The organism is Mixta calida, assembly GCF_002953215.1.
GTDB lineage: Bacteria > Pseudomonadota > Gammaproteobacteria > Enterobacterales > Enterobacteriaceae > Mixta > Mixta calida.
Window position 1 is genome coordinate 856,436 of the sequence record NZ_CP026378.1, and the last position, 230,686, is coordinate 1,087,121.

A 230,686-nucleotide genomic window follows, 5' to 3' on the forward strand; every position below is an offset into this window, starting at 1 on the left:
GTCACGCTATAACCGCCGCATCACCGCCAATACGCCGATGCAGTTTTCCGGCCCGGCGGCAGGCAACGCGGCGCTGCAAACCACCGCCGATCCCGAAGGCAAAACGGTGCTGGGCACCTTCGGCAACTGCGCCAACGGTAAAACCCCGTGGGGCACCTATCTCACCTGCGAAGAGAACTTCGACACCTATTTCGGCACCAAAGCAGCCGATTTCAGCCCCAGCGCCCAGCAGAAACGCTATACGCTGAAAGCGAACGAGCCAGAGCGCAACTGGTCCGATTTTGACGAGCGTTTCGATGTGGCGAAAAACCCTAATGAATTCAACCGTCACGGCTGGATAGTGGAGATCGATCCGCTCGATCCTGCTTCGGTGCCGATCAAGCGCACCGCGCTGGGCCGCTTTAAGCATGAGAATGCCGCGGTCACGGTGGCGAAAAGCGGCGAGCTGGTGGTCTATATGGGCGACGACGAGCGCGGCGAATATATCTATAAATATGTGTCACGCGGTAAAGTCGACCACGCTAACCCGACGGCGAATCGCGCCCTGTTGGATGAGGGCACGCTCTATGTGGCGGTATTTGAAGGAGACAAAAACGGCACGCCGCTGAAAGGCACGGGTCGCTGGCTGGCGCTGACGCATGGACAGAATGGCCTGACGGCGGAGAACGGCTTTCAGGATCAGGCGGCCATTCTGATTAACGCTCGCGCAGCGGCGGAGGTGGTAAAGGCCACGCGGATGGATCGTCCGGAGTGGATCGCCGTTAACCCGCATGACGGCCGCGCCTATTGCACGCTGACCAATAACAACAAGCGTGGCAATGAAAAGATGCCGGTAGATGCGGCCAATCCGCGCCCTGACAATATATATGGTCAGATTATCCGTTGGGATGAGGGAGGCGACGCCACGGCGCAGCAGTTCAACTGGGATATCTTCGTGCTGTGCGGCAACCCGATCGCTCATCCGCAGGGCGTACAGCGCGGCACGCCCAATATCACCGCTGAAAACACCTTCAACAGCCCTGACGGTTTAGGCTTCGACGGCGCCGGGCGGCTATGGATTCTCACCGACGGCAAATACAGCAATGAAGGCGACTATCAGGGGCAGGGCAATAATCAGATGCTGGTGGGTGACCCGGAGAGCGGTGAAATTCGTCGTTTTATGGTGGGGCCGAAATCATGCGAGCTGACCGGCATTACGTTCACGCCGGACTATAAAACGATGTTCGTTAACGTACAGCATCCGGGAGAAGAAGGGGATTCGCACTTCCCGAACAACAGCCCGCGGCCACGTTCCTCGGTGATCATGATCACCCGCGAAGATGGCGGCGTGCTGGGCGCCTGACGAAGGCAGCGCCGGGCCGTCTGACGGCCCGGCCGTACTTATTCAGCGCGCAGCGCAGCGGGCGCTACATCGTCGCCTTCGGCGCTTTGCTGGCGGTTGGACGGCTGAATAAACAGCTGGCGATCTTCCCAGCGCAGCATCGTTAGCGTTCCGCCCCAACAGCAACCGGTATCAAGGCCGATAATCCCTTCCGGGGTGCCTTTGCCTTCCAGCGAGGCCCAGTGGCCGAAAATAATGGTGTAGTCGCGTGCCACCGGGCTTTCAATGGCGAACCAGGGCTTCAACGGCGGCGGCGCCGAGCCGGGCGCGTCTTTGCAGATCATATCCAACTGCCCGTTAGGGAAACAGTAACGCATGCGCGTCAGTGCATTAGTGCTGAAGCGCAGGCGCGCCAGGCCGGTTAGCTCCGGCGTCCAGTTGTTCGGCATATCGCCGTACATCGCGTTCAGGAACAGCGGGTAGCTGTCGCTGGAAAGCACCGCTTCGACTTCCCGCGCGCACATTTGTGCGGTTTCAATATCCCACTGCGGCGTAATGCCCGCGTGCGCCATCACCAGCTTCTTCTCTTCATCCACCTGCAGCAAAGGCTGACGGCGCAGCCAGTTGATCAGCTCGTCGGCGTCGGGCGCCTCCAGCAGCGGCGTAATGCGATCTTTCGGCTTGTTGCGGCTAATGCCGGCATAGACCGCCAGCAGATGCAGATCGTGATTGCCCAGTACCATGCGCACCGCGCTGCCCAGCGAGCGCACAAAGCGCAGCACCTCCAGCGAGCCGGGCCGCGCGCGACCAGATCGCCTGTCAGCCAAAGGGTGTCTTTTTCAGCGTCAAAGGCGACCTGCTGCAACAGAGACTGCAGTTCATCGTAGCAGCCATGAATGTCGCCAATCAGATATGTACTCATGAAATAGTTACCTGGATAAGAAACGGCAAACCCGGCCGTAGCCGGGTTTCTCATCAGTGAATGCGCGAAGGGACGGCAAGACGGAACACGGGAATATCGACATGAAACTGTTCGCCTCGATCGTCGATCATCACGTAATGCCCCTGCATGGTGCCCATCGGGGTTTCCAGCACCGCGCCGCTGGTGTACTGATATTCATCGCCGGGCGCAATGTGCGGCTGTTCGCCAATCACGCCGTCGCCCTGAACTTCGGTTTCGCGTCCGTTACCGTTGGTAATCAACCAGTAGCGGCTAAGCAGCTGCACGTTGTCACGCCCCAGGTTGCGGATGGTAATGGTATAGGCGAACACGTAGCGCTCCTCATCCGGGGCTGATTGTGATTCGACATAAAAACTCTGTACCTGAACACACACTCGGGGCGATTCATTCATGCCTTAACTCTCCTGCGACTCAGGGTGCGCAGTTAACCAGTTCGCTAACTGACAATATTGGGCGACGGTGATGTTTTCCGCACGCAGGCTGCCGTCGATGCCCAGACTGTCCATCACCTCGGCGCTAAACAGATGGCCCAGGCTGTTGCGCAGCGTTTTGCGGCGCTTGCCGAAGGCTTCGGTGGTGATACGGCTCAGCGCGCGAATATCCGTAACCGGATGCGGGCGCGCTTTATGCGGCACCAGACGCACCACGGCGGAATCGACTTTCGGCGCTGGCGTAAAGGATTCCGGCGGCACTTCCAGCACCGGGATCACCTGACAATAGTACTGTGCCATCACGCTTAAGCGGCCGTAGGCTTTGCTGTCGGGGCCGGCCACCAGACGGTTGACCACCTCTTTCTGCAGCATAAAGTGCATATCTTTGATCGCATCAGTATAGCTGAAAAGGTGGAACATCAACGGTGTAGAGATGTTGTAGGGCAGGTTGCCGAAGACGCGCAGCGGCTGGCCTTTCTCCGCCGCCAGGCTGGCGAAATCGAAGGTCATGGCGTCCTGCTGGTAAATCGTCAGCTTCGGGCCGAGGAACGGATGCGTTTGCAGGCGCGCGGCCAGATCGCGATCCAGTTCGATTACGGTCAGCGCGTCAAGGCGTTCGCCAACCGGCTCGGTCAGGGCGCCGAGGCCGGGACCGATTTCCACCATCGCCTCGCCGGGCTGAGGATGGATAGCCGAAACGATGCTTTCGATAATATAGGTGTCGTTAAGGAAGTTCTGCCCAAAACGTTTGCGGGCGAAATGACCCTGGTGGACGCGATTATTCATTGACTTCTTTGATCATAGTGATGGCGAGATTAAGCGCCGTAATAAAGCTTCCCGCATCGGCGTTGCCCTGGCCGGCCAGTTCAAGCGCGGTGCCGTGGTCAACGGAGGTACGGATAAAAGGCAGGCCAAGGGTGATATTCACCGCGCGGCCGAAGCCCTGGTATTTTAACACCGGCAGGCCCTGATCGTGATACATCGCCAGAACGGCGTCAGCATGCTGCAGGTATTTCGGCTGGAACAGCGTATCCGCCGGCAGCGGTCCGGTCAGATTCATGCCCTGCTGACGCAGCTTCTCCAGCGCCGGAATGATGGTGTCGATCTCTTCGCGGCCCATATGACCACCTTCGCCCGCATGCGGGTTCAGACCGCAGACCAGAATATGCGGCTGGGCGATGCCGAATTTGCGCTGTAAATCCTGATACAGAATGCCAATCACTTCATGCAGGCTGGCTTCGGTGATGGCGTCCGAGACCGCTTTCAGCGGCAGATGCGTAGTGGCTAACGCCACGCGCAGCGTCTCCGTCGCCAGCATCATGACGACGCGATCGCAAGCGGCGCGCTCGGCGAAAAATTCCGTATGGCCGCTGAAGGCGATGCCGGCGTCGTTAATCACGCCTTTATGCACCGGACCGGTGATCAGCGCGGCGAATTCGCCGCTCAGACAGCCGTCGCAGGCGCGGGCGAGCGTTTCCAGCACGTAACGGCTGTTGGCGACCTCCAGCTTTCCGGCAGTGACCGGCGCGGCCAGCGCGATCGGCAGCACGGTCAGCGTGCCGGCGCGCTGCGGCTGCGCTGGCGCGTCGGGCTGATAGTCACGCAGGGAGAGGGGCAGGCCCAACTGCTGCGCCCGCTCGGCGAGCAGCTGCGGCGACGCGCAGACCACCAGTTCAACCGGCCAGTCGCGCTGCGCCAGTTGAAGGGCGACGTCGGGACCAATCCCGGCGGGTTCGCCGGGAGTGATGACAACACGAGCGTTACTGCGCATTGGCGTCCAGAATTTTAACGTAGGCGCTGGCGCGCTGTTCCTGCATCCAGGTTTGCGCTTCTTCCGCAAACTTACGGTTGAACAGCAGACGATAGGCGCGCTCTTTCTGCGCCGCATCGGTTTTATCAACCTTGCGCGTATCCAGCAGCTGAATCAGATGCCAGCCGAAAGAGGAGTGCACCGGCTGGCTGGTTTCGCCTTTGCTCAGGCGCAGCAGCGCATCGCGGAAGGCGGGATCGTAAATTTCTGGAGAGTTCCAGCCCAGATCGCCGCCCTGGTTGGCGGAACCCGGATCGTCGGAGAACTGTTTCGCTGCTGCGGCGAAGCTGGTTTTGCCGCTTTTGATGTCATCGGCAATCTGTTGCAGCTTCTGGCGCGCCTGCGCGTCGGTCAGAATCGGCGACGGCTTCAGCAGAATATGGCGCGCATGCACTTCCGTTACGGAGATATTCTGGCTCTCACCGCGCAGGTCGTTGACTTTCAGGATATGGAAGCCGACGCCGGAGCGGATCGGACCGACGATATCGCCTTTTTTGGCCGTGCTAAGCGCCTGAGCGAACAGTGTCGGCAGCTCTTCAATTTTGCCCCAGCCCATGTTGCCGCCCTGCAGCGCCTGGGAATCGGCGGAGTAGGTGACCGCCAGCTTACCGAAATCGGCGCCGCTGTTTAGTTCGCCCATCAGCTGTTTCGCCAGTTTCTCCTGGTCGTCAACCTGCTGTTGCGTCGGGTTTTCCGGCAGCGGCAGCAGGATATGGCTAATGTTCAGCTCGGTGCCCTGGCTGTTCTGCGCAGCGACCTGTTTCGCCAGCGTGTCCACTTCCTGCGGCAGGATGGTGACGCGACGACGCACTTCATTGTTGCGCACTTCGGCAATCTGCATCTCTTTGCGGATCTGCTCACGATAGGCGTTATAGTTGACGCCATCGTAGGCCAGACGGCTGCGCATTTGATCCAGCGACATGCGGTTCTGCGCGGCGATATTGGCAATCGCCTGATCCAGCTGCTGATCGCTAATCTGCACGCCCATCTGTTTGCCCATCTGCAGGATGATGTTATCCATCACCAGGCGTTCGACAATCTGGTGGCGCAGCGTGCGGTCGTCCGGCAGTTGCTGTCCAGCCTGCTGCGCCTGCGCTTTTACCGATTGCATCATGCCGTCAACGTCACTTTCCAGAACGACGCCGTTATTGACCACGGCGGCGACTTTATCAACTACCTGCGGGGCTGCGATCGCGGTGTTAGCGGCCAGCGCAACACCCAGTATCAGCATTCTCCAGTTCTTCATACGTTTTCCATTTTTCTTTCCGCACTGCGGGTTTGCCTGTCAAACATTACAACATCAGAAAGCGCGCTGGTAAGGCAGAATGCCCTGACGTAGCATTTGGTTGCTGCCCAGCCCATAGTTCGGACTCAGGCCACGCAACTCAATGTTGAATGAGATTTGGTTTTCATACTTGCTGTTGTCGTTTTCCCAGCCGTTGATTTTGCGCTCATAACCCACGCGGATAGCGTAGCAGCAGGAGCTGTACTGCAATCCGACCAGCTGATCGGCAGGCTGTTTTTCCTTGGTGTCGTAGTAGTAAGCGCCTACGATCGCCCAGGAATCAGCGATGGGCCAGCTGGCTGTCATGCCGACCTGCGAGATGCCATTCTCGTAAATCGTTCTGTTGCTGGCTGAAATTCTGTTGCTCAAGGCGCTGGCCACATATTCCGGACTGCTGTAACGGTAGTTCAGCTGCACCATGCGGTCGGCGTCGCGGCGATATTCCAGCACCGCGTTGCCCTGCGCAACATTATCCAGACGCGTATCATACTGAACGCCGCCGCGGACGCCCCAGCGATCGCTGACGCGCCACCAGGTGTCACCGGCCCAAATCAGGCTGCCGGTGTCATCTTCATCGCTGGTGGTGTTCAGCCCGGTGCGCGACGGGGTAAACGAGTAGATTTGACCTACGGACAGATTAAAACGTTCAACCAGATCGTTATCATAAATACGCGTCGTCAGACCGCTGGCCACCTGGTTAGCGGAGGCGATGCGATCCAGGCCGCTGTAGGTGCGGTCGCGGAACAGACCGGTGTAGTCGGTTTGCAGCAGCGTGGAGTCATACGCCTGGATATGGCTCTGATCGCGGTAGGGAATGTAAAGATACTGAACGCGCGGCTCCAGCGTCTGGGTATAGCCTTCCGCCCAGTTCATCGAGCGATCGAACACCATACGGCCATCGACTTTAAACTGCGGCATCACGCGGTTCACATCTTCTTTTAACTGGTTATTTGGATTTCTGGAGTTGTAATAGTCGACGTCGCTCTGTTGGTAGTGAGTCGCCAGCAGTTTCGCTTCGGTGTTCAGGCTGCCCCAGTCGTTAGCCAGCGGCAGGTTGATCGTCGGTTCCAGATGCAGGCGCACCGCATCCGGCAAATCTTTGTTCACGTTAGTGAACTGCACCGCCTGTGCGTAGAGATGGGTATCGAACGGCCCAACGTCATTTTTGTAGTAGTTAAAGTCAAACTGCGGCTGTGCGCGGTAAACGTTTCGCGAGCGGTTGGTGTCGAATACCTGGAAGTCTTTGCTGGAGAGCGTGGCGTCCCAGTTGGTATCCGCATAGCCGACGCTGAATTTCTGCGTGGCGTAGCCGTCGGTAGTGGAGTAGTACTTCGAGTCGAGATCCTGGAAGTAGTAAGGATCGCTGACTTTGGTGTAGTCGGCGTTAAAACGCCAGTGCTGCTGATAAACGCCGGAGTGACGCCAGAAAAAGAGCCAGCGGTTGGCGTCGCCGCCGTTGGAGTTACGCGCCGCTTCGTCACGTTTGTATTCGTCGTCGCTCGGCAGATAGTCGAACTCTACCAGACCGGTGCCAGCCTGCGTCAGATAACGGAACTCATTCTGCCATTGCAGGCCGCGCCTGCTCAGATAGTTCGGCGTAATGGTGGCGTCCATCTGCGGCGCGATGTTCCAGTAATAGGGCAGCGCGAACTGGAAGCCGTCATTATTGCTGTATTTCGCGTTCGGGATCAGGAAGCCAGAGCGGCGGCGATCGCCGATCGGTAGCTGCAGATAAGGACTGTAGAAGACCGGTACCGGGCCAAGTTTAAAGCGCGCGTTCCAGATCTCCGCTACCTGTTCCTCACGATCCTGAATCACCTGCGAGCCGACCACGCTCCAGCTGTTGCTGCCGGGCAGGCATGACGTAAAGGTGCCGTTTTCCAGAATGGTGTAGCGGTTGTTGCCGCGCAGCTTCATCTGATCGGCGGTGCCGCGGCCCTGACGTCCTACCATCTGGTAGTCACCGTTCCAGACGTTGGTGTCTTTCGTGTTCAGGTTTGACCAGGCTTTCGGGCCTTTCAGGATGACCTGGTTGTCGTCATAGTGCACATTACCCAGCGCATCGACGGTACGGACCGGCGCGGTCTGGCCCGGCTGCTGGCGTTGATGCAGCTGCACTTCGTCAGAACGTAGACGGCTGTTGCCCTGCTGAATGTCGACTTTGCCGGTAAATACCGCGTCGTCAGGGTAGTTACCCCTGGCGTTATCAGAATGTATCGTTACCGGCAGTTGATTCGCGTCGCCCTGCACCAGGGGACGGTTATAACTTGGTACGCCCAGCATACACTGCGACATCAGATCGTCGGCGAGGGAGTGCTGACTGTAAAGCGCTGCGCCAATCATCGTGGCCAGCAGTGTGGGTATACGTTTTTTCATACGCGGTATCGAGAATTCCGTAATTACTGGCATCATGCCGACAAAACGGTCAGAGACTAACGTACTGAACTGCGTTGCGCCAGTGTTAATCCTTGCCTGTCCGCGTTGCCGTTAGGCAGTGAGATAAATGACAGGTATGATAATGCAATTTTTATTCTTCGGCATGGCGAATTGAGGAGTATATGCGCTATTGGGGAAAAGTAATTGGTCTGGTGCTGGGATTGCTTTCCGGCGCAGGCTTTTGGGGACTGGTGATTGGTCTGCTGCTCGGCCATCTGGTCGATAAAATTCGCGAAACGCAGAGCAGGGCATATTTTTCCAATAATCAGACCCGACAGACAATTTTTTTCCGCACCACTTTTCAGGTGATGGGACATTTAAGCAAGGCAAAAGGGCGCGTCACCGAAGCGGATATTCAGATCGCCTCGTTGCAGATGGATCGCATGCAGCTGCACGGCGCGGCGCGTACGCAGGCGCAGCAGGCGTTTCGTGAAGGCAAGCAGAGCGATTATCCGTTGCGTAACAAACTACGCGAGCTGCGCAGCGCCTGTTTTGGCCGTTTCGATTTGATTCGGATGTTTCTGGAAATCCAGATTCAGGCGGCGTTTGCCGACGGTTTGCTGCATCCCAATGAGCGTCAGGTGTTGTATGTGATCGCGGAAGAATTAGGGATTTCACGCGTGCAGTTCGAACAGTTCTTGCGGATGATGGAAGGCGGACAGCAGTTTGGCGGCGATCGCGCCTGGAGCGGCGCGTCGCAGGGCGGCCCGCGTTACGGCGCGCAGCAGGGGCCGACGCTGGAGGCTGCCTACAAGGTTCTGGGCGTGAAGCCAACCGATGACTATATGACGATTAAGCGCGCCTGGCGCAAGCTGATGGCGGAGCACCATCCCGATAAGCTGGTGGCGAAAGGTTTGCCGCCAGAGATGATGGAAATGGCGAAGCAGAAGGCGCAGGAGATTCAGGCGGCCTGGGATCTGATCCGCAAAGAGCGAAAATTTAAGTAGTTTTGGTGCCGGTTTGCTGGGGCTTTGGTGCCGGTTTGCTGGGGCTTTGGTGCCGGTTTGCTGAAGGCCTCCGTGCCGGTCAGAAGAGAGGCTGGCCGTTCGGCGGGACGGCATGCACCCATCCCTGGGGCCTCCGCCCGCGCCTTCCCTGGCGCGGGAGGCCCGCCTCTTCGGCCAGCCCCTCTTCTTCCCCTGATAGTGTGCTTTAAATTCCAACAACCGGGAAAATGCTGAATCGCTCCCGTTTCAGAACGTTATCTATACGCTTTCAGTCACTGAGGTGCAGGATAAAGTGATAAGCAAGCGATACGGCATTTTCAAAAGGAAAATCGGCATCGCTAAAGTTGAAGAGCGGCAAGCAGATTGGCACAAAACGAAAGGAAGTAACAGGCAGGCCGTGCAGTAAAGCCTTCGCGTCAGGGATGACGCGGCGGAGTCTCCAGGGATGGATTGACGACGTCTTTACGGAGCGGCCTGCCTGTTGCTGACGGCGCAGGACGGGCGTCAACCTCGCGACCGCCGCGTCATCACCCACGTTAACGCCCACTCAGCCCGCCGCGACACCGTCTACGTTAAAGCCCACTCAGCCTGCCACGACATCATCTACGTTGAAAGCCCGCAGTCCGCTGCAATATCGCCACCCCAGCGTCAACGCGCTCGCCGCAGGCCGTTAAAAATCGGCGGGCTGGCGGAACGTCATGCGGTTGCCGAAGGCAGGATGGGTAATCGTCAGCGACTCGGCGTGAAGTTGCAGACGCGGCGCTAACGCCTGCGCCGTCTCATGCGCATAAAAGCGGTCGCCCAGAATCGGATGGCCCAGCGCCTGCATATGCACGCGCAGCTGATGCGAACGGCCGGTAATCGGCTTCAGCTGCACGCGAGCAGAGTTATCCGCTGCCCGCTCCAGTACCTGATACTCCGTTTGCGCCGACTTTCCGGTCTCAAAGCAGACCTTCTGCTTCGGGCGATTCGGCCAGTCGCAAATCAGCGGCAAATCCACCAGTCCCTCATCCTTATCGGGATGGCCCCAGATACGCGCCACATAGCTTTTTTCCGGCTCGCGTTCGCGGAACTGGCGCTTCAGCTCGCGTTCGGCCGCCTTCGTCAAGGCCACCACCAGCACGCCACTGGTGGCCATATCAAGGCGGTGCACCGATTCAGCCTGTGGAAAGTCACGCTGAACGCGCGTCATCACGCTGTCTTTATGCTCCTCAAGACGGCCCGGCACGGACAATAACCCGCTCGGCTTATTGACCACCATGATGTGATCGTCCTGATACAAAATATGCAGCCAGGGCTCCAGCGGCGGGTTATAGGGTTCCATCGTCTGCGTCTCCGGTTCGCTTACTGATGAGAGACGACGATCAGGCGCAGCGCGTCCAGACGCCAGCCGGCATCATTCAGGCTGGCCAGTACCTCGCTGCGGTTGCTCTCCAGCGCGGCGATCTCATCTTCACGGATATTTGGGTTCACCGCCTTCAGCGCTTCCAGACGCTCTAGCTCAGCGCTCAGCTTTTCATCCGCCTCGGCGCGCGCCGCGTCGATCAGCTTACGCGCCGCTTCCGCCGCCTGCGGCTCCGCCAGCTGCAAAATCGCATGCACATCCTGTTGCACCGCGTTCACCAGCTTGCTGCCGTTATGGCGGTTCACCGCGTTCAGCTGACGGTTAAAGCTCTCAAATTCCACCTTGTCGGCCAGATTGACGCCTTTGCGATCCACCAGCAGACGCACCGGCGTTGGCGGCAGAAAGCGGGTCAATTGCAGATGTTTCGGCGCCTGCGCCTCCACCACGTAAATCAGCTCGATCAGCAGCGTGCCGACCGGCAGCGCCTTGTTTTTTAACAGTGAAAGGGCACAGCTGCCGGTATCGCCTGACAGGATCAGATCGAGACCGTTGCGAATGATCGGGTGTTCCCAGGTCACATACTGCGCATCTTCACGCGCCAGCGCCTGATCGCGATCGAAGGTGATGGTGCAGCCTTCTTCCGGCAGGCCGGGGAAATCGGGCACCAGCATATGATCGGACGGCGTCAGCACAATCAGGTTATCGCTGCGATCTTCCTGGTTGATGCCGATAATATCGAACAGGTTAAGGGCGAAGTTGACCAGCTCGATATTGTTATCCTGACGGCTAATCTCTTCCGCCAGCGCCTGGGCTTTCTCGCCGCCGTTGGAATGCAGCTCCAGCAGACGGTCGCGGCCCTGCTCCAGCTGCGCGCGCAGCGCATCGTGCTGCTGACGGCATTCAGCGATAAACGCGTCCAGCCCTTCGCTGTTTTCCGGCGCGGCCAGATAGCCGATCAATTGATCGTGCACCCGATCGTAAACCGTGCGTCCTGTCGGGCAGGTATGCTCGAACGCATCCAGCCCTTCGTGATACCAGCGCACCAGCACCGACTGCGCTGTTTTCTCCAGATAAGGCACCATGATCTGAATATCGCGCGTCTGACCGATACGGTCGAGGCGGCCGATACGCTGCTCCAGCAGATCGGGGTTGAACGGCAGATCGAACATTACCAGCCGGTTGGCGAACTGGAAGTTGCGTCCTTCGGAACCGATTTCTGAACAGAGCAGCACCTGCGCGCCATCCTCTTCCGAAGCGAACCAGGCGGCGGCGCGGTCGCGATCGATAATCGACAGCCCTTCATGGAATACCGCGGCGCGAATGCCTTCACGCTCGCGCAGCACCTGCTCCAGCTGTAGCGCGGTCGCCGCTTTGGCGCAGATCACCAGCACTTTTTCTTTGCGGTTGCTGGTCAGATAGCCCATCAGCCATTCAACGCGCGGATCGAAGTTCCACCAGGTGCCGCTGTCGCCCTCAAACTCCTGATAAATCTGCTCCGGGTAGAGCATATCGTGCGCGCGCTCCTCGGCGGATTTACGTGCCGCCATGATGCCGGAAACCTTGATCGCGGTCTGATACTGCGTCGGCAGCGGCAGACGGATCTGATGCAGTTCGCGATGCGGGAAGCCCTTCACGCCGTTACGGGTGTTGCGGAACAGCACGCGGCTGGTGCCGTGACGATCCATCAGCATGCGAATCAACTCTTCGCGCGCCGCCTGCCTGCCGTCGCTCTTGCCGTTGGCGGTTTGCAGCAGCGGTTCGATATCCTGCTCGCCGATAAGATCGCTCAGCAGATTCATCTCGGCGCTGGTGATGCTTTTGTCTTCCAGCAGCATGGCGACCGCATCGGCGACCGGGCGATAATTCTCCTGCTCGGCGACGAACTGCTCAAAATCGTGGAACCGATCCGGATCGAGCAGGCGCAGGCGCGCGAAGTGGCTCTCCATGCCGAGCTGCTCCGGCGTCGCCGTCAACAGCAGCACGCCGGGGATCTGCTCCGCCAACTGTTCGATAACCTGATATTCGCGGCTCGGCTCGCCTTCGCTCCAGGCGAGATGATGCGCTTCGTCTACGACCAGCAGATCCCACTCCGCGTCCGCCAGCTGCTGTAAACGCTGTTTGTTGCGACGCACGAAATCGAGCGAGCAAATCACCAGTTGCTCGGTATCGAACGGATTGTCGCTGTCGTGCTGCGCTTCGGCGTAGCGCGCGTCGTCAAACAGCGAGAAACGCAGGTTAAAGCGACGCAGCATTTCCACCAGCCACTGATGCTGCAGAGTTTCCGGCACAACGATCAGCACGCGATCGGCGCGGCCGGCCAGCAGCTGCTGATGAATAATCATCCCGGCTTCGATAGTTTTGCCGAGGCCCACCTCATCCGCCAGCAGCACGCGCGGCGCGTGACGGCGGCCCACATCGTGGGCGATATGCAGCTGGTGCGGGATCAGGTTGGTGCGCATGCCGCGCAGACCGCTGACAGAGAGACGATACTGCTCGCTCTGGTAACGGCGCGCGCGAAAGCGCAGGGCGAAGCGATCCATGCGGTCAAGCTGACCGGCGAACAGACGGTCCTGTGGCTTGCTGAACACCAGTTTGCTGTCGAGCAGCACTTCGCGCATTTCCATCGGCTCCTGAGTATCCAGACGGGTGCCGATATAGGTTACCAGGCCATTATCATTGCGTACTTCAGCGACTTCCAGCTGCCAGCCTTCATGGCTGGTGACGGTATCGCCGGGATTGAAGATCACACGGGTAATGGGAGAATCATTTCGGGCATAGAGACGGTTTTCACCGGTAGCAGGAAAAAGCAGAGTAACCATACGGGCATCCAGGGCAACCACAGTTCCCAGTCCCAGTTCGCTTTCCGTGTCGCTGATCCAGCGTTGACCAAGTGTAAAAGGCATAGATGTTTAGCTCGCGATTCTCGTAATAACAGGTGTCATGCTCCCGCCCGGACAATAGCGTTGCGGCCAGGCAATAAACATGTCTGGCTAAGGCCCAGGAGCGGTGAATTCAGGAAGGGCGCTATGGTACTGGAAGGTAACGCGTTCGTCACCTGTCAAAAAAGGCCCAGCTGCCCGGTAATCAGTGTAGCAAAGTCATCCTGTACGAAAGGCAATATCCCGTCGGCGACCGGCTGCAGCTGTTTTGTCAGGTAGTGATCGTAATCCAGCGGCGCGGTGCGCGCTTCCAGCGGCTCCGGCCCGGAGGTGGTCATGACATAGCGAATGGCGCCCCCTTTTTGATACTGTAACGGGCGGCCCAGTTTTTTATTCTGTTCATCGGCCAGGCGCGCGGCGCGCACGTGCGGCGGCACGTTGCGTTCATATTCGTGCAGCGGGCGGCGCAGGCGCTTTTTGTACACCAGCTGCGCGTCCAGTTCGCCGTCCAGCAGCTGGCGTACCGTTTCACGGATATATTCCTGCCAGGGCTGGCCGCGGAAAATACGACCGTAGAGCGCCTGCTGAAATTCCTGCGCCAGCGGCGTCCAGTCGGTGCGCACCGTCTCCAGCCCTTTAAATATCATGCGTTCCTGGCCCGCCAGCTGGATCAGCCCGGCGTAACGCTTTTTACTGCCCTGTTCCGCGCCGCGAATGGTAGGCATCAGAAAGCGCACGAAATGCGTTTCATATTCCAGCTCCAGCGCGCTTTCCAGCTGATATTCCGCCTGCAAATGGTCGCGCCACCACTGATTGACCAGGCTGACCAGCCGCTGACCGATAGCGTCGGCGCTGGCAGTATCGTGCGGCGCCTTCAACCAGACGAAGGTGGAGTCGGTGTCGCCATAGATGACTTCGTAACCCTGCGCCTCTATCAGCTGGCGCGTCTGTTGCATAATCTCGTGGCCGCGCAGCGTGATAGAAGAGGCGAGACGCGGATCGAAAAAGCGGCAGGCGCGAGTGCCCAGCACGCCGTACAGGGCGTTCATAATAATTTTTAGCGCCTGCGACAGCGGCTGGTTGCCCTGACGCTTCGCCGCTTCGCGTCCCTGCCAGATCTGATTGACGATGGCGGGCAGACAGTGGTTGTGACGCGAAAAGCGCGCCTGGCGGAAGCCGGGCACCGAATCTTTATCGTCAGGATGAGCCAGTCCCTCCACCAGCCCGACCGGATCGATTAAGAAGGTGCGGATTATCGACGGGTAAAGGCTTTTATAATCCAGCACCAATACCGAGTCATACAGGCCAGGGCGTGAATCCATCACGTAGCCGCCGGGGCTGGCGTCCGGCGCCACCTCGCCGAAATTGGGCGCGACGAAACCGGCGCGATGCATGCGTGGAAAATAGAGATGGCTGAAAGAAGCCACCGAGCCCCCATGGCGATCCGCCGCCAGCCCGTTGACGCTGGCGCGTTCCAGCAAGAACGGCATCAGCTCGGTTTTCTGGAAGATGCGCGTCACCAGCTCGCAGTCTTTCAGGTTGTAGCGCGCCAGCGCCGGCTTATCGTTGGCGAAGCGCTGGTTAATTTCTTCCATGCGCTGCCAGGGATTATCAATCGCCTTGCCTTCGCCCAGCAGCTGGCGCGACACCGACTCCAGGCTGAATGAGTCGAAATTCCAGAAAGCGGATTTCAGCGCTTCGATGCCGTCGATAATCAGCCGTCCCTCCGCCTGCGCGAAAAATACGCCGGGTTTGAAGCCATGCTCGCGCCACTCCAGCGGCGTCTGGTTGCGTCCCAGACGCAGCGGAATCCCGTAGCGATCGGCGTGCTTTTGCAGCACGCGCAGGTCAAACTGCACCACGTTCCAGCCAATCAGCACGTCGGGATCCTGTGCGGCGAACCAGGCGTTGAGTTTTTCCAACAGCTGCGGACGGCTGCTGACGTAATGCAGTTCAAAGTCGAGCTGGCTGGCGTCGCCGTTTTCCGGCCCCAGCATCCACACGATGCGCTGACCACAGCCTTCGACGCCGATGCAGTAGAGTTCGCCATGCTGGGTGGTTTCGATATCGAGCGACGCCCAGCGAAGCTGCGGGCGATAATCGGGGTGCGGCTTAAGGCGAGCGTTGATCAGACTCTCTCCGGCCGGTTCGCCGCTGAACCAGACCGGCGCGGTGATAAAGCGCTCCATCAGGAAACGATCCGGCGGGCGCACGTCCGCCTCATAGAGCGGAATAGCCTGTTCGCGCAGCCGCTTTTCCAGCCGCTGCAACTGGCGATACTGCGAGCAATAAAGGCCCAGCACCGGGCGATGGCGAAAGTCTTTCAGGGCGAGCGGCAACAGTCGCCAGTCGCGCTCATCGGCCAGCAACTGCCTCGCCTGCTGCTGATATTCTGCGGGTAAAAAGGCGACAGATTCTTGCGGCGGCAGCACCAGACGCTGCGGTCCGTTATCGGTCGCCAGCCATAGAACGATCTCGGTGCCGTTTGGCGTATCGCGCCAGTGGCGCGTCAGCAGAAAACCTGCGCGTGCGTTGTTCACCCGATGCCTCTGAAAAGCGGAAAATCGCGCCAATGATAGCATGTTTATTTATACAGTTCTTAATCTCCTGCCAACCTGAAAAGATTTAAATTCGGGACATGTCTTGAATCGGCATGCGCTTTTCACCGGTATTAATAAGCGCTTAACGATAACGCACGGGACGCGGCTACATCAAAACCGCATCGGCAGGAAGCGCGATAAATGACAGCTTTAACCTTTCCTTGTACTGTTTTTACTACCCAGAGAAAAATGAACGACAGAGCGGCGGCGGATATGCGATATGGCGACTTGGTGATGCTGCCAACTTACTGATTTAGTGTATGATGGTGTTTTTGAGGTGCTCCAGTGGCTTCTGTTTCTATCACCTGTCCCTCCTGTTCAGCTACTGACGGGGTGGTGCGTAACGGCAAAAGCACTGCCGGACATCAGCGCTATCTCTGCTCTCACTGCCGTAAAACATGGCAACTGCAGTTCACTTACACCGCTTCTCAACCCGGTACGCACCAGAAAATCATTGATATGGCCATGAATGGCGTTGGATGCCGGGCAACCGCCCGCATTATGGGCGTTGGCCTCAACACGATTTTACGTCACTTAAAAAACTCAGGCCGCAGTCGGTAACCTCGCGCATACAGCCGGGCAGTGACGTCATCGTCTGCGCGGAAATGGACGAACAGTGGGGCTATGTCGGGGCTAAATCGCGCCAGCGCTGGCTGTTTTACGCGTATGACAGGCTCCGGAAGACGGTTGTTGCGCACGTATTCGGTGAACGCACTATGGCGACGCTGGGTCGTCTTATGAGCCTGCTGTCACCCTTTGACGTGGTGATATGGATGACGGATGGCTGGCCGCTGTATGAATCCCGCCTGAAGGGAAAGCTGCACGTAATCAGCAAGCGATATACGCAGCGAATTGAGCGGCATAACCTGAATCTGAGGCAGCACCTGGCACGGCTGGGACGGAAGTCGCTGTCGTTCTCAAAATCGGTGGAGCTGCATGACAAAGTCATCGGGCATTATCTGAACATAAAACACTATCAATAAGTTGGAGTCATTACCTGGCGACTTAACGGCTTCCCAGCTGCGAAAGCGCTACTCTCTTACGGATGTATCAGAAACGGTGGACCCTTACAGCGGCGTACGGCTTACGCCGTTCAATTTACCGCAGTCGCGTTTTTTCCGTTCCCATGCTGTCAAAAACGCGGGAACCTGTTCGTATCAGGTCTGCGCGCAGCTGCTGTTTGATGAAATGCGCAGCCTGAGCTGGCCTTTCTCCATTTATAGTCCCTATCGCCAACTGATTAATAAAATGATTGACCATATGCAGTACGCTGATGGCACGCCTTTTAGCGATGCGGCGCTGGATATGGCGTTAAGAAATCAGTTACTGGAGGATAATTCGGATGACAGCTCGCTAAAAGCGATAAGGGAGACGATTAACAGGTATGTTGATTATGCAAAAGGCATCTATCCTAAAAAGCACCTTCCTCACTTTAATAATAATATTCAAGATATGATATTACCTAAGTTTGTACGTAAAGAGGATAACTTTAATGGTTTGGGTATTACCATTCATGATATCTATGCTGTTCAGATAAATATACTATCATTAGAGGTTAAAAATGACAGGTGGGTGGCCAGAGTACAATATCTGGCCCAGGATCACTTTGGGCTGGATGATAATGATATTATGAAAAATAAATTCCGTCAGTTTAGGTTTTTCAGAATCTGGTTTGTTTTACAAAGGTATGAAAAATATGGATTTAAGCCTTTTTTTAATAACCTAAGTGCAACGGTAAGCCTCAGCGGCGGCATTAAATGAAATTGATAATTAATAAATATTTTATTTTGTTTTTAAGTATTGTTATTGCAGGATTGCTGTATGGTGGGTATGTCATCTTTCAGCCAGTGAAAATCATTGCTTCACATAAAAATGCATATACATGGCATATACTGGTCGATAAATTCCCATTGACTTCTAAAGCTCGTATTTATTGGTGGTTGGAAAATAAAGAAATACTTTTTAAAAGTTACGGTGTTCCTGAAAATTGGCTCACTGAAAATAATATTGCCGTCTGGCGCTTCGGCGACGGCTATAAAGCGCTGGAAAAATACGATCGCCTCTGCTTTGACGATATGCCGCCGCCAAAAAACTGTATCGAAAAGGACCGGTTAATGTATATCACCCTGACGCGTAATGGCGAGGTTAGCTACTGGCTCAATAATACCCGCTATATTCAAAAAGCGAATGGCGAGCTGGTTGAGGTTGGATTTAACTAAATCAGAAGGGAGAGCTGTCAGCCTGTAATCATTCCGACCGGCGCGCTTTATCTGCGGCAGGTCATAGCGCTGCGCCTCCCCGGCAGCGGTAAAGCCGGTGTCAATTCATGTCAATATCCCCATACAAATCATCGCTTGACGCTGTGACTTCCGCTCAGGACAATCCCGGCGACAATAGATTCTGAGGATGCTTATGGAAGCCTGGCTGGAACACCTGATTACCCAATCGCTTGAGTGGGCGCTGTTTGCCGTGGCGCTGGTGACGTTTCTTGAGTCGCTGGCGCTGGTGGGGCTGCTGCTGCCGGGCACGGTGATGATGGCCAGCCTCGGCGCGCTGGTGGGCAGCGGCCAGCTGGGGCTCTATCCCGCCTGGGGCGCGGGCATTGTCGGCTGTCTGCTGGGCGACTGGATCTCCTATGGTATCGGCTGGAAGTTTCAGGGGCCGCTGCACCGCTGGCAATATCTGAAAAAGCATCAAAAGATGCTGGACAGAACCGAGCACGCGCTGCATCAGCACAGCATGTTCACTATTCTGGTCGGCCGCTTCGTCGGTCCGACGCGGCCGCTGATTCCACTGGCGGCGGGCATGCTGGAGCTGCCGGTGCGCAAGTTCCTGCCGCCGAATATTATCGGCTGTCTGCTTTGGCCGCCGCTTTATCTGCTGCCGGGCATTCTCGCCGGCGTGGCGATCGACGTGCCGAAAGATGCGCAGAGCGGTAATTTTATCTGGCTGCTGCTGGCGGTGGCGCTGCTGGCGTGGATAGGCGCATGGCTCTGCTGGCGCTGGTGGCGCGCCGGAAAACAGCAGGACTGGGCGACGCCTTACCTGACGACGCAGCGCCTGCGCTGGCTGGCGCCGCTGGGATTTATTCTCGGTGCGGGCAGCCTGATCGCGATTCAATTTCACCCGATGATGCCGATTTTCCGTCAGCTGTTGGTGAAAGTCTTTATCGGTTAACTTCTTGCGCCTCCGGCTGGTTCATCCGCTGGCCGGTGGCGAATCCCCAGAACTTCCGCCGCCTCCGTTTCGCCGCGCAGCAGCGCTGAGGTGGCGCCGTCCCAATAAATACGTCCATCCACCACCAGCACGCTGCGCGCAGCGATCTGCTGCGCATCCTCCAGGCTGTGCGACACCATCAGCAGCGTCAGCTGACGTTCGCGGCAGACCTCATCCACCAGCGCCAGCATCTCCTTACGCAGCGCCGGATCGAGCGCAGAGAAAGGCTCGTCCAGCAGCAGGATCGGCCTGGCGCGCACCAGACAGCGCGCCAATGCCGCCCGCTGGCGTTGGCCGCCGGAGAGCTCGCCCGGCAGGCGCGTCAGCGCGGATTCCAGCCCCACGCGGCGGGCGATCTCCGCCACCTGCTGATGCTGCGCGGCGTTCAGCTTCAGCCCTGGATGCAGGCCCAGGCCGATATTTTGCGCTACCGTCAGGTGCGCAAACAGGTTGTTTTCCTGAAACAGCATCGAGACCGGGCGCTGGGCGGGCGGCGTGTGGGTATGATCCGCTCCGTTTAGCGTTATCTGCCCGCTGTGTGCATCAAGAAAGCCCGCCACCAGGCTAAGCAGGGTGCTCTTTCCGGCGCCGCTCGGCCCCAGCACCGCAACGCGCTCGCCCGGGCGCAGCGACAGCGAAAAGCGCATCGGCAAATGGTGGTAGATCCAGGTCAGATTAGTCAGGGTTAGCATGGCGTCCCGGTAGTTTTTCAATCAGGGTGAACAGAAGAAAGCAGAGCAGCAGCAGCAGCAGAGCGGTGACCGCGCCGTCGGCGCTGCGATAGGCGCCAATCTGCTGATAAAGGTAGTAGGGCAGGGTGCGGAAATCAGCGCTGCCGAACAGCGCCACCACGCCGAAATCGCCAACGGACAGCACGCAGGCGAACGCCAGCGCCTGCGCCAGCGGACGCTGCAATGCCTTCAGCTCAATCAGGCGCACGCGCCGCCAGCCGCGAATATCGAGCGACAGGCAGAGACGCTGGTAGCGTTCGGCGATATCGCGCATCGGATTTTCCAGCACCTTCATCGCGTAGGGGATCGCCATCAGCGCATTGGTGAAAATGACGATGCCGTCCGCCTGCTGCGGCAGCCCCAGCGTGCTGTTAAACAGCAGAAAGAAGCCGGTCGCCAGCACGATGCCCGGCATGGCGAGAATCAGCATGCCGCTCATCTCCAGCGCCTGGCCCGCCAGCAGGCGCTGACGCAGGCGCAGTTCACGGCTGCTCCAGAGCAGCAGCATTGTCAGCAGTACCGACAGCAGACCGGCGGCCAGCGCGATGCGCAGCGAGGTTCCGGCGGCCTGCCACAGCGCGGGCTGATCCCGCAGGCTGCCAGCGCCCTGGCGCACGCCATCGACGATAACCGCCAGCAGCGGCGGCAGCAGCAACAGCAGGGCAAGGGCGATAATCAGCGTATCGCGGGCCAGCGTGCCGAATCCACGACCGGGGGCGCGCCAGCCGTTCAGCGAGACGCCGCCGGTCGGCAGCGCTTTGCTCAGGCGCTGGCTCAGCATCACCAGGCCAAGACAGCAGCCCATTTGCAGCAGCGCCAGCAAAGCGGCGCGACCGGGATCGTAGTCGTAACTGAGCGCCTGGAAAATCGCCAGTTCGATGGTCGTCGCCTGTGGACCGCCGCCCAGCGACAGCACGGTGGCGAAGCTGGCGAAGCAGAGCATAAAGATCAGCGCCGCCGCAGGCAGGATCTGACGACGCAGCCAGGGCCATTCCACCAGACGGAAAAAGTGCCAGCCCTCAATGCCGAGCTGCGCGGAGAGCTGGCGCTGTTCGCCGGGAATATTCTCCAGCGCCTGCAACAGCAGACGCGTCGCCAGCGGCAGGTTAAAGAAGACGTGCGCCAGCAAAATACCCTGCAGGCCATAGGGCGAAAAGCGGTATTCGACGCCAAGCAGCGCGCAGAGCTGGGCCAGCCAGCCCTCGCGTCCGTAGACGCTCAGCAGGCCGAATACCGCCACCAGCACCGGCAACACCAGCGTCATTGCACACAGCCGGAGCAGCAGCTGACGGCCAGGGAAGCGTCGTCGCCACAGGGCGCGCGCCAGCGGGATCGCAGGCAAAACCGACAGCAGCGCCGACAGCAGCGCCTGCCAGAACGAAAAGGCGACCACATGATGCAGATAGCTGTCCTGCAGCAGGCCGCGCCAGTCGTTATCGGGCGCGTTGAACCACAGCGCGCCGAAGGCCAGCAGCGCCACGCCGACCAGCAACGCGGCGGTCAGCAGGCCAGGCCATAGCCAGCCTGCAATTAGCGGCTGACGGCGCGTTGCCATGCGCTAATCCATGCGGCGCGCTGCTGCGCGACCTGCTCCGGGGTGAATTCTAAGGCGGTTTTCGGCACCGGCAGGCTGTTAAAGCCGGTCGGCAGCGCAGTATTGATCACCGGATACATCCAGTTGCCTGTCGGGATAGTCTGCTGGAACGGTTCGCTGACCATGAACTGCATAAACTGCCGCGCCAGCTTTGGCTGGGCGCTGTTTTTCAACTGCGCCGCCACTTCAACCTGCAGATAGTGACCTTCGGCGAAACTGGCCGCCGCGTAATGATCTTTCTTCTCGGCAATCAGATGATAAGCGGGGGAGGTGGTATAGCTCAGCACCAGGTCGCCTTCGCCTTTCAGGAACAGGCCGTAAGCTTCGCTCCAGCCTTTGGTGACGGTGACCGTTTTTTGCGCCAGCTTCTGCCATGCCTGCGGCGCATCCGCGCCATAGACCTTCTGCATCCAGAGCAACAGGCCGAGGCCTGGGGTGCTGGTGCGCGGGTCCTCGTAAATTACCCGCCACTTCTGGTCGCTTTCCACCAGTTCCCGCAGACTTTTCGGTGGATTCTTCAGCTTGTTTTTGTCATAAACAAAGGCGAAGTAGCCGTAGTCGTAGGGGATAAAGGTGCTGTTTTGCCAGCCGACCGGCAGCGTCAGTTTGGTGGTGTCGACGTCAGAGGGGGTAAACAAGCCGGTCTGTTCCGCCGCCTGTACCAAATTGTTATCCAGCCCCAGCACTATGTCGGCCTTGCTGTTTTTGCCTTCCATACGCAGGCGGTTCAGCAGAGAGACGCCATCTTCCAGCGCGACGAATTTCAGTTCGCAGCCGCACTGCGCCTCGAACGCCTTTTTAACCGCCGGGCCAGGGCCCCATTCGGCGGCGAAAGAGTCGTAGGTGTAGACGGTGAGCGTCGGCCTGGCGGCAAAAGCTGGGGCGGACAATAACAGCAGAACGGGCAAAACTTTTTTCAACACGTTGCGCTCCTTGAGGAGAAGGAATAACAGGGCGCGTGATCTGAGGATGGACGGCATCTCAAATCCCTACGCCGGTATTAACCGGATCAGGTTCGACGGGTCTCTCTCAGTGGAAAAGCGCGCTGTTTTCGGCTGCGCGTCTCCACACCCCGTTGAGAACGACTTAGTGTAGTGTTTTCGTAAAGTTAACGAAAGCGTCAGGATTCAGGCGGCGCGAACCAGGCGGATTTGAAATCAAACCAGCCCAGGGTATTCATGCGCACGCCGCGCATGCTGCGCTGGCCTTCCAGCAGCAGCCAGTGATGAAACAGCGGATGCAGATAGTGGTCTTCTACCAGCTTTTTACACCAGTCCGCCAGCGTCAGCTGCTGTTGACGCCAGCGCGCGGCGTCGCCCTGCCAGTCAATATCGATGCAGTGTTGCAGCAACGGCAGCTCATACAGCAGGGCAAAGACGGAAAAGCCCAGCGGCAGCGTAAAGTTGGCGCTGCCCAGCCAGATATCGCTTTCCGCCTCGCCGTGATGCCAGCTGGCGTAGTCGATCTCCTGCACGATCAGCCGCACGCCGTGCGCCGCCAGCAACGGCGTCAGCAGCCCGGCGATCGCCTGATGTTCGCTGTGATGGCGATAGCTGGTCAGCGTCAGCTCGGTGAGGCCGGCCGGTTTCGCGTCGGCGTGCATTTCACGCCGATGGTGCCAGCGCGGCAGCAGCCCCCAGGCGGGAAACCAGTAGCGCTGATAGCCGGGGCTGGCGTTGTTCAGCAACGAGATGGGATTTAGCAGGGTGCTGACCCAGCGACGCACCTGCTCGTCGCCGCCTTTCGCCGAACGTCGATCGAACAGCAGAAAGTAGCAGCCCTCTTCCAGCCGGCTTTCCAGCGCGGTTTCATCCTCCTGGCTGCCCTGAACTTTCACGCCGGCGTAAACCAGCTCCTCGCTAATCTCCGGCAGCACCCAGATATTGACCTCATCAATCAACGCCCGGTAGCCAAAGTAGTCGTCGAAGGCCTGAATTTTCAGCTGCGACTGCTGATTACGCACCACCGAATAGGGGCCGGTGCCGACCGGCTGGCGGCTGTAATCCGGCAGCGTCGGCCACTCCTGCGGCAGGATCATGGCGCTGACGCTGCCCAGCAGCCACGGCAGCCAGTCGTCAGGCTGGCTCAGGTAGATGTCCAGCGTCCAGGGCGTCGGCGAGTCGATACGCGTCAGGTGGGAGAAGAGTGGCTGGCGCGTCAGACGTTCCAGACTTGCGATCACATCCGCCATATCCAGTTCGCGGCCATGATGAAACTGGATCGCGGGACGCAGATAAAAGCGCCAGTGCTGCGGCGACAGCTGCTGCCAGTGATGAGCGATATCAGGTTCCAGTTCCCCATTTTCCTCATTTATGCGCGTCAGGCTGCTGAAAATTTGGCGCGCCAGATGGGTTTCCGAGCGACGCAGCGGCGAACCAGGCAACAGATTCAACAGTGGGCGGTAGTAGAGAATGCGCAGGATATGTTTGCCCTGGCGGAAACTGCGGCCCAGCCGCGACGCGATCATCTGCCGTGCCTGGCTTTTGTCGCCCACCAGCTGCACCAGCTGCTCGATGCCATCCTGCTCCAGCAATTCCTCGGCCCGCTGCTGTTGCAGCGCCAGTCCGGTGGCATAAAAGCGCAGCTGCGAGCGCTTGCCGCGTCCCGCCTCTGCCTGCCAGCTGAGCCATCCCTGCGCCTGCATGGCGTTCAGCAGGTTGCGCATATGCCGGCGCGAACAATGCATCTGCTGTGCCAGTCGCTCCAGCGTGGTTTCCTGCGGCTGGCCGCTACAGCTCTGCCACAGGCGAATAAAATGTTGTTGCAGGCGCGAGGAGGGCATAAAAGGGGAACTCCGTATAAGAATTCGTCAGTGTTTAGGTCCCCTTATTATGCGCATAATGACAGCAGATAAAAGTGCGGGAGGCAGCCTGACCGGCTGGCGCATTTTTATCCGAACGGGACGCGCCGCCGACAGGGCGTCGTCGCTCCGCTCTTTATTCTGAGTAGGGTGCAATTACACCGCCAGCAGCCATTGAGGCCGCTGGCTTTTTTCTTTTTCCTGTGCTTTCTTCTACAACGATCGTTATCGCCATGCGCGGCCGATATCTGCCTGCGGCGTCTCTTTTGTGGCTGCTTGCCGTTTTCTTCTTCCAGGTACAGGAACCGTTATGAAATTTTTGCTGACGCGCCGCCGCCGTCTCAATCCGGTTTATCTCGCTTTTATGGCTGTCTCTTTTATGGTCGGCATTGCCGGCGCGCTGCAGGCGCCGACGTTGAGCCTGTTTTTATCGCGTGAGGTGGGCGTTACGCCGTTCTGGGTCGGGCTGTTTTATACCGTGAACGCAGTCGCCGGGATCACGGTCAGCCTGCTGCTGGCGAAGCGTTCTGATAACCGCGGCGACCGTCGCAGGCTGATTCTGTTTTGCTGCGCGATGGCATTGATGAACGCGCTGCTGTTCGCTTTTAATCGTCATTATCTGACCCTGATTACGCTGGGTGTGCTGCTCTCGGCGCTGGCCAGCGTGTCGATGCCGCAAATATTCGCCCTGGCGCGCGAATATGCCGACCGCTCGGCGCGTGAGGTGGTGATGTTCAGCTCGGTGATGCGCGCCCAACTCTCGCTGGCGTGGGTTATCGGACCGCCGCTCTCTTTCGCGCTGGCGCTGAACTACGGCTTTACGGTGATGTTTATCGTGGCGGCAGGGCTGTTCCTCGTCTGCCTGGCGCTGGTCGCCTTTGCGCTGCCGTCGGTTCCGCGCGTGGAGCAGTCACCGGAAGTGCTGCTGACGCAGATCAGCGCCTGGCGCGATAAAGATGTGCGCCTGCTGTTTGTCGCCTCGATGATGATGTGGACCTGCAACACCATGTATATCATCGATATGCCGCTCTACATCAGCAGCGTGCTGGGTCTGCCGGAACGCCTGGCGGGCCTGCTGATGGGGACTGCCGCTGGACTGGAGATTCCGATCATGCTGCTGGCGGGGCATTTTGTGAAGCGCACCGGCAAGCGGCGCATCATGCTGCTGGCCATCGCCTCCGGCGTGCTGTTTTATCTGGGGCTGGTGCTGTTCCAGTCGCGCACCGTGCTGATGCTGATTCAAATCTTCAACGCGATATTTATCGGTATTATCGCCGGGATCGGCATGCTCTGGTTTCAGGATCTGATGCCGGGACGGCCCGGCGCGGCGACGACGCTGTTTACCAACAGCATTTCAACCGGCACGATTCTGGCGGGTCTGTTACAGGGCACATTGGCGGAATCGTTCGGCCACTATGCCGTTTACTGGCTGGCGCTGGGGATAGCGACGCTGGCGTTCGCGCTCTCTACGCGAGTGCGCAACGTTTAGCGCGGCAGGCATCGTAGGGGAGAATCAAAGCGGCGACAATGCAGATAAAAGGGAAAAACTTTCTCGCCCCTCAGGGGCGAGAAAGTGAAAGACATCAACGCAGGAAGGCAGGCTGTTTCTGTTCGTATTCAGCAATCGACGCCTCGTGCTGCAACGTCAGGCCGATGCTGTCGAGCCCGTTAATCATGCAGTGACGGCGGAAGCTGTCAATTTCAAAGGCGTAGGTTTTATCGCCAGCCATCACCTGCTGCGTGGTTAAGTCCACGGTAAACTGTATGCCGGGCTGCGCCGCGACCAGACGGAACAGCGCATCCACATCCTCTTCGCTCAACCGTACCGGCAGCAGCTGGTTATTGAAGCTGTTGCCGTAAAAGATATCGGCGAAGCTGGGCGCAATTACCACCTGAAAGCCGAAGTCGGTCAACGCCCAGGGCGCATGTTCGCGTGAGGAGCCGCAGCCAAAATTTTCACGCGCCAGCAGGATGCTGGCACCCTGGAACTGCGGCTGGTTCAGCACGAAGTTCGGGTTGGGCTGAGTGCCGGCGTCATCGTTAAAGCGCCAGTCGTGAAACAGATGCTGGCCAAAACCGGTGCGGGTGACCTTTTGCAGGAACTGTTTTGGGATAATGGCATCGGTATCGACGTTGGCCGCGTCCAGCGGCGCCACAATGCCGGTATGTTGAGTAAATTTCTTCGCCATGATCGTTTCCTTAGTTCAGTTCGCGGATGTCGGCAAAACGGCCTGCGATAGCGGCAGCGGCGGCCATCGCCGGGCTGACCAGATGCGTGCGGCCGCCGCGGCCCTGGCGTCCTTCGAAGTTGCGGTTGCTGGTGGAGGCGCAGCGTTCGCCGGGGTTGAGACGATCGTTGTTCATCGCCAGGCACATGGAGCAGCCCGGCAGACGCCATTCGAAGCCCGCGTCGAGGAAAATTTTATCCAGACCTTCCGCTTCCGCCTGCGCTTTTACCGGGCCGGAGCCAGGCACCACCATCGCCACCACGCCCGGCGCGACTTTGCGCCCTTTGGCGATAGCGGCGGCGGCGCGTAAATCTTCAATACGCGAGTTGGTGCAGGAGCCGATAAAGACTTTATCGATATTGACCTCGGTCAGCTTAACGCCCGGCTGTAAATTCATATACGCCAGCGCCTTTTCCGCCGAGGCGCGCTCCACCGGATCCTGGAAAGAGGCGGGATCGGGGATCTGTTGGTTAACGGCGATCACCTGGCCGGGGTTGGTGCCCCATGTCACCTGCGGCGCGATCTCCGCCGCGTCCAGCGTCACAACCGCGTCGAAATGCGCGTCGCTGTCGGATTTCAGGGTGCGCCAGTAGTCGACCGCCTGCTGCCACTGTTCGCCCTGCGGCGCGAACTGGCGGCCTTTCAGGTAGTTGAAGGTGACGTCGTCCGGCGCGACCAGGCCCGCTTTGGCGCCCATTTCAATCGCCATATTGCACAGCGTCATGCGGCCTTCCATGCTCAACGCTTCAACCGCCGGACCGCAGAATTCCACGACGTAGCCGGTGCCGCCGGCGCTGCCGGTTTTGCCGATGATCGCCAGCACGATATCTTTCGCCGTAATGCCCGGCGCTGCCGTGCCGGTGACTTCAATCTTCATGGTTTTGGCGCGGCCCTGCTTCAGGGTCTGCGTGGCCAGTACATGCTCCACTTCCGAGGTGCCGATGCCGAAGGCCAGCGAACCGAAAGCGCCATGGGTCGCGGTGTGCGAGTCGCCGCATACGATAGTCATGCCCGGCAGCGTCATGCCCTGTTCCGGCCCGATAACATGCACGATGCCCTGGTAGGGGTGGTTCAGGTCATACAGCTGAACGCCGAATTCTTCGCAGTTCTTGATCAGCTCCTGCATCTGAATGCGCGCCATCTCGCCGGAAGCGTTGATGTCTTTGGTCTGGGTGGAAACGTTATGATCCATCGTCGCGAAGGTTTTCGACGGCTGACGCACCTTGCGGCCGTGGGCACGCAGGCCGTCAAACGCCTGCGGCGAGGTGACCTCATGCACCAGGTGGCGATCGATGTAGAGCAGCGGCGTCTCGTTGGGCGCTTCATACACGACATGGGCGTCAAACAGCTTCTGGTATAATGTTTTGCTCATTTTTATGCTTCCTCAGCGATAAAGTGGGCGATAATCGATCCCATTTCATCGGTGCTTACAGATGGGCCGTCGCCAGCCAAATCACGGGTACGGTAACCTTCTTCCAGCGCGCGGTTGATGGCGCTTTCAATGGCGTTAGCCGCCTCATCGGCATCCAGGCTGTAGCGCAGCAGCAGCGCCAGCGACAGGATTTGCGCGATGGGGTTGGCGATATTTTTACCGGCAATATCCGGCGCCGAGCCGCCCGCCGGTTCGTACAGGCCGAAGCCCTGCTCATTCAGGCTGGCGGAGGGCAACATGCCCATCGAGCCGGTGATCATCGCGCACTCGTCAGAAAGAATGTCGCCGAAGAGGTTGGAGCAGAGCAGCACGTCGAACTGCGACGGATCTTTAATCAGCTGCATGGTGGCGTTATCGATATACATATGGCTTAACTGCACGTCGGGATAATCTTTCGCCACTTCGTTTACAATCTCGCGCCACATGACCGAGGTCTGCAACACGTTCGCCTTATCGATAGAGGTGACTTTGCTACGGCGTTTGCGCGCGGATTCAAAGGCGATACGCGCGATGCGCTCGATTTCAAAGCGGTGATACACTTCGGTGTCGAACGCCTTTTCATACATGCCGCTGCCTTCGCGGCCCTTCGGCTGGCCGAAATAGATGCCGCCGGTCAGCTCGCGCACGCATAAGATATCGAAGCCGCGGGCGGCGATATCGCTGCGCAGCGGGCAAAACGCTTCCAGACCTTTGTATAAGCTGGCGGGACGCAGATTGCTGAACAGTTTGAAGTGTTTACGCAACGGCAGCAGGGCGCCGCGCTCCGGCTGCTGCGTCGGCGGCAGATGTTCCCATTTCGGGCCGCCGACGGAGCCGAACAGGATCGCGTCCGCCTGCTCACAACCCGCGACGGTGGCCGCCGGCAGTGGCTCGCCGTGACGATCGATGGCGATGCCGCCTACGTCATATTCGCTGGTCGTAATGCGTATAGCGAAACGCTGACGGATAGCGTCCATTACTTTCATCGCCTGCGCCATCACTTCAGGGCCGATGCCGTCGCCCGCTAAGACGGCGATATGATGAGTCTGCGTCATGTTCACACCATTTCCTTCTGTTCTTTTGAGAATTTACGCTGCAGTTCCTGCTCAACCTGTTTGGCGCGCCAGATATTGTTCAGCGCGTTAACCATCGCTTCGGCGGACGATTCGACGATATCGGTCGCCAGGCCAATGCCATGGAATTTACGATCGTTATAATTGACGACGATATCTACCTGGCCCAGCGCATTTTTGCCGTGGCCTTTGGCGGTGAGCTGGTATTTCACCAGTTCGATATTGAAATCGGTGATGCGGTTAATCGCCTGATATACCGCGTCAACCGGGCCGTTGCCGGTGGCCGCTTCCGACTGCACCGTTTCACCGCAGGTCAGATGTACGGAGGCGGTGGCGGTGATCGAGGAGCCCAGCTGCACGTTGAAATCTTTCAGCTGGAAATATTCCGCCTCTTCGTTTTGCTTATTGATGAAGGCCAGCGCTTCCAGATCGTAATCAAATACCTGGCCTTTCTTATCCGCCAGCTTCAGGAAAGCGTCATACAGCGTATCCAGGTTATAGTCGCTTTCCTGATAGCCCATCTCTTCCATGCGGTGTTTTACCGCCGCGCGGCCGGAGCGTGAGGTCAGGTTCAACTGCACCTGATTCAGGCCGATCGATTCCGGGGTCATGATTTCGTAGTTTTCTCGGTTTTTCAGCACGCCGTCCTGGTGGATGCCGGAGGAGTGCGCGAAGGCGTTAGAGCCGACCACCGCTTTATTCGCCGGAATCGGCATATTGCAGATCTGGCTGACGGTCTGGCTGGTGCGCCAGATCTCGTGGTGGTTAATATTAGTGTGGACATTCATCATCGCGGCGCGGGTTTTGATGGTCATAATGACCTCTTCCAGCGCGCAGTTGCCGGCGCGTTCGCCCAGCCCGTTCAGCGTGCCTTCAACCTGACGCGCGCCCGCCATCACCGCTGCGATGGAGTTGCCGACCGCCATGCCTAAGTCGTCATGGGTATGCACTGACAAAATCGCCTTGTCGATATTCGGCACGCGTTCGCGCAGGGAGGCGATGATATGGGCATATTCGTGCGGCAGGGTATAGCCTACGGTGTCAGGAATATTGATGGTGGTGGCACCGGCGTTAATCGCCGCTTCCACGACGCGGCACAGGTCGTCAATCGGCGTGCGGCCGCCGTCTTCACAGGAGAATTCGACGTCGCTGGTGTAGTTGCGCGCGCGCTTCACCATATAGACTGCGCGTTCGATAACCTCCGGCAGGGTGCTGCGCAGCTTGGTGGCGATATGCATCGGCGAAGTGGCGATAAAGGTGTGGATGCGGAAAGCCTCGGCGACGCGCAGCGCTTCATAAGCGGCGTCGATATCTTTCTCAACGCAGCGCGCCAGGGCGCACACGCGGCTGTTTTTAATGGTGCGCGCAATAGTTTGCACCGATTCGAAATCGCCCGGCGACGAAACCGGAAAGCCCACTTCCATGACGTCAACGCCCATGCGCTCCAGCGCCAGCGCAATTTGCAGCTTTTCTTTAACACTCAGACTGGCCTGTAACGCCTGCTCGCCATCGCGCAAAGTGGTATCGAAAATAATGACTTCTTGGCTCATCGTCTTTTTCCTTTCAGTTTGGCTTTTACCGGTTCGCCTGTGTCACGAGCATAAAAAAACCCGCGCCTTGGCGCGGGTTTTTTAAGTTTTGCAAGCCTGAATCAGTGATTGATCCCGCCCACACGACTACCGCGCAAGTGATATGCGTTTAGTAGTAGACCGAGTAGGCGGAAGGAACGAATCATGTAATCAGGCTCCATAAATGTTTGTGCTGTTTTTATTGGTACTTGATTGCGCGCGGGATGTCAACCTGCTTTGGACGCGATAACGGATTAAAAAAGTTTAATGAAAAAGCGATAAATGCCGACAGGCGGCTGCCAGGCAGAATATATGGGCATAGCGTAAGTGATTTTTAATAAAGTATTTTATAATCAATATATTAGTGTTTATTTTGTTTGTCAGAGCAAGGCGTGATAAGGCTGCGTTAACGCCAGGGGCGGGTGTTTTTTTATCGAATCACCCGCATTAAGGCGGGATAAAATAGTAAACCGGTTCCCTGTGGCAGCATATTTTACCTTAATGCTTCTTCGTCTTTCTTTATCATCGCCGCGCGCGAGAAAAAAAAGCGCCAATGATAAGTTTTTGCTATGAATGTTTAGCTATGCAGAATAATCGGCTGTTGATTGCGCCTGGTCTCAGCTTTTTTTCTGTTATTTCTTTCGCTTATTAGCGTAAGAAAAGAAAGCGGCGAAAACGCAGCGGTAAGTTTGGGGTTTACCCAACAAGATTTCTGCGGTTATGGTAATTGCCAAAGCCAGCGTAAATAAATCTGCAAGGGCTTCATTCCCCCTGTACCTTGACTCTGAAAGCGCCTTTCAGGGTTTGAGCATTAACACTGTGTTTATCTCTGCGTAGATCCCTTTAGCCTTGCCCATTGCGCGGCGATAGCGGGTAAGCGCCAGAACAGAGAGCGAACTGAAAGCCGGGAGGCAAAAATGGAGATGTTGTCAGGAGCTGAAATGGTGGTCCGATCGTTAATCGATCAGGGCGTAAAGCATGTTTTTGGTTATCCGGGCGGTGCGGTGCTGGATATTTATGATGCCCTGCAAACCGTTGGCGGCGTTGATCATGTGCTGGTGCGTCATGAGCAGGGGGCGGTGCATATGGCCGATGGCTATGCGCGCGCCACCGGCGAGGTCGGCGTGGTGCTGGTCACTTCCGGGCCGGGCGCCACTAACGCCATTACCGGTATCGCCACCGCCTATATGGATTCGGTGCCGATGGTGGTGCTGTCTGGTCAGGTGCCGTCTTCGCTTATCGGCTACGATGCGTTTCAGGAGTGCGATATGGTCGGCATTTCGCGCCCGGTGGTCAAACACAGCTTCCTGGTAAAACATACGGAAGAGATCCCGACCATCCTGAAAAAAGCGTTTTGGCTGGCCGCCAGCGGCCGTCCCGGCCCGGTGGTGATCGATCTGCCGAAAGATATCCTCAACCCGGCGAATAAGCTGCCTTACGTCTGGCCGGAGAGCGTCAGCATGCGCTCCTATAACCCGACGACGCAGGGCCATAAAGGACAGGTAAAGCGCGCCGTTCAGGCGCTGCTGGCGGCGAAAAAGCCGGTTATGTATGTTGGCGGCGGCGCAATTATCTCCGAATGCGACGGCGAGCTGCTTACCCTGGCGGAAAAATTACATCTGCCGGTCACCAACTCGCTGATGGGGCTGGGCGCGTTTCCCGGCACGCATCGACAGAATCTCGGCATGCTTGGCATGCATGGCACTTACGAAGCAAACATGACTATGCATAACGCCGACGTCATCTTCGCCGTCGGCGTGCGTTTCGACGACCGTACCACCAATAATCTGGCGAAATATTGTCCGAACGCCACCGTACTGCATATTGATGTCGATCCCGCATCGATTTCAAAAACCGTGGCGGCAGATATTCCGGTGGTGGGCGATGCGCGCCAGGTGTTGCAGCAGATGCTGGAGTTACTGCCGGAAGGCGATACGCAGCAGGATTTCGACAGCCTGCGCGACTGGTGGCAGAGCATCGAGGGCTGGCGCGCGCGCAAATGCCTGGAATTCGACCGCAGCAGCGAAAAAATTAAGCCGCAGGCGGCGATTGAAACGCTGTGGCGCCTGACGAAAGGGAACGCCTACGTCACCTCGGACGTCGGACAGCATCAGATGTTCGCGGCGCTCTACTATCCATTCGATAAGCCGCGCCGCTGGATTAACTCCGGCGGGCTCGGCACCATGGGCTTTGGCCTGCCGGCGGCCATCGGCGTGAAGCTGGCGCTGCCGCAGGAAACCGTGGTATGCGTTACCGGCGACGGCAGTATTCAGATGAATATTCAGGAGCTCTCCACCGCGCTGCAATACAATCTGCCGATTCTGGTGCTTAACCTGAACAACCGCTATCTGGGCATGGTGAAGCAGTGGCAGGACATGATCTATTCAGGCCGCCATTCGCACTCCTATATGGAGTCGCTGCCTGATTTTGTTCGCCTGGCGGAGGCTTACGGTCACGTCGGCATTTCAATTTCCCATCCGGCGGAGCTGGAGGAGAAGCTGGCGCTGGCGCTGGAAACGGTAGCGAACGATCGGCTGGTGTTCGTTGATGTTAACGTGGACGGCAGCGAACACGTTTACCCGATGCAGATCCGCGGGGGCAGTATGGATGAAATGTGGTTAAGCAAAACGGAGAGGACATAATTATGCGTCGTATTTTATCGGTTCTGCTGGAGAATGAATCCGGCGCATTATCCCGCGTGGTCGGCCTGTTTTCCCAGCGCGGCTATAACATCGAAAGCCTGACGGTGGCGCCGACCGACGATCCGACGCTGTCGCGTATGACCATTCAGACCGTGGGCGATGAAAAGGCGCTGGAGCAGATCGAAAAACAGTTGCACAAGCTGGTGGATGTTCTGCGCGTCAGCGAACTGGGGCAGGGCGCGCATATCGAGCGCGAAATTATGCTGGTGAAGATTCAGGCCAGCGGCTACGCCCGCGAAGAGGTGAAGCGCAGCGCCGAAATTTTTCGCGGCCAGATCGTCGACGTGACGCCGACGCTTTATACGGTTCAGCTGGCTGGCACCAGCGAGAAGCTCGATGCGTTTCTCAATACGCTGCGCGAGGTAGCGGAAATTGTCGAAATCGCGCGCTCCGGCGTGGTCGGCGTTTCGCGCGGCGACCGGATTATGCGTTAATTAGCTAAAGTGATAATCCATTCTGTTGCTAACCCGGCGTTCTGCCGGGTTTTTTTATTTTCTGACGCGCCTCATTTTTGCCATTAAAAGCGGTTGCCCGCTGGCCTTTTCTGCGGTTAGATGTAAAAAAAAGCTTATCCTTAGCCATGCTGCGGCTATTTTTCGCCTCATGGCGTTAACGATGTGGAGTGATTGTGAAACTGGATGAAATAGCGCGTCTTGCCGGTGTGTCGCGCACCACCGCCAGCTATGTCATCAACGGCAAGGCGAAGCAATATCGTGTCAGCGATAAAACCGTTGAGAAAGTCATGGCTGTGGTGCGCGAGCATAACTATCATCCGAATGCGGTGGCCGCCGGCCTCAGAGCGGGCAGAACCCGCTCTATCGGTCTGGTGATCCCCGACCTGGAAAATACCAGTTATACGCGTATCGCCAACTATCTGGAACGTCAGGCGCGCCAGCGCGGCTACCAGCTGCTGATCGCCTGTTCGGAAGACCAGCCGGACAATGAAATGCGCTGTATTGAGCATCTGCTGCAGCGTCAGGTGGATGCGATTATCGTTTCAACCTCGCTGCCGCCGGAACATCCTTTTTATCAACGTTGGGCGAATCACTCCCTGCCGATTATCGCGCTCGACCGCGCGCTGGATCGTGAGCATTTCACCAGCGTGGTGGGCGCCGATCAGGAAGATGCGCAGGCGTTGGCAGCTGAATTGCGTCAGCTGCCGGTTAAAAATGTGCTTTTCATGGGCGCGCTGCCGGAGCTGTCGGTCAGTTTCCTGCGCGAGATGGGATTTCGCGAAGCCTGGCATGGCGATGAAAGGCCGATCGATTTTATCTATGCCAACAGTTTCGAGCGCGTCGCAGCGGCCGCGCTGTTTGAAAAGTATCTGGATGAGCATCCAATGCCCGATGCGCTCTTCACCACCTCTTTTGGTCTGTTGCAGGGCGTCATGGATGTGACGCTACAGCGTGAAGGGCGGCTGCCGACTGAGCTGGCCATCGCCACGTTCGGCGATCATGAACTGCTCGATTTTCTTGAATGCCCGGTTCTGGCGGTGGCGCAGCGTCACCGCGACGTCGCAGAACGCGTGCTGGAACTGGTGCTGGCCAGCCTGGATGAACCGCGCAGGCCGAAACCTGGCTTAACGCGTATCCGCCGTAATCTGGTTCGGCGCGGTAAATTAAGTCGTAAAGAGCGGTAAAGCGGTAACAGGAATAGATAAAAGGCAGCGCAAGCTGCTTTTTTACATTTGTAAATACTTTCGCTTTTAAAATCGCCAATAATAACGGCGGCTATTATTCCGGCGGGTGGGAAACTCTATTAAGTAAATTAAAGTAAATCGGCGGAAATGTTTTTAACGGTTCTCCGATGTTTCTATTATGCCATTGATAATGATGACTGACGCCGCGCGGCGCCCGGCACACAGGCGGCCTTTTTATCGGAATGACCCTAAAATGTCGCCGTTATCGCAAACTGCAAACCCTTCATCTTCGTGGTAAAAACTGTTTTCTTTTTGCGCAGATTTAATGGCGCCACGATTTTTTTACCACTATTCATCAGTTTATTTTTTCAGACCCGTCAGAATCATCCTCATTTTTAACTTTGCGCCTTTTTATTACGCTGAGAAATAATCCCGCCAGGCCTGTTGCGTAGCTTGACAATGATTTCCTCCGCTCCGTAAACTCCTTTCGTGGGAATTTGTGGGATAAAGTGGCAAAAAAGGGTAACTGAGGGCATTAGCTGAGATGTTTCGTGGCGCAACCTTAGTCAACCTCGATAGCAAAGGGCGGCTGGCCGTGCCAACGCGTTATCGCGAAACGCTGATTGAGGAATCTGAAGGCCAGATGGTTTGCACCATTGACCTCCATCAGCCCTGCCTGCTGCTTTATACCTTACCGCAATGGGAAATTATTGAACAAAAACTCTCTCGCTTATCCAGCATGAACCCCGCAGAGCGCCGCGTACAGCGCCTGCTGTTGGGACATGCGAGCGAATGTCAGATGGACAGCGCTGGCCGTTTACTGATCGCCAGTACGCTGCGTCAGCACGCAAGTCTGACAAAAGAAGTGATGCTGGTTGGACAGTTTAATAAGTTTGAACTGTGGGATGAACAGACCTGGTATCAACAAGTCAGGGAAGATATTGACGCTGAGCAAGCCGCTCAGGAGCCGCTTTCAGAGCGGTTGCAGGATTTGTCACTATAGCTATGCAGGATAACTTTATACATACCACGGTGCTGTTGGATGAAGCCGTCAACGCGCTCAACATTAAAGAAGACGGCGTTTATATCGACGGCACCTTTGGTCGGGGCGGACACTCGCGCCTGATCCTTTCCCAGCTGGGGGAGCAGGGCAGACTGTTCGCCATTGACCGCGACCCGCAGGCTATCGCTGCCGCCGCTGCCATTGACGATCCGCGCTTCACCATTATTCATGGGCCTTTTTCGGCGCTGGCGGATTATGTCGAGGCGCGCGGCCTGACCGGAAAAGTGGACGGCATACTGCTTGATCTGGGCGTATCTTCGCCGCAGCTGGATGACGCCGAGCGCGGCTTCTCCTTTATGCGCGACGGTCCGCTGGATATGCGTATGGACCCGACGCGCGGCCTTTCTGCTGCCGAATGGCTCCTGCAGGCGGAAGAGAACGATATCGCCTTCGTGCTGAAAACCTATGGCGAAGAGCGTTTCGCCAGGCGTATCGCGCGCGCCATTGTGGAGCGTAATCGTCTGCAACCCATGACGCGCACCAAAGAGCTGGCGGAAGTGATCGCCGCCGCCACGCCGATAAAGGATAAGTTCAAGCATCCGGCGACGCGCAGTTTCCAGGCGATCCGCATTTGGGTCAACAGCGAGCTGGAAGAGATTGAACAGGCTTTGAAGGGCGCGTTAACGGCACTGGCGCCCGGCGGACGGCTTTCCATTATCAGTTTCCATTCGCTGGAAGACAGGTTGGTAAAGCGCTTTATGCGTGAGCAGAGCCGCGGCCCGCAGGTGCCGGCCGGGCTGCCGATGACTGAAGCGCAGCTGCAGAAGCTCGGCGGCCGTCATTTGAAAGCGCTCGGCAAAATGATGCCGGGCGAAGCGGAAGTGGCTGAGAACCCACGCGCGCGCAGTTCGGTGCTGCGTATAGCGGAGAGAACGACATCATGATCGGGAATGAGCGGCACAGCCTGCCAGGCGTTATCGGCGGCGACCTGCTGCGTCATGGCAAAATTCCGCTGCTGCTGTTGATTGCCGTGTTGGTGTCGGCTGTGCTGGTCGTGACGACGGCGCACAAAACGCGCCTGCTGACGGCGCAGCGCGAGCAGCTGGTGCTGGAGCGCGACGCGCTCGATATTGAGTGGCGCAACCTGATTTTGGAAGAGAACGCGCTGGGCGACCACAGCCGCGTTGAGCGCACGGCGACGGAAAAACTGCAGATGCAGCATGTCGACCCGGCACAGGAAAATATTGTGGTACATCAATAAGGAATCCCGGACTCCATGAGATCCGCTACCAAAGCGCTTAAGTTGAAAAAACAGGAAGATCAGGCCAGCTTTGTCAGCTGGCGTTTTGCGTTGCTGTGCGGCGGCATCTTCCTGGCGCTGGTGGGATTGATGATGCGGGTCGCCTGGCTGCAGGTGATTAACCCCGAACGCCTGGTGCGGGAAGGGGATATGCGCTCGCTGCGCGTACAGGCGATACCCACCGCGCGCGGCATGATTACCGATCGCGCCGGTCGTCCGCTGGCGGTGAGTGTGCCGGTAAACGCTATCTGGGCCGATCCTAAAGAGCTGCATGACCACGGCGGCATTACGCTCGACAGCCGCTGGAAAGCGCTGGCCGACGCGCTTTCCGTGCCGCTCGATCAGCTGGCCAACCGCGTCAACGCCAACCCGAAAGGCCGCTTTGTCTATCTGGCGCGCCAGGTTAACCCGGCGATCGGTGATTACATCAAGAAACTGAAGCTGCCGGGCATCCATCTGCGCGAAGAGTCGCGCCGCTACTATCCCGCCGGGCAGGTCACTTCTCATCTTATCGGCTTTACCAATATCGACGGTCAGGGCATCGAAGGGGTGGAAAAAAGCTTCGATCGCTGGCTGACCGGTCAGCCGGGCGAGCGGACGGTGCGTAAAGACCGCTACGGCCGCGTGATTGAAGATATCTCCACCGTCGACAGCCAGGCGGCGCATAACCTGGCGCTCAGCATCGACGAGCGTTTGCAGGCGCTGGTTTACCGCGAGCTAAATAACGCCGTCGCCTTCAACAAGGCGGAATCCGGCACGGCGGTGCTGGTCGACGTCAATACCGGCGAAGTGCTGGCGATGGCCAACAGCCCGGCCTACAACCCGAACAACCTCAGCAACACGCCGAAAGATGTGATGCGCAACCGCGCCATCACCGACATCTTCGAGCCGGGTTCCACCGTCAAGCCGATGGTGGTGATGACCGCGCTGCAACGCGGCGTGGTGCGGGAAAACAGCGTGCTGAACACTATTCCTTACCGCGTCAACGGCCATGAAATCAAGGACGTCGCGCGCTATAACGAACTAACCCTCACCGGGGTTTTGCAGAAGTCGAGTAACGTCGGAGTATCAAAACTGGCGTTAGCGATGCCCTCCTCAGCGCTAGTGGAAACATATTCACGCTTTGGGCTGGGCAAACCAACCAATTTGGGGTTGGTCGGGGAAAGCAGTGGCCTGTATCCCCAAAAACAAAGGTGGTCCGATATTGAAAGGGCCACCTTCTCTTTCGGTTATGGGCTGATGGTGACGCCGCTCCAGCTGGCGCGTGTTTACGCCACCATCGGCAGCTATGGCGTCGCGCGTCCGCTCTCCATTACAAAAGTCGATCCGCCGGTTCCGGGCGAACGCGTCTTTCCTGAGCAGCTGGTGAAAACCGTGGTGCATATGATGGAAAGCGTGGCGCTGCCGGGCGGCGGCGGCGTGAAGGCCGCGATCAAAGGCTATCGCATCGCGATTAAAACCGGCACCGCGAAAAAAGTCGGTCCCGATGGTCGCTACGTCAATAAATATATCGCCTACACTGCCGGCGTGGCGCCCGCCAGCCATCCGCGCTTTGCGCTGGTGGTGGTGATTAACGATCCGCAGGCGGGCAAATATTACGGCGGCGCCGTGTCGGCGCCGGTATTCGGCGCCATCATGGGCGGCGTGTTGCGCACCATGAATATTGAACCGGATGCGCTGCCGGTTGGTGAAAAGAATGAGTTGGTTAACAACAAGAAAGAGGGTTCAAGTGACAGATCGTAACTTGCGCGACCTACTGGCTCCGTGGGTGCCTGGCGCGCCGGAGCGTCCGCTTCGTGAAATGACTCTGGACAGCCGCGTGGCGGCGTCCGGCGATCTGTTTGTGGCTGTCGCAGGCCATAACGTTGATGGGCGACGTTTTATTCCTCAGGCTATCGCGCAGGGCGTTTCGGCGGTCATCGCTGAAGCCGAAGGCGAAGCGGAGGATGGTGACATCCGTGAAATGCACGGCGTGCCGGTGATTTATCTGTCGAAGCTGCCGCAGCGGCTTTCCGCGCTGGCAGGACGCTTTTATCAACAGCCGGCGGAAAAGCTGCGTTTAATCGGCGTGACCGGCACCAACGGTAAAACCACCACCACCCAGCTGCTGGCGCAGTGGGCGAGCCTGCTGGGCGAAACCGGCGCGGTGATGGGGACCGTCGGCAACGGCCTTTATGGTCGTCTGGTGCCGACGGAAAACACCACCGGATCGGCGGTTGATGTGCAGCAGGTGCTCGATGCGCTGGTAGGGCAGGGCGCGACCGTGGCGGCGATGGAGGTTTCCTCTCATGGTCTGGTGCAGCATCGCGTTGCGGCGCTGCCTTTCGCCGCCGCCGTGTTTACCAATCTCAGCCGCGATCACCTTGACTACCACGGCGATATGACGCGCTACGAGTCGGCGAAATGGCTGCTGTTCTCTGAACATCAGATCGGCGAAGCGATTATTAACGCCGATGACGAAACAGGCCGCCGCTGGCTGGCGAAGCTGCCTGACGCCATCGCGGTCACGATGGAAAACAATCTGCTGCCCGACAGCCATAATCGCTGGCTGAAGGCGACGGCGGTGCGCTATCACGATAACGGCGCGACGGTGAGCTTCAGTTCAAGTTGGGGCGACGGCGAGCTGGAAAGCCGCCTGATGGGCGCCTTTAACGTTAGCAATCTGCTGCTGGCGCTGGCGACGCTGCTGGCGCTGGGCTATCCGCTGGCGCAGCTGATCGCCAGCGCGCGTCAGCTACAGCCGGTCTGCGGGCGCATGGAAGTCTTCAGCGCGCCGGACAAGCCGACCGTAGTAGTCGATTACGCTCATACGCCTGACGCACTGGAAAAAGCGTTGGAAGCCGCGCGTTTGCACTGCAAAGGGCAGCTGTGGTGCGTCTTTGGCTGCGGCGGCGATCGTGATAAGGGCAAACGTCCGCTGATGGGTGCGGTTGCTGAGCAGTGCGCAGACGTGGTGGTTATCACCGATGACAACCCGCGCAGCGAAGATCCCGCCGCGATTGTAAACGACATTCTGAGCGGCCTGCTCGATCCGGGCCGTGCCCGCGTAATGGCGGGACGCGCGCAGGCGGTAACCAACGCCATTATGCAGGCGAAGCCGCAGGACATCGTGTTGGTGGCGGGCAAAGGCCATGAGGACTATCAAATTATCGGCAACCGCCGTCTCGACTATTCCGACCGGGTAACCGTCGCGCGTCTGCTGGGGGTGATGGCATGATTACGCTTTCTCTTGAAACGCTGGCGCAGATTACTCACGGCACGTTAGTCGGCCAGGGGGATATCGCGATAAGCGAAGTGACCACCGACACCCGTAAAGTGACGCCGGGCTGTTTGTTCATTGCGTTGCAGGGCGAACGCTTTGACGCACATGATTTTGCCGACCAGGCGATGGCCAGCGGCGCGGCGGCATTATTAGTGAGTAAGCGCTTGCAAATCAACGCGCCGCAGGTGGTGGTCAGCGATACGCGCATCGCCTTAGGAGAGCTGGCGGCCTGGGTGCGTCAGCAGGTGAAAACCCGCGTAGTGGCGCTGACCGGCTCCTCCGGCAAAACTTCGGTAAAAGAGATGACCGCCGCTATTCTGCGTCAGTGTGGCGAAACGCTTTATACCGCCGGTAACCTGAACAACGATATCGGCGTGCCGTTGACGCTGCTGCGCCTGACCGAAGCGCACCAGTATGCGGTCATTGAACTGGGCGCCAACCATCAAGGTGAAATCGCCTGGACCACCCGCTTAACGCGCCCGGAAAGCGCGCTGGTGAATAACCTGGCAGCTGCGCATCTGGAGGGCTTCGGCTCGCTGGCAGGCGTGGCGAAAGCCAAAGGCGAAATTTTCCTCGGCCTGCCGGAAAACGGCACGGCGATTATTAACCTCGACAGCAATGACTGGCCGCGCTGGCAGACGCAGTTGACCCAGCAGCGCATCTGGCGCTTCTCCGGCACCGCGGACGCGCAGGCTGATTTTTACGCGACCGATGTTGCGGTAAATCCGCAGGGCACCACCTTTACGCTGCATACGCCGCAGGGGGCGCTGGCGGTCTCGCTGCCGCTGCCGGGTCGTCATAACATCGCCAACGCGCTGGCCGCCAGCGCTCTGGCGCTCTCTGTCGGCGCGCCGCCGGAAGCGATAGTTCAGGGCCTGGCGACGCTGAAAGCGGTGCCGGGACGTCTGTTCCCGATAACCTTAGCGCCGCAGAAGCTGCTGCTGGACGACAGCTACAACGCGAACGTTGGCTCAATGACCGCCGCCGCGCAGGTGCTGGGCGAGATGCCAGGCTACCGCGTAATGGTTACCGGCGATATGGCGGAGCTGGGCGCGGAAGCGGTCGAATGCCATCGCGAAGTGGGCGAGGCCGCGCGTAAGGCGGGCATAGATAAAGTGCTGAGCGTGGGCGCGCTGAGTCAGCATATCAGCGACGCCAGTGGCGCGGGCGAACACTTCAGCGATAAGGCCGCCTTGATCGCGCGCCTCCAGTCGCTGCTTGCAGAGCATCAGATTATTACCGTTTTAGTTAAAGGGTCTCGTAGTGCCGCCATGGAGCAGGTAGTACAAAACTTACAGGAGAAAGGAACATGCTAGTCTGGCTGGCCGAACATCTGGTCGCTTTTTATTCCGGCTTTAACGTCTTTTCCTATTTGACGTTTCGCGCCATCGTCAGCCTGCTGACCGCGCTGTTTATCTCACTGTGGATGGGGCCGCGCCTGATCGCCTGGCTGCAAAAGCTGCAGATCGGTCAGGTGGTGCGCAGCGAAGGGCCGGAGTCGCACTTCAGCAAGCGCGGCACGCCGACCATGGGCGGCATCATGATCCTGACCTCTATCACCATTTCGGTGCTGATGTGGGCCTATCCCTCCAACCCTTATGTCTGGTGCGTGCTAACGGTGCTGGTCGGTTATGGCATCGTCGGTTTCATCGATGACTACCGCAAAGTGGTGCGCAAAGACACCAAAGGCCTGATCGCCCGCTGGAAATATTTCTGGCAGTCGCTGATTGCGCTGGCGGTAGCTTTTGCGATGTACGCCGTGGGCAAGGACACGCCGGCGACGCAGCTGGTCGTGCCGTTTTTCAAAGATATTATGCCGCAGCTGGGGCTGCTCTATATCCTGCTCGCCTATTTCGTGATCGTCGGCACCAGCAACGCGGTCAACCTGACCGACGGTCTGGACGGCCTGGCGATTATGCCGACGGTATTTGTCGCGGCGGGCTTCGCGCTGGTCGCCTGGGCCACCGGCAACATGAATTTCGCAGGCTACCTGCATATTCCCTATCTGCGCCATGCCGGTGAGCTGGTAATTGTCTGCACCGCCATCGTCGGCGCCGGGCTGGGTTTCCTGTGGTTCAACACCTATCCGGCCCAGGTCTTTATGGGCGACGTCGGCTCGCTGGCGCTGGGCGGCGCGCTGGGCACCATCGCGGTGCTGCTGCGTCAGGAATTTTTGCTGGTGATTATGGGCGGCGTGTTTGTTGTTGAAACGCTCTCCGTCATCCTGCAGGTGGGATCGTTCAAGCTGCGCGGCCAGCGCATTTTCCGTATGGCGCCGATCCATCACCACTATGAACTGAAAGGCTGGCCGGAGCCGCGCGTGATCGTGCGCTTCTGGATCATTTCGCTGATGCTGGTGCTGATTGGCCTGGCAACCCTTAAGGTGCGTTAATTATGGCTGACTATCAGGGTAGAAAAGTGGTCATTATCGGGCTGGGGCTGACCGGCCTCTCCTGTGTTGATTTCTTTTTAGCGCAGGGCGTAACGCCGCGCGTAATGGATACCCGAGTCTCGCCGCCCGGCCTGGATAAACTGCCCGCAAGCGTGGAGCGCCATTTAGGATCGCTCAACGGCGACTGGCTGCTGGCGTCGGATTTGATTATCGCCAGCCCCGGCGTCGCGCTGGCCCATCCGTTGCTGACGGAAGCCGCCGAAGCGGGCATTGAAATCATCGGCGATATTGAGCTTTTCTGCCGTGAAGCGCAGGCGCCTATCGTCGCCATTACCGGTTCCAATGGCAAAAGCACCGTGACCACGCTGGTGGGCGAAATGGCGCGTGCGGCCGGCTGGACGGTGGGCGTGGGCGGCAATATCGGCCTGCCGGCCCTTAGTCTGCTGAAGCAGCCCGCTCAGCTTTACGTGCTGGAGCTCTCCAGTTTTCAGCTGGAGACCACCCACAGCCTGAAGGCGGCGGCAGCGACCATTCTCAACCTCAGCGAAGACCATATGGATCGCTACCCGCTGGGATTGCAGCAGTATCGCGCCGCCAAGCTGCGCATCTATGAAAACGCGGCGATCTGCGTGGTGAATGCCGATGACGCGCTGACAATGCCGGTGCGCGGCGCGGACAAGCGCTGTGTTAGCTTCGGCGTCGACGTCGGCGACTACCACCTCAACCGCCAGCAGGGCAGCATCTGGCTGCGCGCGCACGGCGAAAAAGTATTAAACACCGACGAAATGAAGCTCGTCGGGCTGCACAACTATACCAATGCGCTGGCGGCGCTGGCGCTGGCGGACGCCGCTGGCATCCCGCGCGCCAGCAGTCTGAAAGCGTTAACAACGTTTCAGGGGCTGGCGCACCGTTTCCAGCTGGTGCATGAGCGCAACGGCGTACGCTGGATCAATGATTCGAAAGCGACCAACGTCGGCAGTACCGAAGCGGCGCTGAGCGGCCTGCAGGCGCAGGGCACGCTGTGGCTGCTGCTGGGCGGCGACGGCAAGTCGGCGGATTTCACGCCGCTGGCGCGTTACTTACAGGGCGACGCGATTCGCGTCTGGTGCTATGGCCGCGATGGCGCATCGCTGGCGGCGCTGCGCCCGGAAATCTCCACCCTAACGGATACCCTGGCCGAAGCCGTGGCCGCCATTGCGCCGCAGGTAAGGCCTGGCGATATCGTCCTGCTGTCGCCCGCCTGCGCCAGTCTCGATCAGTTCCGTAATTTTGAGCAGCGCGGCGACTGTTTCGCGCAACTGGCGCGGGAGCTGGGCTGATGCGTATTCCAGGCTTAGGGATGGCGGGCGGCGTGGTGATGCGCCTGCGCGAATGGGTAATGGGCAGCCGGGAAAACAGCGATGCGGCGCCGATGGTGCTCTACGATCGCACGCTGTTGTGGCTGACGTTCGGCCTGGCGATCATCGGCTTTGTGATGGTCACCTCCGCCTCGATGCCGGTTGGGCAGCGTCTGTCGGACGATCCCTTTTTCTTCGCCAAGCGCGACGCATTTTATCTGCTGCTGGCTTTTGGCATGGCGATGGTCACGCTGCGCGTGCCGATGGAAGTATGGCAGCGCTACAGCAATGTGATGCTTCTGGCATCAGTTGTGATGCTGCTGATCGTACTGGTGGTGGGCAGCTCGGTTAACGGCGCATCGCGCTGGATCGCGCTGGGCCCGCTGCGTATTCAGCCGGCCGAGCTTTCCAAGCTGTCGCTGTTTTGCTACCTCGCCAGCTATCTGGTGCGCAAGGTAGAAGAGGTGCGCAACAACTTCTGGGGCTTCTGTAAGCCGATGGGCGTGATGGTAGTGCTGGCGGTACTGCTGCTGGCGCAGCCGGACTTAGGCACCGTGGTGGTGCTGTTCGTCACCACCCTGGCGATGCTGTTCCTCGCGGGCGCCAAGCTGTGGCAGTTCCTGGCGATTATTGGATCCGGCATTTTCGCTGTGATCCTGTTGATCATTGCCGAGCCGTATCGTATGCGCCGCGTGACCTCCTTCTGGGATCCCTGGGAAGATCCGTTCGGCAGCGGCTACCAGTTAACCCAGTCGTTAATGGCGTTCGGCCGCGGCGAATTCTGGGGGCAGGGATTAGGCAACTCAGTGCAAAAACTGGAGTATTTGCCGGAGGCGCATACTGACTTCATTTTCTCCATTATCGGAGAAGAACTCGGTTATATCGGTGTGGTTTTAGCGCTGTTAATGGTATTCTTCGTCGCTTTTCGGGCGATGTCGATTGGCCGTCGTGCGCTGGAGCTTGACCAGCGTTTTTCCGGTTTTCTCGCCTGTTCCATTGGCGTCTGGTTTAGCTTCCAGGCGCTGGTTAACGTCGGCGCGGCCGCGGGCATGTTGCCCACCAAAGGCCTGACGTTGCCCTTAATCAGTTACGGTGGCTCCAGTCTGATTATTATGTCGACGGCCATCGTGTTGTTGTTACGCATAGATTATGAAACGCGCCTGAGTAAAGCGCAGGCGTTTACCCGAGGTGCGCGATGAGTGGAAAGCGGTTGATGGTGATGGCTGGCGGTACCGGCGGGCATGTATTCCCCGGTCTGGCTGTCGCGCATCATCTGATGGCGCAGGGCTGGCAGGTGCGCTGGCTGGGCACTGCCGATCGAATGGAAGCCGATCTGGTGCCGAAACACGGCATCGAAATCGATTTTATCCGCATCAGCGGCTTGCGCGGCAAGGGCCTGAAGGCACTGCTGGCGTCGCCGATTCGAATTTTCAACGCCTGGCGCCAGGCGCGCAGCATTATGAAAGCGTGGAAGCCGGACGTGGTGCTGGGTATGGGCGGCTATGTTTCCGGTCCGGGCGGCCTGGCCGCATGGAGCTGCGGCATCCCGGTGGTGCTGCATGAGCAAAACGGCATCGCTGGCCTGACGAACAAATGGCTGGCGAAGCTGGCGACGAAAGTGATGCAGGCGTTTCCCGGCGCCTTTCCCCATGCGGACGTCGTCGGCAATCCGGTGCGCACCGACGTGCTGGCGCTCAGCAGCCCTGAGCAGCGTCTGTCGGGGCGTGAGGGTCCGATTCGCGTGCTGGTGGTGGGCGGCAGCCAGGGCGCGCGCGTACTTAACCAGACGCTGCCGCAGGTGGCGGCGCTGATGGGCGACCGTATTACGCTCTGGCATCAGACCGGCAAAGGCAATCTGCCGCAGGTCATGGCCGATTATGAAAAGGCCGGGCAGACGCAGCATAAAATCAGCGAATTTATTGACGATATGGCGGCGGCCTACGCATGGGCCGACGTGGTGGTTTGTCGTTCCGGCGCGCTGACGGTCAGCGAAGTGGCGGCGGCCGGTCTGCCGGCCATTTTCGTACCGTTTCAGCATAAAGATCGTCAGCAGTACTGGAATGCGCTGCCGCTGGAGAAAGCGGGCGCAGCGCGTATTTTCGAACAGCCGCAGTTTACAGCGGATGCGGTAGCGGAAACGTTAACGCAGTGGAATCGACCTACGCTACTGCGCATGGCGCAAAATGCGCGTCAGGTCGCGATTCCGGACGCTACCGAACGTGTAGCGGCAGAAGTCAGCGCCGTCGCGCGTTAACAGAACAGAGATAAGGTACCTGAGGTACCGACAGGCAAAAGAAACGATGAATACTCAACAACTGGCGAAACTGCGTTCTATCGTGCCCGAGATGCGTCGCGTCCGGCACATTCACTTTGTCGGCATCGGTGGCGCCGGCATGGGCGGTATCGCCGAAGTGTTGGCCAATGAAGGTTATCAGATCAGCGGTTCCGATCTCGCACCCAATGCGGTAACGCAGCACCTGACCGCGCTGGGCGCCACAATTTATTTTCATCATCGCCCGGAAAACGTCAGCGACGCCAGCGTGGTAGTGGTCTCCAGCGCGATAACTCAGGATAACCCGGAGATTATCGCCGCGCGCGAAGCGCGTATTCCGGTGATCCGCCGCGCTGAAATGCTGGCGGAGCTGATGCGTTTCCGCCACGGCATCGCCGTGGCCGGCACGCACGGCAAAACCACAACCACGGCGATGGTGACCAGCATCTACGCCGAAGGCGGGCTCGATCCGACTTTCGTCAACGGCGGGCTGGTCAAAGCGGCCGGCACGCACGCACGCCTGGGCAGCAGCCGTTATCTGATCGCCGAAGCAGATGAGAGCGACGCGTCGTTCCTGCATCTGCAACCGATGGTGGCGATCGTGACCAATATTGAAGCCGACCATATGGATACCTACCAGGGCGACTTCGAAAATCTGAAGCAGACATTTATTAACTTTTTGCACAACCTGCCGTTTTACGGCCGCGCAGTGTTGTGCGTCGACGATGCGGTGATTCGCGATCTCATCCCGCGCGTCGGTCGCCAGATCACCACCTACGGCTTCAGCGATGATGCCGACGTGCGTATTGAAGATTATGAGCAGCACGGCGCGCAGGGCCACTTTACGCTGGTGCGTCACGATAAGCCGCTGATGCGCGTCACGCTGAACGCGCCGGGCCGCCATAACGCGCTGAACGCGGCGGCGGCGGTAGCCGTCGCGACGGAGGAGGGGATCGATGATGAAGATATCCTCAGCGCGCTGGAAAGTTTCCAGGGCACCGGCCGTCGCTTCGACTTTTTGGGCGAATTCCCGCTGGATAACGTCAACGGCACTTCCGGCAGCGCCATGCTGGTCGACGATTACGGCCACCATCCGACTGAAGTCGACGCCACTATCAAAGCGGCGCGCGCAGGCTGGCCGGATAAAAAGCTGGTGATGATTTTTCAGCCGCATCGCTATACGCGTACGCGCGATTTGTATGACGACTTCGCCAATGTGCTGTCGCAGGTAGACGTTCTGCTAATGCTGGATGTCTATTCCGCGGGCGAAACGCCGATTCCAGGCGCGGACAGCCGATCGCTCTGCCGCACGATCCGCGGACGCGGCAAGGTGGATCCGATTCTCGTGCCGGATCACGATACGATCCTGGAGATGCTGGCGCCGACGCTGAGCGGCAACGATTTGATTCTGGTACAGGGCGCTGGCAACGTAGGTAAGATTGCCCGCCGTCTGGCTGAACAGAAACTTAAACCGCAGACCAATGAAGAGGAACATCATGGCTGAAAAAGTAGCGGTACTGCTGGGCGGTACCTCCGCTGAGCGCGACGTCTCGCTGATGTCAGGCGCGGCGGTACTTGCCGGGCTGAAAGAAGCTGGCATTGACGCGCACGGCGTCGATACGCGCGATTTTCCGGTGATGCGGTTGAAAGAAGAAGGCTTTGAAAAGGCGTTTATCGCGCTGCACGGGCGCGGCGGCGAGGACGGCACGTTGCAGGGCGTGCTGGATTTCCTGCAGATCCCCTATACCGGCAGCGGCGTGATGGCCTCGGCCATCACCATGGATAAATGGCGTTCCAAGCTGCTGTGGCAGGGCGCGAATTTGCCGGTGGCGCCGTACGTCTGGATTAATCGTCAGCAGATGGATGCCGGACTGGACGACACGCTGGCGCAGCGCATCGCGCAGCTGGGCATGCCGCTGTTCGTTAAGCCAAGCAGTGAAGGCTCCAGCGTCGGCATCTCTCGCGTTAACCAGCCTTCCGAGCTGCCTGCGGCGCTGGAAGAGGCGTTCCGTCACGACGACGATGTGCTGGTAGAAAAATTTCTGAGCGGGCCGGAATACACCGTCGCCATTCTGGGCGAGCAGATTCTGCCTTCGATCCGCATCCAGCCGGCCAGCGACTTCTATGACTATGAAGCGAAATATATTTCTGACGATACTCAATACTTCTGCCCAAGCGGCTTAAGCGCGGAGAAAGAGGCGGTACTGCGCGAGCTGGTGTTGAACGCATGGCGCACGCTGGGCTGCAGCGGCTGGGGACGCGTGGATGTGATGATGGACGGCGACGGCAGCTTTTATCTGCTCGAGGTGAATACCTCGCCGGGCATGACCAGCCACAGCCTGGTACCGATGGCGGCGAAACAGGCGGGGATGAGCTTCTCCCAGCTGGTGGCGCGTATTCTGGAGCTGGCCGACTAAGATGTCGCAGGCGGCTTTGAACGTACGTCGGGAAGCGCAGGAAAAAGCGCGCACCGGACGCAGCAATGGCTCCCGGCTAGCAGGAATTATCTTCCTGCTGCTGGTGATCGGCACCATGCTGGCGGGCGGCGCCGCGGTGCTGAAATGGATGAACGACGCCTCGCGTCTGCCGCTGTCGAGGCTGGTGGTGACGGGAAAAACCCACTACACCACCAATGACGATATCCGTCAGGCCATTTTATCGCTGGGCGCGCCAGGCACTTTTATGTCACAAGATGTAAATGTGATTCAGCAGCAGATTGAACGTCTGCCGTGGATCAAGCAGGTCAGTGTACGCAAGCAGTGGCCGGACGAATTAAAGATTCATCTGGTTGAGTATGTGCCGGTCGCGCGGTGGAATGATTTACATATGGTTGATGCGGAAGGTAAATCTTTTAGCGTCCCGGCTAACCATATCGGCAAAGAGACGCTACCGTTGCTGTATGGCCCCGAAGGTAACGAGCAGGATGTGCTGGATGGCTACCGTCAGATGAGCGCGGTGCTGGCCGCCAGCAAGTTTAGCGTTAAAGCAGCATCCATGACCGCTCGTCATTCCTGGCAGCTGGTCACTGGCGATGATGTACGTATTGAGCTGGGCCGTAGCGATAACATGAAGCGTCTTAAGCGGTTTATTGAACTCTGGCCGGTGATCCAACAGCAGGCCACCGCTGACAATAAGCGCGTCAGTTATGTCGATTTGCGCTATGACTCCGGCGCTGCCGTTGGCTGGGCTCCGGCATTTATTGAGCCTCAGGACAGTAATCAGCAACAGAATCAGGCACAGGCTAAACAACAATGATCAAGGCGACGGACAGAAAACTGGTAGTAGGACTTGAGATAGGCACCGCTAAGGTCGCCGCTTTAGTAGGGGAAATTCTGCCCGATGGCATGGTCAACATTATTGGGGTGGGCAGTTGCCCGTCCCGCGGTATGGATAAAGGCGGCGTAAACGATCTTGAATCGGTGGTGAAATGCGTTCAGCGCGCCATCGATCAGGCGGAACTGATGGCGGATTGTCAGATTTCCTCGGTTTATCTGGCGTTATCCGGCAAACATATCAGCTGTCAGAACGAAATCGGGATGGTTCCGATTTCTGAAGAAGAAGTCACGCAGGAAGATGTGGAAAACGTTGTACATACCGCAAAATCGGTGCGTGTGCGCGATGAACACCGCATTCTCCATGTAATCCCGCAGGAATACGCCATCGACTACCAGGAAGGAATCAAAAACCCGGTCGGGCTGTCGGGCGTGCGCATGCAGGCGAAAGTACATTTAATCACCTGTCACAACGACATGGCGAAAAACATCGTGAAAGCGGTTGAACGTTGCGGCCTGAAAGTTGACCAACTGATTTTCGCCGGTCTGGCTTCGAGCTTCGCAGTGTTGACGGAAGATGAGCGTGAGCTGGGCGTCTGCGTTGTCGATATCGGCGGCGGTACAATGGATATCGCCGTTTATACCGGCGGCGCGCTGCGCCACACCAAAGTGATCCCCTATGCGGGGAACGTGGTGACCAGCGATATCGCCTATGCCTTCGGCACGCCGCCGACCGATGCGGAAGCGATCAAGGTTCGTCATGGTTGCGCGCTGGGATCGATCGTCGGTAAAGATGAGAACGTTGAGGTGCCGAGCGTAGGCGGTCGTCCGCCGCGCAGCCTACAGCGTCAGACGTTGGCTGAAGTCATTGAACCGCGTTACACCGAGCTGCTTAACCTGGTGAACGATGAAATCCTGCAGTTGCAGGAGCAGCTTCGTCAGCAGGGCGTGAAGCATCATCTGGCGGCGGGTATTGTATTGACCGGCGGCGCGGCGCAAATTGAAGGTTTGGCCGCCTGCGCGCAGCGGGTATTCCATACCCAGGTGCGCATCGGGCAGCCGCTGAATATTACCGGATTGACGGATTATGCGCAGGAGCCTTACTACTCAACGGCGGTAGGTCTTCTGCACTATGGAAAAGAGTCTCACCTGAGCGGTGAGGCGGATGTTGAAAAACGTGCGTCAGTTGGCAACTGGTTTAAACGTATCAACAGCTGGCTGAAAAAAGAGTTTTAATTTTTCTAAAAGGGGATCATGCTAGCACTATTTTATGATCTCCAGGCGACAGGCACATAACGGAGAGAAATTATGTTTGAACCAATGGAATTAACCAACGACGCGGTGATTAAAGTCATCGGCGTCGGCGGGGGCGGCGGCAACGCCGTAGAGCATATGGTCCGCGAGCGCATCGAAGGCGTAGAGTTCTTCGCTGTGAACACGGACGCCCAGGCATTGCGCAAAACTGCAGTCGGCCAGACCATCCAAATCGGCACCAACATTACTAAAGGTCTGGGTGCAGGCGCGAACCCTGAAGTGGGTCGTACTTCTGCAGAAGAAGATCGAGAAGCGCTGCGCGCCGCGTTAGACGGCGCGGATATGGTGTTTATCGCAGCCGGTATGGGCGGCGGCACCGGCACCGGCGCGGCGCCGGTCGTTGCGGAAGTGGCGAAGGATTTAGGCATCCTGACCGTTGCGGTCGTCACCAAGCCGTTCAATTTCGAAGGCAAAAAGCGTATGGCGTTTGCCGAGCAGGGCATCGCTGAGCTGTCCAAGCATGTCGACTCGCTGATCACCATCCCGAACGACAAACTGCTGAAAGTGCTGGGCCGCGGCATTTCGCTGCTGGACGCTTTCGGCGCGGCGAACGACGTGCTGAAAGGCGCGGTGCAGGGCATCGCCGAATTGATCACCCGTCCGGGTCTGATGAACGTCGACTTCGCTGACGTGCGCACCGTCATGTCCGAAATGGGTTACGCCATGATGGGATCCGGCGTGGCCTGCGGCGAAGACCGTGCGGAAGAAGCGGCAGAGATGGCGATCTCCAGCCCGCTGCTGGAAGATATCGATCTTTCCGGCGCGCGCGGCGTGCTGGTCAACATCACCGCTGGCTTCGACCTGCGTCTGGATGAGTTCGAGACCGTCGGTAACACTATCCGCGCCTTCGCGTCGGATAACGCCACCGTGGTTATCGGCACCTCTCTGGACCCGGAAATGAACGACGAACTGCGCGTGACTGTCGTTGCGACCGGCATCGGCATGGACAAGCGTCCAGAAATCACTTTGGTGACCAACAAGCAGGCAACCAGCCAGCCGGTAATGGATCATCGCTATCAGCAGCACGGCATGTCGCCGCTGCCGCAGGAGCCGCAGAAACCTGCTGCTAAAGTGGTTAACGATCAAAGCTCGCAGTCTGGCAAAGAGCCCGATTATCTGGATATTCCCGCTTTCCTGCGCAAACAGGCAGATTAGGAATAACCTGAGAATTGGGATTCTCCGCTCTTTGTGCTAAAATCTTCGCCCGTCAGTGATATAGACTGACGGTCGGATGATATTTTGCGAGATAATACGATGATCAAACAACGGACATTAAAACGTATTGTTCAGGCGACTGGCGTCGGTTTGCATACCGGCAAGAAAGTCTCCCTGACGTTACGCCCTGCGCCGGCTAATACCGGGGTCATCTATCGTCGCACTGACTTGAATCCACCGGTTGATTTCCCGGCTGATGCAAAATACGTGCGCGACACCATGCTGAGTACCTGCCTGGTGAATGATGAAGGCGTGCGTATCTCTACCGTAGAACACCTGAACGCTGCGCTGGCAGGTCTCGGCATCGACAACATTATTGTCGAAGTGGACGCGCCGGAAGTGCCGATCATGGACGGCAGCGCCGCGCCATTCGTCTACCTGCTGGTTGACGCGGGCGTGGAAGAGCTGAACAGCCCGAAGAAATTCGTGCGCGTTAAGCAGGCCGTGCGTGTTGAAGATGGCGATAAGTGGGCTGAAATTAAACCGTACAACGGTTTTTCGCTCGACTTTACGATCGATTTCAAACATCCGGCGATCGACTCCAGCTCACAGCGCTATCAGCTGAATTTCTCTACGGAAGCGTTTATGCGCCAGATCAGCCGCGCGCGAACCTTTGGCTTTATGCGTGAAATCGAATACCTGCAGTCCAAAGGCCTGTGCCTGGGCGGTAGTTTAGATTGCGCGATTGGGTTAGACGATTTCCGCGTACTGAACGAAGAAGGTTTACGCTTCGAAGATGAATTCGTTCGTCACAAAATGCTGGATGCTATCGGCGACCTGTTTATGTGCGGCCACAATATTGTCGGCGCGTTTTCCGCCTACAAATCAGGTCATGCGCTGAACAACAAGCTGTTGCAGGCAGTGCTGGCGAAACAGGAAGCCTGGGAATGGGCGACCTTTGAAGACGAAGCTGAACTGCCGGTGGCATTCAGGGCAACAAATCTGGTTCTGGCGTAATTCGCCTTAACCGCTTAAAGCGACTGGTAGCGTTGGCTCACTCTCTCCGGCCAGCAAAGCCAGTCGTTTTTATTTCTGCCGCAGGGCGCGCATTATTTGCGCCGTTGCGTTCAGAATATCGCTCTTTTCTTTTCCTCCCGCTACGATCTGATGTTTAACGCGCGCAATGATGATAAGATTTGCCCTCGTTAAAAGCGGCAACAGGCGTATTGCGTCAGATGGAATACAGCCGCTAATCATTCATTGAAGAAGGGCAGGCTTCACCCTGCCAGACGGAAACCGTTGTGATCGCTATTTTTCACCGTTGGCGACAATTAGGCAGGCGTTATTTTTGGCCGCATCTCTTGTTCGGCATGGTGGCGGCAAGCCTCGGCCTGCCCGCAGCCCATGCGCAGAATGCTGAGCAAAATAATCGTCCCGAAGCCGCCGCGAAAAATTTGAGCACAAACAGCGTCGTTCGGTTCGATAACCTGGCGCTGCTGCAGGGGAATGCCCGTCGCGCCAGCTTTACGGTGGATTACTGGCATCAGCACGCCATCCGCACCGTTATTCGCCACCTTTCTTTCGCGCTTGCGCCGCAAAATTTGCCCGATGCTGAAACGGCGCTGCCGCTGGCGGTGCAGAAGATCGCATTGCTGGATACGCTTAACGCGCTGCTGACGCATGAGCCGCGCCGCCCGGTCATCATTCGTCATACCCAACACGCCGCGCTTTCCATTACGCCCGATTACCATGCCGGTATCTGGCTCGCTCAGGTGCAGGGTATTCGCGCCGGTCCATACATTCTTAGCTAAAGCCCCAACACGCCTTAAACCGTATCACTATAAAAACGAGCCGCAGAGAGACAGCGCGGTGAAGATGAGAATGTATTTATTATGCTGATTAAGTTATTAACCAAAGTTTTTGGTAGCCGCAACGATCGTACGCTGCGTCGCATGCGTAAAGCGGTAGAAATCATCAACAAAATGGAGCCGGATTTTGAAAAGCTCAGCGATGATGAACTGAAAGCGAAGACCCAGGAATTCCGCGCCCGCCTGGAAAAGGGCGAGACGCTAGACAGTCTGATCCCGGAAGCGTTCGCGACCGTGCGTGAAGCCAGTAAACGCGTGTTCGGCATGCGTCACTTTGATGTCCAGCTGATCGGCGGCATGGTGCTGAACGATCGCTGCATCGCTGAAATGCGCACCGGTGAAGGTAAAACCCTGACCGCGACGCTGCCTGCTTATCTGAACGCCCTGACCGGCAAAGGCGTGCACGTCGTTACCGTGAACGACTACCTGGCGCAGCGCGATGCGGAAAACAACCGTCCGCTGTTTGAATTCCTCGGCCTCTCCGTCGGCATCAACCTGCCGGGCATGCCGGCGCCCGCCAAGCGTGAGGCCTATGCCGCCGACATCACCTACGGCACCAACAACGAATATGGCTTCGATTACCTGCGCGACAATATGGCGTTCAGCCCGGAAGAGCGCGTACAGCGTAAGCTGCACTATGCGCTGGTGGATGAGGTCGACTCTATTCTGATCGACGAAGCCCGTACGCCGCTGATCATCTCCGGCCCGGCGGAAGACAGTTCTGAGCTTTATATCAAAGTAAACAAAATCATTCCGCGCCTGATCCGTCAGGAAAAAGAAGATTCCGACACCTTCCAGGGCGAAGGTCACTTCTCTGTGGACGAAAAAGCGCGTCAGGTGCATCTCACCGAGCGCGGCCTGGTCTCTATTGAAGAGCTGCTGGTGCAGGAAGGCATTATGGCGGAGGGCGAGTCGCTCTATTCGCCGAACAACATCATGCTGATGCACCATGTCACCGCCGCGCTGCGCGCCCATGCGCTGTTTACCCGCGACGTAGATTACATCGTTAAAGATGGCGAAGTGATCATTGTCGATGAGCATACCGGGCGCACCATGCAGGGTCGTCGCTGGTCTGATGGCCTGCATCAGGCGGTGGAAGCGAAAGAGGGCGTCGAGATTCAGAACGAAAACCAGACGCTGGCTTCCATTACCTTCCAGAACTACTTCCGTCTCTATGAGAAGCTGGCCGGTATGACCGGTACTGCTGATACCGAAGCTTTTGAATTCAGCTCGATCTACAAGCTGGACACCATCGTTATCCCCACCAACCGTCCAATGGTGCGTAAGGATCTGCCGGATCTGGTCTACATGACCGAGAAGGAGAAGATCGATGCGATCATCGAAGATATTCGCGAGCGTACGGCGAACGGCCAGCCGATCCTGGTGGGCACCATCTCCATCGAAAAATCGGAAGTGGTCTCTAATGAACTGACGCGCGCCGGCATCAAGCACAACGTGCTGAACGCCAAATTCCACGCGCGTGAAGCGGATATCGTCGCGCAGGCGGGTCAGCCTGGCGCGGTCACCATCGCCACCAACATGGCAGGCCGTGGTACCGATATTATGCTGGGCGGCAGCTGGCAGGCCGAAGTCGCAGCGCTGGAAAACCCGACCGAAGATCAAATCGCCGCTATCAAGGCGGACTGGAAAAAACGCCACGACGCGGTGCTGGCGTCCGGCGGTCTGCATATTATCGGCACCGAGCGTCATGAATCGCGCCGTATCGATAACCAGCTGCGCGGCCGTTCCGGTCGTCAGGGCGATCCAGGTTCTTCCCGCTTCTACCTGTCGATGGAAGATGCGCTAATGCGTATTTTCGCCTCCGATCGCGTTACCAATATGATGCGCAAGCTGGGCATGAAGCCGGGCGAAGCGATCGAACATCCGTGGGTAACCAAGGCGATTGCTAACGCGCAGCGTAAAGTTGAAAGCCGTAACTTTGATATTCGTAAGCAGCTGCTGGAATATGATGACGTCGCTAACGATCAGCGTCGCGCCATCTACTCACAGCGTAATGAATTGCTGGACGCTTCCGACGTCAGCGAAACCATCAACAGCATCCGCGAAGATGTCTTCAAGAGCACTATCGACAGCTACATTCCGCCGCAGTCGTTGGAAGAGATGTGGGATGTGGACGGTCTGGAAGAGCGCCTGAAAAACGACTTCGATCTTGAGCTGCCGATTAAACAGTGGCTGGACAAAGAGCCGGAGCTGCATGAAGAGACGCTGCGCGAGCGCATCCTTGAGCAGGCGAAGGAAGTCTATCTGCGTAAAGAAGAAGTGGTCGGCGCCGAGATGATGCGCAACTTCGAAAAAGGCGTGATGCTGCAAACCCTGGATTCCCTGTGGAAAGAGCACCTGGCGGCGATGGACTATCTGCGTCAGGGCATCCATCTGCGTGGCTATGCGCAGAAAGATCCGAAGCAGGAATACAAGCGTGAATCCTTCGCTATGTTCGCCGCTATGCTGGAATCGCTGAAGTATGAAGTGATCAGCACGCTGAGCAAGGTGCAGGTGCGCATGCCGGAAGAAGTGGAGGCGATGGAGGCGCAGCGTCGTGAAGAAGCTGAGCGTCTGGCGCAGCAGCAGCAGCTAAGCCACGTTGATGATGAAACGCAGGCCGCCGCCGCGCTGGCCGCCGAAACCGGCGAACGCAAAGTAGGGCGCAACGACCCGTGCCCGTGCGGTTCCGGCAAAAAGTACAAGCAGTGCCACGGTCGTCTGGCCTGATAAAATCGTAAGTGAGAAGGGAGCTGAAAGGCTCCCTTTTTATTGGGCGAAAGAAAAGGGCGAGTAGTTTTCTGTGTTGATATTTTGTTTTGTGATGAAGTGAAAAGCGCTGGTGGGTATCGGTGACTATTCTTTAAAACGCTTTTAAATCAGGCTAATAGCGTTCTTTAAAATGTGGAATGGATTGGTAGCTTTACGTGCCATGTTTTTTGTTTTTAAATCAATTATATAGATTTAGAGTGTTCCCTGCGCCAGCGGGGATAAACCGCAGCGTCAGGTGTTCCTGCCACTTCGTCATGAGTGTTCCCGAAGATAAACCGCTGGCGAGAATCGGTCATATGCGCCTCACCGAGTGTTCCCTGGGTAAGCAGGGATAAACCGGTAACAAAATCAGGCTATACTGCCCTTCACTCCATTAACAAGGATGCGAAAATGAAACATCTTCAGGTCGCTGTTGGCATCATTCGCAATGCACAGCAGGAAATCTTTCTGACGCGCCGTCCGGCCGACTCCCATATGGCGAATATGTGGGAGTTTCCGGGCGGGAAAATCGAAGTAGGCGAAACGCCGGAGCAGGCGCTGAAGCGCGAGCTGCTGGAAGAGACCGGCATTGTGGTGATAGCGGCGACCGCATTTGGCAATGCCGATCACACCTATGAAGATCTGCGCGTGACGCTGCACTTTTTTATGGTGGAACAGTGGCAGGGCGAGCCCTGGGGAAAGAAGGCCAGCCGCAGCGCTGGGTACCTCAGCGCGAGCTGGTCGCCGATGAGTTTCCACCGGCGAACCACAAGCTGGTGGCGCGCCTGCTGGCGGAAGCGCGCCCGTAATTCAGGACTGAATTTCCGTCCAGGTGTCAGTGACGCTGAATGTCTTCCTCACTCCAGTCATCGCTGTCGGTGAGATCGTTGCTGCTGGGGATACGTTTTTCCTCAGCGGCCCACTCTCCCAGATCGATTAGCTGGCAGCGCTTACTGCAAAACGGACGAAACGGACTCTCTTCTCCCCAGATGACCGTTCTGCCGCAGGTCGGACAGGCGACTTTCGTGACATCTTTACTCATATAACCCCTCTAACAACAGGCCAGCTCGAAATCGAGACGTGCCGGCACTTCACCACGCTCGCTGTCAAGCGGTAGAAAACGGATCGCGTAACGGGTTTTATGGCCCGATACCTGCGGATAAAGATTGTCCTCCAGCGTCAGTTGCAGACGCAGCAGGTCAGCGCCCTCGGCGTTATCCTGATAAAAACCGTTCAGGCTGGTCTGATGGCGGAAAACGCCGGACTGACGGATCAGCTCCAGAATCATAAACAGCGCCTGACGCAGCGGATCGAGCGAGCCCATCCAGCTGGCGACCTGCGCATCGCGCAGCGGCTGATCGAGATGCAGCCAGACATGCAGCGTCGGCAAATCGAAACTGCAACAGCCGCCGGGAATGCTCAGGCGCTGACGCACCAGCGCAATCAGGCGATCTTCGCGCAGCGACTGGCCAATGCGCGGCGCCGCCATCAGTTCCCCGGCGCGGCTTTTCAGCTGTCGACGCAGCGCTTCCACCCGTTCGGTATCCACGCCGGGCACGTCGCACCAGGCCAGCAGTTTTTGCTGCTGACGCTCCAGCTCTTTCAGCATCTCAGTGCGCAGCTCGCCGCGCTCAAACACATCCAGCAGCTCGCTGATATTGCGGAAAAAGGTCAGGGCGGTCAGGTAATCGGTAATATTGGCACAAGCCTGAAGCTGTTGCAGCAGAAACTCAATCCTCAGCCAGGTGCGCATTTTTTCATTTAACGGATGCTCGAAAAGAACGATTTTGCTCATGCTGTTAATCCTGTTTTGTCGCTCTGGCCAGCGCCAGATAGCACTGATGCAGTTCGGCGACCAGCGGCGCCACTTCTTCAGGACGCCCGCTGTTTTCAATAATGTCATCCGCCACGGCCAGACGCGCTTCGCGTGTGGCCTGAGCGGCAATAATTTTTTCGGCCTGTTCGCGCGTGACGCGATCGCGGGCGATGGTGCGCGTAATCTGAACCGCAGGATCGACATCCACCACCAGCACCCGATCGGCCAGTTTTTCCAGACGATTTTCCACCAGCAGCGGCACTACCCATAAGCACCAGGGGGAGCGGGCCGCCATAATTTGCCGCCGTGTCTCTGCATGGATCAGCGGATGCAGCAGTTGATTGAGCCAGGTTTTTTCCGCTGGCGCGTTGAATATCGTTTGGCGCAATGCAGCGCGATTCAGCGAGCCGTCCGCCAGAAGAACAGAAGGGCCAAAGTGCGCCGCTATCTCCGCCAACGCGGGTTGTCCAGGCTCCACCACCTGACGCGCAATCACGTCGGCATCAATAATATCCACGCCATGCTGTGCGAAGGCCTGGGCGACGGTGCTTTTTCCACTGCCGATCCCGCCGGTCAGCGCAACGGTGTAAGGCATCTTTATCGGTTCCTGCTTCGCCTGTAAACGCCGGTTAGCCTGAGATTAACGCGCACTGTGATCGGTATATTTTGCAATAGCGATCACATCGCTTCTCTTCAGGTAAATTTACGGGATTGTAGCGTAAATAAAGGCAATTTCGCAGTCTTGTACGTGCGTTTTTAGCGCGTATGATAGCGTCACTGGAGCTGGCTGCAGCCCCCGATCGTCAGATCGTCGCCATTAACCAGGAAAGCTGTCATGCGTATTGAAGAAGATTTAAAACTGGGTTTCAAAGATGTTTTAATCCGCCCGAAACGTTCTACCTTAAAAAGCCGTTCACAGGTAGAGCTGAGCCGTCAGTTTACTTTCAAACACTCCGGCATCGCCTGGTCTGGCGTTCCGATCATCGCCGCCAATATGGATACCGTAGGTACCTTCCGCATGGCTGAAGCGCTGGCCAGCTTCGATATCCTTACTGCGGTGCACAAGCATTACAGCGTTGACGAATGGCGCGCATTTGTCCAGCGCGTGCCGGAGCAGGTGCTGCAACATGTGATGGTCTCCACCGGCACTTCCGACGCCGACTTCGACAAGCTAAAAGCGGTGCTGGCGCTGTCGCCTGCGCTGAATTTTATCTGTATCGACGTAGCGAACGGTTACTCCGAGCATTTCGTTGAATTCCTGCAGCGGGCGCGTGAAGCCTGCCCGGATAAAACGATCTGTGCGGGCAACGTCGTGACCGGCGAGATGGTCGAAGAGCTGATCCTCTCCGGTGCGGATATCGTCAAGGTGGGTATCGGTCCCGGTTCGGTTTGCACCACGCGCGTAAAAACCGGGGTAGGTTATCCGCAGCTTTCCGCCGTGATTGAGTGCGCCGATGCCGCGCATGGTCTGGGCGGGCAGATCGTTAGCGACGGCGGTTGTTCGGTGCCGGGCGACGTCGCCAAAGCGTTCGGCGGCGGCGCGGATTTCGTTATGCTCGGCGGTATGCTGGCTGCGCACGATGAATGCGAAGGGCATATTGTTGAAGAGAACGGCGAAAAATTCATGCTGTTTTACGGCATGAGTTCCGAATCCGCCATGAAACGTCACGTGGGCGGCGTTGCGGAATACCGTGCGGCCGAAGGCAAAACGGTTAAGCTGCCGCTGCGCGGCCCGGTTGACGCGACGGCGCGCGATATTCTCGGCGGCCTGCGTTCCGCCTGTACCTATGTCGGCGCGGAACGCCTGAAGGAACTGACCAAGCGCACCACCTTTATTCGCGTAGCGGAGCAGGAAAACCGCGTTTTTAACCGCTAATTCATTACCTCGCCCAGGCTGAAGATGGGCAGATACATGGCGACCACCAGCGTACCGACAATGGCGCCGGTAATCAGCATCATTACCGGTTCCAGCGTGGTCGCCAGCGTATCAGCCAGCTCATGCGTCTGGCTTTCATGCCACTGCGCCAGACGGGCCAGCAAATCATCCAGCGCGCCTGCTTCTTCCCCTACTTTTATCAGCTGCCGACAGAGCGAAGTGAACAGGGCGCTGTCAGCGATCGCCTGATGCAGCGGCGTTCCTTCCGCAATCTGCGTCTGCAGCTGCCGTATCGCGTCGCGCCACAGCCGGGGCGTCAGCGTTTGCTCTACCGCCTGGAGCCCCTGCAGCAGCGGCAATCCTGCCTGCTGGGTAAGGGTCAGGATGGCGAATATCTGGCTGAGCAAGCTGCCGCGCCACAGTTTCGAAAGCAACGGTAGCCGCAGCAGGCAACGCTGTTCGTTTCGCTGCCATTCAGGCCGTCGTTTACGCTGATAGCGCCAGAAACCAAGCAGGCCGGCCATGATGAGCGCCAACGGCGCAAACAGCCGTTGCAGTCCCGCCGAGAGCGTCAGTACGGCGGCGGTAAAGGCAGGCAGCGGCGCGTTGAATGCCTGATAGATGGCGACGAACTCCGGCAGCACCAGCAACAGCATACCGCCAGCTACCGTCAGCGCGATCAATAAAATGAACAGCGGATAGCGCAGCGCGGTAACTACCTTTTTCTGTAACCGCATCTGCCGTTCCTGCTGACTGGCCAGTTGAGCGCAGCAGCGATCTAACTGGCCGGTCAACTCGCCGACCTTCATCAGCGCGGCGTAAAGAGGAGGGAAAATACCAGGCCATTTCGCCAGCGCTATGGAAAAAGGTGTTCCCTGTTCAACCTCTTCCTGCAACGCTGCCAGCAGGGCACGCCAGCCGGGATGAGGTTCGCCTTCGCTCAGCAGATGTAACCCGGTAGAGAGCGTCAGGCCAGCCTTCAGCAGCGTCGCCAGCTGATGCATCAGGGCGACTTTCTGACGCGTCTTCCAGTCACGGGCGCGGAAATATTTGCCCGCCTTGCAGGAAAGCGGCATAAGTTGCAGCGCCGCCATTTTCGTCATGACGGCCTGCTCGTTTTCCCCCAGCCAGCATCCTTCCACCAGCTCACCCTGTTGATTCATCGCCTGCCAGCGCCAGAGGCGACAGTTAGCCATGTTCCACGCCTATCACGCGATACACTTCCGCCAGCGATGTATCGCCGCGATCGACCGCATGCAGCCCTTCTACCAGCAGGCTGTTTAGATCCTGCCGCTGCGCCAGCGCATTCAACGTCTCGCTACCGGCGTCCGCGGCGATAGCCGTTTGCAGTTCACTGTTAATCGCCAGCAGCTCAAACAGCGCCAGCCGGCCGTAGTAGCCGGAAAAGCAGTGATCGCAGCCGGTAGCCTGCCAGTTTTGCAGGCTGCCGGACCAGAGATGCGCAGGCAGGTCATCAATTTTTTCCGCCGGCGAGCGGCAGTGCGGGCAAAGGCGACGCACCAACCGTTGCGCAATCACCAGCCGCAGCGCGGAAGCCAGCAGATAACCCGGAATGCCCATCTGTCCGAGGCGCGTTAGCGTCTCGACAGGGGAGTTGGTATGCAGCGTAGAAAGCACCAGATGACCGGTTTGCGCCGCCTTTACCGCGATCTCCGCACTTTCGCTATCGCGAATTTCGCCCAGCATAATCACATCCGGGTCCTGGCGTAGCAGGGCGCGCAGCACGCGTTGAAAATCAAGCCCGGCGCGTGGATTGATCTGCGTTTGATTAACGCCCGCCAGCGGAATTTCCACCGGGTCTTCAACGCTGCACAAATTTTTTCCCGGCTGGTTAAGGTGGCTAAGACCGCTATAGAGCGTATGGGTTTTGCCGCTGCCGGTCGGGCCGGTCACCAGAATCAGCCCCTGCGGCTGGGCCAGCGCGCGGCAAAAACAGGCGAGCGCGGCGGGCTGCATCCCCAGTTGCGCCAGCGTCAACGCCTGCGATGCGCTCTGCAGCAAACGGATCACCGCTTTTTCGCCGTTGTGAACCGGCAGGGTGGCGAGACGGAACGCAATCGCTTCATCCTGCACGCTGACGCTGAATTGCCCATCCTGGGGCAGACGGCGCTCGGCGATATCCAGGTTAGCGAGGATCTTAAGGCGCGCAAGCAGCGGCGCCTGCTGCGTATCGCTGATGCTCTGTAATGGCTGCATTACGCCGTCAATACGCAGCCGCACCCGCATGCCATCCGCGCCGGGTTCAATATGGATATCGGAGGCGCGGCGTTGAAACGCCTGCAGCAGCAGTTGGTCAACCAGCGCCGTAACGGAGGCTGACGGTATCTGCGCTTCTTCTGCCTTCGCTGGCATGCCGCGCAGCTGCTCAAGCCGCGCCTGCGGCCAACGTTCTACCGATATCTGACGCTGACCGGTAAACTGCAACGCCTCCAGCATCAAGGGCGATGGCGCGCCGGCAACCGCCACCGTAATCGTCGCCGCATCTTCTTTGATCAGCAATGCCTGATACTGGCGGCAAATCTCCTGTAGGCGAAGGTTAGCGCTGTTCATGGCTTAACCTCATCGTCATCGAAGCGGAACACCGCACGGCATGCATCCTGCAAGCCAGCGTTAGTGCTGTCACAGCTGCGCTGCCAGTTCATCTGGCCTTCATTGCTTTGCCATTGTGGGGTAAGGGTGACCTTCAGGCCATTCAGACTCTCCTGGCCGGTAAGCGCGATCGCGCCCGCCGTTACGCTGACGGAAGCCACATAGCGCGAACGCTTCGCCGCCGGCACGCCGTTGCTACCTGCGCTACAGTTTGTCGTTGCGCCATGTTCAACCGCACAGAGCTCAACCGCCGTTTTATAAGGCAGCATCGTTTGCAGCATATCGGTCAGGGCGGCCTTCTGCAGGTAGTTCTGGTAAGCGGGTATGCCGATAGCGCTGAGTATCGCCACGATGCCAATCACAATCATCAATTCAATCAGCGTAAAACCTTGTTGTCTCATTTGCACTTCTCCATGTGGGTTACAGACCCGACGTTAGCTAACGGAGCGCAAAGGGACGAGGGGAAGCAAGAGGAACTGGAAAAGCGGCCGTAAAATATTCACCGTGTTGCCGCAGGCGGCAGAAAAGCTGGAAGCGACCTCGCAAAGTTATCTGGCGATATGCAAGAAAACTAAGGGGCGGAGAGAAGGCGGCGAGTCAACGTGCAGTGAGGCAGGCGTGGCGCTCAGGGAGCGCCACCCGTAACCGGCTTAGCGGAAGCGCATGGAGAGATCCAGCGCCCGCACATGCTTGGTCAGCGCCCCTACCGAAATGTAATCAACGCCGGTTTCTGCGAAGCTACGCAGCGTCTGGTCGGTGACGTTGCCGGAGACTTCCAACAGCGCCCGACCCTGGTTGATGCTGACCGCTTCGCGCATCTGTTCAACGGAGAAGTTATCGAGCATAACGATATCGGCGCCAGCCGCCAGCGCCTGCTCCAGCTCATTCAGCGTTTCGACTTCCACTTCGACCGGCACATCGGGATGCAGCCAGAGCGCCTTTTCCACCGCCAGCTGAATGGAGCCGCTGGCGATAATATGGTTCTCCTTAATGAGAAAGGCGTCCGAGAGTCCGAGGCGATGGTTTTCCCCGCCGCCGCACAGCACGGCGTATTTCAGAGCGGTACGCAGCCCCGGCAGCGTTTTACGCGTATCCAGCAGGCGGGTCTGCGTGCCTTCCAGCAGACTGACGTAGCGGCTGACTTCGCTGGCGACGCCGGAAAGCGTCTGCACGAAGTTGAGCGCGGTGCGTTCAGCGGTGAGCAGCAGACGCGCCGGACCGGAAACTTCAAACAGCGTTTGTCCCGCCTCGATCGCATCGCCATCCGCAACGCGCCAGGTGAGCTGCGCCTGATTCCCCAGCTGAATAAAGACTTCCTCCACCCAGCGTTTACCACAGAAAACACCGGCTTCGCGTGTAATCACTGTCGCCTGCGCCTGCTTATCAGCAGGAAGCAGGCTGGCGGTAATATCGTTTTCAGCGTTGGCCTCGCCGCCGAGATCTTCTCGCAAAGCCAGCGCCACGGCGCCAGGAATATCATCTTTAATGCGTGAAAGCAGAGCCGCGCGTCGGTTTTCAGGGTTGTAACGTCGCTGTGTCATAAAGTTCCCGTCATGGTTTTTTGCGATGCGCTTACTCTATCCTGGCGCGCCGTCAGGCGCCAGTTCAGGGTATAAAGTTTAGTTCGCTAAACAAATTCCGCGTTTTTTCACTGGATAATGCGTGTCGGGAGGGGCTCAGAAGGCGCTATTTAGGCCTGGGAAAGACCCAGTCAGAACCTTTTTGATCCTGAAAAGGGTCGCACAAGGAATGTAAATAGGTCGACTAATTCATGTTAGGCTGTGTAAAAAAATGAACAGGAGATCCCGGCATGGAGTTAAAAGAGGGCTGGCTGACGGACGTGCGCCAGGTGCCTTCACCGCATTTCAATATCCGCCCGGATGAGGAGACGCCCAGCCTGCTGGTGGTGCATAACATCAGCCTGCCGCCCGGCGAGTTCGGCGGCCCCTGGATCGATGCGCTGTTTACCGGCACACTTGATCCGGCCGCCCATCCTTATTTCGCCGATATCGCTCACCTGCGCGTCGCTGCGCACTGTCTGATCCGACGCGACGGCGAAATCGTGCAGTACGTGCCTTTCGATAAGCGCGCCTGGCACGCCGGCCTTTCCTGCTGGCAGGGGAGGGAAAACTGCAATGATTTTTCTATCGGCATTGAGCTGGAAGGCACCGATACGCTCGCCTACACCGATGCGCAGTATCAGGCGTTGCAGGAGATAACGCGCCTGCTGATGCAGCATTATCCGATTACGCCCGCACGTATAACCGGGCACAGTGATATCGCGCCGGAACGCAAGACCGATCCGGGTCCCGCGTTTGACTGGACGCGCTTTCTGCGCGGTCTGCCGGAGACCGCCAGCTTACATTTACCGGAGCGGAATGCATGACGCTTTTTTCTTTGTTACTGGTTTTGGGTTGGGAACGCCTGTTTAAAATGGGCGAACGCTGGCAGCTCGATCATCGTCTTGAGCCCTTTTTCCGTCAGCGCCGCCATTTTTCCCTCTGGCGCACCGTCGGCATGACGCTGGTGGCAATGCTGCTGGTGCTGGTGATTATCCTCTCGCTGCGCGGTCTGTTCTTCGGCGTGCCTCAACTACTGTTCTGGATCGTTACGGGGCTGCTTTGTATAGGCGCGGGTTCAATGCGTCTGCATTATCACGCTTATCTGAAGGCTGCCAGCCACGGCGACGCCAACGCCTGCGGCGCAATGGCGGAGGAGCTGACGCTGATCCACGGCATGCCGGTTGAATGCAATCAGCAGGAGACGCTGAAAGAACTGCAAAACGCGCTGTTGTGGATCAACTACCGCTTCTATCTGGCGCCGCTGTTCTGGTTTGTTGTCGGCGGCGCCTGGGGGCCGGTGCTGCTGACCGGCTACGCCTTCCTGCGCGCCTGGCAAAGCTGGCTGGCGAAACACCAGACGCCGCTTGAGCGCGCCCGTTCCGGCATCGACCGCCTCCTGCACTGGGTGGACTGGATTCCGGTTCGTCTGGCAGGCGCGGCTTACGCATTGTTAGGACACGGCGAACGCGCGCTGCCCGCCTGGTTTGCAGCGCTGGGCGATCTGCGCCGCCCGCAGTATCAGGTGCTGACGCAGCTGGCGCAATATTCGCTGGAACGCGATGAGCGTAACGACAGCGTGGAAACGCCACGGATTGCCGTGGCGCTGGCCAAAAAGGTCTCGCTGGTGATTGTGGTGGTGGTGGCGCTACTCACCATTTACGGCACGCTGGTGTAACGTGGTGTCGGCTGGCGGCACGCCGAAGTCCGGCATGCCGTTGGCGTCCCAGACAATGTTTTTTATGCGCGTATGGCGATTCGGGTCCCACAGCGGATCGCCTTCAATTTCGGTGTAGTTGCGCGCGTGATAGACCAGCAGATCGTTGCCTTCTTCATCGACGGTAAAGCTGTTATGCCCCGGCCCGTACTGGCGGTTTTCCCAGCTGGTGGTGAAGACCGGCCGGGCGGATTTATTCCAGTGGGCGGGCTGCATCGGATCGTCATCCACATCGATCCACAGCAGGCCCAGGCAGTAATTTTCATCCGTCGCGCTGGCGGAATAGCTGACAAACAGGCGGTTGCCGTGACGAATAACGGCCGGGCCTTCGTTAACACTGAATCCTGCGCACTCCCACTCGTATTCAGGACGGCTCAGCATCACCGGCCTGCCTTTCAGCGTCCAGGGATTCTCCAGTTCCGCCAGATAAAGATTGGAGTTGCCGGGGATAGCCGGATCTTTTTGCGCCCACAGATACCACCGCTTGCCCTGATGCTGGAAGGTGGTCGCATCGAGCGAAAAACTGTCGATCGGCGTCTGAATGCGGCCGCGATCCTGCCATTCTCCCGCCAGCGGATCGGCGTCGTCGCAGGTCAGGGCGTACATGCGGTGCTGAAACAGCCCTTCTTTAATCTCCCGGCTCGGCGCCGCCGCAAAGTAGATCACCCATTGACCGTTCACATGGTGGATTTCCGGCGCCCAGATCAGCGCGCTCATCGGGCCGACGTCGGGTTTGCGCCACACCACCACCGTCTCCGCTTCCGCCAGACCGAGAAGAGTGTCGGCGCAGCGCAGCTCCAGGCGGTCATATTCGGGCACCGAGGCGATAAAGTAGTAGCGATCCTGATGGCGTAAAATAAACGGGTCCGCCCGCTGTTCGATAAATGGATTAGGCCACTGGGTAGTCATGGTGCCGTTCCTTCTGGTTTGATAGCAAAAGTATTGCCGTCGCGCAGCGCGCTCAGCTCACGATAGTTTTCCCGCCGTTTCGCCAGATCCTGCTGGATGGTCTGCATCAGTTGACGGTCGACTTTTAACAGGCGCACCACGCCTGCGGTAATCAGGTAGCCGATGCCGGGGATCACGGTAAACAGCAGCATAATGCCGTTGATGGCGCTGGCGTCCTGCTGTTTCGCGCCGGCATCGTAGCCGTAGAAAGAGAGCAGAAAGCCGACCATCGCCCCGGCCACCGCCAGGCCGACCTTCAGGAAGAACAGGTTGCCGGAGAAGCTGATGCCGGTGATACGCTTGCCGGTCTTCCATTCGCCGTAATCATCCACGTCCGCCATCAGCGACCAGTGCAGCGGGGAGGGGATCTGATGCAGGATATTCAGCAGGAAATACATGACCGCCACCAGCACCGTCGCCTGCGGATTCAGGAAGTAAAAGCCGCAGGAGAAGATCGCCAACGCGATATTGGTCCAAAAGAAAACCTTCAGCTTGCACCAGCGATCTGTCAGCACTTTCGCCAGCGTGCTGCCGATCATCATGCCCACCACGCCAAGGCTGATAAACAGCGTGGCGAAATGGGTGGATTGCCCCATGACCCAGGTGACGTAATACATCGTCGCCGCCATGCGGATAAAACCGGGGCAGACGTTGCAAAAGGTCAGCAGCAGAATGCGCACCCACTGATCGTTTTTCCACACGTCGCGCAGATCGTTTTTCAGATCGTCGTTAGTGGGAACGGCGGGGCGGATACGTTCGCGTACCGTAGCGAAGCAGTAAAGGAACATCAGCAGCCCGATAACCGCCATCACGCCCATCGCCATTTGATAGCCGCGCGCCTTGTCGCCGCCACCGAACCATTCGGTCATCGGCAGCAGCGTCAGGGAGAGAATCAGCGTGGCGATGCCGACCATGACAAAACGATAGGACTGGCAGGAGACGCGCTCATGGGGATCGTTGGTAATGACGCCGCCCAGCGAGCAGTAAGGAATATTGATGGCGGTATAGGCCAGCGACATCAGGAAATAGGTGACGAAAGCGTACATCACTTTGTATTCATAGCTCCAGTCCGGCGTGGTAAACATCAGCACGCTGAACAGAACGTAAGGCACCGACACCCACAACAGCCACGGACGAAATCGCCCCCAGCGGCTCTGGGTACGATCGGCGATGGCGCCCATTATAGGATCGGTCACCGCATCCAGCACGCGCACGGAAAGGAGCAATACGCCCACCAGCGCAGGCGCCAGGCCAAATACATCGGTATAGAAATAGTTAAGAAATAGCATAATCGCGCCGCCAATCATATTGCAGCCAGCGTCGCCCATGCCGTAACCCAGCTTTTCTCGAAAAGAAAGCGCAGATCCGTTCATTATATTTTCTCCCACAGAGCCGTGGAATGATTATTGCGGCTTAACGATTGGTGGGCTAATACAGGTTGGTCATGAAGATGGACAAAATAACTGCGACGGAAAAAATGTGAAGGGCGTAACGATTAGTCAGGAAGGAGAGCCGGGCGCGGGGCGCCCGGCGGAGGATTACGCACGCTGTGTTTTATTCTTAATCGCGTAGCCGATCGCCAGCACGATCAGCCAGACCGGAATCAACCAAACCGAGATCGCCATGCCCGGCGTCATCAGCATAATCACCAGAATCGCCGCCAAAAAGATCAGGCAGATCCAGTTGCCTGCCGGATAGAGAATGGCGCGGAAGCGCGTCTGTACACCCTGACGATCTTTAGCCTTGCGGAATTTCAGGTGCGCCAGACTGATCATCGCCCAGTTAATCACCAGTGCGGAGACCACCAGCGCCATCAGCAGGCCGAACGCTTCGCCAGGCATCAGGTAGTTGATCAGCACGCAGACGGCGGTCGCCAGCGCCGATACGCCCAGAGCGATATAGGGCACGCCGCGGCGGTCGACTTTCAGCAGCGCCTGCGGGCCGCTGCCCTGTTTAGCCAGGCCGTAAAGCATACGGCTGTTGCTGTATACGCAGCTGTTATAGACCGACAGCGCCGCCGTCAGGAATACGACGTTTAAGACATTGGCTACCAGCGTTTCGCCGAGATCGTGGAAAATCATCACGAATGGGCTGCTTTCGCCGACGACTTTTACCCACGGATAGAGAGACAGCAGCACCGCCAGCGAGCCGATATAGAAGATCAGGATGCGGTAGATAACCTGGTTGGTGGCGCGTGGGATGCTTTTCGTCGGATCGTCCGCTTCGGCGGCGGTAATACCGACCAGTTCCAGGCCGCCGAAGGAGAACATGATGACCGCCATCGCCATTACCAGCCCGCTAATGCCGTGAGGGAAGAAACCGCCCTGAGACCAGATATTGGTGACCGACGCTTCCGGGCCGCCTTGTCCGCTCAGCAGCAGCCAGCCGCCGAACAGGATCATCCCGACCACGGCGACCACTTTAATAATGGCGAACCAGAACTCCATCTCGCCGTAGACTTTGACGTTGGTCAGGTTAATGCCGTTAATCAGAACGAAGAAAATCGCGGCGGTCGCCCAGGAGGGGAACTCCGGCCACCAGACCTGCACATATTTGCCGACGGCGGTCAGCTCCGCCATCGCCACCAGCACATAGAGCACCCAGTAGTTCCAGCCGGAGGCGAAGCCGGCAAAGTTGCCCCAGTATTTATAGGCGAAGTGGCTGAAGGAACCGGCAACCGGTTCTTCCACCACCATTTCGCCCAGCTGGCGCATAATCAAAAATGCGATAAAACCGCCAATGGCATAGCCCAGCAAGACTGACGGCCCGGCCATTTGGATAGTTTGCCCAATTCCCAGAAACAGGCCGGTGCCGACGGCGCCGCCTAATGCAATCAGCTGAATATGACGGTTCTTTAATCCGCGCTTCAGCGTCTCGCCCTGCTGTTGTTCCATAAAAATCCTCATGCTTGTTCTTTCGCCTTCCCTGAAGAGTTGGCGTTTTGACGCCTGCGGGCAGGCGCCTGGCTTTGTAATAATATCGTTACGTTTTCTGTATTGTTAGTTTTACATAGGCGGTTATCACAATTTGTTTCCAGTGCTATCGCGAGGCTCAGAATAGTGGTAGGCGAGAAATATTGCACCTGCTTTCTTTTTCATGGCACGGGATTGTCAGAAAAGCGTTGCGCCGGTCACGTCAAAATTATTTTTTGCCATAAAATTCGAATAAAGACGAATAGGGTTCTTTTATGACGTAAAATGAGATCCGGGTCTAACTTCGTGTAAGGTTTGGTAAAATCGCGCCAGGGAGATTGTCCATTCGCGGAGAAATAGCGTCTTTTCCGTGCTGTTTTCGGGCATTTCAACACCCGACAGACAGCACAATTCGGGCTGAAGCCATATAGACAGAAGGTGAATACTTTGTTACTTTAACGTCACTTTTTTCTAATTGGTATTACCAATTTACTTCGGCGCCTGGCAGAAGAAGGGACTATGGCCTACAGTAAGATTCGCCAACCAAAGCTCTCCGATGCAATAGAGCAACAGCTTGAGTCCCTGATTATGGAAGGGACGCTGCGTCCGGGCGAAAAGCTTCTCCCTGAACGTGAACTCGCCAGGCAGTTCGATGTTTCACGTCCCTCTTTGCGTGAAGCGATACAACGCCTGGAAGCAAAAGGATTACTGCTGCGTCGTCAGGGCGGGGGCACCTTCGTACAAAAGAATCTGTGGCAGAGCCTGAGCGATCCGCTGGTAGGGCTGCTCGCCGATCATCCTGAATCCCAGTTTGACCTGCTCGAAACCCGCCACGCTCTCGAAGGTATCGCCGCTTACTACGCCGCCCTGCGTGGCACCGAGGAAGATTTACAGCGCATTCGCGACTGCCATCTGGCGATTCAGCACGCTCAGCAGAGCGGCGATCTGGATGCTGAAGCGGATGCAGTCATGCAGTATCAAATCGCCGTTACGGAAGCGGCCCATAATGTCGTGCTGCTGCATTTGCTGCGCTCAATGGGGCCGATGCTGGAAAAAAACGTAAGACAGAATTTTGAATTGCTTTACTCACGCCGGGAAATGCTGGCACAGGTGAGCAACCATCGCGCCAGTATTTTTGAGGCGATTGTGGCCCGCGAGCCGGAAAAGGCGCGCGAAGCCTCACACCGTCATCTGGCGTTTATCGAGGAGATATTGCTGGACAGAAGTCGGGAGCAGACGCGTCGTGAACGCTCCCTGCGTCGTTTACAGCAACGTAAGGAATAACGCGTAATTTTAAAAACCAGGATTTTGCATGAGGGCATTCAGGTTCCCGGCAGCGGCTCAGGCGTTCAGAAAAGAGGACGGCGGCTACGAACGGGCGGGCTTGTCGCCAACAGGTAAAAGATAAGGGAATACGCGGCAACTAACGACGGGCCTGTCTCCTTGCATTTTGGAATGAAGCAGAATGCAGGGAGACAGGCTCCAGATAATTCAACGTATTAGACACAGATAAGGAATACCCCCATGTCAGAACGTTTACATAATGACGTGGATCCGATCGAAACCCGCGACTGGCTACAGGCGATCGAATCGGTCATCCGTGAAGAAGGTGTTGAGCGTGCGCAGTTCCTGATTGACCAGGTGCTGAATGAAGCGCGTAAGGGCGGCGTGAAGGTCGCTGCAGGTACTGCTGTCAGCAACTATATCAACTCTATCGCCGTTGAAGATGAACCGGACTATCCGGGCAACGCCTCTCTGGAGCGTCGTATCCGTTCCGCAATTCGCTGGAACGCCATGATGGCGGTACTGCGTGCGTCGAAAAAAGATCTGGAGCTGGGCGGTCACCTCTCATCTTTCCAGTCTTCCGCAACGATCTATGAAGTCTGCTTCAACCATTTCTTCCGCGCGCGCAACGATAAAGACGGCGGCGATCTGGTTTACTTCCAGGGGCATATCTCTCCGGGCGTCTACGCACGCGCGTTCCTTGAAGGCCGTCTGACCGAAGAGCAGATGAACAACTTCCGTCAGGAAGTGCATGGCAATGGTCTCTCTTCCTATCCGCACCCGAAACTGATGCCGGAATTCTGGCAGTTCCCGACCGTCTCCATGGGGTTGGGTCCGCTGTCCGCCATCTATCAGGCGAAGTTCCTGAAATATCTGGAACACCGCGGCCTGAAAGACACCTCCGCGCAGACCGTATACGCGTTCCTGGGCGACGGCGAGATGGACGAGCCGGAATCTAAAGGCGCTATCACCATCGCGACCCGCGAGAAGCTGGACAACCTGGTGTTCATCATCAACTGTAACCTGCAGCGTCTGGATGGCCCGGTCACCGGCAACGGCAAGATCATCAACGAGCTGGAAGGCATCTTCGGCGGCGCCGGCTGGGAAGTGATCAAGGTTATCTGGGGCAGCCGTTGGGATGAACTGCTGCGTAAAGATACCAGCGGCAAGTTGATTCAGCTGATGAATGAAACCGTCGACGGCGACTATCAGACCTTCAAATCGCGCAACGGCGCCTACGTGCGCGAGCACTTCTTCGGTAAATATCCAGAAACCGCCGAGCTGGTGAAAGATATGACCGACGACGAGATCTTCGCGCTGAACCGCGGCGGTCACGATCCGAAGAAAATCTACGCGGCACTGAAAAAAGCGCAGGAAACCAAAGGCAAGCCGGTCGTAATCCTGGCGCATACCATTAAAGGCTATGGTATGGGCGACACCGCAGAAGGCAAAAACATCGCGCACCAGGTGAAGAAGATGAACATGGACGGCGTACGTTACGTCCGCGATCGCTTCAACGTGCCGGTTGCTGACGAAGCGCTGGAAAAACTGCCGTACGTCACCTTCGAAAAAGATTCCGAAGAGTACAACTACCTGCACGGCCAGCGTCAGAAGCTGGGCGGCTATCTGCCGAGCCGTCAGCCAAACTTCACCGAGAAGCTTGAGCTGCCAACGCTAGCAGATTTCGCGCCGCTGCTGGAAGAGCAGAACAAAGAGATCTCCACTACCATCGCTTTCGTTCGCGCCCTGAACGTGATGCTGAAGAACAAGTCGATCAAAGATCGTCTGGTGCCGATCATCGCTGACGAAGCGCGTACCTTCGGTATGGAAGGCCTGTTCCGTCAGATCGGCATCTACAGTCCGAACGGCCAGCAGTACACGCCGCAGGACCGTGAGCAGGTTGCTTACTATAAAGAAGACGAAAAAGGTCAGATCCTGCAGGAAGGGATCAACGAACTGGGCGCCGGTGCGTCCTGGCTGGCGGCTGCGACTTCTTACAGCACCAACAACCTGCCGATGATCCCGTTCTACATCTACTACTCTATGTTCGGCTTCCAGCGCATCGGCGATCTCTGCTGGGCGGCGGGCGACCAACAGGCCCGCGGCTTCCTGATCGGCGGTACCTCCGGTCGCACCACGCTGAACGGCGAAGGTCTGCAGCATGAAGATGGCCACAGCCATATTCAGGCGCTGACCATTCCGAACTGTATCTCTTATGATCCGGCTTTCGCCTATGAAGTTGCGGTGATCATGCAGGATGGCCTGACGCGCATGTATGGCGACGCGCAGGAAAACATCTACTACTACATCACCACGCTGAACGAAAACTACCATATGCCAGCGATGCCGCAGGGCGCGGAAGAGGGTATCCGTAAGGGTATCTACAAGCTGGAAACCGTAGAAGGCAGCAAAGGCAAAGTGCAGCTGCTGGGCTCCGGCGCCATCCTGCGTCACGTACGCGACGCGGCGCAGATTCTGGCGAAGGATTACGGCATCGGCTCCGACGTTTACAGCGTTACCTCGTTCACCGAGCTGGCGCGCGACGGTCAGGATTGCGAGCGCTGGAACATGCTGCACCCGACGGAAGAAGCGCGCGTGCCTTACATCGCTCAGGTGATGAACGACGCGCCTGCCGTTGCCTCAACCGACTACATGAAACTGTTCGCTGAACAGGTTCGCAGCTACATTCCGGCCAGCGACTATCGCGTACTGGGCACCGACGGCTTCGGCCGCTCTGACAGCCGTGAGAACCTGCGTCACCACTTCGAAGTAGATGCTTCCTACGTGGTGGTGGCAGCGCTGGGCGAACTGGCCAAACGCGGCGAAATCGATAAGAAAGTGGTGGCGGACGCCATTGCCAAATTCAGCATCGATGCAGATAAAGTCAACCCGCGTCTGGCATAAGAGGTAAAGATCAATGGCTATCGAAATCAAGGTACCGGACATCGGTGCAGATGAAGTTGAAGTGACCGAGATCCTGGTCAAGGTTGGCGACAAGGTGGAAGCCGAGCAGTCGCTGATCGTCGTCGAAGGCGACAAAGCGTCGATGGAAGTCCCGTCGCCGCAGGCAGGCGTGGTGAAAGAGATCAAAGTCAGCACCGGTGACAAAGTCGAAACCGGCAAACTGATTATGATTTTTGACGCGGAGGGCGCAGCGGAAGCTGCGCCAGCGCCAGCCGCCGAGAAGAAAGCCGACGCGCAGCCAGCGCCGGCCGCCGCCGCAGCCAGCAAAGACGTCAACGTGCCGGACATCGGCAGCGACGAAGTCGAAGTGACCGAAATCCTGGTGAAAGTGGGCGATAAAGTCGAGGCGGAACAGTCGCTGATCGTCGTTGAAGGCGATAAAGCCTCAATGGAAGTGCCTGCGCCGTTCGCGGGCACGGTGAAAGAGATCAAAATCAACACCGGCGATAAAGTTAGCACCGGCTCCCTGATTATGATCTTCGAAACCGCCGCTTCCGGTGACGCCGCTGCGGCCAAGCCGCAGGTAAAAGAGGAAGCGGCCAGCGCGCCTGCGGCCTCCGGCGGCTCAGCGACCAAAGAAGTCAACGTGCCGGATATCGGCGGCGATGAAGTGGAAGTCACCGAAGTGCTGGTGAAGGCGGGCGATAAAGTCACCGCCGAGCAATCTCTGATCGTCGTCGAAGGCGACAAAGCGTCGATGGAAGTCCCGGCGCCGTTCGCAGGCACGGTGAAAGAGATCAAAATCAACACCGGCGACAAAGTCAGCACCGGTTCGCTGATCATGCTGTTCGAAGTGGAAGGCGCTGCGCCAGCGGCGGCTCCTGCGGCGAAACAGGAAGCGTCCGCGCCAGCGCCTCAGGCTGAAAAAGCGGCTCCGGCTCCGGCCGCCGCGAAAGCCAGCGGCAAAGACGAATTTGCCGAGAACGACGCCTACGTTCACGCCACGCCGGTTATCCGTCGTCTGGCGCGCGAGTTCGGCGTTAACCTGACGAAGGTGAAAGGCACCGGCCGTAAAGGACGTATTCTGAAAGAAGACGTTCAGGCTTACGTGAAAGACGCGGTGAAACGCGCTGAGTCTGCACCTGCTGCGGCAAGCGGCGGCGGACTGCCGGGCATGCTGCCGTGGCCGAAAGTGGACTTCAGCAAGTTCGGTGAAATTGAAGAAGTCGAGCTGGGCCGCATCCAGAAAATTTCTGGCGCCAACCTGAGCCGTAACTGGGTGATGATCCCGCACGTTACGCACTTCGACAAAACCGACATCACCGAGCTGGAAGCGTTCCGTAAACAGCAGAACGCCGAAGCTGAGAAGCGTAAGCTGGATGTGAAGATCACCCCGGTTGTCTTCATTATGAAAGCCGTTGCTGCCGCGCTGGAGCAGATGCCGCGCTTCAACAGCTCGCTGTCTGAAGATGGCCAGAAGCTGACGCTGAAGAAATATATTAACATCGGCGTGGCGGTTGATACGCCGAACGGTCTGGTAGTTCCGGTGTTCAAGGATGTTAACAAAAAAGGCATCATTGAACTCTCGCGCGAACTGATGACCATCTCCAAAAAAGCGCGTGATGGCAAGCTGACCGCTGGCGAAATGCAGGGTGGCTGCTTCACCATCTCCAGCATCGGCGGCCTGGGCACCACCCACTTCGCGCCGATCGTCAACGCGCCGGAAGTGGCCATCCTTGGGGTGTCCAAATCCGCGATGGAGCCGGTCTGGAATGGTAAAGAGTTCGTGCCGCGTCTGATGCTGCCGATCTCTCTCTCCTTCGACCACCGCGTGATCGACGGTGCTGATGGTGCGCGTTTCATCACCATCATCAACAACACCTTGAGCGATATCCGCCGTCTGGTGATGTAACAACGACAAGGCCGGCTTATGCCGGCCTTCTCACAGGTCAGGTTATCGCCGCTGAGCCTGCCTGAAATGCGGGAAATGGGATCTTACGGAGCCGAAGCGGTTTGCAGTCTGTTAACAATTCTGTAAACTCTTGCGGTGAACGCGTCCCGGTGGATGAAGGGCGTACTGTGAATCAGGAAAGTGACGTCTGACCGCCGGATAGTCAATTAAGAGGTCATGATGAGTACAGAGATTAAAACCCAGGTCGTGGTACTTGGGGCAGGTCCTGCAGGCTACTCTGCAGCCTTTCGTTGCGCTGATTTAGGTCTGGAGACCGTAATAGTAGAGCGTTACAGCACCCTCGGCGGTGTTTGCCTGAACGTCGGCTGTATCCCTTCTAAAGCGTTGCTGCACGTTGCGAAAGTCATTGAAGAAGCCAAAGCGCTGGCGGAACACGGCATCGTATTTGGTGAGCCGAAGACCGACATTGACAAGATCCGCACCTGGAAAGAGAAAGTCATCAACCAGCTGACCGGCGGTCTGTCTGGCATGGCGAAAGGGCGTAAAGTTAAAGTTGTTACTGGTCTGGGTAAATTCACCGGCGCGAATACGCTGGTTGTCGAAGGCGAAAACGGCGCGACCACCATCAATTTTGATAACGCGATTATCGCGGCGGGTTCACGTCCAATTCAGCTGCCTTTCATTCCGCATGAAGATCCGCGCGTATGGGACTCTACGGCTGCGCTGGAGCTGAAAGAAGTGCCGAAACGCATGCTGGTCATGGGCGGCGGCATCATCGGTCTGGAAATGGGCACCGTTTACCATTCGCTGGGTTCAGAGATTGACGTGGTTGAGATGTTCGACCAGGTGATCCCGGCTGCCGACAAAGATGTGGTTAAGGTCTTCACCAAGCGCATCAGCAAGAAATTCAATCTGATGCTGGAAACCAAAGTGACTGCGGTTGAAGCGAAAGAAGACGGCATCTACGTTTCCATGGAAGGCAAAAAAGCGCCGGCGGAAGCGCAGCGTTACGACGCGGTGCTGGTGGCTATCGGTCGCGTGCCGAACGGTAAAAACCTGGACGCTGGCAAAGCGGGCGTGGAAGTGGACGAGCGCGGCTTTATCCGCGTTGATAAGCAGATGCGCACCAACGTGCCGCACATCTACGCTATCGGCGATATCGTCGGTCAGCCGATGCTGGCGCACAAAGGCGTGCATGAAGGCCACGTGGCGGCAGAAGTTATCGCTGGTAAGAAGCACTACTTCGATCCGAAAGTCATTCCGTCCATTGCTTACACCGAGCCGGAAGTGGCATGGGTTGGCCTGACCGAGAAAGAAGCGAAAGAGAAAGGCATCAGCTATGAAACCGCCACCTTCCCGTGGGCGGCATCTGGCCGTGCGATCGCTTCCGACTGCGCTGACGGCATGACTAAGCTGATTTTCGACAAAGAAACCCATCGCGTTATCGGCGGGGCGGTTGTCGGCACCAACGGCGGCGAGCTGCTGGGTGAAATCGGCCTGGCAATTGAAATGGGCTGCGACGCCGAAGATATCGCGCTGACTATCCACGCTCACCCGACGCTGCACGAGTCGGTTGGCCTGGCGGCAGAAATCTTTGAAGGCAGCATCACCGATCTGCCTAACCCGAAAGCGAAGAAAAAGTAAGTCTTGCGCGGGTAAGAACGACGCTAACGGCTCCGAAAGGGGCCGTTTTTTTATTGGTCGGGAATAAAGGAAGGATAGGTTTATCCTGTGATGTTTTGCGATCAAGTAATAAAGGCTGGCGGGCGTCGGTTGTTATTCTCTAAAAAGTTTGTGAATCAAGATAATAGCGTTTTTAAAAAGTAGGATGGATGGGGGGATTTTTAAGCGTTATTTTTTGCTTTTGATATCATTGATATAAAATTAGCGCGTTCCCCGCGCTGGCAGAGATAAACCGGCCGGATACGGCGTCAGAATGACTGACGCCGGCTGTTCGGTGATTACCGCAACGGATGACATGGCAGCGTATCAACAGGCCGGTTTTCTGGCCTGTTTTTTATCTCCTGCTGCATTCGTCTGCAAGGCTAGAACGTTGTCCATCCCTCCTGCGGTTCTGACGTATTCAGCGGTTTTAGATCGGGCGCTTTGATGGCAGGCTTGTTCCCGTCCTGATCGTTCCGTTTAGACTGGCGACCTGTGCTGTTTATACGGAACACGGCAACCGCCTCCGTTAAGCGACCGGATAGTTCTTCCAGCGCAGCCGCTGCGGTGGCCGATTGCTCAACCAGTGAAGCGTTCTGCTGGGTCACCTGATCCATTTCTGAGACAGCGACAGCAATCTGATCGATACCCCGGCTCTGCTCTTCTGAAGCCGAGGCAATTTCGGACATGATGCCGGTCACCTCGGTTACCGCTTTCACTATCTCGTTCATCGTTTCCCCTGCTGTGCTCACAAGGCTCGTCCCGGCTTCCACCTTGCTTGCGGACTCTTCGATCAGCCCCTTGATTTCTTTAGCAGCCTGCGCGCTGCGGTGCGCCAGATTACGGACTTCCCCTGCCACAACCGCGAATCCGCGCCCCTGCTCACCCGCGCGGGCTGCTTCCACCGCTGCATTCAGCGCGAGAATGTTTGTCTGAAAGGCAATGCCGTCAATTACGCTAATAATCTCAGAAATTTTCTGCGAGCTGGTGACGATATCATTCATGGTGCTGACTACGTTATCCACGACTGTGCCGCCGCGCTGGGCAATGCCGGTGGCATTACGTGCAAGCTTGCTTGCCTGAGCGGCATTTTCCGCGTTCTGCTTCACCGTCGCCGTCAGCTCCTCCATACTCGCTGCCGTTTCCTCCAGCGAGGCCGCCTGCTGCTCGGTTCGTGAGGAAAGATCGTTATTACCCTGTGAAATCTCACTCGCACCGCTAAAAATGGCGTCTGCGCTGTTGCGTACTTCCCCCACTGTCACCGTAAGCGCTGCCTGCATATTTCTCAGGCCTGCGGCCAACTGCCCCATCTCATTGGTGCCGTCAACTTCAATTACGGAAACAAGATCCCCACCGGCAAAAGAGCGGATATTTTCGAGGAGTTTGTTGAGGGGAATAATGAGTATTTTCCGAAGCCCATACCAGGCGAGGAGGGCCATAAAAACGGTGAAAGAAAGCGTTGCAATCAGTATCCAGAGATTGACTTCATAATTACGTTGAATGTTTTCAGTTCCCTGTAAAAGTTTTTCCCGGTTATTCTTGTAATACTGATTTAACTGTGTCTGAAAATCGTCCTGGTATTTTTGTGCAGGGTAATCCAGGAACTGCTGTATTTGCTTTTTCTCCAGCTGGATAGCCATTTCAGAAAGCGCTTTATGAAAGTCGGCATAGCTTCTATCTAACTGTTTAAACGCTTCTTTATCCTGCGCCAGTCCGTTGAGTATATCATTATAGTCTTTCCAGAAACGTTCGGCGTTACTGAGGTAGCTTCTGCTGTCATGGATAAGCGAATGAAAAAGTGTGTTTATCTCATCCTGATTGTTATTATCTGCATATGCCTCAAGTGCAAGGAAATAAGTAGCTGCCCGGTTCAGGGCATTTCTTGTCTGTAATAATGCCGCCCATGACTGATTCAATGCCACCTGTTCGTTTTGGATAGTCTGCTGCTCATGAAAGGCATTATTTGCGTGTTTATTTCCAATGAGGGAAATCCCCCCGGTCGCCATTTGCAGCAAAGTAAATATCAGCAATACTGCAAACAATCCTGTAACAATTCGAATACGTTTCAGCATATAAAAATCTCCATCAGCCTTCCATGCGTTCTTTCTGTGAACGTTGATCGTTAAAGAATCTATCGGCTTGCGAAAAAAAAACTTACATTTTTTTTGTGATTTTTTTGCCTGTCAGGCGAGCGTGAGGGGATGGTTTATATAGTTGCCGCATCACTTCATAAAGATGTGTAAAAAATAAATTCATGCAAAATTTCCTACTCTCTTTTTTAGGCGCTACGCAGAAAAAGAGGGCAGCGAACGGCTGGTTGGATCCAGCCGACGGCGATTAACTGTTCGTAAGCAGCTTACACACATCAGCGCTGATATTGACAACCGTTCCAGGGTAGGCGGAACAGATAGAATCGATGGTAGCTATGCATGATGCAATTTTTTCTGAAACCGCCTGTATGAGTACGGTTTGTGGTGAAGAAATAGCGCCACGCTCAGTTCAAAGCAAAAAACATGTTCTTCATGAGGGGATAAACCGGGATTGTCAGACAAGCTCTGGAGATGTCAGGGTGTTCCCCGCGTCAGCAGGAATAAACCGCTGGCTGAAATAGATGGCATTTTTATCAACGTAAGCGTTTAGGGGCAGGGAGAACAGACAGAGTTGACTGCCGCACAGGCAGCTTATGGCAGCGGCTCTACCAAAGAAATAAACAGGCGATATAAAAGCGCAGCCTTTTGCCTGTACTGCTGTTGGAGAATTTCAATAAACCCCCTCTATCTTGCAGCGCAATGTAATTAACTAAAACTATTTATATATGACAAACAGTGATTTCTTATAGCAAAATGTATATTTTATTACCTTCTGTTGCTACTACCTGATTTTTACTGTCATAAATAATTCCCAAAGTCGCAATAATTATCAAACATCTTTTTGCTGGTTCTGTCTCTGCAATAACCTCTTTGATATAAGGCAAATGAAATTATTTTTATCAGAAATTTCTGTTAATGCTGTTCTATAATTTACCCATTAACCAGAAGGAGTAAATTTTATGAGCTTTGATAAACATGATATTAGCGGTTTAGTGGGTAAACATCTGGTCTATACTTATGATAATGGTTGGAACTATGAAATTTACGTCAAAAATAATGCAACGGTAGATTATCGCATTCACAGCGGTCTGGTCGGTAACCGTTGGGTGAAAGATCAGCATGTTTACCTGGCGCGCCTTGCCAGCGATGTTTACAAAATTTCCTGGACGGAGCCTACCGGCACCGATGTCAGCCTGAGCGTGAACCTCGCCGACAAAGTGTTTCATGGCACCATCTTCTTCCCGCGTTGGGTAATGAATAACCCGGAAAAAACCGTCTGCTTCCAGAACGAACATCTCGATGAAATGGCCAGCTACCGTGAAGCAGGTCCGGCCTATCCGACTGAAGTGATCGATGAGTACGCCACGCTGACCTTTATCCGCGACGTGGGTGAAAATGACGATAGCATCATTAACTGCCCGGCCAGTGAACTGCCCGCCAACTTTCCTGAAAACCTGAAATAAACGGAGCGCCTGGCTGGCCCAAAAATATCTTTCTTTGCAGCAGAGAATATTGCGGTAAAGCGTAATGTTGCAATGCGTGCCCGTTTGCAAAGCCCCAAGTTTATAACCCCGACCTGACAATATATCAGGCCGGGGTTATTTTTTAGAATAATATTTGCCAGCGGTGGTATTAATTATAGTCTGACAAAAGTGATTATTTCCCGTGGACGGCGTGATAAAAACAAAAGCCGCTCAGGAAAAGGTTTGAACACACTTTATCTCAGAACCACTCGCCATAGCGACGCATATAAATCGTTTTCACGCCCTGGCTTAACAGACAATAGCCGAGCAGCGTGGCGACCAGCCACGGGAAGTAGCTTAACGGCAGCGCCTGTAAACCAAAAGTGGCGGCCAGCGGCGAGAAAGGCAGCGTGACGCCGATAACCACCACCGCCAGCGTTGTTAGCATAATCGGCCAGCTGGCGCGCGCCTGGATAAACGGAATCTGGCGCGTACGCAGCATATGCACCACCAGCGTCTGGGAAAGGAGCCCTTCAATAAACCAGCCGGACTGAAACAGTCCCTGATGATCGATGCTGTTGGCGCCGAAAACATGCCACATCAATGCGAATGTCGTGATATCAAAAATTGACGACAGCGGGCCCATCCACAGCATAAAGCGTCCGATATTGCGCGCATCCCATTTACGCGGGCGTTGCAGAAAGGATTTGTCCATCCGGTCCCAGGGCAGTGCCAGTTGGGAGATATCATAAATCAAATTCTGTAACAGTAGCTGAATGGCCAGCATCGGCAGAAAAGGAATAAAGGCGCTGGCGACCAGCACGGAAAAAACATTGCCGAAGTTCGAGCTGGCGGTAATGTTCAGATATTTAATGATATTGCCGAAGGTCTGGCGACCGGTGACAACCCCCTGTTCCAGTACCAGCAGGCTTTTTTCCAGCAGAATAATACCTGCGGCCTGGCGAGCAATATCGCTGGCGCCGTCGACGGAGATCCCGACGTCGGCGGCGCGCAGCGCTGCGGCGTCGTTAATGCCGTCGCCGAGAAAGCCAACGGTATGTCCCTGCTGTTGCAGCAATCTGACCACGCGCGCCTTTTGCGCCGGCGTGATACGGGCGAACAGCGTATGCTGCGTCGCCCGCAGCGCCAGCTGCGCATCATCAAGCTGGTCGATCTCTTCGCCCAGCAGCGGCTCGCCTGCTTCCAGACCGACGTCGCGGCAGATTTTAATGCTGATCGCGGCGCTGTCGCCGGTCAGCACCTTAATCGCCACGCCTTTTTCCTGTAGCGCCTGAATCGCTGCTGCCGCGCTCTCTTTTGCCGGGTCGAGGAAAGTAAGCATGCCGTACAACGTTAAATCGCACTCGTCCTCAGCGGTTAAATGCTGATACCACCCGGTGGCGCCGGTTTCACGCTTGCCTATCAGCAGCACGCGGTAGCCTTCTTCGTTCAAACGCGCCGCCCGATCGCGCAGCCTGTTACGCCACGCGTCATCCAGCGGCTGCCGTTGTCCGTCGATACAAACGTGAGTGGAGACCGCCAGCATCTCCTCCAGCGCGCCCTTGCAGATTAAAAGGTGCTGGCCCTGCTCATCTGCAACCATTACCGACAAACGGCGGCGCTCAAAATCAAACGGCAGCTCATCAATTTTACGCCAGTGCTGGGGTAAATCATGACGATGGCGCGTAAACGCCAGCACCGCGCGATCCATCAGGTTTTTATGGCTGCTCTGATGGCGGCTGTTCAGCCAGGCCAGCGTCAGCACCTGATGATCGCTGTTGCCCTGTAGATCAATATGCCGATCCAGCACAATTTGGTCTTCGGTCAGCGTCCCGGTTTTATCGGTGCAAAGCAGATCCATGGCGCCGAGATTTTGAATCGCCTCCAGGCGCTTCACCACCACTTTACGGCGCGCCATCGCCATGGCGCCTTTCGCCAGGTTGGTGCTGACGATCATCGGCAGCATTTCCGGCGTGAGTCCGACCGCAACCGCCAGCGCGAAAAACGTGGCGTCAAGCCAGTCGCCTTTGGTAAAGCCGTTCAGCAGCAGCACAACCGGCACCATCAGCGCCATAAAACGGATCAGCAGCCAACTTACGCTGTTAACGCCGCGATCGAAGGCGGTAGGCGCGCGCTCGCCGACCAGTTTACGCGCCAGAGAGCCAAACCAGGTGCGGCTGCCGGTAACGACCACCACCGCCGTAGCGGCGCCGCTGGCGACATGCGTGCCCATCAGGCACACGGAAGCGGCCTTAAACAATGCGCTTTCACTCAGCGGCTGTACGGCATTTACAGGCGTCAGCCGACACGATTTTTCTACCGGCAGCGCTTCACCGGAAAGGGCGGACTGGCTCACCAGCAGGTCGCGCGCGGCCATGAGCTTAATATCCGCCGGAATCAGATCGCCTGCCGCGAGCAGAATAATATCGCCCGGCACCAGATCCCGCTGCGGCACCTCGACAATTTGCGGGGATACGCCGTTATCTTTTCGACGCAGCACGCTGACGCGGGTAGTCATCAGCGCGCGCAGCGCATCCGCCGCTTTATTATTGCGGAACTCCTGCCAGAAGCGCAGCAGGGCGCTAAGCAGCACCATGGTCAACATAATGGTGATGCCGGTCAGATCGGTCTCCTCACCCTGACGCAGCGGCAGCCAGTAATCGGTGAAAAAGCTAATGAAGGTCAGCCCCAGCAGCACATAAATAAAGGGGTTGTTAAATGCTGTCAGCAACTGCCAAAGCGGATGAGGCGCCTGTTCATTGGCGACCTCGTTGGCGCCGTAGCGCGCCTGGCGCTCAAGAACCTGTTTATGGGTTAATCCGCGCTCGCTGCTCTGTAAACGCAGCAGCGTGGTTTCAGCAAGAACGCCAGCTTCATCGCCGATCGGCAGGCGTCGTTGAGCCGCAGCAGCGCGCTGACGCGCCGCCAGATTGATGGTCTGAGTCATCTCAGTTACTCCAAATGATACGCACCCCGATCCCGCTCAAAATGAGATCGCGGCAAAATATGAGATGGCGTTGCAGAGAAAGGGAGTAGGTTACTCAGCTCCTGTGCAACGCGTTTTACGTTGCATACAAGGGGGTTCGTCCATGACGTCTCCTTAACCGCCGTAAGGCGATAACAGATTCAGCGCTGTAAGAGTCAGCGTAAGGCGAGCCGTTACGTTAATCCGTAATGGCGAAAAGAGGCCGCTTATAGCCTGGGGGAAAAAGTGCGCGGCGATACATTAACATCAGGTTCATCTCTCAGGGGGTTAAAACGCAGACGAACCGAAAGCTCGCTGCCTGCCTGGCGGCAAGCGGCTGGCTTGCCTGTTAGATCGAATAAGTAAGCAAAAAAGGGCTCCTGCTAATAAACGGCGCTAAGTATAAAAAGATTCAGACGCTGGGTAAATTCGCAGCCTTAACCGCTCCTCAACGGGAAAGACATTTTTTCCTTAACAAAAACGCCTCAGCCATAAATTAATTTTATCGTTAAAAAGTTGAAAAAGCGCTGCGGCAGGCGTTTCGCCGGGGAAACGGCTTTGATAAATAATGTTGCTTTTTTGTAAACGCATTAACAACAGCAGCAAATCCTGCTATGCTGGCGGACGCGAAACCGGGCACCTTACCCTACATAAGCATCCAACAGATCGCCGTGAAAAAAGGTGGCCGGAAAGCCCTATACAATGAGAGCGAGGAGAACGTCGTGCTAGATGAATACCGTAAGCACGTTGCCGAGCGTGCAGCCCAGGGAATTGTTCCTAAACCTTTAGATGCATCCCAAATGGCCGCGCTGGTTGAACTGCTGAAGAACCCTCCGGCGGGTGAAGAAGAATTCCTGTCCGATCTGTTAATTAATCGTGTGCCGCCGGGTGTTGATGAAGCGGCCTATGTCAAAGCCAGCTTCCTGGCTGCCATCGCCAAAGGCGAAACGACCTCTCCTCTGGTAACACCTGAAAAAGCGATCGAATTGCTTGGCACCATGCAGGGCGGCTACAACATCCATCCGCTGATTGAAGCGCTGGATAATGAAAAGCTGGCGCCGATTGCCGCGAAAGCGCTGTCCAACACGCTGCTGATGTTCGATAACTTCTACGATGTGGAAGAGAAAGCGAAAGCGGGCAACCCGCATGCGCAGCAGGTGATGCAGTCCTGGGCGAACGCCGAATGGTATCTGAACCGTCCTGAGCTGGCGGAAAAAATCACCGTCACCGTGTTCAAAGTCACCGGCGAAACCAACACCGACGATCTTTCTCCGGCGCCGGATGCCTGGTCGCGTCCTGATATCCCGCTGCATGCGCTGGCAATGCTGAAAAACGCCCGTGAAGGCATTGAGCCGAACGAGCCGGGCAACGTAGGCCCGATCAAACAGATCGAAGCGCTGCAGGCGAAAGGCTATCCGCTGGCTTACGTCGGCGATGTAGTCGGTACCGGCTCCTCGCGTAAATCCGCCACCAACTCGGTGCTGTGGTTTATGGGCGACGACATCCCGTACGTGCCGAACAAAAAAGGCGGCGGCGTGGTGCTGGGCGGCAAAATCGCGCCAATCTTCTTCAACACTATGGAAGATGCCGGCGCGCTGCCGATCGAAGTGGACGTCAACAACCTGAATATGGGCGATGTCATCGACATTTATCCGTACAAAGGCGAAGTGCGCAACCACGAAACCGGCGAGCTGCTGGCTGAATTCAGCCTGAAAACCGACGTGCTGCTGGATGAAGTGCGCGCCGGCGGCCGTATTCCGCTGATTATCGGGCGCGGCTTGACCACCAAGGCGCGTGAGTCGCTGGGCCTGCCGCACAGCGACGTATTCCGTCAGGCGAAAGATGTGGCGCAAAGCACGCGCGGCTTCTCGCTGGCGCAGAAAATGGTTGGCCGCGCCTGCGGTGTCGACGGCATCCGTCCGGGTCAGTATTGCGAGCCGAAGATGACCTCCGTCGGTTCGCAGGATACCACCGGCCCGATGACGCGCGATGAGCTGAAAGATCTCGCCTGCCTTGGTTTCTCGGCCGATCTGGTGATGCAGTCGTTCTGTCATACCGCCGCCTATCCGAAGCCGGTCGACGTGCAGACGCACCACACGCTGCCTGACTTTATTATGAACCGCGGCGGCGTCTCGCTGCGTCCGGGCGACGGCATTATCCACAGCTGGCTGAACCGTATGCTGCTGCCGGATACCGTCGGCACCGGCGGCGATTCGCACACCCGTTTCCCGATCGGCATCTCTTTCCCGGCGGGCTCCGGCCTGGTGGCGTTCGCCGCCGCGACCGGCGTCATGCCGCTGGATATGCCGGAATCGGTACTGGTGCGCTTCAAAGGCAAAATGCAGCCGGGCATCACCCTGCGCGATCTGGTGCACGCGATCCCGCTGTACGCCATCAGGCAGGGCCTGCTGACCGTTGAGAAGAAGGGCAAGAAAAATATCTTCTCCGGCCGCATTCTGGAGATCGAAGGTCTGCCGGAGCTGAAAGTCGAGCAGGCGTTTGAGCTTTCCGACGCCTCTGCCGAGCGTTCCGCCGCTGGCTGTACCATCAAGCTGGATAAAGAGCCGATTATCGAATACCTGAACTCCAACATCGTCCTGCTGAAATGGATGATTGCGGAGGGCTACGGCGATCGTCGTACGCTGGAGCGTCGTATTCAGGGCATGGAAAAATGGCTGGCCGATCCGCAGCTGCTGGAAGCGGACGCCGACGCCGAGTACGCAGCGGTGATCGAGATCGATCTGGCGGAGATCAACGAGCCGATTCTCTGTGCGCCAAACGATCCTGATGACGCGCGCCTGCTCTCCGACGTGCAGAACGAGAAGATCGATGAGGTCTTTATCGGTTCCTGTATGACCAACATCGGTCACTTCCGCGCGGCGGGTAAACTGCTGGACAGCCATAAAGGCCAGCTGCCGACCCGTCTGTGGGTTGCGCCGCCGACCAAAATGGATGCGGCGCAGCTGACGGAAGAGGGCTACTACAGCGTCTTCGGCAAGAGCGGTGCGCGTATCGAGATCCCTGGCTGTTCGCTCTGCATGGGCAACCAGGCGCGTGTGGCGGACGGCGCGACCGTAGTCTCGACCTCGACGCGTAACTTCCCGAACCGTCTGGGTACCGGCGCTAATGTCTACCTGGCTTCGGCGGAGCTGGCGGCCGTCGCTTCTCTGCTGGGTCGCCTGCCGACGCCGGACGAGTACCAGCAGTTCATGTCGCAGGTGGATAAGACGGCGGTCGATACCTACCGTTACCTGAACTTCGATCGTTTGGATCAGTACACCGAAAAAGCGAAAGACGTGATTTTCCAGACGGCAGTCTGATAACGCAGCACGAAAAACAAAAGGGCGGTAATAACCGCCCTTTTTTACGCCTGCTGTTTAAGGGTTATCAGAAAGTTACCTTTATGCCTCCGGTAATTCCCCAGTCGTTGATGCCTTCTTTTTCCGTTTTGCGTTGATGCTGGAGCTGGCCGGTTAGCTTAACGTTGTCCGCGACATTTAACGCCATATCCGCCGCTAGCTGAATACCATTACCGCCCTTGCCGGAGTTGAAGGTCGCGTGATTTGTGCTGTCGCCCACCCGCGTTTTATTCGTGTGCGAAGAGCGATGGACGTAGCGCAGCGAGCCGCCCAGACTAGCCTGCTGCGTTGGGCAACGCTCGCATTGATAGCGCCAGGCGGCGCCCAGCGAATAGAGCGGAGTGCGCTGCATCTGCCAGGAGACGTTAGCGTTATCGCTATCGCGCAGGCTGTTGATTTGTAGATGCTGATACAGCAGACCGGCAACCGGGCCTACGCGATGATTGCCGAGCTGCCAGGTTTTTTCCGCATCGAGACCCAGATGCCAGCTGGAGGCCGTTGGGCTGGCGACCCGCCCGCGCATATCGGTATTCACTTTACCGCGAAAGTGCGTATAGCCGAACGGCGCCGATAACGTCAGGCCGCTGTCATGCTGCCACGTCAGCTGCGAAAATAAGCTCAGGGTATCGAACTGGCTGTTGCTGACGCCGTCACGCGCCTGCGGCACCATGGAGAGTTTGCCCCAGGCGACGCCAACGCTAAGGTTGGCGCGTTGTTGCTCTCGATCCAGTAGCGTGCGCTGTGTGCCCAGCATCCAGCCGTGATACTGGCTATGGAAGTTGTAGCCGTAGCGTTGGAAATTTTCGCGCGTATGATAACGATCGCTGCCTTTGTAGCAGAAAGCAAAAAAGGAGGAGTCATCGCGTGCCTGCGCTTTAAATAGCGAAAGTAAGTTCTTCTCAAAGCTGAGAAAGGCTGTCGGCAGGGAAATGTAGGCGGGCACCTGCGGGATCACCGCAGGTCGTACTACCTTGTCGGGGACCGGCGTTGGCTGCGTCTCTGGCGCCGGTTCTGGCTGCGGCTGCGGCGTTGGTTCTGGCTGCGGCTGTGGCGTTGGTTCTGGCTGCGGCTGTGGTGTTGGTTCTGGCTGCGGCTCTGGCGACGGTTCTGGCTGCGGCGTCGGCTCTGGCTGCGGCTGCGGTGTTGGTTCTGGCTGCGGCTCTGGCGTTGGTTCTGGCTGCGGCTGCGGTGTTGGTTCTGGCTGCGGCTCTGGCGTTGGTTCTGGCTGCGGCTGTGGTGGTGGTTCTGGCTGCGGCTCTGGCGGGGCGGGAATGGCGTTACCGTCCTCGCTCAGCATGATATTTTGCAGACGATAATCCCAGAAACGATCGCCAGCACCGTCAAGCAGACGCTGTTCCGCGCTTGCTTTGCCAGGCGCAAAGGCATACAGGCCCCACGCCCAGGCGCCACGCGCTACGTAGCTGCCCGCGAGCTTAAAGCTGTCGGCGCTGGCTTTACCGCCTACCTGAATCAGTGAAATGCCTTCATGGTTATCAGCGATACCGTTATGGTTAAGATCGCTGTCGCTCCAGATGCCCTGCGGGTTGACGCTGACCATTATCGCTTGATCGTTTGCGCTTTGCAGATCACCGTCGATTAGCAGGCGATCGGTCACGCCATCGCTGAAGCGGGTATTGAGCGCCAGCGTATTAGCGCTGCTGCTGGTAAGGTTTTTAATGCGCAGCGTTGTGCCGATCTTATCCTCCGGCTGCGCTCTGCCGGGAAACAGTGTTGCGCCGCTCGCCATGATGACCGCGTCCAATGTGCCTTTACCGGCCAGCAGCGTATTTTCCGCCATGTTGAGCGGCGAGGTGATGTGATTATTCACCACCAGCTCGCCCTGATTCAACGCGATACCACCTTCGGCTGTTACTTCGCCATTCAGCGTCAGGCGTCCTTCGCCCTGTTTCTCCAGCCAGCCTTTTCCGCTGATACTGGCATCAATACGCGAAGCGAGTTCGCCTGCGGTGCTGGCGCGTTGTCTGATATCGGCGTACAGCACGCTATCGCTGTCGGTCAGCATCACGCTGCCGTCAAGAGCCGATCTGGCGTAAAGATTAAGCCTGGCGTTGCCCGTCAGGGTAGCGGCGGTGGTCAGATTGCCGTGCTCCCCGAGCGTCAGCGCCGCATCAGGCGCTACCGTTAGCGTGTTGGCGGAATAATATTTCTCATCCCAGTCGTTGCTATAGTAAACCTTACCGGCATGGTACACACGCTGACCGGTAAGCGACAGCTCACCGGCGTTGACCGCCAGCTGATTTAACTCAGCGCCGCCCGCCAACTGCCTGACGGTTAAATTATTGTCTGGCTGAAAGATAAGATTAAGCCTGTCGGCGCTGGCCTTATCGCCAAATTTCCCCAAAAAAGCGTATTTATTGCTGTTGAGCGTGACCGTCGCCTGCTGGCTCGCGTGATGATTAACAATGCGTGCGCCGTCGTCATTATGATTAATCTCGCCGAAGCTGAGGCTGTTGCCGTTTAAATCGAGCGTACCACCTCTGTAGCCGAACTGAATATGGTCGCTGCGTAATTGATCGGCACTATTGAGTATCACGGTAGGCCGTCCGCTGACCAGCGTTACGCTGGAAAACGCCTGTTTCGCGCCGTTTTCATCTGCCTGCTGATCGAGAATCACCGTGCCGTCGCCCACGTTCAGCGCTCCGGCATTGACGCCGCTGGCGTTAATATGCAGCACGCCGGCGCCAATTTTATGCAGCGCGTCGTTGTCCAGACCGTTTACCTGCCAGAGTACGGTGCGATCTTTATCTACCTCCACGCCGCCACCGACCCAGGTTGCGTTACGGCCATAGGCGCTGCTAACGGCATAGTCTGCGGAAAAGCGTAGATTTCCCGCGCCCAGATTGATCGGCTTGTCCAGAATAATATGGCCGCCTTCGCCGTTAAAGTGTAGATCTTTCGTGGCGTTCAGCGCTTCATTGCTGGCATTAGCGGGCGACAGACTGGCGTAGCTGTCATCAAGGCCATGCCATTGCCATTGGGCGCTGCCCTGAGTAATGGCGGCGCTATTCCAGTGAATATTCCCGTTCGCGGCTATATCTGTAATCTCAGGCGAACGGTTCATTAACATAATATCTTGATTGAACCCGTCAGGAATATATTCAGCGCCGCTGATGCGCTGATAAGGTCCCTTATTAGAAATAGCGGCATGCATTACGCCAACAACTTTCCATTTTTTTTCCAGCGAATCATAGGCAAATACCGGGCTGCCGCTATCGCCTCCCAATATGGCAGAGGAGAACGGGGAAGAAAAAGGCGAGTCCGGCGCATAATTTTGCCAGCGCAGCGTACCGGGCGCGAAATTGATTTTCTCTCCAAAAAGAGTGCCGGCAGTTTTCCAGGCATAAGCACTGGCCAGTTGCAACTCCTGCTGCATATCATCGCTAATCTGAGCCTGAGTGCCGCCGCCAACGCGCGTATACCAGCTGTAGCGCTCATGGTCTGCCTGGCGGATAACGGATTTTTCAACATAATCAACTGGGGCAGCGTCAGTAACAACTTTATTCAGGCGCGGCAGATGGTAATCAGTGGAAGATTCGCTGTGTTCATTACGGCTAATTAATTTATAGCTGGCGGCATATTTCGCGCCATTTCCAAAGCTGACTGTTTTATAGCCTTTGTTATGTCTGACGCCGGCGACATAGGAGGGAGAAATTAATGTCGCGTATCCGCCATTTGCCACCATGCCAAAATCGGGCAACGGGAAATCGAGATACCCGTCTAAGCTATTATCTTTTCGGTAAACAGGAACATGGGTGGCGCCAGGTTTGTATTTTCCTAAATTCTCAGCGAAGTCGCGGTAGTCCTGAACGTTAATGTCGTGGCGCATAACGCCTGCCTGTGCCGCTAAACTTAAAAAAGCGCTGCCCCAGCAGCATCGATATAGTCTTCTTTTCATTAACATATCCGTATGTTTTTATTGAAGTGAGGAAAATAATCAATCTGGAACAATATAAATAAATTTGAGGACATAATGTATATTCGCGGCAAAAATGCGACGTTTCTCAATTTTCACGCTGTGTTTCAGGCACCAAGCTGCAATAATGCGCGCTATTAACGCCTTAGCTGCTGATATTGAGGGTAGAACAATGGAGTATGAATTTTTGCGCGACGTCACTGGCCAGGTGAAGGTGCGTATGAGCATGGGCCACGAGGCGGTCGGCCACTGGTTCAATGAAGAGGTCAAAGGCGACATGGCATTGCTGGATGAAGTCGAAGCGGCGATGGAGCAGGTTAAAGGCAGCGAGCGCGAATGGCAGCGTCAGGGCCATGAATATACGCTTTCACTCAACGGCGAGGATGTGATGATCCGTGCTAACCAGCTCGCTTTCGATACGGATGAGCTGGAGGAGGGCATGAGCTACTACGATGAAGAAAGCCTCTCGTTCTGCGGCATGGAAGACTTTCTGGCGGTAATCGCCGCCTACCGCGCATTTATGCAGGGCCGCTGAAACAAGCCCGCCCATGCAGCCGCAACAGGGTAGCCAGTGGCGAAAAGGTCTGACAGGATAAAAAAGCAATGAGAAATTTGAAGGCCCGCATCATTATGATGCGGGCCTTTTTGCTTTAGCGCTGCTGAATCAGTTGAGCGAGGCGCCGCCGCATATGGCGATCTCCTGACCGGTAATGGCGGCGGCGGCGGGAGAGAGCAAAAAGCTCGTCAGCGCCGCCACTTCATCCGGCTGAATATAGCGGCCAATCGGCGGCAGCTTTGGCGGCGAGCTGGCGCGGCCGGGACCATCCAGCATCGGTGTCGCCGTCGCGCCGGGCGCCACCACATTAACGGTAATGCCGCGCGGCGCCAGCTCCGCCGCCCAGCTGCGCGCCATGCCCACCAGCGCCGCCTTGGTGCTGACATACTGGCTGCGGCCCGCCGCGCCGCGCGAGGTACGGCTGCCGATCAGGATAATGCGTCCGTCGTCAGGCAGACGATTCAACAGCGCGTTGGCGATAAGTTCCGCCGCGTAGACATGCAGACGCCACAGCCGCTGGCTGATTTCTCCTTCCAGTGCCCCCAGCGGCGCCGCCTGCATCATTCCGGCTGCGTGAATAAAGGCGTCAGGCGCCGGCAGCGTCGCCAGCGCGGTTTTTAACGCCCGCTCGTCAGACAGGTCGACGGCCAAATGATGCAGAGCGTGGTGCGCCTCGCCGCTGGCCGAGCGGCTGAGTCCGGTCACCTGCCAGCCTTCGCGCAGCAGACGCTCGACAATGGCGCGACCAATGCCGGAGCTGGCGCCAGTGACCAGCGCATGGCGGCTCACGGCGCCCTCCGCAGCATCTCAACCGGCACTTTAAATACCGCCTTGCGCACCTGCGCCGGTCGGTCGTCTACCGCGCACAATGCCTGATGCGCTTCGCCGGGCGCGAATATGGCGAAATCGCCCGCTTGCAGATGCAACTGTTGACGCAGCTGCGGTTGCGCCACGATCCAGAGGTCGGGTTTGCGCTCTTCCGCCGGCATTTCCCGCGCGTCTGCGACGTCGTAGCGAATGATCTCCTCACCGGCCAGCACCACCTGAATATCGAGCCAGCGGCGGTGATATTCGGTGTGACGAGTAACCGCAGGCGCGGTGTCATTGACGCCGATAGTGCAAAACCAGCCTGCGCCTTCCGGTTGCCAGCGTCCGTCGGGCGCTGACTGTAGCGCCGCCAGCGAACATTCTGGTCGCGCCAGCAGGGCGTAAAGTTCTTCTGGCAGCGTCGCCAGCGCAAGGTATTGCAAATTGCCCGTTATCATTCTCTCTCCTTGCTTTCGTCGTTAGCCGGTCACCCAGCTTTCATCCACGCGCGCATACTTAATCGTCTGACGATGCCAGGTCCAGGCGATATGCAGCTTACCGTCCGGCCCCTGTTTAATACTGGGATAGGAGAGCTCTCGGTTCAGGCGTTGCTGCGAGTTATTGGTCATGCAGTAGCCGTCGCCTTCCTCCAGATTGCGCCGCCACGGCCAGCTCCGGCCGCCATCCCGCGAGATCGCCAGCGTCATCGGCGCACGCGGCGCGCCCCAAAAGGCGCTGCGTCCGCCGTGCGGCTGCGCCGCGACCGATAGCGCATCGCTACCTTCTTCATCTTCAATTTCGTCATACAGCGAGGTGCGGCGTTCGCTGGCGCCTTCCGCGCTCATATTGTTAAACACCAGCGCCAGATCGCCGTTGGCGAGCGTCGTCACCTGAATGGACGAATTGTTGTTCGGCAGCTCGGTGGGCTGCGGCGCGCTCCAGCTTTCGCCGCCGTCGACGGAGCGGCTCTGCCAGATATAGTCGGCCCAGCGGCTGCGGAACAGCGCCAGCAGCGAACCATCCTGCAACACTACGATATTCATATGCACGCAGCCGGTGCTTTCCGGCACCGCCACATCGCGCCAGCTGCGCCCGTTATCGCGCGAAATCTTCACCGCGCTAACGTCATGGTCGCCTACCCATTTTTCGCCTGGTCGCGTGCGGCAATAGAACACCGGCAGCAGCCACGCGCCGTCCGGCAGCACGACGATCGGCTGGCGGATAAAGGTGCCTGGCTCCTCCAGCAGCGTCTGGATTTCGCCCCAGCTGTAGCCCATATCCTGCGACTGGCGACAGCGCACGATCGCCGTATCCTGATTGCCGGATTTCTGCGCGGTCCAGAGCAGCCACAGCACATTATCGGGTGCGAGAAACAGCACCGGGTTCTGCTCGGAGCGGCCCGGATCGTCTGAAAGCTTCTGCGGCGCGCTCCAACGGTCGCTGCCGCTGTTCAGACGCGAGCAGTAAACAGAGATATCGGCGATCCCCTCCTGAGTGCCGCCGAACCAGACGCACATCAGGTCGCCGTTCGGCAGCGGCAGCAGGTTCGCCGCATGGTTTTGCGGGCAGGGTGAAGGCAGCATCGCCGTCAGCCGCTGCGGATCGTCCGCCGCTTCGTTAAGCTGGCCGTCAAAGGGAAGGGTTGGGGTTGCTTGCGTCATATCAGGCTCCACTCTTTTGCATATTTTGTTTGGTTTTCGCCACCGGCTGCTTCTGCGGGATCAGGTGATCCAGCGCCATAATCACCGCCGGGGTAATCAGGGCGATATACATATTGTTGATGCCAAACGGATCGCCCAGCAGATACCAGACCGAGGTAACCACGCAGGCGCCGATCAGACCGGCGTTGGCGCCGCGCGCGCTTTTGAAAAAAGGCAGGTAAAAGGCCATCATCGCCACTACCGAGATCGACAGGCGTATGGCGCGAGTAAAGAAAGAGAGCTTGAGCACTTCCGGCACGAACAGGACGAACAGCAGCGGCAGGAAGCCGATCGCCAGCGACAGCCAGCGCGTCATTTTGAATTCGCGCTCCGGCGTCGGGTTGCGCATCGGCACATAGAAGTCTTTGACGATCAGGGAAGCGATCGCCAGCGCCACGGTGCTGACGCTGACGAAAATCGACGCCACCAGCGAGGTGGTGACCAGGCCCGCCAGCCACGGACTCATATCCTGCAAAAACACTGGCAGCGCGTAGAGGCTGTTGATATCGGGATGCAGATATTTCGCTGCGACGCCGATAATGGCGATAGCGATGGCGATAGGCAGACAGAAAAAGAAAGCCACCCAGGTGGCGCGCTTCGCTGAGGCGGCATTTTTTGTCGAGGAGATCGCCTGGATCACAAACTGAGTGCAGAAAATGGAGCCGATAGTGCCGATCAGCCAGGCGAAAATAGTGCTGGCGCCGACGTGGCCGTCCCAGGTCCAGTAGAAATCGGGCATCTTCTCTACCATCGGTGAAATGCCGCCGGTCATATGCAGCGCTACGCCGAGGATCACCAGTATGCCGAAGTATTTTATCGCGCTGTGCAGCAGCGTCACCCAGACCATCCCTTTCATACCGCCGAAGGCAAAGTAGAAGGTGCTGACGATGGCGGTAATAAAGGCGGCCACCGGCAGATTCACCTTCAGCACCGTAGAGATCGCCGCCGCGCCGCTGACGTAGTTGCCGACGTTCACCAGCAGCAGGGCGTAGATCATGATCAACGAGATAATGTTCTTCGTCGAGGTGCCGTACTTTTCGGCGATCGCCCCGGAGATGGTGATTTTGCCGGTATTATAGATGCGCTTCACCAGCAGCAGGCCGAACAGCGGAAAGCCGATCGCCGCGCCAATCACTGACCAGGAGGCGGCGAAGCCATCTTCAAAGGCGGCCTGCGCGGTGCCGATAGTCGACTTCGCGCCGATATATTCCGACATTAGCATCACGCCGACAATAAACGCCGGCATGGCGCGCGAGCCTTCCATAAAATCGCCGGCGCTTTTACTGCGCAGCCGCCAGGTGAGCCAGGTGGTAAATAAGATATACGCAATCACGATACCGATAATGATCAGCGTATCGACAGCAGCAAATTCTTTCATTATGGCCTCTCTCAGACGTAATGAACCCTGGGGCCGGGCAGCCCCTTCACGTAATCATGTGGACGTTATGTTTTTTGTTATTGCAGATACTGATTCACAATCTGGCGGATGCGCTGTTCCTCGTCGGCGCTGAATCGCACCGCGTAGCGGCTCTCGCCAACGTCTTGTCCCATTAGCGCCAGCGCTTTTTTCACCGCGGCCGGGGAAAAGGCGACGTTGTAAAGATCGGTACGCAGGCCGGTCACGTTCTCCTGCGCCTGTCGGGACGTCTCCAAATCACCCGCCTGGAAATGACGCCAGATGTCATTGATCGCCTGCGGCGCGACGTTCGCCAGGCCGGAGATGCAGGCGGAGCAGCCGTCGACAAAGCCCTGATGAATCAACGAATCGGGGCCGTTCAGCACGTTGAAATTTTCCACACCCTGCGTGGCCTGAAGAAATCCGCTCAGGCTGTCGTAACTGCCGGCGCTGTCTTTGATGCCGATGATGTTCGGATGCGCCGCCAGCGCGCGCACCGTCTCCGGTTGCAACGTATTGCCGGTGCGCGCCGGAATGTTATAGAGAAACAGCGGCGTCTCCAGCGCGTCCGCTACCTGACGATAATGGGTGATCAGCTCTTCCTGCTTCAGCGGCACAAACCAGGGCGTAATCGCCGAGACCGCATCCACACCGAGCCGCGCCACCTGTCTGCCGAGGCGAATAGTCTCACGCGTCGAGATTTCGCCAATGTGCGCCACCACCGGCGCACGGCCGGCCACCTCATCAACGCAGGTTTCCGTTACCGCCAGCTTCTCCCGCTCGTTCAGCACGAAAAATTCGCCGTTGGTGCCGCCGCAAAAAATGCCGTTGCCCGCCGACAGCTGACGGCGCACCTGCTGACGCTGGGCGGCAGGGTGAAACGCGCCCTGCGCGTCAAAAGTGGTGACGACGGCGGTCAGGACGCCCGTAATGTTCTGTTTCATGGTTACCTCTGCGTGGATGACGGAAACAGGGTCAGGTAGACACCCCGCACCAGATCGGTGTTAACCGCGGTCGGAACGTTCTTGATCAGGCGCTGCACCTCCAGCGCCGAGTTGACCAACGCTGGCAACAGATCGGCGCCAATGCCCAGTGCTTCCAGGCTGGCGGGCAGTTTCAGGCGCTGTACCAGCGCCGCGAAATAGTCCACCAGCGCGTGGGATTTCTCTTCATCGCTCAGCGTGGCGTCTGCGCCGGGCACCAGATCCCATACTTGCGCGAACTTCGTGACCGCAGCGGGGCGGATTACGCGCATGCAGGGCGCCAGCAGGATGGCGTTCGCCACACCGTGCGGCAGGTGATATTTGCCGCCTAATGGATAGGAAAGGGCATGCACCAGATGCGTGCCGGCGTGGGCGATGGCGGCGCCGCCGTACCAGGAGGCCCAAAGCATATCGAGGCGCGCCTGCAGGTTGTGCGGCTCGGCGACGCTGGTTTCCAGGCTGGCGAACAGCTTTTTCATGCCGATGAGCGCATAGTTGTCGCTGACCGGATTGGCGACCGTGGCGGTAAAGCATTCAATCAGGTGACACAGCGTATCGATGCCGGTAGAGGAGGCAATGTGCGGCGGCATGCTGGTGGTCAGTTCCGGCGCCAGCGCCACGTAATCGGGCAACATCACTGGCGAAATAATGCCGACCTTGGTCTCCTGTTCCGGGATCGCCAGAATCGCGTTGGGCGTCGCCTCGGAACCAGTGCCGGCGGTGGTGGGGATCAGCAGCGATGTCAGGCGCGCTTCAGGCTTCACGCCCGCCAGCAGCGCTTCCAGCGTCGGCGCGTCAGGACAGCAAAGCACTGACAGCAGCTTTGCCACATCCAATACGCTGCCGCCGCCGACGCCGATCACCATATCAATCCGCCTGTCTTCAATACCGCTCAGCAGGGCGCTGACGTCGTGCTGACTCGGCTCAGGCGGCACGCCGTCCAGAATCGTCAGCCGCTCCGTCTGGCGGCGTAACCTTTCGATCAGCGCCGCGACCGCAGGAATGGCGATGATGTTTTTATCGGTCACCAGCAGCAGGTTACGCCGGTTCTGGATCAGATAGCCGATATCGTTAAGCGCCTGAAAGCCGCTGATAAGGGTGCTGTTGATGTTCATGAGGTCTGCCTTTTCTCCTTGTCACGCCGGAATCGCTGAAGCAGTTGATTGTATTTCGTCATCTTTAAATACAAGCATTGCATGGCTGCCCAATTTTATAGGGTATATCGCTTTCGATTAATTTGAGGTTGCTCACATTTAATCAATCGTGATTGAATATAATCATGTTACGGTTTTGGTTAATCATGGCCTCTTGATAAGAAAGCAGGCCTGGCGGGCGCAGAGGCGAAAGCCAATGCAGTAGAAAGGAGTGGCTATGAAAATGGTCGTCATTGCTGATGACTTTACCGGCGCCAACGACACCGGCGTTCAGCTGGCGAAGAAGGGGGCGCACACCGAAGTGATGCTCTCTGCGCGACAGAAACCGTCGCGCCATGCTGACGTACTGGTGATCAATACCGAAAGCCGCGCCTTTGATGCGGCCACGGCGGCGCAGGCGGTCACGGAAGCGCTGACGCCGTGGCGTCAGGCGGATCTGCTGATCTACAAGAAAATCGACTCCACCTTTCGCGGCAATATCGGCGCAGAGATTGAGGCGGCGCTGCGGGCCAGCGGAAAACGGCTGGCGCTGGTCGCCGCCGCGATCCCTGGCGCAGGGCGCACCACCCTGAACGGCGAGTGTCTGGTGCATCAGACGCCGCTGGCGCAAACCGAATTTGCCAGCGATCCGCGCACGCCGATTGTCGCCTCGCGTATTAAAGAAATCCTGGCACAGCAGAGCCGCCTGCCGGTAACAGAGGTGACGCTCTCAACGGTGCGCAGCGGCGAGCTGTCGGCACTGTTGCGTCATTGCCAGCGGCAGGCGCCCGCCGCCGTGGTGGTGGCCGACGCGATTACCGAACGGGATCTGGCGCTGATCACGGACGCGGCGTTGGCGCTGGAGGAACCGCCGCTACTGGTGGGCGCCGCCGGGCTGGCCGCCGCGCTGCCCGCCAGCGCCTGCGTTGCTGCGCGGCAGAGCCTGCCCGTGCTGGCAATCGCCGGTTCGATGAGCGAGGCGACGAGGCGTCAGGTTGAGCTGGCGATCCGCAACCGGCGCGCGCAGGCGGTGGAGGTGGATGCGGCGTTGCTGCTGAACCATGACCGGCGCGATATCGACCGGCTGGCGCAACAGGCGAGCGCGCTGATCGCTGCCGGACAACACTGCATTTTACGTACCAGCCGCAGCATGAACGATCGTCATCAGATCGATGCGCTGTGCCAGCAGTTTCACTGCGGTCGCGCGGAGCTGGGCGAGCGGCTGAGCCAACTGCTCGGCGAGCTGACGCTGGCGATTATGGAACGCGCGCGCATTGGCGGCCTGTTTCTTACCGGCGGCGATATCGCCATTGCGGTGGCGCAGGCGCTGAATGCGCAGGGCTACCGTATTCAGCAGGAGGTGGCGCCCTGTATTCCATGCGGCCGTTTTATCAACAGCGAGCTTGATGATTTGCCGGTGATTACCAAAGCCGGCGGTTTTGGTTCTGAGAGTGCGCTCTGTGACGCGCTTTCGTTTATTGAGGAGATGTACCGTGACCACTAAGACCATTGCCGTAACCATGGGTGATCCCGCCGGTATCGGCCCGGAAATCATTATTAAAGCGCTTTCTGAAGGAGAGCTAAACGGCGCGCCAGCGGTTGTGGTGGGGTGCCTGGAAACATTCAGGCGCATCATGGCGCAGGGTAACCTTCCTCAGGTTGAGTTGCGCGAGATTGGCGCCGTTTCCCATGCGCGCTTTGCGCCGGGCACGATCAACGTGTTGGACGAACCGCTGGCGGATCCGGCGACGCTGACGCCGGGCAATGTCCAGGCGCAGGCGGGCGACCTGGCCTACCGTTGCGTACGGCGCGCGGCCGGTCTGGCGATGGCGGGCGAGGTGCAGGCGATTGCCACCGCGCCGCTGAATAAAGAGGCGCTCCACGCCGCCGGGCATCTCTATCCTGGTCATACCGAACTGCTGGCTAAACTGACCGACAGTAAAGATTACGCCATGGTGCTCTATACGGAGCGGCTAAAGGTCATTCACGTCACCACGCATATCGCGCTGCGCAAGTTTCTCGATACGCTGAACCAGCCGCGCGTTGAAACGGTGATCGGTATGGCGGACACTTTTTTACGCCGCGTCGGCTACAGCCATCCGCGCATCGCCGTTGCCGGCGTGAATCCGCACGCGGGTGAAAACGGGCTATTCGGCGACGAGGAGATCCGTATCGTCGGCCCGGCTATTGAGGCGATGAAGGCGCGCGGCGTTGACGCTTACGGCCCCTGTCCGCCAGATACGGTTTACCTGCAATGTTATGAAGGCCAGTACGATATGGTGGTGGCGATGTACCACGATCAGGGGCACATTCCGCTTAAGCTGTTGGGCTTTTACGACGGGGTCAATATCACCGCCGGACTACCGTTTATCCGTACCTCGGCGGACCACGGCACCGCATTTGATATTGCCTGGACAGGTAAAGCGAAGTCTGAGAGCATGGCGATCTCGATTCAACTTGCGATGCAACTTGCATAGGGAAAGATGAAAGGACAAAGTCGCCTCGACCAGATTATGGATTATTTGAAAGGCCATAATCTGGTTACTGTTGATCAACTGGTGACGGCCATTTCCGCCTCGCCCGCCACTATTCGCCGCGATCTGATCAAGCTGGATAAGGAAGGCGTTATCAGCCGGACGCATGGCGGCGTGACGCTGAACCGTTTTATTCCTGAACAGCCTACCACCTCAGAAAAGATCCAACGCAATCTGGCGGAGAAGCAGGCGATCGCCCACGAAGCCGCGAAGCTGGTAAAGGCCGGAGACGCGGTAGTGTTGGACGCCGGCACCACGATGTTGGAGCTGGCGCGCCAGCTAACCCATCTGCCGCTGCGCGTGATCACTGCCGATCTGCATATTGCGCTGTTCCTCTCTGGTTTTCGCCAGATTGAAGTGACGATTATCGGCGGACGCATCGATGATTCCAGCCAGTCCTGCATCGGCGAACACGGGCGCCGTCTGCTACGCACTATCCATCCCGATATCGCCTTCGTCAGCTGCAACTCCTGGAGCCTGGAGAAAGGGATTACCACGCCGACGGAAGAGAAAGCGGGGCTGAAGCAGGATCTGCTGATTAATGCGCGCCGTCGCGTGCTGCTGGCCGATAGCAGTAAATATGGTTCCTGGTCGCTGTTTTGCGTGACGCCGTTACAGGCGTTGACGGAAGTGATAACCGACGGGCGGCTGGATGAAGAGACGCAGGCGCAGCTGCGCCGGGAGAAGATAGAACTGACGCTGGCGCAGGCCCGCAGCGCATAATGAATCGGGGCGGCAGGAACCGCCCCGGCAAGGCAGGGCCTTACTGCGTTTTCAGGCCGACAGTGGGGATATTGCGGCCATAGTAGATTTCACGCATCTCTTTCCACAGCAGGTCGGTGATCCGCTTGTGTTCCTGCGGGGTCAGGTCTTCCGGCCGGGTATTAAAAAGGTAATGCTTGAGATCGAATTCTTTCAGCAACATCTTGGTGTGGAAGATGTTTTCCTGATAAACGTTCACGTCGACCATGTCATACATCGCTTTCATATCGTCCGACATAAAGTTCTGTATAGAGTTAATCTCGTGATCGATAAAGTGCTTCACGCCATTTACGTCGCGGGTAAAGCCGCGCACGCGGTAGTCGATGGTGACGATATCCGATTCCAGCTGGTGGATCAGGTAGTTCAACGCTTTCAGCGGTGAAATCACGCCACAGGTGGAAACTTCGATATCGGCGCGGAAGGTGCACAGCCCGCCTTCGGGATGGCTTTCCGGGTAGGTGTGGACGCAGATATGGCTTTTATCCAGGTGGGCGACCACCGAACCTGGCAGCGGGCCAGGATGCTCCGATTTATCGATATCCTTTGGATCGATCGGTTCTTCGCTGACCAGAATGGTTACGCTGGCGCCTTGCGGTTCATAATCCTGACGCGCAATGTTCAGCACGTTCGCGCCGATGATTGAGCAGGTCTCGGTCAGAATTTCAGTCAGACGATTGGCGTTGTACTGCTCATCGATATAAGCAATATAGCCGTCACGTTCAGCCTCACTGTTCGCATAGCAAATGTCGTAGATACAAAAACTCAGGCTTTTCGTCAGGTTGTTGAAGCCATGTAGTTTCAGCTTTTGCAATTTAGTTCACCCCTTATAAATGTCCGGTCGGCGCTGACAGCGCATTCAACAGATATTGCGGCAGAGCGAAGCTGCCCGTGTGGATCGCCGGATTGTAATACCGGCAGTTCAGGCCTGCGGACGCAAAACGCGCCTGCAACGTCGCGGCGTCAATCTGGCGCAGCGCCGGATTATCGCTGGCCCAGGCGAAGGTCATAATGCCGCCGTAATAGGTCGGGATCGCCGCCTGATAAAAGCTGACGTCGCTGAAATAATGACCCAGCTTGCGATGACTGGTGACCGCTTCATCCTGTTGCAGGAAGCAGACGCCATTCTGCGCCACAAAGATGCCATTTTCATTAAGGCAGCGTTTACAGCCTGCATAGAATTCCGAGGTAAACAGGCTTTCGCCCGGACCCACCGGATCGGTGCAGTCAGAGATGATCACGTCAAACTTTTCGTCGGTCTGATTAACGAAGTTAACCCCGTCGTCGATCACCAGACGGAAGCGCGGATCGTCGTAGGCGCCTGCGCTGTGGTTCGGCAGATACTGACGGCAGAATTCGACCACGCCTGCGTCGATTTCAACCATCGTGATCTGCTCCAGCCCGGCGTGACGGCTCACTTCACGCAGCATGCCGCCGTCGCCGCCGCCGATGATCAACACCTTTTTGGCGTTGCCATGGGCAAGCAGCGGCACATGCGTCAGCATTTCGTGATAGATGAATTCGTCGCGCTCGGTGGTCTGTACCACGCCGTCGAGGGCCATAACGCGCCCGAAAGCGGCGTTTTCAAAAATAACCAGATCCTGGTGCTCGGTTTTTTCACGGTAAAGCACCTTATCTACCGTGAAATATTGTCCGAAGCCGGCATGAAGGGTTTCATACCAAATTTCATTTTGGGCCATGGTGGGACTCTCCTCAGAATAGCCATGAAAATTGGGCGGCACATCATAGCTAACTCTGGCAGGGGATGCACGGTCAAATTAGCAGCAGGAAAGCCTCAGACGCGTTACTTCACATAGGCCAGCAGGCTGAGCGAGTCGCGCGCCAACGCCTTGCATTTCTTGTCGTTAGAGACGGCAATGCCACTGAGATCGCGATAGCTGTCTTCGCCCAACGCCTTCATGTTATAGCTGGCGTAGTTGGTCAAATCCCAGCGGTTCTGCTGCGCGAAAAACACCAGCGCCTTGCGGATTTGGGCATCAGGCAGGTCCTGATAGCCGCAGTCATTCTTGAGATAAACAAAGACAGCGGTCAGATCCGCCAGATCTTCCGCTTCCGATTCGCTAAGCGCAAAGCTGGTGGACGAGAAACCGAGCAGCCCCGACAGCAACAGGGCCTGAATGCCTTTCTTCATAATCATTCTCTTAAAATTGCAATAATCTGACGTTAGCACAGTTATGGACGGGCTTCAGGCCATTTTTACGCTTTGCCGCCGTTTGCGGTTAAAATCGTCGCATTCTGCGTCAGCACCAGGCCCATATCAAGCCGTTTCTTATCGGCGTCATAATGCTTGGCGGCAAAGGTCAGAATCGCAGGCGTTCGAGTCAGCAGGCACCCTGTGACAGGACCTGGAGCAGCGGGCGGGTAGCAGGCATAAATCGGCTCTGTTTTATGCCTTTTCGGTTAAGCACAGTGGTTAGCTTCGGATAGGCGGATAAAAATTATAAATCCTTTGATAATAATGGTTTATTTAAGCTGCTACGCTTATGACGACACACAATATAGTGATGAACAGACGAAAGATGCTTCTGATTTAACGAAGCGATATTCAATATCGCAGGATGATGAGCAGAACCAAATTATTGATAAGCCAGGTCGTCTTGCAGAAAAAATCTTTGAATAAAAGTGTAGTAAGAATATATGTCAGGATTCTTTGCGCCAAAGGTAAATATAAAGAAGCGATAAGATCGCCAGAAAATCTCAATAATGTTAAGCCGAATGTACCGCTATTGCTTCAGGAGTGCAGGTTAAAAGATCGCATCTTTCATCGCGATAAAAAGTGTTATAAGAGAGCGCTATTGCTGTCAGGGCAGAAAGGCCGTAAAGATCCAGACCATCTGATGGTGCTGTTTCTTTCGGACGATAAAACATTTGAAAGCAAAAGATTATTTACGCAAGCAGAAGGATAATCCGGCGCTCTCTTTTTTTGAAAAGGGTAAAAAGACGGTTTTAAAAGAACGTTATCCTGAATAATGCGGCAATGCCCTGTAACGCAGCCGATCGTCACTATGAGAACATGGAACGAATAAGCCTCTTTTCCGGTCGTTGCGGAAATCAGAGTGAAAGGTGGTTTCCCGCGGGCTAAAAACGTTAAGATTTATGACTGACGTGCAATTACTCCCGGGTTCCGCATGAACCCTGTTCAAAGGACGCCGACATGCAACGCCGCGACTTTCTTAAACTTACCGCCGCGCTGAGCGCAGCGGGCCTGTTTCCCTTTTACTCAGGCCGGACGCTGGCGCAGGGCCGCCCTGCGCTGCCGATTCCCGATCTGCTGACGCCCGATATTCACGGTTCGGTGCGCGTAATCGCCCAGCGCGGCATCAGCCGCTGGAACGGCAAGGCGGTTAACAGCTGGGGCTATAACGGCGCGCTGCTCGGGCCGGCGATTGAAATGACGCGCGGCAAAACCATCAATGTGGCGCTGGAAAATCGCCTGCCGCAGGCGACCACAGTTCACTGGCACGGGCTGGAAGTGCCGGGCGCGGTGGACGGCGGTCCGCAGGCGATTATCGAGCCTGGCGGCAAGCGCACAGTCGCCATCACGCCCGATCAGCCTGCGGCGACCTGCTGGTTTCATCCGCATCAGCATGGCGAGACCGGTTATCAGGTGGCGCAGGGGTTGGCCGGGCTGGTGGTGCTGCGCGACGATGAGTCAGAAAAGCTGCTGCTGCCGAAACGCTGGGGCGTGGACGATATTCCGGTCATTTTGCAGGATAAGCAGCTGACGCCCGATGGAACCGCGATTGATTATCAGTTGGACATAATGCGGGCGGCGGTTGGCTGGTTCGGCAACCTGATGCTGACCAACGGCGTGCCATCACCGCAGCATGCGGTGCCGCGCGGCTGGCTGCGTCTGAGGCTGTTGAACGGCTGCAACGCGCGTTCGCTGAACCTTACCGCCAGCGATCGGCGTCCGCTTTACATAATAGCCAGCGACGGCGGCCTGCTGGCGGAGCCGGTCAAAGTCGAAACCTTCATGATGCTGCCCGGCGAACGGTTTGAGGTGCTGGTGGACACCAGTGACGGCAAGGCGTTCGATCTGCAAACGCTGCCGGTGACGCAGATGGGAATGACGCTGGCGCCGTTTGATGCGCCGCTTTCGCTGCTGCATATTCTGCCGCTCCGGGTTATGGCGAGCGGCACGCTGCCGGATAGCCTGGCGACGCTGCCGCCGCTCCCGACCAGCGATAATCTGCCGCAGCGCTGGCTACAGCTCATGATGGACCCGCAGCTCGATCGGCTGGGCATGCAGGCGTTACAGCAGCGCTACGGCAGGCAGGCGATGGCGGGGCACGCGCCGCCATCGACGCCAGGTGCGTCCGCCGCGCCGTCTCACCATCATGATATGGGCGACATGAAGCACGTCGCCGCGTCTGGTTACGATTTCCGCAACGGCAATAAAATCAACGGACTTGCTTTCGATATGAATAAGCCGATGTTTGCCGTGAAACAGGGACAGCTGGAGAAATGGACCATTTCCGGCGAGGGCGACAGCATGCTGCATCCTTTCCATATTCATGGCGCGCAGTTCCGCATTCTTACTGAAAACGGCAAGCCGCCAGCGGCGCATCGTCAGGGATGGAAGGATACGGTGCATGTAGAAGGGTGGCGCAGCGAGGTGCTGGTGCGCTTCAACCATCTGGCCGACGCGCAGCATTCCTATATGGCGCACTGTCATCTGCTGGAACATGAAGACACCGGGATGATGCTGGGCTTTACCGTGGCGTAACAGCAAACTGGCTGATGTCTGCAGGCTGTATGAGCAGGCTAAAGCGCAAACCCTTTTTTTGACCGTCCTTTTAAATGTTTGATTTTAAATAGCAGACAGAGGAAAGGATAAAAAAGGGTTTGCATAGGAATTGTGGCGAAAGTCATTTATCGCTAGTGAGTTACGCTTTAATATCAACAGTTCACTGCCGTACAGGCAGCTTAGAAACGTCACGCCTCACACGTTCCGACACAGCTACGGTTCACTGCCGTACAGGCAGCTTAGAAAACTGGCCGACATTGCCAGCATGAACATCAAACGTTCACTGCCGTACAGGCAGCTTAGAAACGATGAAATACGTTGCACCGCTAACAAAAGATTCCAATAACAGAAGTCGATCGATATATTCTACACATTAACTTTATAGTCTTATCTACCACGTAGCCATTAAATAATTAAGGGACTAATTATGTTAAGTAAAAAAATTCGATATAGCTGGCTGGTCAGCTATTGCCTGGGGTTTTATATCATTAGCCATAACTCGCTGCGCATTGTGTCGCCGTGCGGCGTAGCCATCGATATGATTTCCGCACTGCTGATATTTTTAGGAATTAATAAAACCTGTTATTTATTATCGGACTTTTATAACTGGTATAAAGGTAATAACGTTAAAAGTAACAGTAAAGCGCAACAATAATTCATTCGCTATCTTAAAGCGTAAAAAGGGCGGGTCTGTACCAAACGCCGCCCCGTCAATAAATGCGTTACGCCTGTTCCAGCGCCAGCTTCAGGTCCTCAATTAAATCGTCGCTGTTCTCAATGCCGATCGACAGACGAATCGTTGCTTCAGTAATGCCGATACGCTGGCGCACCTCGGCAGGCACGCCGGAATGAGTGGTGCTGCCAGGATGGCTGGCGAGCGATTCCGTTCCGCCCAGGCTGACCGCCAGCTTAAACAGCTGTAGCGCGTTCAGGAAACGGAATGAGGCAGCCTGCCCGCCGCGAATATCAAAAGAAAAGGTCGAACCGGCGCCGCTGCTTTGCGCCTGGAAGGTTTTTCCGGCGGCGGAGTTGGCGTCCAGGAATGACAGATAGTGCAGCTTCTCCACCTTCTCGTGGCCGCGTAAAAAGTTGGCGACCGCCTCGGCGTTGCGGTTGGCTTTCTCCATACGCAGCGACAGCGTCTCCAGCGAGCGGCCCAGCATCCAGCTGGAGTGCGGATCAAGCTGGGTGCCGATCGCGCTGCGCAAGGCGCGCACCTGCGTCATCAGCGCTTTGCTGCCCATCGCCGCGCCGGCGATCAGATCGGAATGGCCGCCGACATATTTGGTCAGCGAGTAAAGAGAGATATCCGCGCCGTGCTCCAGCGGCCGCTGGAACAGCGGGCCGAGCAGCGTATTGTCGCAGGCGATAATCGGACGATGGCCCTGCTGCGCGGCGATTTTCTCCGCGACGCGCCGAATAAGCGCAATGTCTACCAGGCTGTTGGTCGGGTTAGCGGGCGTTTCAATCAGAATTACCGATACGCGTCCGGCGGCCAGCGCCTGGTCTGCCGCCTGCTGCACTTTCTCTTCATTCAGGCCGTCGCTGAAGCCGACCGCCGCGACGCCCAGGCGCAAAAAGGTTTTGCTCAGCAGGGTCTCGGTGCCGCCGTAGAGCGGCTGGGAGTGCAGAATAACATCGCCCGGTTTAACGAAGGCCAGCAGCGTCGTCGAAATGGCGGACATGCCGGAAGAGAACAGCACGCTGCTTTCGGCGCGCTCATAAACCGCCAGGCGATCTTCTACAATCTCGCTGTTGGGATGATTAAAGCGCGAATAAACCAGACCGCCGGACGCGCCCGCAGGCGGCTCGCGTCGGCCCGACACATAATCAAAGAAGTCGCGGCCATCTTCCGCGCTGTTGAACACGAACGTCGAGGTCAAAAACACCGGCGGCTTTACCGCGCCTTCCGACAGCGCGGGATCGTAGCCGTAATTCAGCATCTGGGTTTCCGGTTGCAGCGGGCGTTTACCGATATGGGTTTTTTTCGTATTGGCCTGTTTCATGGTTTCTCCTGGCAATCCGGCAACGAAATTGCGCTTACGCTACCACAACGGCTTATTAGCTGATAAATGACTTAACGTTCTAACTTTAAAACCAAAAGCATGATTAAATACGGTATTTTGGACGTTCAGCAGTCTGTATGTCTGTGAGGCGCCACACCATAACGCGGTCGCGCGGCGGTATTTGACCCGCAAATTATGATAGACTTCGCTGCTTTCGACAGATGACGAAGCTGAAGCTATGAAACACACCGTTGAAGTAATGATCTCCGAAGCGGAGATTCGCAATCGTATCGCCGAACTGGGCCAGCAGATCACCGAAGATTACCGCGACAGCGGCAGCGATATGGTGCTGGTGGGCCTGCTGCGCGGCTCCTTTATGTTTATGGCCGATCTGTGCCGCACCATCGATGTTTCGCATGAAGTCGATTTTATGACCGCCTCCAGCTACGGCAGCGGCATGTCGAGCAGCCGCGACGTGAAAATCCTCAAGGATCTGGATGAAGATATCCGCGGCAAGGATGTGCTGATCGTCGAGGACATCATCGATTCCGGCAATACCCTAAGCAAAGTGCGTGAAATCCTCAGCCTGCGCGAGCCGAAATCACTGGCGATCTGCACGCTGTTGGACAAGCCGTCGCGCCGCGAAGTCAACGTGAACGTCGAATATATCGGTTTTTCTATTCCTGATGAGTTTGTGGTCGGCTACGGCATCGACTACGCGCAGCGCTATCGCCATCTGCCCTATATCGGCAAAGTGGTGATGCTGGAAGAGTAAGGATGAACGATTGTGCTGTCAGGGACAGCACAATCGATTAAAGATAGCCGTTGCGTGACGGGCTATTATGCCGCTCGCTAATTAGCGATGGCTTTCAGGATGGTTGAGCAGGTTGGCAATGCCGTGACGGTAACGCTGTTCCAGCAGCTCGCGGCTGGTGGCGGTCACTTGCAGGTCGCGCAGGCAGCCGTCGTGGATGCCGTAAACCCAGCCGTGAATCGTCACTTTCTGCCCGCGTTTCCATGCCGACTGCAGAATCGTTGAGTGGCCCAGGTTGTAGACCTGCTCCATAACGTTGATTTCGCAAAGCTTATCAAAGCGTTTCTCTGGCGGCAGTTCGCCCAGTAACGAGCTATGCTTGTACCACAAATCGCGGATGTGCAGCAGCCAGTTGTTGATCAGCCCCAGTTCCGGGTTTTCAACCGCCGCCTGTACGCCGCCGCATCCGTAGTGTCCACAAATGATGATATGTTCCACTTCAAGCACTTCTACCGCGTATTGCACCACGGAGAGGCAGTTGAGGTCGGTATGGATCACGAGGTTTGCGACGTTACGATGGACAAACAGCTCGCCAGGCTCAAGGCCGGTTAAGCGTTCGGCAGGAACGCGGCTGTCGGAGCAGCCAATCCACAGAAAGCGGGGTTTTTGCGCCAGCGCGAGGCGCTCGAAAAAGCCGGGATCTTCCTCAACCAGTAATTTAGACCATTCGCGGTTGTTGCTGATGAGTGTATCAATATCTTTCATGATGGTTATCGTTCTGTAACAAGCAAAAATGCGTGGACGTACTATAGGACAACGTCTGACAATTTCAAACGGTAAAAATAACAGTTAACAAAACAGGGTAAGCAACTTCTCTATGACCTATGCACTGGAACTAGAAAAACTCACCAAGACCTACTCCGGCGGCGTTCAGGCGCTGAAAGGGGTCGATCTGGCGGTCGAGGCGGGCGATTTTTACGCGCTGCTGGGGCCGAACGGCGCGGGGAAATCGACCACCATCGGCATTATCAGTTCGCTGGTTAACAAAAGCGGCGGCCGGGTGCGCGTTTTCGGCTACGACCTGGAAAAAGATGTGGTCAACGCCAAACGCCAGCTGGGGCTGGTGCCGCAGGAATTCAACTTTAACCCGTTTGAAACCGTGCTGCAGATCGTGGTTAACCAGGCGGGCTACTACGGCGTTGAGCGCCGCGATGCGCTGAAGCGCGCGGAGAAATACCTTACCCAACTCGATCTCTGGAACAAACGCAATGAGCGCGCGCGTATGCTCTCCGGCGGCATGAAGCGCCGTCTGATGATCGCGCGCGCGCTGATGCATGAGCCGAAGCTGCTGATCCTCGACGAGCCGACCGCGGGCGTCGATATCGAGCTGCGCCGCTCTATGTGGACCTTCCTGAAAGAGCTGAACGCGCAGGGCACGACCATTATCCTGACCACCCACTATCTGGAAGAAGCGGAAATGCTGTGCCGCAATATCGGCATTATCCAGAGCGGCGAGCTGGTGGAAAACACCTCGATGAAAGGGCTGCTGGCGAAGCTGAAGTCGGAGACCTTTATCCTCGACCTGGCGGCGAAAAGCCCGCTGCCGCGCCTGGAAGGTTTCCAGTATCGGCTGGTGGATACCTCGACGCTGGAAGTAGAGGTGATGCGCGAGCAGGGGCTGAACAGCGTATTTAGCCAGCTCAGCGCGCAGGGCGTGCAGGTCTTGAGCATGCGTAACAAGGCGAATCGCCTGGAAGAGTTGTTTGTCAGTCTGGTGCAGGGAAAAACGGGAGGTCATGCATGACGCACTTATACTGGGTCGCGCTGAAAAGTATCTGGGCGAAAGAGATCAACCGTTTCGCCCGTATCTGGATTCAGACGCTGGTGCCGCCGGTAATCACCATGACGCTCTATTTTATTATCTTCGGCAACCTGATCGGCTCGCGTATCGGCGATATGCATGGCTTCAGCTATATGCAGTTTATCGTGCCGGGGCTGATTATGATGGCGGTGATCACCAACGCCTACGCCAACGTCGCGTCGTCTTTCTTCAGCGCCAAGTTTCAGCGCAACATAGAAGAGCTGCTGGTGGCGCCGGTGCCGACCCATATCGTGATTGCCGGCTACGTCGGCGGCGGCGTGGCGCGCGGCATCTGCGTGGGCATTCTGGTGACGGCGGTATCGCTGTTCTTTGTGCCGTTCCATGTGCACTCCTGGCTGATGGTGGCGGTGACGCTGCTGCTGACCGCGGTGATGTTCTCGCTGGCGGGCCTGCTGAACGCGGTCTTTGCGCGCACTTTTGACGACATCAGCCTGATCCCGACCTTTGTGCTGACGCCGCTGACCTACCTGGGCGGGGTGTTCTATTCACTGACGCTGCTGCCCCCGTTCTGGCAGGCGGTGTCCAAACTGAACCCGGTCGTCTATATGATCAGCGGTTTCCGCTACGGCTTCCTGGGCATCAACGACGTGCCGCTGGTGTTTACGCTGTCGGTGCTGGTCGCCTTTATCGTGGTGTTTTACATACTGGCCTGGACGCTGATCCAGCGCGGGCGCGGTCTGCGCACCTGATATCGACCTGCTGAACGCGCTCTACGGAGCGCGTTTTTTTTCGCCCATATTTTGCCGTCGCGCTGCGGTAAATCTGATAAAGCAATTGGGACATTTGTTCAGTTTCGCTCTTTGTGCCAGGCTGTTTCCTGAGGCAGAGAAGGACGAACAGAATGACAGAGAGAAGCTGGCGTCAGGACCCGCAGCGGCGCGAACGTATTGCCGAGGCGGCCCTGGAGGTGATTGTAAAATATGGCGTTGCGGGCACCACCTACCGTAAGGTGGCGGCCGAGGCGGCGGTGCCGCTCAGCGCGGTCAGCTACTATTTCAGTAGTCTGGAAGCGCTGCTTTTCGCCGCGTTTAACCAGCTTTCACAGCATATCTCCGATCAATTTTCCGCCCGCATCGCCCTGGCGCGCACGCAGCAGGATGCAGTCGATGCGGTGGTGGCAATCGTGTTTGGCGACGCCACCTCCTCTTCACGCACTTTACTGCTGAGCTATGAGCTTTACGGCTACGCCAGTCGCCGTCCTGAACTGAAGCCGATCATGCTGGGCTGGATGACGCGTAGCCGCAGCGCACTGGAGCAGTTCTTCTCGCCTACGGCGGCGGTGGCGATCGACGCTTTTATCGAGGGCATGATGATCCATCGTTCCGTCATGCCGGTGACGCCGGAACTGGTGGCCTGCGCCGTAAGGCGGCTGGCCGACCTGTAGCGTCGTCTTGTCTGAACAGATGAATGGAGGAAAGATGACCGAAGCGGAAAAAGCGCTGGCGGGATTACTCTACGACGCCAACTACGATCCGGCGCTGATCGCCGAGCGCGGCGAGGTGAAATATCGGCTGCAACAGTACAATCAAACCGATCCGCGCGACCTGGCCGGACGGGACAAACAGATTAAGGCGCTGCTTGGCCGTACCGGCGAACAGATTCTGATCGAACAGCCTTTCTGGTGCGACTACGGACGCAATATCGAAACCGGCGAGAATTTTTACGCCAACGTCAATCTGGTGATCCTCGATTGCGGCAAGGTCACTATCGGCGACAACGTTTTTATCGGCCCGTCCGTCGGCATTCATACCGCCGGACATCCGCTTGACGTGGAACAGCGTAACTGCGGGCTGGAGTATGCGCGCCCGGTCGCCATTGGCAATAACGTCTGGATCGGCGCTGGCGTGCAGATCCTGCCGGGCGTGTCGATTGGCGACAACAGCGTGATCGGCGCCGGCAGCGTGGTGACGAAAGATATTCCGGCCAGCGTCGTGGCGGCGGGCAATCCGTGCCGGGTGCTGAAAACGCTTTAACTTTTTTGTCGAGGTGCGTGATGTCGCAGTTTCACTGGATTAACCCGCCCGCCGTCTGGCGCGAAGAGAACCAGCAGCTTTCGGTAGTGACCGACCAGAACACCGATTTCTGGCGCGAAACCTGGTACGGCTTTACCCGCTTCAGCGGCCATTTTTACGGCTGCGAGGCGGAAGGGGATTTTACCTTTCAGGCGCGCATTCGCGCCGATTTCCATACGCTCTACGATCAGGCGGGCATTATGCTGCTGGCCGATGAGCAACAGTGGCTTAAGGCGGGAATTGAATATAACGACGGTCACCCCGCCATCGGCAGCGTGCTGACGCAGGGCGGCTCCGACTGGGCCACCGGGCCGTTTAACGGCGATGCGCGCGATTTCTGGATGCGACTGACCCGACGCGGCGACGCCCTGCGGCTGCAATATTCCGTCGATGGCGAAGTCTGGCCGCTGCTGCGCCTGTGCCGCTTCGTCACGACGGAACGCTGCCGGGTCGGCGTGATGTGCTGCACGCCGGAGCGCGCCGGACTGGCGGTGACCTTTAGCGAGATGCGCCTGACGCCGCCCAACGGCAAGGCGCTGCATGATTTAAGCTGACACGGAAGCCGGAAAAGGGGAGGAAACGATGCGGCGGGCAGGGGAAGACTATCGGCGATAAAAAAAAGCAAATCGGGCGGCAGTAAACAGCAAGCTAAAGGGAAGTTGTAAGGGGAAGCGGGCAAAACAGGCGGGACAGAACGGTCCCGCCGGGAAATCAGGCAACCTGCACCGGTACGGCTTTCGCCAGACGCTTCATCTGATTGTCGCCTTCAAAGTAGGCGACTTTCGGCTGCCACTGGCGCGCCTCGTCGTCCGGCATCTGCACGTAGGAGCAGATGATCAAAATATCGCCTTCGCAGGCGCAGCGGGCGGCGGCGCCGTTAACGGAGATGATTTTCGAACCGCGTTCCGCCGCGATGGCGTAAGTGGAAAAACGCTGTCCGTTGGTCACGTTATAAATATCGATCGCCTCGTACTGAAGAATGCCGGAGGCGTCGAGGAAATCCTGGTCAATGGCGCAGGACCCTTCGTAATGCAAGTCGGCCTGGGTGACCTTCACCCGATGCAGCTTGCCTTGCAGCATGGTGCGTACCATATCTCTGTTACCTTGTTCCGCAACAAATCAAAAGATGAGCGACAGTATTCATGGATCGCCGTCGCTTGTCTACTGGGTCAGATCAACCGTCTGATTATCGATCAAGCGGGCCTTGCCCAGCCAGGCGGCCATCAAAATGACCGCGCGCTTGCTGTCGACATTAAGCGGCAGCAGCGTATCCGCATCGCAGATCGCCAGGCCGTCGGGACGCAGGCCTTTCTCACGCAGCGCCGCTTCGGCGCTTTCGATAATCTCTTCGGTATGACGCTCGCCGTTGGCCAGTTTCTGCGCCATCTCGCGCATCACCTGGCTTACCATCGGCGCCAGCTTGCGCTCGTCGGCGGTGAGATAGCCGTTGCGCGAACTCAGCGCCAGGCCATCCTTCGCGCGCACCGTCGGCACGCCGATAATATCGATATCGTAGCCCATATCGGCCACCATTTTGCGGATCAAGGCCAGCTGCTGATAATCTTTCTCGCCGAAGCAGGCAAGGTCGGGCTGCACCAGATTAAACAGCTTGCTGACGATGGTAGCGACGCCGCGGAAATGACCGGGGCGGCTGGCGCCTTCCAGCAGCGTCGACAGGCCCGGCACGTCGACGAAGGTTTGGGTGTCCAGCCCTTTGGGATAGATATCAGCCGGAGCGGGGGCGAACACCAGGTCGACGCCGCGACGGTTCAGCTTTTCGCAATCTTCCTGCAGGGTGCGCGGGTAGCGCGCCAGATCGTCGGCGCGATCGAACTGCATCGGGTTAACGAAGATGCTGACCACCACGATATCGGCGCGCTCGCGCGCCTCATCCACCAGCGTCATATGGCCGTCGTGCAGGTTGCCCATGGTCGGCACCAGCGCGATGCGTTTGCCATCCTGACGCCAGCGACGAATTTCACGGCGCAGCATCGGCTGCGTTTCGATAATCAACACGGATTTTCTCCTGTTCACTGGAAACTGTGTTCCGCAGCGGGGTAGACGGCGCTTTCGACTTCCTGCACGTACTGGCGCACCGCCGCGCGGATGTCGCCCGCTTCGGCCAGAAAGTTTTTGGCGAATTTGGGGATATGGCCGCCGGTAATGCCGAAGGCGTCATGCATCACCAGAATCTGGCCGTCGGTGACGTTGCCCGCGCCGATGCCGATCACCGGGATCGTCAGCGCCTCGGTGACGCGCTGCGCCAGCGCGACCGGCACGCACTCCAGCACCATCAGCTGTGCGCCCGCCGCTTCCAGCGCCAGCGCGTCGGCCAGCAGGCGCTCTGCGGCTTCATCGTCGCGCCCCTGCACTTTATACCCGCCGAAAATATTAACCGACTGCGGCGTCAGGCCAAGATGGCCGCACACCGGCACCGCGCGCTCGGTGAGCATACGCACGCTTTCCGTCAGCCAGGCGCCGCCTTCCAGCTTAACCATATTGGCCCCGGCGCGCATCAGGCGGCCCGCGCTTTCACAGGTCTGCTGCGGCGTGGCATAGCTCATAAACGGCAGGTCGGCGAGCAGCAGGCAGTGCGGCGCGCCGCGGCGCACCGCAGCGGTATGATAAGCGATATCGTCTACCGTCACCGGCAGCGTGGATTCATGTCCCTGCACCGTCATGCCCAGTGAATCGCCGACCAGCATCACCTGAATGCCTTCATCGGCAAACAGACGGGCGAAGCTGAAATCATAGGCGGTGATAGAGGCAAATTTTTTGCCTGCCTGTTTCCACTGGCGCAGGTGCGAAATAGTGGTGGGTTTCATGACAACCTCAGTATCTACGTTCTGGTGGGCGCAGTGTAAAGGATCGCGACGGTCAGAGGAAACTTCTTATCGTGGCGTCAGTAGCGCGCCCGAGGGGAGGCGGAGGCTTTACCAGAGTTGAATGGCGCTGCAGTCAAGTTTAGCTGCGATATCAGCCAGATAGCGTCCATCTGGCAGGCGGGCCTGCGGCGCGATCTCCAACAGCGGCACCAGCATAAAGGCGCGGTTGAGCATATCGTAGTGGGGCACCGTCAGACGCGGGGTTCTCAGCACCCGATCGCCAAACAGCATAATATCGAGATCGAGCGTGCGCGGCCCCCAGCGTTCCGCTTTGCGCACGCGTCCCTGTTCCAGCTCGATGCGCTGCGTATGATCGAGGAGCGCCTCTGGCGACAGCTGCGTATCAAGCGCTACGGCGGCGTTGAGATAGTCGGGCTGATCGGGCGGGCCGTAGGGCGGCGTGCGGTAAAACGCCGACACCGCCGCCCTCTGCGTTTGCGGAATGGCGGCCAGCGCATCAAGCGCGTTACGCACCTGATGCAGCGGATCGGCGAGGTTGCTGCCTAAGGCCAGATAAACGCGATTCATACGCGATCCAGGATGCGAAGGCGCAGGAGGTTCAGCATCATCATGCGTTGCTGCTGTTCTCGCGGCGCGGGGCGGCGGGACGCTTGCGCGGACGACGCTGACGACGGCGCGGCGCCGGATCGTCGCCGAGATTTTTCAGCATATGGTTCTGCTGCGGCGGCGCGGCGGCCTGGAATTCGCCCCACCAGTGCGCCAGACGCTGCAGTTCCTGATTGTTCTCCACTTCCGCGCGCAGCGCCAGCAGATCGTAGGCGGCGCGGAACTTCGGATGCTCCATCAGCTTCAGCGCGCGCTTGCCGTGACGACGGGAAATCCGCAGCTGAAGCTGCCAGATATCGCGTACCAGCGTGGTGATGCGTTTCGGAATCGCCAGCGAGCGGCAGGCTTCATCCAGTACGTCGTTCATCGCCAGCGCAAAGGCGTCATAGTAGGCGAGTCCGCTCTCCTGCGCGATGCGCTGCGCGGTCTCCAGCTGCGGATACCAGAACATGGCGGCGAACAGGAACGCGGGATTCACGCGCATCTGATTCTGAATGCGCGTGTCGGTATTCTTCAACACCTGCTCCACCATGCGCTCCATCAGGCTGTCGCCGCGCTCGGTAAAGGCGCGGCTAATCACCGGGAACAGCGGCTGAAACAGCTGATATTCGCGCAGCAGCAGATAGGTTTGATATCCGTAGCCCGCCTGCAGCAGCTTCAGCGCCTCTTCAAACAGGCGCGCCGGCGGAATATCGTTCAGCAGCGTAGCGAGGCGCGGGATCGGCTCGGCGGTGGTTTCCGCAATGGTCATCTCCAGCTTGGCGGCGAAGCGCACCACGCGCAGCATCCTGACCGGATCTTCGCGGTAGCGCGTTTCCGGATCGCCAATCAGACGGATAATGCCCTGTTGCAGATCCTGCAGGCCGCCGACATAGTCGCGCACGGTAAAATCCGCCACGCTGTAGTAGAGGCTGTTGATGGTTAAGTCGCGGCGTTGGGCGTCATCTTCAATGGTGCCGAAAATGTTGTCGCGCAGCAGCATGCCGTTCTGGCCGCGCTGGGCGTTGGCGTCTTCTTCCGCCTGGTGATGGCCGCGGAACGTCGCTACTTCGATCACTTCCGGGCCGAACATCACGTGCGCCAGACGGAAACGGCGGCCGACCAGACGGCAGTTGCGGAACAGTTTGCGCATCTGCTCCGGCGTCGCGTTGGTGGTGACATCAAAATCTTTCGGCGCTTTACCCAGCAGCAGGTCACGGACACCACCGCCCACCAGATAAGCCTCGTAGCCCGCCTTGTTCAGGCGATACAGGACTTTCAGGGCGTTTTCGCTAATGTCTTTGCGCGAGATGTTGTGACTTTCACGAGGGATGACGGTCATCTGCAGTTCGTCTTCCTCAACCTCTGCCGGCGCCGCGTCATCACGACTCAGGACTTTACGGCAAAAATTAGCTACTCGGGTAAAAATAGGACACCTCGATAATGACGATAATTAGGTGGTAAAATCAGCGGCTAATCATAGCCTGTTGCGACCCATTTGAGAATGGTGTTGTCGTTTCGATGGCGGGCAGCGCGTCATTGCGCGGCATTTTCGCCAAATCCCACTGTGCAACGGCCTGTTCAAGCAGCTGTGCTGTTGTGATATCCCGCCACGCTTCCGGCGCGGATTGTCCCAGAAAACGCAGCGCGTCGATCAGCACCGGGCGCGGGTCGCCGGTCGGCAGCGCAGGCGCATGATTCTGCTTCGACAGCTTATTGCCATCATGATTAAGCGCCAGCGGCAAATGCAGATAAGCTGGCTCCTGCCAGCCGAACTGACGCCAGAGGGCGATCTGGCGCACCGTTGGCGCAATCAGATCCGCGCCGCGCACGATTTCGGTCACGCCCTGAAAATGATCGTCCACCACCACCGCCAGGTTATAGGCGAACAGCCCGTCGCGGCGATGAATAATGAAATCTTCTTCCGCCAGCGCGCTGTCGGCATGGATATCGCCGCGCAGCAGATCGTGGAACTGCCTTACCGGCGCGCGCTGACGCAGGCGCAACGCGGCGTTTTCCGGGCCCAGATGTCGATCGCGGCAGTGCCCGTCGTACACGCCGCCGATTTGCTGAATGCGGCTGCGGGTACAGGTGCAATAATAGCTTTGCCGGTGCTGACGCAGCCACGCCAGCGCTTCACGATAGGCGTCATGACGCTGCGACTGCCACAGCACCTCGCCGTCCCAGTGCAGGCCGTAGTGGTCCAGCTGACGCAGAATCGCGTCGGCGGCGCCGGGCACTTCGCGCGGCGGATCGATATCTTCGATGCGCACCAGCCAGCGGCCGCCCTGCGCGCGGGCGTGCAGATAGCTGCCAAGCGCGGCGATCAGCGAGCCGAAATGGAGTTCACCGGAAGGAGAGGGAGCAAAGCGTCCAGTACAGGGAGTAAACATCACCGTATTCACGTAACTGCAGTGGGGCGGGAGAGTATCCCGCTCGCACTGCATCGTTCACGTGCCGTTAGCCGGCCATCTGTTTTTCGCGGATTTCCGCCAGCGTTTTACAGTCGATGCACAGATCGGCGGTAGGACGCGCTTCAAGGCGACGGATACCGATTTCAACGCCACAGGATTCACAGTAGCCGAAATCGTCGTCTTCTACCTTTTTCAGCGTCTTCTCGATCTTTTTGATCAGTTTACGCTCGCGGTCGCGGTTGCGCAGTTCGAGGCTGAACTCTTCTTCCTGAGCGGCGCGGTCGACCGGATCAGGGAAGTTAGCCGCTTCGTCCTGCATGTGTGATACCGTACGATCCACTTCATCCCTGAGTTGATTGCGCCACGCTTCAAGGATTTTCCTGAAGTGCGCCAGCTGGGCTTCGTTCATATACTCTTCGCCCGGTTTCTCCTGGTACGGCTCCACCCCAGCGATGGCGAGAATACTCAGGGACGATGTTTTACGGTTTTGCCCTTCTTGCATGTTGTTTCTCCTGGATAACACGCACTATCGATCCCCAATGGGGAAAAAAACAGGCCGCTATAAATAACAGAAGCAGTCAAGGTTGGCAATTATTCCTGAACGCATCTTGACAAGCCTGTGAGGAACAGCGTATTTAGCGCGACGCTACCTTGTAGCACAACAAATCGCACTAAATATTACAACGCCAGTTCCAGTCGCTTTTCCAGCCACATGCCCGTCGGAGATAACTGCGCCTTATAGCAAAGGATCTCTACGCCGCTCTGTTGCGCCTGTGCCAGTTCTTCTGCATAACGCGCGTCAATGTGACGTGCGGGGGAAACGTCCTCAATCCCCGAGTGCAGAACAGTAAATAACATAACCGCACGTTCGCCCCGTCGGGCGATGCTGGCCAGTTCACGCAGGTGTTTTTGGCCGCGCACGGTCACCGCATCTGGAAAGTATCCTCTCCCTTTCTGCAACAGCGTTACAGATTTCACTTCAATATAGCACTGCGGCCTGTTGTCCGCCTGAAGCAGGAAATCGATGCGGCTGCGTTCCGCACCGTATTTCACCTCAGCGCGTAAATGTTGGTAACCAGACAATTCCGCAATGCGCTCCGCCGCCAGCGCTTCGCGCACTAACTGATTGGCGCGCAACGTATTAACGCAGATCATATGACCCTGCTGCGTTTCGGTCAGCTCCCAGCTGCTGGGGTATTTGCGCGTCAGACTGTCCGAAGTGGAGTACCAAACGGTATCGCCTGGCGTGGCGCAGCCGGTCATCGCGCCGGTATTGGCGCAGTGCAGGGTAAAGGTCTCGCCCTCCGGCGTCACCGCATCGGCCAGAAAACGCTTATAGCGGCTAAGCAAACGCGCCGGACGCAGCGCCGGTTCAAATTTCATGAAGACTCCTGCAGCGGCCAGCTTTGCAGGCGGCGATAGCGAGTGCGCCCCTGGCTGAAAACCGACTGATATAAAGAAAAGCAATCCACCGTAAACCGCCAGTGGAAATTGCGCGGCGGCAGCGCCACCGGGCGGGTAGCGTTGCGCAGCAGCGTAATATGGGGATGAAAGGGCTGCGGACTTTGATGACAGCCGCTGCGCGCCGCCTGCGAACGCAGCATCTCCGCCAGCTGCAACAGCCCGCGCGGCGCCTGGCGGCAGCCAAGCCACACCACGCCGGGGCGCGGCCAGTGGCCTGCGTCATCCAGGTCGAGGGCGAAGGCACGTTGCTGGATGCGGCCAGCCAGCTGTTGCAGCCCCTGCGCTTTCTCATCGCTGACGTCGCCCAAAAAGGCCAGCGTAATATGCAGATTGGCGGCGGCGATCGGGCGGCCCGCCTCTTCGGGAAACTGTTCCGCGCGCCAGCGCACCAGCTGCTGCTGTAAAGGCTCCGGCAAACCGATGCCGAAAAAGAGACGACGTGCGCTCATAACACTCTCCGGTAAACAACACAGAGGAATGCTACAATGCGCACCATCAGAAGACCAATGCTGGACGGAGTTTCGTTTGAGTGATTTACCGGTAAGCGCCGTGCTGCCTGAGGTGCTGGCCGCGCTAAAACAGGCGCCGCAGGTGCTGCTGGCCGCCCCAACGGGCGCAGGCAAATCGACCTGGCTGCCGCTGCGGCTGTTGCAGCAGGGCGGCTTCGCCGGGCGCATCATTATGCTGGAGCCGCGTCGTCTGGCGGCGCGCAATGTCGCGCAGCGCCTGGCGGAACAGCTGGGCGAGGAGCCCGGCGGCCAGGTCGGCTACCGTATGCGCGGCGAAAGCCGCACCGGACCGGCGACCCGGCTGGAGGTGGTGACCGAAGGCATCCTGACGCGCATGCTGCAACAGGACCCGATGCTCGAAGGCGTATCGCTGATTATCCTCGATGAATTTCACGAGCGCAGCCTGCAGGCCGACCTGGCGCTGGCGCTGTTGCTGGATGTGCAGCAGGGGCTACGCGACGATCTGCGGCTGCTGATTATGTCCGCCACGCTGGATAACGCGCGTCTCAGCGCGCGCCTGCCCGACGCGCCGCTTATCGTCTCCGAAGGGCGCAGCTTTCCGGTGGAGCGGCGCTACGCCACTCTGTCGCCGCAGCTGCGTTTTGATGAGGCGGTGGCGCGCGAAGTGGCGCAGCTGCTGCGCGCGGAAAGCGGCTCGCTGCTGCTGTTTCTGCCCGGCGTCAGCGAGATCGAACGGGTGAAGAATCAGCTGGCGTCGCGCGTGGACGAGGAGACCGAACTCTGCCCGCTCTACGGCGCGCTGCCGCTGGCGGCGCAGCGTCGCGCCATTCTGCCTGCGCCCGCTGGCAAACGTAAGGTGGTGCTGGCGACCAATATTGCCGAGACCAGCCTGACCATCGACGGCATCCGTCTGGTCGTGGACAGCGCGCTGGAGCGCGCGGCGCGTTTCGACGTGCGCAGCGGCGTTACGCGGCTGCAAACCCAGCGCGTCAGCCAGGCGTCGATGACGCAGCGCGCTGGCCGCGCCGGTCGTCTGTCGCCGGGCATCTGTCTACACTTAATCAGTCGTGAACAGGCGGAGCGCGCCGCCGCCCAAAGCGAACCGGAAATTTTACAGAGCGATCTCAGCGCGCTGTGGCTCGATCTGTTGCAGTGGGGCTGTCGCGACGTCGCGCAGCTCAGCTGGATCGATACGCCGCCGTTGCCTGCGCTACAGGCGGCGCAAACGCTGTTGCGCAGACTGGGCGCTATTGACGAGGAAGGCAGGCTGACAGCTAAAGGACGTGCAATGGCCGCGCTGGGCAGCGAACCGAGTCTGGCGGCGCTGTTGACCGCCGCGAAAGATAAAGATGCGCTGGCCACCGCCGCGCGTCTGACAGCGATCCTTGAGGAACCGCCGCGTCAGGGAAGCCGCAATCTCAGCGACCATCTCTTTACCGCGCACGGCGGCTGGCAGCAGCGCGCGCGTCAGCTGCAAAAACGGCTGAGCGGCGTCGGCGGCTCGGTGGATGCCGCGCTGGCGCCGGCGCTGCTGGCGCAGGCGTTTCCCGATCGCATTGCGCGTCGCCGCGGCGACAGCGGGCGTTATCAGCTGGCGGGCGGTTCGGGCGCGATGCTCGATCACGACGACGCCCTGACGCGCCATGAATGGCTGATCGCGCCGCAGCTTCTGCAAACCGACGCGCAGACAGAGGCGCGCATCCTGCTGGCGCTGCCGGTGGATATGGCGGCTTTGCAGCACGATGCGCCCGGTCTGGTGCGCAGCGAAACCGACGTCGAATGGGACGAAGAGAAAGGCACGCTGCGCGCCTGGCAGCGCGATAAAATCGGCGTGCTGGCGCTGAAATCAGCGCCGCTGGCGAAGCCGGAGGCGGAGGTGCTGCATCCGGCGATGCTGCGCTGGATTGGCGAAAAAGGACTGTCGGTGCTGAACTGGACGCCGGAAGCGGTGCAGCTGCGGCTGAGGCTGCAATGCGCCGCGCAGTGGCTGCCGGAGGAAAGCTGGCCAGCGATGGATGATGAGACGTTGCTCGCCACTCTTGAACGCTGGCTGCTGCCGGAGATGAACGGCGTGCGCGACATGCGAGGGCTGCGTCAGATCAACCTCGTCAGCGCATTATTACATTTGCTCACATGGTCGCAACGTCAGCGGCTGGATAGTGCGTTGCCAACTCACTACACTGTGCCGACCGGCAGCCGCCTGCCGATTCGCTATGACAGCGAAAAGCCGCCCGCGCTGGCGGTGCGCCTGCAGGAGATGTTTGGCGAAGCGCAAAACCCGGCGATTGCCGAAGGGCGCGTGCCGCTGGTGCTGGAGCTGCTATCCCCCGCGCAGCGGCCGCTGCAAATCACCCGCGATCTCGCCGCGTTCTGGCGAGGCGCTTATCCGCAGGTGCAGAAAGAGATGAAAGGGCGCTACCCTAAACATGCCTGGCCCGACGATCCGGCCAGCGCGCTGCCCACGCGCCGCACCAAAAAATACGCCGCGCCGCAGTAGCCTGGGCGGATAGCTTTCGGAGGGTTCTGCTTTCCGAAATGATGCAGTAAGAACAGAGTAACCGGCCTTGCCAAAAGGCCATCCCTGGAGAAACGAAACGAATGTCTGGGAACGATCGCGAACCTATCGGGCGCAAAGGAAAACAGCCTAAGCCGCCACGTAAATCGGGCGGCCAGGGACGCCGCAGGGAAGAATATAACGACGAACAGAATGATGATTACCAGGAGGAAAGACCGGTGCCACGTAAAGGAAAAGGGCGGCCGCCGCGCAGCAAAAAAAGAAAATGGCTGGGATGGCTGATTAAGCTGTTTATTGTCGGCGTCGTCGTGATGGCGGCCTACGGCGTTTATCTCGATTCGGCCATTCGCAGCCGTATTGACGGCAAAGTCTGGCAGTTGCCGGCGGCGGTCTATGGCCGCATGGTCAACCTCGAACCCGGCATGGCCTATAACAAGAAAGAGATGATTGCACTGCTGGAAGGCACGCAGTACCGTCAGGTGACGCGCATGACGCGTCCGGGCGAGTTCACCGTGCAGGCCAACAGTATCGAGCTGATCCGTCGCCCGTTCGATTTCCCCGACAGTAAAGAGGGGCAGATCCGCGCGCGTCTGACGTTCAGCAACGATGCGCTGAGCGAGATCAAAAACCTTGATAACGGACGCGACTTCGGCTTCTTCCGTCTCGATCCGCGCCTGATCACCATGTTGCAGTCGCCTAACGGCGAGCAGCGGCTGTTCGTGCCGCGTGCGGGCTTCCCCGATCTGCTGGTGGATACGCTGATCGCGACGGAAGATCGTCACTTCTACGAACACGACGGCATCAGCTTCTATTCCATCGGCCGCGCTTTCCTGGCGAACATTACCGCCGGACGCGCGGTGCAGGGCGGCAGTACGTTGACGCAGCAGCTGGTGAAGAACCTGTTCCTGACCAACAAGCGCACGCTGTGGCGTAAAGCCAACGAAGCGTATATGGCGCTGATTATGGACGCGCGCTACGGCAAAGACCGCATTCTGGAGCTCTACCTGAACGAGGTGTATCTCGGCCAGGCGGGCAACGATCAGATCCGTGGCTTCCCGCTGGCGAGTCTCTACTATTTTGGCCGTCCGGTGGATGAGCTGAGCCTCGATCAGCAGGCGCTGCTGGTGGGTATGGTGAAAGGCGCGTCGCTTTACAACCCGTGGCGTAATCCGAAGCTGGCGCTGGAGCGACGCAACCTGGTGCTGCGCCTGTTGCAGCAGCAGAAAGTGATCGATCAGGAGCTGTATGACATGCTCAGCGCCCGTCCGCTCGGCGTACAGCCGAAGGGCGGCGTGATCACGCCTCAGCCTGCCTTTATGCAGATGGTGCGCGGCGAATTGCAGGCGAAGCTGGGCGATAAGGTGAAAGATCTCTCCGGCGTGAAGATCTTCACCACGCTCGATCCGGTGTCGCAGGATGCGGCGGAAAAAGCGGTGGAAGAGGGGATTCCGGCGCTGAAGAAACAGCGCGGCCTGAAAGATCTGGAAACCGCGATGGTGATCGTCGATCGCTTTAGCGGCGAAGTGCGCGCGATGGTGGGCGGCGCCGATCCGCAGTTCGCCGGTTACAACCGCGCCATGCAGGCGCGTCGCTCGATCGGTTCTCTGGCGAAGCCGGCGACCTATCTGACGGCGCTGTCGCAGCCTGACACCTATCGTCTTAACACCTGGATCGCCGATGAGCCTATCGCGCTGAAAATGTCCAATGGACAGGTGTGGAAACCGCAGAACGACAACCATCGCTTCAGCGGCAAGGTGATGCTGGTCGATGCATTAACCAACTCGATGAACGTGCCGACGGTAAACCTGGGCATGACGCTGGGGCTGGATAATGTGATCAATACCTGGACGAAGCTGGGCCTGCCGAAGGATCAGCTGCATCCGGTGCCGGCGATGCTGCTGGGCGCCCTGAACCTGACGCCGGTTGAAGTGGCGCAGGCGTTTCAGTCGATCGCCAGCGGCGGCAACCGCGCGCCGCTCTCTGCGGTGCGCTCGGTAATCGCCGAAGACGGCAGCGTGCTGTATCAGAGCTTTCCGCAGGCGGAGCGCGTAGTGCCTGCACAGGCGGCCTATCTGACGCTGTATACCATGCAGCAGGTTGCCGCGCGCGGCACCGCTCATGCGCTGGGCGCGAAGTTCCCGAACGCGCACCTGGCGGGCAAAACCGGCACCACCAACAGCCAGGTCGACAGCTGGTTCGCCGGTATAGATGGCAAAGAGGTCGCTATCACCTGGATTGGCCGCGATAACAACCAGCCAGCGAAACTTTATGGATCGTCAGGCGCGATGCAGCTTTACCGCCGCTATCTGGAGAACCAGTCTCCCATGCCGCTGACGCTGACGCCGCCGGAAGATATCGCCTCCATGGCTGTGGATTCCGCTGGCAACTTTGTCTGCAATACCGGCAGCAGCGGCTGGCGCACCTTACCTGTCTGGACCACCGACGCCGATGCGCTTTGCCAGCAGCAGATGCAACAGATCCAGCAGCAGCAGATGCAGCAACAGCAGTTGGAGCAACAGCAACAGCCTCAACAACCGCAACAGCAACCGCCGCAGCAGCAAAGCGGCGACGGCGTCGCGGGCTGGATCAAGGATATGTTCGGCGGCGACTGATCGCATTAAGTGAGAGTAAAACCAACGGGCGCACATTAACGTGCGCCCTTTTTTATTCCATTAGCTGCCGTTCGCGCTTTTTATTTTCACTATAAATTAAGCGGCTTCCTTAACCGGTGAGAGTAATTAAATAAGGCGGACAGCAAGCGCCTGATGCAGATTGAATGACTGTCTCTATTGCTGGCGCAGGCGGCAGGGAGGGCTATCTTCGCCATCTGTATTGTCAGGACGGTGACGAAACCGCTGTATGAGGCGACCGTCATTGCTAACGATGTCGCCGCAGGCGCTGCGTGAAGCGGTCGCCGTATGCCGGACTCCGGAAACGGAGAATGGCTGGATTTTACGCTGTCAGACTTAACGTATCTTCTTTATTGGGCGCGCTGGCTGCGCCCTTTTTGATCTATCGCATAGCGAAGAAGTCGTTGCATTAAACCTCGCCGCAGCAGGGCTGGCAGCCTCTATTAGCGCTTGCAGATCCAAGATTGTTTCGCATATTATCCACCCACAATAATAAGCATAAGAATAATTCTCGTTTACGTTTACATCCCGTTTTCACTCAGAGAAAAGATAATGGCTAATGCGCGTAGAAAAATCCTTGCAGCATCTGCTTCAGTGAGCCTGCTGAAACGACCGCTGGCGGTCCTGATTGCCTTTACCCTGGCTGGCGGCTCAGCGTTTGCCGCTGAAGAAACCATCGTTGTAGACGCCTCGGCCAGCGCGCCGCAGGAGAGCGCATGGGGCCCGGCGCCGACTATCGCCGCGAAGCGGAGCGCCACCGGCACCAAAACCGATACGCCTATTGAAAAAAATCCGCAGTCGATTTCGGTGGTGACGCGCCAGGAGATGGATATTCATCAGCCTGCCTCGGTGAAAGAGGCGCTGGGCTATACGCCGGGCGTCACCGTCGCCAGCCGTGGTGCGTCTAACACCTATGATTTTGTTATCATTCGAGGATTTTCATCTGTAGGCCTGAACCAGAACAACTATCTCGACGGCCTGAAAATGCAGGGCGATTTCTATAATGATGCGGTTATCGATCCCTATATGTTGGAACGCGTAGAGTTAATGCGCGGCCCCACCTCGGTACTCTATGGCAAAAGCAGCCCCGGCGGAATTGTCTCGATGGTAAGCAAGCGGCCGACTACGGAGCCGCTGCGGGAAGTGCAGTTCAAAATGGGCACTGACAGCCTGTTTCAGACCGGCTTTGATTTCAGCGATGCGCTGGATGATAGCGGCACCTTCTCCTGGCGTCTGACCGGTATGGCGCGCTCCAACAATGAACAGCAGATCAACGCCGAGCAGAAGCGCTACGCCATCGCACCTTCTTTCACCTGGCGACCCGATGACAAAACCAATTTCACCTTCCTCTCTTATTTCCAGAACGAACCGGAAACCGGCTATTACGGCTGGCTACCGAAAGAGGGGACGGTACAGCCGCTGCCAAACGGCGGGCATCTGCCTACCAGCTTTAACGAAGGCGCCACCAACAATACCTATTCCCGCAACCAGAAAATGGTTGGCTATAGCTTTGAACACGGCTTTAACGACACCTTTACCGTGCGTCAGAACCTGCGTTTTTCAGAAATGAAAACGGCGCAGAAAAGCGCCTACGGAACGGGCCTGTGTAACAACAGCATGAACGCCTATAATGCTTACTGCCAGGCGCTCACTGCCGCTGAGCAGTCCCATTACCTGGGACGGGGAACCATTGTTGATCATGAGCGTTTGCAGAACTTTAGCGTCGATACCCAATTGCAGAGTAAATTTGCCACCGGCGAGGTCAGCCACACCTTATTAACCGGCGTCGACTTTATGCGTATGCGTAATGATATCAGCGCACTGTATGGCAACGCCGCATCGCTGGATCTGAATAACCTGCCGTCGATGACGGAGGTGGATTTCGGTACGGCGGAGCCTTATCAGCTGAATGAAAGTAAGCAGACCGGCATTTATGTTCAGGATCAGGCCGAGTGGGACAGGTGGGTATTTACCTTTGGCGGACGCTACGACTGGTCTAAACAGGCGACCACCGTGCGCAGCGACAATGGCTACGTTGAACGTAATGACCACCAGTTTACCTGGCGCGGCGGCATAAACTATCTGTTTGATAACGGCATTAGCCCTTACTTTAGCTACAGCCAGTCTTTCGAACCCAATGCCTTCAGCCTCTACAGCGTACCGCGCGTGGCCTATGCGCCATCCAAAGGCGAGCAGTATGAAGCAGGCGTGAAGTATGTGCCGAAAGATATGCCAGTGGTGCTGACTGGCGCGGTGTACCAGCTAACCAAAACGCATAACCTGATGGCCGATCCCAATAATGCGCTTAATCAGGTACCGGCAGGCGAAGTGCGCTCACGCGGCGTAGAGCTGGAGGCGAAGGCTGCCGTTACGCCGAGTGTTAACGTCACGGCGTCATACACTTATACCGATGCGGAATACACCAAAGACACCACCATGAAGGGCAATACCCGGCGCAGGTGCCGAAGCATATGGCGTCGCTGTGGGGCGATTACACCTTTAACAGCGGACCGCTGAGCGGCCTGACCCTGGGCACCGGCGGACGTCTGATCGGCTCCAGCTACGGCGATCCGGCGAACTCCTTTAAGGTCGGCAGCGCTGCTGTAATGGATGCGGTAGTGAAATACGATCTTGGCCGTTTCGGCATGTACGGCTCCAGCATTGCGTTGAACGTCAATAACCTGCTGGACCGCGAATATGTTGCCAGCTGCTTCGAAACCTATGGTTGTTTCTGGGGCGCTGAGCGCCAGGTGGTGGCTACCGCCACATTCCGTTTCTAACTCACTCACCTGGGCGCGGCGCAAGCCGCGCCCGTCATCGTTGAAGATAACCATGTCATATCCGTCGCCACAGGAAACAACCTTTACGCTCGATCGCGTCAGTTTTGGCGTGCCGGGGCGTACGCTGCTGCATCCTCTCTCTTTGACATTCCCCGCAGGCAAAGTGACTGGCCTGATCGGCCATAACGGCTCAGGTAAATCCACGCTGCTGAAAATGCTCGGTCGCCATCATGCGGCCAGCGAAGGTCGCGTGCTGCTGAACGATAAACCGGTGGAAGCGTGGAACAGCAAAGCGTTTGCTCGCCAGGTCGCCTATCTGCCGCAGCAGCTGCCTGCGGCGGAGGGAATGACGGTACGCGAACTGGTGGCGGTAGGGCGTTATCCCTGGCACGGCGCGCTGGGTCGCTACGGCGAAGAGGATCGGGAGCGCGTTGAAGAAGCGATTGCGCTGGTGGGCCTGAAGCCGTTCGCGCAGCGGCTGGTGGATAGTCTTTCCGGCGGCGAGCGCCAGCGCGCCTGGCTGGCGATGCTGGTGGCGCAAAACAGCCGCTGCCTGCTATTGGATGAACCCACTTCGGCGCTGGATATCGCGCATCAGGTCGAGGTGCTGACATTGATTCAGCGCCTCAGCCAGCAGCGCGGGTTGACGGTGATTGCGGTGCTGCACGACATCAATATGGCGGCGCGTTACTGCGACCATCTGGTTGCGCTGCGCGCGGGCGAAGTGATTGCGCAGGGCACGCCCGCCGACATCATGCATGGCGACGTGCTTGAGCGCATTTATAACATTCCCATGGGCATTCTGCCGCACCCGCAGGGCGGCGCGCCGGTCAGCTTCGTTTACTGATACAAGGATGTGTTTATGCTGCCTGTAACTCGTCGCCGTCTGCTTGCCGCGATGGCGCTCTCTCCGCTGCTCTGGCAGCAAACGCTACGTGCCGAAACGGTCGATACGCATCGCATCGTCGCGCTGGAATGGCTGCCGCTTGAGCTGATGATGACGCTGGGCGTGGTGCCGATGGCGGCGGCGGAGCTCTTTAACTACCGTGACTGGGTGGGCGGCCTTGAGCTACCCGCCAGCGTGATCGACGTTGGCCTGCGCACCGAGCCGAATCTTGAACTGCTGACGCAGTTGAAGCCCTCTTTAATTCTCTATTCCAGCGGCTACGGCCCGTCGCCGGAAAGATTGTCGCGCATCGCCCCCAGTCAGGGCTTCGCGTTCAACAGCGGAGACGGCAAGCCGCTCAGCTCGGCGCGCCGCTCGATCATGCAGCTGGCGCAGCGTATCGATAAAGTGCCGCAGGCGCAGGCGCATCTGGCGATGTTCGATCGCTTTATGGCCGATATGCGCGTGCGACTGGCGCCGCGCGTGTCGAAACCACTGCTGCTGATGTCTCTAATCGATGCCCGCCACGCGATCGTCTTCGGCCAGGGCAGCCTGTTTCTTGAAGCGCTGCAACAGCTTGGTTTACAGAGCGCGTGGCAGGGCGAAACCAACTTCTGGGGCAGTGCGGTAATCGGCATTGAACGCCTGGCGGCGGTGCATGACGCCGAGGCGATCTGCTTCTCGCACGGCGATGACGCGCTGATGGCGCAAATCGGCGCGACCGAACTCTGGCAATCGTTGCCTTTTGTGCGTCAGCAGCGCTTCCGGCGCGTGCCGACCGTCTGGTTCTACGGCGCTACGCTTTCGGTAATGGAATTTTGTCGTACGCTCGATCGGGCGCTGGAGGCATGATGCGCAGAAGTTGGACATTTCCGGTGACGCTGATCGGCGCGCTGTTCCTGGTTTCGCTGGCGCTGACCGGGCTCAATCTTACCCACCATCTGCCGCAGCGGCAGTGGCTGACCGCGCTCTGGCAGCCGGATCGCAATGATATCGATCAGATGGTCTTTCACTTCAGCCTGCTGCCGCGGCTGGCGATCGCGCTGCTGGCCGGCGCGGGCCTGGGGCTGGTCGGCGTGCTGTTTCAGCAGATCCTGCGCAACCCGCTGGCGGAGCCTACGACGCTGGGCGTGGCGAGCGGCGCTCAGCTGGGTCTGACGGTCGTCACGCTGTGGGCGCTGCCGGGCGGAGAGATGACGCAGCAGATCGCGGCGATGGCGGGCGCGGTGCTGATCGGCCTGCTGGTGTTCGGCATCGCCTGGGGCAAGCGGCTGTCGCCGGTCACGCTGATCCTCGCCGGGCTGGTGATGAGCCTCTACTGCGGCGCGGTGAACCAGATCTTCGCCATTTTCAAACACGATCAGTTGCAAAACCTGTTTCTCTGGAGCACCGGCTCGCTAAGCCAGCAGGACTGGAGCAACGTCGCCTTTTTGCTGCCGCGCCTGTTGGTGGGCTTCGTGCTGGCGCTGCTGCTGCGCCGGCCGCTGACGCTGCTGGGGCTGGATGACGGCGTCGCCAGAAATCTTGGCGTGGCGCTGTCGCTGGTGCGACTGGCGGCGCTGGGACTGGCGATTATTCTCAGCGCGATGCTGGTCAACGCCGTCGGGATTATCGCCTTTATCGCGCTTTTTTCGCCGCTGATGGCGAAGCTGCTTGGCGCTCGGCGTCTGCTCAGCCGCATGCTGCTGGCGCCGCTGCTCGGCGCGCTGCTGCTCTGGTTGGCGGATCAGTGTGTGATCTGGCTGGCCGATAACTGGCGGGAAATCTCTACCGGCACCTTAACCGCGCTGACCGGCGCGCCGATTCTGCTCTGGCTGCTGCCGCGGCTGCGCACCGGCGCGGTGCCGCCGCAGCTCAATCAGGGCGATAACGTACCGGCAGAGCGCCAGCATGTGCTGTTCTGGGTGCTGGCGGGGCTGGGCGTACTGCTGCTGCTGGCGGCGACGGCACTTTCGTTAGGACGCGACGCACAGGGCTGGCAGTGGGCCAGCGGCGAATTGTGGCATCAGCTACAACCGTGGCGCGCGCCGCGCATGACGGCGGCGCTGGCGGCGGGCGTGATGCTTGGCGTGGCGGGCAGCGTGATCCAGCGGCTGACCGGCAACCCGATGGCCAGCCCGGAAGTGCTGGGCATCAGCTCCGGCGCGGCGTGCGGCGTAGTGCTGATGCTTTTTCTGGTGCCGGGCGACGCCTTTGGCTGGCTGCTGCCGGCGGGCAGCCTCGGCGCAGCGGTGACGCTGCTGCTGATTATGGCGGTGGCCGGACGCGGCGGCTTTTCGCCTGAACGGATGTTGCTGGCGGGCATGGCGTTCAGCACCGCGCTGACCACGCTGCTGGCGATGCTGCTGGCCAGCGGCGATCCGCGTATGGCGCAGCTGCTGACCTGGATATCGGGATCAACTTACGGCGTCGATACGCCGCAGGCGCTGCGTACCGCGCTGGTGGCTGTCGTGCTGGTCGGCATCGCGCCTTTCGCCAGCCGCTGGCTGACGATCCTGCCGCTCGGCGGGGCCACGGCGCGCGCTATCGGCATGGCGCTGACGCCGGTGCGTCTCAGCCTGCTGCTGCTGGCGGCCGCGCTGACCGCGGCGGCGACGCTGACTATCGGGCCGCTGAGCTTTGTCGGCCTGATGGCGCCGCATATGGCGCGGATGCTGGGCTTCCGGCGCGCGCTGCCGCAGCTGGCGGTCGCCGCGCTGCTCGGCGGCGGATTGATGCTGATCGCCGACTGGTGCGGCAGAATGGCGGCGTTTCCGAATCAGATCCCGGCAGGCCTGTTGGCGACTTTTATCGGTGCGCCTTACTTTGTCTGGCTGCTGCGTAAAGCGACATAAAAAAGCGGGCGCTATCGCCCGCTGCATTATTGGTTGATCATCTGAAGGGCGCCGCGAGGCGCCCTTTTTTGGCAGGAATCAGAGACGGGAGAAGCTGCGGCGCGCGGCATCAACGGTGCGTTGAATATCTTCCGCGCTGTGCGCCAGCGACATAAAGCCCGCTTCAAACGCCGACGGCGCCAGGTAGACGCCTTCGTCCAGCATCAGATGGAAGAAACGCTTAAAGCGCTCGGTATCGCAGCGCGTCACATCTTCATAGCAGGTCACTTCTTCGGCGTCGGTAAAGAACAGGCCGAACATGCCGCCGACATGGTTCACCACCAATGGAATGTTTTCCGCCTGCGCCGCTTCGCGCAGGCCCTGCGCCAGCTGCGTAGTCAGATCGGTCAGGGTAGCATGCGTGCCGGGCTGAGCGATTTCAGTCAGACAGGCGTAGCCCGCCGCCATCGCAATCGGGTTGCCGGAAAGAGTGCCCGCCTGGTAAACCGGGCCGGTCGGCGCCAGCGCTTCCATTACGTCGCGGCGTCCGCCGAAGGCGCCCACCGGCATGCCGCCGCCGATGATCTTGCCGAGGCAGGTGAGGTCCGGCGTCACGCCGTAATACGCCTGCGCGCCGCCCAGCGCCACGCGGAAGCCGGTCATCACTTCGTCGATGATCAGCAGCGCGCCAAACTCATCGCACAGCGCGCGCAGGCCCGGCAGGAAATCGGGCTGCGGCGGGATGCAGTTCATATTGCCCGCCACCGGTTCGACGATAATGCAGGCGATCTCATGCGGATACTGCTCGAAAGCGGCGCGCACGGAGGCGAGATCGTTATAGGTGCAGGTCAGGGTGTGTTTGGCGAAGTCCGCCGGCACGCCCGGCGAGTTTGGCTGGCCGAGGGTCAGCGCGCCGGAGCCCGCTTTTACCAGCAGGCAGTCGGCGTGGCCGTGATAGCAGCCTTCAAATTTGATGATTTTGTCGCGCTGGGTAAAGCCGCGCGCCAGACGGATGGCGCTCATGGTCGCTTCGGTGCCGGAGTTCACCATACGCACCATCTCCATTGACGGCACCAGCTCGCACACCAGCTCCGCCATTTTCACTTCCATTTCGGTCGGCGCGCCGAAGCTCAGGCCGCGTTCCGCCGCCTCGATCACCGCATTGCGGATCGCCGGATGATTGTGGCCCAGCACCATCGGTCCCCAGGAACCGACGTAGTCGATATAGGCTTTGCCGTCGGCATCGTACAGCCAGGCGCCGTCGGCGCGCTCAATAAACAAGGGGACGCCGCCGACGCCGGTAAAGGCGCGTACCGGCGAGTTAACGCCGCCGGGAATGGAGCGCTGCGCCTGGTGATACAGGTTTTCGGACTTACTCATGAATCGGCTCCTGAATGAGAGAAAAACCCGCCTATTCTACGGGAACTTATACGCGCGTTGAAAGGCGCACGCTAAGATTGTTGTTCATGACGGCAATTTTTGCCCATGTGCGCCACGCGGCGTATCATACCGGCCTTCATTAACTTTCCGATGCGAGCGTGATGAACGAAACTCCAACTTCTACCGAGCAGCTGCATGTCGTTCCCCTGCGACGTACTGATTTTCTACGTATGCTGCTGCGCCGCGATAAAACGCCGGTCGCCATTCTGATCGTCGCCGGCATTGTCGGCACGCTGGCCGGGCTGGTGGGCGTCGCTTTTGAAAAAGCGGTAAACGCCGTTCAGGCCTGGCGGCTGGGCGTGGTCGCCACCACCGGCGATCATCTGTGGCTGGCTTTTCCGCTGGCCTTTCTGTTATCCGCGGCGCTGGCGGCCTTCGGCTACTGGCTGGTGCGCCGCTTTGCGCCGGAGGCGGGCGGTTCCGGCATACCTGAGATCGAAGGCGCGCTGGAGGAGCTGCGACCGGTGCGCTGGTGGCGCGTCTTACCGGTGAAGTTTTTCGGCGGCATGGGCACGTTGGGCGCCGGAATGGTGCTGGGCAGGGAAGGGCCGACCGTGCAGCTGGGCGGAAACGTCGGGCGCATGGTGCTGGATCTGTTCCGCATGCGCAGCGCCGAAGCGCGCCACTCGCTGCTGGCGACCGGGGCCGCCGCCGGGCTTTCCGCCGCCTTCAATGCGCCGCTGGCGGGCATTCTGTTTATTATCGAAGAGATGCGGTTACAGTTCCGCTACAGCCTGATTTCGATTAAGGCGGTGTTTATCGGCGTGATTATGTCGAGCATCGTTTTTCGCTATTTCAACGGCGAGAAGGCGGTGATCGCGGTCGGCAAGCTGGCCAACGCGCCGATTAATACGCTCTGGCTCTATCTGGTGCTGGGCATGCTGTTCGGCATCGTCGGCGTGCTGTTCAACGCGCTGATCTTCCGTACTCAGGACTTTTTTCAGCGGCTGCACGGCGGCGTGATGAAAAAAGCGCTGATTATCGGCGCGCTGTTGGGCGGGCTGTGCGGCATTCTCGCGGTGATCGAGCCGGAGGCGGCCGGGGGCGGCTTCGGCCTGATCCCTGTCGCGGCGGCAGGACACTATAGCGTGGGGATGCTGCTGTTTATTTTTATCGCGCGGGTGATTACCACGCTGCTCTGCTTCGGTTCCGGCGCGCCGGGCGGCATTTTCGCGCCGATGCTGGCGCTGGGCACGCTGCTCGGCACCGCCTTCGGCATGGCCTGCGCAACGCTGCTGCCGGGGCTGACGCTTGAACCCGGCACCTTCGCCATCGCCGGCATGGGCGCGCTGTTCGCCGCCTCGGTGCGCGCGCCGCTGACCGGCATCGTGCTGGTGCTGGAGATGACCGATAATTATCAGCTGATTCTACCGATGATCATCACCTGCCTCGGCGCCACGCTGGTGGCGCAGTTTTTCGGCGGCAAGCCGCTTTACTCTTCGCTGCTGGCGCGCACGCTGGCGAAACAGCAGGCGCAGCAGGAAGAGGAAAAGGCACAGAGTGCGAGGGCGAATGCTTGATTGCTGTACCAGGCTATTAGATAATATTGACAAGCACGGCCATTTCTGGCCTGACAGGTTGCGACCTGATTAACTGCGGAGTGTTTCAATGAGTGATGAAGTAGCAGCACTGCCGCTGCAGTTTACCGATGCGGCAGCCAGCAAGGTAAAAACCCTGATCGCCGATGAAGATAATCCAGATCTGAAACTGCGCGTCTATATTACCGGCGGCGGTTGCAGCGGTTTCCAGTATGGCTTCACCTTCGACGATAAGATCAATGATGGCGACATGACGATCGAGAAATCGGGCGTATCGCTGGTGGTCGATCCGATGAGCCTGCAATATCTGGTGGGCGGTTCGGTGGATTATACCGAGGGTCTGGAAGGCTCCCGTTTTATCGTCACTAACCCGAATGCGAAAACCACCTGCGGCTGCGGTTCTTCGTTCAGCATCTGATAAGAAAATGGGCCTTACCTGGAGTAAGGCCCATCTGTTTTTACCGCCGTTACCCTTCTACGGTAATCAGGCGCGTCTCCTGTTTGATATTCGCCTCCTTTCCTGCGTGCTTAACGTGACCTTTAATCAGGATTTTTGCGATTGCAGCGCCTGGCAGAGTTTTTCCGCAGCCAAAATGCTGCGCGGGCCGGGGCGGCTCAGCCAGTCTTCCGGGATGGCGATCACCTGAGCGGCGAGCTGCGGCTGCCAGAAACGGGCGGTGCGCTCGGCGGCGTCGCTGTCGCCGGGAATGACTATCAGATCGGGATGGCGCGTCAGTACCTGTTCGCGGCTGACCTGCGGCCAGGGCGCCGCGCTGTCGGCAAAGATGTTGTCGCCGCCGCACAGCGCTACCAGCTGGTTTTGCAGCGTATTGCGCGCGGCCGTAAACAGCGGCCGCTGGCCGAACTGTAAGAACACCCGATGACGAGGCTGGTCTGCGTGACGCTGGCGCAGCGCCGCAAAGCGCGCCGCCAGTCGATCGGCGGCGGCCTGCGCCTGCTGCGGATGCGGACTCCACGGCGCCAGTTGACGCAACGCGGCAGGAATGTCGTCAATGGCGCTGGGATCGAGCCAGAGCACCGTTACGCCCAGCGCGCGTAGCTGATCGATTTGACGCTGTGGCGTGCCGCCGCGCCAGGCCAACACCAGATCCGGCTTCAGCGCCAGAATGCGCTCCAGCTTGATGCCCTGCCAGTTAGCGACTTGTTCAAGCTGCTTCGCCTCTGGCGGATAATCGGACCAGGCGCTGACCGCCACCGGCGTGATGCCAGCGGCGAAGGCGAGTTCGGTAAGGTGCGGCGCCAGGGTGATAACGCGCGGCGCGGCGGCGGCCATGGCCGCGCACAGCCAGAGCGTCAGCAGCCCCAGCAGCCATTTAGCCACGCGCCAGCTGGCCCAGCAGCGTTTCCACCAGCAGGGAGGACTGTTTCGCCGCCACGCTGAGAAACTCTTCGAAGCTGAGATGCGATTCCTGATCCGCCACGTCGGAGATGGCGCGGATCACCACGAACGGCGTGGCGAATTGATGGCATACATGGCCGATAGCCGTCGCTTCCATCTCTACTGCAATCGCCTGCGGGAAGGTCGCGCGAATGCGCGCCAGCGGCTCCGCGCCGTTGATAAAGGCGTCGCCGCTCACCACCAGGCCGCGCACCGCATGCAGGTTCAGCTGCTGAATGCAGCTTTCCGCCGCGGCGATCAGTTTCTCGTCGGCCGGGAAGGCGGCCGGGCAGCCCGCCATTTGCCCTGGCTCATAACCGAAAGCGGTCACGTCGGCGTCGTGATAGCGCACTTCGTCCGACACCACGATATCGCCCACCTTCAGCGAAGAGGCGAGGCCGCCCGCCGAACCGGTATTGATCACCATGTCCGGGCGGCAGCGCTCCAGCAGCAGCGCAGTGCCCATCGCGGCGGAAACTTTACCAATACCCGATTTCAACAGCGCGACCTCCACGCCATTCAGCGTGCCGGTGTAAATTTCGCAACCTGCGATGGAAAGCGTTTCACGGTTCTCGATTTTATCGCGCAGCAGGGTAACTTCCTGCTCCATCGCGCCAATAATGCCTGCTTTCATAGAGTTGCTCGCCTGTAATTAAAGTGGAATTCAGCGTTTGAAGTGTTGCATAGTCTACCACATGCTCGCGGAGAGATGTTTTCATGCAGAAACAAGGTGGAATGGATGGAGAAGATTAATTTCCGGCAGCGAATCAGCTTTCAGCGGCCGTGGAACAGTCGGGAAGCGCCGCAGGGGGAATATGCCATTACCCGTCACTTTGAAAGCGATCGCGGGCGCATTATCAACTCTGCCGCTATTCGACGTCTGCAACAGAAAACGCAGGTTTTTCCGCTGGAGCGCAATGCCGCGGTGCGCTCGCGTTTAACCCATTCGCTGGAGGTGCAGCAAACCGGACGCTATATCGCCAAAGAGATCCTCGAAACCTTGAAAAATCAGGGCGGGCTGGAAAAGTACGGCCTCCAGGAGCTGGCGGGCGCGTTTGAAAGCCTGGTCGAGATGGCCTGTCTACTGCATGACGTCGGCAATCCGCCGTTCGGCCATTTCGGCGAGGCGGCGATCAACGACTGGTTTGACGCCAATCTGCCGGCGGAGCTGGTGGATCCGCTGATCGCCGGCGTCGAAGGGGATGAGCAGCGCGACGGCTTTAACCAGCTGAATGCGATGATCCGGCAGGATCTCTGTCACTTCGAAGGCAATGCGCAGGCGATCCGCCTGGTGCACACGCTGTTGCAGCTTAATCTGACCTACTGCCAGGTCGCCTGCATTCTGAAATATACCGCGCCCGCCTGGTGGCAGGGCGACAAGCCCGCGCAGTTCACCACCCTGATGAAAAAGCCGGGCTTTTATCTTTCCGAACGCCATTACATCGCCGAGCTGCGCGCCGCCACGCAGCTGAAAGAGCATCACCGTTTTCCTCTTACCTGGATAATGGAGGCGGCGGACGATATTTCTTACTGCATCGCCGACCTTGACGATGCGGTGGAGAAAGCGATTTTCAATGTCGATACGCTCTACGGCTATCTGGAAAAACTCTGGGGGCCGGTGCGTCCCGGCGATGCCTTCAGCCGCACCATCGGCTACGCCTGGCGCGAGGCTAACGGCAAAAAAATACGCGGCAGAAGCGACCAGTTTTTTATGTCGCTGCGCGTCAGCGTGCAGAATGTGCTGGTCAGCCATGCGGTAAACCGTTTCGTAAATAATCTTGAGGCGATATTTAACGGCGACTTTAACCATGCGCTGTTAGAAGACGAGGGCGAAGAGGGGCGACTGCTGGCCTTATTTAAAACCGTCGCCCGCCGCCACGTATTTAATCACTCTGAAGTCGAGCAGCTGGAATTACAGGGCTATCGTGTGATAAAAGGGCTGCTGGATATTTATCAGCCGCTGCTGGCGCTTAATTACGAGGCCTTCACTACGCTGATGACGGAAGATTTCCTTGCCGGACATCCTATTGAAACCCGACTGTTTCATAAACTCTCCGGCAAGCACCGGCGCGCCTATCAGCAGCATATGCGCACGGTAAAGATTGAACACAAATATCAACGGCTGTTGTGGGAGCGTTATTACCGCGCGCGTCTGATTCAGGATTATATTAGTGGAATGACCGACCTGTACGCCTGGGATGAATACCGACGTTTAATGGCGGTTGAATAGTGAAGTAATAAAAAGGAGTTTTGTAAAGATGCAGAATATTTTTTTACTTTTGCCAAAAAGTTACTGATGAACTTTGCGGTAAAAAATTAATCTCATCAACACTACCATTGTTATGGTTAGCTTCATTGATCCGATACGAGTAACAGACGAATGAAAAAAACAGCTCTTGTATTAAGCGCGCTGGCTTTAAGCCTGGGAATGGCGATGAGCCCGGCATATGTGATGGCGGCAGAAACCGCTTCTTCTTCCACCACTTCCACTCAGCAATTACCCAGCCTGGCCCCATGCTGGAAAAAGTGATGCCTTCCGTCGTCAGCATTAACGTTGAAGGCAGCACCACCGCTCGTACGCCGCGTCTGCCGCCGCAGTTCCAACAGTTCTTCGGCGACAACTCGCCTTTCTGTCAGGACGGCTCGCCGTTCCAGAACTCGCCGATGTGCCAGGGCGCAGCGCCGGGCGGCAACGCCGCGCCGCAGCAGAAATTCCGAGCGTTGGGCTCCGGCGTGGTGATCAACGCGGAGAAGGGCTATGTGGTGACCAACAACCACGTGGTCGACAACGCGACGAAAATTCAGGTGCAGCTCAGCGACGGACGCCGCTATGAGGCGAAAGTCATCGGCAAAGATCCGCGCTCCGATATCGCGCTGATTCAGCTACAGGACTTTAAAAACCTTACCGCGATTAAGATCGCCGACTCAGACAGCCTGCGCGTCGGCGACTATACCGTGGCGATCGGCAACCCTTACGGCCTTGGCGAAACCGTCACTTCCGGCATCGTTTCCGCACTGGGCCGCAGCGGTCTGAACGTAGAAAACTACGAAAACTTTATTCAGACCGACGCTGCTATTAACCGCGGCAACTCCGGCGGCGCGCTGGTGAACCTGAACGGCGAGCTGATCGGCATCAACACCGCGATCCTCGCGCCGGACGGCGGCAATATCGGCATCGGCTTCGCCATTCCGAGCAATATGGTGAGAAACCTGACCGCGCAGATGGTGGAGTTCGGCCAGGTGAAACGCGGCGAGCTGGGCATTAGGGGCACCGAGCTGAACTCCGAGCTGGCGAAAGCGATGAAGGTCGACGCGCAGCGCGGCGCCTTCGTCAGCCAGGTGATGCCGAAATCGTCCGCCGCGAAAGCAGGCATCAAAGCGGGCGACGTGGTGATCTCGCTGAACAAGAAACAGATTTCCAGCTTTGCCGCACTGCGCGCCGAAGTCGGCTCGCTGCCGGTCGGCACCAAGCTGGAGCTGGGTCTGCTGCGCGACGGCAAACCGTTGACGGTGACGGTGGAATTACAGCAAAGCTCTCAGGATAAAGTCGATTCCGCCACTATCTATACCGGTATCGAAGGCGCCGACTTGAGCAACGCGGTGGTTAACGGGCAGAAAGGGGTACGCGTGGACAGCGTTAAACCGAACAGCGCCGCCGCGCGTATCGGCCTGAAGAAAGATGACCTGATTCTGGGCGTCAACCAGCAGCCGGTCACTAACCTCGGCGAACTGCGTAAAGTGCTGGATACCAAGCCGTCTGTGCTGGCGCTGAATATCAAACGCGGCGACAGCAATATCTATCTGTTGATGCAGTAAGATGTTCGGGCGGCTGAGCCGCCCGAACGTAAACAGGCGAAGTCCCTGCGGCCCGGCGGCTTGTCCGTCGGGCTTTTTTACGCCGCTACTTTTCTCTGTCGCTTTGTGATACCTACCGCAAATTTATCAATCGAAGCGGGGCTTTGTGCAAATGCACAATGCTTCACTGCAACGGCCAACGTATGCTGTTTTTCCCCTGTTATTGCTGGAGCTAATGATGGCTAACTATCACCTGGATGCTCGTCTGGCTCAGGATATCGTGGCGCGCACCATGAAGATTATCGACAGCAACGTCAACGTGATGGACGCACGCGGCCGCATTATCGGCAGCGGCGATCGGGAACGTATCGGTGAACTACACGAAGGGGCACTGCTGGCGCTGTCGCAGGCGCGCGTAGTGGATATCGATGAAGCCGTGGCGCGTCATCTGCATGGCGTGCGGCCAGGCATCAACCTACCGCTGCGTATCGCCGGCGAGATTGTTGGCGTCATTGGGTTGACCGGCGATCCGGTTTCGCTGCGCCAGTATGGCGAGCTGGTCTGCATGACGGCGGAGATGATGCTGGAGCAGGGGCGGCTGCTGCATATGCTGGCGCAGGATAGCCGCCTGCGCGAAGAGCTGGTGTTGAATCTGATCCGCAGCGAGACGCTTTCGCCAGCGCTGATGGAGTGGGCGCAGCGACTGGGGATCGATATCAATCAACCGCGCGTGGCGGCGGTGGTCGAGGTGGACAGCGGGCAGCTGGGCGTCGACAGCGCGATGGCGGAGCTACAGCAGCTGCAAACGCTGCTGACCACGCCGGAGCGCGATAACCTGATCGCCATTGTGTCGCTGACGGAGATGGTGGTGCTGAAACCGGCACTGAACGCGCATGGACGTTACGATCAGGACGATCATCGCCGCCGCGTTGAGCTGCTGCTGGGGCGTATGAAAGAGAGCGGCCATCTGCGCATCCGCATCGCGCTGGGCAACTACTTCACCGGCGCAGGCAGCATCGCCCGCTCTTACCGCACGGCGCGCACTACGATGGCGGTAGGCAAGCAGCGGATGCCCGATCAGCGCAGCTATTTTTATCAGGATCTGGTGCTGCCGGTACTGCTGGACAGCCTGCGCGGCGGCTGGCAGGCCAATGAGCTGTCGCGTCCGCTGATGAAACTCAAAGCGATGGACAACAACGGCCTGTTGCGGCGCACGCTGCTCGCCTGGTTCAGCCATAACGTACAGCCGTCGGCAACGGCGCGGGCGCTGTTTATTCATCGCAATACGCTGGAATACCGGCTGAACCGTATTTCCGAGCTGACCGGGCTGAATCTGAACCAGTTTGACGATCGGCTGCTGCTCTACGTGGCGCTGCAGCTGGATGAACAGCCCTGAGAAGGGAAACGCCGCGCGCGGCGCGGCGCGTTTTCCGTTAGCGGCTATTGCGGGTTAACTTATCCAGGTCGGATTCAATTTCCGCAATCTTATTGGAGACCACGCTCTCCAGATGGCGCAGATCGTCGAGGATTTTACGTTTCAGATCGATCTCAACCTGATCGCGCTGGCAAATCTGATCCAGTTCGTCGATCACGTAGCGCAGATTAGGGCTGATCTCCTGTACTTCCTTATAGCCCTGGCCGAGGCCGTCGGCGACCACGGTCTTACGCTGGCGCGGGTATTTAAACTTCACGCTTTTGGCAAAAAATTCGCCCTTATCTTTGCGGAAGTAAATTTTCAGAATGTCGTTGTTCGCTTCCTGACGCAGACTGTAGCGATCGATATCTTCCGGATTAGAAATGCCCAGGCTTTTTAAATTGTCATACATGGCAATGCTTCCTGTGAAGGTGAAATTGGGGCGTCGCAACGGTTCCGTTACACTTCATGTCGACCCCTAAAGGCCGCACCGGCTTCCTGCCTGCGCAGGAAAAAGCGCCTGTGATCACTGTAGACTTAAACGATAACTTTCGGGACATCGCGCCGCAGAAATTACCGAGCTAAATTATCGCCTGCATAAAAAATAAACGCATCTTTAATTTATTGCGGCATGAGCGGATAAAACCAAACGCAGCGGGCAGGCAGGGAAGGGCGAATAATAGCGGATTGTCAGAAAAAACGACGACGCGATAAGGTCAGGCAGGGGCGAACTGACGCAGCGGGAAACTGCGATGAAAGCGCCCCGCCGCGATGGGCAGGGCGGAGATCAGGCGTTACTCGTCAATGGTGCGGAGCAGCTCATTGATGCCGACTTTGCCGCGTGTTTTCGCATCGACTTTTTTCACGATCACGGCGCAGTAAAGGCTGTAAGAGCCATCTTTTGACGGTAGGTTGCCGGAAACCACCACGGAGCCGGCTGGGACGCGGCCATAGTGGATTTCGCCGGTTTCGCGGTCGTAAATTTTGGTGCTCTGGCCGATGTAGACGCCCATTGAGATCACCGAACCTTCTTCAACGATTACGCCTTCCACGATTTCAGAGCGCGCGCCGATAAAGCAGTTGTCTTCGATAATGGTCGGATTCGCCTGCAGCGGCTCCAGCACGCCGCCAATGCCCACGCCGCCGGAAAGGTGGACGTTTTTGCCGATCTGCGCGCAGGAGCCCACGGTCGCCCAGGTATCAACCATAGAGCCTTCATCGACAAACGCGCCGATATTGACGTAGGAAGGCATTAACACGGTGTTGCGGGCGATATAAGCACCCTGACGCACGGCGGCAGGCGGCACCACGCGGAAGCCCTCTTTTTTAAAGCGCGCTTCGTCGTAATCGGCAAACTTCATCGGCACTTTGTCGTAGAAACGGCTTTCGGCCCCTTCAATTACCTGATTGTCATTGATGCGGAAAGAGAGCAGCACCGCCTTTTTCAGCCACTGGTGGGTCACCCACTCGCCGTCGATCTTTTCGGCGACGCGCAGCGCGCCGCTGTCGAGCAGAGCAATGACCTGGTTAACCGCGTCGCGCGTTTCCGCGTCAACGTTGGCTGGCGTGATGTCTGCGCGTGACTCGAACGCGCGCTCAATAACACTCTGTAACTGTTGCATTTGCATTTTCATCCTGGTTATTGCATTCACCGTTGGGCAAGGACGCAGATCCCCGCTGCTGGCCCGATAGTCTGGTGAACGACGGTGTTAAAAAATCGGGGTCACACTTTATCGTTTGGATTAAGGGCCGCTGTCAACCGTTGTTGCAGCTTATGACGTAAATTGGCGCTCAGCGCCTGTCGCTCATCGTCGGCGAGGATAAACAGATCCTCCACCCGCTCGCCGATGGTGCTGATGCGCGCGCCGTGCAGCGAGATGCCTAAATCGGCAAAGACCTCTCCTACCTGCGCCAGCAGGCCGGGTCGGTCGAGCGCCACCAGCTCCAGCCAGGTGCGGCGATCGTTGAACGAGCGCAGGAAGCGCACCTCGGTATCGACGTTAAAGTGCTTCAGCTTCGCTGACTGGCGGCGGGTGCGCGGCGGCGTCCAGCTGGTCTGCGCGATCGCCTGCTCCAGCGCCTGGGTGATCATCTGGTGACGATCGGGCGCCAGCGGGCTGCCGTCCGGCTCCAGCACGATAAAAGTATCCATCGCCATGCCGTCGCGGCTGGTAAAGATTTGCGCGTCATGCACGCTGAGATTGCGACGATCCAGCTCGCCCGCTACGGCGGCGAACAGATAAGGACGGTCGGGGCTCCAGATAAAAATTTCCGTGCCGCCGCGCGTCGCCTGCGGGCTGACCAGCACCAGCGGCTTGCTGAGATCGTGATTCATCAGATGACGCGCGTGCCACGCCAGCTGGTTCGGCGTATGGCGCAGGAAATAGTCGGCGCGGCAGCGGCTCCAGATTTGATGCAGCGTTTCTTCATTAATATTGTCCATGCGCAGCAGCGCCAACGCCTGCAACCGATGATGGCGCACGCGCTCGCGCAGGTCGGGCGAGTTTTCCATGCCGCGCCGCAGCTGTTTTTCAGTGGCGAAAAAGAGTTCGCGCAACAGGCTCTGCTTCCAGCTGTTCCACAGCGTTTCGTTGGTGGCGCAGATATCCGCCACGGTCAGGCAGACCAGATAGCGCAGGCGGTTTTCATTGTGCATCACCTCGGCGAACTGCTGGATCACCGCTGGGTCCTGAATATCGCGGCGCTGGGCGGTGACCGACATCAGCAGGTGATAGCGCACCAGCCAGGCGATCAGCTGCGCCTCACGCGAATTCAAACCGTGCAGCTCGGCAAACGCCAGCGCGTCCTGCGCGCCGAGAATCGAGTGGTCGCCGTTGCGACCTTTGGCGATATCGTGAAACAGCGCTGCGATAAGCAGCAGCTCCGGCTGCGGCAGGCGCGGCCAGAGTTCGACACAGAGCGGATGGCGCGAACGGGTGGTTTCGCAGGCGAAGCTTTCCAGCTTTTGCAGCACGCGCACGGTATGTTCATCCACCGTGTAGGCGTGAAACAGGTCGAACTGCATCTGCCCGACGATTTTGCTCCACTGCGGCAGATAGGCCGAAAGCACGCTGTGACGGTGCATCGGCACCAGCGCCCGGCTCACCGCGCCGGGATGGCGCAGGATAGAGAGGAAGTAGCGGCGCGCCTCCGGCAGGTAGCAGAGCGACTGACGCAGATTGCGGCGCGCATGGCGCAGCTGGCGCAGCGTGGAGGAGTAGATGCCTTTGATATTTTCATTGCGCACCATTACCCAGAACATGCGCATGATCGCTTCCGGCTGGCGGATAAACAGCGCGTCGTCGCGCAGATCGATCAGCGTGCCGCGCAGTTGGAAATCGTCATCAATCGGCACCGGTTTATCGGTCGCCTCCAGCGCCAGAATGGCGTCGTCAAACAGCTGCAACAGCATCTGGTTAAGTTCGCCGATGCGCCGCGTGACGCGAAAGAAATCTTTCATCATGCGTTCGACCGGCTCGTTGCCTTCGCCCTGGTAGTTCAGGCGCTGCGCGACGGTTAGCTGGCGATCGAACAGCAGGCGGTTATCGTAGCGGGGCAGGGTCAGGTGCAGAGAGAAGCGGATGCGCCACAGGAACGTCTGGCACTCGTTCAGCTCGTTGCGCTCCGCCTCGGTGAGAAAGCCGAAACCGACCATCTCATCCAGCGAGGTGGCGCCGAAATGGCGCCGCGCGACCCACAGCAGCGTATGGATATCGCGCAGGCCGCCGGGACTGCTTTTAATATCCGGCTCCAGGTTGTAGCTGGTGCCGTGATAGCGTTTATGGCGCTCCTGCTGCTCGGCGATTTTCGCCGCGTAAAAGCGGTCCGAAGGCCAGAAGCCGTCGCTGAAAATATGCTTTTGCAGTTCCAGAAACAGCGCTACGTCGCCGATCAGCATGCGCGATTCGATCAGATTGGTGGCGACGGTCAGGTCGGCGAGGCCTTCCAGCAGACACTCTTCCAGCGTGCGCACGCTGTGGCCGACCTCCAGCTTCAGGTCCCACAGCAGCGTCAGCAGCTCGCTGGTGCGCGCCGCCGTCGACTCCTCCAGCGGCGTGCGGCTCAGAATCAGCAGGTCGACGTCGGAAAGCGGATGCAGCTCGCCGCGGCCATAGCCGCCTACCGCCACCAACGCGATCTCCGCCACCTCTTCAAAGCCGTAAAAGCGCCACAGGCGGCGCAGCAGTCGATCGATAAACAGCGTGCGGGCGTCAATCAGCGTTTCCACCTCTTCGCCGGCGTCGAAGGCGGCGGCGAGATGCTGTTGAAAACGGTCAAGATGCTGTTTTAGCGTCTCGCGCGTAAGCTGGGCGTCGTCCCACTCCGACGGCGAATCCGCCAGGCCATGTTTTACTTCTTCGGTTACGCCATTGCTCATGGAAAGATTGCTCCGCTTTCGCCATAAAAAAAGCCGGCGGGCAGCCGGCTTTCGCAAATCGCATTCAGGCAGGCGCGCGCTGCCCTCAGGCTTCGTTTACCAGCACTGCCGGAATGGTGTCGTCTTTACGCAGGGTAAGAATTTCACAGCCGTTATCTGTCACCACAATAGTGTGTTCATACTGCGCGGACAAGCTGCGATCTTTGGTTTTTACCGTCCAGCCATCTTTCATGCTGCGGATGCGGTAATCGCCCGCGTTGACCATGGGTTCGATGGTGAAGGTCATACCCGGTTGAAGCACGACGCCGCCGTCATCCGCGTCGTAGTGCAGCACCTGCGGCTCTTCATGGAAGCCTTTGCCGATGCCGTGTCCACAATATTCACGCACTACGGAGAAATCCTGCGCCTCGACATACTTCTGAATTTCGCGGCCCAGCGTGCGCAGACGGATGCCCGGCTTCACCATGCGCAGCGCTAAATAGAGGCTCTCCTGCGTGACGCGGCAGAGACGCTCGCCCAGAATGGTCGGTTTGCCGACGATATACATTTTGGACGTGTCGCCGTGATACTCGTCTTTAATGACCGTCACGTCGATATTGACGATGTCGCCGTCTTTCAGCAGCTTATCGTCGCTCGGAATGCCATGACATACTACGTCGTTCACCGAAATGCAGACCGATTTCGGGAAGCCGTGATAGCCCAGGCTGGCAGAAATCGCCTTCTGCGTGTTGACGATATAGTCGTTGCAGATCCGATCGAGTTCGCCGGTGGAAACGCCCGGCTTCACGTGAGGCTCGATCATCTCCAGCACTTCGGCGGCAAGACGGCCCGCCACGCGCATTTTTTCGATTTCTTCTGGGGTTTTAATTGAAATTGCCATTAATTTTATCCGCAGTTGTCGTCATTTTCGACAATAATAGAGCAAGTGGAGCCATGTTAGCAGGTCAGCCTGCGCGCTGCCACTGACCGTTAATCTGCCGATGACGGCGTCGCTTGCCGCCACGAAGGACGGTCAGGGCGATTGGCGCGCGCGGCCGATAAGCGCTAACAAATATTGGCGTCAAATCACGCTTTATGGTATAAAGCGCGCCGACGATTCCATGTAAGGCGAAAGCCCTGCGGGAAACGCATAAATCTCCCGTGTAAATAACACACACATATCGGCACATGCGCCGGGGTGCCTTTCGGGGTCGGTTGCATGGGATATGTGGAGGCCCAACCCCAACTTATTACAGAGGTAATCATGGCAACTGTTTCCATGCGCGACATGCTCAAGGCTGGTGTTCACTTCGGTCACCAGACCCGTTACTGGAACCCGAAAATGAAGCCGTTCATCTTCGGTGCGCGTAACAAAGTTCACATCATCAACCTTGAGAAAACCGTACCGATGTTCAATGACGCTCTGGCGGAACTGAACAAAATCGCTTCCCGTAAAGGTAAGATTCTGTTTGTCGGTACTAAGCGCGCTGCCAGCGAATCAATCAAAGAGGCTGCACTGAGCTGCGACCAGTTCTTCGTCAACCACCGCTGGCTGGGTGGTATGCTGACTAACTGGAAAACCGTTCGTCAGTCCATCAAACGTCTGAAAGATCTGGAAACTCAGTCTCAGGACGGTACGTTCGACAAGCTGACCAAAAAAGAAGCGCTGATGCGCGCTCGTGAACTGGCCAAGCTGGAAAACAGCCTGGGCGGTATCAAAGACATGGGCGGTCTGCCGGACGCACTGTTTGTGATCGACGCCGATCACGAACACATCGCGATCAAAGAAGCAAATAACCTGGGTATCCCGGTATTTGCTATCGTTGATACCAACTCCGATCCGGATGGCGTTGATTTCGTTATCCCGGGTAACGACGATGCGATCCGTGCTGTTAGCCTGTACCTGACCGCTGTAGCGACCACCATTCGCGAAGGCCGCTCTCAGGATCTGGCTGAGCAGGCAGAAGAAGCTTCTTTAGAGAACGCTTAATAAGGTTTGCTCTGCTACAGAGCCCTTATCATTCAGATATGATCTGTAAGGGGCCGCTTAAGGCCCCTTTATTTTTTTAACCGCCGCCCGGTCCGGCAGCGTCTGACCGGGCGGCGACGCACTCCTGCGAACAGGGGCTGTTGGCCCGCAGCGAATTGCGGGCAGGCAGGCTGGTCGTCCCGGCAATATCGTGGCGGCCGTTTCCCGCGCGAGCGGGAAGAAAAACCGCAGGCAACAGACAACTGAGGAAGAGAGAATGGCTGATATTACCGCTGCTCTGGTAAAAGAACTGCGCGAGCGTACTGGCGCGGGCATGATGGAATGTAAAAAAGCGCTGGTTGAAGCGAATGGCGACATCGAGCTGGCGATTGACAACATGCGTAAGTCTGGTCAGGCGAAAGCGGCGAAGAAATCTGGCCGCGTTGCTGCTGAAGGCGTAATCCTGACTGAAGTCGCTGGCAATGTCGGCGTGATCGTCGAGCTGAACTGCGAAACCGACTTCGTTGCAAAAGACGCAGGCTTCCTGGCTTTCGGTAAAGAAGTTATCGCCGCTGCAACCGCTGAGCGCATCACTGATATCGAAGCGCTGAAAGCGAAATTCGAAGATCAGCGCACCGCGCTGGTAGCGAAAATCGGTGAAAACATCAACATCCGTCGCGTTGCTATCCTGGAAGGCGACGTTGTAGGTTCTTACCTGCACGGCGCGCGTATCGGCGTTCTGGTTTCTGCAACCGGCGCTGATGAAGAGCTGGTTAAACACATCGCTATGCACGTTGCGGCAAGCAAGCCGGAATATGTGAAGCCGGAAGACGTACCGGCTGACGTGGTGGCTCGCGAGCATCAGATCCAGCTGGATATCGCCATGCAGTCCGGTAAACCGCGCGAAATCGCTGAGAAAATGGTTCAGGGCCGTATGAACAAGTTCACCGGCGAAGTTTCCCTGACCGGTCAGCACTTCGTAATGGACCCGAGCAAAACCGTTGGCCAGCTGCTGAAAGAGAAAGGCGCTGACGTCATCAACTTCATCCGCTTCGAAGTGGGTGAGGGCATTGAGAAAGTCGAAAGCGACTTCGCAGCAGAAGTTGCTGCTATGTCCAAGCAGTCTTAATGGTCCCGAAAGAACCGCCAACCGGCGGTTCTTTTTTGTCTGAGTTCGTCAGCATTTTTCAGTCTCATCCCAATAGCTTTCCTTACCGGCTAAGCGGATGATAGATCGGATTTAACTCCTCATTTTCATGATAGCTTCCAGGAAAAACGACCATGGCTACCAATGCAAAACCTGTTTATCAACGTATCCTGCTAAAACTGAGTGGCGAAGCGCTGCAGGGCGCCGAAGGTTTCGGCATCGACGCGAGCGTGCTCGATCGCATGGCTCAGGAAATTAAAGAGCTGGTGGAGCTGGGTATTCAGGTGGGCGTCGTGATTGGTGGAGGCAACCTGTTCCGTGGCGCCGGTCTGGCGCAGGCGGGCATGAATCGCGTCGTGGGCGACCACATGGGCATGCTGGCGACCGTGATGAACGGGCTGGCGATGCGTGATGCGCTACACCGCGCCTATGTGAACGCGCGCCTGATGTCAGCGATTCCGCTGAACGGCGTATGCGACAACTACAGCTGGGCGGAAGCCATCAGCCTGCTGCGCAACAATCGCGTAGTGATCTTCTCCGCCGGCACCGGCAACCCGTTCTTTACGACCGACTCCGCCGCCTGCCTGCGCGGGATCGAAATTGAAGCCGACGTGGTGCTGAAAGCCACCAAAGTCGACGGCGTTTATTCCGCCGATCCGGTTAAGAACCCGGACGCGACCCTGTATGACCAGCTCTCCTATCAGGAAGTGCTGGAACGTGAACTGAAAGTGATGGATCTGGCCGCCTTTACGCTGGCGCGCGACCACCAGCTGCCGATTCGCGTGTTCAATATGAACAAACCGGGCGCGCTGCGTCGTGTCGTAATGGGTGAAAAAGAAGGCACCCTGATTACGCATTAATATCCGTCACGGCGTAAAATAGGGTATATTCTGTCTGCGCGGCGTTTAGCGCGTCGCGCACCGTTCAGGATTACCGACGAATTTTACCGTTTCCTGACACGTAGCCGTGGCAGGTCAAACAGAATCCAAGGGTTACAACGTGATTAACGACATCAAAAAAGATGCCGATACGCGCATGGAAAAATGCGTTGAGGCGTTCAAAAATAACATCGGCAAAGTACGCACTGGCCGCGCATCACCAGCGCTTCTCGACGGTATCGTAGTAGAATACTACGGTACGCCGACACCGCTGCGCCAGCTGGCCAACGTTACCGTCGAAGACTCACGCACGCTGAAGATCAACGTGTTTGACCGCTCTCTGGGTCCGGCTGTTGAGAAAGCGATCATGTCCTCCGATCTCGGTCTGAATCCGAGCTCCGCCGGCACCGACATTCGCGTACCTCTGCCGCCATTGACCGAAGAACGTCGTAAAGATCTGATCAAGGTCGTGCGTGGCGAAGCTGAGCAGGGCCGTGTTTCCGTGCGTAACGTCCGTCGCGACGCGAACGACAAAGTGAAAGCGCTGCTGAAAGACAAAGCGATCGGCGAAGATGAAGAACGCCGTGCGCAGGATGAAATTCAGAAAATGACCGACGCGTATATCAAGAAAATCGATGCCGCGCTGGCTGAAAAAGAAACGGAGCTGATGGACTTCTGATTCCATCACGCTTCTGTAAAACGCCGTCCACAGCGTACTGTTATCCAGCCTACGCTGTTTGACGGCGTTTTGCTTTCTCCCCATTATTGGCGCACTGGCGCATTTCTCTGTAGCGCCGTGTCCGAATTTCTACACAGAGCGGCCTCATGAAGCAACTAACCATTCTCGGCTCCACCGGATCGATTGGCACTAATACGCTGGCGGTGGTGGCGGCTAATCCCCAGCAGTTCTCCGTTAAGGCGCTGGTCGCCGGATACAATGTCGATCTGATGACCGAGCAGTGCCTGCGCTTCCATCCCGACTACGCCGCGATGGCTGATGAAGCCTCCGCGCGCCTGCTGCGCCAGCGCCTGCATGAACAGGGCGTAAAAACCGAGGTGCTGTTCGGCGAAGAGGCCGCATGTGAACTGGCGGCGCTGGATGAGGTAGATCAGGTGATGGCGGCGATCGTCGGCGCGGCGGGCCTGCTGCCGACGCTGGCCGCCATTCGCGCCGGCAAAACGGTGCTGCTGGCGAATAAAGAATCCCTTGTCACGTGCGGCCGTTTATTTATGGAGGCGGTGAGCGCCAGCGGCGCGCGTCTGTTGCCTGTCGACAGCGAGCATAATGCCATTTTTCAGAGTTTACCGGCTTCCATCCAGCAACAGTTAGGATACGCTAACCTGCAGGAGAACGGCATTGAGTCGATCATCCTTACGGGATCTGGTGGACCGTTTCGTGACACGCCGCTCCCGGCGTTGGCTACCGTCACGCCGGAGCAGGCATGCGCGCATCCGAACTGGTCGATGGGACGTAAAATCTCCGTTGACTCCGCCACCATGATGAATAAAGGCCTGGAATACATTGAAGCCCGCTGGCTGTTTAATGCAACCGATGCGCAGATGGAAGTGATCCTGCATCCGCAGTCGGTGATTCACTCTATGGTGCGCTACCGCGACGGCAGCGTGCTGGCGCAGCTGGGATCGCCGGATATGCGTACGCCGATCGCGCATACTATGGCCTGGCCGCAGCGGGTCGAAGCGGGCGCCACACCGCTCGATTTTACCCGCATGAAGGCGTTAACCTTCGCCGAACCTGATTTTCATCGCTATCCCTGCCTGAAGCTGGCGATGGATGCGTGCGAGCAGGGGCAGGCGGCGACCACCGCGCTGAATGCGGCAAACGAGATAGCGGTCGCCGCGTTTCTTAACGGGCGGATTCGCTTTACCGATATTGCCGCGCTCAACACCGCCGTTTTGGCATCGCTTCACCATGCTGAGCCACAAAGCGTGGACGCGGTACTGGCGATCGATACTGAGGCGCGACGGGCGGCGCAGGCGCTGTTGCCGCGTTTCTCCGCGGCGGGTTAATTCGCAGTTTTGCGTGGTCGCTATTTGTGAGCCCTGGGGGAAACTGGTATAGTCCCCGGCTCCCGTTTTGCATTTACACACAGCCAGAGCGGTGAACAGAGCCGTGGTCGTCACGGCTTTTTTACGGCCGCACGGGAAATGTATTCAGAAGCCGCTGTATTTCTGATGAAAGGAAATGAATACGCGTTATGTCGTCCGAAACTCAAATAACAACCGATGACCAGCAGCGGATACGCCCGCGTCATGTGGCCATCATCATGGATGGCAACGGCCGCTGGGCGAAAAATCAGGGCAAACTTCGTGTCTCTGGTCATAAAGCGGGAGTGAAATCGGTGCGTCGCGCCGTAAGCTTTGCCGTCAGCAATAAACTGGAAGCACTCACGCTTTATGCCTTCAGTAGCGAGAACTGGTCCCGTCCGCCCCAGGAAGTGGTGGCGCTGATGGAGCTGTTTGTCTGGGCGCTGGATAGCGAAGTAAAAAGCCTGCACAAACACAATGTTCGCTTAAGAATTATTGGCGATATCAGCCGTTTTAATTCACGCTTACAGGAGCGTATTCGCCGCGCTGAGGAACTTACTCAACAAAATAATGGATTAACCCTCAACATTGCCGCGAATTATGGCGGCCGTTGGGATATTATTCACGGCGTACGACAGATAGCCGAGCAGGTGCAGGAAGGGTTGCTCCGTCCTGACCAGATCGAGGAAACTACGCTGTCCGGATTTCTCTGTATGCATGATTTGGCACCGGTGGATCTGGTAATAAGGACCGGGGGGAACATCGCATCAGTAACTTCCTGCTGTGGCAAATCGCCTACGCGGAGTTTTACTTTACCGATGTTCTCTGGCCTGATTTTGACGAACAAGTTTTTGAAGGTGCAATGAATGCTTTCTCACATCGTGAGCGTCGATTTGGCGGCGCAGCACCTGGCGGCGCCTGAGCGCCCTGGGGGTAACCTTTGCTGAAGTCGCGTCTGATTACAGCGTTCATCTTAATTCCTTTGGTGATCGCTGCGCTTTTCTGGTTACCGCCCTCCGGGTTCGCCATCGCCACGCTTGTGGTATGCATGCTGGCCGCATGGGAATGGGGCCAGCTTGCCGGCTTCACTTCCCGTCTTCAACGCATCTGGCTGGCCGTGCTTTGCGGCCTGCTGCTTGCCCTGATGCTTTTCACGCTTCCTCCTTATCAATATGCCGTGCAGCTGCCGCAGTTCAGCGGTTCGCTATGGGCTGCGCTCGGCTGGTGGATTGTCGCGCTGCTGCTGGTATTGTCCTATCCCGGTTCCGCCAGCTTTTGGCGGCAATCGCGCGCGTTGCGCCTGCTGTTCGGCGTGCTGACTATCGTGCCGTTTTTCTTCGGCATGGTGGCGCTGCGTCAGTATCACTACACCGCTGACCATTTCGCCGGCGCCTGGTGGCTGCTGTACGTGATGGTGTTGGTCTGGGGCGCTGACTCCGGGGCTTATATGTTCGGCCGTCTGTTCGGTAAGCATAAGCTGGCACCGAAAGTGTCGCCGGGAAAAACCTGGGAAGGCTTTTTCGGCGGGCTGGTCACTGCCGCGCTGATCGCCTGGCTGTTCGGCCTGTGGGCGCCGCTCAGCGTTGCGCCGGCCACGCTGCTGATCAGCTCCATTATCGCTACGCTGGCTTCCGTGCTGGGCGATCTGACGGAAAGCATGTTCAAGCGCGAAGCGGGCATCAAAGACAGCGGGCATCTGATCCCCGGCCACGGCGGCATTCTCGATCGTATCGACAGCCTGACCGCTGCGGTGCCGGTCTTCGCCTGTTTACTGCTGCTGGTGTTCAGGACGCTGTAAGGACAAGACGCTATGCTGAGCTTTATCTGGAGTCTTGCCGCCTTTATCGTTGCGTTGGGCGTGCTGATCACCGTGCATGAATTCGGCCACTTCTGGGTGGCGCGCCGTTGCGGGATTAAAGTCGAGCGCTTTTCCGTCGGCTTCGGCAAGGCGCTATGGCGCCGCCGCGACCGGCTCGGCACCGAGTACGTCATCGCGCTGATTCCGCTCGGCGGCTACGTCAAAATGCTGGATGAGCGGGTAGAGAGCGTCGCGCCGGAACTGCGTCATCAGGCCTTCAACAATAAAACGGTGCTGCAGCGCGCGGCAGTCATCGCCGCCGGCCCCGTCGCCAACTTCCTCTTCGCCATTTTCGCCTACTGGCTGGTGTTTATTCACGGCGTCCCCGGCGTGCGTCCGGTAATTGGCGAAATCCTGAGCGATTCGGTGGCGGCGGAAGCGCAAATTTCGCCCGGAATGGAACTTAAAGCTGTAGATGGCATCGAAACGCCTGACTGGGATGCCGTGCGCATGGCGTTGGTAGGTAAGATCGGCGACACCGACGTTACCCTGACGCTGTCGCCTTTCGGTTCATCGCAGCGTGTGGAAAAACGGGTCGATTTGCGTAACTGGCATTTTGAGCCGGACAAGCAGGACCCTGTGTCGGCGTTGGGCATCGCGCCGCGCGGGCCGGAGATTGAAACGGTACTGGCGGATGTACAGACGAACTCGCCTGCCAGCACGGCAGGTTTGCAAGCTGGCGACAGGATCGTTAAAGTCGATGGGCAACCGCTGACGGCATGGCGGGATTTCGTTAACCTGGTGCGGGAAAGTCCGGCCAAAGCCATCGCGCTGGATGTCGAGCGCCAGGGTGAGATCGTCAGCCTGACGCTGACGCCGACCGCGAAAGGCGCGGAAGGGTTTGCCGGCGTCGTGCCGCGCGTGCTGCCGCTGCCGGAAGAGTATAAAACGGTGCGGCAGTATGGTCCGTTCGCTGCCATTGGCGAGGCCGGGGAGAAAACCTGGCAGCTGATGAAGCTGACGGTCGGCATGCTTGGCAAATTGGTCACCGGCGATGTTAAGCTGAACAACCTGAGCGGGCCGATTTCTATCGCGCAGGGCGCCGGGATGTCAGCAGAGTATGGGATGATTTATTACCTGATGTTTCTTGCGCTTATCAGCGTGAATCTCGGTATTATCAATTTGTTCCCGTTACCGGTATTAGATGGTGGGCATCTGCTTTTTCTGGCGATTGAAAAAATCAAAGGAAAACCGGTGTCCGAGCGAGTTCAGGACTTCAGTTATCGCATCGGCTCGATTTTGCTGGTGCTGTTAATGGGGCTTGCACTATTCAATGATTTCTCTCGCCTGTGATGACCGGAACGTTGTCCAGGCTGGGACGTGTTAGGAAGAACGCATAACAACGATGGCGATGAAAAAGTTGCTCATAGCGTCGCTGCTGTTCAGCAGCGCCACCGTTTACGGTGCAGACGGGTTCGTAGTGAAGGACATTCATTTCGAAGGACTGCAGCGAGTCGCTGTCGGTGCGGCTCTGCTCAGCATGCCGGTGCGTGTTGGTGATACGGTAGATGATGAAGATATCAGTAATACCATTCGCGCCCTGTTTGCTACCGGGAACTTCGAAGATGTTCAGGTCCTGCGCGACGGCGCCACGCTGATTGTTCAGGTCAAAGAGCGTCCCACCATTGCCAGCATCACTTTCTCCGGCAACAAGGCGGTGAAAGATGACATGCTCAAACAGAATCTCGAAGCGTCCGGCGTGCGCGTCGGCGAAGCGCTGGATCGCACGACTATCTCCAGTATTGAAAAAGGGCTGGAAGATTTCTACTACAGCGTCGGCAAATACAGCGCCAGCGTAAAAGCGGTAGTGACGCCGCTGCCGCGCAACCGCGTCGATCTGAAACTGGTCTTTACCGAAGGCGTTTCGGCGAAAATCCAGCAGATCAACGTGGTCGGCAATAAAGCCTTTAGCTCCGATGAACTGATCTCGCGTTTTCAACTGCGTGATGAGGTGCCATGGTGGAACCTGGTCGGCGATCGCAAGTATCAGAAACAGAAACTGGCCGGCGATTTAGAAACGCTGCGCAGCTTCTATCTCGATCGCGGCTACGCCCGTTTCAACATCGACTCCACGCAGGTGAGTCTGACGCCCGATAAAAAAGGCATCTACATCACCATCAATATCCACGAAGGCGACCAGTACATGCTTTCCGGCGTGGTGGTGAACGGCAGCATGGCAGGGCACTCCGCCGAGATTGAAAGCCTGGCGAAAGTACAGCCTGGCGAGCTGTATAACGGCACCAAAGTGACCAAAATGGAAGACAGCATTAAGCAGCTGTTGGGCCGTTATGGTTACGCCTATCCGCGCGTCGTCACGCAGCCGGAAATTAACGATGCCGATAAGACCGTTAAGCTGCACGTCAACGTCGACGCGGGCAACCGTTACTACGTGCGTAAGGTGCGCTTCGAAGGCAACGACACGTCGAAAGACGCGGTGCTGCGCCGTGAAATGCGTCAGATGGAAGGCGCATGGCTGGGCAGCAACCTGGTCGAGCAGGGCAAAGAGCGTCTGAATCGCACCGGCTACTTTGAAACCGTCGACGTCGATACGCAGCGCGTACCGGGCACGCCGGATCAGGTTGACGTGGTTTATAAGGTGAAAGAACGCAACACCGGCACCTTTAACTTCGGTATCGGCTACGGCACCGAGAGCGGCGTCAGCTTCCAGGTCGGCGTGACCCAGGATAACTGGCTGGGCACCGGTAATACCGTTGGCATCAGCGGCACCAAAAATGATTACCAGACCTACGCAGAATTCTCCCTGACCGATCCTTATTTCACGGTAGATGGGGTAAGCCTCGGCGGACGTATTTTCTATAACGACTTTAAAGCGGACGACGCCGACCTCTCTGACTATACCAACAAGAGTTATGGTCTGGATGGCACGCTCGGCTTCCCGGTCAATGAAAACAATACGCTACGCGTCGGCCTCGGCTATGTGCATAACGACCTCTCCAACATGCAGCCGCAGGTGGCGATGTGGCGTTATCTGCGCTCGGTCGATCAGAATCCGTCGCTTTCCGGCGATGCGGAATATTCCGCCGATGACTTCACCTTCAACTATGGCTGGACGTACAACAACCTGGACCGTGGATTCTTCCCCACCGCCGGTAACCGTACCAACCTGAACGGTAAAGTCACCATTCCGGGATCGGACAACAACTTCTATAAAGTGACGCTGGATACGCAGCAGTATATGCCGATTAATGACGACCATACCTGGGTACTGCTGGGTCGCGGTCGCGTCGGCTACGGCGATGGTCTGGGCGGCAAAGAGCTGCCGTTCTATGAGAACTTCTATGCTGGCGGCTCCAGCACGGTACGCGGCTTCCGTTCTAACAACATCGGCCCGAAAGCGGCGTATATCAACGATAACTCATCAACCTGTTCAGGCAATCAGAGCCTGTGTAAATCGGACGATGCGGTGGGCGGCAACGCGATGGCGGTGGCCAGCCTTGAGCTGATTACCCCGACGCCGTTTATCAGCGAGAAGTACGCTAACTCGGTGCGCACTTCGCTGTTCGTCGATGCCGGTACGGTATGGGATACCAACTGGGAAAACACTGCGGAAAGCCGTGCGGCCGGTATACCGGACTACAGCGATCCGGGCAATATCCGTATGTCCGCCGGCCTGGCGCTGCAGTGGATGTCGCCTCTGGGCCCGCTGGTGTTCTCTTACGCCCAGCCGTTCAAGAAATATGATGGAGATAAAGCGGAGCAGTTCCAGTTTAACATTGGTAAAACCTGGTAACCTCCGCTTCAGGGAAGCATAGCGATTAGTATCGCACTGTGCGCCGGTCTTCGGGTTCGCCCATTGGCTGGCGTATCAGGTAAATCTGTGTCTTTGACACAAACGTTGATGGTAAGGAGTTAATAGTGAAAAAGTTGTTGTGTGCCGCAGGTCTGGGTCTCGCTTTAGCGGTTTCCGCAGGCGCTCAGGCTGCTGATAAAATTGCCGTGGTAAACGTGTCCAGCATTTTCCAACAGTTACCGCAACGTGCCACTGTTGCGAAGCAGCTGGAAAACGAGTTCAAAGGCCGCGCCACCGATCTGCAGAGCCAGGAACGCGATCTTCAGGCAAAAATGCAGCGCCTGCAGCGTGATGCCTCTACCATGAAGGCCAGCGAACGCAGCCGCATGGAAAAAGATATCATGTCCCAGCGCGAAGCGTTCTCTTCTAAAGCGCAGGCTTTCGAGCAGGACAACCGTCGTCGCCAGATGGAAGAGCGTAACAAGCTGCTGAGCCGCATTCAGGACGCAGTGAAGAAAGTCGCCGACAGCGAAGGTTATGATGTCGTGATCGACGCCAACGCGGTAGCTTACGCTTCTAATGCGAAAGACATCACGGCTGACGTTCTGAAACAGGTTAAATAATCAATGTCTTCAATTCGACTGGCTGATTTAGCCCAGCAGTTGGATGCAGAATTGCACGGAGATGGCGATATCGCCATCTCCGGCATTGCTTCTATGCACTCCGCCCAAAACGGTCAAATCACTTTCCTCGCCAACAGCCGCTACCGTGAGCAGCTCGCCGAGTGCCAGGCTTCCGCCGTGGTGCTGACAGAAGCGGATCTGCCGTGGTGCAAAAGCGCCGCGCTGGTGGTTAAAAACCCTTACCTGACCTATGCGCGTATGGCGCAGCTGTTAGATACCACGCCGCAGCCAGCGGAGAATATCGCGCCGAGCGCGGTTATCGACGCCAGCGCCAGTCTGGGCAGCAATGTTTCCATCGGCGCAAACGCCGTTATCGAATCGGGCGTGGTGCTCGGCGATAATGTGGTGATCGGCGCCGGCTGCTTTGTCGGCAAAAATACCCATATCGGCGCTGGCTCACGTCTGTGGGCGAATGTGACGGTGTATCATGACATCCGCATCGGTCAGCACTGCCTGATTCAGTCGGGCACGGTGATCGGCGCAGACGGCTTCGGTTATGCCAACGACCGCGGTAACTGGGTGAAAATCCCGCAGTTGGGATCGGTGATTATCGGCGATCGCGTCGAAATCGGCGCCTGTACCACTATCGATCGCGGCGCGCTGGATAACACTCAGATTGGTAATGGTGTTATCATTGATAACCAGTGCCAGATTGCACATAACGTCGTGATTGGCGACAATACTGCCGTTGCTGGCGGTGTGATCATGGCAGGTAGCCTGAAAATCGGTCGTTACTGTATGATCGGTGGAGCCAGTGTGATTAACGGCCACATGGAAATTTGTGACAAAGTGACCGTCACCGGCATGGGAATGGTGATGCGGCCCATCACTGAACCTGGGGTATACTCCTCAGGCATTCCGCTGCAACCCAATAAAACCTGGCGTAAAACTGCAGCGCTGGTGATGAATATCGATGAAATGAGCAAACGCTTAAAAGCCATCGAGCGTAAAGTCGGCAAAGACGACTAAACGTACATTCATCCCGCGTCTGTCCGGCTTTCATAAATAAAACATGCTAAGCAGGGAAGCCAGGCGCCACATAAACTAATTTGCGGCCTGCCGATGATCGTCCGGATCGGTGCAGGCCGTGTTATTGATGCCATCAGAATTTTTAGGACAGGAAGAGTATTTTGACTACTGAAACTCATACTCTGAATATTGAAGAGATTTTAGAACTACTGCCGCACCGTTATCCGTTTTTATTGGTCGATCGTGTCCTGGAGTTCGAAGAGCATAAATATCTGCGCGCCGTGAAAAACGTCTCTGTTAACGAACCGTTTTTCCAGGGGCATTTCCCTGGTAAGCCGATTTTTCCGGGCGTTTTGATTCTGGAGGCGATGGCGCAGGCGACAGGTATTCTGGCGTTTAAAAGCGTGGGCAAACTTGAGCCAGGCGAGCTGTACTACTTCGCCGGAATCGATGAAGCACGCTTCAAGCGTCCGGTAGTGCCAGGCGATCAGATGATTATGGAAGTGACTTTCGAGAAAACCCGTCGCGGCCTGACGCGCTTTAAAGGCGTCGCTACCGTTGATGGCAAGATTGTTTGTGAAGCGACCATGATGTGTGCCCGTAGCCGGGAGGCGTAATACGTGATTGATGCAACCGCCGTAATTCATCCAAGCTCGATCATCGAAGAGGGCGCCGTTATCGGCGCTCGTGTTCACATTGGCCCGTTCTGCTATATCGGCGCCAACGTTGAAATCGGTGAGGGCACCGTTCTGAAGTCTCATGTGGTGGTGAACGGACATACCCGCATTGGCAAAGACAATATTATTACCCAGTTCGCCTCTATCGGTGAGGTGAACCAGGATCTGAAATATGCGGGCGAGCCGACGCGCGTTGAAATCGGCGATCGCAACAGCATTCGCGAAAGCGTGACTATTCATCGCGGGACGGTGCAGGGCGGCGGTGTAACCCGTATCGGCAGCGATAACCTGCTGATGGTCAATGCACATATTGCGCATGACTGCATCATCGGCAACCGCTGCATCTTCGCCAACAACGCGACGCTCGGCGGACACGTGACGGTGGATGATTTCGCCATTATCGGCGGCATGACGGCGGTGCATCAGTTCTGCATTATCGGCGCGCACGTCATGGTGGGCGGCTGTTCCGGCGTGGCGCAGGATGTGCCGCCATACGTCATCGCGCAGGGTAACCACGCGACGCCGTACGGCATCAATATCGAAGGCCTGAAACGCCGCGGTTTCAGCAAAGAAGGGCTGCACGCGATTCGTAACGCCTATAAATTGCTTTACCGCAGCGGAAAAACGCTGGAAGAGGTCAAGCCGGAAATCGAAGCGCTGGCGAAAGAGCACGCTGAAGTTCAGCCGTTTTACGATTTCTTCGCCCGCTCAACGCGAGGTCTGATTCGTTAACCCATGGCTGCTCGTCCCTTAACGATTGCCCTTGTCGCCGGAGAAACCTCCGGCGATATTCTTGGTGCCGGTCTCATTCGCGCGCTGAAAGCAAAACACCCTGACGCCCGCTTCGTCGGCGTGGCGGGGCCGCGTATGCAGGCGGAAGGCTGTGAAAGCTGGTACGACATGGAAGAGCTGGCGGTCATGGGCATTGTGGAAGTGCTGGGACGACTGCGGCGCCTGTTGAAAATCCGCCGCGATCTGACCCGTCGCTTCACCGCGCTAAAGCCGGACGTTTTTGTCGGCATTGACGCGCCCGATTTTAACATTACCCTGGAAGGTCGCCTGAAGCAGCGCGGCATCCGCACGATCCATTACGTCAGCCCCTCAGTCTGGGCGTGGCGGCAGAATCGGGTATTTAAAATCGGTCGCGCCACTAACCTGGTGCTGGCGTTCCTGCCGTTCGAAAAAGCCTTTTACGATCGCTACGATGTGCCCTGCCGTTTTATCGGCCACACTATGGCGGATGCTATGCCGCTACAACCCGATAAGACGGCGGCGCGTCGCGACCTGGGCATCGACGAAAAGGCGCTCTGCCTGGCGTTGCTGCCCGGCTCGCGTCGGGCGGAAGTAGAGATGCTCAGCGCCGATTTTCTAAAAACCGCGATGCTGCTGCGTGAGAAATGGCCGCAGCTGGAGATCGTGGTGCCGCTGGTCAACGCGCAGCGGCGCGAACAGTTTGAGCAGATCAAGGCCGAGGTTGCGCCCGAACTGCCGATACACCTGTTGGACGGTAAAGGCCGCGAGGCGATGATCGCCAGCGATGCGGCGCTGCTGGCATCCGGCACCGCCGCGCTGGAGTGCATGCTGGCGAAGTGCCCGATGGTAGTCGGCTATCGTATGAAGCCGGTTACCTTCTGGCTGGCCGAGCGGCTGGTGAAAACCGATTATGTATCGCTGCCGAACCTGCTGGCCGGTCGCGAGCTGGTGCCGGAGCTGCTACAGGACGATTGCCAGCCGGAGCGGCTCGCCGCCGCGCTGGAGCCGCTGTTGGGCGCGGGCGAAACGCGCGCGCGCCTGCTGGAAACCTTTACCGAACTACACCAGCAGATCCGCTGGAATGCCGATGAACAAGCGGCGCAGGCCGTACTGGAGTTGGCGAATGGCTGAATTTATCTATCCCGACGCGCGGCTGATCGCTGGCGTCGATGAAGTGGGGCGCGGACCGCTGATCGGCGCGGTGGTGACGGCGGCGGTGATCCTCGATCCCGCGCGTCCCATCGTCGGCCTGGCGGACTCCAAAAAGCTCAGCGAAAAGCGGCGCCTGGCGCTGTATGATGAAATCAAAGGGAAGGCGCTGGCCTGGAGCCTCGGACGCGCCGAGCCGGACGAGATCGACCAGCTCAATATCCTGCACGCCACCATGCTGGCGATGCAGCGCGCCGTCGCTGGTCTGACGATACAGCCTGATTATGTGCTGATCGACGGCAACCGCTGTCCGGCGCTGCCGATGCCGTCAATGGCGGTGGTGAAAGGGGATAGCCTGGTCGCTGAAATCAGCGCGGCCTCCATTCTGGCGAAAGTCACGCGCGATCGCGAAATGGCGGAGCTGGATCATGTTTTCCCGCAGTATGGCTTTGCGCAGCATAAAGGTTATCCCACCGCACAGCATCTGGCGATGTTGACAGAACATGGCGCTACGCCGCACCATCGTCGTAGTTTTGCGCCGGTGCGCAATGCGCTCCTGGACCTTGAAGTAAAACATCTCACCGCTGAATCTGCGCGCTAAGCGCGCTTTGCTGCAGTTAACCGGAAAGAAAGATGGCCGAACCACGTTTTATTCATCTGCGTATCCACAGCGATTATTCGATGGTCGACGGACTGGCGAAGACCGGCCCGCTGGTGAAGAAAGCGGCCGCGCTCGGTATGCCGGCGATGGCGATCACGGATTTCACCAACCTGTGCGGACTGGTGAAGTTTTACGGTACGGCGCACGGCGCTGGCATTAAGCCGATTATCGGCGCCGATTTTCTCGTCGCCAGCGAGCTGATGGGCGACGAGCTGACACAAATCACCGTACTGGCGATGAACAATACTGGCTACCAGAATTTGACGCTGCTGATTTCACGCGCCTACCAGCGCGGCTACGGCGTTAACGGGCCAACGATCGATCGCGACTGGCTGGCGGAATTCAGCGAAGGGCTGCTTCTGCTCTCTGGCGGACGCCGCGGAGACGTGGGCCGCAGCCTGCTTCGCGGCAATCAGGCGCTGGTGGCGCAGTGTCTCGCCTTCTATCAGGAACACTTTCCCGATCGCTATTATCTGGAGCTGATCCGCACCGGGCGTCCTGATGAGGAAAGCTATCTGCATGCCGCCGTCGAGCTGGCAATTGCGGAAGGCGTTCCGGTCGTGGCGACCAATGAAGTCTGTTTTATTAATGAAGAGGATTTCGACGCGCATGAGATTCGCGTCGCGATTCATGACGGCTATACGCTGGACGATCCTAAACGCCCGCGCAACTACAGTCCGCAGCAATATATGCGCAGCGCGGAGGAGATGTGCGAACTCTTCTCCGACATCCCGGAAGCGCTGGAAAACAGCGTAGAGATCGCCCGTCGCTGTAACGTCACGGTACGGCTTGGCGAATATTTCCTGCCGAAATTCCCCACCGGCGAGATGACCACCGAAGACTTTCTGGTGATGCGTTCGCGCGAGGGGTTGGAGGAGCGTCTGGCGTTCCTGTTCCCCGATCCTGAGGTTCGGGCGCAGAAGCGGCCGGAATATGACGAACGTCTGGAGATCGAGCTTAACGTTATCAACCAGATGGGTTTCCCCGGCTACTTCCTGATTGTCATGGAGTTTATCCAGTGGTCGAAAGATAACGGCATTCCGGTCGGACCGGGACGCGGTTCGGGCGCCGGCTCGCTGGTGGCCTATGCGCTGAAGATCACCGACCTCGATCCGCTGGAATTCGACCTGCTGTTCGAACGCTTCCTGAACCCGGAGCGCGTCTCCATGCCCGACTTCGACGTCGATTTCTGCATGGAAAAACGCGATCAGGTGATTGAACACGTTGCCGATATGTACGGGCGCGACGCGGTATCGCAGATCATCACCTTCGGCACCATGGCGGCGAAAGCGGTTATCCGTGACGTGGGCCGCGTGCTGGGCCATCCTTACGGTTTCGTCGATCGCATCTCGAAGCTGGTGCCGCCCGATCCGGGTATGACGCTGGAAAAAGCGTTCGCCGCCGAGCCGCAGCTGCCGGAAATCTATGAGGCCGATGAAGAGGTCAGGGCGCTGATCGATATGGCGCGCAAGCTGGAAGGGGTGACGCGCAACGCCGGCAAGCACGCCGGGGGCGTCGTGATCGCGCCGACCAAAATCACCGACTTCGCGCCGCTCTACTGCGATGAAAACGGCAACCACCCGGTTACCCAGTTTGATAAAAACGACGTGGAATACGCCGGTCTGGTGAAGTTCGACTTCCTCGGCCTGCGCACCCTGACCATCATCAACTGGGCGCTGGATATGATTAATGCGCGCCGGGCGAAGCAGGGCGAGGCGCCGATCGATATCGCCGCGATTCCGCTGGATGATAAAAAAAGCTTTGATATGCTGCAGCGCGCGGAAACCACAGCGGTTTTTCAGCTTGAATCGCGCGGCATGAAAGACTTGATTAAGCGTCTGAAGCCGGACTGCTTCGAAGATATGATCGCACTGGTGGCGCTGTTCCGTCCCGGCCCGTTGCAGTCGGGAATGGTGGATAACTTTATCGACCGTAAGCACGGGCGCGAAGCGATCTCCTACCCGATATTCAGTGGCAGCATGAGTCGCTGAAGCCGGTGCTGGAACCGACCTACGGCATCATTCTCTACCAGGAACAGGTGATGCAGATCGCCCAGGTACTGGCGGGCTATACGCTCGGCGGCGCGGATATGCTGCGTCGCGCCATGGGTAAGAAGAAGCCGGAGGAGATGGCCAAGCAGCGCTCGGTGTTTAAAGAGGGCGCGGAGAGCATGGGCATCGACGGCGAGCTGTCGATGAAAATCTTCGATCTGGTGGAAAAATTCGCCGGTTACGGCTTCAATAAATCACACTCCGCCGCCTATGCGCTGGTTTCTTACCAGACGCTGTGGCTGAAGGCGCACTATCCGGCCGAGTTTATGGCGGCGGTAATGACCGCCGATATGGACAACACCGAGAAAGTGGTCGGCCTGGTGGATGAGTGCTGGCGCATGGGGCTGAAAGTGCTGCCGCCGGATATCAACTCCGGCCTCTATCAGTTCCACGTCAACGATGACGGCGAGATCGTATACGGCATCGGCGCCATTAAAGGCGTCGGTGAAGGTCCGATCGAAGCGATCATTGAGGCGCGAAATAAAGATGGCTACTTCCGCGAGCTGTTCGATCTCTGCGCGCGCACCGATCCGAAGAAAATCAACCGCCGCGTGATGGAAAAACTGATCATGTCGGGCGCCTTCGATCGTCTGGGGCCGCATCGCGCGGCGCTGATGAGCGCGCTGGGCGATGCGCTGAAGGCGGCGGATCAGCACGCCAAAGCGGAGGCGATCGGGCAGGCGGATATGTTCGGCGTACTGGCGGAGGAGCCGGAGCAGGTAGAGCAATCCTATGCCAGCATCACGCCGTGGCCGGAGCAGGTGCGGCTGGACGGCGAGCGGGAGACGCTGGGGCTTTATCTGACCGGCCATCCCATCAACCAGTATCTGAAAGAGATTGAACGCTACGTCGGCGGCGTGCGTTTGAAAGACATGCATCCGACCGATCGCGGTAAAATCACTACCGCGGCCGGTTTGGTGGTGGCGGCCCGCGTTATGGTCACTAAACGCGGCAACCGTATTGGCATCTGCACGCTGGATGATCGTTCCGGTCGTCTGGAGGTGATGTTGTTCACAGATGCGCTTGATAAATACCAGCAGCTGCTGGAAAAAGACCGTATCCTGATCGTCAGCGGACAGGTCAGCTTTGATGACTTCAGCGGGGGCCTTAAAATGACCGCCCGTGAAGTGATGGATATCGACGAAGCACGTGAAAAATATGCGCGTGGACTTGCTATCTCGCTGACGGACAGGCAAATTGATGACCAGCTTTTAAACCGTCTCCGTCAGTCTCTGGAACCCCATCGTTCGGGGACAATTCCGGTACATCTCTACTATCAGAGAGCGGATGCGCGGGCCAGACTGCGTTTTGGCGCAGCATGGCGCGTATCTCCCTGCGATCGTTTGCTGAATGACCTGCGATCGCTGATAGGATCGGAGCAGGTGGAACTGGAGTTTGACTAAAACAGGAACATTATGAGTCTTAATTACCTGGATTTTGAACAGCCAATCGCAGAACTGGAGGCGAAAATCGACTCCCTGAAGTCGGTTGGCCGTCAGGATGAAAAACACGATATTAATCTGGATGAAGAGATTCAGCGTCTGCGTGAAAAAAGCGTAGAGCTGACGCGTAAAATCTTCGCCGATTTGGGCGCGTGGCAGATCGCGCAGCTGGCGCGTCATCCGCTGCGTCCTTACACGCTGGACTATGTCCGTAACGTGTTTACCGACTTTGACGAGCTGGCAGGCGACCGCGCCTACGCTGACGACAAGGCGATTGTCGGCGGCATTGCGCGTCTGGATGGACGTCCGGTAATGATCATCGGCCATCAGAAAGGCCGTGAAACGAAAGAGAAGATTCGGCGTAACTTTGGTATGCCGGCGCCGGAGGGCTATCGCAAAGCGCTGCGCCTGATGGAAATGGCCGAGCGTTTCAAGATGCCTGTCATTACCTTTATCGACACGCCGGGCGCTTACCCTGGCGTGGGCGCGGAAGAGCGCGGTCAGTCTGAGGCGATTGCGCGCAACCTGCGTGAGATGTCTGGCCTGAAAGTGCCGGTTATCTGCACCGTTATTGGTGAGGGCGGTTCCGGCGGCGCGCTGGCTATCGGCGTGGGCGACAAGGTCAACATGCTGCAGTACAGCACCTATTCCGTTATTTCACCGGAAGGCTGCGCCTCTATCCTGTGGAAAAGCGCGGATAAAGCGCCGCTGGCGGCGGAAGCGATGGGCATTATCGCGCCGCGTCTGAAAGAACTGGATTTGATCGACGCGATTGTCCCGGAACCGCTGGGCGGCGCGCATCGCGATCCGCTGGCGGTGGCCGCTTCGCTGAAAGCGCAGCTGCTGGCCGATCTCGCCGAACTGGATGGGCTGAACACCGAAGAGCTGCTTAACCGCCGCTATCATCGTCTGATGAACTACGGCTACGCATGATGCGTAGCGCGTAAAAAAAGGCGGCCTTCGGGCCGCCTTTTTTATACCGTCATTCAGCGTTTTCGATGCGGATTATTCTCGCTTCGTCGCTTCATTTCTCCTGCCGCTGCGCATCTTCGCTATGCTTATTCTTTATCGCCCATCGCCAGGAGGTGCTAATTGAATATTATTGCGATAATGGGACCGCATAACGCTTTTTATAAAGATGAACCCATGCGCCAGCTGCATCAGGCGCTGATAAATCAGGGTCTTGAACCGATCTATCCGAAAGACGCCAATGATTTGGTGAAGCTGATTGAGCATAATCCCCGCATTTGCGGCGTGATTTTTGACTGGGATGAGTACAGTCTCGATTTATGCAGCGAGATTAATCAGCTTAACGAGTACCTGCCGCTCTACGCCTTTATCAATACCCACTCCACAATGGACATCAGCATCAATGAGATGCGCATGGCGCTGTGGTTCTTTGAGTACGCGCTCGATATGGCGGAGGACATCGCCCAGCGCATCCGGCAGTATACCGACGAATATATCGATAACATTACGCCGCCGTTAACCCGCGCGCTGTTCACCTATGTGAAAGAGGGAAAATATACCTTCTGCACGCCAGGCCATATGGCCGGCACCGCTTTCCAAAAAAGCCCGGTAGGCACGCTGTTTTACGACTTCTACGGCCCCAACACGCTGAAGGCGGACACGTCGATTTCGGTGACCGAGCTGGGCTCGCTGCTCGATCACACCGGGCCGCACCTGGAGGCGGAGGAGTATATCGCCCGCACCTTCGGCGCCGAGCAGAGTTATATGGTGACCAACGGCACCTCCACCTCGAATAAAATTGTCGGCATGTACGCCGCGCCAGCGGGCAGCACCATGCTGGTGGATCGCAACTGCCATAAATCGCTAACCCATCTGCTGATGATGAGCGATATCGTGCCGATCTGGCTGAAGCCGACGCGCAACGCGCTGGGCATTCTCGGCGGTATTCCAAAGCGCGAATTCACGCGCGAAAGCATCGCGTTGAAGGTGGCGCAAACCGAACACGCCGCGTGGCCGGTACATGCGGTGATCACTAACTCCACCTACGACGGCCTGCTCTATAACACCCAATATATCAAAGAGACGCTGGAGGTGCCGTCGATCCATTTCGATTCCGCCTGGGTGCCTTACACTAATTTCCATCCTATCTACGCCGGTAAAAGCGGCATGAGCGGCGAGCGCACGCCCGGCAAAGTGATTTATGAAACTCAGTCGACGCACAAGCTGCTGGCCGCTTTCTCTCAGGCTTCGCTGATCCATATTAAAGGCGACTATGACGAACAGACTTTTAATGAAGCCTATATGATGCACACCACCACTTCGCCCAACTATTCGATCGTCGCCTCGATCGAAACGGCGGCGGCGATGCTGCGTGGCAATCCTGGCCGTCGGCTGATAAACCGTTCGGTGGAACGAGCGCTCCACTTCCGCCGCGAGGTGCAGCGACTGCGTGAAGAATCTGACAGCTGGTTCTTCGATATCTGGCAGCCGGACGGCATTGATGAAGCGGAATGCTGGCCGATCCAGCCCGGCGACGAGGAGTGGCACGGCTTTGCCGATGCAGATCGCGATCATATGTATCTCGATCCGATCAAAGTCACCATTCTGACGCCGGGCATGAGCGAGCAGGGGGTGATGGCGGACGAGGGGATCCCGGCGGCGCTGGTAGCGAAGTTCCTCGACGAACGCGGCATCGTGGTAGAAAAAACCGGGCCGTACAACCTGCTGTTCCTGTTCAGCATCGGTATCGATAAAACGCGGGCGATGGGGCTGCTGCGCGCGCTGCTGGACTTTAAGCGCGCCTACGATCTTAATCTGCGTGTGAAAAATATCCTGCCGGATCTCTATGCCGAAGATCCCGATTTCTACCGCAATATGCGTATTCAGACGCTGGCGCAGGGCATTCATCAGCTGATCCGTCAACACGATCTGCCGCGCCTGATGCTGAAAGCTTTCGACGTATTGCCGGAAATGAAGATGACGCCGCATCAGGCGTTTCAGCTACAGGTAAAAGGGGAAGTGGAAACGGTGGAAATCGACCAGATGATCGATCGCGTTTCCGCTAATATGATCCTGCCTTATCCCCCCGGCGTGCCGCTGGTGATGCCGGGAGAGAGGATCACCGAGGCGAGCCGCCCGGTACTCGATTTCCTGTTAATGCTGTGCGCGATTGGCCGTCACTATCCTGGCTTTGAAACCGATATTCACGGCGCCAGGCTGACGGAAGATGGGCGCTATCTGGTGCGCGTGCTGAAGCAGGATGAACCGGCGATACCGGCGGGTGAACGCTGATTTTGCAGAGTTTGCCGCCTTGCCTGACGGCGGGCGAGCAGGTAGGGTGCGACATTGCGGTTTACAAGGCGGCCAACGGCCTGGCGGCCGCATGAAGAAAGCGGCAGGACATGCAGTAAAATCCCGCTCGTAACCGTACCCACTTGCGATAAGCGAAACCCTCAAGGAGAAGTTATGCTGGGCATTAAACAGGTTCATCATATTGCGATCATCGCCAGCGACTACGCGCGCAGCAAGGCGTTCTACTGCGATATCCTCGGCTTTACGCTGCAACAGGAAGTCTGGCGCGAAGCGCGCGATTCATGGAAAGGCGATCTGGCGCTGAACGGCCAGTATATGATTGAGCTGTTTTCTTTCCCTGCGCCGCCAGCCAGAGTGAGCCACCCGGAAGCCTGCGGCCTGCGGCATCTCGCCTTTGCCGTTGAAGATATCGACGACGCCTGCCGCTTTCTGCAGGAAAAGGGCGTCGCATATGAACCGGTGCGCGTCGATCCTTTGACCGGCAAGCGTTTTACCTTCTTCCACGACCCCGATAATTTGCCGCTGGAGCTCTACCAGGCGTAAAATATCCGCTTTGACGGCCATCCTGCGATGGCCGTTTTTCCGTAACAGGTTTCCCGATGACGCAGCTTGCACAACTTGAACAACGACTGGCCGGTGAACGGCGATTGCTGGTGGCATTCAGCGGCGGTCTGGATTCTACCGTTCTGTTGCATCAGCTGACGCTGCTGCGCCAGCATCAGGATCTCCAGCTGCGCGCGATCCATATCCATCACGGACTTAGCCCACACGCCGATCGCTGGGCGCAGCACTGCCGCACCGTTTGCGATGCATGGCAGGTCGCGCTGGAGACGGTGAAAATTGCGGTGAACGGTAGCGAAGGCGGTATTGAGGCCTCGGCGCGCGAAGGACGCTATCGCGCCTTTCGTCAGCATTTACAGGCTGGCGAAGCGCTGGTGACGGCGCAGCACCTTGACGATCAGTGTGAAACGCTGCTGCTGGCGTTGAAGCGCGGCAGCGGTCCGGCCGGTCTGGCGGCGATGCCCGCCAGCCTGACGCTGGGGGGCCATCGTCTGCTGCGCCCGCTACTGCGCTGCCGTCGCGAGGCGCTGGAAAGCTGGGCGCAACAGCATCAGCTGCGCTGGATAGAGGATGAAAGCAACCAGGACACGCGTTATGACCGCAATTTTTTACGACAGGAGATCGTACCGCGCCTGAACGCCAGATGGCCCCATTTTTCTGAGGCGGTGGCGCGCAGCGCGGCGCTGTGCGGCGAGCAGGAGCAGCTGCTGGATGAGCTGCTGGCGGAGTCGCTGCGTGCGCTGACGCAGCCGGACGGCGCGTTGCGCATCGCCGGATTCGCCGCGCTGAGCGAGGCGAGACGCGCCGCGCTGCTGCGACGCTGGATTGCCGCCTGCGGCGGTAAAATGCCGTCGCGCGACGCCATTCAGCGTATCTGGCAGGAGGTCATCTGCGCGCGCGAAGACGCGGCTCCCCGTTTACAGCTGGGGGAATTCGAACTGCGCCGCTATCGTCAGGCGCTTTACTGGCTGCCGCTGCGTCCATCGGTGCGCGACGCGGTGCTGCCCTGGTCTGACGTGCGGCAGCCGCTTTCGCTGCCGCACGGTCTGGGCGTGCTGCGGCTGGCGGAAACGGGCATTGAAATCCGCCCGCCGCGCGCCGATGAAAGCGTTACCGTGCGCTTTCAGGCGCAGGGCAGCTTCGCCATTATCGGACGCGGCGGACATCGGCCAATTAAAAAACTGTGGCAGGAGTGCGGCGTACCGCCCTGGCGACGTGAAAGCACGCCGCTGATTTTTTATAACGATACGCTGATCGCCGCGCTGAATACTTTTGTTTGCCGTGACGGAAGCCCCGCGCCGGGCCATGGTTTGCGCATCGCCTGGCAACAACCACAACATGGAGAATTGCAATGAAAAGCGTGCTGATAGTGCTATTGGCCTCGTTTACCGCGCCTGCGCTGGCCGCAGGCGATATCGCCGCGGGTCAGGAAAAAGCGGCCGCCTGTAGCGCCTGTCACGGTGCGGAAGGCAAGGCGTCGGTGTCGCTTTATCCCAATCTGGCTGGGCAGAATGCCGACTATTTGCAGCATGCGTTGCAGGCCTATAAGAAAGGGGAGCGTAGCGGTGGTCAGGCAGAGGTGATGAAGGCGTTCGTTAGCGGATTAAGCGATGAGGATATGGCGGATCTGGCGACGTATTACCATTCGCTGAAGCCATAATAACGCAGGGCGGGACAAGCCCGCCCGCAGGTTTAATCAGACTCGCTGACGACAACGGTGCCTAGTTCCGGGTGACTGAAACTGGCGATATGATCCAGACGCAGCTCGCGCGTTTCGCCGCTGAGGTCCGCCACCAGATACTCCACGTTTTTACGGGTGATCATATCGTTGGCTTTCACCTTAAGCTGCTCGCCGTTCTTGAGTTCCAGAGCCAGCGTCCACTGTTTTTGGCAAGCGAGTTCCAGACTATCATAATCGTCGCAATTGATCGGTTTGTAGGCTTCATTCGTCAACATAATCGCTCACCATTAAGTTTGCAGCAGCATACGCTGCCTGTTCCCTGACAGAAGAGTCTAGCGCAGAATTCGCCGCTATCTCATTCAGTGTTTTTAACGCGCAACCTATGGCGTCGGGCACGTATCCCAGTTCGCCGCCGCCGATTTCAGCGTACTTCTGACGAACCAAATCACAATATTGCTGCACATGCACCTCCTTTCAGAGCGTAAATCTCCGACTTAAGCGACTATAACACAGCCCCCAGCGGGAAATCAGCCTGTTCACGTCAGGGATTTATCCTGGCGTGCGGCAGAAAGGGAAAGCGGATAGGCGGCGATGGGAGAGCGGCGGCGCAGGTCGCCGGGATGAACAGGCGGTCAAAATAATTGACCTTTTACCGATGGGCGTCACACTGTAGCAGAGAAGAATGCCCGCGTTATAAAGGCCGCGCAGCCGAAACAGGCTGCGCACCACCACTTATTAAGCAAGCAGGATATATGATTGTACTGTCACGCAATGTCACTATCAGCGACGCTGAAATCGAAATAAGCGCGATCCGCGCGCAGGGCGCTGGGGGACAGCATGTGAATAAAAGCGCGACCGCCATCCATCTGCGTTTTGATATTCGCGCCTCGTCGTTGCCGGCGTTTTATAAATCGCGCCTGCTTGACGCCAGCCATCACCTGATCACCGCCGAAGGGGTGGTGATCATCAAAGCGCAGGAGTACCGCAGCCAGGAGATGAACCGGGAAGCTGCGCTTAAACGGCTGGAAAACCTGATTCGGGAGCTGACGGCGGAGGAGAAAACGCGCCGCGCTACGCGTCCGACGCTGGCCTCTAAGCGGCGGCGGCTGGAAGGAAAAGCGCAGCGCAGCGCGACGAAGGCGCTGCGCGGCAAGGTAATATAGGCAATATGCAGGCAATAAAAAAGCCACCGCGTGGGTGGCTTTTATGATGAATAAAACGCTTAGCCCTGAATCGCTTCCACCAGGAAATCCACAATCCGATCGCGTTTGATCATCTGCTTCTCACCGGCGCGGCGCGCTTTATATTCGATTTCGTCGTTATCCAGGTTACGATCGCCCAGCACGATAGTGTGCGGAATGCCGATCAGCTCCATATCGGCGAACATCACGCCCGGACGCTCTTTACGATCGTCCAACAGCACGTCGATGCCTTTGGCGCGCAGCGTGGCGTACAATTCTTCCGCCAGCTCTTTCACGCGGAAAGATTTGTGCATGTTCATCGGCAGAATGGCGACCTGGAACGGCGCCAGCGCGGCTGGCCAGATAATGCCGCGGTCGTCATGGTTCTGCTCAATCGCTGCCGCCACCACGCGGGTGATGCCGATGCCGTAGCAACCCATGGTCAGCGTCTGGTTGCGGCCATCTTCGCCCTGAACCGCCGCCTTCATCGCTTCAGAATATTTGGTGCCCAGCTGGAAGATATGGCCCACTTCGATACCGCGTTTGATCAGCAGCGTGCCTTTACCGTCTGGGCTTGGATCGCCTTCCACCACGTTGCGCAGATCGGCGATCTGCAACGGTTCGGGCAGATCGCGGCCCCAGTTGATGCCGGTAAAGTGTTTGCCGTCGATGTTGGCGCCAGCGCTGAAATCGCTCATTTTTGCCACGGTGCGATCGGCGATAACCGGCAGCGTCAGGCCGACAGGACCCAGCGAACCAGGGCCTGCGCCTACGGCGGCGCGGATCTCTTCTTCAGGGGCGAAGGTCAGCGGTGCGGCGACGATAGACACTTTTTCCGCTTTGACTTCGTTCAGCTCATGATCGCCGCGCACCAGCAGCGCAACCAGCTGGTGGCCGCTCTCTTCGCTCGCTTTCACGATCAGGGTTTTCACCGTTTTATCAACCGGCAGGTTAAACTGCGCAACCAGCTCGGCGATGGTTTTAGCGTTCGGCGTATCAATCTGGGTCAGCGGTTGAGACGGTGCCGGACGCTCGCCTGCCGGCGCGACTGCTTCCGCCAGTTCGATGTTGGCGGCGTAGTCAGATTCGGTAGAAAAGACGATGTCATCTTCGCCGCTCTGCGCCAGTACCTGGAATTCATGCGAAGCGCTGCCGCCGATAGAGCCGGTATCTGCCTGGACCGCGCGGAAGTCGAGCCCCATGCGGCTGAAGCTTTCGCTATAGGCGCGATACATCGCGTCGTAAGTTTCCTGTAGCGACTCCTGCGAGGTATGGAAGGAATAGGCGTCCTTCATGATGAATTCGCGCGAGCGCATGACGCCGAAACGCGGACGCACTTCGTCGCGGAACTTGGTCTGGATTTGGAACAGATTCAGCGGCAACTGCTTGTAAGAGCTCAGCTCGTTGCGGATCAGATCGGTAATGACTTCTTCATGCGTCGGACCCAGCACGAAAGGACGATCGCCGCGGTCGACCAGACGCAACAGTTCAGGACCGTATTGTTCCCAGCGGCCGCTCTCCTGCCACAGGTCGGCTGGCTGCACCACTGGCATTGAGATCTCAATCGCGCCGGCGTTGGTCATCTCTTCGCGCACGATGTTTTCAACTTTTTTAAGTACGCGTAAGCCCGTCGGCAGCCAGGTGTAAAGACCTGAAGCCAGTTTACGAATCATCCCTGCGCGCAGCATCAGCTGATGGCTGATCACTTCGGCGTCGGACGGCGTCTCCTTAAGCGTGGAGAGCAGATATTGAGTAGTACGCATCTGTAAGATTCCAGTTTGGACGGAAAACAGTCAAAGCATGACCTGAAAGTGGCGGTTAGTGTACCAGCGAGTGATGCACCTCAAAAGAGAAGGGAGAACAAATTAGCGCGCATCGAGCGCCACGACTTCGGTCCCTTCTGACGTTACGCGCCAGCGCACGTTAAAATCGAGTAGCCAGACGGCATATTCGCGGTCGGGCTCTTCACCTTTGCGGTAGGCCGGGCGGGGATCCTGCGCCAGCACCTGCGTGATAAAACGCGCCAGCTGCGGATAACGTGGCTCATTACGGGCCAGCTGCTGCTGCGCCAGCGCGGAAAAACGCACCGGCATTTCCGCCGACGGCGCCTCTTGCGCAAAGCCCGCGCGCGCCTGCGGCAGCGCCTCGGCAAACGGCAGGTAAGGCTTGATATCCACAATCGGCGTGCCGTCGACCAGGTCGAGGCTACCCAGTTCCAGAATCACCTGACCTTTCTGACAGCGAACGCCTTTCAGTTCGACCAGCGACATGCCGATTGGATTAGGCCGAAAGGTCGAGCGCGTGGCGAAAACGCCCATTCGCGCGTTGCCGCCGAGACGGGGAGGGCGCACGGTGGGACGCCAGCCGCCCTCCATCGTTTGGTGAAATACAAACAGCAGCCACAAATGGCTGAAGGATTCCAGACCGCGCACCGCCGCCTGCTGATTATAGGGCGGCAGCAGATGCAGCTCGCCGCCGCCATCTTCAATCAGGCCCGGCTGACGTGGAACGGCGAACTTCTCTTTCCACGGTGAGCGAATCACGCCGATCTGTTCAAAGGTGAAATGGCTCATTTACTGTCGGAGACTTTCAGCGCGGTGCCCTGACAAACGGCCTGGCGATAGCAGCCCTGGCTTTCGTTCACCACTTCGCATTTATGCAGCAGGACAGCATTGGCCTTCATATAAGAGGCGCGGATCTGCATGCGCTTACGCGCGGTATTGATATTGGCTGGCGAGCCCTGACGGCTGGTCTGGCAATCTTCTCCCGAAACCTCGCCTAAATCGCGGAACGGATTACTCAGCAGCTCGTTCATATCGGTATAGAGCTTCACCGGCGTTGGGCGCACGGCAGAACGGGTATGCGTTTCAACGGGCGTCGGCCTGGCTGCGGGCGGGGTAATGGGCTTATAGGGCTTATGCAGCAAAGAGCATCCTGTCAGCGAAAGCGCCAACAAACAGAGCGGTAACGCACGCATTAAACTGTCCTCGTTTCTTAAAATTGGCGTTATTGAAGCAAGCAATCCATGAAATGACAAGTTGCGATCGTCTTAGCTGAGAAGCAAAAAGGCGGCCCGACTAACCGGACGGCAAGCGCAGAATACGCTGTACCGGCCGATCGACGGGCCGCCTGATGATATGCAGTAACGCCTGTAAGCGGCGGCTGGCGCTTAAAACGCGCAGCCGGGCGCGGTAATTACCAGCCTTTAACGGCGCCACCGTTAAAGATTTTATTCGCGGCGTCAGCGACTTCGTCAGACTGATAGGCCTGAACAAATTTCTTCACATTCTCTGCGTCTTTATTATCTTCACGCGCAACGATCATGTTGACGTAAGGGGAGTCTTTATCTTCTACAAAGATGCCGTCTTTTGCCGGCGTCAGCCCAATCTGGCTGGCGTAAGTGGTGTTGATCACCGCCAGCGCGATCTGAGCGTCATCTAGCGAACGCGGCAGCTGCGGCGCTTCCAGCTCGACAATCTTCAGCTTTTTCGGGTTTTCCACGATATCCAGCGAGGTCGGCAGCAGACCCACGCCATCTTTCAGCTTGATCAGACCCACTTTCTGCAACAGCAGCAGGGAACGGCCGAGGTTGGTCGGATCGTTAGGAATCGCTACCTGAGCGCCTTCCTGCAGATCGTTCAGCGATTTGATTTTTTTCGAGTAGCCCGCGATAGGGTAGACGAAGGTTTTGCCGACCGAGACCAGCTTATAGCCGCGGTCTTTGATCTGCCCGTCCAGGTAGGGCTGATGCTGGAAGGCATTAACATCGATATCGCCCTTGCTCAACGCTTCGTTCGGCAGCACGTAATCGTTAAAGGTGACCAGTTCGACGTCGAGACCATATTTGTCCTTCGCCACTTTCTGCGCGACCTCAGCAACCTGCTGCTCGGCGCCCACAATCACACCCACTTTAATGTGGTTTGGATCTTTCTCTTCCTGTCCACATCCTGCCAGAGCCATGGCGCCCAGAAGCGCGCTTACCGCAGCAATCTTTTTAAATGTAAAAGACATATCCCTTCCTTAATAGAGAGAATTGATGTTGCTTATTTATGTGTGACTGCACGAACGATGCGGTCGCCACAGAACTGAATGAGATACACCAGGACAACCAGCAATACCAGTACGGTATTCATTACCGTGGCGTTATAGCCGATGTAGCCGTACTGATAGCCGATCTGCCCCAGTCCGCCTGCGCCGACCGCGCCGCCCATGGCGGAATAGCCGACCAGCGTAATCAAGGTAATAGTGGCCGCATTTACCAGCCCCGGCAAGGCTTCCGGCAGCAGAACCTTACGAATGATCTGCATCGGCGTGGCACCCATCGCGCGTGACGCCTCAATCAGTCCGGTAGGCAACTCCAGCAGGGCATTTTCCACCATACGCGCGATAAAAGGCGCGGCGCCGACGGTCAGCGGAACGATCGCCGCCTGCAGGCCGATCGAGGTGCCAACGATGGCGCGAGTAAAAGGGATCATCCAGACCAGCAGGATGATAAAAGGAATCGAACGGAAAATATTCACCAGCGCGGACATCACGCGATAAAGCTTGTTGTTCGCCATAATCTGACCGGGACGGGTGATATAGAGCAGCACGCCGACCGGCAGACCGAGCACAAAGCCAAAAAAGCCAGAGACGAAGGTCATCATCAGCGTTTCCCAGATGCCGCGGGCCAACAACCACATCATTGCTTCAGACATACCCTAATACCTCTACTTTTACATGGTGCTGCTGTAAATAGGCGATCGCGCCCTGCGTCTCCTGCTCGCTGCCGTGCATTTCCGCCAGCATGATGCCGAACTTCACACCGCCCGCGTAATCCATCTGCGCACTGATAATGTTGTTGTTAACGTTGAAGCGACGCGCCGTTTCCGACAGCAGCGGCGCATCCACCGACTGACCGGTAAACTCCAGGCGCAGCAGCGGCACGCTTTCCGCCGTCGATGCAGCCTTCAGGCGCTGCTGATAATCTTCCGGAATATCCAGATGCAGCGTCGACTGAATAAACTGCTGCGCCAGCGGCGTTTTAGGATGGGAGAAGACTTCGCTAACGCTGTCTTTTTCAATCAGCTGACCGTTGCTGATAACCGCAACCTGATCGCAGATGCGTTTCACGACATCCATTTCATGCGTAATCAGCAGAATGGTAATGCCGAGACGGCGGTTAATATCTTTCAACAGTTCCAGAATTGCGCGCGTGGTCGCCGGATCGAGAGCGCTGGTGGCTTCGTCGCACAGCAGCACTTTCGGGCTGCTGGCTAATGCGCGGGCGATAGCGACGCGCTGTTTCTGTCCGCCGGAAAGGTTCGCTGGCCAGGCGTCATGTTTGTCGCCAAGACCAACGAGATCCAGCAGCTCGGTGACGCGCGCTTTTACCGCTTCGCGCGGCGTATTGTCCAGCTCTAGCGGCAGCGCTACGTTGCCGAATACGGTGCGGGAGTTAAGCAGATTGAAATGCTGGAAAATCATGCCGATCTGGCGGCGCGCCAGCGTAAGCTGGCTTTCGGAAAGCGTCGTCAGTTCCTGACCATCGACCAGAACGCTGCCTGAAGTCGGGCGCTCCAGCAGGTTGACGCAGCGAATTAACGTGCTTTTACCGGCGCCGGATGAGCCGATGACGCCGTAAATCTGCCCGGCGGGCACATGCAGGCTAACATCGGACAGCGCGGTAATAGTGCGCGAGCCCTGCTGAAAGACTTTAGTAATATGGGAAAGTTTTATCATTGATTTACTTATTATCTATCGCGATGTAGTTATCCGTGGTGTTTTCTGTTTTTGCCTGAGCGGACCGACAAAAAGTTGAAACGGATGTTAAGGCATCCAGACGTCCAAATCAATCAGAGAGATTCAATCTGCCATTCTCTCTTTTATTACAATCATGCGATACTGACAGACAAATTCGGCAGCAGGAGTTTCTACGTGACGGCTAAAGTACCGGCGGTTTTTCTCGATCGCGATGGCACAGTGAATGTGGATCATGGCTATGTCCATGAGATTGATGATTTTCAGTTTATCGACGGCGCTATTGAAGCGATGCGCGAGCTGAAAGAGATGGGATATGCGTTGGTGCTGGTGACGAACCAGTCCGGCATCGCGCGCGGCATGTTTAGCGAAGATACGTTTATGCAGCTCACCGAGTGGATGGACTGGTCGTTGGCCGACAGAGGCGTGGACTTTGACGGCATCTACTATTGCCCCCATCATCCTGAAGCGGCGGTTGAAGCGTATCGTCAGGAGTGCGACTGTCGCAAGCCGCAGCCCGGCATGCTGCTGAGCGCGATGAAGCACCTTAATATCGATATGACCGCTTCCTATATGGTAGGCGATAAGATTGATGATGTCCTGGCGGGCAAAGCAGCTGGCGTTGGCACCAATGTGCTGGTGCGCAGCGGCAAAGCGGTCACCGTCGAAGGCGAAAAGGCGGCCGATTGGGTGTTGGACAGCATTGCCGACCTGCCTGCACGGATAAAACAGGGCTAAAAACAGGCGTTCTGCACGAAATTTCAGCGAACGATAAAAAAGTTGAAATTAGCACTTGTCAGCCCCGAATTACTCCCTATAATGCGCCTCCATCGACACGGCACAACGGCTTACGCCATGCGGTGTTGAGCGGTTCAGCGAAGTCTGAATCGCCGGAGAAAAACTTCTGAAAAAGGGGTTGACTCTGAAAGAGGAAAGCGTAATATACGCCACCTCGCGACAACGGCACGAAACGCCGGTCGCACCGCTCTTTAACAATTTATCAGACAATCTGTGTGGGCACTCACAGGACGGATATCGCAAAACACATTTGCAGTATCAAGTCTCAGGAGTGAACACGTAATTCATTACGACGTTTTTCTATGAGCATCAGACTTTAATTGAAGAGTTTGATCATGGCTCAGATTGAACGCTGGCGGCAGGCCTAACACATGCAAGTCGAACGGTAACAGGAAGCAGCTTGCTGCTTCGCTGACGAGTGGCGGACGGGTGAGTAATGTCTGGGGATCTGCCCGATGGAGGGGGATAACCACTGGAAACGGTGGCTAATACCGCATAACGTCGCAAGACCAAAGTGGGGGACCTTCGGGCCTCACACCATCGGATGAACCCAGATGGGATTAGCTAGTAGGTGGGGTAACGGCTCACCTAGGCGACGATCCCTAGCTGGTCTGAGAGGATGACCAGCCACACTGGAACTGAGACACGGTCCAGACTCCTACGGGAGGCAGCAGTGGGGAATATTGCACAATGGGCGCAAGCCTGATGCAGCCATGCCGCGTGTATGAAGAAGGCCTTCGGGTTGTAAAGTACTTTCAGCGGGGAGGAAGGGATGGCGCTTAATACGCGCCGTCATTGACGTTACCCGCAGAAGAAGCACCGGCTAACTCCGTGCCAGCAGCCGCGGTAATACGGAGGGTGCAAGCGTTAATCGGAATTACTGGGCGTAAAGCGCACGCAGGCGGTCTGTTAAGTCAGATGTGAAATCCCCGGGCTTAACCTGGGAACTGCATTTGAAACTGGCAGGCTTGAGTCTCGTAGAGGGGGGTAGAATTCCAGGTGTAGCGGTGAAATGCGTAGAGATCTGGAGGAATACCGGTGGCGAAGGCGGCCCCCTGGACGAAGACTGACGCTCAGGTGCGAAAGCGTGGGGAGCAAACAGGATTAGATACCCTGGTAGTCCACGCCGTAAACGATGTCGACTTGGAGGCTGTTTCCTTGAGAAGTGGCTTCCGGAGCTAACGCGTTAAGTCGACCGCCTGGGGAGTACGGCCGCAAGGTTAAAACTCAAATGAATTGACGGGGGCCCGCACAAGCGGTGGAGCATGTGGTTTAATTCGATGCAACGCGAAGAACCTTACCTGGTCTTGACATCCACGGAATTCGGCAGAGATGCCCTAGTGCCTTCGGGAACCGTGAGACAGGTGCTGCATGGCTGTCGTCAGCTCGTGTTGTGAAATGTTGGGTTAAGTCCCGCAACGAGCGCAACCCTTATCCTTTGTTGCCAGCGCGTGATGGCGGGAACTCAAAGGAGACTGCCGGTGATAAACCGGAGGAAGGTGGGGATGACGTCAAGTCATCATGGCCCTTACGACCAGGGCTACACACGTGCTACAATGGCGCATACAAAGAGAAGCGACCTCGCGAGAGCAAGCGGACCTCATAAAGTGCGTCGTAGTCCGGATTGGAGTCTGCAACTCGACTCCATGAAGTCGGAATCGCTAGTAATCGTGGATCAGAATGCCACGGTGAATACGTTCCCGGGCCTTGTACACACCGCCCGTCACACCATGGGAGTGGGTTGCAAAAGAAGTAGGTAGCTTAACCTTCGGGAGGGCGCTTACCACTTTGTGATTCATGACTGGGGTGAAGTCGTAACAAGGTAACCGTAGGGGAACCTGCGGTTGGATCACCTCCTTACCAAGCTGATACCTTCCCGTGCAGTGCTCACACAGATTGTCTGATAGAAATTAACGAGCAGTAAAATCCCGGCAGGCTTGTAGCTCAGGTGGTTAGAGCGCACCCCTGATAAGGGTGAGGTCGGTGGTTCAAGTCCACTCAGGCCTACCAATTCCTTCCAGTACGGCGTTATGGTTCCGGCTTGCATAGTTTACTATGCTTCGCGAAACCATGCCTTGTCCTGAACGGAATTAAAGGTTAACGGTGATTTTACAGTATATCTGGGGCTATAGCTCAGCTGGGAGAGCGCCTGCTTTGCACGCAGGAGGTCAGCGGTTCGATCCCGCTTAGCTCCACCATCAACGTCAGGTTGATGACCACTCCAGAATACATTCACGAATGTATTGTGCAGTATTTGCTCTTTAACAATCCGGAACAAGCTGAAAATTTGAAAGAGCAGCTTCTTGTATAAAGAACTGTTCAGAGTCTCTCAATTTCTCGCACCATGCGGTGTCGCAAGACGCCTGCGGGTTGTGAGGTTAAGCGACCAAGCGTACACGGTGGATGCCCTGGCAGTCAGAGGCGATGAAGGACGTGCTAATCTGCGAAAAGCGCCGGTGAGGTGATATGAACCGCTATCAGCCGGCGATGTCCGAATGGGGAAACCCAGTGTGATTCGTCACACTATCGTTAAGTGAATACATAGCTTAACGAGGCGAACCGGGGGAACTGAAACATCTAAGTACCCCGAGGAAAAGAAATCAACCGAGATTCCCTGAGTAGCGGCGAGCGAACGGGGAACAGCCCAGAGCCTGAATCAGCATGTGTGTCAGTGGAAGCGTCTGGAAAGGCGCACGGTACAGGGTGACAGTCCCGTACACGAAGATGCATGTGCTGTGAGCTCGATGAGTAGGGCGGGACACGTGGTATCCTGTCTGAATATGGGGGGACCATCCTCCAAGGCTAAATACTCCTGACTGACCGATAGTGAACCAGTACCGTGAGGGAAAGGCGAAAAGAACCCCGGCGAGGGGAGTGAAAAAGAACCTGAAACCGTGTACGTACAAGCAGTGGGAGCCTTCATTTATGAGGGTGACTGCGTACCTTTTGTATAATGGGTCAGCGACTTATATTCTGTAGCAAGGTTAACCGTATAGGGGAGCCGCAGGGAAACCGAGTCTTAACCGGGCGCTCAGTTGCAGGGTATAGACCCGAAACCCGGTGATCTAGCCATGGGCAGGTTGAAGGTTGGGTAACACTAACTGGAGGACCGAACCGACTAATGTTGAAAAATTAGCGGATGACCTGTGGCTGGGGGTGAAAGGCCAATCAAACCGGGAGATAGCTGGTTCTCCCCGAAAGCTATTTAGGTAGCGCCTCGTGAATTCATCTCCGGGGTAGAGCACTGTTTCGGCTAGGGGGCCATCCCGGCTTACCAACCCGATGCAAACTGCGAATACCGGAGAATGTTATCACGGGAGACACACGGCGGGTGCTAACGTCCGTCGTGAAGAGGGAAACAACCCAGACCGCCAGCTAAGGTCCCAAAGTCATGGTTAAGTGGGAAACGATGTGGGAAGGCCCAGACAGCCAGGATGTTGGCTTAGAAGCAGCCATCATTTAAAGAAAGCGTAATAGCTCACTGGTCGAGTCGGCCTGCGCGGAAGATGTAACGGGGCTAAACCATGCACCGAAGCTGCGGCAGCGACGCGAATGCGTTGTTGGGTAGGGGAGCGTTCTGTAAGCCTGCGAAGGTGTGCTGTGAGGCATGCTGGAGGTATCAGAAGTGCGAATGCTGACATAAGTAACGATAAAGCGGGTGAAAAGCCCGCTCGCCGGAAGACCAAGGGTTCCTGTCCAACGTTAATCGGGGCAGGGTGAGTCGACCCCTAAGGCGAGGCCGAAAGGCGTAGTCGATGGGAAACGGGTTAATATTCCCGTACTCGGTGTTACTGCGAAGGGGGGACGGAGAAGGCTATGTTGGCCGGGCGACGGTTGTCCCGGTTTAAGCGTGTAGGCTGACTTTCCAGGCAAATCCGGAAGGTCAAGGCTGAGGCGTGACGACGAGGCACCACGGTGCTGAAGCAACAAATGCCCTGCTTCCAGGAAAAGCCTCTAAGCATCAGGTAACAGTGAATCGTACCCCAAACCGACACAGGTGGTCAGGTAGAGAATACCAAGGCGCTTGAGAGAACTCGGGTGAAGGAACTAGGCAAAATGGTGCCGTAACTTCGGGAGAAGGCACGCTGGCATGTAGGTGGAGGGACCCGCTCCCCGAGCCGAAGCCAGTCGAAGATACCAGCTGGCTGCAACTGTTTATTAAAAACACAGCACTGTGCAAACACGAAAGTGGACGTATACGGTGTGACGCCTGCCCGGTGCCGGAAGGTTAATTGATGGGGTTATCGCAAGAGAAGCTCCTGATCGAAGCCCCGGTAAACGGCGGCCGTAACTATAACGGTCCTAAGGTAGCGAAATTCCTTGTCGGGTAAGTTCCGACCTGCACGAATGGCGTAATGATGGCCAGGCTGTCTCCACCCGAGACTCAGTGAAATTGAACTCGCTGTGAAGATGCAGTGTACCCGCGGCAAGACGGAAAGACCCCGTGAACCTTTACTACAGCTTGACACTGAACATTGAGCCTTGATGTGCAGGATAGGTGGGAGGCTTTGAAGCGCGGACGCCAGTCTGCGTGGAGCCATCCTTGAAATACCACCCTTTAATGTTTGATGTTCTAACCTGGCGCCGTAATCCGGCGTGGGGACAGTGTCTGGTGGGTAGTTTGACTGGGGCGGTCTCCTCCCAAAGTGTAACGGAGGAGTACGAAGGTCAGCTAATCACGGTCGGACATCGTGAGGTTAGTGCAATGGCATAAGCTGGCTTGACTGCGAGAGTGACGGTTCGAGCAGGTGCGAAAGCAGGTCATAGTGATCCGGTGGTTCTGAATGGAAGGGCCATCGCTCAACGGATAAAAGGTACTCCGGGGATAACAGGCTGATACCGCCCAAGAGTTCATATCGACGGCGGTGTTTGGCACCTCGATGTCGGCTCATCACATCCTGGGGCTGAAGTAGGTCCCAAGGGTATGGCTGTTCGCCATTTAAAGTGGTACGCGAGCTGGGTTTAGAACGTCGTGAGACAGTTCGGTCCCTATCTGCCGTGGGCGCTGGAAGACTGAGAGGGGTTGCTCCTAGTACGAGAGGACCGGAGTGAACGCACCGCTGGTGTTCGGGTTGTCATGCCAATGGCACTGCCCGGTAGCTAAGTGCGGAAGAGATAAGTGCTGAAAGCATCTAAGCACGAAACTTGCCTCGAGATGAGTCTTCCCTGGGGCCCTGAGCCCCCTGAAGGGACGTTGAAGACGACGACGTTGATAGGCCGGGTGTGTAAGCGCAGCGATGCGTTGAGCTAACCGGTACTAATGACCCGTGAGGCTTAACCTTACAACGCCACAGGCGTTTTGAGGATGAGAGACGATTTTCAGCTTTGTTTACCGGATAAAAGAAATCTGCGGAAACGAAAGATGTTGCGCTGAAGCAAGGCGGCAAATGAGACATCAGGAAGGAGCATACAGCGGTATGTGACTGAGTGATGCGAATGCGGCCAACGCAGCAGCAGCGCAGGAGATTCGTTTCCGGCACAAAGAATTTGCCTGGCGGCAAGAGCGCGGTGGTCCCACCTGACCCCATGCCGAACTCAGAAGTGAAACGCCGCAGCGCCGATGGTAGTGTGGGGCCTCCCCATGCGAGAGTAGGGAACTGCCAGGCATCAAATCAAGGTTAGTCCTGTAAAGGTCGACACCGGTTATCAGCGAGACCCCGCTGGTAATGCAGTATTCGGTGGTGCGGTAGTTCAGTCGGTTAGAATACCGGCCTGTCACGCCGGGGGTCGCGGGTTCGAGTCCCGTCCGCACCGCCACTCTATAAGCAATAGCCCTGACAGCAATGTCAGGGCTTTTTGCTTTTCTGTTTTGGCTCGCTTCAATGCCTTCACTTAAGCCCAAAACTTTTACGCAGACTTTCTTCATCAGTTTTGGGTTCAATATTTTATGTACCTGAAGCATACAGACTGCGTACCAGAGCGTTTACCGCGCCATTTGCTCCAGTCTGTGTACGATGGAGCGTGAGTAGCCTTACAGAAGATGATGTTCGTTAATCCATTCGCCGAGAAAATCGATAAAGGCCCTGACGCGCGTACTGACGGCGCGATCGCTGTAATAAACGGCGTTAAACGGCATTGCGACCGGCAGGCGTTTATCGGCCAGTACCTCAACCAGGCTACCATCGCTGAGTTCTTTATCGATCATGTAGTCTGAGAGGCAGGCGATACCGTTCCCCGCCAGGCAGAGCTGCTTCAGCGTCTCTCCGCTATTGGCAGTAATGGTGGGCTGAATGGTATAGAGTTCGCCGTCGGGCTGCGCTACAGGCCAGCGATTCAGCGCCGGCGTTTCTACGAAGCCGAGGCAGCTGTGCTGCGCCAGCTCGTCAACGCTTACCGGCACGCCGCAGCGCGCCAGATAAGCTGGCGCTGCAATCATTTTGCGATAGCTGGTAAACAGTGGACGGGCGCGCAGGCTGGAGTCTGTCAGGTTCCCGGCGCGGATCGCCACATCCACCTTACGCTCAATCAAATTAATAAAGGTTTCGGAAGAGATGAGAGAAAGCGTCATCTCTGGGTAGCGCTGGCGAAAAGGCGCCATCATTGGCGTCAGCAGGTGTAAAACAACCGGCGTGGCGGCATCTACCCGCAGTAATCCGCGCGGCACCTGTCGGCTTTCCATCAGCTCATTTTCCGCCGCCGCCATCTCCTGCAACAGCTTTTGCACCTTACGAAAATAGCCTTCGCCTTCCTGTGTAAGGCTGATTTGGCGAGTGGTGCGCGTCAGCAGTTCAACGCCGAGCTTAGCTTCCAGCTTTTTCACAGCGCGGCTAACGGCGGAGGTCGCCAGCTCCAGCTGCCTGGCTGCGCGGCTGAAGCTGCCGCTTTCCACTACCGTAACAAAGATTTTTAACTCATCTGTAGATGCTTTCACCCCGTCTCCCGTACGTTATTCTTTCCTCTGCGTTCTTGCCGGACAGGATAGCAGAGGGCAGGGCGATCCGAATTTGTTGCTATCGTAACATTTGCTTGCCTGTCGGAAAGGTAAATTCCATCGCGCCGATTGAAACTCTCCCCTGAAGCCCCTATAACTGAAGTCAGTAGTTGTATACAGACACTTCAGAAACGGGCGGTATCGTGCGGAAAAAAACCTATGCCATGAGATATGTAGCCGGCCAGCCAGCGGAAAGAATTTTCCAGCCGAACGCCATGCTGCATGTTGGGCAAGCGCTTCCGCCAGGCGCGCCGATTACCTCCAGCGCAACGCTACGCGTGCTGGTATGGAATATCTTTAAGCAGCAGCGGGCTGACTGGCTGTCAGTGCTGCAAAACTTTGGCAAAGATGCGCAGCTGGTGTTGCTGCAGGAGGCGCAGACCACGCCGGAGCTGGTGCGCTTTGCGACGTCGAACTATCTGGCGGCGGATCAGGTGCCTGCTTTCGTGCTACCGCAACACCCGTCAGGCGTCATGACGCTGGCGGCTGCCCATCCGGTTTACTGTTGCCCGCTGCGCGAACGTGAGCCGCTGCTGCGCCTGGCGAAATCGGCGCTAATTACGGCTTATCCTTTACCGGACGGCAAAATGTTGATGGTGGTAAACATCCATGCGGTTAACTTTAGCCTTGGCATCGATGTTTACAGCAAACAGCTGGGGCCGATTGGCGAGCAGCTGGCGCATCATGACGGCCCGGTGATTATGGCCGGGGACTTCAATGCATGGAGCCGTCAGCGTATGAACGCGCTCTATCGTTTTGCGCGCGAGATGGGTTTACGCGAGGTGCGCTTTACCGATGATCATCGGCGTAAGGCGTTTGGCAGACCGCTCGATTTCGTTTTCTACCGTGGATTACAGGTAGCCGAAGCCAGCGTGCTGGTAACGCGCGCCTCCGATCATAATCCGCTGCTGGTCGAATTCGCCGCTACCGATTCTGTTCAGGCATAAAAAAAGCCGATCCTGCGATCGGCTTTTTCTCTTCAGCAAGTTTAGCTGTCTGGCGTCGCGCTGTTATTCACGAACAGGGTGATCTTATCACCTGGCTGAATCGAACTACTGTCGCTCAGCACGCTGTTCCAGCGCTTGACGTCTTTGATGTCCACACCATGTCGACGCGCAATACTGGCAAGAGAATCACCCTTACGAACCTTATAGGTGATGCTGTTGCCGTTATCGGCCAGTTCACTACCTGCGACGCTGTTACCAAAGGTCAGCGTCTGTCCCGGCTTAATCGTGTTACCGCGCAAATTATTCGCGCGTTGCAACGCTTTTACCGAAACGCCCATCCGGCTGGCTATGCCTGACAGGGTGTCGCCGTTACGCACCGTATAGCTTTTGGTGCTGGCGCTGTTTGCCGCAAGACGCGTCGGCTGTACAGCGGCGATATCACCAGAGGCCAGAGAACTACGCAGCTGAGCGACATTCGCCTTCGGCACCATAATATAGTGCGGTCCGTTAGGCGCCGTGGCGCCGCGTTTGTAGCCCGTATTGTAGTTCTTCAGCTTCGCGACCGGCAAGCCGGCCATTTCCGCCGCCTGCGTCAGTTCTATCTGCTGACCCACTTCAACGCGCGCCAACGCTCGACTTTCGTTCGGGGCTGGTAACCGTACGCCATAACGCTTGTTGTTTTTCAGGATATCCTGCAACGCCAGCATTTTAGGAACGTACAGCGTGGTTTCACGCGGTAAGGACAGATGCCAGAAATCGGTTGGTTTGCCGCGCGCTTTATTCTGTTTAATCGCTTTCAGCACTCGCCCTTCGCCGCTGTTATACGCTGCGATGGTCAGCAACCAGTCTCCGTCGAACATCTTGTTCAGACGTTCCATCATATCCAGAACCGCTCGGGTCGAAGCGACGATATCGCGTCGGCCGTCATACCACTGATTCTGTTTTAAACCGTAGTTACGCCCCGTGCTCGGCACTATCTGCCAGATGCCTGCGGCATTCGCGGCGGATGTGGCGTGGGGGTTAAAAGCGCTCTCCACTATGGGTAGTAGTACCAGTTCCATCGGCATCTTACGTTGCTTAATCTGCTCGACTATCCAGTACATATACGGCTCTGCCCGTAAAGTTACATCGTGGAGATAGCTCTTGTTTCTTAAGTACTTTTGTTTCTGCTCTCGGATCCGGGGTTTTCCGGAACCTCCATTTTCAGCCCGTCTCGAATGTAATTCCACAAATCCTGGTCCTGAGTCAGGGCCGTTCCATCATCCTGCCAACGCGGGGATAACAGGCGATCTGTAAATTTATCATTCTCACTTTGACCAGCTGAAGACAGACTCTGTGCATGCTGTTCAGGGACAGCGGCATCGTGTCGCGATGCCTGACATCCCATCATCAGCAAGACCGAGGCGAGAAGGATAATCGCTCTAGTCTTCATGTATGTGTCAATGGTTTGCTTAAAAGACGAGCAATCATACGTGCTGCAGCACCACAACACAACCAGAAAAATCAAAAATTGTCTTTCTTCTGCCGTAGCAGGGCAAAAACGTCCCATGCGTGCTGCGGGGGCATATTCAAGCGCAACGCCCTTTGTAAATCAGCATCTTGCGTACGCAGAAATAAATTAATATACCGTTCGTGCCCCAGTTTTGTTGGCAGACTACTGCAATTTTCAGCACGTAACTTCTTAATTTCCTGATAATAGCGCTGAATTTCCCGATCTTCCGGCAGCGTAGCGTTAGCAAATTTTAAGTTGGATAAGGTATATTCGTGTGCGCAGCAAACCAGCGTTTCATCAGGTAATTCAGCAAGTTTTTGAAAAGATTCGTACATCTGTTCAGCGGTGCCTTCAAACAGACGTCCGCATCCGCCTGAAAACATCGTATCGCCGCAAAAAAGATAAGGCGCGCTGTAATATGAGATATGTCCCAAAGTGTGGCCGGGCGTAAAAATTACCCTAAATTCGCAGTCCAAAACAGGCACGATATCGCCTTCGCTGACAATATGCGTGGCGCCCTTATCTTGTGTCTCTTGCGGTCCGTAGACCACAAGATCAGGCCACCTGTGCACCAGTTCTTTTACGCCGCCAACGTGATCGTGATGGTGATGCGTCAGCAAAATGGCGACCGGGGTCCACTGCTGTTTTTCAATCGCTGCGAGCACCGGCGCCGCTTCGCCTGGATCGACGATCAGGCAGCGGCCCCGATCATCGTTTAATGTCCAGATGTAGTTATCCTGAAACGCTGGGATACTGTTAAGATTCATACACACCTCTCGCACGTCGTGAAGGAACACTGATGGTAAAACATGAAGCCCGCTAAAACACGCCAAATTCTGGCCGCACCGCACTCCTGGTCTGAGATGCCCTGGGGGGAATCGTTCCGCGACGCGTTGACCCAGCATCTGCAGCCTTGCCTCGGCAAGCTGTATGGCTTCCATCTGCTGAAAATCGGCAACCTGAGCGTTGAGATCGATACGCAGGCCTGCGCCATTTCGCATCAGGTCAACGTCGGCGAAGTGGGGCAGGCGGTGCAGGTGGTGGCCGATCCGATGCATCTGCCCTTTGAAGCGAAATCGGTGGATGCCTGCTTGCTGGCGCATACCCTGAGCTGGAGCCAGGACCCGCACCGCATTCTGCGTGAAGTGGATCGCGTGCTGATCGATGACGGCTGGATGATTATCACCGGTTTTAATCCGCTCAGCCTGCTGGGAATGGGGAAACTGCTGCCGGGCCTGCATCGCCGCCCGCCGTGGAATGGCCGCATGTTCAGCCAGATGCGTTTACTGGACTGGCTAAGTCTGCTCAATTACGAAGTGGTGTACCGCAGCCGTTTTCAGGTGGTGCCGTGGAACCGCCAGGGCGGGCGGATGATCAGCACCCACATACCGGCGCTGGGCTGCCTGAATATTATGGTGGCGCGTAAGCGCACCCTGCCGCTGACCATGACGCCAGCCAAAAAAATCAGCGGCAAAGTAAAACTGCGCGCAACGGTCAACGCCACGCGCCAGCTGCACAAGACGAAAGATCAGGACTCCGGCTGATAGCCGATATCTTCAAACGCCGGGCTTCCGGCGGCGGCGCGCGCCAGCTCATCGCAGCGTTCGTTTTCCGCATGCCCGGCGTGACCTTTTACCCATTCCCATTTGATCTGATGATGGCTGAGCGCCGCATCCAGCCGCTGCCACAGGTCGACGTTCTTAACCGGCTTCTTATCGGCGGTCTTCCAGCCGCGCTTTTTCCAGTTATGGATCCAGCTGGTGATCCCCTGGCGCAGGTACTGGCTGTCGGTGCTGAGCGTCACTTCACAGGGCTGCGTCAGCGCTTCCAGCGCCACGATGGCCGCCATCATCTCCATACGGTTATTGGTGGTGCGATAAAAACCGGCGCTAAAGGTTTTTTCATGCTCGCGATAGCGTAAAATAGCGCCATAGCCGCCAGGGCCGGGGTTACCGAGGCAGGAGCCATCGGTGAAAATTTCTACCTGTTTGCGCATCTCTGGTAGACTTCCTCCTGAAAAAACGCCAAGTCTGACATAAACGAGCCTTATGAGCACAGCAATTACACGCCAGATCGTTCTCGATACAGAAACCACCGGTATGAACATGGTGGGGGTGCATTACGAAGGCCATCGCATTATTGAAATCGGTGCGGTGGAGATCATCAATCGCCGTCTGACCGGCAATAATTTCCATATGTACCTGAAACCCGATCGGCTGGTGGACCCGGAAGCGTTCGGCGTTCACGGCATCGCCGACGAGTTTCTGCTGGATAAACCGACCTTCAGCGAGATTGCCGACGAGTTCCTGGAATATATTCGCGGCGCCGAGCTGGTGATCCACAACGCCTCGTTCGATATCGGCTTTATGGACTACGAGTTCAGCAAGCTGAATCGCGGCATCAGCAAAACGGAAACCTTCTGTCAGATCACCGACAGTCTGTTAATGGCGCGTAAGCTGTTCCCCGGCAAGCGCAACAGCCTGGATGCGCTCTGCTCGCGTTACGAAATCGACAACAGCAAGCGAACGCTGCACGGCGCGCTGCTCGATGCCGAGATTCTGGCGGAAGTCTTTCTGACCATGACCGGCGGACAGACTTCGCTGGCGTTCTCTATGGACGGTGAACAACAGCAGAACGAAAGCGGCGAAGGGATCCAGCGCGTCGCGCGCACCTCCGGGCTGCGCGTGGTGGCGGCCAGCGACGAAGAGGTGATGGCGCATGAACAGCGTCTCGACCTGGTGATGAAAAAGGGCGGCAGCTGCCTTTGGCGGGCATAAATACATCATTTCGCTGCAAAAAAACGCAGTAAGATGAAAAAACAGGCAAACGAACGCCCGCGTAAGAAAAAGCGTTGACGGCCAGCGCAACTCCCCTTAATATGCGCCTCGTTCCCGACGGGGAACACAGCGCGGTGCGGTAGTTCAGTCGGTTAGAATACCGGCCTGTCACGCCGGGGTCGCGGGTTCGAGTCCCGTCCGCACCGCCAACTATTCGGAAAGGCCGATTCAGTAATGAATCGGCCTTTTGCTTTTCTGCGTTTTACTCCTCCTGAACCGCCACCGGCGCGACATAGCGCATTGCCGCCGTCTCGCGTTCATCGCGTGCCAGCCAGCGATAGCAGCCTGCGCCGAGCGCCACGCCGATGAACCAGCTGAAGCTGGCGACCGCATGCAGCGATGGCATAAAGCTGATAATCAAGCCGATCGCTACCGACGGCAGCAGCGCGCCGATCGCCTTCGGATTAAAGCCGCCGCGATACCAGTAGCGACCCGACGGCGTCGCGTTGAACAGATCGTCCACCACCACCTTGCCGCGCTTAATCAGATAGAAATCCGCCAGCAGAATGCCGAACAGCGGCCCGATAAAGGCGCCCAGCACATCCAGCGTATAGTGGATCAACTCCGGCGACTGGAACAGGTTCCACGGCGTCAGCAGCACCGAGCCGACGGCGGCGATCATGCCGCCGGTGCGGAAGCTGATCTTCTGCGGCGAGCAGTTAGAAAAGTCGAAAGCGGGAGAGACGAAGTTCGCCACGATATTAATGCCGATAGTGGCGGTGATCATCGTCAGCAGGCCAATCGCCACCGCCAGATCGTTGCCCACCATGCTGACGGTTTCAATCGGATCGGTGATCATCTTGCCGAACAGCGAACGCGTCCCGGAAACAATCACCACCGTCACCAGGGAAAACAGCAGGAAGTTAAACGGCAGACCCCAGCGGTTACCGCGGCGAATCGCCTGCATGCTTTTACCGTAGCGCGAGAAATCACCAAAATTGAGCAGCGGGCCGGAAAAATAGGAGACCACCAGCGCGGTAGCGGTGATCATCTGCCAGCCCTGCTCGCTGACGCTCAGGCTCTTGCTGGCCAGGGTGAAAGCGATCCCGGAAAAGCCGGTTTTGTATACAATCCAGCCCGCCAGCGCCAGCATCACCACATAAACCGCCGGACCGGCGATGTCGATAAAGCGCTTAATCGCGTTCATGCCGTGCCAGAATACCGCCGCCTGCAACAGCCACATCACGCCAAAGCAGATCCAGCCGAGCAGCGACAGACCGAGCCAGGAAGCGTGCGTCAGCGTCGCCAGCGCGGGCCAGAATTTCAGCAGCACCAGCATCAGCGCGTTAGAGGCGAGCCAGGTCTGAATGCCATACCAGGCGAAGGCGATTAACCCGCGTATCACCGCCGGGATATTGGCGCCAAAAACGCCGAACGCCTGACGGCAGATCACCGCGTAGGGCACGCCCGTCAGCTGGCTCGGCTTCGCCACCAGGTTGGCGCAGAGCTGCACGATGCAAATGCCCGCCAGCAAACAGATCAATACCTGCCAGCTCGCCAGGCCCAGCGTAAAGAAGCTGGCCGCCACCACATAGCCGCCCATGCTGTGCACGTCCGACATCCAGAAAGAAAAAATGTTGTACCAGCTCCAGGTTTGTTGACGTACCGGCGCGAGATCGTCGTTGGTCAGGCGCGGACTGTAGTGCGCATCGTCCTGTGTGGCGGATGCTGAAGTAACGGTTGAATGTTCTGGCATGAAACCTGCTCCTCTGAAGATGGGTAACGGAGAACCTCGTGCTTCAGCACTTGCAGGATCCAGGCCAACCGGAAAAGGTGTTACACGGACGGGCCTCACCGCGATCCCTTTTTTGTATACAAAACCGCGCGACGGGAGAAAGCGATGAAGCGTGAAACCGGCCAGCGAACGGCCACAGAACTGAACGACAGTCATGAGCCTGTTTATCAGGCGTTGTTAACCGCCATTGTGGAACAGCGGCTGCCGCCCGGCAGCCGACTGCCGGAGGAGGCGCTCGCCATCGCCTTCGGCATCAGCCGCACTGGCATCCGCAAAGTGCTGCAACGCCTCGCGGCGGTGCAAATGATTGTATTGCTGCCCGGACGTGGTGCTAAGGTCGCCTCGCCCGATGCGGAAGAGGCGCGGGACATCTTCCACACCCGTGCGCTAATCGAATGCGGCAACCTGCCCAGCGTGATGGCGCACTGTCAGCCGCCGCATTTAGCGGGACTGGAGCGGCTGCTGGAGCAGGAGCGTCAGGCGCACCGGCGGCAGGATGGCGCGGCGGCGATCCGCCTTTCCGCCGCTTTCCATATTCAGCTACAGGCGATTTCCGGCAACCGGGTGCTGACGGAAATGGTCACTCACCTGACCCAGCGTTCGTCGCTGGTTATCGCCGTCTGGGGCGCGCCGTGGCGACAGGGCTGCCGCTGCGACGATCACGATCGGCTGGTGGATTATCTGCGCGCGGGCGCGCTGCCGCCGCTGACGGACGCCCTGCAACGCCATTTCGATCAGATCCTCGCTTCCCTGCGCTTTGAGCGCGACGGCGAAGCGCCGCCCGATTTCACTCGTCTGTTTGCCCATAAAGGAGCGCGTCATTTATGAGTTCCCTCTTAATTCAGGTCATCAACCCCAACACCACGCTGTCGATGACCGAAACCATCGGCTGTGCGGCGCGCGCGGCCGCCGCACCCGGTACGGAAATCCTCGCCGTTTCCCCTTCGCAGGGCGTGCCGTCGATAGAAGGCCACGCCGACGAGGCGATTGCGGCGATCGGCGTGCTGGAGCAGATCAAACGGGGAAGGGAGCAGGGCGTGCAGGGGCACGTTATCGCCTGCTTCGGCGATCCCGGCCTGCTGGCGGCGCGCGAGCTGGCCAGCGGCCCGGTAATCGGCATCGCTGAAGCGGCGATGCATCTGGCGACAATGGTGGCGACCCGTTTCTCCATCGTCACCACGCTGCCGCGCACGGTGATTATCGCCCGCCACCTGTTGCAGCAGTATGGCTTTACCCACCACTGCGCCGCCCTGCACGCTATCGATCTGCCGGTGCTGGCGCTGGAGGATGGCAGCGGACAGGCGCAGGAGCAGGTGCGCCTGCGCTGTTTGCAGGCTAAACGCGAAGACGGCTGCGGTGCGATCGTGCTGGGATGCGGCGGCATGGCGACGCTTGCCGCCGAGCTGACGCAGGAGCTGGGCATGCCGGTGATCGACGGCGTCGGCGCCGCGGTAAAAATGGTGGAATCGCTGGTCGCGCTGGGCTTAGGCACCAGTAAATATGGCGATTTGGCATATCCACGAGAAAAAAAGATATCGGGCGCTTTTCAGCACCTAAACTAACGGAAGCTATCTGCTCAAGAAAGGAGCCAGAGAATGAGTGCATCTCCAGAGAAGAAAGAGTACAGCTTTAATAAAAACTATCCGCGCGATCTGCGCGGGTATGCAGGCAAGCCGCCGCATGCCGCCTGGCCCGGCGAGGCGCGCATTGCGGTGCAGTTTGTTCTCAACTATGAAGAGGGCGCGGAAAACAACGTTTTACACGGCGACGCGGGATCGGAGCAGTTCCTTTCCGATATTATCGGCGCCGCCAGTTATCCCGATCGCCATATGTCGATGGATTCGCTGTATGAATATGGTTCGCGCGCCGGTTTCTGGCGCATTCACAATGAGTTTCAGAAGCGCGGTCTGCCGCTGACGGTGTTCGGCGTGGCGATGGCGCTGGCGCGTCATCCTGAGATCGTGCAGGCAATTAGTGAGGCTAAGTACGATGTGGTCAGCCACGGCTGGCGCTGGATTCATTATCAGTCGATGGATGCGAAAACCGAACGCCAGCATATTCAGCAGGCGGTGGATGTGCTGATGGATCTGTTCGGCAAAGCGCCGACCGGCTGGTACACCGGCCGCGACAGCCCGAATACCCGACGGCTGGTGGTGGAGCAGGGCGGCTTCAGCTACGACAGCGACTACTACGGCGACGATCTGCCGTTCTGGACGCAGGTCACCTGCCAGGACGGCACCGTGAAGCCGCATCTGATTATTCCCTATACGCTGGAAACCAACGATATGCGTTTTGCCACGCCGCAGGGATTCAACACCGCCGAACAGTTTTACACCTATCTCAAAGACAGTTTCGACGTGCTGTATGAAGAGGGCGAAACCACGCCGAAAATGCTCTCGGTGGGGATGCACTGCCGCCTGCTGGGACGGCCGGGGCGTTTCCGCGCGCTAACCCGTTTCCTGGATTACATTCAGCAGCACGAACGCGTCTGGATCTGCACCCGTCAGCAGATCGCCGAACACTGGATAAAACATCATCCGGCGCCGGAAATCTGATCGTACCGGCGGCCTCAAACAGGCCGCCGTCTCTCTCATCTTACCGCTCGCTCACCACTCTGTTTCGTTAACCGGTCGCCTTCAGGACGCGCTCATCAGGCTTACCTGCGCGGCGACGATGCGCCATCCTTCCGGCAATCGTGCCCAGCTCTGCTGCTGACGACCGATGCGGTCGCTGCCGACACGGGTAAATTCGGTGCTGCACACGGCGAAGTCCTCGCCGAAGGTGGTAATCACCGTATTATGCAGCTGGCGGTTGAGCCCTGTGGCGGGACGCGCGGCGCGAAACGCCCGAATCGCCTCGATGCCGTACAGGTTCTCTCCGGCGCCGAGGCGCACGGTGCGTTCGTCATGCCAGAACAGCTCATCCAGCACGGCGATATCGTTGCCGACCAGCGCCCGTTCGTAACGCTGAAAAGCAGCTGTCACCTCCGCGACTACCGCAGGCAAATTGATACGATCATACTGCATCTGCAACACTCCCTTTAGCGACCGGCGCCGCCGCGACGCCCATTTCCTCCAGCGCGCGGGCGGCGCGCAGGCAGCGCGCTTCCTGAAACGGCGCGGCGATCAGCTGCACGCCGATCGGCAGGCCGCTGGCGGTTTGCAGCGGTACGGTCACCACCGGCAGGCCGAGAAACGAGATCGGCTGCGTTAGCATGCCCATGCTGGCGCGCACCGGCAGCGTCTGGCCGTTAATCGTCATGGTCTCCTGACCAATCAGCGTGGCGCTGCAAGGCGTGGCGGGCGCGATCAGAATATCGACATGGGCAAACAGCGCCATCGCCTGCTGCTGAAAATGACGGCGGAAACGCTGCGCCTGCACGTACCAGGCGGCGGGCAGCATCGCGCCCGCCAGCAGCCGCTCGCGCGACAGCGGTTCAAAACGCTCAGGCTGGCTGCGCAGCAGGGGCAGGTAGCGGTTGCCGCCTTCCGAGGCGGTAATAATGAAGGCCGCTGAGCGCGCGATATCCACTTTATCTAGCGTCAGTTCTGTGCTCGCCTCCAGCGCGCGCGCCACTTTTGCGACCGCCTGCTGCGCGTCGTCGTCGCTCCACTGGCGGAAAAAGTCGCCCAGCACCGCGCAGCGCAGCCCTTCCATTCCGCGATCCAGCTGCCCCAGCGTAGGCTGCACGGCGACGTTAGCCTGAAAGGCGTCCTGCGCGTCGTGGCCCTGTAGCGCATCATAAACGCACGCCAGGTCTTCGCTACGGCGGGCGAAAGGGCCGATATGATCCAGGCTGGCGACAAACGGATGGGTGCCGTGCCGCGACAGGCGGCCAAAGGTCGGCTTGAGGCCGAACACCCCGCACAGCGAGGCGGGCACGCGAATCGATCCGTTGGTGTCGCTTCCCAGGGTAAAATGCGCCAGTCCGGCGGCGACGGCGGCGGCCGATCCGCCGGAGGAGCCGCCAGCGGTGCGCTGCGGATCGTGCGGATTGCGCGTGGCGCCGTAATGGCTGTTCTCGGTGGTGAAGCCGTAGGCGTAAGCATCCATGTTCAGCATGCCGCTGAGCAGCGCGCCAGCGTCGCTCAGCTTCTCCACCGCCCAGGCGTCGTGCGCGGCGGGCGCGCTGTCGCTGAACAGGCTGGCGCCCGCCAGCGTCGGATGGCCTGCCACGTCGAACAGATTTTTTACCGCATAAGGCACGCCGGCGAGCGGCGGCAGCGGCTGACCTTCGCGCCGCAGCCGATCGAGGCGATCCGCCTGCTGGCGCATACGATCGGCGACGATCGTGGTCCAGGCGTTAAGGCGTGGATTCTGCTGCTCAATAGCGGACAGGTTGGCGGCGGCAATCTCCGCCGCGCTCAGCTCACCGCGTGCCAGCGCCTGGCGCAGCTGGCTGATAGAGAGTTCATGAAGCCTCATGCCTGATAAACCCCCGCTACGTCCAGCCGCATATCGAGCGGCAGCGCCATCAGCGGCCCGGCCATCTGCGCGATGCGGGTAAACTGCGTCAGCAGCTCGGCGCGACGCGCCTCATCCAGCTCCAGATCCAGCAATGCTTCCATCTGGCGCAGATAGTTGTTCCAGTCACTGTCTGTCTGCATATCTTTCTCCTTTATCAGAAACCGGCCGCGCTGCCGTTGCTGCGCGGATCGAAAGCGCCTTCCAGCATGCCGTTGGTATGACGCACAATGGCGCCCGCATGGCCCACCGCCTCGCTGAAGTCGGGCAGCGTCTCTACCTCGTGGCCGAGCGCGCGTAGCTGCGCCAGCGTTTCGGCGTGAAAGCGACCCTCCAGCTTCAGCGAATCCGACGCCCGGCCCCAGGTGCGGCCCAGCAGCCAGCGCGGCGCGCTTACCGCCTGCTGCAACGGCATTCCCTGAATCACGTGGCGGGTAAAAATCGCCGCCTGGGTTTGCGGCTGGCCGTCGCCGCCCATCGAGCCGTAAACCATCACCCGTCCATCTTTCAGGCGAGCGGCGGCGGGGTTCAGGGTGTGAAACGGCTGTTTGCCGGGAAGCAGCGTCAGCAGATGATCGGGATCGAGGCTGAACGCCGCGCCGCGGTTCTGCCAGACGATGCCGGTATCGGGCAGCACTACGCCGCTGCCGAATTCGTGATAGATGCTCTGAATAAACGAGACCGCCATGCCGCTGCTGTCCATCACGCCCAGCCAGACGGTGTCGCCGGGGCCGCGTCCGCCGCCCCAGGGCGCGGCACGCGTCAAATCAAGCTGCCGCGCGGTCTCCGCCAGCAGCCCGCTGTCCAGCAGCGCCTGCATCTCCTCGCGCATATGCAGCGGGTCGGTGATATAGCGGTCGCGCAGGGCGAACGCCTTTTTCGTCGCTTCGACAATGCGGTGAACGGTTTGCACCTCATCCGCCTGCGCCATCTCCAGGCCGTCGGTGATGCCCAGAATCGCCAGCGACACCAGGCCCTGGGTCGGCGGGGCGAGGTTATAGATGTCGCCGTGCTGGTGGGCAAGGCGCAGCGGCGTGCGTCGTCTGGCGCGATGGCGCTGCAAATCCTCCAGCATGATCGGCATCTCCAGCTGCGTCATGCCCCGCGCCAGCCGCTGCGCCAGCGGGCCGCGGTAGAAGCTCTCCAGCCCGTACTCGCAGAGTTCGGAAAGAATGTCGGCCAGCGCCGGTTGGGTGAAGCGGCTACCGGGACGCGGCGGCGCGCCGTCCGGCATAAAGGTGGCGGCGAAGCCGGGCTGGTCGGCGAGTTCGTGCGCCATGGCGACGGTGGCGGCCGCCTGCGAGGCGGTAACGGGAATGCCGTCGGCGGCGTAACGCACGGCGTCGCGCAGCAAGCGCGTCAGCGGCAGCGCGCCGCCGCCCAGCTCGCGGGAAAGGTCCAGCGCATCGGCCCAGCCGCTAACGGTGCCGGCCACGGTCAGCGCCGCTTTCGGCCCGCGATGGGGAATCGTCGTCATCCCCTGATAAAAACTCGCTTCGGCGAGCGAACCGGCGGCGCCGCTGGCGTCAATGGCGACCGGCTCGCCCTGCGGCGGCACAATCAGCCAGAAGCCGTCGCCGCCGAGACCGTTCATATGCGGATAGACCACCGCGATAGTCGCCGCCGCGGCCACCATTGCCTCAATCGCGTTGCCGCCTTCGCGCAGCACCGCCAGCGCGCTTTCGCTGGCGAGATGATGCGGCGTCACCACCATGCCCTGCGGCGCCATATTACTCTGGATCATCGCGTTCCCTTGTTTGCTCTGGTCGGTAAAGCTAAGCAAGAGACGTTCCAGGTTTGCCCCTCCGGTTTCTGGTGTGATTTATGCTATGTTCTGGCTGAAACAAACGTTACGGGGTGGGTTATGACACAGCTTGATGAACGGCTCAGGCAACATTACGGGCAGCTTTCGCCGCAGGAGCAGCGCATCGCCGATTTTATTTTCGACCATTTCGACGATCTGATCGGCTACAACAGCGCCGAGCTGGCGCGCCTGAGCGGGGTCTCCAAGGCGACCGTCAGCCGCCTGTTTAAGCGGCTCGGCTACGATAAATATAAGGATATGCGCGACGAGCTGCGCACCCTGCGACAAAGCGGCATGCCGCTGACCCACAGCCGCGAGGCGGCGCAGGGCAACACGCTGCTGGCGCGCCACTACAAGCAGGAGATGGCGAACCTGACGCAGTGGATGACCCAGCTTGATGCGCAGCGGTTCAGCGAGGTTGTCGCCGCGCTGGGGCAGGCGCGGCGCATCTTTATCGTTGGCATGCGCAACGGCTGGCCGGTGGCGCTGCATCTGCGCCAGCAGCTGTTACAGGCGCGTCCGCAGGTGCATATTCTGCCGCAGCCAGGCCAGACGCTGGCGGAAGAACTGGTGGATATCGCCGCTGACGATCTGGTGATTGTCGTCGCCTTCCGTCGTCGTCCGCGCATTATCAAGCCGCTGCTGCAACAGCTGCAGTTGCAGGCGGTACCGGTGCTGCTGTTGTGCGAGCCGCAGGCGCAGGGGATTCTGCCTCTGGCGCGCTGGCCGCTTTGCACGCCGCTGGACAGCGTTTCCGCCTTTGACAGCTACTCCGCCGCCATGAGCCTGGTGAACCTGCTGGCTAACGCGCTGCTGCATGAAGGGCTGGCGCAGGGACGCCAGCGCATTCACGCCATCGCCGATCTTTATCAGCAGCTGGACGAGCTTGAACAACGCTGATGGGGCACCATTTTGGTGCTTTGCGCCGTTACGGTACATATTTTCCCTCTCTTTCGCTCCGCCGCCAACGGCCCGTTAAGCGGGCCGTTTCGCGCTTTTAACCCCTCTTTTTTCCTTCGCCTGCTACTTGGCACATTAGTTGCAAAAAGACTCGTGACGAATCTTTTGTTGCAACACTTTACTCCGGGGCAAAGCAGATATGAAAAAGTTAACCATGGTAATGATGGGCGCGGCGATGATGGTTATGCAGTTGGGCAGCGCGCTGGCCGACGGGCTACAGAGCATTGAACAGCGCGGCGTGCTGCGCGTGGCGGTGCCGCAGGATTTCCCGCCGTTCGGTTCGGTCGGCACCGATCTGCAACCGCAGGGCTATGATATCGATATGGCGAAATATCTCGCCAGCCAGATGAAACTAAAGTTGCAGCTGGTGCCGGTCACCAGCGCCAACCGCGTACCTTATCTGCAAACCGATAAGGTCGACCTGGTGATCTCCAGCCTCGGTAAAAATCCTGAGCGCGCTAAAGCCATCGATTTCAGCCGCGCCTACGCGCCGTTTTTTCTTGGCGTCTTTGGACCGAAAGGGGAACCGCCGCTGAGCAATGCGGCGGCCCTGAGCGGCAAAAGCATCGGCGTTACGCGCGGCGCGGTAGAGGATATGGTGTTGAGCGGCGTGGCGCCGAAAGATGCCACGGTAAAACGTTATGAGGATAACAACACCACGCTCTCCGCTTATCTCTCCGGGCAGGTGCAGTATGTCGCCACCGGCAACCTGGTGGTGGCCGCCATCGCGCGCCAGAACGCCGACAAAGCGCCGGTAGCGCAGTTTATGCTGAAGGATTCGCCCTGCTATATCGGCCTGAAAAAAGGCGAGCCGGCGCTGAAGGCGAAGATCGACGCGCTGATTGAGCAGGGCATTCAGGACGGCACCCTGAACAAGCTGTCGCAGCAGTGGCTGAAAGCGCCGCTGCCCGCCAACCTCGGCGCATAAGGGCGACGCGATGAGCGGGCAACTCAACTTTAGCGCGCTGTGGCCTTACTGGCCGCAGCTGCTGGCGGGGGCGTGGGTCACCATTCAACTGACGGTGCTGGCGACGCTCGGCGGCGTGGCGCTGGGCATCTTCGGCGCAGCGTTGCGCAGCGGCAAACCGAACTGGCTGAGCCGCATCTGGGGCGGCTACGTCGAGTTAATCCGCAATACGCCGTTCGTAGTGCAGCTTTTCTTTATCGTCTTCGGCCTGCCGGCGACCGGCCTGAAGCTGACGGCGGGGGAAGCGGCGCTGCTGGCGATGCTGATCAACCTCGGCGCCTACAGCACCGAAATTATCCGCGCCGGCATTCAGGCGACGCCGAAAGGGCAGTGGGAGGCGGGACGCGTGCTGGGACTGAGCTACGCGCAAACCTTTCTGCACATCGTGCTGCCGCCCGCCATGCAGCGCATCTATCCGGCGCTGGTCAGCCAGTGCATTATCGTGATGCTCGGCTCGTCGGTGGTGTCGCAGGTCTCTTACGAGGAGCTGACCTTCGCCGCCAATCTGATTCAGTCGCGCACCTTTTTAAGTTTTGAAGTCTATCTGGTTTCGACGCTGATCTATCTGCTGCTGTCTATGATGATGCGCCAGCTGCTGCTGGCGGCGGGCCGGAAATGGTTTGGAGCCACGCGATGAACACCTTTACCGACTGGGATATCGTGCGCAACCTGCTGCTGGCGGCGCGCTGGACGGTGCTGCTGTCGCTGACGGCATTTGTCGGCGGGGCGCTGATGACGCTGCCGCTGCTGTTGCTGCGCCTGACGCGCCGTCGCTGGCCGCAGCGTCTGGTGCGCGGCTACACCGAGCTGTTTCAGGGCACGCCGCTGCTGATGCAGCTGTTTCTCGCTTTTTTCGGTCCGGCGTTGTTCGGCATCGATTTGTCGCCCTGGGCCGCCGCCGCGCTGGCGTTGACGCTCTACAGCAGCGCCTTTCTGGTAGATATCTGGTACGGCAGCATTCGCGCCCTGCCGCCGGGACAGTGGGAGGCGTCGCGCTGTCTGGGGCTGCGTTTCGGCCAGACGCTGCTGCGCGTGATCGCGCCGCAGGCGATGCGCATCGCCATCGCGCCCACCGTCGGCTTTACGGTGCAAGTAATCAAAGGCACCGCGCTCGCGTCGATTATCGGCTTCGTCGAGCTGACCAAGGCCGCCACCATTCTCACCAACGTCACCTATCAGCCGTTCCGGGTTTTCGCGCTGGTGGCGCTGGGCTACTTCCTGATGTGTTACCCGCTGTCGCGCTACAGCCAGTATCTGGAGAAGAAATGTCATGCCGCTCATCACCATTAATCAGGTACAGAAATATTACGGCGCCAACCACGTGCTGAAAGGCGTCGATTTGGATATCGACAGCGGCGAGGTGATTTCGATCATCGGCCGCAGCGGTTCGGGAAAAAGCACGCTGCTGCGCTGCATGAACGGGCTGGAGGGCTATCAGGAGGGCAGCATCAAGCTGGGCGGCATGACCGTGACCGACCGCGAATCGCAGGCGCGCGAGATCAGCCGCTCGGTCGGCATGGTGTTTCAGAGCTTTAATCTCTTTCCCCATATGACGGCGCTGGAAAACGTGATGCTGGCGCCGCGCCGGGTGCTGAAGATGAAGCCGGACGAATGCCGCGCGCTGGCGCGGCAGATGCTGGAAAAGGTGGGACTGGGCGATCGCGTCGATTACTACCCGGCGAACCTCTCCGGCGGCCAGCAACAGCGGGTGGCTATCGCCCGCGCGCTGGCGATGAACCCGAAAGTGCTGCTCTGCGATGAGATCACCTCCGCGCTCGATCCCGAACTGGTGGGTGAAGTGCTGAAGGTGCTGGAGCAGCTGGCGGCGGAGGGGATGACGCTGATCCTTGTGACGCATGAAATGAATTTCGCCCGCGAAGTGGGCGACCGCGTGGTGTTTATGCACCAGGGGCGCGTCTGGGAACAGGGCGAAAGTAAAACCCTGTTTGCCAGCCCACAGACGGCGGAGCTGAAACAGTTTATCTCTTCAGTTCGCGGACTTAACTGATAAGGAACGATGCATGGATATCTCCCAATTCGCACAAATCAACCCGCCGCAGCGCCTGCTGATGGGGCCGGGGCCGATCAACGCCGATCCGCGCGTGCTGCGCGCCATGTCGACCCAACTGATCGGCCAGTACGATCCGGCGATGACCCACTACATGAACGAGGTGATGGCGCTCTATCGCGGCGTATTCCGCACCGAAAACCGCTGGACGCTGCTGATCGACGGCACCTCGCGCGCCGGCATCGAGGCGATTTTGCTCTCCGCCATACGGCCTGGCGATAAAGTGCTGGTGCCGGTCTTTGGTCGTTTCGGCCACCTGCTGTGCGAAATTGCTCGCCGCTGTCGGGCGGAGGTGCATACCATCGAGGCGCCCTGGGGCGAGGTATTCACTCCTGACCAGATCGAGGAGGCGATTAAGCGCGTGCGCCCGCGTCTGCTGCTGACGGTGCAGGGCGACACTTCCACCACCATGCTGCAACCGCTGGCGGAGCTGGGCGCCATCTGCCGTCGCTATGACGTGCTGTTCTACACCGATGCCACCGCCTCGCTGGGCGGCAATGCGCTGGAGACTGATGCCTGGGGGCTGGATGCGGTCTCCGCCGGGATGCAGAAATGCCTCGGCGGGCCGTCCGGCACCTCGCCGATCACCCTCAGCGCACGTATGGCGGAGACCATCCGCCAGCGCAAACGCGTCGAACAGGGGATTCGCACCGCCGCGCATCAGGACGGTGAGGATGAGATGATCTGGTCCAACTATTTCGACCTCGGCATGATCATGGATTACTGGGGGCCGGAACGTCTGAACCACCATACCGAAGCGACCACCGCGCTGTTCGGCGCGCGCGAATGCGCTCGTCTGCTGCTACAGGAAGGCATGGATAACGCCATCGCGCGTCATCAGCTGCACGGCGAGGCGCTGCTGCGCGGCATTCAGGCGATGGGGCTGGAAACCTTCGGCGACCTGCGCCATCGCATGAACAACGTACTGGGCGTCGTCATTCCGGCTGGCATCAACGGCGAGCAGGTGCGTGCGCGGATGCTGGAGGATTTCGGCATCGAAATCGGCACCTCGTTCGGGCCGCTGATCGGCAAGGTCTGGCGCATCGGCACCATGGGCTACAACGCGCGCAAAGATTGCGTTATGCAGACGCTCTGCGCGCTGGAAGCGGTGCTGAACCATCTCGGCTTTAAAACTGTCCAGGGCGCGGCGATGCAGGCCGCATGGGATCGTTATACCAGCGAGGGCAGCCTGTGACGCCTCAAATGAACGAAGACGAAGCGGATCGCGCGGCGGCGCGGGTGCTGGCGCGCTGCGACGCGCTGGCGGCGATCAGCGAAAGCCGCGACGGGCTGACCCGCGTCTACCTGTCACCGGAACATCTGCGCGCCAACGCCTGCGTCGGCGAATGGATGCAGGCGGCGGGCATGCGCGTCTGGCAGGATGCGGTCGGCAATATCTGCGGGCGCTATGAGGGCGCGGAGCCAGGGGCGCAGGCGCTGCTGCTCGGATCGCACCTTGATACGGTGCGCAACGCCGGACGCTATGACGGCATGCTCGGCGTGCTGAGCGCCATCGAGCTGGTCAGCTGGCTGCATCAGCAGCGGCTGCGTCTGCCGCTGGCGATTGAAATCGTCGGCTTCGGCGACGAAGAGGGCACCCGCTTCGGCATTACTCTGCTGGGCAGCCGTGGGCTGACCGGCAGCTGGCCCGTCGCGTGGCCCGCGGTGCCGGACGCCGACGGCGTGACGGTGGCGCAGGCGATGCAGGCCGTGGGGCTGGACGCCGCGCGCATTCCCGCCGCCGCCCGCGCGCCGGAGTCTGTTGCCGCCTATCTGGAGCTGCATATCGAACAGGGCCCCTGCCTGGAACAGGCGGATCTGGCGCTGGGCGTGGTCACGGCGATTAATGGCGCGCGCCGTCTGAACTGCCGATTCCGCGGCGAGGCGGGACACGCGGGCACGGTGCCGATGACGCAGCGTAAAGATGCGCTGGCCGCCGCTGCCGAATGGATGGTGTTTATCGAGCAAACCACCCGTCAGCAGGGCGGGCAGCGGGTCGCCACCGTCGGCACCCTGCGCTGTCCTGGCGGCGCGGTAAACGTGATCCCCGGCGAGGTAGAGCTGTCGCTTGATATTCGCGGCCCGGAAGATGCAGCGCTGACGGCGCTGCTGAGCGAGCTGCTGACGCAGGCGGAGCGCATTGCGGCGCGGCGCGGATTGAACTTTCACGCCGATGAATATTATGCGATTAACGCTACCGCCTGCGATGCCGGACTGCAACAGGCGCTGACGCAGGCGGTGACGCAGGTGCAGGGGCGCGCCGTCGCGCTGCCGAGCGGCGCCGGTCACGACGCCATCGCCATCGCCGAACGCTGGCCGGTCGGCATGCTGTTTGTGCGCTGCGCCGGCGGCGTCAGCCATCATCCGGCGGAATCGGTGCGCCAGGCGGACGTGGCGAAGGCGGTGCAGGCGGCGCTGCTGGCGGTCGAACAGTATGCGGCGCAGTGCGCCGGGAGGCGGTCCAATGCAGCTTGACGCCTTTAACCAGCTTTCCACTGAGCAGGCGCAGGCGGCGATTGCTCACTGCGTCGCGATTCCGCGTTGGCGGCAGGCGGTCGCCGCGGCGCGTCCTTATGCCTCCACGGCGGCGCTAATAGCGCTGGCTGGCGAGCTGGCGCAGGAGTGGGACGAGACTGATTTCGCCCAGGCGCTGACGGCGCATCCACGCATCGGCGAGCGCGCCGCAGGCGAAGAGAAAGAGGCGGCGCTGTCGCGACGCGAGCAGGCTGCGGTGGGAGAGGATGCGACGTTGCGCCAGGCGCTGCGCGAGGCCAACCAGGCATATGAGCAACGCTTCGGGCATCTGTTTTTAATTCGCGCCAAAGGGCGCAGCGGGGAAGAAATGCTGGCCGAGCTGCGGCGGCGTCTCGCTAATACGCCCGACCAGGAGCGGCGTGAGGCGCTGGCTCAGCTGCGGGAAATCACGCTGTTGCGTTTAGAGGAGAGCTTTGCATGAGTTCATTGTCGACCCATATTCTCGATACCGCGCTGGGCAGGCCTGCGGCGGGAGTGACCGTCTCTCTGGAGCAGGACGGCGTTGAGGGCTGGCGTCCACTGGCGCAGGAGAAAACCGATGCCGACGGTCGGATCAACAGCTTCTCTCCGGAGCCGCTGACGCCGGGCCACTATCGGCTGACGGCGGAGATCGGCGACTACTTCGCCGCCGACGGGCGCGACGCGCTTTACGTCACCGCGCAGATCGATTTCGTGATCGCGCAGCCGGGCAGCCATTTTCACCTGCCGTATCTGATCTCGCCCTGGAGCTGGTCAACCTACCGGGGCAGTTGAGCGCAACGGCGCTTTTCCCGTCCGGCAGCTTAGCGGACGCCCGCAACCGCAGAAGGCAATCATGATGAATGAGAATCGCGTCAAACCGGAAAATCAGCGTTACCCGGCGGGAAAAACCTTCGCCTGGGGCATGCAGCATGTGCTTACTATGTACGGCGGCATTATCGCGCCGCCGCTGATTATCGGTAGCGCGGCGGGGCTTTCCGCGGCGGATATCGGCCTGCTGATTACCGCCGCGCTGTTTGTCAGCGGCGCGGCGACGCTGCTGCAATCGCTGGGACTGCCGGGGCTGGGCGCGCGGCTGCCGCTGGTGCAGGGCGTCTCGTTCGCCAGCGTCTCCACGCTGGTGGGCATCGCCGCCGGTCCCGGCGGCCTGCCGGTGGTGGCGGGGGCGATTATCGGCGCCTCGCTGTTCGGCCTGCTGATCGCGCCCTTTTTCGCCCACGTTATCCGCTTTTTCCCGCCGCTGGTGACCGGCACGGTGATTACGGCGATCGGGCTGTCGCTGATGCCGGTGGCGGCGCGCTGGGCGATGGGCGGCAATCCAAAAGCGGCGGACTGGGGCGCGCCGGAGAATATCGGGCTGGCGGCGCTGACGCTGGCGACGGTGCTGCTGCTGAGCAAAGTGGGCGGCGGCGGCATTAAGCGCCTGGCGGTGCTGCTGGCAATGGCGTTCGGCACGCTGCTGGCGGCAATGACCGGCAAAGCGAATTTCAGCGGCGTGATGACGGGCGATCTGTTTGCGCTGCCGGGCGTGCTCCACTTCGGGCTGCCGCAGTTCGATGCGGCGGCGATCCTGTCGATGATGCTGATCGTGCTGGTGCTGCTGACGGAGACCACCGCCGGGCTGGTGGCGATCGGCGAGATTATCGGCACGCCGGTGGATGAGCAGCGCATCGCGCGCGGGCTGCGCGCCGATATGCTGACCAGCGCGCTGTCGCCGCTATTTAACTCGTTTCCTCAGAGCGCCTTTGCGCAAAACATCGGGCTGGTGGCGATGACCGGCATCAAAAGCCGTTTCGTGGTGGCGGCGGGCGGGGCGATCTTAATCCTGCTCGGTCTGCTGCCGGTGCTGGGGCGCGTTATCGCGGCGATTCCGATGCCGGTGCTGGGCGGCGCGGGCGTGGTATTGTTCGGCACCGTCGCCGCCAGCGGCATCCGTACGCTGGCGAAGGTGGATTACAAAGACAATATGAATCTGGTGATTGTCGCCACCGCGCTCGCATTCGGCATCATTCCGGTGGTGATGCCGGGCTTTTACGACCGCTTTCCTGGCTGGGTACAGACGCTGTTTCACTCCGGCATCAGCGCCGCCTGTCTGGTCTCGGTAACGCTGAACGCGCTGTTTAATCCGTTGCCGAAACGCGAAGCGGCGGTCGATCGCGGCACATGATAAATACGCTTTTATCGATAAGGGCGGGTTCTGGTGATACCGGACATTTACGGCGCGGCGATGAATCTCGCGCGCGTCCGGCTGACAGGATGCGGGCATCAGGCGATTGACAGCATTAACGGGCGGGTGAAGGCGGCGCTAAGGGGTTAAACGTAGCGTCCCGGATGGAACGCTACGCTGCGCGCTACCAGTGAAAATCATCCGCATCGCGCCACGCCGGGAAGCTGTCGCGGTAGCGGTTCAGCGTTTCCAGTGACAGCGTGGCATTCAGAATCGCGGGCTGATGCGCCTCGGCGCGATCGAGAATCATCCCCTGCGGCGAGATAATCTGACTGTCGCCGCTGTAGCGCAGCGCCTTGCCATCTTCGCCTACGCGGTTGCAGCCCGCCACGTACGCCTGATTTTCAATCGCGCGCGCCATCAGCAGCGCCTGCCAGTGATGGCTGCGCGCCTCCGGCCAGTTCGCCACGTAGAGCGCCAGATCGTAATCATTGCGGTTGCGGGAAAAGACCGGGAAGCGCAGGTCGTAGCAAACCTGCGGCAAAATACGCCAGCCGCGCCAGGTGAAAATTTCCCGCCGCTCGCCAGCGACATAGTGATGATGCTCATCGCCCATGCGGAACAGGTGACGCTTGTCATAGCTGTGCAGGCGGCCGCTCGGCTCCACCAGCAGAAAGCGGTTCACCGCCCCTTTTTCCGTTTGCAGCGCGGCGCTGCCGCCGACCATCGCGTCAAGCCGACGCGCATGATCCGCCAGCCATGCCACCACTTGCTCCTGCGGCAGCGACTGCTGCGCCGCCTCCATCGCGAAACCGGTAGTGAACATCTCCGGCAGCACAATCAGATCGCGGCCGGTCAGCGACGCCAGCAGGCTGTCGAAATAGGCCAGGTTCGCTTCGCCATCCATCCAGACCAGCGGCTGCTGCAATAGCGTAAGATTTAAATCTGACATAGGCGCTCCGCAGCGGCGAGCAGGGTGCTTTCCTGCTTGGCGAAACAGAGGCGGATCAGGCGGTGCGGGAAGCCGTCCGCGCAGAATACCGACAGCGGAATCGCCGCCACGCCCACCGTTTCCGTCAGCCAGCGGCAGAAGCTGACATCATCCAGATCGGAGATGGCGCTGTAGTCCGCCAGTAAGAAATAGGTGCCTTCGCAGGGCAAAATCTCGAAGCGGCTGCTGCTTAACGCCTGAACGAAGCGATCGCGGCGCGCGCGATAGAACGCCGGCAATTCACGGTAATGCGCCGGCTCGGCGCGTAGCATATCGGCCAGTGCCAGCTGCGCCGGCGTGTTCACCGAAAATGTCAGATACTGATGCACCTTGCGGATTTCCACGCTCAGCGCAGGCGGCGCGACGCAGTAACCCACTTTCCAGCCGGTCATATGATAGGTCTTGCCAAACGACGAGACGGCGATGGCGCGTTCGCGCAGCTGCGGATGCGCCAGCACGCTGTGATGGCCTTCATTGCTGAAGCAGATATGCTCATACACTTCATCGCTCAGTACGTAGATCGGCTTATCAGCGATTGCCTGCCACAGCGCGGCAAAATCGCTCTGGCGCCAGACGGTAGCGGAGGGATTGTGCGGCGTATTCAGAATCACCAGCCGGGTGCGTGGCGACAGTAGCGGCTCAAACGCCTGCCAGTCCACGCGAAAAGCGGGCGGCTGTAATGTCAGGCGTTTCATCACGCCGCCTGCCAGCGTCACGGCGGGCGCATAGCTGTCGTAGCTGGGATCGAAGCAGATCACCTCATCGCCTGGCCGCACCAGCGCGGTGATCGCCGCATAAAGCGCCTCGGTAGCGCCAGCGGTCACGGTAATTTCCTCGTTAATGTCGGGACGCCAGCCGTACAGTTCGGCGGTTTTGTCGGCGATCGCCTCGCGCAGCGGCGCCACGCCGGTCATCGGCGCATACTGGTTGGCGCCCTGGCTGACGTGATGCGCCAGCCGCTGTTGCAGATAATGCGGCCCATCAAAATCGGGAAACCCCTGCGAGAGATTAATGGCGTTGTGCGCCTGCGCCAGCGCGCTCATCTGGGTGAAAATCGTGGTGCCCAGCGCGGGCAGCTTACTTTCTGGAATCAACGGGTTACATGACATAAATGGCTCACCTTCAGGATGGATAGCGGCCCGATGTTACGGCTGTGTTGAGCCACTATAATCATGATGTTAGTATTTGGCAATCAAGACGGGTAGACGTCTAAACGCGCTTTCTCCTTCAGCGACTCAGAGATAAGGAACACTATGACGGTAACTTCGCAACTGGCGCAGCTGGTGGCTGCCTGCCACTGGATTGGACAGCAGGGCTGGGCGCCCGCTACCGGCGGCAATATGTCGGTGCGCGGCGATGACACCATCTGCCTGCTGAGCGAATCGGGCAAGGATAAGGGCAGCCTGAGCGCTGACGACTTTATCGAAGTCTCGATCGCCACCGGTCAGGCCGCTGCCGGGCGCAGGCCTTCCGCCGAAACCGGGCTGCATACGCTGATCTACCGCCTGTTCCCCGATGCGGGCGCGGTGCTGCATACCCATAGCGTCAACAGCACCGTGCTGTCGCGGGTGGAGAAAGGCCCGACGCTGCTGTTACAGGGCTACGAGATGCAAAAAACGCTGGCCGGTCAGCACAGCCATCTCGATCGGGTCGCCATCGCGCTGTTCGATAACGATCAGGATATCGACGCGCTGGCGCGACGCATCGGGGAGTACGCGCAGCGCCAGCCGCTGCGCTACGGTTTTCTGCTGCGCGGCCATGGCCTGACCTGCTGGGGCAAAGATGTGCAGGAGGCGCGCCGTCACCTGGAAGGGCTGGAGTTTCTGTTTAACTGTGAAATGCAACGTCGTTTGCTGGAGAGAGCATGATTCGCGCGATTGTTACCGATATTGAAGGCACCACCAGCGATATCCGCTTTGTACATAACGTTCTGTTTCCCTGGGCGCGTCAGCATCTGGCGGACTATGTGCGGACGCAGCAGGATCAACCGGAGGTGGTCGACGCGCTGAACGCGCTGCGCCGGGAGATTAGCCAGCCGCAGGCCGACGTCGATGCGCTGATAGCCACGCTCTATCGGTTTATGGATGAGGATCGGAAATCGACCGCGCTGAAGGCGTTGCAGGGCATGATCTGGCGCAGCGGCTACCTGAACGGCGACTTTACCGGCCATCTCTATCCTGATGTCCTGCCCGCGCTAAAAAAGTGGCGTGAGCAGGGTATTTCCCTGTACGTTTATTCTTCTGGATCGGTTGCGGCGCAAAAGCTGCTGTTCGGCTATAGCGACTGCGGCGATATTACGGCGTTGTTCAACGGCTACTTCGACACGCATGTCGGCGCCAAGCGCGAGGTAAGCGCTTACCAGAACATTGCCGGTCAGATTGGCCTGCCCGCCAGCGCGCTGCTGTTTCTTTCCGATATTCGGCAGGAGCTGGATGCGGCGCAGCAGGCTGGGTGGCATACCCTGCAGTTGATTCGCGGCGAAGCGGATAATGACAGTACCCATCGCCAGGTTAACCGTTTTGATCAGATTAAGCTGGAGCCGTTTTCCTTATGAGTGAATTAACCATTTATACCGAGACAGAAACCACGGTGCCGATCTGGCACAGCACCGATCCTGAGGCGATCCGCGAGCAGCTGAACGCGCGCGGCGTGCGTTTTGAGCGCTGGGAGGCGGATCGTGAACTGGGAGAAAATCCCGATGCGGAAACCGTGATCGGCGCCTATCAGCATGCCATCGATCGGCTGGTGGCGGAAAAGGGTTACCAGAGCTGGGATGTGATCAGCATGCGCGCCGATAATCCGCAGAAAGAGGCGCTGCGCACGAAATTTCTCTCCGAGCATACCCACGGTGAAGACGAGGTGCGTTTTTTTGTTGAAGGGGCAGGGCTGTTCTGCCTGCATCTGGAAGGGCGCGTTTATCAGATTCTGTGTGAGAAGAACGATCTGATCTCAGTGCCGGCCGGCACGCCGCACTGGTTTGATATGGGATCGCAGCCGCACTTTACCGCGATCCGTATTTTCGATAACCCGGAGGGCTGGATCGCCAACTTTACCGGCGATCCGATCGCCGTGACCTATCCGCGTCTGCCCTGACATATCTCATGCGGACGGCGACCGCCGTCCGCATTATCGCCTGCTTGTTTATCCAGTCGAAACGGCAACCGCTATTCGCACGTTTATTTGTGCTGCCCGGCCGAAATGGTGATGCACCTCGCGCATAAGGATTAACGTTGGCATCACGGCTGGAAATAACCGGCCGCTACCGCTTCCGGCGTGACGACGCCGGTATCCAGCACCCAGCCGCTGATGAGCGACGCCGGGGTGACGTCGAATGCCGGGTTCCACACCTGCGCATTCTGCGGCGCCCACTGCACCTGTCCAAAACTGCCCGCCGCGCCGGTCACTTCGGCGGCGGCGCGCTGTTCGATCGGAATGGCGCTGCCGTCGGGACAGGCGCGATCCAGCGTGGTGTGCGGCGCGGCGACGTAAAACGGAATGTTGTGATAGCGCGCCAGCACCGCCAGGCTGTAGGTGCCGATTTTATTCGCCACGTCGCCGTTGGCGGCGATGCGATCGGCGCCGACCCAGACGGCGTCTACCTGCTGCTGCGCCATCAGCGCCGCCGCCATGGAGTCGCAGATCAAACGGTTAGGGATGCCCAGTTCGCCCAGCTCCCAGGCGGTTAGCCGCCCGCCCTGTAATAGCGGACGGGTCTCATCCACCCACACCATCTCCACGTTTCCCTGCTCAAAGGCGCGCGCAATCACGCCGATGGCGGTGCCGATGCCAGCAGTCGCCAGGCCACCGGTATTACAGTGCGTCAAAATCCGGCTGCCGCGCGGCACCCGTTCGCTGCCGGCGCGCGCGATGGCGTCGCACAGCGCTTTATCCTCTTCCACCAGCCGCAGCGCCTCCGCACCGAGGGCGGCGACATAGTTTTCCTGCTTCAGCGCCTGCTTCATGCGATCCAGATTGTTCATCAGGTTAACCGCGGTGGGGCGTGCGGCGCGCAGCACTGTCAGCGCCTGCGCCAGCTCATCGCGCGGCATGCCGTTTTCCGCCAGCAGCGCCAGCAGCAGGCTGGCGGAGAGGCCGATCAGCGGCGCGCCGCGCACCCGCAGCGCGTGAATATGACTAACCAGCGCGTCTACGCTGCTGGCGTCCAGCCAGTTTTGCTGCTGCGGCAGCGCCTGCTGATCGAGGATCCACAGCTGGTTATCACGCACGCGCAGACTGGTGGTATGAAGAGTTTGCATAAGGGTGAAATCCATGTTGCGTTAATGCTGTATATTGTGCCAACATGCGAAACGGAAGTATAGACGTCTGAACGGCTTTTACTACAGATTTGCAGAGGAAACGGATAATGTCGCAATACCGGACGTTCACTGCCGCCGATGCGGTGGCATATGCGCAACGATTTAGCGGACTGAGCGATGCGTCTTCGCTGGTGGACGCCGAAGAGATTGGTGACGGTAACCTTAATCTGGTGTTTAAAATCTTCGATCGTGACGGTAACAGCCGCATCGTGGTGAAGCAGGCGCTGCCCTGGGTGCGCTGCGTCGGCGAATCCTGGCCGTTGACGCTGGACCGCGCGCGGCTGGAAGCGGAAACCCTGATTGAACACTACCGTCACTGTCCGCAGCATACGGTAAAAGTGCTGCATTACGACGCAGAGCTGGCGGTGATGGTGATGGAAGATCTCTCCAGCCATCGCATCTGGCGCGGCGAGCTGGTACAGGGGCGGTACTATCCGCAGGCGGCGCGTCAGCTGGGCGAGTATCTGGCGCAAACGCTGTTTCATACCTCCGATTTTTACCTGCATCCGCATGAGAAAAAGGCGCAGGTTGCGCACTTTATCAACCCTGAAATGTGCGAAATCACGGAAGATCTCTTCTTTACCGATCCGTATGAGGACCATCCGCGCAACAGCTATCCGACGGCGCTGGAAGCGGCAGTGTCTGAACTACGCAGCGACGATCGGCTGCGTAATGAGGTGGCGGGGCTGAAGCATCGCTTTTTCGCCCACGCCGAGGCGCTGCTGCACGGCGATATCCACAGCGGTTCGATCTTCGTCGCCGACGACAGTCTGAAAGCGATTGACGCCGAGTTCGGCTATTTCGGGCCGATGGGTTTTGACGTCGGCACCGCGCTGGGCAATCTGCTGTTGAACTACTGCGCGCTGCCGGGACTGCTGGCGCCGCGTGAGGCCGCCGATGCGCGCGAGCAGCGCTTAACGGACGTGCGCGAAGTGTGGATCACTTTCGCCGAACGTTTTCAGGCGCTGGCAACGGAGAAAACCCGCGATCGCACGCTGTCCTGGCCCGGCTACGTCAACGAATTTCTTAAAAAAGTGTTTGCCGACAGCATCGGCTACTGCGGCACCGAACTGATCCGCCGCACCGTCGGTATGTCGCACGTTGCGGATATGAAAAACATCCCCGATCCGGCGATGCATACTGAATGCGTGCACCACGCGATTGGGCTGGGCTGGGCGCTGATTGTCGCCGCACCCAATATCGATACCGTCGATACGCTGATCGCCCGAATTCGCCAGCACGGCTAAGTTATTTATTTGATAAGCGCGCGTCTCGCCTGCCAGCGAGGCGCGTTTTTTATGGGCGCGTTATCCAGGTTTTAGATTGGCTGCGCCTGTTGTTGGTTGGAGGGCGTGTCTGCCTGCGGGTGGGGTGGACCGGTAAGGCATCACGCGTTAACAAAGAGAACCCTTTTTATTAGTGCCACTGTAATTAATTGATTTTACAGGAAAGAAATTAAAGGGCAGAAAAAAGGGTTTTACGGCTGAAAAAGCGGTATCTGTTTATTTTGTAAAGGTTTTGGGGTAGATTTGAACGGTTCACTGCCGTACAGGCAGCTTAGAAACGATTCGCCATGTAGCCATTAAATACTACTGCGTTCACTGCCGTACAGGCAGCTTAGAAATCATTCGGCAGCTGCCATTGGCTCAAACCGAAGTTCACTGCCGTACAGGCAGCTTAGAAACACTCACGGTCGAATCCGGGCATAACAGGAAGGTTCACTGCCGCACAGGCAGCTTAAAACCCCCACATCCCCTCCAATAAAAAAGGCCTGAGCATAAACACTCAGGCCTTGCGTGCCGCGCCGTTGAACATCCGGTCTCCCACCTTCCTTCGCAGCGCGGCGTGTTGCTGCTTCGTCTTTTTTATTGGCCGTCAGGCGGCTTCGATTTTACGAATCTCGGTCTGCTCCTGCTTTACCGGCTGGGTCGCCAGCGCATCCGGCTCAAACTCATCCACGTTAATCGAACGCAGGCGGCTCACTTCGGCGCGTTTCAGCACCTCTGCTTCCTGCGCGTTAATCCAGCCTTCCTGTAGCGCGCGCTGCGCCAGCTCGTCAAGACGGGTAAAGGACAGATGCGTTTTCAACTGCTTGTTGAGACGATCGTGAATCACTTCCGCCGCCATTACATCGTGCAGCGCAGCCTCCAGCTGTCCGGCCGGGTTATGCTCGCTCGGCGTCAGGTATTGACCGCGACCCAGACGGGAACGGGTGGCGGAGGGCGTTTGCAGTAGCTTCGCCAGCTGATGATCCAGACGGTCCGACGGCGCGCGGCAGTGGCGGCCCGCAGGGAAAATCACCAGGCGCAGCGTTGCCGCGATGGCCGCGTTCGGGAAGTTGCGCAGCAGATCGTCAATGGCGTCTTCCGCCTGATTCAGCGCATCCTGCACGCCCCAATGCAGCAGCGGCAGATCCGCCGCCTGACGGCCTTCGTCGTCATAGCGCTTCAGCGCCGCCGAAGCGAGATAGAGCTGACTCAGGATATCGCCCAGACGAGCCGAAATGCGTTCGCGGCGTTTCAGGCTGCCGCCCAGCACCGACATCGAAACGTCCGACAGCAGCGCCAGGTTAGCACTAATGCGGTTAAGGTGCTGGTAGTAGCGGCGCGTGGCGTCGCGTGTCGGTGAGGCGCTGGTGTAGCCGCCGGTAATGCCGAGCCACAGGCTACGCACCACGTTGCTGCCGACGTGACCGACATGGCTGAACAACGCGCGGTCGAAAGCGGGCAGGTCGTTGCGTTCGGCGGCGGCCATCTCCTGCAACACATAAGGATGGCAGCGGATCGCGCCCTGGCCGAAGATGATCATGCTGCGCGTCAGGATGTTCGCGCCTTCGACGGTAATGGCGATCGGCGCGCCCTGATAAGCGCGGGCGAGAAAGTTGCTCTTGCCGAGCATAATCCCTTTACCGCCCGCGATATCCATCGCATCGATAATGGCGCGCTGGCCGCGATGGGTGCAGTGATATTTCACAATCGCCGACAGCACCGCCGGTTTTTCGCCGAGCATAATACCGGCGGTGATCAGCGTTGCGGCGGCGTCCATCACGTAAGCGTTACCCGCGATGCGCGCCAGCGGCTCCTCGATCCCTTCCATCTTGCCGATAGAGACTTTGAACTGGCGACGAATGCGCGCATAGGCGCCGGTGGCCAGCGCCAGGCTTTTCACGCTGCCGGTGGAGTTAGAGGGCAGGGTGATGCCGCGTCCGACCGACAGGCATTCAACCAGCATCCGCCAGCCCTGACCCGCCATTTTCGGGCCGCCGATAATGTAGTCAATCGGCACGAAGATATCTTTGCCGCGCGTCGGACCGTTCTGAAACGGCACGTTGAGCGGGAAGTGGCGCTTGCCGATCTCCACGCCCGGCGTATGGGTCGGGATCAGGGCACAGGTGATGCCCAGCTCTTCGGTATCGCCCAGCAGATGTTCGGGATCGTAAAGCTTAAACGCCAGGCCGAGTACGGTAGCGATTGGCGCCAGAGTAATGTAGCGCTTGTTCCAGGTCAGGCGCATGCCCAGCACCTGCTGGCCCTGCCATTCGCCCATGCAGACCACGCCGGTATCTGGAATGGCGCCCGCATCGGAGCCCGCTTCCGGGCTGGTCAGCGCAAAACAGGGAATTTCTTCGCCGCGCGCCAGACGCGGCAGATAGTGATCCTTCTGCTCATCGGTGCCGTAATGTTGCAGCAGCTCGCCGGGGCCGAGCGAGTTAGGCACGCCGACGGTGATCGCCAGAATGCCGGAGACGCCCGCCAGCTTTTGCAGCACGCGCGCCTGGGCGTAGGCGGAGAACGCCAGCCCGCCATACTCTTTCTTAATGATCATCGCGAAGAAACGGTGCTCTTTCAGATAAGCCCACAGCTCCGGCGGCAGATCGGCCATCTCGTGCGTGATCTGGAAATCGTTCGCCATGCGGCACGCTTCTTCTACCGGGCCGTCGAGAAACGCCTGCTCCTCGGGGGTCAGGCGCGGCTGCGGGTAGTTATGCAGCTTTTGCCAGTCGGGATTGCCGCGAAACAGATCGCCTTCCCACCAGGTCGTGCCGGCGTCGATCGCCTCCTTCTCGGTGCGTGACATCGGCGGCATCACGTTGCGGAAAGTGCGTAGCATCGGGGCGGAAAACAGGGAGCGGCGCAGCGACATCAGATTCAACGGCAGCAGAATCAGCGCCAGCGGCAGCAGCATCCAGGGCGTCCAGAGATCGAACAGCGCCATCGCCGCCGTCCACAGCAGCAGAATGACGCTGCTGAGGCGAAGCGAAACGCGATGCCAGAAAAGCGCGCCGATTAATGCCAGCGTCGCAAGAACAGAAAGAACCATCATAATGAACCGCTCCGTATGAAGTAAGAGGTCTGACCTGTTGGTCTGAGTACAGATTTAGAGCAGTTAAGGTTGTTTAGCAATTGCATAACATAATAATTACAACCTGGCTCACACTCCGGCCGCATGATTGGTCAAATCGCTCACTTCACAGCGCAACGCTTTGCGGCCTGTTGCCATTCCGGTAAACTTGCGCTGACTCTTTCTCATCCAAAGGACATCCCTATGTACCAGGATATTATTCGTTCAGAACTTAACGAAGCAGCGGATACGCTAAATAAATTCCTGAGCGAAGATGCGAATATTCACGCGATCCAGCGTGCTGCGGTGTTGCTTGCCGACAGCTTCAAGGCAGGCGGCAAAGTGCTTTCCTGCGGTAACGGCGGCTCTCACTGCGACGCGATGCACTTCGCCGAAGAACTGACCGGACGCTATCGCGAAAACCGTCCCGGCTATCCGGCCATCGCTATCTCCGACGTCAGCCATCTCTCCTGCGTCAGCAACGATTTCGGCTACGATTACGTTTTCTCGCGCTACGTTGAGGCGGTCGGGCGTGCGGGCGACGTGCTGCTGGGCATCTCCACCTCCGGCAACTCGGCGAATATTATTAAGGCGATTGAAGCCGCGCGCGCGCAGGGGATGAAAGTGATCACGCTGACCGGCAAAGACGGCGGCAAAATGGCGGGCAGCGCCGATATCGAAATCCGCGTACCCCATTTCGGCTATGCCGACCGCATTCAGGAAATTCATATCAAAGTGATCCATATCCTGATGCTGCTGATCGAAAAAGAGATGGAGAAAAAGTAACCGCCTTCTGGTCGATTACGCCGCCGCGTCATCCCCGACGCGGCGTTTCTGCGGCTCTGCCCGCATTTTCCCTGGCGCTTTTATCTTTCCTTTGCTGAAAATAGCGGTTGCGTTCCCGCTGTCCGCCGCTGTCTGATTGGTTATAATCGTCGCTAAACCGTGCCGGAGGCCCCGACTATGTGTGAATTGCTCGGAATGAGCGCCAACGTTCCAACTGATATCTGTTTCAGCTTCACCGGCCTGGTACAGCGCGGCGGCGGCACCGGGCCGCATAAAGATGGCTGGGGCATCACCTTTTATGAGAATAAAGGCTGTCGCACCTTTAAAGATCCGCAGCCCAGCTATAACTCGCCGATTGCGCGACTGGTGCAGGAGTACCCGATCAAATCCTGTTCGGTGGTGGCGCATATTCGCCAGGCGAATCGCGGTCAGGTGTCGCTGGAAAATACCCATCCTTTTACCCGCGAGCTGTGGGGACGCCACTGGACCTACGCCCATAACGGCCAGCTCAGGGGCTATCGTCAGCTGGAAACCGGCAATTTTCGGCCAGTAGGCGAGACCGACAGCGAAAAGGCGTTCTGCTGGCTGCTGCATAAGCTGGCGACGCGCTATCCGCGCACGCCCGGCAACTGGACGGCGGTGTTCCGCTATATCGCCGAGCTGGCAGGGGAGCTGCGTCAGAAGGGGGTGTTTAACATGCTGCTGTCGGATGGCCGCTATCTGATGGCCTACTGCTCGACCAACCTGTTCTGGATCACGCGCCGCGCGCCCTTCGGCAAAGCGAAGCTGCTGGATCAGGATGTGGAGATAGACTTTCAGAAGCAGACCACGCCAAACGACGTGGTCACGGTGATTGCCACTCAGCCGCTAACCGGCAATGAAACCTGGCACCGTATCGCGCCAGGCGAGTGGCAACTATTTTGCCTTGGAGAGCGCCAGGAATGACGCGGAGGCGGCAGGGGTGCCGCTGACCGGCGCGCCGTTCAGCACATACCTGCCGTTATTGACAGCTACCGTCGGCGGCTGGCGATGTTCGACAAAGTAAGCGTAGCCCGGCTGCAACTCTTTCCAGAAGCTGGCGTAATAAGAGTTGCGGTGACGCTGCATATTGCTTTCAGTCATGCGGAACGGGTAGATGCTCACTGCCACTTCCGGCTGGCCGTTGCGCAGCGCGGCGTTCACATAGCTGAAAATCTCATCCATATAGGCGTTGGTCATGGCGTAACAGCCGATTGAGACGCAGGCGCCGTGGATCATCAAATATTTGCCGTCATAGCCCTGCTGACGATCGTACTGGTTAGGAAAACCGATATTGATCGCGCGGTAAAAACGGCTGTCCGGCTTCAGCTGATTGAGCCTGACGCTGTAGAAACCTTCCGGGCTTTTGAAGTCGCCCTGACGGCGCTTCGGCCCCAGTCCGCCGGAAAAGTTACAGATGCGATAGCTGTCGAGCAGGCGGAATTCGTTGCCGATCTTGCCGTAAAGTTCCAGCGTGCGCTCTTCTTTGAAAATCTGAATATAAACCGGCGTACCTAATAACTGCTTCTTTAACTCTTTGCTGACCGGCGCCAGTGGTTGCACTGGGTCCGGCGCGCTTGCCATGCTGAGGGCCGGCAAAAGAATCATCGCAAACAACAGTGCGATTTTGCCCATTCTTTTTCCCTTGTAATGAGGGGGTTAAACTGCAACGCCCAACGGCGTCTGTGACTTGCATAATCGGAACATTCCGCTATCGCTGCGCAACATTATCACTGTCTGTTTTTTTATCAAGATGCCGGTTAATAAATAGCTGTTATTTCGTTGCCAGCCAGCGTAGCGGCAGGCGTCGCGCCGCAATATTCATTACCCTGTGCCATTGAATCCCTTTGGGTTGGCTGTATACTTATCCAGTGTCAGCGGAGGGGGTATGCGCAAAATCATTCATGTCGATATGGACTGCTTTTACGCAGCGGTGGAGATGCGTGATAACCCCAGCCTGCGCGATATTCCTCTCGCTATCGGCGGCAGCCGCACCCAACGCGGCGTGATCAGCACCGCCAACTATCCCGCGCGTAAATATGGCGTACGCAGCGCGATGTCCACGGCGATGGCGCTAAAGCTCTGTCCACATCTGACGCTGCTGCCGGGGCGCTTCGACGCGTATAAAGAAGCCTCCGCCCATATCCGGGAGATTTTTTCGCGCTATACCGCGCGTATCGAGCCGCTGTCGCTGGACGAGGCATACCTGGACGTTACCGACAGCCCGCACTGCCACGGCTCGGCGACGCTGATGGCGCGTGAAATCCGCCAGATCATCGCCGATGAGCTGAACCTTACCGCGTCGGCGGGCGTCGCGCCGATCAAGTTTCTCGCCAAAATCGCCTCCGATCTGAATAAGCCGAACGGCCAGTACGTGATCACGCCGGAGGAGATGCCGCAGTTTTTGCTAACGCTGCCGCTGGCGAAAATTCCGGGCGTCGGCAAAGTGACGGCAAAGAAGCTGGAAGATTTAGGGCTGCGCACCTGCGCCGACGTGCAGAACAGCGATCTGGCGATGCTGCTGAAGCGCTTTGGCAAGTTTGGCCGCGTTATCTGGGAGCGCAGCCACGGTATTGACGAACGGGAAGTGATCGCCGATCGCGAGCGCAAGTCGCTTGGCGTGGAGCGCACGCTGTCGGAGGATATTCACCACTGGGAGCAGTGCCTGGAGATTATCGATTTTCTCTATGACGAGCTGGAGCGGCGCCTGACTAAAATCAAGCCGGATCGCCATATTGCGCGGCAGGGCGTAAAGCTGAAGTTTAGCGATTTCCAGCAGACCACCCAGGAGCATGTCTGGCCGATCCTGAATAAGGAAGACCTGATCGCGGTGGCGAAAAAGACCTGGGATGAGCGGCGCGGCGGTCGCGGCGTCCGGCTGGTCGGGCTGCACGTCACGCTGTTGCATCCGCAGCTGGAAAGGCAGCTGGTGCTGGGGCTGTAGCGGTTGTTAAGCCTGCTGTTAAATTTTATCTATTTGGAAAACTAATAATTTAATAAATTAAATTTAGCCGTATTCAGCTGTAGGGCTGAATTTAATTTTTATATATCGCTTTTGTATTCTGATTAAAATTATATTATTTATCAAACAATTGAATTTAATGTTTAAGTAATTATTGCTCACTCCGCTTCTCTTTGTTAAAAATTTTACGGAAATTATTGGTCCGGTTTATCTTTCTCATCAAGGAACGAAGGAGAGCAATCATGAGTTTACCTGGTCAATCACCCGGAAAAGGCATGCTAAGTTACGATTTTGGCCGGTAGACAGGGCAGGCTGCTGGTGGTCAGAATATTGATTTCGGCTTGTTAGCAAATAATCTGGACTGTAGACGTGATTTTTATCAGGTCGGCATTATTTATGACGATGGAAGTAAATGTTGGCTTGTACGTCCTTCCCGCCGTATTGCTAACCTAAATCAAAGCCTGGTGAGTCATGTTATTATCACGAAAGTACCAGACAAAGCACACGGGGCCGCCTCGCAAAAAGCAGTCATAAAATCCCTGTCTTCGCCTTCGCTTGCTACTGAAATTACTTTTACCGCGTTTGCCTGTGGCGGCTTGATCGTTACCGCTTTCCTGTCGGCTACCGCCATGGCTGCGATGCCTTTTACGGCAGGGACATCAGGCGCAATTGCGGCCATAGGCGTAGCGGGTAGCACTGCTACAGCAGTTCAATGTTTCTTTGGCGTCGGACGTGTCATTGCTATGACTAACGGTTATGAAGACCACGTGGCATGGCTTGATAGTCAGGACTGGTATGTTGCGACATCTACCGCGCTGGATATTCTTTCATTAGCCGGCGCTGGAGCAGGGCTAAAAGGCACCCTGGATACCTATAAAGCCATGAAGGCGATTTCTCCCCGTAACGTAAGCGAGTGGTTACAAAATTTGAGTCGTAGCGAGCGCAAGCGACTGACAGAAACAATTATTCGCGCGCAAAGCCCTGGAATATCTAACGCTGGCGTCAAAGCAGCAATGAAAGCAGGGCGCTATCCTAAGCGCTTCCCAACAGAAACCATCCAGCGGCAGCTACTGCGTGAATTATTGATTGCGGTAAATAATACCGTCACCTTTGCTGGAAGCGGCGTAACCGGTACCATCCGTAATCCGCAAAACCTGGGTACAAGCGCTAAATATATTATTTCTACAATTCAGTCATTTGCTACGTATTAAGGATAGCTATGTTGTTGAAAGCCGCTCAGGCGCGTTTTCGCTATTGCCTGATGATCGATCGCGAGATCAAACAGGCTTCGGCAGGTCAGCTGAAGGCCGTGCAGGATAAACTTAATCAGCAGATGACCGGCTCGGTCGGCATATTTAATTTTGCCCTGCCGCTGGTGCTCAGCGCTTTTTTGATGATGCTGAGCTTTGCCATGATGCAGTTCTCCTTATGGCAGGCAGTAACGCAACTGCTGGGGCTGCCGCGCACCATGACGATGGTGCTGCTGGTCATTGGTTCGCTGCTGTGCGGCGCGCTCTATGTGATGCCGGTCTTTCTTATGGCGAAAGGGCGCATGGTTGGACTTAGTCTGCATCTGCTGCTGGCCCGTGCGACCCTGGCGGGCGCTGTGATTTATCTGCTGTGCGCGCTGGTCGGCGGAGTAAGCGCAGGGGGAAGCCTGATTTGCCCACTGCTGGCGCTGGCTTTTATTGGCCTCAGCTTTTGGCTGATTCGCACCGAACGCTTTTACTTCTCGCTGCTGTTCGCGCTGTTTTGCCGCGCCCTGCGAAAAGCGCAAACGGCCCGCCTGACGCACCGCAAATAAACCGGCCCTGCGGCCGGTTTTCTGCATCACTTTTTCCCGTACTTTGCCTCCAGCGTGGCGAACCAGGGGGCGACAAAATCATTGCTTTCGCCCCAGCCGGGAAGAATTTTATTCAGCGTCGCCACGTTTACCGCGCTCTGCTGGCCGTTTAGCGCCGCCTGGTCAATCGCTGAGGCTTTAAACTGATAGCTGGCGGGCGTGGGTTCGCCAGCGATCTTCTGCGCCAGCAGACGCATATTCACCGCGCCGATCAGCTTGCTGTCTACCGCCACCGTCTGTTTCCACGGGCTGCCTGGCTGACGCATCAGCTGTAAATCCTGATTGGAAACGTCGATGCTGTAGAGCTTAATTTCGGTACGGCCATTCTCCTGTAGCGCTTTGTAAGCGCCCTGGCTGAAGGCGTCCCACGCGCCCCAGATGGCATCGATCTGGCCTTTCGGATATTTCGCCAGTATCGCGCCGATCTTATTGGCGGTGTCGCCCTGCACGTCGGAAGAGACGGCGCCGATCGATTCCAGCTGACGAATGCCGGGATTTTCCTTCAGCAGCTTTTCATAAACCACCTGTCGGCGCTCCATCGGCGGAAAGCCCGCTACCCATAGCTTGACGATATTGGCCTTGCCGTTGAAATCTTTGATCAACTGACCCAGCGACAGCGCCGCCAGCGAGGCGTCGTCCTGCGCGCTTACCGTCACGCCGGGAATAGCGGCGTCAACCGGGGTATCGAAAACCGCCACCTTGATGCCAGCGTCGGCGATGCGCTTCACCAGCGCGGTGGCGTAGGGCGCTTTGCCGTGCGACAGCAGAATGCCGTCATATTTCTGGCCGATGGCCTGATTGACGAAATCCTGGAAGCGCGCGTCGTCGCCGTTGCTGAGGAAAGTGCTGACCTTAAAGCCGAGCTTACGTCCCTGCTGAATCGCCCCGGCGACGAACTGGGTCGTGTTGTCGTCGGAGCCGAGGTTGCGGATCACCGCAATGCGGATGGGGCCGTCATGGTCGGCGATGGCCGTCGGCACCGGAGCGGGCGTGGCGGCGAACGTCGGCGCCACGCTCAGCAGGCCGACGGCGATCAAAGAGAGTGCGAAAGATTTCATCATTATTTACCCTGTCAAAAGCGCCTTAGCGGCGCGGGAAGTAGGTCATCGCCAGCGCCAACGCCAGCACCAGCCCTTTAATAATGTCCATGGCGTAATAGGGCACCGACAGCATCACCAGCCCGTTTTGCAGCACGCCGAGGATCACCGCGCCTAACAGTGTGCCGAGCGCGTTGGGTTTGCCCGCGCCCGCCAGCGAGAAGCCGATCCAGGCGGCCGCCACGGCATCCATCAGATAGCCGCCGCCTGCGTTGACCTGCGAAGAGCCGATGCGCGACGCCAGCAGAATGCCGCCCAGCCCGGCCAGCAGCGACGCCAGCACGTAGGCCAGCACGCGGTAGCGCACGGTGCGGATGCCGGAGAGACGCGCCGCTTCGGCGTTGCCGCCCAGCGCGTACATGCGGCGGCCATGTTTGGTCAGCGACAGCGCCAGCTGCGCCGCCAGCGTCACCGCCAGCATAATAATCACGATGGTCGGCACCTGGCCGAGCAGGCCGAATGCGGCGGGGATCGCGCCTTCCGCCATATCGCCGCTCGGCAGCACCATATTCTCGGTAATCGAGCCGCCGTAGCTGTACGTCATCGCCACGCCCTGCACCACAAACAGCGTCGCCAGCGTCGCCAGCATGTCAGGAATGCGCAGCACCACGATCAGCAGGCTGTTAAACAGCCCCACCAGCGTACAGAGCAGCAGTGTCACCACGATCGCCTCAGTCGTGCTGAAGCCGTACCAGACGAACAGCGAAATCACCAGCGCGTTCGCCAGCGAGGCGGTGGAGCCGACCGAGAGGTCGAAGCCGCCCACCGTCAGCGAGATCGACACGCCGACGGCGATCACCGTTACGATGGCGATAGATCGCAGAATGTTGATGATATTGTTCGGGTCGAGAAAGCTGTCTGAGGCGAGGCCGAAGGCGGCGATCAGCAGGATCACCGTCAGCACCATTCCCCACTTATACAAAAATTCAAACAGCTGGTGGCGCAGCGACGGACGCGGCGTCAGGGTCAGATCTTTGCTGCTCACGCAGGGGTTCCTCCGGTGGAATAAAGTAACAGGGTCTCTTCATCAGTGGCGCTGGCCTCCAGCTCGGCGACGATGCGGCCGTCCCACAGCACGCAGATGCGGTCGCACAGGCCAACCAGCTCGGAAAACTCGCCGGAGGCGTAGATAATCGCTTTGCCTTCGCGTGCCAGGCCGTCGATCAGGTTGAACAGGTCGGTTTTGGCTTTGATATCGACGCCTTTGGTCGGCTCATCGAAAATCAGCACCTTCGCGTCGTTACGCAGCCATTTGCCGATGGCGACTTTCTGCTGGTTGCCGCCTGAGAGACGGCGCAACGGCTGCTGCGGCCCGCGCGTGCGGATGCCCAGCCGCGCGATAATCTGCTGCGCCCAGCGCCACGCCTGGCGATGGCCGTAAATGCCCCAGCGGGAGAAGCTGTCGTCGGCGGTGACGCTCAGGTTCATCGCCACCGATTCATCAATAAAGATCCCCTCGCGCCGCCGCTCCTCCGGCACCAGCGCCACTCCGCGCGCGACGGCGTCGTGCGGGCTGCGCGGCCGCCAGGGCGCGCCGTGCAGGCGACCGCTGGCGACGCGGCTGCGGGTGGCGCCGAACAGCGCCTTGCACAGCTCGCTTTTGCCCGCGCCCGCCAGCCCGGCGATGCCTAATACTTCGCCCCGGCGCAGCGTCAGCGCGATATCCTGTAGCAGCCGATCGTCATGCAGCCCGCTGATTTCCAGCACCGTGTCTCCCGGCGGCAGGCTGCGGCGCGGCGGATAGATATCATCCAGCCGGTGCCCCAGCATTTTTTCGACGATCTGCTCTGCGTTCAGCGCCTGCATCGACTCGCTACTCACCAGATGCCCGTCGCGCAGCACCGTCATGCGGTCGCAGATGGTTTTCAGCTCCTGAATGCGGTGAGAGATAAACACCACGCCGATGCCGTTCTGTTGTAAGCGCCGCACCACGCGAAACAGGCGTTCGCTTTCGTGCCGATCGAGCGGCGCGGTCGGCTCGTCGAGGATCAGGAAGCGACAGTGATGGGAGAGGGCGCGCGCCAGCAGAATTTGCTGCTTCTCCGCCAGGGTGCAGCGCTCTACCAGCCGGTTGACCGGCAGCGGCGACTCCAGCTGCGCCAGCAGTTCGCGCGCCTGACGCCGCATCTCACTCCAGCGATAGCGCAGGCCCGGCTCCGACAGCCGATCCAGCATGATGTTCTCCGCCACGCTGAGCTGCGGCACCAGCGCCACGTCCACCTCCTGCTGCACCAGATGAATGCCGAGGCGCTTCGCGTCGCGCGGCGAACGCAGCGTCACCGGCTGGCCGTCGAGCAGGATCTCGCCCTGATAGTCGGCATGCGCGCCAGCCAGCACTGCCATCAGCGTTGATTTTCCCGCGCCGTTGGCGCCGGTCAGCGCATGCACCGAGCCGCCTTCCAGCTGAAAATCCACCTGGCTGAGCGCGGCGAAGCCGCTAAAGGAGAGGGAGATGTGACGCATCTCCAGGCAATTCAACGCGGCCATGTAGGGTCTCCCGAATAAATTAAACAAATGTTTTGCCACATTTTTTAATGGCGGCTACAAACTGGCAACAACCGAAAGCGCATAAGCTAACACGAAACGTTATTAGCCATCCAGACATCCAGACATATCAGGGGAAGCGGCGGTGAATCGCTGAGGCGATAGCGGAATGCGCCAGCGCTGCGGCGAAAAGGGGGTGCTTTATGCTGGGTTGACGCGGGGCGAAATGGGAATAAAAAAAGGCCAGACCGGAGTCTGACCTTTCAGCAAACGAAGCCTGTAGCATGTTAACGCGAATTACTTCGCCGGAATCGCCTTCAGCAGTTCCGTCAGCAGCTGCCAGTAAAGGCCGACGCTGCCGATATGCACCTGCTCATCCGGCGAGTGCGGGCCGGTAATGGTGGGGCCGATAGAGACCATATCCATATCCGGGTAAGGCTTCTTGAACAGGCCGCACTCCAGACCGGCGTGGATCACCTGAATGTTCGGCGTCTTATTGAACAAACGCTGATAGGTTTCACGCACCAGCGCCATGACCGGCGAGCTGGCGTCCGGCTGCCAGCCGGGATAGCTGCCTTTCACCAGGGTTTGCGCGCCAGCCAGCTCGCTCAGCGAAGTCAGCATTTCAACCACATACTCTTTACCGCTGTCGATCAATGAGCGGATCAGGCAGTTGATTTTCGCTTCCTGCTCGCTCATGGTCACCACGCCTACGTTCAGGGAGGTTTCCACCACGCCTTTCGCTACGTCGGAGTTGCGGATCACGCCGTTCGGCGTGCTGTTCAGCAGGGCGATAAAGCGGTCGCGGCTTTCAGCGGTCAGCGCCAGCGCATCGCCTGCAACCGGCTCGGTTTGCAGCGCGATGTTTTTCTCAATCATGCCCAGCTCGTTTTGCAGCGTCGCCAGGTAACCCATCGCCGCAGATTTCAGCGCGTCGATTTTCGCCGTCGGCAGCGCAAAGGTGACGAACGCCTCGCGCGGGATGGCGTTGCGCAGCGTGCCGCCGTTGAAATCAACCAGACGCAGATCGAAATCGCGCGCGTGCGCGGCAAGGAAGCGCGCCAGTAGCTTGTTGGCATTGCCCAGGCCGAGATGGATCTCCGCGCCGGAGTGGCCGCCTTTCAGCCCCTTCAGCGTCAGACGCAGATGCTCATAACCGGCCGGCACCGCTTCGCGCTGCAACGGCAGCGTCGCGGTAAAATCGATGCCGCCGGCGCAGCCCATGTAAATCTCGCCTTCTTCTTCGGAATCGGTGTTGATCAGAATTTCCGACTGCAACCAGTTCGGCTGTAAACCGAACGCGCCGTCCATACCGGTCTCTTCCGTCATGGTCAGCAGCACTTCCAGCGGACCGTGCTGCACGCTGTCATCAGCCAGCACCGCCAGCGCCGAGGCCATACCGATGCCGTTGTCCGCGCCCAGCGTGGTGCCGCGCGCTTTAACCCACTCGCCGTCGATATAAGGCTGAATCGGGTCTTTGGCGAAGTCATGCACGGTGTCGTTATTTTTTTGCGGCACCATATCCAGGTGCGCCTGCAGCGCCACCGGCTTACGGTTTTCCATACCCGGCGTGGCCGGTTTACGGATAAGGATATTGCCGACCTGGTCGCGTTCGCACCAGAAGCCTTTCTCCTGTGACCAGGAGATAATATGTTGCGCCAGCGCTTCTTCATGGAAAGAGGGATGAGGGATGGAGCAGATTTTGGCGAAAATATCCCACAGCGGCTGGGGAGAGAGTTGAGACAATTCAGACACGACAGGTCTCCTGTGTCATCGGCGCGCGGCTGCGCTCCGTTGCAAAATTTTCGGTAATCGATCGCCGTCAGCGAATCTGACGTGATGCAGGGAGAATAACATCCTTTATTGTCCGCTGTGCAGTCAGGCGCGTTAAAATGCGGCAACCGCGCAATCCGGTGCTGGTTTTTAGCGCGTCAGATCCTTATAATGCCGCGCAACCTTTTCCCATTGCACATTTTTTAAGCCAATTCGATTGGCCGGGATTCCTTTTATGAGCGAAAAATACGTCGTCACCTGGGACATGCTGCAGATTCATGCCCGTAAACTGGCTCAGCGCCTGCTTCCTGTCGAACAGTGGAAAGGCATTATTGCGGTTAGCCGCGGTGGCCTGGTACCGGCCGCGCTGCTGGCGCGCGAACTCTCTATCCGCTACGTCGATACGGTCTGCATCTCCAGCTATGACCATGACCATCAGCGCGAAATGAACGTGCTGAAGCGCGCGGAAGGCGACGGCGAAGGCTTTATCGTGATTGACGACCTGGTGGATACCGGCGGCACCGCGCAGGCGATCCGCGAAATGTATCCGAAAGCGCGTTTCGTCACTATCTTCGCTAAGCCGGCCGGCGCGCCGCTGGTGGACGACTACGTGGTGGACATTCCGCAGAACACCTGGATCGAACAGCCGTGGGATATGGGCGTGGCCTTTATTCCGCCGATCGTCAATCGCTGATTGACCTGCATCAAAACAGCGCCCGGTTAAGCCGGGCGTTGTCGTTTCTGCGGGTCGCGCCTCTCTGATCGGTGACGTAAACTCTGGTGTCATCATCGCGCCGTGGGAAAAGGGCTACATCATGTCAGCAAAAAATCTCAGCGAAGAGCTGTTTAAACCCCGCTTCAAACATCCTGAAACTTCCTCGCTGGTGCGCCAGCGCCACCATCTGACCGCGACCCTGCACTCCACGCTGGAGGGCGAAAGCCACACCGGCTGGTATCGTATGCTGAACCGGCTGCTCTGGAGCTGGCGCGGGCTTTCGCCGCTGGAAATCGGCGAGGTACTGGCGCGCATCGCCGCCAGCCGCGCGGAGCGCACCAGCGAGGCGTGGCTGGATACGGTGATCGGCTATCGCGGCGGCAACTGGATTTACGAGTGGAGCAAACAGGCGGCGTTCTGGCAGCAGAAAGCGCAGGAGGCGGGCGATACGCCGGAGGCGGGCCAGCACTGGCTGCATGCGGTGAATCTCTACAGCCTGGCCGCCTGGCCGCACATTAAAGGCGACGAGCTGGCGGAGCAGGCGCAGATCCTGGCCAGCCGCGCCTATGAGGAGGCGACGCTGCGCCTGGACGGGGAGCTGAAAGAACTGACCTTTTCTGTTCAGGGCGGCAGCGCTATCACCGG

General features: G+C 58.1%; 190 protein-coding genes, 4 tRNA genes, 3 rRNA genes, 7 pseudogenes and 1 riboswitch (2 of these 205 cut by a window edge). Of the genes and pseudogenes, 119 read left to right on the plus strand and 85 right to left on the minus strand.

What is annotated here, in order from left to right:
* Window positions 1–1,342 carry the 3' portion of a PhoX family protein gene (locus tag C2E16_RS04055; RefSeq protein WP_084970025.1) on the plus strand. It extends 542 nt beyond the left edge of the window, so only the last 1,342 of its 1,884 coding nucleotides appear in the window; its start codon lies beyond the left edge, outside the window; it ends in the stop codon at window positions 1,340–1,342.
* 38 nt (window positions 1,343–1,380) lie between these two features.
* Here the strand turns inward: C2E16_RS04055 and apaH are convergent.
* From apaH to lptD, 6 genes and pseudogenes are all read right to left on the minus strand, one after another.
* A pseudogene (apaH, locus tag C2E16_RS04060) lies at window positions 1,381–2,243 on the minus strand (bis(5'-nucleosyl)-tetraphosphatase (symmetrical) ApaH).
* 53 nt (window positions 2,244–2,296) lie between these two features.
* Window positions 2,297–2,674: a Co2+/Mg2+ efflux protein ApaG gene (gene apaG, locus C2E16_RS04065; protein ID WP_038628338.1), complete on the minus strand. Its 378-nt coding sequence runs from the start codon at window positions 2,672–2,674 to the stop codon at window positions 2,297–2,299.
* Between the two features lie 3 nt (window positions 2,675–2,677).
* Window positions 2,678–3,499, minus strand: a complete 822-nt coding sequence (gene rsmA, locus C2E16_RS04070; RefSeq protein WP_038628335.1) for a 16S rRNA (adenine(1518)-N(6)/adenine(1519)-N(6))-dimethyltransferase RsmA — start codon at window positions 3,497–3,499, stop codon at window positions 2,678–2,680.
* Window positions 3,492–4,484 carry a 4-hydroxythreonine-4-phosphate dehydrogenase PdxA gene (pdxA, locus tag C2E16_RS04075; protein ID WP_038628332.1) on the minus strand — a complete coding sequence of 331 codons (993 nt, stop codon included), beginning with the start codon at window positions 4,482–4,484 and terminating at the stop codon, window positions 3,492–3,494. The genes rsmA and pdxA overlap by 8 nt, the downstream gene beginning before the upstream one ends.
* Window positions 4,474–5,769 (minus strand): peptidylprolyl isomerase SurA, encoded by a 1,296-nt coding sequence (gene surA, locus C2E16_RS04080; protein WP_038628330.1) that lies wholly within the window; start codon window positions 5,767–5,769, stop codon window positions 4,474–4,476. The genes pdxA and surA overlap by 11 nt, the downstream gene beginning before the upstream one ends.
* 54 nt (window positions 5,770–5,823) lie before the next feature.
* A complete protein-coding gene (gene lptD / locus C2E16_RS04085) occupies window positions 5,824–8,220 on the minus strand; it encodes an LPS assembly protein LptD (protein WP_084971330.1) in 2,397 nt (798 codons plus the stop codon).
* A gap of 146 nt (window positions 8,221–8,366) precedes the next feature.
* On the opposite strand from lptD, the gene djlA reads away from it, so the two are divergent.
* Complete coding sequence (djlA, locus tag C2E16_RS04090) at window positions 8,367–9,191, plus strand: co-chaperone DjlA (protein WP_038628325.1); 825 nt, start codon at window positions 8,367–8,369, stop codon at window positions 9,189–9,191.
* A 268-nt stretch (window positions 9,192–9,459) separates the two neighbouring features.
* Here djlA and C2E16_RS20510 read toward each other — a convergent pair whose 3' ends face one another.
* The 4 genes from C2E16_RS20510 to polB form a co-directional block, all read right to left on the minus strand.
* Window positions 9,460–9,738 (minus strand): hypothetical protein, encoded by a 279-nt coding sequence (locus C2E16_RS20510; protein ID WP_133052101.1) that lies wholly within the window; start codon window positions 9,736–9,738, stop codon window positions 9,460–9,462.
* Between the two features lie 123 nt (window positions 9,739–9,861).
* A complete protein-coding gene (gene rluA, locus C2E16_RS04095; RefSeq protein WP_071883709.1) occupies window positions 9,862–10,581 on the minus strand; it encodes a bifunctional tRNA pseudouridine(32) synthase/23S rRNA pseudouridine(746) synthase RluA in 720 nt (239 codons plus the stop codon).
* Window positions 10,536–13,439, minus strand: coding sequence for an RNA polymerase-associated protein RapA (rapA, locus tag C2E16_RS04100; protein ID WP_084971332.1), 2,904 nt, complete (start codon window positions 13,437–13,439; stop codon window positions 10,536–10,538). The genes rluA and rapA overlap by 46 nt, the downstream gene beginning before the upstream one ends.
* Window positions 13,440–13,594: 155 nt before the next feature.
* Window positions 13,595–15,955 carry a DNA polymerase II gene (gene polB, locus C2E16_RS04105; RefSeq protein ID WP_084971333.1) on the minus strand — a complete coding sequence of 787 codons (2,361 nt, stop codon included), beginning with the start codon at window positions 15,953–15,955 and terminating at the stop codon, window positions 13,595–13,597.
* Between the two features lie 201 nt (window positions 15,956–16,156).
* On the opposite strand from polB, the gene C2E16_RS04110 reads away from it, so the two are divergent.
* From C2E16_RS04110 to C2E16_RS04135, 5 genes are all read left to right on the plus strand, one after another.
* A complete protein-coding gene (locus C2E16_RS04110; RefSeq protein ID WP_104951424.1) occupies window positions 16,157–16,267 on the plus strand; it encodes a DUF3289 family protein in 111 nt (36 codons plus the stop codon).
* Window positions 16,268–16,300: 33 nt separating this feature from the next.
* A protein-coding gene (locus C2E16_RS04120; protein ID WP_233987823.1) for an IS1-like element IS1A family transposase occupies window positions 16,301–16,998 on the plus strand; the annotation gives its coding sequence in 2 pieces (ribosomal slippage) (window positions 16,301–16,550 and window positions 16,550–16,998; 699 coding nt in all).
* A gap of 1 nt (window position 16,999) precedes the next feature.
* Window positions 17,000–17,776: a DUF3289 family protein gene (locus C2E16_RS04125; protein ID WP_167401652.1), complete on the plus strand. Its 777-nt coding sequence runs from the start codon at window positions 17,000–17,002 to the stop codon at window positions 17,774–17,776.
* Window positions 17,773–18,234 carry a DUF943 family protein gene (locus tag C2E16_RS04130; protein WP_084971702.1) on the plus strand — a complete coding sequence of 154 codons (462 nt, stop codon included), beginning with the start codon at window positions 17,773–17,775 and terminating at the stop codon, window positions 18,232–18,234. The genes C2E16_RS04125 and C2E16_RS04130 overlap by 4 nt, the downstream gene beginning before the upstream one ends.
* Window positions 18,235–18,427: 193 nt before the next feature.
* Window positions 18,428–19,192, plus strand: coding sequence for a DedA family protein (locus C2E16_RS04135; protein WP_084971704.1), 765 nt, complete (start codon window positions 18,428–18,430; stop codon window positions 19,190–19,192).
* Here C2E16_RS04135 and thiQ read toward each other — a convergent pair.
* The 4 genes from thiQ to sgrR form a co-directional block, all read right to left on the minus strand.
* Window positions 19,189–19,923, minus strand: coding sequence for a thiamine ABC transporter ATP-binding protein ThiQ (gene thiQ, locus C2E16_RS04140; protein WP_084971706.1), 735 nt, complete (start codon window positions 19,921–19,923; stop codon window positions 19,189–19,191). The two genes, C2E16_RS04135 and thiQ, sit on opposite strands and share 4 nt — an antisense overlap.
* A complete protein-coding gene (thiP, locus tag C2E16_RS04145; protein ID WP_038628305.1) occupies window positions 19,907–21,517 on the minus strand; it encodes a thiamine/thiamine pyrophosphate ABC transporter permease ThiP in 1,611 nt (536 codons plus the stop codon). Before thiP ends, thiQ begins: the two co-directional genes overlap by 17 nt.
* Window positions 21,493–22,479 carry a thiamine ABC transporter substrate binding subunit gene (thiB, locus tag C2E16_RS04150; protein WP_084969991.1) on the minus strand — a complete coding sequence of 329 codons (987 nt, stop codon included), beginning with the start codon at window positions 22,477–22,479 and terminating at the stop codon, window positions 21,493–21,495. The genes thiP and thiB overlap by 25 nt, the downstream gene beginning before the upstream one ends.
* Before the next feature lie 45 nt (window positions 22,480–22,524).
* A riboswitch (TPP riboswitch) is annotated at window positions 22,525–22,641 on the minus strand.
* A 35-nt stretch (window positions 22,642–22,676) separates the two neighbouring features.
* Entirely contained in the window at window positions 22,677–24,338 is a 1,662-nt protein-coding gene (sgrR, locus tag C2E16_RS04155) for an HTH-type transcriptional regulator SgrR (protein ID WP_104951426.1), read from the minus strand.
* A 328-nt stretch (window positions 24,339–24,666) separates the two neighbouring features.
* On the opposite strand from sgrR, the gene C2E16_RS04160 reads away from it, so the two are divergent.
* On the plus strand, window positions 24,667–25,845 hold the full coding sequence (locus tag C2E16_RS04160) for an MFS transporter (RefSeq protein WP_038628295.1): 1,179 nt from the start codon (window positions 24,667–24,669) through the stop codon (window positions 25,843–25,845).
* 94 nt (window positions 25,846–25,939) lie between these two features.
* On the opposite strand, the gene leuD is transcribed toward C2E16_RS04160, so the two are convergent.
* The 5 genes from leuD to leuL form a co-directional block, all read right to left on the minus strand.
* The gene (leuD, locus tag C2E16_RS04165; RefSeq protein WP_038628293.1) at window positions 25,940–26,545 is read right to left on the minus strand and encodes a 3-isopropylmalate dehydratase small subunit; all 606 of its coding nucleotides are present in this window, start codon (window positions 26,543–26,545) and stop codon (window positions 25,940–25,942) included.
* 10 nt (window positions 26,546–26,555) lie between these two features.
* On the minus strand, window positions 26,556–27,956 hold the full coding sequence (leuC, locus tag C2E16_RS04170; protein WP_084969992.1) for a 3-isopropylmalate dehydratase large subunit: 1,401 nt from the start codon (window positions 27,954–27,956) through the stop codon (window positions 26,556–26,558).
* 2 nt (window positions 27,957–27,958) lie between these two features.
* Window positions 27,959–29,050 (minus strand): 3-isopropylmalate dehydrogenase, encoded by a 1,092-nt coding sequence (gene leuB / locus C2E16_RS04175; protein WP_084969993.1) that lies wholly within the window; start codon window positions 29,048–29,050, stop codon window positions 27,959–27,961.
* Window positions 29,051–29,052: 2 nt separating this feature from the next.
* Window positions 29,053–30,618, minus strand: coding sequence for a 2-isopropylmalate synthase (gene leuA, locus C2E16_RS04180; RefSeq protein ID WP_038628286.1), 1,566 nt, complete (start codon window positions 30,616–30,618; stop codon window positions 29,053–29,055).
* Window positions 30,619–30,719: 101 nt separating this feature from the next.
* On the minus strand, window positions 30,720–30,818 hold the full coding sequence (gene leuL / locus C2E16_RS21350; protein ID WP_121495252.1) for a leu operon leader peptide: 99 nt from the start codon (window positions 30,816–30,818) through the stop codon (window positions 30,720–30,722).
* A gap of 735 nt (window positions 30,819–31,553) precedes the next feature.
* On the opposite strand from leuL, the gene ilvI reads away from it, so the two are divergent.
* The 22 genes and pseudogenes from ilvI (at window position 31,554) to mutT (ending at window position 57,712) form a co-directional block, all read left to right on the plus strand.
* Window positions 31,554–33,278: an acetolactate synthase 3 large subunit gene (gene ilvI, locus C2E16_RS04185; protein ID WP_038628284.1), complete on the plus strand. Its 1,725-nt coding sequence runs from the start codon at window positions 31,554–31,556 to the stop codon at window positions 33,276–33,278.
* Between the two features lie 2 nt (window positions 33,279–33,280).
* Window positions 33,281–33,772 (plus strand): acetolactate synthase small subunit, encoded by a 492-nt coding sequence (ilvN, locus tag C2E16_RS04190; protein WP_038628281.1) that lies wholly within the window; start codon window positions 33,281–33,283, stop codon window positions 33,770–33,772.
* Between the two features lie 194 nt (window positions 33,773–33,966).
* Window positions 33,967–34,977, plus strand: coding sequence for a catabolite repressor/activator (gene cra, locus C2E16_RS04195; protein WP_038628278.1), 1,011 nt, complete (start codon window positions 33,967–33,969; stop codon window positions 34,975–34,977).
* A gap of 544 nt (window positions 34,978–35,521) precedes the next feature.
* Window positions 35,522–35,980 carry a division/cell wall cluster transcriptional repressor MraZ gene (gene mraZ, locus C2E16_RS04200; protein WP_038628276.1) on the plus strand — a complete coding sequence of 153 codons (459 nt, stop codon included), beginning with the start codon at window positions 35,522–35,524 and terminating at the stop codon, window positions 35,978–35,980.
* Between the two features lie 2 nt (window positions 35,981–35,982).
* Window positions 35,983–36,924, plus strand: a complete 942-nt coding sequence (gene rsmH, locus C2E16_RS04205) for a 16S rRNA (cytosine(1402)-N(4))-methyltransferase RsmH (protein WP_038628274.1) — start codon at window positions 35,983–35,985, stop codon at window positions 36,922–36,924.
* Window positions 36,921–37,241, plus strand: a complete 321-nt coding sequence (ftsL, locus tag C2E16_RS04210; RefSeq protein ID WP_038628271.1) for a cell division protein FtsL — start codon at window positions 36,921–36,923, stop codon at window positions 37,239–37,241. The genes rsmH and ftsL overlap by 4 nt, the downstream gene beginning before the upstream one ends.
* A gap of 15 nt (window positions 37,242–37,256) precedes the next feature.
* A complete protein-coding gene (locus C2E16_RS04215; RefSeq protein WP_038628269.1) occupies window positions 37,257–39,023 on the plus strand; it encodes a peptidoglycan glycosyltransferase FtsI in 1,767 nt (588 codons plus the stop codon).
* Window positions 39,010–40,497, plus strand: a complete 1,488-nt coding sequence (gene murE / locus C2E16_RS04220) for a UDP-N-acetylmuramoyl-L-alanyl-D-glutamate--2,6-diaminopimelate ligase (protein WP_084969994.1) — start codon at window positions 39,010–39,012, stop codon at window positions 40,495–40,497. The genes C2E16_RS04215 and murE overlap by 14 nt, the downstream gene beginning before the upstream one ends.
* Window positions 40,494–41,858 (plus strand): UDP-N-acetylmuramoyl-tripeptide--D-alanyl-D-alanine ligase, encoded by a 1,365-nt coding sequence (gene murF / locus C2E16_RS04225; RefSeq protein WP_084969995.1) that lies wholly within the window; start codon window positions 40,494–40,496, stop codon window positions 41,856–41,858. Before murE ends, murF begins: the two co-directional genes overlap by 4 nt.
* Entirely contained in the window at window positions 41,852–42,934 is a 1,083-nt protein-coding gene (mraY, locus tag C2E16_RS04230; RefSeq protein ID WP_038628263.1) for a phospho-N-acetylmuramoyl-pentapeptide-transferase, read from the plus strand. The genes murF and mraY overlap by 7 nt, the downstream gene beginning before the upstream one ends.
* Before the next feature lie 2 nt (window positions 42,935–42,936).
* On the plus strand, window positions 42,937–44,253 hold the full coding sequence (gene murD / locus C2E16_RS04235) for a UDP-N-acetylmuramoyl-L-alanine--D-glutamate ligase (RefSeq protein WP_038628261.1): 1,317 nt from the start codon (window positions 42,937–42,939) through the stop codon (window positions 44,251–44,253).
* Window positions 44,253–45,470 carry a cell division protein FtsW gene (ftsW, locus tag C2E16_RS04240; RefSeq protein ID WP_038628258.1) on the plus strand — a complete coding sequence of 406 codons (1,218 nt, stop codon included), beginning with the start codon at window positions 44,253–44,255 and terminating at the stop codon, window positions 45,468–45,470. The genes murD and ftsW overlap by 1 nt, the downstream gene beginning before the upstream one ends.
* Window positions 45,467–46,525 carry an undecaprenyldiphospho-muramoylpentapeptide beta-N-acetylglucosaminyltransferase gene (murG, locus tag C2E16_RS04245; protein ID WP_104951427.1) on the plus strand — a complete coding sequence of 353 codons (1,059 nt, stop codon included), beginning with the start codon at window positions 45,467–45,469 and terminating at the stop codon, window positions 46,523–46,525. The genes ftsW and murG overlap by 4 nt, the downstream gene beginning before the upstream one ends.
* A 46-nt stretch (window positions 46,526–46,571) precedes the next feature.
* A complete protein-coding gene (gene murC, locus C2E16_RS04250) occupies window positions 46,572–48,047 on the plus strand; it encodes a UDP-N-acetylmuramate--L-alanine ligase (RefSeq protein WP_038628254.1) in 1,476 nt (491 codons plus the stop codon).
* Window positions 48,040–48,960, plus strand: coding sequence for a D-alanine--D-alanine ligase (locus C2E16_RS04255; RefSeq protein ID WP_084969996.1), 921 nt, complete (start codon window positions 48,040–48,042; stop codon window positions 48,958–48,960). The genes murC and C2E16_RS04255 overlap by 8 nt, the downstream gene beginning before the upstream one ends.
* A gap of 1 nt (window position 48,961) precedes the next feature.
* The gene (ftsQ, locus tag C2E16_RS04260) at window positions 48,962–49,798 is read left to right on the plus strand and encodes a cell division protein FtsQ (RefSeq protein ID WP_038628249.1); all 837 of its coding nucleotides are present in this window, start codon (window positions 48,962–48,964) and stop codon (window positions 49,796–49,798) included.
* Complete coding sequence (ftsA, locus tag C2E16_RS04265; protein WP_038628246.1) at window positions 49,795–51,051, plus strand: cell division protein FtsA; 1,257 nt, start codon at window positions 49,795–49,797, stop codon at window positions 51,049–51,051. Before ftsQ ends, ftsA begins: the two co-directional genes overlap by 4 nt.
* Window positions 51,052–51,123: 72 nt before the next feature.
* Window positions 51,124–52,284 (plus strand): cell division protein FtsZ, encoded by a 1,161-nt coding sequence (gene ftsZ, locus C2E16_RS04270; protein WP_038628243.1) that lies wholly within the window; start codon window positions 51,124–51,126, stop codon window positions 52,282–52,284.
* 99 nt (window positions 52,285–52,383) lie between these two features.
* Window positions 52,384–53,301: a UDP-3-O-acyl-N-acetylglucosamine deacetylase gene (lpxC, locus tag C2E16_RS04275; RefSeq protein ID WP_038628240.1), complete on the plus strand. Its 918-nt coding sequence runs from the start codon at window positions 52,384–52,386 to the stop codon at window positions 53,299–53,301.
* Between the two features lie 284 nt (window positions 53,302–53,585).
* The gene (gene secM / locus C2E16_RS04280; RefSeq protein WP_038628237.1) at window positions 53,586–54,095 is read left to right on the plus strand and encodes a secA translation cis-regulator SecM; all 510 of its coding nucleotides are present in this window, start codon (window positions 53,586–53,588) and stop codon (window positions 54,093–54,095) included.
* 81 nt (window positions 54,096–54,176) lie between these two features.
* The gene (gene secA / locus C2E16_RS04285; RefSeq protein ID WP_084969997.1) at window positions 54,177–56,882 is read left to right on the plus strand and encodes a preprotein translocase subunit SecA; all 2,706 of its coding nucleotides are present in this window, start codon (window positions 54,177–54,179) and stop codon (window positions 56,880–56,882) included.
* A 432-nt stretch (window positions 56,883–57,314) separates the two neighbouring features.
* Window positions 57,315–57,712 (plus strand): annotated as a pseudogene (gene mutT, locus C2E16_RS04290) (8-oxo-dGTP diphosphatase MutT).
* Between the two features lie 26 nt (window positions 57,713–57,738).
* Here mutT and yacG read toward each other — a convergent pair.
* Genes yacG through coaE form a run of 3 tightly spaced genes read right to left on the minus strand, consistent with a single transcriptional unit; the run spans window position 57,739 to window position 59,314 of the window.
* A complete protein-coding gene (gene yacG / locus C2E16_RS04295) occupies window positions 57,739–57,945 on the minus strand; it encodes a DNA gyrase inhibitor YacG (RefSeq protein WP_038628227.1) in 207 nt (68 codons plus the stop codon).
* A gap of 9 nt (window positions 57,946–57,954) precedes the next feature.
* Window positions 57,955–58,698, minus strand: coding sequence for a cell division protein ZapD (gene zapD / locus C2E16_RS04300; protein ID WP_038628225.1), 744 nt, complete (start codon window positions 58,696–58,698; stop codon window positions 57,955–57,957).
* A gap of 4 nt (window positions 58,699–58,702) precedes the next feature.
* Window positions 58,703–59,314, minus strand: coding sequence for a dephospho-CoA kinase (gene coaE, locus C2E16_RS04305; RefSeq protein ID WP_084969998.1), 612 nt, complete (start codon window positions 59,312–59,314; stop codon window positions 58,703–58,705).
* A gap of 240 nt (window positions 59,315–59,554) precedes the next feature.
* Between coaE and C2E16_RS04310 the strand changes: the two genes are divergently transcribed.
* Entirely contained in the window at window positions 59,555–60,595 is a 1,041-nt protein-coding gene (locus tag C2E16_RS04310) for a GMP reductase (RefSeq protein WP_038628222.1), read from the plus strand.
* Here C2E16_RS04310 and hofC read toward each other — a convergent pair.
* The 4 genes from hofC to nadC all read right to left on the minus strand — a co-directional run bounded on the left by hofC (window position 60,592) and on the right by nadC (window position 64,746).
* Window positions 60,592–61,791 (minus strand): protein transport protein HofC, encoded by a 1,200-nt coding sequence (hofC, locus tag C2E16_RS04315; protein WP_038628221.1) that lies wholly within the window; start codon window positions 61,789–61,791, stop codon window positions 60,592–60,594. The genes C2E16_RS04310 and hofC overlap by 4 nt on opposite strands.
* Entirely contained in the window at window positions 61,784–63,166 is a 1,383-nt protein-coding gene (gene gspE / locus C2E16_RS04320) for a type II secretion system protein GspE (RefSeq protein ID WP_038628218.1), read from the minus strand. Before gspE ends, hofC begins: the two co-directional genes overlap by 8 nt.
* Window positions 63,163–63,606, minus strand: a complete 444-nt coding sequence (gene ppdD / locus C2E16_RS04325) for a prepilin peptidase-dependent pilin (protein WP_038628216.1) — start codon at window positions 63,604–63,606, stop codon at window positions 63,163–63,165. Before ppdD ends, gspE begins: the two co-directional genes overlap by 4 nt.
* 249 nt (window positions 63,607–63,855) lie before the next feature.
* On the minus strand, window positions 63,856–64,746 hold the full coding sequence (gene nadC, locus C2E16_RS04330) for a carboxylating nicotinate-nucleotide diphosphorylase (protein ID WP_038628214.1): 891 nt from the start codon (window positions 64,744–64,746) through the stop codon (window positions 63,856–63,858).
* Between the two features lie 269 nt (window positions 64,747–65,015).
* Between nadC and ampD the strand changes: the two genes are divergently transcribed.
* Window positions 65,016–65,591 carry a 1,6-anhydro-N-acetylmuramyl-L-alanine amidase AmpD gene (gene ampD, locus C2E16_RS04335; protein ID WP_038628211.1) on the plus strand — a complete coding sequence of 192 codons (576 nt, stop codon included), beginning with the start codon at window positions 65,016–65,018 and terminating at the stop codon, window positions 65,589–65,591.
* On the plus strand, window positions 65,588–66,442 hold the full coding sequence (gene ampE / locus C2E16_RS04340) for a beta-lactamase regulator AmpE (protein WP_038628207.1): 855 nt from the start codon (window positions 65,588–65,590) through the stop codon (window positions 66,440–66,442). Before ampD ends, ampE begins: the two co-directional genes overlap by 4 nt.
* Here ampE and C2E16_RS04345 read toward each other — a convergent pair.
* From C2E16_RS04345 to aroP, 3 genes are all read right to left on the minus strand, one after another.
* Window positions 66,413–67,390, minus strand: a complete 978-nt coding sequence (locus tag C2E16_RS04345; RefSeq protein ID WP_038628205.1) for a glycoside hydrolase family 43 protein — start codon at window positions 67,388–67,390, stop codon at window positions 66,413–66,415. The two genes, ampE and C2E16_RS04345, sit on opposite strands and share 30 nt — an antisense overlap.
* Window positions 67,387–68,802 (minus strand): glycoside-pentoside-hexuronide (GPH):cation symporter, encoded by a 1,416-nt coding sequence (locus C2E16_RS04350; protein ID WP_038628202.1) that lies wholly within the window; start codon window positions 68,800–68,802, stop codon window positions 67,387–67,389. Before C2E16_RS04350 ends, C2E16_RS04345 begins: the two co-directional genes overlap by 4 nt.
* A 165-nt stretch (window positions 68,803–68,967) precedes the next feature.
* Entirely contained in the window at window positions 68,968–70,323 is a 1,356-nt protein-coding gene (aroP, locus tag C2E16_RS04355; protein ID WP_084969999.1) for an aromatic amino acid transporter AroP, read from the minus strand.
* A gap of 537 nt (window positions 70,324–70,860) precedes the next feature.
* On the opposite strand from aroP, the gene pdhR reads away from it, so the two are divergent.
* The 4 genes from pdhR to lpdA all read left to right on the plus strand — a co-directional run bounded on the left by pdhR (window position 70,861) and on the right by lpdA (window position 78,085).
* Window positions 70,861–71,625, plus strand: coding sequence for a pyruvate dehydrogenase complex transcriptional repressor PdhR (gene pdhR, locus C2E16_RS04360; protein WP_038628197.1), 765 nt, complete (start codon window positions 70,861–70,863; stop codon window positions 71,623–71,625).
* A gap of 240 nt (window positions 71,626–71,865) precedes the next feature.
* Window positions 71,866–74,529, plus strand: coding sequence for a pyruvate dehydrogenase (acetyl-transferring), homodimeric type (gene aceE, locus C2E16_RS04365; RefSeq protein WP_038628194.1), 2,664 nt, complete (start codon window positions 71,866–71,868; stop codon window positions 74,527–74,529).
* A 13-nt stretch (window positions 74,530–74,542) separates the two neighbouring features.
* Window positions 74,543–76,441, plus strand: a complete 1,899-nt coding sequence (gene aceF, locus C2E16_RS04370; protein ID WP_038628192.1) for a pyruvate dehydrogenase complex dihydrolipoyllysine-residue acetyltransferase — start codon at window positions 74,543–74,545, stop codon at window positions 76,439–76,441.
* A gap of 219 nt (window positions 76,442–76,660) precedes the next feature.
* Window positions 76,661–78,085 (plus strand): dihydrolipoyl dehydrogenase, encoded by a 1,425-nt coding sequence (gene lpdA, locus C2E16_RS04375; RefSeq protein ID WP_038628189.1) that lies wholly within the window; start codon window positions 76,661–76,663, stop codon window positions 78,083–78,085.
* A gap of 401 nt (window positions 78,086–78,486) precedes the next feature.
* Here lpdA and C2E16_RS04380 read toward each other — a convergent pair whose 3' ends face one another.
* The gene (locus C2E16_RS04380; RefSeq protein ID WP_084970000.1) at window positions 78,487–80,175 is read right to left on the minus strand and encodes a methyl-accepting chemotaxis protein; all 1,689 of its coding nucleotides are present in this window, start codon (window positions 80,173–80,175) and stop codon (window positions 78,487–78,489) included.
* A 977-nt stretch (window positions 80,176–81,152) separates the two neighbouring features.
* Between C2E16_RS04380 and C2E16_RS04385 the strand changes: the two genes are divergently transcribed.
* Window positions 81,153–81,656 carry a phenolic acid decarboxylase gene (locus C2E16_RS04385; RefSeq protein WP_038628186.1) on the plus strand — a complete coding sequence of 168 codons (504 nt, stop codon included), beginning with the start codon at window positions 81,153–81,155 and terminating at the stop codon, window positions 81,654–81,656.
* A 259-nt stretch (window positions 81,657–81,915) separates the two neighbouring features.
* Here C2E16_RS04385 and mgtA read toward each other — a convergent pair whose 3' ends face one another.
* Window positions 81,916–84,603, minus strand: a complete 2,688-nt coding sequence (gene mgtA / locus C2E16_RS04390; RefSeq protein ID WP_084970001.1) for a magnesium-translocating P-type ATPase — start codon at window positions 84,601–84,603, stop codon at window positions 81,916–81,918.
* A gap of 740 nt (window positions 84,604–85,343) precedes the next feature.
* On the opposite strand from mgtA, the gene acnB reads away from it, so the two are divergent.
* Complete coding sequence (acnB, locus tag C2E16_RS04395; protein WP_104951624.1) at window positions 85,344–87,941, plus strand: bifunctional aconitate hydratase 2/2-methylisocitrate dehydratase; 2,598 nt, start codon at window positions 85,344–85,346, stop codon at window positions 87,939–87,941.
* A gap of 67 nt (window positions 87,942–88,008) precedes the next feature.
* On the opposite strand, the gene C2E16_RS04400 is transcribed toward acnB, so the two are convergent.
* Entirely contained in the window at window positions 88,009–91,827 is a 3,819-nt protein-coding gene (locus C2E16_RS04400; protein ID WP_159378710.1) for a S6 family peptidase, read from the minus strand.
* Between the two features lie 259 nt (window positions 91,828–92,086).
* Between C2E16_RS04400 and yacL the strand changes: the two genes are divergently transcribed.
* On the plus strand, window positions 92,087–92,449 hold the full coding sequence (gene yacL / locus C2E16_RS04405) for a protein YacL (protein ID WP_038628179.1): 363 nt from the start codon (window positions 92,087–92,089) through the stop codon (window positions 92,447–92,449).
* A gap of 129 nt (window positions 92,450–92,578) precedes the next feature.
* On the opposite strand, the gene C2E16_RS04410 is transcribed toward yacL, so the two are convergent.
* The 6 genes from C2E16_RS04410 to C2E16_RS04435 form a co-directional block, all read right to left on the minus strand.
* On the minus strand, window positions 92,579–93,259 hold the full coding sequence (locus C2E16_RS04410; protein ID WP_038628176.1) for an SDR family NAD(P)-dependent oxidoreductase: 681 nt from the start codon (window positions 93,257–93,259) through the stop codon (window positions 92,579–92,581).
* The gene (locus C2E16_RS04415; protein ID WP_084971615.1) at window positions 93,256–93,735 is read right to left on the minus strand and encodes a YhcH/YjgK/YiaL family protein; all 480 of its coding nucleotides are present in this window, start codon (window positions 93,733–93,735) and stop codon (window positions 93,256–93,258) included. The genes C2E16_RS04410 and C2E16_RS04415 overlap by 4 nt, the downstream gene beginning before the upstream one ends.
* Before the next feature lie 21 nt (window positions 93,736–93,756).
* On the minus strand, window positions 93,757–94,938 hold the full coding sequence (locus C2E16_RS04420; protein WP_084971612.1) for a sialidase family protein: 1,182 nt from the start codon (window positions 94,936–94,938) through the stop codon (window positions 93,757–93,759).
* Between the two features lies 1 nt (window position 94,939).
* The gene (locus tag C2E16_RS04425; protein WP_084971610.1) at window positions 94,940–96,355 is read right to left on the minus strand and encodes a sodium:solute symporter family protein; all 1,416 of its coding nucleotides are present in this window, start codon (window positions 96,353–96,355) and stop codon (window positions 94,940–94,942) included.
* A 77-nt stretch (window positions 96,356–96,432) separates the two neighbouring features.
* Window positions 96,433–97,317, minus strand: a complete 885-nt coding sequence (locus C2E16_RS04430; RefSeq protein ID WP_084971608.1) for a dihydrodipicolinate synthase family protein — start codon at window positions 97,315–97,317, stop codon at window positions 96,433–96,435.
* Between the two features lie 2 nt (window positions 97,318–97,319).
* Complete coding sequence (locus C2E16_RS04435; protein ID WP_084971606.1) at window positions 97,320–98,471, minus strand: iron-containing alcohol dehydrogenase; 1,152 nt, start codon at window positions 98,469–98,471, stop codon at window positions 97,320–97,322.
* A gap of 256 nt (window positions 98,472–98,727) precedes the next feature.
* On the opposite strand from C2E16_RS04435, the gene dtnK reads away from it, so the two are divergent.
* Genes dtnK through C2E16_RS04450 form a run of 3 tightly spaced genes read left to right on the plus strand, consistent with a single transcriptional unit; the run spans window position 98,728 to window position 101,746 of the window.
* Window positions 98,728–99,993, plus strand: coding sequence for a D-threonate kinase (gene dtnK, locus C2E16_RS04440; RefSeq protein ID WP_104951429.1), 1,266 nt, complete (start codon window positions 98,728–98,730; stop codon window positions 99,991–99,993).
* Between the two features lie 16 nt (window positions 99,994–100,009).
* A complete protein-coding gene (locus tag C2E16_RS04445; protein WP_038630122.1) occupies window positions 100,010–100,966 on the plus strand; it encodes a D-threonate 4-phosphate dehydrogenase in 957 nt (318 codons plus the stop codon).
* Between the two features lie 6 nt (window positions 100,967–100,972).
* Entirely contained in the window at window positions 100,973–101,746 is a 774-nt protein-coding gene (locus tag C2E16_RS04450; protein WP_084970797.1) for a DeoR/GlpR family DNA-binding transcription regulator, read from the plus strand.
* Window positions 101,747–101,786: 40 nt separating this feature from the next.
* Here C2E16_RS04450 and speD read toward each other — a convergent pair whose 3' ends face one another.
* The 3 genes from speD to C2E16_RS04465 form a co-directional block, all read right to left on the minus strand.
* Window positions 101,787–102,596 carry an adenosylmethionine decarboxylase gene (speD, locus tag C2E16_RS04455; protein ID WP_038628156.1) on the minus strand — a complete coding sequence of 270 codons (810 nt, stop codon included), beginning with the start codon at window positions 102,594–102,596 and terminating at the stop codon, window positions 101,787–101,789.
* A gap of 13 nt (window positions 102,597–102,609) precedes the next feature.
* Window positions 102,610–103,482: a polyamine aminopropyltransferase gene (gene speE, locus C2E16_RS04460; protein WP_084970799.1), complete on the minus strand. Its 873-nt coding sequence runs from the start codon at window positions 103,480–103,482 to the stop codon at window positions 102,610–102,612.
* 104 nt (window positions 103,483–103,586) lie between these two features.
* The gene (locus C2E16_RS04465) at window positions 103,587–103,934 is read right to left on the minus strand and encodes a YacC family pilotin-like protein (RefSeq protein ID WP_038628152.1); all 348 of its coding nucleotides are present in this window, start codon (window positions 103,932–103,934) and stop codon (window positions 103,587–103,589) included.
* 481 nt (window positions 103,935–104,415) lie between these two features.
* Here C2E16_RS04465 and C2E16_RS04470 point away from each other — a divergent pair, with 481 nt between their 5' ends.
* Together C2E16_RS04470 and cueO are read left to right on the plus strand one after the other, a co-directional pair.
* Window positions 104,416–104,709 (plus strand): hypothetical protein, encoded by a 294-nt coding sequence (locus tag C2E16_RS04470; protein ID WP_133052086.1) that lies wholly within the window; start codon window positions 104,416–104,418, stop codon window positions 104,707–104,709.
* A gap of 248 nt (window positions 104,710–104,957) precedes the next feature.
* The gene (gene cueO / locus C2E16_RS04475; RefSeq protein WP_084970801.1) at window positions 104,958–106,532 is read left to right on the plus strand and encodes a multicopper oxidase CueO; all 1,575 of its coding nucleotides are present in this window, start codon (window positions 104,958–104,960) and stop codon (window positions 106,530–106,532) included.
* A gap of 743 nt (window positions 106,533–107,275) precedes the next feature.
* Here the strand turns inward: cueO and C2E16_RS04485 are convergent.
* Window positions 107,276–108,559 (minus strand): cystathionine gamma-synthase family protein, encoded by a 1,284-nt coding sequence (locus C2E16_RS04485; protein ID WP_038628144.1) that lies wholly within the window; start codon window positions 108,557–108,559, stop codon window positions 107,276–107,278.
* Between the two features lie 238 nt (window positions 108,560–108,797).
* On the opposite strand from C2E16_RS04485, the gene hpt reads away from it, so the two are divergent.
* Window positions 108,798–109,334: a hypoxanthine phosphoribosyltransferase gene (gene hpt / locus C2E16_RS04490; protein ID WP_038628142.1), complete on the plus strand. Its 537-nt coding sequence runs from the start codon at window positions 108,798–108,800 to the stop codon at window positions 109,332–109,334.
* 81 nt (window positions 109,335–109,415) lie between these two features.
* On the opposite strand, the gene can is transcribed toward hpt, so the two are convergent.
* A complete protein-coding gene (gene can, locus C2E16_RS04495) occupies window positions 109,416–110,078 on the minus strand; it encodes a carbonate dehydratase (RefSeq protein ID WP_038628139.1) in 663 nt (220 codons plus the stop codon).
* 112 nt (window positions 110,079–110,190) lie between these two features.
* Here can and C2E16_RS04500 point away from each other — a divergent pair, with 112 nt between their 5' ends.
* The 5 genes from C2E16_RS04500 to C2E16_RS04520 all read left to right on the plus strand — a co-directional run bounded on the left by C2E16_RS04500 (window position 110,191) and on the right by C2E16_RS04520 (window position 113,761).
* Complete coding sequence (locus C2E16_RS04500) at window positions 110,191–111,117, plus strand: ABC transporter ATP-binding protein (protein WP_038628137.1); 927 nt, start codon at window positions 110,191–110,193, stop codon at window positions 111,115–111,117.
* On the plus strand, window positions 111,114–111,884 hold the full coding sequence (locus tag C2E16_RS04505; RefSeq protein ID WP_038628134.1) for an ABC transporter permease: 771 nt from the start codon (window positions 111,114–111,116) through the stop codon (window positions 111,882–111,884). The genes C2E16_RS04500 and C2E16_RS04505 overlap by 4 nt, the downstream gene beginning before the upstream one ends.
* 152 nt (window positions 111,885–112,036) lie before the next feature.
* Window positions 112,037–112,579 (plus strand): TetR/AcrR family transcriptional regulator, encoded by a 543-nt coding sequence (locus tag C2E16_RS04510; protein ID WP_038628131.1) that lies wholly within the window; start codon window positions 112,037–112,039, stop codon window positions 112,577–112,579.
* Window positions 112,580–112,613: 34 nt separating this feature from the next.
* Window positions 112,614–113,168, plus strand: coding sequence for a sugar O-acetyltransferase (locus C2E16_RS04515; protein ID WP_038628129.1), 555 nt, complete (start codon window positions 112,614–112,616; stop codon window positions 113,166–113,168).
* 20 nt (window positions 113,169–113,188) lie between these two features.
* Entirely contained in the window at window positions 113,189–113,761 is a 573-nt protein-coding gene (locus tag C2E16_RS04520; protein WP_084970803.1) for a DUF1349 domain-containing protein, read from the plus strand.
* A gap of 157 nt (window positions 113,762–113,918) precedes the next feature.
* Here C2E16_RS04520 and panD read toward each other — a convergent pair whose 3' ends face one another.
* From panD to thpR, 9 genes are all read right to left on the minus strand, one after another.
* Window positions 113,919–114,299 (minus strand): aspartate 1-decarboxylase, encoded by a 381-nt coding sequence (gene panD / locus C2E16_RS04525; protein WP_084970805.1) that lies wholly within the window; start codon window positions 114,297–114,299, stop codon window positions 113,919–113,921.
* A 69-nt stretch (window positions 114,300–114,368) separates the two neighbouring features.
* Window positions 114,369–115,223 carry a pantoate--beta-alanine ligase gene (panC, locus tag C2E16_RS04530; RefSeq protein ID WP_038628120.1) on the minus strand — a complete coding sequence of 285 codons (855 nt, stop codon included), beginning with the start codon at window positions 115,221–115,223 and terminating at the stop codon, window positions 114,369–114,371.
* Between the two features lie 14 nt (window positions 115,224–115,237).
* Window positions 115,238–116,032 (minus strand): 3-methyl-2-oxobutanoate hydroxymethyltransferase, encoded by a 795-nt coding sequence (gene panB / locus C2E16_RS04535; protein ID WP_038628117.1) that lies wholly within the window; start codon window positions 116,030–116,032, stop codon window positions 115,238–115,240.
* A gap of 108 nt (window positions 116,033–116,140) precedes the next feature.
* Entirely contained in the window at window positions 116,141–116,620 is a 480-nt protein-coding gene (gene folK, locus C2E16_RS04540) for a 2-amino-4-hydroxy-6-hydroxymethyldihydropteridine diphosphokinase (RefSeq protein ID WP_038628116.1), read from the minus strand.
* 40 nt (window positions 116,621–116,660) lie between these two features.
* Complete coding sequence (pcnB, locus tag C2E16_RS04545; protein ID WP_038628114.1) at window positions 116,661–118,067, minus strand: polynucleotide adenylyltransferase PcnB; 1,407 nt, start codon at window positions 118,065–118,067, stop codon at window positions 116,661–116,663.
* A 37-nt stretch (window positions 118,068–118,104) separates the two neighbouring features.
* Window positions 118,105–119,031 carry a tRNA glutamyl-Q(34) synthetase GluQRS gene (gene gluQRS / locus C2E16_RS04550; RefSeq protein ID WP_084970810.1) on the minus strand — a complete coding sequence of 309 codons (927 nt, stop codon included), beginning with the start codon at window positions 119,029–119,031 and terminating at the stop codon, window positions 118,105–118,107.
* Between the two features lie 67 nt (window positions 119,032–119,098).
* On the minus strand, window positions 119,099–119,554 hold the full coding sequence (gene dksA, locus C2E16_RS04555; RefSeq protein ID WP_038628110.1) for an RNA polymerase-binding protein DksA: 456 nt from the start codon (window positions 119,552–119,554) through the stop codon (window positions 119,099–119,101).
* 176 nt (window positions 119,555–119,730) lie between these two features.
* Window positions 119,731–120,435, minus strand: a complete 705-nt coding sequence (gene sfsA, locus C2E16_RS04565; RefSeq protein ID WP_084970807.1) for a DNA/RNA nuclease SfsA — start codon at window positions 120,433–120,435, stop codon at window positions 119,731–119,733.
* Window positions 120,432–120,965 carry an RNA 2',3'-cyclic phosphodiesterase gene (gene thpR / locus C2E16_RS04570; RefSeq protein WP_038628107.1) on the minus strand — a complete coding sequence of 178 codons (534 nt, stop codon included), beginning with the start codon at window positions 120,963–120,965 and terminating at the stop codon, window positions 120,432–120,434. The genes sfsA and thpR overlap by 4 nt, the downstream gene beginning before the upstream one ends.
* Before the next feature lie 76 nt (window positions 120,966–121,041).
* Between thpR and hrpB the strand changes: the two genes are divergently transcribed.
* The 6 genes and pseudogenes from hrpB (at window position 121,042) to fhuB (ending at window position 132,631) form a co-directional block, all read left to right on the plus strand.
* Window positions 121,042–123,483, plus strand: a complete 2,442-nt coding sequence (hrpB, locus tag C2E16_RS04575) for an ATP-dependent helicase HrpB (protein ID WP_244947403.1) — start codon at window positions 121,042–121,044, stop codon at window positions 123,481–123,483.
* 101 nt (window positions 123,484–123,584) lie between these two features.
* On the plus strand, window positions 123,585–126,113 hold the full coding sequence (gene mrcB / locus C2E16_RS04580; protein ID WP_038628101.1) for a bifunctional glycosyl transferase/transpeptidase: 2,529 nt from the start codon (window positions 123,585–123,587) through the stop codon (window positions 126,111–126,113).
* A 570-nt stretch (window positions 126,114–126,683) separates the two neighbouring features.
* Window positions 126,684–128,911, plus strand: a pseudogene (fhuA, locus tag C2E16_RS04585) (ferrichrome porin FhuA).
* A gap of 52 nt (window positions 128,912–128,963) precedes the next feature.
* Window positions 128,964–129,758, plus strand: coding sequence for a Fe3+-hydroxamate ABC transporter ATP-binding protein FhuC (gene fhuC, locus C2E16_RS04590; protein WP_084971495.1), 795 nt, complete (start codon window positions 128,964–128,966; stop codon window positions 129,756–129,758).
* A 15-nt stretch (window positions 129,759–129,773) separates the two neighbouring features.
* Window positions 129,774–130,649, plus strand: coding sequence for a Fe(3+)-hydroxamate ABC transporter substrate-binding protein FhuD (gene fhuD, locus C2E16_RS04595; RefSeq protein ID WP_038628094.1), 876 nt, complete (start codon window positions 129,774–129,776; stop codon window positions 130,647–130,649).
* Window positions 130,649–132,631, plus strand: a complete 1,983-nt coding sequence (fhuB, locus tag C2E16_RS04600; protein WP_038628092.1) for a Fe(3+)-hydroxamate ABC transporter permease FhuB — start codon at window positions 130,649–130,651, stop codon at window positions 132,629–132,631. The genes fhuD and fhuB overlap by 1 nt, the downstream gene beginning before the upstream one ends.
* 78 nt (window positions 132,632–132,709) lie before the next feature.
* On the opposite strand, the gene hemL is transcribed toward fhuB, so the two are convergent.
* Complete coding sequence (gene hemL / locus C2E16_RS04605) at window positions 132,710–133,990, minus strand: glutamate-1-semialdehyde 2,1-aminomutase (protein ID WP_038628089.1); 1,281 nt, start codon at window positions 133,988–133,990, stop codon at window positions 132,710–132,712.
* A gap of 161 nt (window positions 133,991–134,151) precedes the next feature.
* Between hemL and clcA the strand changes: the two genes are divergently transcribed.
* Both clcA and erpA read left to right on the plus strand, forming a co-directional pair.
* The gene (gene clcA / locus C2E16_RS04610; protein WP_052133947.1) at window positions 134,152–135,570 is read left to right on the plus strand and encodes a H(+)/Cl(-) exchange transporter ClcA; all 1,419 of its coding nucleotides are present in this window, start codon (window positions 134,152–134,154) and stop codon (window positions 135,568–135,570) included.
* An 88-nt stretch (window positions 135,571–135,658) separates the two neighbouring features.
* Window positions 135,659–136,006 carry an iron-sulfur cluster insertion protein ErpA gene (gene erpA / locus C2E16_RS04615; RefSeq protein WP_038628088.1) on the plus strand — a complete coding sequence of 116 codons (348 nt, stop codon included), beginning with the start codon at window positions 135,659–135,661 and terminating at the stop codon, window positions 136,004–136,006.
* Between the two features lie 126 nt (window positions 136,007–136,132).
* Here the strand turns inward: erpA and btuF are convergent, their stop codons facing one another.
* Window positions 136,133–136,930 (minus strand): vitamin B12 ABC transporter substrate-binding protein BtuF, encoded by a 798-nt coding sequence (btuF, locus tag C2E16_RS04620; protein WP_038628086.1) that lies wholly within the window; start codon window positions 136,928–136,930, stop codon window positions 136,133–136,135.
* Window positions 136,923–137,621: a 5'-methylthioadenosine/S-adenosylhomocysteine nucleosidase gene (mtnN, locus tag C2E16_RS04625; RefSeq protein WP_038628084.1), complete on the minus strand. Its 699-nt coding sequence runs from the start codon at window positions 137,619–137,621 to the stop codon at window positions 136,923–136,925. Before mtnN ends, btuF begins: the two co-directional genes overlap by 8 nt.
* Before the next feature lie 105 nt (window positions 137,622–137,726).
* Here mtnN and dgt point away from each other — a divergent pair, with 105 nt between their 5' ends.
* The 3 genes and pseudogenes from dgt (at window position 137,727) to C2E16_RS04640 (ending at window position 142,178) form a co-directional block, all read left to right on the plus strand.
* Window positions 137,727–139,217, plus strand: a complete 1,491-nt coding sequence (dgt, locus tag C2E16_RS04630) for a dGTPase (RefSeq protein WP_084970614.1) — start codon at window positions 137,727–137,729, stop codon at window positions 139,215–139,217.
* A 150-nt stretch (window positions 139,218–139,367) separates the two neighbouring features.
* Window positions 139,368–140,803 (plus strand): annotated as a pseudogene (degP, locus tag C2E16_RS04635) (serine endoprotease DegP).
* A gap of 217 nt (window positions 140,804–141,020) precedes the next feature.
* On the plus strand, window positions 141,021–142,178 hold the full coding sequence (locus C2E16_RS04640) for a CdaR family transcriptional regulator (RefSeq protein ID WP_038628075.1): 1,158 nt from the start codon (window positions 141,021–141,023) through the stop codon (window positions 142,176–142,178).
* 37 nt (window positions 142,179–142,215) lie between these two features.
* Here the strand turns inward: C2E16_RS04640 and C2E16_RS04645 are convergent, their stop codons facing one another.
* From C2E16_RS04645 to map, 4 genes are all read right to left on the minus strand, one after another.
* Window positions 142,216–142,608 carry a DUF3461 family protein gene (locus tag C2E16_RS04645; protein WP_038628074.1) on the minus strand — a complete coding sequence of 131 codons (393 nt, stop codon included), beginning with the start codon at window positions 142,606–142,608 and terminating at the stop codon, window positions 142,216–142,218.
* A gap of 382 nt (window positions 142,609–142,990) precedes the next feature.
* Window positions 142,991–143,818 carry a 2,3,4,5-tetrahydropyridine-2,6-dicarboxylate N-succinyltransferase gene (gene dapD / locus C2E16_RS04650; protein WP_038630120.1) on the minus strand — a complete coding sequence of 276 codons (828 nt, stop codon included), beginning with the start codon at window positions 143,816–143,818 and terminating at the stop codon, window positions 142,991–142,993.
* Window positions 143,819–143,919: 101 nt separating this feature from the next.
* Window positions 143,920–146,574, minus strand: coding sequence for a bifunctional uridylyltransferase/uridylyl-removing protein GlnD (gene glnD / locus C2E16_RS04655; RefSeq protein WP_084970615.1), 2,655 nt, complete (start codon window positions 146,572–146,574; stop codon window positions 143,920–143,922).
* 85 nt (window positions 146,575–146,659) lie between these two features.
* Complete coding sequence (gene map, locus C2E16_RS04660; protein WP_038628069.1) at window positions 146,660–147,454, minus strand: type I methionyl aminopeptidase; 795 nt, start codon at window positions 147,452–147,454, stop codon at window positions 146,660–146,662.
* 363 nt (window positions 147,455–147,817) lie between these two features.
* Between map and rpsB the strand changes: the two genes are divergently transcribed.
* From rpsB to C2E16_RS04765, 21 genes and pseudogenes are all read left to right on the plus strand, one after another.
* Window positions 147,818–148,543 (plus strand): 30S ribosomal protein S2, encoded by a 726-nt coding sequence (gene rpsB / locus C2E16_RS04665; RefSeq protein ID WP_038628067.1) that lies wholly within the window; start codon window positions 147,818–147,820, stop codon window positions 148,541–148,543.
* Between the two features lie 256 nt (window positions 148,544–148,799).
* On the plus strand, window positions 148,800–149,651 hold the full coding sequence (tsf, locus tag C2E16_RS04670) for a translation elongation factor Ts (protein WP_038628065.1): 852 nt from the start codon (window positions 148,800–148,802) through the stop codon (window positions 149,649–149,651).
* 152 nt (window positions 149,652–149,803) lie between these two features.
* Window positions 149,804–150,529: a UMP kinase gene (pyrH, locus tag C2E16_RS04675; protein WP_038628061.1), complete on the plus strand. Its 726-nt coding sequence runs from the start codon at window positions 149,804–149,806 to the stop codon at window positions 150,527–150,529.
* Window positions 150,530–150,668: 139 nt separating this feature from the next.
* Window positions 150,669–151,226, plus strand: coding sequence for a ribosome recycling factor (gene frr / locus C2E16_RS04680; protein ID WP_038628058.1), 558 nt, complete (start codon window positions 150,669–150,671; stop codon window positions 151,224–151,226).
* Between the two features lie 146 nt (window positions 151,227–151,372).
* Window positions 151,373–152,575: a 1-deoxy-D-xylulose-5-phosphate reductoisomerase gene (gene ispC / locus C2E16_RS04685; RefSeq protein ID WP_084970616.1), complete on the plus strand. Its 1,203-nt coding sequence runs from the start codon at window positions 151,373–151,375 to the stop codon at window positions 152,573–152,575.
* Between the two features lie 188 nt (window positions 152,576–152,763).
* A pseudogene (gene ispU / locus C2E16_RS04690) lies at window positions 152,764–153,515 on the plus strand ((2E,6E)-farnesyl-diphosphate-specific ditrans,polycis-undecaprenyl-diphosphate synthase).
* Between the two features lie 18 nt (window positions 153,516–153,533).
* Window positions 153,534–154,391 (plus strand): phosphatidate cytidylyltransferase, encoded by an 858-nt coding sequence (gene cdsA / locus C2E16_RS04695; protein ID WP_084970617.1) that lies wholly within the window; start codon window positions 153,534–153,536, stop codon window positions 154,389–154,391.
* A gap of 12 nt (window positions 154,392–154,403) precedes the next feature.
* Complete coding sequence (rseP, locus tag C2E16_RS04700; RefSeq protein ID WP_038628050.1) at window positions 154,404–155,744, plus strand: sigma E protease regulator RseP; 1,341 nt, start codon at window positions 154,404–154,406, stop codon at window positions 155,742–155,744.
* A 52-nt stretch (window positions 155,745–155,796) separates the two neighbouring features.
* A complete protein-coding gene (bamA, locus tag C2E16_RS04705) occupies window positions 155,797–158,202 on the plus strand; it encodes an outer membrane protein assembly factor BamA (protein ID WP_038628047.1) in 2,406 nt (801 codons plus the stop codon).
* A gap of 125 nt (window positions 158,203–158,327) precedes the next feature.
* Window positions 158,328–158,825, plus strand: a complete 498-nt coding sequence (gene skp, locus C2E16_RS04710) for a molecular chaperone Skp (protein ID WP_038628045.1) — start codon at window positions 158,328–158,330, stop codon at window positions 158,823–158,825.
* A gap of 3 nt (window positions 158,826–158,828) precedes the next feature.
* The gene (gene lpxD, locus C2E16_RS04715) at window positions 158,829–159,854 is read left to right on the plus strand and encodes a UDP-3-O-(3-hydroxymyristoyl)glucosamine N-acyltransferase (RefSeq protein ID WP_084970618.1); all 1,026 of its coding nucleotides are present in this window, start codon (window positions 158,829–158,831) and stop codon (window positions 159,852–159,854) included.
* Between the two features lie 161 nt (window positions 159,855–160,015).
* A complete protein-coding gene (gene fabZ, locus C2E16_RS04720; protein ID WP_038628041.1) occupies window positions 160,016–160,471 on the plus strand; it encodes a 3-hydroxyacyl-ACP dehydratase FabZ in 456 nt (151 codons plus the stop codon).
* 3 nt (window positions 160,472–160,474) lie between these two features.
* Entirely contained in the window at window positions 160,475–161,263 is a 789-nt protein-coding gene (lpxA, locus tag C2E16_RS04725; RefSeq protein WP_038628038.1) for an acyl-ACP--UDP-N-acetylglucosamine O-acyltransferase, read from the plus strand.
* A gap of 3 nt (window positions 161,264–161,266) precedes the next feature.
* Entirely contained in the window at window positions 161,267–162,415 is a 1,149-nt protein-coding gene (lpxB, locus tag C2E16_RS04730; protein WP_038628035.1) for a lipid-A-disaccharide synthase, read from the plus strand.
* Complete coding sequence (rnhB, locus tag C2E16_RS04735) at window positions 162,408–163,034, plus strand: ribonuclease HII (protein ID WP_084971486.1); 627 nt, start codon at window positions 162,408–162,410, stop codon at window positions 163,032–163,034. Before lpxB ends, rnhB begins: the two co-directional genes overlap by 8 nt.
* A gap of 32 nt (window positions 163,035–163,066) precedes the next feature.
* Window positions 163,067–166,548, plus strand: a pseudogene (gene dnaE / locus C2E16_RS04740) (DNA polymerase III subunit alpha).
* A gap of 12 nt (window positions 166,549–166,560) precedes the next feature.
* Window positions 166,561–167,520, plus strand: coding sequence for an acetyl-CoA carboxylase carboxyl transferase subunit alpha (gene accA / locus C2E16_RS04745; protein WP_038628027.1), 960 nt, complete (start codon window positions 166,561–166,563; stop codon window positions 167,518–167,520).
* Between the two features lie 159 nt (window positions 167,521–167,679).
* A complete protein-coding gene (locus C2E16_RS04750) occupies window positions 167,680–169,848 on the plus strand; it encodes a lysine decarboxylase LdcC (RefSeq protein ID WP_084971484.1) in 2,169 nt (722 codons plus the stop codon).
* 174 nt (window positions 169,849–170,022) lie between these two features.
* Window positions 170,023–170,412 (plus strand): VOC family protein, encoded by a 390-nt coding sequence (locus C2E16_RS04755; protein ID WP_038628023.1) that lies wholly within the window; start codon window positions 170,023–170,025, stop codon window positions 170,410–170,412.
* Between the two features lie 56 nt (window positions 170,413–170,468).
* Window positions 170,469–171,785: a tRNA lysidine(34) synthetase TilS gene (gene tilS, locus C2E16_RS04760; protein WP_038628020.1), complete on the plus strand. Its 1,317-nt coding sequence runs from the start codon at window positions 170,469–170,471 to the stop codon at window positions 171,783–171,785.
* Window positions 171,782–172,090 (plus strand): c-type cytochrome, encoded by a 309-nt coding sequence (locus C2E16_RS04765; RefSeq protein WP_038628018.1) that lies wholly within the window; start codon window positions 171,782–171,784, stop codon window positions 172,088–172,090. The genes tilS and C2E16_RS04765 overlap by 4 nt, the downstream gene beginning before the upstream one ends.
* Before the next feature lie 32 nt (window positions 172,091–172,122).
* On the opposite strand, the gene rof is transcribed toward C2E16_RS04765, so the two are convergent.
* Both rof and C2E16_RS04775 read right to left on the minus strand, forming a co-directional pair.
* A complete protein-coding gene (rof, locus tag C2E16_RS04770; protein WP_038628016.1) occupies window positions 172,123–172,386 on the minus strand; it encodes a Rho-binding antiterminator in 264 nt (87 codons plus the stop codon).
* The gene (locus tag C2E16_RS04775) at window positions 172,373–172,573 is read right to left on the minus strand and encodes a YaeP family protein (protein ID WP_038628013.1); all 201 of its coding nucleotides are present in this window, start codon (window positions 172,571–172,573) and stop codon (window positions 172,373–172,375) included. Before C2E16_RS04775 ends, rof begins: the two co-directional genes overlap by 14 nt.
* Window positions 172,574–172,863: 290 nt before the next feature.
* Here C2E16_RS04775 and arfB point away from each other — a divergent pair, with 290 nt between their 5' ends.
* A complete protein-coding gene (gene arfB / locus C2E16_RS04780) occupies window positions 172,864–173,274 on the plus strand; it encodes an alternative ribosome rescue aminoacyl-tRNA hydrolase ArfB (RefSeq protein ID WP_038628011.1) in 411 nt (136 codons plus the stop codon).
* Between the two features lie 59 nt (window positions 173,275–173,333).
* On the opposite strand, the gene proS is transcribed toward arfB, so the two are convergent.
* The 6 genes from proS to metN form a co-directional block, all read right to left on the minus strand.
* A complete protein-coding gene (gene proS / locus C2E16_RS04785; RefSeq protein WP_084971493.1) occupies window positions 173,334–175,055 on the minus strand; it encodes a proline--tRNA ligase in 1,722 nt (573 codons plus the stop codon).
* A gap of 102 nt (window positions 175,056–175,157) precedes the next feature.
* Window positions 175,158–175,865 carry a tRNA (N6-threonylcarbamoyladenosine(37)-N6)-methyltransferase TrmO gene (tsaA, locus tag C2E16_RS04790; protein ID WP_084971491.1) on the minus strand — a complete coding sequence of 236 codons (708 nt, stop codon included), beginning with the start codon at window positions 175,863–175,865 and terminating at the stop codon, window positions 175,158–175,160.
* Entirely contained in the window at window positions 175,862–176,269 is a 408-nt protein-coding gene (rcsF, locus tag C2E16_RS04795; RefSeq protein WP_038628004.1) for an Rcs stress response system protein RcsF, read from the minus strand. Before rcsF ends, tsaA begins: the two co-directional genes overlap by 4 nt.
* A 218-nt stretch (window positions 176,270–176,487) precedes the next feature.
* Window positions 176,488–177,303, minus strand: coding sequence for a MetQ/NlpA family lipoprotein (locus C2E16_RS04800; protein ID WP_038628001.1), 816 nt, complete (start codon window positions 177,301–177,303; stop codon window positions 176,488–176,490).
* A 32-nt stretch (window positions 177,304–177,335) separates the two neighbouring features.
* The gene (locus tag C2E16_RS04805; protein WP_038627999.1) at window positions 177,336–177,989 is read right to left on the minus strand and encodes a methionine ABC transporter permease MetI; all 654 of its coding nucleotides are present in this window, start codon (window positions 177,987–177,989) and stop codon (window positions 177,336–177,338) included.
* Window positions 177,982–179,013: a methionine ABC transporter ATP-binding protein MetN gene (metN, locus tag C2E16_RS04810; RefSeq protein WP_038627996.1), complete on the minus strand. Its 1,032-nt coding sequence runs from the start codon at window positions 179,011–179,013 to the stop codon at window positions 177,982–177,984. Before metN ends, C2E16_RS04805 begins: the two co-directional genes overlap by 8 nt.
* Window positions 179,014–179,208: 195 nt before the next feature.
* On the opposite strand from metN, the gene gmhB reads away from it, so the two are divergent.
* From gmhB to C2E16_RS04845, 7 genes are all read left to right on the plus strand, one after another.
* Window positions 179,209–179,769, plus strand: coding sequence for a D-glycero-beta-D-manno-heptose 1,7-bisphosphate 7-phosphatase (gmhB, locus tag C2E16_RS04815; protein WP_038627993.1), 561 nt, complete (start codon window positions 179,209–179,211; stop codon window positions 179,767–179,769).
* Window positions 179,770–180,146: 377 nt separating this feature from the next.
* Window positions 180,147–181,689, plus strand: a 16S ribosomal RNA gene (locus tag C2E16_RS04820).
* Window positions 181,690–181,762: 73 nt separating this feature from the next.
* Window positions 181,763–181,839: transfer RNA gene (locus tag C2E16_RS04825), tRNA-Ile, on the plus strand.
* A gap of 112 nt (window positions 181,840–181,951) precedes the next feature.
* A tRNA-Ala gene (locus tag C2E16_RS04830) sits at window positions 181,952–182,027 on the plus strand.
* 178 nt (window positions 182,028–182,205) lie between these two features.
* Window positions 182,206–185,111: ribosomal RNA gene (locus tag C2E16_RS04835) — 23S ribosomal RNA — on the plus strand.
* A 208-nt stretch (window positions 185,112–185,319) separates the two neighbouring features.
* A 5S ribosomal RNA gene (gene rrf, locus C2E16_RS04840) occupies window positions 185,320–185,435 on the plus strand.
* Together the 16S, 23S and 5S rRNA genes with 3 tRNA genes alongside form the textbook arrangement of a ribosomal RNA operon.
* Window positions 185,436–185,509: 74 nt before the next feature.
* Window positions 185,510–185,586, plus strand: a tRNA-Asp gene (locus tag C2E16_RS04845).
* Between the two features lie 214 nt (window positions 185,587–185,800).
* Here the strand turns inward: C2E16_RS04845 and yafC are convergent.
* A complete protein-coding gene (gene yafC / locus C2E16_RS04850) occupies window positions 185,801–186,700 on the minus strand; it encodes a DNA-binding transcriptional regulator YafC (RefSeq protein ID WP_084971321.1) in 900 nt (299 codons plus the stop codon).
* Between the two features lie 203 nt (window positions 186,701–186,903).
* Between yafC and C2E16_RS04855 the strand changes: the two genes are divergently transcribed.
* Window positions 186,904–187,707: an endonuclease/exonuclease/phosphatase family protein gene (locus tag C2E16_RS04855; RefSeq protein ID WP_038630119.1), complete on the plus strand. Its 804-nt coding sequence runs from the start codon at window positions 186,904–186,906 to the stop codon at window positions 187,705–187,707.
* 41 nt (window positions 187,708–187,748) lie between these two features.
* On the opposite strand, the pseudogene mltD reads toward C2E16_RS04855, so the two are convergent.
* Both mltD and gloB read right to left on the minus strand, forming a co-directional pair.
* Window positions 187,749–189,139: pseudogene (gene mltD / locus C2E16_RS04860) on the minus strand (murein transglycosylase D).
* Between the two features lie 71 nt (window positions 189,140–189,210).
* Window positions 189,211–189,966, minus strand: a complete 756-nt coding sequence (gene gloB / locus C2E16_RS04865) for a hydroxyacylglutathione hydrolase (RefSeq protein WP_084971323.1) — start codon at window positions 189,964–189,966, stop codon at window positions 189,211–189,213.
* A gap of 42 nt (window positions 189,967–190,008) precedes the next feature.
* On the opposite strand from gloB, the gene C2E16_RS04870 reads away from it, so the two are divergent.
* Entirely contained in the window at window positions 190,009–190,743 is a 735-nt protein-coding gene (locus C2E16_RS04870) for a class I SAM-dependent methyltransferase (RefSeq protein WP_038627984.1), read from the plus strand.
* On the opposite strand, the gene rnhA is transcribed toward C2E16_RS04870, so the two are convergent.
* Window positions 190,728–191,294: a ribonuclease HI gene (gene rnhA / locus C2E16_RS04875; protein WP_162287237.1), complete on the minus strand. Its 567-nt coding sequence runs from the start codon at window positions 191,292–191,294 to the stop codon at window positions 190,728–190,730. The genes C2E16_RS04870 and rnhA overlap by 16 nt on opposite strands.
* Here rnhA and dnaQ point away from each other — a divergent pair.
* Together dnaQ and C2E16_RS04885 are read left to right on the plus strand one after the other, a co-directional pair.
* Window positions 191,248–191,976: a DNA polymerase III subunit epsilon gene (dnaQ, locus tag C2E16_RS04880; protein ID WP_038627980.1), complete on the plus strand. Its 729-nt coding sequence runs from the start codon at window positions 191,248–191,250 to the stop codon at window positions 191,974–191,976. The two genes, rnhA and dnaQ, sit on opposite strands and share 47 nt — an antisense overlap.
* A gap of 133 nt (window positions 191,977–192,109) precedes the next feature.
* Window positions 192,110–192,185, plus strand: a tRNA-Asp gene (locus C2E16_RS04885).
* 53 nt (window positions 192,186–192,238) lie between these two features.
* Here the strand turns inward: C2E16_RS04885 and C2E16_RS04890 are convergent.
* Window positions 192,239–193,732 (minus strand): NCS1 family nucleobase:cation symporter-1, encoded by a 1,494-nt coding sequence (locus C2E16_RS04890; RefSeq protein WP_038627978.1) that lies wholly within the window; start codon window positions 193,730–193,732, stop codon window positions 192,239–192,241.
* Between the two features lie 144 nt (window positions 193,733–193,876).
* Here C2E16_RS04890 and C2E16_RS04895 point away from each other — a divergent pair, with 144 nt between their 5' ends.
* The 3 genes from C2E16_RS04895 to puuE are packed head-to-tail and all read left to right on the plus strand — an operon-like array spanning window position 193,877 to window position 196,326.
* Window positions 193,877–194,599: a GntR family transcriptional regulator gene (locus C2E16_RS04895; RefSeq protein WP_038627976.1), complete on the plus strand. Its 723-nt coding sequence runs from the start codon at window positions 193,877–193,879 to the stop codon at window positions 194,597–194,599.
* A complete protein-coding gene (hpxA, locus tag C2E16_RS04900; protein WP_084971324.1) occupies window positions 194,596–195,333 on the plus strand; it encodes an allantoin racemase in 738 nt (245 codons plus the stop codon). The genes C2E16_RS04895 and hpxA overlap by 4 nt, the downstream gene beginning before the upstream one ends.
* A 33-nt stretch (window positions 195,334–195,366) precedes the next feature.
* The gene (puuE, locus tag C2E16_RS04905; RefSeq protein WP_038627972.1) at window positions 195,367–196,326 is read left to right on the plus strand and encodes an allantoinase PuuE; all 960 of its coding nucleotides are present in this window, start codon (window positions 195,367–195,369) and stop codon (window positions 196,324–196,326) included.
* An 81-nt stretch (window positions 196,327–196,407) separates the two neighbouring features.
* Here the strand turns inward: puuE and hpxZ are convergent, their stop codons facing one another.
* Genes hpxZ through C2E16_RS04925 form a run of 4 tightly spaced genes read right to left on the minus strand, consistent with a single transcriptional unit; the run spans window position 196,408 to window position 199,979 of the window.
* Entirely contained in the window at window positions 196,408–196,797 is a 390-nt protein-coding gene (hpxZ, locus tag C2E16_RS04910; RefSeq protein ID WP_084971326.1) for an oxalurate catabolism protein HpxZ, read from the minus strand.
* A complete protein-coding gene (locus C2E16_RS04915; protein WP_104951431.1) occupies window positions 196,787–198,196 on the minus strand; it encodes an AtzE family amidohydrolase in 1,410 nt (469 codons plus the stop codon). The genes hpxZ and C2E16_RS04915 overlap by 11 nt, the downstream gene beginning before the upstream one ends.
* Window positions 198,193–198,378, minus strand: a complete 186-nt coding sequence (hpxX, locus tag C2E16_RS04920; protein WP_038627964.1) for an oxalurate catabolism protein HpxX — start codon at window positions 198,376–198,378, stop codon at window positions 198,193–198,195. Before hpxX ends, C2E16_RS04915 begins: the two co-directional genes overlap by 4 nt.
* Before the next feature lie 14 nt (window positions 198,379–198,392).
* Window positions 198,393–199,979 (minus strand): gamma-glutamyltransferase family protein, encoded by a 1,587-nt coding sequence (locus C2E16_RS04925; protein WP_038627961.1) that lies wholly within the window; start codon window positions 199,977–199,979, stop codon window positions 198,393–198,395.
* A gap of 120 nt (window positions 199,980–200,099) precedes the next feature.
* Here C2E16_RS04925 and hpxU point away from each other — a divergent pair, with 120 nt between their 5' ends.
* From hpxU to C2E16_RS04975, 10 genes are all read left to right on the plus strand, one after another.
* Window positions 200,100–200,939 (plus strand): MurR/RpiR family transcriptional regulator HpxU, encoded by an 840-nt coding sequence (hpxU, locus tag C2E16_RS04930; RefSeq protein ID WP_084971638.1) that lies wholly within the window; start codon window positions 200,100–200,102, stop codon window positions 200,937–200,939.
* Window positions 200,940–201,138: 199 nt separating this feature from the next.
* Window positions 201,139–201,927, plus strand: a complete 789-nt coding sequence (locus tag C2E16_RS04935; protein ID WP_038627956.1) for a transporter substrate-binding domain-containing protein — start codon at window positions 201,139–201,141, stop codon at window positions 201,925–201,927.
* Window positions 201,928–201,937: 10 nt separating this feature from the next.
* Window positions 201,938–202,603: an amino acid ABC transporter permease gene (locus C2E16_RS04940; protein ID WP_038627953.1), complete on the plus strand. Its 666-nt coding sequence runs from the start codon at window positions 201,938–201,940 to the stop codon at window positions 202,601–202,603.
* On the plus strand, window positions 202,600–203,256 hold the full coding sequence (locus tag C2E16_RS04945) for an amino acid ABC transporter permease (RefSeq protein WP_038627950.1): 657 nt from the start codon (window positions 202,600–202,602) through the stop codon (window positions 203,254–203,256). The genes C2E16_RS04940 and C2E16_RS04945 overlap by 4 nt, the downstream gene beginning before the upstream one ends.
* Window positions 203,237–203,974, plus strand: a complete 738-nt coding sequence (locus tag C2E16_RS04950) for an amino acid ABC transporter ATP-binding protein (RefSeq protein WP_038627947.1) — start codon at window positions 203,237–203,239, stop codon at window positions 203,972–203,974. The genes C2E16_RS04945 and C2E16_RS04950 overlap by 20 nt, the downstream gene beginning before the upstream one ends.
* A gap of 13 nt (window positions 203,975–203,987) precedes the next feature.
* Window positions 203,988–205,229: a pyridoxal-phosphate-dependent aminotransferase family protein gene (locus tag C2E16_RS04955; protein WP_038627945.1), complete on the plus strand. Its 1,242-nt coding sequence runs from the start codon at window positions 203,988–203,990 to the stop codon at window positions 205,227–205,229.
* 8 nt (window positions 205,230–205,237) lie between these two features.
* Window positions 205,238–206,509, plus strand: coding sequence for an allantoate amidohydrolase (gene hpxK / locus C2E16_RS04960; protein ID WP_104951432.1), 1,272 nt, complete (start codon window positions 205,238–205,240; stop codon window positions 206,507–206,509).
* A complete protein-coding gene (gene uraD, locus C2E16_RS04965) occupies window positions 206,499–206,990 on the plus strand; it encodes a 2-oxo-4-hydroxy-4-carboxy-5-ureidoimidazoline decarboxylase (RefSeq protein WP_038627940.1) in 492 nt (163 codons plus the stop codon). The genes hpxK and uraD overlap by 11 nt, the downstream gene beginning before the upstream one ends.
* Window positions 206,987–207,322: a hydroxyisourate hydrolase gene (uraH, locus tag C2E16_RS04970; RefSeq protein ID WP_104951433.1), complete on the plus strand. Its 336-nt coding sequence runs from the start codon at window positions 206,987–206,989 to the stop codon at window positions 207,320–207,322. The genes uraD and uraH overlap by 4 nt, the downstream gene beginning before the upstream one ends.
* A gap of 61 nt (window positions 207,323–207,383) precedes the next feature.
* Entirely contained in the window at window positions 207,384–208,715 is a 1,332-nt protein-coding gene (locus C2E16_RS04975; protein ID WP_333617245.1) for a nucleobase:cation symporter-2 family protein, read from the plus strand.
* Between the two features lie 184 nt (window positions 208,716–208,899).
* On the opposite strand, the gene C2E16_RS04980 is transcribed toward C2E16_RS04975, so the two are convergent.
* Both C2E16_RS04980 and C2E16_RS04985 read right to left on the minus strand, forming a co-directional pair.
* The gene (locus tag C2E16_RS04980) at window positions 208,900–209,667 is read right to left on the minus strand and encodes an amidohydrolase (protein ID WP_038627935.1); all 768 of its coding nucleotides are present in this window, start codon (window positions 209,665–209,667) and stop codon (window positions 208,900–208,902) included.
* Window positions 209,655–210,815, minus strand: a complete 1,161-nt coding sequence (locus C2E16_RS04985) for a pyridoxal phosphate-dependent aminotransferase (protein ID WP_038627933.1) — start codon at window positions 210,813–210,815, stop codon at window positions 209,655–209,657. The genes C2E16_RS04980 and C2E16_RS04985 overlap by 13 nt, the downstream gene beginning before the upstream one ends.
* 144 nt (window positions 210,816–210,959) lie before the next feature.
* Between C2E16_RS04985 and C2E16_RS04990 the strand changes: the two genes are divergently transcribed.
* From C2E16_RS04990 to C2E16_RS05000, 3 genes are read left to right on the plus strand one after another with little or no spacing between them, the layout of a single operon-like run.
* A complete protein-coding gene (locus C2E16_RS04990) occupies window positions 210,960–211,574 on the plus strand; it encodes a methylthioribulose 1-phosphate dehydratase (RefSeq protein WP_038627931.1) in 615 nt (204 codons plus the stop codon).
* Window positions 211,571–212,260: an acireductone synthase gene (mtnC, locus tag C2E16_RS04995; RefSeq protein WP_084970998.1), complete on the plus strand. Its 690-nt coding sequence runs from the start codon at window positions 211,571–211,573 to the stop codon at window positions 212,258–212,260. The genes C2E16_RS04990 and mtnC overlap by 4 nt, the downstream gene beginning before the upstream one ends.
* Window positions 212,257–212,799: a 1,2-dihydroxy-3-keto-5-methylthiopentene dioxygenase gene (locus C2E16_RS05000; RefSeq protein WP_038627926.1), complete on the plus strand. Its 543-nt coding sequence runs from the start codon at window positions 212,257–212,259 to the stop codon at window positions 212,797–212,799. The genes mtnC and C2E16_RS05000 overlap by 4 nt, the downstream gene beginning before the upstream one ends.
* A gap of 143 nt (window positions 212,800–212,942) precedes the next feature.
* Here C2E16_RS05000 and mtnA read toward each other — a convergent pair whose 3' ends face one another.
* Complete coding sequence (gene mtnA / locus C2E16_RS05005; RefSeq protein WP_038630117.1) at window positions 212,943–213,962, minus strand: S-methyl-5-thioribose-1-phosphate isomerase; 1,020 nt, start codon at window positions 213,960–213,962, stop codon at window positions 212,943–212,945.
* A gap of 107 nt (window positions 213,963–214,069) precedes the next feature.
* On the opposite strand from mtnA, the gene mtnK reads away from it, so the two are divergent.
* A complete protein-coding gene (gene mtnK / locus C2E16_RS05010; protein ID WP_084971000.1) occupies window positions 214,070–215,269 on the plus strand; it encodes an S-methyl-5-thioribose kinase in 1,200 nt (399 codons plus the stop codon).
* A 628-nt stretch (window positions 215,270–215,897) separates the two neighbouring features.
* Here mtnK and fadE read toward each other — a convergent pair.
* A complete protein-coding gene (fadE, locus tag C2E16_RS05015) occupies window positions 215,898–218,345 on the minus strand; it encodes an acyl-CoA dehydrogenase FadE (RefSeq protein ID WP_084971002.1) in 2,448 nt (815 codons plus the stop codon).
* A 222-nt stretch (window positions 218,346–218,567) separates the two neighbouring features.
* On the opposite strand from fadE, the gene lpcA reads away from it, so the two are divergent.
* Window positions 218,568–219,149, plus strand: coding sequence for a D-sedoheptulose 7-phosphate isomerase (gene lpcA / locus C2E16_RS05020; RefSeq protein ID WP_084971004.1), 582 nt, complete (start codon window positions 218,568–218,570; stop codon window positions 219,147–219,149).
* A 177-nt stretch (window positions 219,150–219,326) separates the two neighbouring features.
* The gene (locus C2E16_RS05025; RefSeq protein WP_038627910.1) at window positions 219,327–220,094 is read left to right on the plus strand and encodes a class II glutamine amidotransferase; all 768 of its coding nucleotides are present in this window, start codon (window positions 219,327–219,329) and stop codon (window positions 220,092–220,094) included.
* On the opposite strand, the gene dpaA is transcribed toward C2E16_RS05025, so the two are convergent.
* Complete coding sequence (dpaA, locus tag C2E16_RS05030) at window positions 220,065–220,802, minus strand: peptidoglycan meso-diaminopimelic acid protein amidase (protein WP_038627908.1); 738 nt, start codon at window positions 220,800–220,802, stop codon at window positions 220,065–220,067. The two genes, C2E16_RS05025 and dpaA, sit on opposite strands and share 30 nt — an antisense overlap.
* A 253-nt stretch (window positions 220,803–221,055) precedes the next feature.
* Here dpaA and dinB point away from each other — a divergent pair, with 253 nt between their 5' ends.
* The 3 genes from dinB (at window position 221,056) to C2E16_RS05045 (ending at window position 223,933) form a co-directional block, all read left to right on the plus strand.
* The gene (gene dinB, locus C2E16_RS05035) at window positions 221,056–222,111 is read left to right on the plus strand and encodes a DNA polymerase IV (protein WP_038627905.1); all 1,056 of its coding nucleotides are present in this window, start codon (window positions 221,056–221,058) and stop codon (window positions 222,109–222,111) included.
* 359 nt (window positions 222,112–222,470) lie between these two features.
* Complete coding sequence (locus tag C2E16_RS05040; RefSeq protein ID WP_244555334.1) at window positions 222,471–223,340, plus strand: hypothetical protein; 870 nt, start codon at window positions 222,471–222,473, stop codon at window positions 223,338–223,340.
* Between the two features lie 8 nt (window positions 223,341–223,348).
* Complete coding sequence (locus C2E16_RS05045; RefSeq protein ID WP_084971006.1) at window positions 223,349–223,933, plus strand: hypothetical protein; 585 nt, start codon at window positions 223,349–223,351, stop codon at window positions 223,931–223,933.
* 26 nt (window positions 223,934–223,959) lie between these two features.
* Here the strand turns inward: C2E16_RS05045 and C2E16_RS05050 are convergent, their stop codons facing one another.
* The 4 genes from C2E16_RS05050 to pepD form a co-directional block, all read right to left on the minus strand.
* Window positions 223,960–225,030 (minus strand): sugar ABC transporter substrate-binding protein, encoded by a 1,071-nt coding sequence (locus C2E16_RS05050; RefSeq protein ID WP_084971012.1) that lies wholly within the window; start codon window positions 225,028–225,030, stop codon window positions 223,960–223,962.
* A gap of 25 nt (window positions 225,031–225,055) precedes the next feature.
* On the minus strand, window positions 225,056–226,054 hold the full coding sequence (locus tag C2E16_RS05055; protein WP_084971008.1) for an ABC transporter permease: 999 nt from the start codon (window positions 226,052–226,054) through the stop codon (window positions 225,056–225,058).
* Window positions 226,051–227,556 (minus strand): sugar ABC transporter ATP-binding protein, encoded by a 1,506-nt coding sequence (locus tag C2E16_RS05060; RefSeq protein WP_104951434.1) that lies wholly within the window; start codon window positions 227,554–227,556, stop codon window positions 226,051–226,053. The genes C2E16_RS05055 and C2E16_RS05060 overlap by 4 nt, the downstream gene beginning before the upstream one ends.
* A 294-nt stretch (window positions 227,557–227,850) precedes the next feature.
* Complete coding sequence (gene pepD, locus C2E16_RS05065) at window positions 227,851–229,308, minus strand: beta-Ala-His dipeptidase (protein ID WP_038627897.1); 1,458 nt, start codon at window positions 229,306–229,308, stop codon at window positions 227,851–227,853.
* Window positions 229,309–229,561: 253 nt separating this feature from the next.
* Between pepD and gpt the strand changes: the two genes are divergently transcribed.
* Both gpt and frsA read left to right on the plus strand, forming a co-directional pair.
* Window positions 229,562–230,020 (plus strand): xanthine phosphoribosyltransferase, encoded by a 459-nt coding sequence (gpt, locus tag C2E16_RS05070; protein ID WP_038627895.1) that lies wholly within the window; start codon window positions 229,562–229,564, stop codon window positions 230,018–230,020.
* A 121-nt stretch (window positions 230,021–230,141) separates the two neighbouring features.
* Window positions 230,142–230,686 carry the beginning of an esterase FrsA gene (frsA, locus tag C2E16_RS05075; protein ID WP_038627893.1) on the plus strand. 700 nt of this gene lie beyond the right edge of the window, so 545 of the gene's 1,245 nt are visible here — the first part of the coding sequence; its start codon is at window positions 230,142–230,144; its stop codon lies beyond the right edge, outside the window.

What these genes read in the sequence shown, in the direction of transcription:
- apaG (WP_038628338.1), bottom strand. Translation starts at nt 2,674, where the DNA reads ATGAATGAATCGCCCCGAGTGTGTGTTCAGGTACAGAGTTTTTATGTC.
- rsmA (WP_038628335.1), bottom strand. Translation starts at nt 3,499, where the DNA reads ATGAATAATCGCGTCCACCAGGGTCATTTCGCCCGCAAACGTTTTGGG.
- pdxA (WP_038628332.1), bottom strand. Translation starts at nt 4,484, where the DNA reads ATGCGCAGTAACGCTCGTGTTGTCATCACTCCCGGCGAACCCGCCGGG.
- surA (WP_038628330.1), bottom strand. Translation starts at nt 5,769, where the DNA reads ATGAAGAACTGGAGAATGCTGATACTGGGTGTTGCGCTGGCCGCTAAC.
- lptD (WP_084971330.1), bottom strand. Translation starts at nt 8,220, where the DNA reads ATGATGCCAGTAATTACGGAATTCTCGATACCGCGTATGAAAAAACGT.
- djlA (WP_038628325.1), top strand. Translation starts at nt 8,367, where the DNA reads ATGCGCTATTGGGGAAAAGTAATTGGTCTGGTGCTGGGATTGCTTTCC.
- rapA (WP_084971332.1), bottom strand. Translation starts at nt 13,439, where the DNA reads ATGCCTTTTACACTTGGTCAACGCTGGATCAGCGACACGGAAAGCGAA.
- C2E16_RS04110 (WP_104951424.1), top strand. Translation starts at nt 16,157, where the DNA reads ATGACAGCTTTAACCTTTCCTTGTACTGTTTTTACTACCCAGAGAAAA.
- C2E16_RS04130 (WP_084971702.1), top strand. Translation starts at nt 17,773, where the DNA reads ATGAAATTGATAATTAATAAATATTTTATTTTGTTTTTAAGTATTGTT.
- C2E16_RS04135 (WP_084971704.1), top strand. Translation starts at nt 18,428, where the DNA reads ATGGAAGCCTGGCTGGAACACCTGATTACCCAATCGCTTGAGTGGGCG.
- thiQ (WP_084971706.1), bottom strand. Translation starts at nt 19,923, where the DNA reads ATGCTAACCCTGACTAATCTGACCTGGATCTACCACCATTTGCCGATG.
- thiP (WP_038628305.1), bottom strand. Translation starts at nt 21,517, where the DNA reads ATGGCAACGCGCCGTCAGCCGCTAATTGCAGGCTGGCTATGGCCTGGC.
- sgrR (WP_104951426.1), bottom strand. Translation starts at nt 24,338, where the DNA reads ATGCCCTCCTCGCGCCTGCAACAACATTTTATTCGCCTGTGGCAGAGC.
- C2E16_RS04160 (WP_038628295.1), top strand. Translation starts at nt 24,667, where the DNA reads ATGAAATTTTTGCTGACGCGCCGCCGCCGTCTCAATCCGGTTTATCTC.
- leuD (WP_038628293.1), bottom strand. Translation starts at nt 26,545, where the DNA reads ATGGCGAAGAAATTTACTCAACATACCGGCATTGTGGCGCCGCTGGAC.
- leuC (WP_084969992.1), bottom strand. Translation starts at nt 27,956, where the DNA reads ATGAGCAAAACATTATACCAGAAGCTGTTTGACGCCCATGTCGTGTAT.
- leuB (WP_084969993.1), bottom strand. Translation starts at nt 29,050, where the DNA reads ATGACGCAGACTCATCATATCGCCGTCTTAGCGGGCGACGGCATCGGC.
- leuA (WP_038628286.1), bottom strand. Translation starts at nt 30,618, where the DNA reads ATGAGCCAAGAAGTCATTATTTTCGATACCACTTTGCGCGATGGCGAG.
- leuL (WP_121495252.1), bottom strand. Translation starts at nt 30,818, where the DNA reads ATGGAGCCTGATTACATGATTCGTTCCTTCCGCCTACTCGGTCTACTA.
- ilvI (WP_038628284.1), top strand. Translation starts at nt 31,554, where the DNA reads ATGGAGATGTTGTCAGGAGCTGAAATGGTGGTCCGATCGTTAATCGAT.
- ilvN (WP_038628281.1), top strand. Translation starts at nt 33,281, where the DNA reads ATGCGTCGTATTTTATCGGTTCTGCTGGAGAATGAATCCGGCGCATTA.
- mraZ (WP_038628276.1), top strand. Translation starts at nt 35,522, where the DNA reads ATGTTTCGTGGCGCAACCTTAGTCAACCTCGATAGCAAAGGGCGGCTG.
- rsmH (WP_038628274.1), top strand. Translation starts at nt 35,983, where the DNA reads ATGCAGGATAACTTTATACATACCACGGTGCTGTTGGATGAAGCCGTC.
- ftsL (WP_038628271.1), top strand. Translation starts at nt 36,921, where the DNA reads ATGATCGGGAATGAGCGGCACAGCCTGCCAGGCGTTATCGGCGGCGAC.
- C2E16_RS04215 (WP_038628269.1), top strand. Translation starts at nt 37,257, where the DNA reads ATGAGATCCGCTACCAAAGCGCTTAAGTTGAAAAAACAGGAAGATCAG.
- murF (WP_084969995.1), top strand. Translation starts at nt 40,494, where the DNA reads ATGATTACGCTTTCTCTTGAAACGCTGGCGCAGATTACTCACGGCACG.
- mraY (WP_038628263.1), top strand. Translation starts at nt 41,852, where the DNA reads ATGCTAGTCTGGCTGGCCGAACATCTGGTCGCTTTTTATTCCGGCTTT.
- murD (WP_038628261.1), top strand. Translation starts at nt 42,937, where the DNA reads ATGGCTGACTATCAGGGTAGAAAAGTGGTCATTATCGGGCTGGGGCTG.
- ftsW (WP_038628258.1), top strand. Translation starts at nt 44,253, where the DNA reads ATGCGTATTCCAGGCTTAGGGATGGCGGGCGGCGTGGTGATGCGCCTG.
- murG (WP_104951427.1), top strand. Translation starts at nt 45,467, where the DNA reads ATGAGTGGAAAGCGGTTGATGGTGATGGCTGGCGGTACCGGCGGGCAT.
- murC (WP_038628254.1), top strand. Translation starts at nt 46,572, where the DNA reads ATGAATACTCAACAACTGGCGAAACTGCGTTCTATCGTGCCCGAGATG.
- C2E16_RS04255 (WP_084969996.1), top strand. Translation starts at nt 48,040, where the DNA reads ATGGCTGAAAAAGTAGCGGTACTGCTGGGCGGTACCTCCGCTGAGCGC.
- ftsQ (WP_038628249.1), top strand. Translation starts at nt 48,962, where the DNA reads ATGTCGCAGGCGGCTTTGAACGTACGTCGGGAAGCGCAGGAAAAAGCG.
- ftsA (WP_038628246.1), top strand. Translation starts at nt 49,795, where the DNA reads ATGATCAAGGCGACGGACAGAAAACTGGTAGTAGGACTTGAGATAGGC.
- ftsZ (WP_038628243.1), top strand. Translation starts at nt 51,124, where the DNA reads ATGTTTGAACCAATGGAATTAACCAACGACGCGGTGATTAAAGTCATC.
- lpxC (WP_038628240.1), top strand. Translation starts at nt 52,384, where the DNA reads ATGATCAAACAACGGACATTAAAACGTATTGTTCAGGCGACTGGCGTC.
- secA (WP_084969997.1), top strand. Translation starts at nt 54,177, where the DNA reads ATGCTGATTAAGTTATTAACCAAAGTTTTTGGTAGCCGCAACGATCGT.
- yacG (WP_038628227.1), bottom strand. Translation starts at nt 57,945, where the DNA reads ATGAGTAAAGATGTCACGAAAGTCGCCTGTCCGACCTGCGGCAGAACG.
- zapD (WP_038628225.1), bottom strand. Translation starts at nt 58,698, where the DNA reads ATGAGCAAAATCGTTCTTTTCGAGCATCCGTTAAATGAAAAAATGCGC.
- coaE (WP_084969998.1), bottom strand. Translation starts at nt 59,314, where the DNA reads ATGCCTTACACCGTTGCGCTGACCGGCGGGATCGGCAGTGGAAAAAGC.
- C2E16_RS04310 (WP_038628222.1), top strand. Translation starts at nt 59,555, where the DNA reads ATGCGTATTGAAGAAGATTTAAAACTGGGTTTCAAAGATGTTTTAATC.
- hofC (WP_038628221.1), bottom strand. Translation starts at nt 61,791, where the DNA reads ATGGCTAACTGTCGCCTCTGGCGCTGGCAGGCGATGAATCAACAGGGT.
- gspE (WP_038628218.1), bottom strand. Translation starts at nt 63,166, where the DNA reads ATGAACAGCGCTAACCTTCGCCTACAGGAGATTTGCCGCCAGTATCAG.
- ppdD (WP_038628216.1), bottom strand. Translation starts at nt 63,606, where the DNA reads ATGAGACAACAAGGTTTTACGCTGATTGAATTGATGATTGTGATTGGC.
- nadC (WP_038628214.1), bottom strand. Translation starts at nt 64,746, where the DNA reads ATGACACAGCGACGTTACAACCCTGAAAACCGACGCGCGGCTCTGCTT.
- ampD (WP_038628211.1), top strand. Translation starts at nt 65,016, where the DNA reads ATGGAGTTAAAAGAGGGCTGGCTGACGGACGTGCGCCAGGTGCCTTCA.
- ampE (WP_038628207.1), top strand. Translation starts at nt 65,588, where the DNA reads ATGACGCTTTTTTCTTTGTTACTGGTTTTGGGTTGGGAACGCCTGTTT.
- C2E16_RS04345 (WP_038628205.1), bottom strand. Translation starts at nt 67,390, where the DNA reads ATGACTACCCAGTGGCCTAATCCATTTATCGAACAGCGGGCGGACCCG.
- C2E16_RS04350 (WP_038628202.1), bottom strand. Translation starts at nt 68,802, where the DNA reads ATGAACGGATCTGCGCTTTCTTTTCGAGAAAAGCTGGGTTACGGCATG.
- aroP (WP_084969999.1), bottom strand. Translation starts at nt 70,323, where the DNA reads ATGGAACAACAGCAGGGCGAGACGCTGAAGCGCGGATTAAAGAACCGT.
- pdhR (WP_038628197.1), top strand. Translation starts at nt 70,861, where the DNA reads ATGGCCTACAGTAAGATTCGCCAACCAAAGCTCTCCGATGCAATAGAG.
- aceE (WP_038628194.1), top strand. Translation starts at nt 71,866, where the DNA reads ATGTCAGAACGTTTACATAATGACGTGGATCCGATCGAAACCCGCGAC.
- aceF (WP_038628192.1), top strand. Translation starts at nt 74,543, where the DNA reads ATGGCTATCGAAATCAAGGTACCGGACATCGGTGCAGATGAAGTTGAA.
- lpdA (WP_038628189.1), top strand. Translation starts at nt 76,661, where the DNA reads ATGAGTACAGAGATTAAAACCCAGGTCGTGGTACTTGGGGCAGGTCCT.
- C2E16_RS04380 (WP_084970000.1), bottom strand. Translation starts at nt 80,175, where the DNA reads ATGCTGAAACGTATTCGAATTGTTACAGGATTGTTTGCAGTATTGCTG.
- C2E16_RS04385 (WP_038628186.1), top strand. Translation starts at nt 81,153, where the DNA reads ATGAGCTTTGATAAACATGATATTAGCGGTTTAGTGGGTAAACATCTG.
- mgtA (WP_084970001.1), bottom strand. Translation starts at nt 84,603, where the DNA reads ATGACTCAGACCATCAATCTGGCGGCGCGTCAGCGCGCTGCTGCGGCT.
- C2E16_RS04400 (WP_159378710.1), bottom strand. Translation starts at nt 91,827, where the DNA reads ATGCGCCACGACATTAACGTTCAGGACTACCGCGACTTCGCTGAGAAT.
- yacL (WP_038628179.1), top strand. Translation starts at nt 92,087, where the DNA reads ATGGAGTATGAATTTTTGCGCGACGTCACTGGCCAGGTGAAGGTGCGT.
- C2E16_RS04415 (WP_084971615.1), bottom strand. Translation starts at nt 93,735, where the DNA reads ATGATAACGGGCAATTTGCAATACCTTGCGCTGGCGACGCTGCCAGAA.
- C2E16_RS04420 (WP_084971612.1), bottom strand. Translation starts at nt 94,938, where the DNA reads ATGACGCAAGCAACCCCAACCCTTCCCTTTGACGGCCAGCTTAACGAA.
- C2E16_RS04425 (WP_084971610.1), bottom strand. Translation starts at nt 96,355, where the DNA reads ATGAAAGAATTTGCTGCTGTCGATACGCTGATCATTATCGGTATCGTG.
- C2E16_RS04430 (WP_084971608.1), bottom strand. Translation starts at nt 97,317, where the DNA reads ATGAAACAGAACATTACGGGCGTCCTGACCGCCGTCGTCACCACTTTT.
- C2E16_RS04435 (WP_084971606.1), bottom strand. Translation starts at nt 98,471, where the DNA reads ATGAACATCAACAGCACCCTTATCAGCGGCTTTCAGGCGCTTAACGAT.
- dtnK (WP_104951429.1), top strand. Translation starts at nt 98,728, where the DNA reads ATGAAAATGGTCGTCATTGCTGATGACTTTACCGGCGCCAACGACACC.
- C2E16_RS04445 (WP_038630122.1), top strand. Translation starts at nt 100,010, where the DNA reads ATGGGTGATCCCGCCGGTATCGGCCCGGAAATCATTATTAAAGCGCTT.
- C2E16_RS04450 (WP_084970797.1), top strand. Translation starts at nt 100,973, where the DNA reads ATGAAAGGACAAAGTCGCCTCGACCAGATTATGGATTATTTGAAAGGC.
- speE (WP_084970799.1), bottom strand. Translation starts at nt 103,482, where the DNA reads ATGGCCCAAAATGAAATTTGGTATGAAACCCTTCATGCCGGCTTCGGA.
- C2E16_RS04465 (WP_038628152.1), bottom strand. Translation starts at nt 103,934, where the DNA reads ATGAAGAAAGGCATTCAGGCCCTGTTGCTGTCGGGGCTGCTCGGTTTC.
- cueO (WP_084970801.1), top strand. Translation starts at nt 104,958, where the DNA reads ATGCAACGCCGCGACTTTCTTAAACTTACCGCCGCGCTGAGCGCAGCG.
- C2E16_RS04485 (WP_038628144.1), bottom strand. Translation starts at nt 108,559, where the DNA reads ATGAAACAGGCCAATACGAAAAAAACCCATATCGGTAAACGCCCGCTG.
- hpt (WP_038628142.1), top strand. Translation starts at nt 108,798, where the DNA reads ATGAAACACACCGTTGAAGTAATGATCTCCGAAGCGGAGATTCGCAAT.
- can (WP_038628139.1), bottom strand. Translation starts at nt 110,078, where the DNA reads ATGAAAGATATTGATACACTCATCAGCAACAACCGCGAATGGTCTAAA.
- C2E16_RS04500 (WP_038628137.1), top strand. Translation starts at nt 110,191, where the DNA reads ATGACCTATGCACTGGAACTAGAAAAACTCACCAAGACCTACTCCGGC.
- C2E16_RS04505 (WP_038628134.1), top strand. Translation starts at nt 111,114, where the DNA reads ATGACGCACTTATACTGGGTCGCGCTGAAAAGTATCTGGGCGAAAGAG.
- C2E16_RS04510 (WP_038628131.1), top strand. Translation starts at nt 112,037, where the DNA reads ATGACAGAGAGAAGCTGGCGTCAGGACCCGCAGCGGCGCGAACGTATT.
- C2E16_RS04515 (WP_038628129.1), top strand. Translation starts at nt 112,614, where the DNA reads ATGACCGAAGCGGAAAAAGCGCTGGCGGGATTACTCTACGACGCCAAC.
- C2E16_RS04520 (WP_084970803.1), top strand. Translation starts at nt 113,189, where the DNA reads ATGTCGCAGTTTCACTGGATTAACCCGCCCGCCGTCTGGCGCGAAGAG.
- panD (WP_084970805.1), bottom strand. Translation starts at nt 114,299, where the DNA reads ATGGTACGCACCATGCTGCAAGGCAAGCTGCATCGGGTGAAGGTCACC.
- panB (WP_038628117.1), bottom strand. Translation starts at nt 116,032, where the DNA reads ATGAAACCCACCACTATTTCGCACCTGCGCCAGTGGAAACAGGCAGGC.
- folK (WP_038628116.1), bottom strand. Translation starts at nt 116,620, where the DNA reads ATGAATCGCGTTTATCTGGCCTTAGGCAGCAACCTCGCCGATCCGCTG.
- gluQRS (WP_084970810.1), bottom strand. Translation starts at nt 119,031, where the DNA reads ATGTTTACTCCCTGTACTGGACGCTTTGCTCCCTCTCCTTCCGGTGAA.
- dksA (WP_038628110.1), bottom strand. Translation starts at nt 119,554, where the DNA reads ATGCAAGAAGGGCAAAACCGTAAAACATCGTCCCTGAGTATTCTCGCC.
- sfsA (WP_084970807.1), bottom strand. Translation starts at nt 120,435, where the DNA reads ATGAAATTTGAACCGGCGCTGCGTCCGGCGCGTTTGCTTAGCCGCTAT.
- thpR (WP_038628107.1), bottom strand. Translation starts at nt 120,965, where the DNA reads ATGAGCGCACGTCGTCTCTTTTTCGGCATCGGTTTGCCGGAGCCTTTA.
- mrcB (WP_038628101.1), top strand. Translation starts at nt 123,585, where the DNA reads ATGTCTGGGAACGATCGCGAACCTATCGGGCGCAAAGGAAAACAGCCT.
- fhuC (WP_084971495.1), top strand. Translation starts at nt 128,964, where the DNA reads ATGTCATATCCGTCGCCACAGGAAACAACCTTTACGCTCGATCGCGTC.
- fhuD (WP_038628094.1), top strand. Translation starts at nt 129,774, where the DNA reads ATGCTGCCTGTAACTCGTCGCCGTCTGCTTGCCGCGATGGCGCTCTCT.
- fhuB (WP_038628092.1), top strand. Translation starts at nt 130,649, where the DNA reads ATGCGCAGAAGTTGGACATTTCCGGTGACGCTGATCGGCGCGCTGTTC.
- hemL (WP_038628089.1), bottom strand. Translation starts at nt 133,990, where the DNA reads ATGAGTAAGTCCGAAAACCTGTATCACCAGGCGCAGCGCTCCATTCCC.
- clcA (WP_052133947.1), top strand. Translation starts at nt 134,152, where the DNA reads ATGAACGAAACTCCAACTTCTACCGAGCAGCTGCATGTCGTTCCCCTG.
- erpA (WP_038628088.1), top strand. Translation starts at nt 135,659, where the DNA reads ATGAGTGATGAAGTAGCAGCACTGCCGCTGCAGTTTACCGATGCGGCA.
- mtnN (WP_038628084.1), bottom strand. Translation starts at nt 137,621, where the DNA reads ATGAAAGCAGGCATTATTGGCGCGATGGAGCAGGAAGTTACCCTGCTG.
- dgt (WP_084970614.1), top strand. Translation starts at nt 137,727, where the DNA reads ATGGAGAAGATTAATTTCCGGCAGCGAATCAGCTTTCAGCGGCCGTGG.
- C2E16_RS04640 (WP_038628075.1), top strand. Translation starts at nt 141,021, where the DNA reads ATGGCTAACTATCACCTGGATGCTCGTCTGGCTCAGGATATCGTGGCG.
- C2E16_RS04645 (WP_038628074.1), bottom strand. Translation starts at nt 142,608, where the DNA reads ATGTATGACAATTTAAAAAGCCTGGGCATTTCTAATCCGGAAGATATC.
- dapD (WP_038630120.1), bottom strand. Translation starts at nt 143,818, where the DNA reads ATGCAACAGTTACAGAGTGTTATTGAGCGCGCGTTCGAGTCACGCGCA.
- glnD (WP_084970615.1), bottom strand. Translation starts at nt 146,574, where the DNA reads ATGAGCAATGGCGTAACCGAAGAAGTAAAACATGGCCTGGCGGATTCG.
- map (WP_038628069.1), bottom strand. Translation starts at nt 147,454, where the DNA reads ATGGCAATTTCAATTAAAACCCCAGAAGAAATCGAAAAAATGCGCGTG.
- rpsB (WP_038628067.1), top strand. Translation starts at nt 147,818, where the DNA reads ATGGCAACTGTTTCCATGCGCGACATGCTCAAGGCTGGTGTTCACTTC.
- tsf (WP_038628065.1), top strand. Translation starts at nt 148,800, where the DNA reads ATGGCTGATATTACCGCTGCTCTGGTAAAAGAACTGCGCGAGCGTACT.
- pyrH (WP_038628061.1), top strand. Translation starts at nt 149,804, where the DNA reads ATGGCTACCAATGCAAAACCTGTTTATCAACGTATCCTGCTAAAACTG.
- ispC (WP_084970616.1), top strand. Translation starts at nt 151,373, where the DNA reads ATGAAGCAACTAACCATTCTCGGCTCCACCGGATCGATTGGCACTAAT.
- rseP (WP_038628050.1), top strand. Translation starts at nt 154,404, where the DNA reads ATGCTGAGCTTTATCTGGAGTCTTGCCGCCTTTATCGTTGCGTTGGGC.
- bamA (WP_038628047.1), top strand. Translation starts at nt 155,797, where the DNA reads ATGGCGATGAAAAAGTTGCTCATAGCGTCGCTGCTGTTCAGCAGCGCC.
- lpxD (WP_084970618.1), top strand. Translation starts at nt 158,829, where the DNA reads ATGTCTTCAATTCGACTGGCTGATTTAGCCCAGCAGTTGGATGCAGAA.
- lpxB (WP_038628035.1), top strand. Translation starts at nt 161,267, where the DNA reads ATGGCTGCTCGTCCCTTAACGATTGCCCTTGTCGCCGGAGAAACCTCC.
- rnhB (WP_084971486.1), top strand. Translation starts at nt 162,408, where the DNA reads ATGGCTGAATTTATCTATCCCGACGCGCGGCTGATCGCTGGCGTCGAT.
- accA (WP_038628027.1), top strand. Translation starts at nt 166,561, where the DNA reads ATGAGTCTTAATTACCTGGATTTTGAACAGCCAATCGCAGAACTGGAG.
- C2E16_RS04755 (WP_038628023.1), top strand. Translation starts at nt 170,023, where the DNA reads ATGCTGGGCATTAAACAGGTTCATCATATTGCGATCATCGCCAGCGAC.
- tilS (WP_038628020.1), top strand. Translation starts at nt 170,469, where the DNA reads ATGACGCAGCTTGCACAACTTGAACAACGACTGGCCGGTGAACGGCGA.
- C2E16_RS04765 (WP_038628018.1), top strand. Translation starts at nt 171,782, where the DNA reads ATGAAAAGCGTGCTGATAGTGCTATTGGCCTCGTTTACCGCGCCTGCG.
- rof (WP_038628016.1), bottom strand. Translation starts at nt 172,386, where the DNA reads ATGTTGACGAATGAAGCCTACAAACCGATCAATTGCGACGATTATGAT.
- arfB (WP_038628011.1), top strand. Translation starts at nt 172,864, where the DNA reads ATGATTGTACTGTCACGCAATGTCACTATCAGCGACGCTGAAATCGAA.
- proS (WP_084971493.1), bottom strand. Translation starts at nt 175,055, where the DNA reads ATGCGTACTACTCAATATCTGCTCTCCACGCTTAAGGAGACGCCGTCC.
- tsaA (WP_084971491.1), bottom strand. Translation starts at nt 175,865, where the DNA reads ATGAGCCATTTCACCTTTGAACAGATCGGCGTGATTCGCTCACCGTGG.
- rcsF (WP_038628004.1), bottom strand. Translation starts at nt 176,269, where the DNA reads ATGCGTGCGTTACCGCTCTGTTTGTTGGCGCTTTCGCTGACAGGATGC.
- C2E16_RS04800 (WP_038628001.1), bottom strand. Translation starts at nt 177,303, where the DNA reads ATGTCTTTTACATTTAAAAAGATTGCTGCGGTAAGCGCGCTTCTGGGC.
- C2E16_RS04805 (WP_038627999.1), bottom strand. Translation starts at nt 177,989, where the DNA reads ATGTCTGAAGCAATGATGTGGTTGTTGGCCCGCGGCATCTGGGAAACG.
- metN (WP_038627996.1), bottom strand. Translation starts at nt 179,013, where the DNA reads ATGATAAAACTTTCCCATATTACTAAAGTCTTTCAGCAGGGCTCGCGC.
- gloB (WP_084971323.1), bottom strand. Translation starts at nt 189,966, where the DNA reads ATGAATCTTAACAGTATCCCAGCGTTTCAGGATAACTACATCTGGACA.
- C2E16_RS04870 (WP_038627984.1), top strand. Translation starts at nt 190,009, where the DNA reads ATGAAGCCCGCTAAAACACGCCAAATTCTGGCCGCACCGCACTCCTGG.
- dnaQ (WP_038627980.1), top strand. Translation starts at nt 191,248, where the DNA reads ATGAGCACAGCAATTACACGCCAGATCGTTCTCGATACAGAAACCACC.
- C2E16_RS04890 (WP_038627978.1), bottom strand. Translation starts at nt 193,732, where the DNA reads ATGCCAGAACATTCAACCGTTACTTCAGCATCCGCCACACAGGACGAT.
- C2E16_RS04895 (WP_038627976.1), top strand. Translation starts at nt 193,877, where the DNA reads ATGAAGCGTGAAACCGGCCAGCGAACGGCCACAGAACTGAACGACAGT.
- hpxA (WP_084971324.1), top strand. Translation starts at nt 194,596, where the DNA reads ATGAGTTCCCTCTTAATTCAGGTCATCAACCCCAACACCACGCTGTCG.
- puuE (WP_038627972.1), top strand. Translation starts at nt 195,367, where the DNA reads ATGAGTGCATCTCCAGAGAAGAAAGAGTACAGCTTTAATAAAAACTAT.
- hpxZ (WP_084971326.1), bottom strand. Translation starts at nt 196,797, where the DNA reads ATGCAGTATGATCGTATCAATTTGCCTGCGGTAGTCGCGGAGGTGACA.
- C2E16_RS04915 (WP_104951431.1), bottom strand. Translation starts at nt 198,196, where the DNA reads ATGAGGCTTCATGAACTCTCTATCAGCCAGCTGCGCCAGGCGCTGGCA.
- hpxX (WP_038627964.1), bottom strand. Translation starts at nt 198,378, where the DNA reads ATGCAGACAGACAGTGACTGGAACAACTATCTGCGCCAGATGGAAGCA.
- C2E16_RS04925 (WP_038627961.1), bottom strand. Translation starts at nt 199,979, where the DNA reads ATGATCCAGAGTAATATGGCGCCGCAGGGCATGGTGGTGACGCCGCAT.
- hpxU (WP_084971638.1), top strand. Translation starts at nt 200,100, where the DNA reads ATGACACAGCTTGATGAACGGCTCAGGCAACATTACGGGCAGCTTTCG.
- C2E16_RS04935 (WP_038627956.1), top strand. Translation starts at nt 201,139, where the DNA reads ATGAAAAAGTTAACCATGGTAATGATGGGCGCGGCGATGATGGTTATG.
- C2E16_RS04940 (WP_038627953.1), top strand. Translation starts at nt 201,938, where the DNA reads ATGAGCGGGCAACTCAACTTTAGCGCGCTGTGGCCTTACTGGCCGCAG.
- C2E16_RS04945 (WP_038627950.1), top strand. Translation starts at nt 202,600, where the DNA reads ATGAACACCTTTACCGACTGGGATATCGTGCGCAACCTGCTGCTGGCG.
- C2E16_RS04950 (WP_038627947.1), top strand. Translation starts at nt 203,237, where the DNA reads ATGCCGCTCATCACCATTAATCAGGTACAGAAATATTACGGCGCCAAC.
- C2E16_RS04955 (WP_038627945.1), top strand. Translation starts at nt 203,988, where the DNA reads ATGGATATCTCCCAATTCGCACAAATCAACCCGCCGCAGCGCCTGCTG.
- hpxK (WP_104951432.1), top strand. Translation starts at nt 205,238, where the DNA reads ATGAACGAAGACGAAGCGGATCGCGCGGCGGCGCGGGTGCTGGCGCGC.
- uraD (WP_038627940.1), top strand. Translation starts at nt 206,499, where the DNA reads ATGCAGCTTGACGCCTTTAACCAGCTTTCCACTGAGCAGGCGCAGGCG.
- uraH (WP_104951433.1), top strand. Translation starts at nt 206,987, where the DNA reads ATGAGTTCATTGTCGACCCATATTCTCGATACCGCGCTGGGCAGGCCT.
- C2E16_RS04975 (WP_333617245.1), top strand. Translation starts at nt 207,384, where the DNA reads ATGATGAATGAGAATCGCGTCAAACCGGAAAATCAGCGTTACCCGGCG.
- C2E16_RS04980 (WP_038627935.1), bottom strand. Translation starts at nt 209,667, where the DNA reads ATGTCAGATTTAAATCTTACGCTATTGCAGCAGCCGCTGGTCTGGATG.
- C2E16_RS04985 (WP_038627933.1), bottom strand. Translation starts at nt 210,815, where the DNA reads ATGTCATGTAACCCGTTGATTCCAGAAAGTAAGCTGCCCGCGCTGGGC.
- C2E16_RS04990 (WP_038627931.1), top strand. Translation starts at nt 210,960, where the DNA reads ATGACGGTAACTTCGCAACTGGCGCAGCTGGTGGCTGCCTGCCACTGG.
- mtnC (WP_084970998.1), top strand. Translation starts at nt 211,571, where the DNA reads ATGATTCGCGCGATTGTTACCGATATTGAAGGCACCACCAGCGATATC.
- C2E16_RS05000 (WP_038627926.1), top strand. Translation starts at nt 212,257, where the DNA reads ATGAGTGAATTAACCATTTATACCGAGACAGAAACCACGGTGCCGATC.
- mtnA (WP_038630117.1), bottom strand. Translation starts at nt 213,962, where the DNA reads ATGCAAACTCTTCATACCACCAGTCTGCGCGTGCGTGATAACCAGCTG.
- mtnK (WP_084971000.1), top strand. Translation starts at nt 214,070, where the DNA reads ATGTCGCAATACCGGACGTTCACTGCCGCCGATGCGGTGGCATATGCG.
- fadE (WP_084971002.1), bottom strand. Translation starts at nt 218,345, where the DNA reads ATGATGGTTCTTTCTGTTCTTGCGACGCTGGCATTAATCGGCGCGCTT.
- lpcA (WP_084971004.1), top strand. Translation starts at nt 218,568, where the DNA reads ATGTACCAGGATATTATTCGTTCAGAACTTAACGAAGCAGCGGATACG.
- C2E16_RS05025 (WP_038627910.1), top strand. Translation starts at nt 219,327, where the DNA reads ATGTGTGAATTGCTCGGAATGAGCGCCAACGTTCCAACTGATATCTGT.
- dpaA (WP_038627908.1), bottom strand. Translation starts at nt 220,802, where the DNA reads ATGGGCAAAATCGCACTGTTGTTTGCGATGATTCTTTTGCCGGCCCTC.
- dinB (WP_038627905.1), top strand. Translation starts at nt 221,056, where the DNA reads ATGCGCAAAATCATTCATGTCGATATGGACTGCTTTTACGCAGCGGTG.
- C2E16_RS05045 (WP_084971006.1), top strand. Translation starts at nt 223,349, where the DNA reads ATGTTGTTGAAAGCCGCTCAGGCGCGTTTTCGCTATTGCCTGATGATC.
- C2E16_RS05050 (WP_084971012.1), bottom strand. Translation starts at nt 225,030, where the DNA reads ATGAAATCTTTCGCACTCTCTTTGATCGCCGTCGGCCTGCTGAGCGTG.
- C2E16_RS05060 (WP_104951434.1), bottom strand. Translation starts at nt 227,556, where the DNA reads ATGGCCGCGTTGAATTGCCTGGAGATGCGTCACATCTCCCTCTCCTTT.
- gpt (WP_038627895.1), top strand. Translation starts at nt 229,562, where the DNA reads ATGAGCGAAAAATACGTCGTCACCTGGGACATGCTGCAGATTCATGCC.